Consider the following 230,686-nt stretch of genomic DNA (forward strand, 5'->3'; position numbering starts at 1 on the left):
TGGTTTCATCTGCCACAACTTTAGCCGATTCAAAACCGCCTTCTACTCCAAAAGTAACCACGCCACTTTGCCCTTTTGGAAGGTATTCTTTGGCGAGTTTATTATACTTGCTGCTTTCCAGCCCGGGATAATTTACCCATTTCACTTCTTCCTGCTGCTCCAGCCAGGTGGCGAGCTCTAAAGCATTTTCACTATGCTGTTTTATTCTAATTTCCAGGGTTTCCAAACCTTGTATAATCTGAAATGCGTTATACGGGCTTAATGCCGCACCGTGATCACGTAAACCTTCAATTCTAACCTTGGCAATAAAAGCGGCTTCCTTTAAAGCTTCGTGGTAAACGAGTCCGTGATATCCCGGCGAAGGTTCGGTGAATTCAGGAAATTTTCCATTTGCCCAGTTAAAATTACCGGCATCTATAATGGCTCCTCCAAGGGAAGTTCCGTTACCGCTAATATATTTAGTAAGCGATTCTATAACAATATCGGCTCCGTGTTCAATAGGTTTTAAAAGTGATGGCGTCGCAACCGTATTATCCACTATAAATGGAACTTTAAGCGCATTAGCTTGTGCAGAAATTGCTTTAAGATCTAAGACATCTAATTTTGGATTCCCCAGTGATTCCACGAAAATTGCACGAGTATTTTCCTTTGCTGCCTTTTTAAAATTCTCTGGATTCTCGGGATCTACGAAAGTGGTAGTAATTCCAAATCGCGGTAAAGTCACACTCAGGAGATTGTATGTACCGCCATATAAGCTACTGGAAGCTACAATATGATCACCGGATTTTAAAAGCGTTAAAAGTGTGGTATTAATTGCTGCTGTTCCTGATGCAGTAACTACCGCTGCAATTCCGCCTTCCAGCGCTGCAAGGCGTTGTTCCAGGATATCGTTAGTAGGGTTATTTAAACGGGTATAAATGTAACCGGGTTCTGCGAGTGAAAATAGGTTGGCAGCGTGATCTGAATTATTAAAAACATAAGAAGTTGTTTGGTAAATAGGCACCGCCCTTGTACCTCCGTTTTCTTTTGTATCGTGACCTGCGTGTAATGCGTTTGTTGAAAATTTTTGAGTACTCATAATTTCTAATTTTTTAAAGTTTTGCTTCGATTTTTGGAAGCTTGATTTTGTTTTTTGGATTTCCGCCTGCGCAGAAATGATTTGTTTTAAATAAAAAAAGCCCCCTTAAGTAGCTATTACCAAGGGGACCTTTAAATTGAACTCTAAACAAACTAAGTTACATCCGGTTTTGGCAATAGCATTTCATGTGTCGCATACACATACACATCATCATAGTGCGCATCATCATAGTGTTTATTGCCTTAATATTTTTCATCTTTTAATTTTTGTCACTCCCGCAAAAGCCGGAATCTTATTTTTAAACTTCTACTCTTTGTCTCCTTCTTCGGAATTTAATTTTCTATTTCAATAATTATTCTGGATTTCCGCCTCCGTGGAAATGACCAATTTTTTGCATAAAAAAAACCGCTGCGATTGGCAGCGGCTTTTTGCAATTTATATCTTTTCAGATTAAGCAATAGAGCGCGCTGCGGAAGTTCTCCACATCATCATACGCATCATATTGCAAATTATCTGGTACATTTCGTTGTTTTGTTGGATACAAATATAAGGGCATAAATTTTTAATATCCAAACCCAAACTTCATTTTTACGAAAAAAAAATTATTATCCATTTAAAATGAATAATCAGGAATTTAAGTGCCGTAACAATGCTTATAATTTATTTTTAATCAAAAAACAAAAGACAACAAGCTCTATTTCAGCAGTATAGAATGATCTATAAATATATCAATAGTAAAATTGATTTCCGAAACATTTAAACACTGCGAAAAAGAAAGTTAAAGAAAGTTTCAGTTTGGGTTATTTTTATACATTTGTACCCGAATTAATAGAGGGAAGGATTTGACTGATTGCAACCCTTTTATACTTTTAAGAAAGTGTAAGAAAAATGCTAAAGCAGTATCACTACTCCCTTAGCTTTTCGTCAAATTCAACCCGTATTTTTTAAACTAATTTAAAAATATGGCTTATTTATTTACTTCAGAAAGTGTTTCTGAAGGACACCCCGATAAAATCGCCGATCAGATTAGCGATACTTTACTCGATAATTTCCTTGCATTTGATGAAAATTCTAAAGTCGCCTGCGAAACTTTGGTTACTACCGGCCAGGTAGTCCTTGCCGGTGAGGTTAGAAGCGATACCTATTTAGACGTGCAAAACATAGCTCGTGAAGTAATTAATGATATTGGTTATACCAAAGGCGCTTATAAATTTAGCGGGGATTCCTGTGGCGTTATCTCTTTAATCCACGAACAATCCCAGGAAATTTACCAGGGTGTAGATCGTGAAAATAAAGAAGAACAGGGCGCAGGAGACCAGGGTATGATGTTTGGCTATGCTACCAACGAGACCGAAAACTATATGCCCCTGGCCTTAGATATCTCTCACAAAATACTTATTGAACTGGCAAAATTAAGGCGCGAAGGAAAAGATATTCCTTATCTGCGACCAGATTCTAAAAGCCAGGTTACTATAGAATATAGCGACGATAATGTTCCGCAGAAAATTGTAGCTATTGTAGTTTCTACCCAGCACGACGATTTTGATGAGGATGATGATCAAATGCTGAAAAAAATCAAAAAAGATATTCTTGAAATTCTTATTCCGCGAGTAAAGGAACAGTTACCTGAATATGTTCAGAAACTATTTAATGATGATATTACTTATCATATAAATCCAACAGGAAAGTTTGTTATTGGTGGGCCTCACGGCGATGCCGGACTTACCGGAAGAAAAATTATCGTAGACACCTACGGTGGTAAAGGCGCTCACGGTGGTGGTGCTTTCTCCGGGAAAGATCCCAGTAAAGTTGACCGCTCAGCTGCCTACGCATCACGTCACGTTGCCAAAAACCTTGTTGCTGCGGGACTTGCAGATGAAGTTCTAGTACAGGTTTCTTACGCGATTGGAGTGGTAAAACCAACTTCAATTTCAGTAGAAACTTATGGCACCTCTAAAGTGGATATGAAAGATGGGGAAATCGCTAAAAAAGTAGCAGAAATATTTGATATGCGTCCCTGGGCCATTGAAAACCGTTTAAAGCTTAGAAATCCTATTTATAGGGAAACTGCAGCATACGGGCATATGGGCAAAGAACCAAGAACAGTAACCAAAATCTTTAAAAGTCCATATTCCGGAGAAATAAAAAAAGAAGTCGAGCTCTTTACCTGGGAAAAACTTGACTATGTAGATAAGGTTAAAGAGGCTTTTAATCTATAAATTTGAAGTCATAATTTTTTAAAAATACCGCTGTAATCAGCGGTATTTTTTTTGACGTTTTCTTCGGAAAGCTTTAACAACCGGACGCAGTTTTAATTCCTAATTTTAGAACTACACCAATCAAGCACCTTATGTCCGTTTTCAGAAAAATAAAAAACACCATCAACCTATTGAAGTCGGTTGATATCGATCAATTAGCGAAAATAAATGAGCAAATAGACCTTTCAGAAGCGATGAAAAGTTTAGGCCATCTAGACGAGCGTCAACTCAAGGGTTTGATGAAAATGTTAAAAACCAAGCAGAAAAAAGGCCAGAGTGACCTTCCACCAATCACCGGAGATTTTTACAATTTAGACCTTAAACTTACCGAGGAACAGCGTAAGCTTCAAATGGATGTGCGCAATTTTATGGAAGATGAAGTTCGCCCTTTGGTAAACGACCATTGGAACCGAGCCAAATTTCCGCACGAAATTATTGAAAAATTCAAAAAACTAAATATTACCGGTGTTCCGTACGAAGGTTACGGTTGCCCAAATCTTCCGTTTTTAATGGAAGGCATCATCGCACAGGAAATTGCCCGGGTAGATGTTTCGATCTCCACTTTTTTCGGGGTGCATAGCGGACTCGCCATGGGATCTATTTATCTCTGTGGAAGTGAAGAACAAAAGCAGGAATGGCTTCCGAAGATGCAAAAACTTGATGCTATTGGGGCCTTTGGTTTGACTGAGCCCAATGTTGGATCAGGTGTGGCCGGCGGGCTTGAAACTACCTGTAAGTTTGATGGTGAAAACTGGATCTTAAACGGACAGAAAAAATGGATTGGGAACGCCACTTTTGCCGATGTGATTATTATTTGGGCACGGGATGAAGACAGCAACCAGGTTAAAGGTTTTCTTGTAAGAAAAGGAAATCCGGGATATAAAGCAGAGAAAATGGAGGATAAAATGGCCTTGCGAATTGTGCAAAATGCCATTATAACTTTAACCGATTGCGTAATACCTGAAAGTGACAGGTTACAAAAAGCAGATTCCTTTAAAGATACCGCAAAAGTACTTAGAATGACCCGCGCAGGAGTAGCCTGGCAGGCGGTTGGCTGTGCGCGTGGAGCTTACGAAAGTGCTCTTAAATATACCAGAAAAAGAGAACAATTCGGGAGGCCGATTGCTTCCTATCAATTAATTCAAAATCATTTGGTAGAAATGGTTTCCAACCTTACCGCAATGCAAACTTTAGTTTTCAGGCTTTCTGAAATGCAGGATGCCGACTTACTCACAGATGAACACGCATCTTTGGCAAAAGTTTTCTGTAGCATGCGCACCAGGGATGTGGTGAGCCGTGCCCGTGAAGTTATGGGCGGAAACGGTATTCTACTTGAACACGATGTCGCACGTTTTGTAGCCGATGCGGAGGCCATTTATAGTTACGAAGGAACAAAAGAAATTAATTCGCTCATTGTAGGCCGTGCCATTACCGGGTACAGCGCCTTTGTGAGCTAAATATTAACCATTCAAAAAAATAAATAAGAATGTCATTTTTAGTTGTTAGTCCGGGAAAAGACCCGAAAGCTTGGGTTGAAGCTTTAAAAAATCAACATCCAGGTATGGATATTTATGTGTATCCCGAAGATCACGATAAGGAAGAAGTAGAGTTTGCCTTAACCTGGAACCACCCTCGAGGAATTTTTCAAAACTACCCAAATCTTAAAGTTATTGCATCTATGGGTGCAGGGGTAGACCATATTACCAGTGATGAAGAGCTTCCGGAAAATGTAAAGATCACCAAAGTGGTAGATGAACGTTTGGAAGAAGATATGGGAACTTTTGTGCTAAGCCTTGTTTTGGCTCACCAAAGAAACCTTTTACATTATAGGGAAAGCCAAATTAACGAGAAATGGGAACCTGTTCCTTACACTAGAAATAACGATGTTAAGGTTGGAATTTTAGGGATAGGTAATCTTGGACAAAGTGTAGCCAATAGTTTACTAAAAAACGGTTTCCAGGTTATAGGATTTTCAAAGCATAAAAAAGAATTTGAAAACGTAGAAAGCTTTGCCGGAGAAGATGAATTAGATGATTTTCTAGAGCAGTCCAATATTTTGATAAATATGTTACCCTTAACTCCTGAAACTGAAAAAATTCTCAACAAAGAATTATTCGAAAAATTACCCGAAGGAGCTTATGTAATAAATGTTGCCCGTGGTGAACATTTAGTGGAACAGGATCTACTTGCTAAAGTAGACGACGGCCATCTTTCTGGTGCTGCATTAGATGTATTTTGGGAAGAACCTATAAGAGACGAACACCCATTTTGGAAACATTCTAAAATTAGGGTTACACCTCACATTGCCAGTGTTACACACCCAAATTCTGTAGTTCCTCAAATAATAGAGAACTATGAGAGAATGAAAGACGACGAAGAACTAAAAAACGTAGTTAAACGAGATAGAGGATACTAATCAAAACTTCAGCCTATGAAAACCTTTAAAAATATTCTTGTAGCAGTAGATTTTAATGATGCTGTTGGAGAACTAATCTCATACGCTGAAAGTATTGCAGAAAAATTCGGGGCAAAGATCTGGGTGGTCCACGTGGCCGCCCCAGATCCCGATTTTGTAGGATACGATACAGGCCCCCAATACATAAGGGACATGCGTGCCGATGAACTGAAAGACGAGCATAAAGAATTACAGCAAATTCGAGATATGTTTATTGACAAAAACATAGAATCTGATGCGCTTTTAATTCAGGGTTCTACCGTTGAAACGGTGCTTGAAGAAGCCAAAAAATTGAAAGCAGATATTTTAATTGTGGGCACCCATAAACACAGTTTTTTCTATAATCTTTTTGCTGAAAGTGTTTCGGTTGAATTGTTTAAAAATTCTGAAATCCCGGTGCTTTCTATTCCTATTGAAGGAGAGAAATAACTTCACGCAGCTAGATTATACTTTTTTGCTGAATTAAATTCCATTAATTTTATTGATCGAAATAAGTCACAATGATCAGTAAAGAAGAGTTTACAAAACTACATTCAGAAATTTCATCTTACATTCACCGCACCCCGGTGTTAACTTCAGATTTATTAAACCAAATAGCCGAAACTGAAATCTTCTTTAAATGTGAGAATTTTCAGAAAATGGGAGCTTTTAAAATGCGCGGTGCTACAGCTGCAATTTTAGCTTTAAGCGATAAAGAAAGAGCGAAGGGAGTGGTAACGCATTCTTCGGGAAATTTTGCCCAGGCCGTTTCACTATCGGCAAAAAGTTTAGGTATCCCTGCTTATATTGTGATGCCATCTTCTGCACCACAAGTGAAAAAAAACGCGGTAAAAACCTACGGCGGCCAGATCACTGAATGTGTACCCAACCTTAAAGCACGTGAAGCAGCTGCCGAAAAAATACAAAAAGAAACCGGCGCTACTTTTCTACACCCATCAAATGATCTCAATGTGATTTACGGTCAGGGAACTGCGGCCAAGGAACTGCTGGAAGATTTCCCTGAATTAGATGTTATAATTACTCCCGTTGGTGGTGGCGGACTTATAGCCGGAACTGCACTTGCGGTGAATTTTTATGCTGAAAATTGCAAAACTATTGGGGCAGAACCTTTTGAAGTTGACGATGCCTATCGTTCTTTAAAAAGCGGTAAAATTGAATTCAATGAAACCACCAATACCATCGCAGACGGATTGAAAACAAATCTCGGCGATAAGAATTTCCCGATTATAAGAGACAATGTTTCCGAAATTATCCGGGTAGAAGAGGATGAAATCATCGCGGCTATGAAACTCATTTGGGAACGTATGAAGATTGTGGTAGAACCTTCCAGCGCGGTAGCATTTGCTGCAGTTTTGCGTGAAAAAGAGAAATTCCGAGGCAAAAAAGTGGGGATTATCATTTCTGGTGGAAATGTAGATTTAAGTAATTTGCCTTTTTAAATTATCACTCAATTATAGCACTCCTAAGAGTTTTTTTATCGTCATTCTGAATTCATTTCAGGATCTAAGTGCTTTAAAACACTCACCGTTACCAAAAGTTGTCCGACGTGTCGCTGACTATGTTCTGCTGCGTGAAAAAGCAAACCAATTACTGTTGAAGGTAATTCCTTTCTCCCTACCGGTCTAAAATCCGTCAGGATATTTTCGGGCGTATTTTTAAGAAAATTGAGTGCTTCGTCTACTTTTTCCTGAAAATTCTGCACAAGGAATTCAACGGAAATTTCATCATTCGGTATCCCTTCATTTTCTAAGTACTGAAATTGGGTTTCCGATAGTTTTTCGGCTTTAGCGTAAGTCAGCATCCTATCTATTACGCCGGTTAAATGTTGTAAATGAAATCCAACGGAAGCCCTTCCTAAAGTTATTTTCCATAGCAATTCTTTCGGAAAACTCTCCATATACTCTTCCACTTCTTCTCGTGACTGTAATAATGCGTGTGCCGCGGGTTGCAACAAATCGGGAATTTCAGTAACTTTTCCCCTTAACCAAACTTCTGGCTTACTTTTATTCATTTTTCAAGAATTTATATTTAGAAAAATCTCAAATCAAACTTACTGGAAAAGTCGCCAATTGGATAAAATAATGACCAAATTTAAATCAGCTAATCCAATTAGAGCTTTTAAGCTTTTCATAGTATATTTAACCTCGTTAAAAAACCACACTATGTTTAAAAAAATACTCCCGGTCCTCTTTTTAATATTGGCCGCTCCAAACCTGTTTTCACAAGAAAAAGAAGAAGAAAAGAAATGGGATGTTAATGATCCTTATTCTGACGATTGGAACATTAAAGAAGTACCACTCAAAACCGATGAAGGCACCTGGATAAACCTCGATGTTTCCCCCGATGGAAAAACTATTGTTTTTGACCTTTTGGGTGATATTTATAAAATGCCTGTAAGCGGTGGGAAAGCTGAAGTTCTAAGAACTGGGATGGCTTATGAAGTTCAGCCTCGTTTTAGTCCCGATGGCACTAAAATATCTTTCACCAGCGATGCCGGTGGCGGGGACAACATTTGGATTATGAATGCCGATGGCGAAGATGCTAAACAACTTACCAAAGAAGATTTTAGGTTATTAAATAATGCCGTTTGGACACCTGATGGAAACGCGATCGTGGCCAGAAAGCATTTTACTTCCGGCCGTTCTTTGGGCGCCGGTGAAATGTGGTTATACCATATTGGCGGCGAAGGCGGTTTGCAACTTACCGAGCGTAAAAACGATCAGCAGGATGTAAACGAACCCAGCATTTCTCCCGATGGACGCTATCTTTATTACAGCGAAGATATGTACCCCGGCGGAATGTTTCAGTACAATAAAGATCCTAATAAACAGATTTACGTAATAAAAAGATACGATTTTGAAACCGGTGAAAACACCACAATAACCGGCGGTCCCGGCGGCGCAGCACGACCACAGGTCTCACCTGATGGGAAAAAACTTGCTTTTATAAAACGTATCAGAACGAAATCGGTTTTATACATTCACGACCTGGAAACCGGGGAAGAATGGCCGGTTTACGATAAATTGAGCAAAGATCAACAGGAAGCCTGGGCTATTTTTGGCGTTTATCCCGGCTTTAGCTGGATGCCTTCAGGAGAAGAAATCGTATTCTGGAGCGAGGGGAAAATCAACAAAGTAAATATTGAGAATTACAATTCTGAAGTGATCCCATTTGAGGTTGAAAATACCATAGAAATCGCAGAAACCCATCACAGCGAACACCAGGTATTTTCAGAAGAATTCAACCCTAAAGTGATTCGTCACGCCGTTACTTCGCCTAACGGAAAAACCCTTATTTTTAACGCGGTTGGTTATCTATGGAAAAAATCTTTACCTAATGGAACACCTCAGCGAATTACAAACGGTGAAGATTTTGAATTCGAACCCGCTTTTTCTCCTGACGGAAAGGAGATCGTTTATGTAACCTGGAATGATACGGAAATGGGCTCTTTAATGAAAGTTGGTTTAAACGGAAGGAATCCGCAGAAACTGACTTCAGAAAAAGGAATTTACAGAAACCCTGCTTTCTCGAATGATGGCGAACAAATTGTTTTTGTAAAGGAAAGAGGTAATAGTGACCAGGGACAAACTTTTAGTAAAGAACCGGGAATATATACGATAAGTGCTTCCGGGGAAAATAAAGAGAGAATTCACGATTCGGGAGATTTCCCAATGTATAGCAAAGACGATTCAAGAATTTTCTTTCAAACCGGTGGCGCGCTTATGGGCAGCCTGGAAAAAAGCTTAAAAAGTATAGATCTAACTGGAAACGACGAGCGTACACATATCAACTCTAAACATGCTAACCGTATAGTTCCAAGCCCCGATAACAAATGGGTAGTTTTTAGCCATTTGCACCAGGCTTATTTAGCACCACTTACCCTAACCGGGCGACCATTAGATTTAGACAATAACACTAAAACAATACCTGTCACCCAAATTACTAAAGATGCCGGGATGAACCTTCACTGGTCCAACAATAGCGAAAATGTGCACTGGACATTAGGGGATGAATATTTTACTAATAAAGTTTCAGAGCGATTTACCTTTCTGAAAAATTCACCAGATTCTATTCCCGATATTACTGAAGAAGGCACAAAAATAGGGCTTCAGCTAAAAACAGATGTTCCAGAAGGGAAAATCGCTTTTATAAACGCCAGAATTATTACAATGGATGGCGATAAAGTAATTGAAAACGGAAGTATTGTAATTGAAGAAAACAAAATTATTTCTGTAGGAGAAGCTTCCGAAGTAAATATTCCGAACAATGCGAAAGTCTATGACCTGGAAGGAAAAACCATAATGCCGGGAATCGTAGATGCCCACGCTCATATTGGTGCTTTTAGATATGGCCTAACACCCAAAAAACACTGGCCTTTATATGCAAATATGGCTTTTGGAGTTACCACTGTTCACGATCCTTCGGCCTTAAGCGAAAGTATTTTTAGTATGGCAGAAATGGTGAAGGCCGGTGAAATGGTAGGACCAAGAATTTATTCAACAGGAATTATTCTTTACGGTGCTGAAGGCGATTTTAAAGCCGTGATCAATAACCTGGACGATGCAAGATCTGCGCTAAGAAGAACTAAAGCTTTTGGAGCGACTTCGGTAAAAAGCTACAACCAGCCGCGCCGTGAGCAGCGCCAGCAAATTATGCAGGCCGCAAATGAACTGGAAATGAATGTTGTTCCCGAGGGTGGAAGTACCTTTTTACACAATATGAATATGATCGTAGACGGGCACACCGGGATAGAACATAACATTCCAGTTGCGCCGGTTTATAAGGATGTAAAAACGCTTTGGGGAAATAGCAACACCGGTTATACCCCAACGCTGATTGTAAATTATGGCGGAATTAACGGCGAATATTATTTCTACGAAAAAGATAATGTTTGGGAAAACAAACGTTTACTGAATTTCACTCCGCGACAAATTGTTGATTCCAGATCAAGACATCGCACCAAACTTCCACAGGAAGAATACGAAAACGGCCCAATTTTGGTTTCAGAGACAGCAAAAGAACTTTCTGATATTGGCGTAAAAGTTAACCTCGGTGCTCACGGGCAGTTACAGGGACTTGGAGCACACTGGGAACTTTGGTTACTGCAAATGGGCGGAATGACCAATATGGAAGCCTTACAGGCCGCTACAATAAACGGTGCTGAATATATTGGAATGGGTAGCGAAATTGGATCTTTAGAAGAGGGCAAACTAGCCGACCTGATTGTTCTGGAGGAAAACCCTTTGGAAGATATTCGTAATTCTGAATCGGTTATTTATACTATGGTAAACGGTAGATTATACGATGCTGAAACAATGAACGAAATTGGAAATAACCCGGAAGAACGCGGTGAATTTTATTGGGAAGATAACAAATACAATGCAGCTTTCCCGTGGCACGAAAGCACTCAGAGTTTTACCGCTCCCGGTTGTACCTGCCATAGATTGACTAATTAAAAAACCACAAGCTGGATAGTTAGATTTAAGTTCTTGCTTAAACAAACCGAATTTGGTAACTTTTAAAGCAAATTAACTATCCAGTTTCTATGCTGAAATATGAAATTTTATGAGAAGGGTTAAATTTGGAAAGCTTTTCACTCACAGAAAAATAGATGAAAGTATCATTCGTGAACATCTTGCGCTAGAGCGGACGAAGCTTGCAAATGAACGCACGCTGCTCTCATATACCCAGGCGGCACTTTATTTTCTACTAGGTGGTCTTGCGTTAATTCAGTTAAAGGAATATGAGGAGATGCATTACATTGGTTACCTGGCTTTGGTTTTCTCTGTGCTTTTTGTCACCGTGGGCATCTGGCGGTTTATAGTTCTGAAGAATAAAATGAAGGATTTGCTGAAAGGAAAAGTAGAATCTTCTGCCGAGGAGGAAGGAGAACCCCAAGAATAATTTCTAACCTAATCAGAAAAACAAATAACACACTATATCAATTTCTTTTGATGAATCTAATGTTTTATTATGCATTTTAAATAGTTTCAAGTCACACTCCTGGAGTCTAAAACAGAAACAGTATACGCTACAACTTTAAAACATAACAACTCCAATTGCAAACATTCACCCATTATTTCCTTCATTTTATAGCTATTGGCGCTATTGCCTGGTTTTACGATAGAAAGAACTGGAAAAAGAACTGGCTAATTTTACTCGCCACGATGGCCGTAGATTTGGATCACGTTTTTGCCGATCCATTATTTGACCCGATGCGCTGCGGAATTGGCTACCATCCCTTACATTCTCATTTTGCAATTATCGGCTATGTTTTAGGGGTTCTTTTTATTAAAAATAAGCTTCTGAAGTTAATATTCATCGGTTTGCTCTTTCATATGCTTACCGATTTTATAGATTGTCTCTGGATGTTTTCTAAATGTGGGGAATGCTATACTTCTTCGGAAATTTACAATTCGTTTAATTGAAGTTTTCTGAAACAAGAAATAGAAATTTTTAAAATAGATTTAATTTCTTCAAACTGTCCCAAAGCTTCGTATTTATAAGACAATTATTAACCTACGACTTAGATCCTGAAACCAGTTCAGGATGACGGTTTTAAAATTTTTAGACAGTCACAGAAGTCTAAATTTAACGCATAAAAAAGCCCAAAAACCAAAATATTTAGGGGAATATTCGGTCTTCAGGCTTTCGTCTAAGCAACAATTAAGAGTTTAAATTTTTGTTTTCTTCATCATTAAGCATTCTTGATTTTATAAGAAAACGGTAACCGGTTGGGATATCCAGGGAAAAACTGCCTCCCCTGCCCTTTACAATATCTACGGTGAGATGGGTGTGTTTCCAATACTCGAACTGGTCGTGACTCATATAAAATTTCACTCCGCCAACTTCACCCATCAAAATATCATTATCGTCTATATAGAAATCTTCTTTGGGCAATAACATAGGGGAAGACCCGTCGCAACAGCCACCGCTTTGGTGAAAGATCACCTCGCCGTGCTGCTGCTTGAGTTCTTGCAGCAATTTATCTGCTTCCTGAGTTATTTCTACTCGTTTAAATTCCATATTCTAAAAGAATCCCAGTTTATTCTTATCATAAGAAATCAGCATATTTTTGCTTTGGCGGTAGTGATTCAGCATCATTAAGTGATTCTCTCTCCCGAAACCGGATTTCTTATATCCTCCAAACGGCGCGTGTGCAGGATAATCGTGATAGCAGTTCACCCAAACCCGTCCGGCTTTTATCGCTCTCGGAATTTGATACAATTGATGTGCATCTCGCGTCCAAACTCCGGCACCAAGTCCGTACATCGTATCGTTTGCGATTTCAATAGCTTCGGCTTCATCTTTAAAAGTACAAACCGCAACTACAGGTCCAAAAATCTCTTCCTGGAAAACACGCATTTTATTATGACCTTTCAGAATAGTTGGCTGAATGTAAAATCCGTTTGCCAGATCTCCGTCAAGTTTTGCAGCATCGCCGCCGGTTAAAACCTCAGCACCTTCATCTTTTCCAATTTTTATATATTCCAGAATTTTCTGATGCTGATCGCTGGAAGCCTGTGCGCCCATCATTGTAGATTCCTCAAACGGATTGCCCATTTTTATAGCTTTAGTACGCTCTATCACTCTTTTAATGAATTCATCATAGATATCTTCCTGGATTAAAATCCTGGATGGCGCTGTACACACTTCTCCCTGATTAAAGGCGAAAAGTACGGCGCCCTCAATACATTTATCCAGGAAAGCATCATCGTGATCCATAATACTGTTGAAGAAAACATTTGGTGATTTCCCTCCCAATTCCATCGTAACCGGATGCAGGTTTTTTGAAGCATATTGCATAATTAACTGCCCTGTGGTAGTTTCTCCCGTAAAAGCTACTTTATCTACATTTGGGCTGGAAGCCAAAGGTTTTCCTGCTTCGGGTCCAAATCCGTGAATTACGTTGAATACCCCGGGAGGTAAAAGGTCGGCTATTTTTTCGGCTAAAAATGTTGCTGATGCCGGGGTTTGCTCCGCCGGTTTTAATACTACACAATTTCCTGAAGCCAAAGCGGGAGCTACCTTCCACGCCAGCATTAATAATGGAAAGTTCCACGGAATAATTTGTGCAACCACTCCAAGTGGTTCATTTATAATAAGAGAAAGTGTGTTCTCATTCAATTCTGTAGCGGAACCTTCTTCGGCCCTGATTGCTGAAGCAAAATACCTAAAATGATCTGCTGCCAGAGGCACATCGGCATTCATAGTTTCGCGGATAGATTTCCCATTATCGGCTGTTTCCATTTGCGCGAAAGTTTCCAGGTTTTCCTGGATCACGTCGGCTATTTTATGGAGAATTCCAGCGCGCTCTGCAGCCGAGGTATTTCCCCATTTGTGCTTGGCATTATTAGCGGCTTCGATCGCGCTGTTCACATCCTTCTCATTGGAACGTGGATACTTTGCCAATAGCTTATTATCTACCGGCGAATGATTTTCGAAGTATTTACCATCTATAGGATCCTGGAATTTTCCGTTAATGAAATTGCCGTATTTTTCTTTAAATTTTGGTGCTGAATAGCTCATAGAAATATTTTTAAAATTCACATCCCTAATATCCATAATTTTAAGACCAAAAAATTGAACTTTTCTACAAATAAGTATTACATTACTATCAACTTACTAAATTAAAGTTGCTTTGAACACGAATCTATTAAACTATAATCGCAATCTGAAGCTAAATACTTCTATTGAAAACAGAACAATTTACAGTGCCGATTATGCTGAATTAAATGTTTTTGAAACCCAGCAGGTAGCAGAGAAGGTGAATCTTCAGTTTGGATTTCCTATTATTGCGAGTATGCTTACGGGTAAAAAAATAATGCATTTGGAGGGGATGAAATCTTTCGAGTTTTTTCCCGGGGAATCGGTTGTGTTGCCTTCAGACAAAAAGATGTTGATAGACTTTCCATTGGCCAATTCAAAAAATCCTACTCGTTGTCTCGCCCTGGGAATTGATCCCGATAAAATAAAGGAAACCGTTCAAATATTTAATGAGAATACCAGAATTGACTTTGAAAATGACAACCACAGTTTTGACGCCAGTGCCGTACATTTAGCCAATAACCATCAGGTGCAATTTGTTTTAGATCGAATTTTCAGCACTTTTTTGGAAGATGGAAAAGCGAAAGATGCGCTGCTGGACCTAATGGTAAAAGAACTTATTATCAGGTTGCTTCAAACCAAAGCAAAAGTCATGTTGCTAGACAATGAAACCCTTTTTGATAATAACAGGATGGCCTTTATCGTGAAGTATATGCGGGAACATCTTACCGAAAATATTAATGTAGAAAAACTGGCCGATAAAGCCTGTATGAGCACTTCTAATTTTTACCGAAGTTTTAAAAATACTTTGGGCGAAACGCCTATTGATTATTTGAACGGAGAGCGGATAAAATTCGCAAAAAAACTGATTCAAAAAACAGCCTGGAAATTTTCTGATATTGCTTATAAAAGCGGTTTTAACAACACAAGTTATTTTAACCGGCAGTTTAAACGATTTGAGAAGATCACGCCAAATCAATATAGAAAACTGGTGAGAGGTAATCTCACTTAATATTTTGCTGCATTTTTACTCAGATTGTCAAGCGCATTTCTCATAGTTTCCAGCTGCGGAATACTCTTATTCATATTAAACCTTTGAGCTAAAAATGCCGGATCATTATAAGAAATCTTCACTATACCGGCCTCATCCCGCCAAACCAAAAATTTAACCGGAAATTCTAAAGCAATCTTTGTATTTTCCTGCATAATTGGAGTCCCAATATTTGGATTTCCGAAGATAATAAGGCGTGTGGGACGTAGACCTAAGCCTACTTTCTCTGCATTTTTAAAATGATCTATTTCTGAAAAAACCTGAAGATTAGGATTTTCTTCAATGGTATTTATTAACCGATCATAGGTGGTTTTAAAATCAAATTCGCTAATTTCTGAAATAATGCCCTGGTGTTTATCCAGTTTAAATTTACCAGACTTTTTCACTTTACCCCCGGATGCTTTGGAAGCTATATTTTGAAGGCCTTTTTTAATATCAGACAGAATTTTAACCCTTTTAAAATCATACCTGGATTTCAGATAATTGATACTACTATATGTGACCTCTATTCCCTCTTCATTTTTATAAACTAACATTTTAAGCGGAAGATCTAATCCAGCCAATTGATCTTTTTGTATTAATAAGCTGCCTTGTTTAGGGTCGCCAAATATTAGAACAGTGGTTTCATCCAACTTCAAATTAGCTTCTTCAGCATTTTTAGAATGTTTAATTTTAGTAAAAAGGGATAAGGCATCATTTTGTTTGAGCACCGCTTCTAATCGGGAGACAGTACTTTCAAAACCGTACCTACTTTCAGTTATCATAAGATGATCCTTCTGCTTTTCCTGAGCTAAACCTGAGAAACTTCCGAAGAAAAACAAAATAGGAATAAACTTTAATATAGATTTCATAGCTCCAATTCTACCTTTAAGTTAATCAATTCTAAGGAGATAAAGAGTCAAATACTTTAGCTTTTCAAGTTTTATGAGTATTTTGACAAGGTGTAAAATTCAGGGTCTTGTAATTCTTGTATCTTTACACCCGCGCTTTTTTAAGCGGCCCTAACAACTATCTAATTTTAAAGAATTTATGCACGTAGCGATTGCAGGCAATATAGGAGCTGGTAAAACCACGCTTACTAAATTATTGGCAAAACATTACAACTGGGAAGCACAATATGAAGATGTACTGGAAAACCCCTATCTCGAAGATTTTTATAATAAAATGGAGCGTTGGTCTTTTAACCTTCAAATTTACTTTTTAAACAGCCGTTTCAGGCAAATCTTACAAATTCGTGAGAGCGGAAAAAAAATTATCCAGGACAGGACTATTTATGAAGACGCCCATATTTTCGCGCCCAATCTTCACGCCATGGGTTTAATGACCAATCGTGATTTTAAAAATTACAGTTCGCTTTTTGATCTTATGGAAAGCGTAGTCCAGGGACCTGACTTGCTTATTTACTTAAGAAGCAGTATCCCGAACCTGGTATCACAAATACATAAACGAGGCCGTGATTATGAAAATTCTATTTCTATCGATTATTTAAGTCGGTTAAATGAAAGATATGAGGCCTGGGTGCACAATTATAACAAAGGAAACTTGTTAATAATAGATGTAGATAATATTAACTTTGTAGATAATCCCGAAGATCTGGGAGATATTATAAACCGCATTGATGCTGAGATTCACGGTTTATTTTAAAAAGTATGAAGTATGGAATCAACAAAACTTAAACGGCCAAAGCACAAGGGTTCTCCTAAATTGTTTGATAACCCAATTTTAGAAAAACTTACACATACGCATATTTCGCTTCCGTTAATTATTTTTGGAGTAATCGCAGCAGCTTTAATTTACTACGGAATAATTGAAAAGGGTTTTGAAGCACCCGAAATGATAGGCCTCTTTGTAGCCGGGCTTTTCTTTTTCACTTTCGTGGAATATTTAATGCACCGGTATTTATACCATATCCCGGCCAACAGTGAGCGTAAAAAGAAAATTTCTTACACGATGCACGGCGTTCACCACGATTACCCGAAAGACAAATCCCGATTAGCGATGCCACCGGTTTTAAGCTTGATAATCGCAACCGTGCTATTTATTATTTACCGGGCTGTTTTAGGTGATTATGTATTCGGATTCCTGGCCGGATTTTTAATAGGATATGCTGCTTACCTGGCAGTTCATTATTCGGTTCACGCTTTCAACGTACCTAATAATTTCTTGAAGACGTTATGGCATCATCACAGCATTCACCATTATCGTGAATCAGACAGGGCTTTTGGCGTTTCTTCTCCACTTTGGGATCATATTTTTGGAACAATGCCAAGAAAAAATCCAGCTAGCAGGAAAACAGCTGTCGGGCAGAGTATTGATGATTAAAAACCGGGATTTTATATAAACCCATGTTCTTTCGCGTGTTCCACAGCTTCTTGCGAAGTTTCCACCATCAATACAGGTGTAGTTTCAAAGTTGTCTATAATACTTCGAACGCGATTCATTTGCTTTTTATGCTTTACACTTCTTAAATAAATCGCCAGAATCCTATCGGGATATTGGGCGGCTATTTCGGTATAAATAGATGCATCGTGTTCGCCGCTATCCCCAATAAGAATAAAATTCATTTCAGGATAAGTCTTTAAAATATTGGCAATCTCCTTTTGTTTGTGAGGCTTTTCAGGTTTTATGGTACCATCAAAAGGCGTTCTAAATTTTCGCAATAAAATTGGACCTTTTGGAAATGCATTATGATCTAAAAATAGTTTGAGATATTCATATAAGTTCCACGGACTGTTACTCAAATAAAAGATGGGATTGTTAGGTGTACCGTCTCTACCTGTATGAAGTTTTTGGTAGAATTCAGCTGCACCTTTCAACGGAATCCTATTATAAGCATTGGTAAGCAATGAGTTTTTCAGCAACCTAAGTTTCAAAAATGAAGTCACGCCGGTATGCAAAATAGTATCATCTATATCACTGATTACGCCATATTCAGCATTAGGATCAGGAATCAAAAAATCACCTTTAAATGGATCTTCCAGTAATTCTGTCTTTTTACCAAGTGGACCTTTGTAGTACAATTCGTAATCCAACCAACCTTCCTCATCGGCGTGTTCTGCCAGGTTTTCATCTATAATATCATCGAACAAAAAGAAACCTTCGGCACCACTTTCTGCAGTTGCTTCTACCTTACCAGGTAGTCTTAAATCAATTTGTGCTTCCGGGATTTCAAAAGTGTCAAATTGCTTATAAGTGGTTTTTATGGTTTTAAAAATATTAGCACCTTTAGTTATTTTGAGCGGTTCATTATCCAGTACACGTCCAAGTATATAAAGGTGGGAATGTGTACCGTAACTTCGATATGGCGTAATAAGAACCTGCTCTATAAATTTGTACCTGCCGGCGAGTTTACGTAATCTTTTCTTCATTAATTTCCACTTTGTGTCAAGTTAAAAATTCTTCGTAAGCCCCGCTATGCTTTTAAATAAACTTTAGGAAGATTCAAGATTTTGCATTGCCTTTTCCATATCAATCCCATCTTCCAGCACCCTAGTAAATAAATCTCCTTTTTTTTGAATTCGCTGCGGCATATCTTTAATGGTAAAATCAAGAATTTTAAGTCCGCTTTTTACCTCTTTCCATTCCAGGGGAGTTGAAACCGGCGCACCGGGTTTTGGGCGTGCGCAGTAGGCAGAAGCTAAAGTTTGACCTCTTCGGTTTTGTAAATAATCCAGGTAAATTTTATCCTTTCTTTTCTTCTTTGCCCGGTCCATACTGGTTATTTCAGGAACTTTATCGGCAATATAATAGCACAGTAATTTAGTAAAATCGCGAGCTTCATCATAGGAATAATTTCCGCCTAGCGGAATATAAATATGAAGTCCGCTGGAACCTGAAGTTTTGCAATAGCCTTTAATTTTAGCCAAATCCATCACTTCTTTTGCAGCCTGGGCCACCTCAATAACTTCTTCAAAAGTATTTTTATCAGAAGGGTCTAAATCTATAACTGTGTAATCAGGAAAATCAAGTTTTTCCACCCTGGAATTCCACGGATTGATCTCTATACAACCCAAATTGGCCATATATAAAAGTGTGGGTTCGTTCTGGCAAAGCAAATATTCAATATCTTTCTCTGAAGATTCCGAATAAATTTCTGTGGTTGCTATCCAATCGGGTAAATTCCCTTCGTTATCTTTTTGATAAAACCCCTGTTTTTTAATGCCGTTAGGATGCCGGTGTAAATTCTGAGGACGATCTATTAGATAAGGCAACATCACTTCTGAAACCTGGATGTAATAATCTATTAAATCGTATTTTCTAAAGCCGGAATCCGGCCAGTACAATTTGTCCAGGTTGGTAAATGGGACTTCTATTCCATCTATCTCCAGGCTGTCTCCCGATTTCTTTTTTGAAGAAGACTTTTTAGTATTACTTTTTTCGGAAGTTTTATTTTCAATAATCTCTTCAGCGGAAATTTCCTCTGGTTCTTTATCTGCCCGTAAAGCTTTAAAAACGGGATGCCGTAGTTTTCCTGTTTTTGTGATTTCTGAAAACTTTACCTCAGCAATTAAATCGGGGCGCATCCAAACCGGTTCCCTCCCTTTTAAATTGATTTTTTTGGGAAAAGGAGAGGTTTTTCGTTCTCTTCTTTTAAACTTTTTCAGTAATTCTTTTTGCTCATCATTAGAGAAACCGGTACCACAATTTCCGATATATTTTAAATCTTCACCCTCGTAAGCGCCCATAATCAAAGAACCAAAAACTGATCCTTCTGAAATAGTGTACCCGCAAATGAGTACTTCCCGGGTGTTTTCGCCTTTTAACTTTAACCAGTTTTCAGTTCTATAACCGGGAGAATAGGTAGTATCTGCTTTTTTGGCGATCACACCTTCCAGTCCCAGGTCTATGGCTTTATTATAAAACGCGCTACCCATTCCTTCAATATGATCGCAGTATTGCACCAGTTCCAGATCTTCCAAAACTTCAGAAATTAAACTTTTGCGCTCTAAAAGTGGTAAATCCAACATAGAGTGCCCATTAAGAAAAAGCATATCAAAAACATAGTAACGTAAGACGCCCGGCGTGTTTTCATCATAATTTTGCAATGCTTGAAACTGCGGGATTCCCTCTTTATTCAACACCACGATTTCACCATCTAAAATCACATCGTGTTCAATCTGTTCTAAATCTTTAACCAGTTTTGAAAATTTTGAATTAAAAGAAATCCCATTACGAGAATAGAGGTCTACCTTGCCATCTTCAATATTGGCCAGGGCGCGAAAACCATCCCATTTTAATTCGTAAATCCAATCGGGGTCATTGAAGATTTTCTTGCCGGAGGTAGCCAGCATTGGCTTTATAAATTCTGAAGGCTTTATTTTCCTGACCTTTCCTTTAGATTTATCGGTGTCTTTATTTTTAGAAGATTTTTCAGAAAAAACTTCGGCGTCATAATCTAAATCGGTAGAAAAATCGTCTTTCTTTTTTATCAATAACCACTGATTTTTCTTATCACCTCGCTTAGTTCTAACCAAAGCAAATTCACCTTTAATTTTGCTGCCACTAAAAACGATTTTCAGGTTACCGTCTTCCCATTGTTCCTCAAGGTTATCTTTTGTTTTTGCAGCGGCTTTAAAAGTGCCTTTATCCCAAATTTGCATTTGCCCAGCGCCATAATTTCCTTTGGGGATTGTGCCTTCAAAATGTAAATATTTAACGGGATGATCTTCGGTTTCAATAGCAAGGCGCTTGTCTTTCGGGTTCATTGACGGACCTTTGGGAACAGCCCAGCTCTTTAGCACGCCATCCATTTCCAGGCGTAAATCGTAATGCAATCGCGTAGCTTCGTGCCTTTGAATAACAAAGCGTCCCCGGTTTTCGGTAGAAAAATCGGCACCGGGCTCGGGAGTGTTATTAAAGTCGCGTTTCTTTTTATAATCTTCTAAACCCATCGCTTAGGAGGCTTTAGATTTTTTCTTTTTATCAAGACTGGCCTTTAATTTTGCCATAAGGTCTTTAGCCTGGGTAGGTTCTTCTTTGAATTTCTGTGGTTTCGGCTTTTTCCCGGTGCTTTTAGACTCAATAATCTTCATTAACTGGTCATTATAAACATCTTTAAATTTATCGGGATCAAATTCTGTAGTGTATTGCTCAATTAGAGAAATAGCCATATCCACCTCTTTTTTTGCGACTTTCGTATTCGGTAACTTCAGGTCTTTGGTTTCCCTAATTTCATCTGAAAATCTTATTACATGAAGTACCAGTGCTTTATCATAAACCCCAACCAGGCTTAGATGCTCCTTTTGCCGCATCACAAAAGTTGCCACGCCCAGTTTGCCCGTTTTTTTTAAAGCATCGCGAAGTAAGTTATAAGATTTTCCGCCCTCTTTTTGTGGCTCCAGGAAATAAGGTTTTTTATAAAGGACCTCGGCCACATCATCTTCGGCCACAAATTCTTCAATATCTATGGTTTTACTCTTTTTAAGGTTGGCATTTTCAAAATCCTCTTTCTCGAGCACGATATAATCTTCGTCTTTTTTAAAGCCTTTTACAATATCTTTCCATTCTACTTCTTTACCGGTATCCTCGTTCACTCGTTTATATCGAATACGCGCGTTATCGTGCTTATCCAACATATCAAGGTCGAGTTTTCTGCTTTCTGAAGCCGAATATAATTTTACCGGGATGGAAACCAGTCCGAAGCTAATAGAGCCGTTCCAGATAGATCTCATTTTAGTGGTTTCTAAGGGCTTTAATTAACTCATCCTTACTCATATCGCTTCGTCCTTCAATCCCAATCTCCTGGGCTTTCTCATAGAGTTCTTCTTTAGTGCGTTCTTCATATTTATCGGCTTTCCCGCCCTTTTCACCCGAGTTGGAATCATTTGCAATTCTCGCGGCTTTAGACTTGCTCATCCCTTTATCGCGAAGTTCCTCATACTGTTCATCATTCTTAATTGATGGTCCGTGATCTTTAGCCATAACATTAAATTTTAGTTTTTAAAAAAATTCAATTTAAAATTACACGAATTACCGCGGAAGCTTAGTTGTAGCTATGTTAAAATTGGAAAGGCCTTCAGTCGTAAAATGAATTAAAGGAATTTATGATGAGCTCTGTTCACAGTTCACTAGATGTTTAGTAAAAGAAATAGAGGAAGGAGAATGGAGGAATAAAAAAGAGGCATCAGCCCCTTTTTTATAAAGAAAGAGACTGTTTGAAGCTTCCTGTTTTCGTCAAGCTATCCCAAAGCCTCGGGATTGTTTCAGCTTCTAACAGCTTAGATCCTGAAATAAATTCAGGATGACGGTTTTAACAAAAAATCAAACAGCCTCGTTTATTTTTTAAGCTGAAAAAAATTATCAGGCTTTATCTTTTAAATCCTGCACTTGTTTTTCAACTTCGGCTTTTGTACCGGTAAAAGTTTTCTGCTGAACTTTGGTTTCACCATTTTTAGTGGTAGTTATTCTCACTTTCGCGATGGTTTTATTTCCTTCGGAAATCATATTCACCTGAATTTCTTCAGCAAGGTCTTCAGCTAAATCATCAGCATTTATATTTTGTTCCATTTCAATGGAAGCACCTTCATTTGGAATATCTGTTTCGGTGTGGCCGCCCAAAATTGGTGCGATCACCAACCCAATTAAACAGGTTAGTTTTATTAAAATATTCATTGAAGGTCCGGAAGTATCTTTGAATGGATCTCCAACCGTATCTCCGGTTACCGCTGCTTTATGCGCTTCAGAACCTTTGTAAGTCATCTCCCCATTAATCATTACCCCGGCTTCAAAAGACTTTTTTGCGTTGTCCCAGGCGCCACCGGCATTATTTTGAAAGATTGCCCAAAGCACGCCGCTTACCGTAACCCCGGCCATATAACCGCCAAGCATTTCAGCTATCAATACATTTTCATAACCAAAAATCATTGGAATAAGCGTAATTGCGATAGGAAAACCAATGGTTAAAACGCCAGGCAGCAACATTTCTTTTAAGGCCGCTTCAGTAGAAATCGCCACACATTTATCGTATTCCGGTTTTGCGGTTCCCTCCATGATTCCGGGAATACTTTTAAACTGTCGCCTTACTTCCTCCACCATTTTCATCGCCGCCTTCCCTACAGACTGCATCGCTAAAGCAGAAAATACCACCGGCACCATTCCGCCAATAAACAACATCGCTAAAACCGGCGCTTTAAAAATATTAATTCCGTCAATTCCGGTAAAAGTTACATAAGCTGCGAAAAGTGCAAGTGAAGTTAAGGCTGCAGATGCAATCGCAAAACCCTTTCCGGTAGCCGCAGTAGTATTTCCTACAGAATCCAGAATATCGGTACGTTCCCTTACTTCAGCGGGAAGTTCGCTCATTTCAGCAATTCCGCCGGCGTTATCGGCAATTGGTCCAAAGGCATCAATAGCTAACTGCATAGCGGTTGTTGCCATCATTGCTGAAGCTGCGAGCGCCACGCCATAGAATCCGGCGAAAGCGTAAGAAGCCCAGATAGCAAATGCAAATAATAAAACCGAAAGAAAAGTAGAAATCATTCCGGTAGCGAGACCGGCAATAATATTTGTTCCGGCTCCGGTACTGGAATTTTGAACAATAGAAAGCACCGGTTTTTTGCCCAATCCAGTATAATATTCAGTTACGGCAGAGATTACCCCACCAACGACAATACCAACCAAACAGGCATAGAAAACCCTGATTGATGATATATCCATGTACTCAAAACCTTCTGCTCCACCAACAAAAAAGCCCATAGTCAGGGTTTCTTTTGGTAGCATCCAGGTAACCAGAAAATAACTAGCCACAGCTACCAATGCGATAGCAGTCCAGTTTCCAATATTTAAGGCTTTTTGAACCTCAGCTTCTTTTGCTGAGTTGCTACTTATTTTCACTAAAAGAGTTCCGATAATCGAAATAATAATTCCGGCACCGGCAATAGCCATAGGTAATAAAATAGGGCCAATTCCACCAAATCCGGAATCGACGATATTTCCGCCCATATCTTCAATAATATAGTTTCCTAAAACCATCGCGGCAAGAACGGTAGCAACATAACTTCCAAAGAGATCGGCACCCATTCCGGCCACATCGCCAACGTTATCACCCACATTATCGGCAATAGTTGCCGGATTTCGAGGATCATCCTCGGGAATTCCTGCTTCAACTTTACCCACTAAATCGGCTCCAACATCGGCAGCTTTGGTGTAGATTCCGCCACCCACACGGGCAAACAAGGCTATAGATTCAGCACCCAAAGAGAAACCGGCAAGGGTTTCCAGAACTACCGTCATTTGCGTAGTATTAGTCCATTCTCCACCCATAAAATAATGAAAGAAAAAGATAAAAAATGCAGTTAGCCCTAGCACGGCTAAGCCGGCAACGCCAAGTCCCATAACGGTGCCGCCACCAAAAGAAACTTTTAGTGCCTGAGGCAAGCTGGTTCTTGCTGCCTGGGTGGTACGCACATTGGTTTGAGTAGCGATCTTCATTCCCATATTTCCCGCAAGCGCAGAGAAAAAGGCTCCAAAAATAAAAGCAACAATAATAAGATAATGGGTAGTTGGCACAATGTAAGCAATACCTGCTAGCGCTATACTGGCACCAATAACAAAAAAGCTTAGTAATTTATATTCTGCATTAAGAAAGGCGAGTGCTCCTTCGTAGATGTGCGAAGCAATATCTTTCATTTTTCCGTCTCCGGCGTCCTGTTTCATTACCCAGGATCTTTTAACCCACATAAAAATGAGTCCTATTACAGCCAATATTGCAGGCATATAAATCATCATTGATTCCATATTAATTGTTAAGTTTTAGTTAATATGGCTAATGTAGTAAATCAAGGATAATTAAAAAAGCAATAACTTTTTAAGGTTATTGCTTTTAATATATCAAAATTATGAGACTAAAATTATGGTAGTATACTAAAACGGTCTTTATCACCGTCATAATCCTCATAACGTTTTATACAATCCTGTATAATTCCGCGGGCTTCTTTTGCATCTCCCCAACCACCAACATCTACTTTTTTCTTCTCAAGATCTTTATAAACTTTAAAGAAATGTTCGATTTCTTTAACCATATGCCCGTTTAATTCATTCAAGTCGTTCAACCTGTTCCAGATAGGATCTGAAACCGGTACACAAATAATTTTCTCATCGGGTCCTTTCTCATCGGCCATATGGAAAACGCCAATTGGCTTAACTTCCATCACAACACCAGGGAAAGTTGGCTCACTTACCAACACCAAAACATCCAGCGGATCGCTGTCTAATGCAAGGGTGTTTGGGATAAATCCATAATCGGCCGGATACATCATAGAAGAAAAGATCATCCTGTCGTAACGGACTTTCTTCAATTCAAAATCGTATTCATATTTGTTTCTACTCCCTTTTGGGATCTCTATTAATACATCAAAACTTTCTGACATTTTTCTTTCTTTTTTCTCAATTAAGGGCGGCAAATATAGTGAAAATCAATCTCAAATCAGTCTATTAGAAGTGAAAACCGAAGGATGCGGTTATAGCAAAATTCCGTGATTCAGGAATTTCAAGATAATTACCTCTAAAATGAGCTTCCAGACTTAAAAATTTTAGAATATTTCCCACCCCAAAACTATATTCATAATACGGGTCTCTGTTTGGTGCACGAAAAGGTATTCCTGATGCATTCAGTGCTTTATTTTCTTCGGAAATTTCTCCCCATACTGCCCTAACTCCTACAAGTTCCCGCCAATTTAATTCTCGCAGCAGCGGAATTCTAGCAAATAATCTCCCGTTGAAATTATGGTTAAAATGAGCTGAAACATAAGTATCGGTAACAAATTCATAGAAATTAAGCACCGGAAACGAATTATACATCGCGAAATATGTTTGATTTCCCGGCACCACATTTAAAAGTCCCAGCGGAACTGCACCAAAAGTCTTTCCCGCTTCCAAACTGGCATTTGCCCTGCCAAACCCGCCAATTCTAAGTGGTTGATCGTAAAAAAACTGCAGTCTTTTATAACCAAAATCGCTATTTAGAATATCTTTAAGGCCCAATGTATAATTGAGAAAGAAAGTAGGAAATTCCTCTTCGTTAACCACATTTCTTTCTACGCCAAAACCTGAAGTTTGTCTCCCAGGCGTAAAAGTGAAAGTGGTAGATATTTCGGTTTGTTTAATTTCTGATGCTGTTTCAGTCTGCGCCTCATTTATATAATAATCTAAACTAAAGGCCGGGGAAGCCGAACTCAACTCACGATACGATGTACCAAAGCGAACATTAAAATTATACCAGGGTTCAATTTCAAGATTAAAAGTAGTTAGATCTATATTGCTCAATTTGTTGTTATCACCAACGCTTACCAGCCCTGATGAAGCGAGACTTCGTCCTAAAACATCGGTAGTATTATTCGTCAAACTCGCGCCGAGTTGCTCTATATCCCGTCTTTTACCGGCAGAAACTATTAAGCGTGATCGTGCGTCTAAAAGCCATTTCCCGGAAATTCCGTATTTAAATTTATCATCTTTAAAGCCATAGGCTAAATAACCTTCGATTCTCCAGGGATCGTGTTGTCCAAAATAAGTCCTTCCGCCTAGACGGGTTCGAAAGCCTTCTATTTGATTATAATCAAATAAGGAATAAACCGGGCCAAAATCCCAGCCATTGAATTCCACATAACCCGATTCTGCTATAGTGGCGAGATCGTAAATTCTTCTAAACGCCGGAACCTTAGTTAGGCTGTCCAACATCACATAAATATCTTCCTCTTCCCTATTGAGCTTTTCCAGTCGGTTTTCTTCCCAAAAAGCCGTATCGCGCTTATAAATTTCTTTGTTAAAAGTATAAGCTCGTTTATCATAAAAGCCTTCCTCTTTTTTTAAATTGAATTGATATTCGTCAAAAACCCGGGTGCGTTTAGCGTAAACACCTTTAGAATTTTCTTTTTTATCCAGAGAAAAATTGGCCTGGAAATAATCTTTAGAAATTAGGAAAACGGAATCGTTAAGCACTTCAAATTCCTGTTCTATATACAACTCTCTTACCCAGTTAATATTAGCATCACGCGAGGCGTCAAGGTTAATTTTTTTAACTGCCCAGGTGGTATCGTTTACCCAAAAATCTCCTTTAAAAGTGAGTTCGTTTTCCCGCCGGGGATAATAGATAATATTGTAACACCATTTATCATCTACATAAGCGCTATCGCTCAAAATGTAGTTATAATTATCAATTCCAGTGGTGGAAAGCGGACTTACGAAGCTCTTATCAAAAACCTTAATATAGTTATTGTAAACATTATACTCGTCATAGACATCTTTTACAGCAGCAATTAGGTTTTGATTCTGTTCAAATCCGGAGTTTTTATTTCCTAGAAGATCTTCCCGTTTTTCATTTTGAACATTATCTCCATAAACTTTAGAAACTGACTCGTTAATAAAAACCGGTAGGTATGTTTTTCCTGAAATTCTATTGGTATCTGTATAATCGAAAATGAACTCCATCCCATTGAAAACAGGATTTTTCACTACAGAACTATCAATCCCATCTAGATCAAATTCCAGCTTTTCGTATTTTTTATATTCGTATTGTTTAAAAGCCGAAACACCATTGCTTCGTTTATTCTCCCAAATTTTTCTAAGAATATCCAGCGCCGGGTTATTATTTTTTGAAGTTTTTCCCCTTAAAATTCTAACTTCGTCTAAGCTGGAAGTCTCTTCATTCAAAACAATTTCCAGATCAAGATTTGTTTTTTGATGAAGTGAGATTATTTCAGTTTTATAGCCAACTGAAGAAATTTTGAGTTCGGTATGGTCATTATCGCTTTGTAAATAGAATTTACCGTCTTCGCCTGTAGTTGTTCCTTCCGAAGAATTATTAAAAATCACCGTTACAAACGGAAGCGATTGCCCGGTAGAGTCTTTAATCACGCCACCAACTTTGGTTTGGGCTATTCCCATCACACAAATGAGCATAGAAAAAAGCGTAAAAAAGGCAAATTTATTAATCATAGGGCAAAAAAAAACTTCACCGAATAGTCATCCGATGAAGTTTCAAAATTATAGGTATTTCCGGTCTAGTCAATATACATAACCTGCTTCACTGCTTTAATTACATCGTCGCTGTTTGGCAACCATTCTTTAAGCAATACAGGAGAATAAGGTGCCGGAGTATCGGCAGTGTTTATTTTTACAATTGGTGCATCTAAATAATCAAAAGCTTTAGATTGTACCTGGTAAGTAATTTCAGTAGCAATATTTCCAAAAGGCCAGGCTTCTTCCAAAATCACCAAACGGTTGGTTTTCTTAACCGATTCTAAAATGGTTTCATGATCCATTGGGCGAATTGTTCTAAGGTCTATGATCTCACAAGAAATATCGTCTTCAGCTAATTTATCAGCTGCCTTATAAGCTTCTTTGATAATTTTTCCGAAAGAAACAATAGTTACATCGGTACCTTCTCTTTTAATATCGGCTTTACCAATTTCGATGACGTATTCATCTTCCGGCACCTCGCCTTTATCGCCATACATTTGCTCACTTTCCATAAAGATCACGGGATCGTCATCACGAATGGCAGCTTTAAGCAAACCTTTAGCATCGTAAGGGTTAGAAGGAACGATAACTTTTAAACCGGGGCAGTTCGCGAACCAGCTCTCAAAAGCCTGTGAGTGCGTAGCTCCTAATTGACCTGCAGAAGCGGTTGGTCCTCTAAAAACGATAGGAATATTAAATTGCCCACCACTCATTTGGCGCATCTTGGCCGCATTGTTTATTATCTGGTCAATTCCAACTAAAGAGAAATTAAAGGTCATAAATTCAATGATTGGCCTGTTACCATTCATCGCTGAACCCACTCCAATCCCTGAAAATCCAAGCTCAGCAATTGGGGTATCTATAACACGATCAGGGCCAAATTCGTCTAACATACCTTTAGAGGCTTTGTAAGCACCATTATACTCTGCTACTTCTTCGCCCATTAAATAAATGGTATCGTCTTTTCGCATCTCTTCGCTCATTGCTTGCTGAATGGCTTCCCTAAATTGAATTGTCTTCATTATTTATAATGCTAAATATTTTTATTCATCTTAAAGGAACAAAAATAGTAATTCAATAAAGTTTTCACCACTAATAATCGACAAAAATTTGTAAGACCTATAGTTTGACAATAAATACTCGTTTTAAGATTAGTAAAAAACTAAATTTACGGGCAATTTCTGTTTTTAAATTACAGTATTTATTATTTATTTGGGAATTCAATAAAATTTAGGGAAATAAAATTCCTGGATTTTGTTATGCGTGCATAGCATTTTCTGGATTAAATTATGTAACTTCGTAAACGAAATCGTTATAAATTTAAAAAACTCACTATAATGAAAATATTAGTATGTATTAGTCACGTTCCTGATACTACCTCAAAAATCAATTTCACCGAGGGCGATTCGAAATTCGATACCAACGGAGTGAATTTTGTAATTAACCCGAATGATGAATTCGGACTTACCCGCGCAATGTGGTTTAAAGAAAAACAAGGCGCAAGTGTAGATGTAGTAAATGTAGGTGGCGCTGAAACCGAACCAACTTTAAGAAAAGCCCTGGCTATTGGAGCCGATAATGCTATAAGAGTAGATACTCCTGCAACCGATGGTTTCCAGGTAGCCAAACAACTTGCAAAAGTTGCCAAAGAAGGTGAATACGATCTTATTATTGCCGGCCGTGAATCTATAGATTACAACGGCGGGATGGTACCGGGAATGCTTGCTGCACTATTGGATGCCAATTTTATTAATACTTGCATTAGTTTAGAAGTTGAAGGCGATAAAGCCACGGCTATTCGTGAAATAGACGGTGGTAAGGAAACTTTAACTGCTTCCCTTCCACTGGTAATTGGTGGTCAAAAAGGTTTGGTAGAAGAAAGTGATCTTAAGATTCCAAATATGCGCGGAATTATGCAAGCACGTAAAAAACCATTAAATGTAGTTGCTGCGGAAGAAGTTTCGACTCAAACCGAAGCTGTAAAGTTTAAAAAACCAGCTCCAAAAGGGGATGTAAAACTGGTTGATCCTGAAAATCTTGATGAATTGATAGATTTACTTCATAACGAAGCCAAAGCGATATAAATTAGAAAATAAGATTTCCGACTTTACTGAAATAAATTTGGGAATGAGTATAAAATAGATTTCCGCCTACGTGGAAATGACAAAAAAATAAATAATATGTCAGTTTTAGTATATACAGAAACCGAAGATGGCAAGTTTAAAAAAGCTGCTTTTGAAGTTGCTTCTTATGCCAAAGAAGTAGCCGGTGGCGATGATGTAGTAGCGGTTAGCTTTAATGCAGCCGATGCTTCTGAACTTGGTCAATATGGTGTTAGCAAAGTGCTGAACATCCAAAATGATAAACTAAGTAAATTCAATGCTGAAGCCTATGCCGATGCTTTGAAACAAGCTGCAGAAAAAGAAGGAAGTAAAATAGTTGTGGTAAGCCAGAGTGCAAACAGCAAATATTTAGCTCCGCTTTTAGCTGTTCATTTAAATGCCGGTTACGCTTCAAACGTAATGGCTGCGCCTGAAAGCACCGATCCTTTTACGGTAAAAAGAAGTGCTTTCACCAATAAAGCTTTCAACTTTACTAAAATCACTACCGATGTAAAAATCGTAGGATTGTCTCAAAATGCTTTCGGATTAAAAGAAAATCAGGGCGATGCTACACTTGAAGATTTTTCACCAGAATTAAAAAAAGGTGATTTTTCAGTAAATGTAGAATCGGTAGATAAGGCTAAAGACAAAGTAACAATCGCAGATGCTGAAATCGTTGTTTCCGGTGGTCGCGGACTTAAAGGTCCAGAAAACTGGGGAATGATTGAAGAAATGGCCGAGATTCTTGGCGCTGCTACCGCTTGTTCTAAACCCGTTAGTGATATGGGTTGGAGACCGCATAGCGAACACGTTGGGCAAACAGGAAAACCTGTAGCTTCAAATCTTTACATTGCTGTGGGAATTTCAGGAGCTATTCAGCATTTAGCGGGAATTAACGCTGCCAAGACCAAAGTAGTGATTAACAACGACCCAGAAGCGCCTTTCTTTAAGGCTGCAGATTACGGTGTAGTTGGAGATGCTTTTGAGATCGTACCTAAGCTAAACGAAAAACTAAAGGAATTTAAAGCGAAAAACGCATAATTTTTATAACTTGCACCCCTTAAAAGGGCTGTCTAAATACGGTGAAAGTCCTGCTTTAGACAGCCCTTTTTAATTGATGATATATGAGTTTAGTGCGCCTTAATATAAAAGGAATTTCTTATAGTCAAACCCAAAACGGAGCTTACGCTTTAATCTTAAGCGAGGTAGAGGGAGAACGTAAACTTCCCATTGTTATTGGAGCTTTTGAAGCGCAATCTATTGCAATTGCCCTGGAAAAAGAGATCAAACCCCCACGCCCGTTAACCCACGATCTATTTAAAAATTTTGCAGACCGGTTTGAGATTACTGTAAAACAGGTAATTATTCATAAACTGGTAGACGGTGTTTTTTATTCAAGCCTTATTTGCGAACGCGATAAGATTGAGGAAATTATAGATGCGCGCACCAGCGATGCTATTGCCCTAGCCTTAAGGTTCGACGCCCCTATTTTTACTTATAAAAACATTCTTGATAAAGCTGGAATTTTCCTGAAAGGAGACGAAGCCGAACAGGAAGCGTCAAAAAAGCAGGAAGAAGAAATTATTTCAGAAGAATTGCTTCCAGATGATATCGACATCAAATCTGACGATACCAATTACAAAAAATTATCTTTAGACGAACTAAAAACTTTGCTCTCCCAGGCCGTAAACAATGAAGATTACGAGAAAGCGGCACGCATACGGGACGAAATTTCCAAACGCAAATAATGCCCGACTTTATGAATAAAACCTGGTTTTGCCTGATTTTAGTTCTACTTAGTGTGACCAGCACTTTTTCTCAAGAGATTTCAAAAACCTGGACTTTAAACCAAGATCAGCAAGATTCTATCCAGGAAAATTTCATTAATGGCAATACCTTGCACTTAGATGAAGGAATCTTTAGTATTAGTAAAACTGATGATACCCTTGCCCAGGGAGATTATATTTTTCAAAACAAACTGCTCGTTTTATTCTACAATATTCCTGAAGACAGTATTGTAAATTACCGGGTTTCTACACTTACAGATTCCAGCCTTGTAATAAACCAGGCAAATAAAAAATTTCATTTTAAGAATAAGGAATTCAATGATCCCAAAGAGGTAATCCCTGCACCCGTTGTTAAAGAAATGATCCCCAGTACGGGGCTTTCTGCAAGCAGCATTGGCCGTGGCGCTTTGGGAATGCTCACCTTGCTTATCATAGCTTTTTTATTTAGCAGCAATCGTAAGGCAATTAACTGGAAAACCGTCGGGGTAGGCCTGGGCGCACAATTATTGCTTGCATTCGGTGTGCTAAAGGTTCCTTTTATACAGAGTATATTCAATTTAATAGGGAAAGGTTTTGTGCTAATCTTAAATTTTACGGCAGCGGGAAGTGAATTTTTGCTCGGGGATATGATGAATGTAGAAAGTTTCGGCTTTATTTTCCTTTTCCAGGTTTTACCCACAATTATTTTCTTTTCGGCCCTAACCTCGGTATTATTCTACCTGGGAGTTATTCAGGTTGTGGTAAAAGGATTGGCCTGGGTACTTACCAAATTACTGGGGATTTCCGGTGCAGAAAGTCTAAGTGTAGCCGGTAATATTTTCCTTGGTCAAACCGAAGCCCCACTTATGATTAAAGCCTACCTGGAACGGATGACGCGCTCAGAAATTTTACTGGTGATGATTGGTGGTATGGCAACCGTTGCCGGTGGTGTACTGGCAGCATATATTGGCTTTTTAGGTGGCGACGATCCTGAACTCCGACTCCAATTTGCAAAACACCTTTTGGCAGCTTCAGTAATGGCAGCGCCCGGAGCGATTGTAGTTTCAAAAATATTATATCCGCAACAAAATGAAATCAATACCAATGTTGATGTTTCTTCTGATAAAATTGGCTCGAATATTCTTGATGCTATCGCCAACGGAACCACAGAAGGTTTAAAACTTGCAGCTAATGTCGCCGCAATGCTTCTGGTTTTTATCGCCTTTATCGCGATGATTAATTACGTCTTGAACTGGACAGGTTCCTGGACAGGCATAAATGCATTTTTAGCTGAAAACACTCCTTATTCCGGTTTTTCCCTGGAAGCTATTTTAGGAACCATTTTCGCCCCTTTAATGTGGCTTATTGGTGTTGCCAAAGAAGATATGATGCTTATGGGTCAGTTGTTGGGAATTAAACTCGCGGCAAGTGAATTTGTTGGCTACGTTCAGCTGGCCGATCTTAAAAATACAGCAAACGCACTTAGCCTTAGTTATGAGAAATCGGTGATTATGGCTACTTATATGCTTTGTGGATTCGCAAATTTTGCATCTATAGGAATCCAGATTGGTGGAATTGGCTCGCTGGCGCCCGGCCAAAGAAAAACTTTATCTGAATTTGGTATGAAAGCACTAATTGGCGGAACTATTGCATCGTTACTTTCAGCAACGATAGCCGGGATGATCATTGGTTAATTTAAAAAATACCTTTCAGAATTTTATTTGAGAAGCTTTTGCTTTTGCTATTTTAGCAAAACTAATCTTCTGCACCCTAAACTTATGAAACAATACCACGAGCTTTTACAGCATATTTTAGATAACGGAACCGACAAGGGAGATCGTACCGGCACTGGCACCAGAAGCATTTTTGGCCATCAGTTACGCTTCGATTTAAGTGAAGGTTTCCCTATGGTCACTACCAAAAAACTTCATTTAAAATCTATTATTTACGAATTGCTGTGGTTTCTAAAAGGCGACACCAACGTCAAATATCTTCAGGAAAACGGAGTTAGAATTTGGAACGAATGGGCCGATGAAAATGGAGATCTGGGCCCTGTCTATGGTAAACAATGGCGAAACTGGAACAACGAAGATATAGACCAGATAAACGAGATTATTGAAACCCTCAAAAAGAATCCGAATAGTCGCAGAATGTTGGTTTCGGCCTGGAATCCTTCAGTTTTGCCAGATTCTTCAAAATCTTTTTCAGAAAATGTAGCTGATGGAAAGGCTGCACTTCCGCCCTGCCACGCATTTTTTCAATTTTATGTGGCCGACGGTAAACTTTCCCTTCAACTTTATCAAAGAAGCGCCGATGTTTTTCTTGGCGTACCTTTTAATATCGCTTCTTACGCACTTTTAACAATGATGATGGCCCAGGTTTGTGGTTATGAAGCTGGAGATTTTATCCACACGTTTGGTGATGTTCATATTTACAGCAACCATGTGGAACAGGTGAAATTGCAACTTTCCAGAGAACCAAGAGCTTTACCAAAAATGAAAATCAACCCTGAAATCAAAAATATTTTTGATTTCGACTATAAAGATTTTAAATTAGAAGATTATAATCCGCATCCCGGCATAAAAGCCAAGGTTGCAGTATAACCCAAATTAATTTAATTAAAATTTTAAAGTTTATGAAAAAGTTAATGCTTATCGCATGTTTTGTAATTGGAGGTTTAACCAGTGCTCAAGCCCAGCAAACCTCTCCGGTTTGGCCAGGTTGTGAAGATGCCGAAGATGTAAAAGCCTGTTTTAATCAAAAACTATCACAACACGTTAGAGAGAATTATGAATATCCGCAAACCGAAGACGGTGATTATGTTCGCGGAAAGGTGGAAATCTCTTTTACTATTGATGAAAAAGGAAAAACTGTTGTAAATTCGGTTGAAGGACCTGAGCCAAAAGTAAACGCTGCTGCTAAGGAAATGATCCAAAAAATCCCTGATATGGAACCGGGAACTTTACAAGGAGAACCAGACGATCGTAATTTTACCGTTCCATTTAACTTCTAGAAAAACAGTCTGGAAACCCCAAATCCCCAAGCTATGAAAAAATTAATGTTTTGCTTTTTCCTTTTTACCGGCACTTTTGCATTTGCGCAAGATGATGTAGATGTAAAAGGAAATACGGTTACTGTAAGAGAGAAAGCACCGGTATGGCCGGGATGTGAAAGCAGTGATGACCAAAAAACCTGTTTCAACCAGAAATTGATGGAACACGTTAAGAATAATTATAAATACCCACGAAATGACAAAGGGGAATTTATAAGAGGTAAAGTTGTTGTGAAAATGCATGTAGACGAAGAAGGCAAAACCGTGGTCACTTCAGTAAAAGGAGATCAAAAACCGGTAATTGCAGCTGTTGAAGATATGCTGAAAAAGATGCCCGTTATGACGCCGGGGACCCGCGGTGGCTCACCTACTAAAATAAGTTACACCCTTCCGCTAAATCTTTAGGAAGCAGGCTATACTTTAACTTGGCCTTAACTACCAGGGGTTTCAGACCGAACGAAAAAATTGTAAATTTGAGTGGTACCCAAAAAAGTACCACTCTTTTTTTATGCAATCACAAGAACAATTACTCGATTTTTTTAGAAAAACCAGAGCGCATTCAGAACTTATTTGCTCCTTTCTGGAAACCGAAGATTATGTGGTACAACCCATAGTAGATGTTTCTCCACCAAAATGGCATCTTGGCCATACCACCTGGTTTTTTGAAGAATTCGTTCTAAAACCAAATGCCAAAAACTATAAACTTTTCGATAAAAATTCGGCTTACGTTTTCAACAGTTATTACGAGAGTGTTGGCGATAAGGTAATTCGCACTAATCGCGGAAATTTATCCCGTCCAACAGTTGCCTGGGTTTATGAGTATCGAAACTATGTTTCCAAAGCAATGCAGCAATTTCTGAAAGATGAGAAAATTTCAGAAGAACTCTGCGGCATTGTAGAAATTGGTTGCCATCATGAAAAACAGCACCAGGAACTTTTATTAACAGATATTAAGTATATTCTTGGCAACAATCCTCTATTTCCTGAATATAACGATCAATTTAAAGAGAACCCTATTCAGGATTTTAAACAGGAATGGATTTCAATTTCTGAAGGTGTTTATGAAGTGGGCCATAAATCTGATGATTTTTGTTACGATAATGAAGAAGGCGTTCACAAAGTTTATTTGAATGATTACCAGATTTCGAACAAACTGGCTACCAATTCCGAGTTTATAGAATTTATAGAGGCCGGAGCTTACAAAGATGTACTTCTATGGCACGCTGAAGGCTGGGATTGGGTGAATAATAACAATATTGAAGCGCCTTTTTACTGGCATACAATAAATGGAGAATGGCATCAATATACTTTAAACGGACTTACAAAACTTATTCCTGAAGCCCCACTAAACCACATTTCCTATTTCGAAGCTTTTGCCTTTGCACAATGGAAAGGTTTAAGATTACCTACCGAATTTGAATGGGAAACCGCACAACAATATTTTAACTGGGGCGATCGCTGGGAGTGGACAGAAAGTGCCTATTCCCCCTACCCCAATTACACTAAACCCGAAGGCGCACTTGGTGAATATAACGGCAAATTTATGGTAAGCCAAAAGGTGCTGCGCGGAGCTTCAGTAGCTACTTCCCCAAATCATTCACGGCCTACTTATCGCAATTTTTTTCATCCACATTTACGCTGGCAGTTCACCGGCTTAAGACTTGCCAAATAACCAACATATTTAAATGAAAACTACACCAACCACATTTCAGTCGGCTTTTGAAGAAGACGTATATAAAGGTCTCAACAGCTTTCCCAAATATTTACTTTCAAAGTATATCTACGATGAAAAAGGAGACAAAATTTTCCAGCAAATAATGGCAATGCCCGAATATTATCTCACCAATTGCGAGTTAAATATTCTGGAAAGTCATAAAGCGGCGATTGCAGAAATCATCAATAAAGAAGGCGGATTTGATCTTATAGAACTCGGTGCGGGAGACGGTAAGAAAACTAAGGTTCTTCTGAAAGAATTGGTAGATAAAGAATACGATTTTAATTATTTACCTATAGATATTAGCCAGAACGTTTTGGAAGAGCTGAAAAGTTCTTTAAAAAATGAAATACCGGAAGTTAATGTGAAAATCCAGCAGGGAACCTATTTTAAAACCCTGGAAAACCTGACTGATTATACGAATCGCAGAAAAGTAATTTTAGTTTTGGGGTCTAATATCGGAAACCTTTTACACGAAAATGCCATTGAATTTCTTCGGAATATACAGGAAGCGATGACTGCGGAAGACATGCTTTTTATGGGCTTCGACCAGAAAAAAGATCCTCAAAAGATTTTGGATGCTTACAATGATGCAGCGGGAATTACTGAAGCTTTCAATAAAAATTTACTGACACGAATAAATAAGGAATTAGATGCAGATTTTAATCTTGATAATTTTATTCACTGGGAGGCTTACGATCCGGAAAGCGGTACGGCAAAAAGTTATCTTGTAAGTAAAGCGAATCAAAAAGTAGCTATTAACAAACTTGATTTAGAAGTAAGCTTTGATGCCTGGGAAAGCATACATACCGAAATTTCACAAAAATACGACGATGCAGTGGTAGAATGGCTAGCTGAAGAGGCCGGATTGGAAATACAAACCAGTTTTCAGGATAAAAACGATTACTATAAAAACTATATTTTCAGGAAGAAAATATAAAAATTTAGACGCCGAATTTCCTTAATTCTTTTAAAATAAATTCAAGCTCTTTTTCGGTATTAAAGTAGTGAAAACTTATACGTACACCTTCTCCACGTTGGGATACAATAATTTGTTTGCTTCTTAAATACGCATACAATTTATCGTCTCCTTTAATATTAAAAATCGAAGAATGTTCGGCGCGATTTACCACGCTTTCTTCCAGGAGATTCATTTTAGTAAATTCAGTTTTGGCCCTAGCGCTTATTGCTTGAATTCGTAATGAGATCTCGTTTATTCCAATTTTATTGATGAGTTTTAGAGCTTGTGCCAAGCTCCCATAATTCAGTGTATCCTGGTGACCGGGCTCAAACTTCCCTATAAAATTTCCCTCGTGGGCTTTGTATTTTCCTTGCAAAGAGCCAAAACCTAAAGCTTTAGGAGCTATTTTTCCTTCCACTTCTTTTTTGAAAAGCATAAACGCATTTCCATAACCGGCGTTCAACCATTTATAAGTACTGCTAATAAGCACGTCCAATCCGCTATCCTCAAAATTAAAATCCTCCGTACCGCAAAATTGGGTTCCGTCAGCAATAAAAAGGGTTTCAGGATATTCCTTTTTTAGTTTTTTTACAAAATCAAGAGCTATCTTTATTCCGTTGATATATTGTACAATGCTAAACGAAAAGAAATCGGGTTGTTGCTTTTCAAAGGCTTCAGCTATATTATTCTCTAAATTTTCATCAATTTCAGCATAAGAAATTTTAAAATTCCTGGATTCTATGGTCCAGTTTAGCGAAGGATAATCATTTTTCAACAGTAAGGCTTTTTGAGGTTTTTCAAGACCTTCAAGCAAAGTATTAAATCCGTAAGAAAAATTCGGCACTAAAGCTACCTGCGCAGGCGGGCAGCCAAAAAAATTGCCAACCAGTTCCCGGGTTTCAGTTAGAATTTCGGCCTGTTTTTCTTTAAAAACGCTTGCGCCAAGGAGAAAATCCAGATCGTGATTTTGCCTGAACTCCCAAACCGCTTCCGGTAAAAGTCCCGAAGCCGCGGTATTTAGATAGGTATATTGTTCTAAAACCGGAAATCCTTTTCTTAAATTATCCATTTTCCTCTGCGAATTGTTAACAAAAACTGTAAATTTGGAATAGACACTAAAGTACTTCTAATTATGTTTTCTAAAAAGAAAAACACTTCCAAACTCGATGCAGAACAGCGTGAACTCTATGAGCACGCACGTAAACGTACCCTGCAGAAAAAGAGATTATTTCAGCATTTTATTATTTTTCTAATTGGCGCCATTTTCCTCATCGTTCTAAATGTGGTGATTGGCTACCAGGAGAATTTTATGCCGCTTGGCTATAATTGGTTTGTGTGGGCTATTTTAATTTGGGCTTTTTTATTATTGGGCCACGTTTTTAATGTTTTTATTACCAATAAATTCCTCGGCAAAGAATGGCAGGATAAGCAAATGTCTAAATTGGTACAGAAGCAAAAGGAGAAAATTGCTCAAATGCAAAAACAGGTAGAAAAAGATTTTCCTGCTAATCCTCCTCAAAGAGAAACCCCTCCAAAGTCGGAAAGCAAGCCAGAATTAAAAAGGGAAAATGAACGCTTTCAGCCCAAAACAAACGACCCAGAGAAGCCAGATCAACCTTACAATACTTAGATTATGATCACGATGATTGCCGCTGCTGCTGAAAATAATGCTCTCGGGAAAGATCAGGATTTGGTGTGGCATTTGCCAGACGATTTTAAGCGTTTCAAAAAACTCACCTCCGGACATCATATTATTATGGGGAGAAAAACTTTTGAAACTTTCCCTAAACCACTTCCAAACCGGACGCATATTGTAATTACCAGGAAAGATAATTACTTAAAGAAAGATGCGACGGTGGTATCTTCTTTGGAAAAAGCCCTGGAATTTGTAAAAAAAGATGAACAACCTTTTATAATTGGTGGTGGTGAAATTTATAAATTGGGAATGGACGTTGCCGATAAAATTGAGCTTACACGCGTGCACGACACTTTTGATGCAGATACTTTTTTTCCGGAAATAGATGAAGAAAAATGGAAATTAATAGCCGAAGAATTTCATCCCAAAGACGAAAAGCACAATTACGCATTCACTTATCTTACTTATGTTAGAAAATGAAGTACTTCATAAAATAGCTGAAGAGAATAATCTTAAAAATCCAAAATTTAGCCGACTTACCGGCGGGGATATCAACGATGTTTTCCTTATTACTTCTGAAGAAAAAAAGCAGGTTGTAAAAATAAATAATGCTGAAAAGTTTCCCGGAATGTTTGAAGCAGAAAAAGCCGGACTGGAAGCACTCCAGAAACCAAATGCAATTGATGTTCCTAATGTTCTCGGAATTGGTGAAATTACAAATACTGCGTATTTGCTTATAGAATTCCGCGAAAGTGCAGCAAAAAACAAAGATTTCTGGACAACTTTTGGAAAGCAAATGGCAGCTTTGCATAAAACTACTTCTAAAGAATTCGGTTTTCACCGTGATAATTATATTGGAAGTCTTCCACAGAGAAATAATGCTTTTACTTCTGCAGCAGATTTCTATATTTCAGAACGCCTGGAACCTCAGCTAAAAATGGCAAAAGACAGAGGTTATGAACTGGAAGTTCCACAATCTTTCTTCAGAAATATTTCAGCAATAATTCCAGACGAAAAACCGGCTTTGATTCACGGTGATCTTTGGGGTGGCAATTATTTGGTTAATGCTCAAGGAAATCCTTGCCTAATAGACCCTGCTACCGCTTTTGCACCGCGTGAAATGGATCTTTCTATGATGCAATTTTTTGGCGGATTTGATAAGGAATTATTTAAAACCTATAAAGAAGAATTTCCTTTAGAATCTGGGTTTGAAGATCGTATTCCGTTATGGCAACTTTACTACCTACTGGTTCACCTTAATCTCTTTGGGGCGGGATATAAACCGCAGGTTACCAGTATCCTTAAACAATTCAGCTAATTTCACAATTCTTAACAAGCCACATTATTCTTTTAGGAGTTTATTAGCGCAGATAGATAGAGATACTTATTAAATTCAAGACCAATTTAAATTTAAAAAAATGAGTACTGAAAATTTGAATAAAGACGAGGCTTTATCTAAAATGAAGTCGATGGTAAAGAGTATTAAAACCTGTATGCTTGTAACAGATTTTGGCAATAAACCTTTAAGCGCGATACCAATGACCACCAAGGAAGTAGATAAAGAAGGAAATATCTGGTTTTTTAGTAGGTTAGATAGTGATCACAACGGTGATATCGCTAAGGATAATGATGTGCAGTTGCTATATAGCGATACTTCAGATATGGAGTTTATCAGTATCTATGGTAAAGCGAGCATTGAAACCAATGAAGGTGTTTTAAAAGAATTCTATCATAAAATGGATGATGCCTGGTTTGATGGAGTAGATGATCCTAATTTAACCGCTATAAAAGTAGTTCCTAAAGAAGCCTATTTCTGGGATAACAAGCAGAACAAATTTGTAACTTTCTTAAAAATAGGAGCTTCTGCAATAACCGGCGATAAAAAAGATATTGGAGAAAAAGGAAAGCTGAACTTATAAAACTTGTATTTGTCAGGAAAGGCCTCGTAGCAGTTGATTTGTTATGAGGTCTTTTTTATTATTTCTATTTTAGCCGAATCTAAAAAGACTATTATGAACGCATATATTTTTCCCGGTCAGGGAGCACAATTTTCAGGAATGGGTTTAGACCTTTTTGAAAAATCTACTCAAGCGCAGGATCTATTTAAAAAAGCCAATGCAATTTTAGGCTTTTCAATCACCGATATTATGTTCGAAGGATCTGCCGAAGACCTTAAGCAAACTAAAGTTACCCAACCGGCGGTATTTTTACATTCGGTTATTCTTAGTAAAGTTTTAGGCGAAAATTTTAAACCGGATATGGTTGCAGGACACTCGCTGGGTGAACTTTCGGCGCTTGTTGCTAACAACACCCTTTCTTTTGAAGACGGTTTAAAGTTGGTCTATAAACGTGCTATGGCGATGCAGCAAGCCTGCGAATTAGAACCTTCTACAATGGCAGCTGTTTTAGGTCTTGAAGATGAAGTTGTAGAAGCTGTTTGTGCAGAAACAGAAGGCATTGTAGTAGCGGCCAATTATAACTGTCCCGGACAATTAGTAATCTCAGGTGATGTAAAAGCTGTTGAAGCTGCTTGTGAAACCTTAAAAGAACGCGGTGCTAAAAGAGCAATGATACTACCCGTTGGCGGAGCATTTCACTCTCCTTTAATGGAACCGGCCCGAAAAGAACTGGCAGCAGCAATAGAAAATACGACATTCAATATCCCAAGTTGCCCTATTTATCAAAACGTAAGCACTTTTGCAGTAACCAATCCTGAAGAGATTAAGAAAAACCTGGTTTTTCAATTAACAGCACCGGTAAAGTGGACACAAAGTGTTCAAAATATGATTAAAGACGGTGCGACAAACTTTACTGAAATTGGCCCCGGAAAAGTCCTACAGGGATTAGTTAAAAAAATAGACCGACAAATGGAAACAGCTTCAGCTTCTATTTAAGGCTGAAGAATGCTAAATAAAGGAAAGTTGTCTGAAAAGATTTATTTTCGTCAAGCTGAACTTGTTTCAGCTTCTAACAAGTTTCACTCATCAACAACTTAGATCCTGAAATAAATTCAGGATGACGATTTCAAAAGCTTTTCAGACATCTTTTTTACAGTGAAAAAATTTAATTTTTATAAACTTTCCCTTCTTTCATTACGAAATGTACGTTCTTTAAAGTCTCAATATTTTCGGTTGGATCTTCATCTACCGCAATGATATCGGCATAAAAACCTTCTGCTATTTGTCCGATCTCATTTTCCATCTTTAAAATTTTGGCCGCGGTAATCGTAGCGCTCTGAATTGCTTCCATTGCCGGCATTCCGACTTCTGTCATATAAACGAACTCACGTGCATTTTCCCCGTGTTTAAAAACTCCGGCATCGGTTCCAAAGGCAATTCCTACTCCCCTTTTGTATGCTCGCTCAAACATATCCTGAATTTGTGGCCCTATTTCCCGTGCTTTTGGTACTACCAGTTCTGGGTAATAATCTTCAATTTCTGCATTTTGGGTCACTTCTTTTCCAGCCGTAATTGTTGGAACTAAATAAACATCGTGTTCTTTCATTAAATCCATAGTCTCTTCGCTCATTTTCGTACCGTGTTCAATGGTTTTTACACCAGCCCTTATAGCGCGCTGCATTCCTTCATCACCGTGAGCGTGTGCCGCAACGTGAAAATCATAATCATTTGCAGTTTTTACAATAGCCCTTATTTCTTCTTCGGTAAACTGCGGATTTGAACTGCTTTTAGCTACACTTAAAACACCTCCCGTAGCAGTGATTTTTATTAAATCGGCTCCATTTTTATAACGTTGGCGAACTGCTTTGGCAGCATCGTCCGGTCCATTTACCACGCCTTCTTTAGGTCCTGGATCTCCGGTTAATTCTTTATTCATTCCATTACTGGGATCGGCGTGACCTCCGGTTGTAGCGAGGGATTTTCCGGAAGTAAAAATTCTTGGTCCTTCAACTTTTCCTTTATTTATCGCATCACGGAGTGCAATATTTACCCCGCTGCCTCCTAATTCTCTCACGGTGGTAAACCCGGCCATTAAAGTTTTTTTAGCAAAACCTACCGAGTTAAAAGCGGCATCAGCAGGGTCGTTAATAAATCGCTCCATATATTTCCCGGGATTGGTTTCACTTTCCAGGTGAACATGCATATCGGTTAGCCCGGGAAGTACGGTTTTATTGCGAAGATCTATCACAGAATCTTTTTCATTCTCAGGATTCACAAATCCGTTCTCCACACTTTTAATCCTTTCTTCGGAAACAATTATTGTTTTTTCAGTTAGAACTTTTCCTGATTTTGTATCGACTAACTTCCCGGCCTGTATGTATAAATCTTGCGCCTGAAGACCCGCAGCTAAAAATATTCCGAAGCAAAAGATTAAAAGTTTTTTCATATTAAAAGATTAAGCGTTTAAAAATTCTTTGATTGTTCCCGTAATATATTCAATTTGCTCATCATCCAATTCGGTATGCATTGGTAAGGAAAGCACTTCCTGAACCAACTGATTGGTCACCGGGAAATCGGCTTCATTATATCTGGAATCTGCATAAGCTTTTTGTTTGTGCAAAGGAATTGGATAATAAATTCCGAAGGGAATCCCTTTTTCCTGAAGGTGTTTGGCCAAAGCATCACGTTTTCCATTTTTAATTTTCAAGGTATATTGATGATAAACGTGCGTATCACAATCTCCTATTCTGTATGGAGTTTCTATATGAGCTTCATCTTTGAAAGCATCATTATAAAGATTAGCCGCTTTTTTACGGGTTTCATTGTATAAGTCTAATTTTGGAAGTTTTGCTCGTAAAACAGCTGCCTGTAAACTATCCAGGCGAGAATTAACTCCCACAACATCGTGATGATAACGCTCGTACATTCCGTGGTTTACAATACCTCGAATGGTATGCGCCAGCTTATCATCGTTGGTAAAGATCGCACCACCATCGCCGTAACAACCCAAGTTTTTTGAAGGAAAAAACGAAGTAGCCCCAATATGACCAATTGCCCCGGTTTTTTCAGTTTTCCCATTTTTAGAATGATAATTACCACCAATGGCCTGCGCGTTGTCCTCTATTACAAACAAGTTATGTTCTTCAGCAATTTCCATAATCACATCCATATTTGCAACCTGGCCAAAAAGATGCACAGGAACAATTGCTTTGGTTTTTGGAGTGATTGCCTTTTTAATGGCTTCTGGATCTATATTAAAGCTATCGGGCTCTACATCTACCAACACTGGCGTTAATTGAAGAAGTGCAATCACTTCAACGGTAGCTGCGAAAGTGAAATCGGCAGTAATTACTTCATCTCCGGGCTTTAGGCCGAGTCCCATCATAGCTATTTGTAAGGCATCGGTGCCATTTCCACAAGGGATTACATTTTTAACCTGAAGATAATCTTCTAGATCTTTCTGAAATTGCTGAACTTCAGGACCGTTAATAAATGCTGCATTTTCTATTACTTCCTGAAAAGAAGTATTCACCTGATCTTTAATTCCCTCATATTGACCCTTAAGGTCAACCATTTGTATCTTTTTCATGTATTTTTTTTGAGTGCTACGAAAATACGAAATAAGCTACCTATTGCCAATCAATTTTAATTAAAGGCCTATTTTCGCAATAGAAATAAGTCAGTTTGAAACCACTTTACAACATAGCGACAAAATTTGCCGAAAAAGCTCTACCGCTGGCCGGCAGGTTTAATCATAAACTCAAATTATTCACCGAAGGCAGAAAATCGGTTTTCGATAAACTAAAGGCAGAAATAGATACTGATTCAGATTACCTTTGGTTTCACGCAGCTTCCCTGGGTGAATTTGAACAGGCTTTGCCCATTATTGAAGAAGTGAAAACAGAATTTCCTAAGTATAAGATTCTCATCACATTCTTTTCTCCCTCAGGTTACGAAAACAAGAAAAACCATCCTTTGGCTGATGTAATTACTTACCTCCCAATCGATACTAAGAAAAATGCACAACGATTTTTGGCTCTTGTTAAGCCGAAAATTGCTTTTTTTATTAAATATGAAATCTGGCCAAATCTCTTAAGTGAATTAAAGCTACGAAACATCAAAAGTTTATTGGTCTCGGGTGCTTTCAGGGAAAATCAGATCTTTTTTAAGCCCTACGGAAGCTTTATGCGGAAAGCTTTATCAAATTTTGATCACTTTTTTGTTCAAAATGAAGTTTCAGTTGAGTTACTTAAATCTATAGGTTTTAATAATATTACCCTGAGTGGCGACACTCGATTTGATCGTGTTTCAAGGCAAATTCAGTATAATAACAAACTTGAATTTGCTGAAGAATTTATAAATAATAAAACCTGTCTTGTGGCCGGTAGTACCTGGCCAGAAGACGAAGAAATTTTGCTTCCGTTTATCAATAAAACTTCGGAAGAAATCAAGATTATAATTGCGCCTCATGAAATTAAAGAAGAGAAAATAAAGTTGCTGGAGCAAAAAATAGAAAAGAAATCAATTCGGTATTCTAATAGAGAAAATCAGGATCTGGCAAATTTTGATGTATTGATATTAGACACCATAGGTTTACTTGGCAAAGTTTATAGCTACGCTCATATTGCTTATGTAGGCGGTGCTGCAGGAAATACCGGGCTTCATAATATTTTAGAACCTGCTACCTTCGGAATTCCCGTGATTATTGGAAAAAACTATAATAACTTTCCCGAAGCTATTCACTTAAGGCAGCTTGCCGGTTTATTTTCAATAAAATATTCTTCAGAATTTATTGAGGTAGCAGAAAAACTCATTACAAATAAAGATTTTAGAAAAAAAACCGGAATGATTTCCGGTCACTTTATCAACAGTAATACCGGCGCAACTAAGCGTGTTATTAATTACCTTAAAGCCTTACCCGATTTTAGCTAAAGTTTCCTAAAAAATAAATGCGGGTAATATTAATAGTGTAATTTCGATGCATAAATCAATAAATTATAGATTATGAAACGAGTACTTATTACTGGAGTAATTTTACTGTTAACCGCCACGAGTTTAACCTCCTGCCGGGAAACCACAGAAAAAGAAACCGTGGTTAGGGAAGTTGAAGTTGAAAAAGAGGAAACCCCAGAGCCTGAAGAGGAACGCAAAGGAATCCTGGAACGTGCCGGCGAAAAAGTAGACGGAAAGGTAAATAAAGAGATTGACGAAGAAATAGATAAAATTGACGACAATTAAACAAAACAGCTTTCTATAACCTTTTTTAGTGGTCTTTTAAGAAAATTTTAATATTGTTTCTGTTAAAATCCCCTTTTACATTTCTAATTTTGTTTTAACAAACTAGAAATAACCAAATTTATGAAAAGATCAATTTTAATGCTCGCGATGTTTTTCACCCTTAGTACAGCTCTTACTTCTTGCCGTGAGGTTAATGAAGAAGAAAACGAAATGGAAATGGAGGGCGAAGAAATGGAACGAGAGATGGATGGCGAAATGAATGAAATGCACGACGATATGGATAATGTTGGAGACGACATTGAAGACGCCGCCAACGACGCCGGAGATGCTGTAGAAAATGCGGCAAATGAAACCGGTGAGGCAGTTGAAAATGCTGCAAATGAAGTTGAGGAGGAAGTTGAAGGAGACGACGACTACTAATCCTTTTAATAACTAAATTTAGAACTATGAAAAAATTAATTTTAATGCTGGCTCTTACCTTTAGTACCGCTGCGGTTTTTACTTCTTGCAGAGAAGAGAAATCTGGTGTGGAACAAGCAGCCGACGATGTAGAAGATGCGGCTGAAGATGTAGGAGATGAGATAGAAGATGCTACAGACGACATGTAGTAGCTGAAATATTAACCAACCAAAGAGAAAATCCTTTTTGATTAATTTCAAAAAGGATTTTTTTATTTAAGCTTGTTTTTTAAATGTTCTAAGCTCACGTTTAAGGTCTTCCATAGACTGTTTTAACTCTCTGAAAAGTCCGCTTTCTGAAGGATTATCCAGGTTAAAAGTAAGCTTGGAATTTACCTGCCAGATCTCCTGAATTTCGTTTATATTTACTTCAATAGGAAGGTATTCTTCATTTAAAGAGATCAACAAAACCTTGGAAGAATCGGGTAATTTCTGAAGTTTTTTTACCAGGACTGAATCCTGCAAAACCACTACATAGATCTTATTATTACTCGCCTGGTCCAGATCGGGTACGGCTTTGGCCAAAACCCATTCGTTAGGATAATAATTTGGCAACATACTATCTCCTTCAATTTGAAAACCACGATAAGTAGCATTTCTAAATTCTGGTAAAGGAATATCAAAAGCCGGTAATTGCTGGTACCATTCTACATCCTGAACGTTATGAGGATATCCAGCAGCAGCTTTTTGATTCACCATCACCATATTTTCATTATCTGAAGAATCTACGGTAACAACTTTAGGGCTCACATCGCCCTTGCTTAACTGAAGATATTTTTGCCCGCTTTGTCCAAAAAGCCATAAAGGATTAATCCCAAACTGACTTAAAAGTTCGGCCACCACTTTTCCTGAAAGTTTGGTACGACCGCGTTCAATATCGGCCGTAGAGTTCTTTATCCCTAAAAGATCGGCAAATTCAGATTGCGTGAAGCTATTTTCTTCACGTACTTCTTTAAAATGTTTAATTTCAATAGATGGTGGTTGCCCCATAATTTCTAATGTTTAGGAATTTATCCAATAATAATCAAATTTATTGGATAAATTCCATATTAGCAAAAGATTTATGTAGCTATTCTTTATCTGCAAGTATTTTTTCTATTTTTTCAGTAAGATCCTCTACTTCAAATGGCTTTGCAATAAAATCGTTAGCACCTGCATTTTTACACTTTGGACCGGCATCATGTAATGCCGACATCATAAGTACAGGAGTTTCTGAAATTTCTGGATTTTGCCTAATCCCAGCACAAACATCGGTACCGTCAACACCAGAAATAAGCATATCTAAAAGTACGATATCTATATTTTTTTCCTGAATTAATTCTTCAGCTTTAAGTGGCTTCTCAGTAACATCTACTTCATACCCGTAAAATTCCAACAATGTTTTTAACATTTCACCAATTCCCGAATCATCATCTACCACTAGAATTTTTGTCGTTTTTTCCATATTAGTTATTTATGAAGTAATTTGAGTTGCATTCAGAATAAATGAAAATTCTGAGCCCTCACCCAATTCACTGTTCAGTTGTATTTCTCCGTTATGTCTCTCTATAATTTCGTTTGCTAAATATAGGCCTATTCCAAAACCTGAGTAGGTTTCTTCGCTTTTAACCCCAACCCTATAAAATCTTTTAAAGATTTTTTTATGGTTTTCCTGCCGTATTCCAATTCCAAAATCTTTTACGCTTACCCGCACCCTGTCCTGACCTTCCCGGGTAATTTTGACGTTAATATCGTGGCTGCCGGGAGAATATTTAATAGCGTTCATCACAAAATTGATAATTACCTGCCCAATGCGATCTCGGTCTGCTACAACCTTACATTGCACTTCACTTTCCAAAGCTATTTTATGCTGTGTATTGGTATAATTTATATCCTGAATAGTTTCGGCCAGTAACTCGTTCAAATTAAATTCTTTACTTTGTAATTCTAATTGATTTTCCCTAATCCTGGAAAGATCAAGTATTTCTGAAATTAAACGTGTTAACCTGGTAACCTGGTGATTTATGCGTTCTAAAGAAGGTTGTAAAGGAAGTTTAGAAGCTTCTGCTGCTTCCTGTTGTTTCTGAAGCAGGCTTAACAAGAGTTGAACATAACCTTTTATGGAAGTTACAGGTGTTTTTAACTCGTGACTTACCATTTTTAGAAATTCCTCTTTGCGTTTTTCTTCTTCCTTGATTTTATCAATTTCAGTATTGGCCGCAATCCACATTTTCACTGAGCCGTCATCCTCTTTAACAGCTTCACACCGGCTTAAATGCCAAATATATTTTCCTTCTTTATTCTTTAAACGTAACTGCATCTCGATATTACAGCCAGTTTGTAAACAATCTTCCCAGGCTTTTAAGAAAGTTTCTTTTTCATCGGGATGAATATATTCTACCCAACCGATTTCTTTTAGATGTTCACTTTCTTTTCCTGTAAAATCAAGCCAGTTTTTATTGAAATAAATATCATTCCCCTTGCCATCGGTCTTAGATACCATTCCCGGCATTAAATCTGCCATTTGCCTAAAATGGAATTCGCTTTCTTTGAGCAACATCTTAGAAGTAACAGATTCAGTAACATCTATGGCCATATTTAAAATTCCGTAGATTTCTCCGTTCTTATCTCTAAGAGGTTTGTACGTAAAGTTATAATAGCCGGTTTGCATTTTGCCGTCTATCATAAGGTCTACCGGTTCTTCTTTCCCCCAATAGGTTTCCCCCGTTTTATAAACATTTCTTAGTATTTCGGCAAATGGCTGCCCGTCTAATTCGGGTAGCGCATGTTCCAGCGGCTTTTCAAGAACCGATGGGTCTTTTCCCCAAAGCTCGATCATTGCATCGTTAGCCAACTCAATATTCAAATCTAGCCCGGTATAAATTGCGGTTGCCACTGTTGCTTCTTTCACAATTCCCTGAAGGCGGTGTTCTTTCTCCCGCACCAGGTTCTCTTTAACTTTTTCTTCGTGCACATCTACCACGGTACCTATCATCCCTTCGTAGTTGCCATTGGCATCAAACTTGGGGCTGGCTTTATCTAAAACCCAGCGATATTCGCCATTTTTATTGCGTAACCTAAAATTTATAGTGTAAGCTTTCTTCTGATCGTGGCCTTCTAAAAACGCAAATTCAGTTTGTTTCCTGTCATCAGGATGCGTGGCATCTAACCAACCCATACCTTCTGCTTCCTCTTGATTCTGACCGGTATAGCTATACCAGTTTCTATTCAAAAAAACACTTTGTCCTTTAATATCTGTAATCCAAATAATAGCAGGAACAGTATCAATAACCTCCTTTAATCTATCTTCACTTTCTTCAACTTTTTTACGTGCGTGCACCTGCTCGGTCACATCTATTGCATGTACAAAAACACCATCTATTTCCCCTTTTTTATTTCGGGTAGGTTCATAAACAAAATTTAAATAAGAATTTTTGAATTTCCCTTTTCCAGTATTCAATTTTATAAGAATTTCGTCACCAACATGGGCCTCCCCGGTAGAATAAACATTATCTAAAAGTTCAACAAAACCCTGATTCCCGATTTCCGGAAGGGCTTCTTGTATACTTTTCCCTATAATATTTCTATGTCCAACCAGTTTAAGATAATTCTCGTTAGCAACTTCAAAAATATGTTCCGGGCCTCTTAGAATACAGATGGATGCAGGAGCATTAGAAAGTATATTATCTACAATTCTATTAAAAACTTTTTCCTGCCGGGAAAGTTCTCCAATCTTTTTAAGTTTTTTAAAACTGAAAAGAAATAACGAACTTTCGTTGGATAAAGAAAGCACAGAGGCATTTACCGTAAAACCCTTTTCTTCCTTGTTTGAAAGTTGCACCTGAATAGTTCTTTCTGTTAAGGCCTCGTTTTCATTTTCCAGATCTTCGAGAACTTTCCTGAATTCAGGAGTATCTAACTGGTACTGATTAAAATTAAAAACTGAAACCCCATCTTCACTTTCTCCGTTAACTTTAAATTTTTTCCTGAAATTAGCATTATAGCTTACCACATTTTTACGTTGGTCTAAAACCAATAAAGGCTCACGAACGGTTTTAATAATGCCCTGTGCGTAATTCTTAAGAATGTCTATGTCCTCTTCGGGAAGTTTAGAGGTGTCAGATTCTATCATAAATGTTAACTAGATATTCGGTTAATTGTGCTAAAATAATGGCACTAAAATACTATTTTTTAAAGACTAATTTCCCTTTCGCTTTCTTATGAATATCATAAAGTTACAGGCAAAAAAAAGGAAAAATATAGTAGAAATAAAAAAACCGATAAACTTAAATTTTATCGGTTTCCAATGTATTAAGATTAAAACACTTACTGTGCTAAATACCCGCCATCTACAGGGTAGTAAGCTCCTGTAACGAAAGTTGCCCTATCGCTGGCCAGCCATAGAAGGAGTTCAGCTACCTCTTCTGGCTCTCCTAAACGACCAATTGGATGTACATTTACCAGTTGTGATAATAAATCTTTATCTAAATCTTTTAACAAAGGCGTTTTTATAAATGCCGGTCCCACTGAATTTACTCTTATTCCTTTAGCCGAGTATTCCAGCGCAGCGGATTTTGTTAATCCTACTGTACCGTGTTTTGCTGCTACATAAGCAGCCGAATTTGCAAAACCAACGTTTCCTAAAATAGAGGCCACATTTATAATCGATCCGTTGCCATTTTTGAGCATTGCAGGAATTTGATACCTCATCCCATAAAATACTCCCGAAAGGTTTATAGCTATTACCTTATCCCAGCCTTCAATAGGATATTCCCCCACTGGATGCTGCGGTCCTCCAATCCCTGCATTATTCACAGCAATATCCAGCTTTCCGAATTTCTTTACCGCTTCTGTGACACTTTTTTCAGAATCTTCAGGTTTAGAAGTATCGGCTTCAAAAAAGATCGCGTCCCCTCCATCTTCCTTTATTTTCTTTTCCAGTTTCTCCCCTTTTTCAACATCTATATCGGTTAAAAAAACCCGTGCACCTTCCTTCGCAAAAAGCAAAGCTGTACTTTCTCCTATTCCCGATGCCGCTCCAGTAATTAGCGCTACTTTTCCTTTTAATTCCATGACCAGATTATTTAGATTAAACACTTCAAAATTAATGCTTTACGAGCGCCAAAAATATGATGGAAATCAGGGAATAATATTTTAAGTAACTTGGCTTAAAATTGAGTAAAAATGAAAAGCTTAACCTACCTTTTAATTTTTCTAATCAGCCTTAATTCCGGCCTGGCCCAGGAGAAAAATCTACCGGAAGGATTTGCACATATAAAGCAGCAAATCCCCGATATTAAACTTGATATTCGATACGCCGGAAGCAATAATTTCATCGGAAAACCGGTAAACGCTTATAATAAACCAGTGGCTATCTTAACTAAACAGGCCACTAATGCTCTTGAAAAAGCTCAAAAAGACCTAATGGCAGAAGGTTATTGCTTTAAGATATTTGATGCCTACCGGCCGCAAACCGCGGTGAACCATTTTATTGAATGGGCCAGAAACCCTAGCGACACGCTTACCAAACAAAAATTCTATCCGGAAGTTGCTAAAAAAGACCTTTTTCAGCTAGGCTATATCGCCACTAAATCTGGGCATTCCCGAGGTAGCACCGTGGATCTCACCATTATTGATGCCCAAACCGGAAAGGAAATAGATATGGGCAGCGGTTACGATTTCTTTGGTGATATTTCACACCACAGCACCGATAAAATTACTAAAGAACAAAAAGCCAATCGTTCTTTACTGAAGCGAATCATGATTAAAAATGGATTTAGGCCTTATCCCGAAGAATGGTGGCATTATACTTTAAGAAATGAACCCTATCCCGAAACTTATTTTGATTTCCCTGTTCAGTAAATTTTAATATTTTACCATAATGAAGATAAAATTAGACCGGGAAAACAGGCAGGTAAAAATTGATGACAATCAAAAATTTAATTATGGGATATTAAAATTTGTAATGATACTCAACATTATACAAATGCTTATGAGGATACTCATCAATCCGGTTTCAGCGTGGGATGTATATACCTGGCTTATCATTCCCATTGGTTTATTCTCTTTTTCTATATTTTTCTATCTCTTAAAACTTAGTACTGCGGAAGTAATTCCTTTAGAAGAAATAGAACATCTTGTTCATAAAAATTTCGTCGGAAGAAAACGTCTAAGCCTGAAACTTAAAAACGGAAAAACAAGACATTTGCAAATCAAATCGATTACAGAAATAAAGCAAATCCAGAATTTCATAAACTCACCACAGAAGGTAAAAAATTAGGTTCTGAAATGAATTCAGAATGACGAGTAAAAACAAACCCCGAAAAACTTCAATGTTTTTCGGGGTTTTTAATTAATTCTGATCTAAAAATTAAGACTCTACATCTAGCGCAGCATCTATTCTGGCGATTAGATCTTCCCAATGATATTGGGTTAAAGAATGATTTACTCCAGACTTTCTACGATTTAGCTCGCGTTTTAAAGTTTGCATTTCACCTCGCATCAGCGGCATAATATCAGACTTCAGCAAAGCTTCGTTATCCTCAGCATTTAATTTTTTAAGATAATCTGAAGCAATATCTACGTAAGATCGCTGTAAATTACGTCTGTAAGCATCAACCTTATTTCTATTATAAAGCTCACTAAAAATACCTTTGCGCAAATCTTCCATTAGGCTCACGGCTGTATAGGCTTCATTTCCATTTACTTCTTCATTGGATATCATTCGCTTTAATCGATCTTCCTCCAACAAATTATTTAACGCACGGGTTTGTAAACCCTGTACGCGTTCTATAGCTCCTGAAGCTTCAATTCGGTTTAATATTTCCTGGTTAAGCAACCAATCGGGAGTGGTAAAAGCTTCCTCAACTAAAAAGTTAACAGCTTCTTCCTGCTTTTCCTTCGGTACATTTTCATAAACCACTCCATCCTGATTTGAAGTTTTTCGGGTTTCGTAAACACCGCCAACATTGGCAACTACGTGAGAAGTATAACCACGCCACATATAGGTTAATTCGCGATATACTTCTTCAAGATCGTCATAACCATATCCGTCTTTGGAAGTCCACTCAATTAAATTTGGAACTACTTTTTTAAGATTTGCAAGTCCATACTCACTAGCCTTCACCTGGTCGGCTCCAAGACTCTCGCGCTGCGATTGCGGATCTACACCACCGTAACCATTTCCGAATTCATACCAGGGGTTTCCTGCTTTTTCCAATATCCATTCATCTAACTTTTCTTTCTCTGCTTCAGGAGAATCGGCTTCGGGAAGATATCTGTAACCCCAGTTGATCGCATATAAATCGTACGGCCCCATCATTCTAATATACCGCACACCTTCGTCTTCCGGTTGGGCAACATAATTTACCCTTGCATAATCCATAATAGATGGCGTTAAACCATATTTCTGGGTAAATTCTGCCGATCTTAAAGAATCTGTTGGATAAGCAGAACTCGCTTTCATATTATGAGGCAAACCTAATGCGTGGCCCACTTCGTGCGCAATTACCATACGCATCATTTCCCCAATTTCAGATTCTGGGGTATTTAAAGTCCTGGCGTCTTCGGTTTGCGCTCCGGCTTCAATCATATAACGGTTTCGGTAAGAGCGTAAATGATTGTGGTACCAGATGATATCACTTTCAATAATTTCTCCGGTCCGTGGATCGGTAACCGAAGGTCCCACTGCATTTCTTGTAGTACTCGCTACATAACGAACTACCGAATAGCGAACATCCTCAGGACTAAATTCGGGGTCTTCCTCCTCTGTGGGCGGATCTTTAGCAATAATTGCGTTTTTAAATCCGGCTTCTTCAAAAGCAACATTCCAGTCTTCAATTCCCTGCTTAAAATAAGGGCGCCATTTTTCAGGCGTGGCAGGATCTAAATAATAAACTATGGGCTCTTCAGGCTCTACCAGTTCACCACGCTTGTAAGCTTCAAGATCTTTAGGCACTAATTGCCAACGGCGAATTAACTCATAATCATCGGCTTTTAATTCTTCCGAATTGTAATCGTATTTATCTATGGTGAACCAGCCCACACGATGGTCTGCAATTCTTGGTTGCATTTTCTCTTCGGGTAGCAAAATCATAGATTGATTCATCATCATAGAAATTGTCCCGGCCTGGTCGCGAGCCGGCGGCTCTTCAGCTTCGTAAGTCATTACGTGTTTAATTTCCACATTTTTCGGATAGGAATTTGCAGACTCGATATAAGACCTGTTCTGATCCAGTTTTTTCACTTTATAACGCTTCCTTAGCGAAGATGAAAGTCCGTTAATTGCCTGTACTTCATCTTCAAATAAAGCGCTCGCTTCTATCACCACACTTGTAGAATCCTCATTATAGGTTTCAATTTCAGAGCTGAAAAGAATTGGAAAATAATTATTGGCCTGCACCGATTTGTAAATAGGCGATTCTTCGTCGCTCATATTTTCAAAACTAATCACCTTTACATCTATGTTGCCTTTACGCTTGGTCCAGCGCACTACCTGCTCATTCACTTTAGATCCGGCATTTACATATCCGCCGCCATAACCATCGGGCACACCGGCGATACGGCTTACCAAAAGCATGTCCTTATCCAGCATTTCTAAAGGAATTTCAAAATAAAGTTTGTCGTCTACAAAATGCGTGGTAAAAAGCCCTTCATCAGATTCTGCTTCAGAAGTTATGACTTCGTTATAAGATTTTAATCCTTTGGTAGATTTTTTCGAAGTGTTTTCAGCCGAAATATCTTTACCGCCGAAAACAGATTTTTCACTTCCGCAGCCCGCGACAAGTAATGCCGCCAACCCCAGAATTGGTAATTTTTTTATCATAAATTTTTTATTTTGCCCTCAAGATAAGCAAACCTGATAAAATGTTGAAATAATCGTAAGGGAAGAATTTAGATTGGCAATACCGTCAAGCTGTCCCGAAACTTCGGGATTGTTTCAGCTTCTAACATAATTACTGTGAAGAAATCTTAGACCTGCTTTCGGTATTCATCAATCTATCCCAGAAAGTAAAATAAAGTCCGAAATTAGTTCTGAACTCGGCATGATGAAAATGGTGATGCGTAGCGCCAATAAACATTTTTCCGAAGCGGCTTTTCATAAAAGCTTTCGGATAAATTTCAATATCTAAATGATTTATCACACTGCTAAGGGTCATAAAAATTAAATAAACACCAATCACAATTGGATGAACGGGCAATAAGAGTAGAATTACCGGAACTACTATAGCTTCGATCAGCGATTCCCAGGGATGAAAGGAAAAAGCCGTCCACGGGCTGGGCACCAAACTATCGTGATGTACCTTATGAATTTTCCTAAAAACCTTTGGATTATGCATCCAACGATGCACCCAATAATAATAAGTTTCGTGAAGTAGAGAAAGTAAAATAAAACTTAAGGGTAAATACCAAATTCCGAATTTTTCGATATCCAGATAAATCGCGGTAAAACCTTTTTGCCAGAGAAAATAAGTAAGCGCACCAAAGAAACCAAAAATCACCGAAGACCACATACTCCAGTAAATCTCCTTTTTTAACTGCTCTTTTCTAAAACCGCGTTTACTTAATCTTTTACTGCTAAATTTTTCACTTTTCAGTCTATAATAATACCAGTAGAATATTCCCGAGGAAACCAGATACCTGAGAAAAACTGCGGCGAAAAAGATAAGCACACAAACAAAGAAAAGCCCCGGATTATTAATTTCGAAGAATATCATACAATCTCGAAAGTAACGAATACATCGCTTATTTAATAGTCAACCTTTCAGAAAGTATTCTTAAAAATTAGTGGTGTTTATTTTTAGCTTCCGGGGTTTCCCTGACTAGCACTCCTCACAATTTCTTATCTTCGAAACCACTTAGCCAATTTGCCAGATATGAAGAATATATTCAATCCTGTTTACCTGAAATTTATAGTTATAATCAGTCTTTCACTATTTAATAGTTTACCGGCTGAAGCCCAGTTTCCGCTAGGCAATAAACAAAATGAAGGAGAAACCCAGGAAATTCCGGAAGATCCTCTGGGTAGAAGGACCCCGCGAGGTACAGTAAACGGATTTATTGATGCCATGGCAGAACAAAATAATAACCGTGCTGCCAGGTATTTAAATTTTCCGCCAGGAATTTCTACGGAAGAAGATAAAGAACAAATTGTACAGGTTTTACAACGTTTATTTGACCAGAAAGGAAATATCCAGCCTTATTACCAGATTAGCGACGAACCAAGCGGAAAAATTGATGACGGCTTAGAAGAAAACCTGGAAAAAATAGGAAGTGTTGAGGCTGACGATGAATTTGTAGAAATTTTTCTGAAACAACACGATGATGAATCTGGAAATCCAATTTGGGTTTTTTCTTCAGAAACCGTTAGCTCAATAAGTTCTCTGAACTTAAGAAATGCCGCATTAATCAACCAAATAATGCCGGAATTCTTTAAAAAATTTCTTTGGGGTGGTGTACCTGCCGGGCAATGGATACTTGCTCTATTACTCATCGCTGTAAGTTATTTTATCTCGTTACTGATAATTTCAGTAATTATTTTTCTTCTGAAAAAATCATGGAAAAGAACCCGGGAAGAACCCATTTCAGGAATTATTACTGCCGTTAAACTTCCTTTAATATTATATGCCGCCGTATGGATCTTTGTGGCTTTTACAAGAAACCTTGAGCTCTCTATTATCTTACGCCAAAAATTTAGTGCCATTACTATAATAGTGGCAATTGTGGCAATCCTTATGCTTCTTTGGAGATTATCAGATTTTATCGGAAAATTCAGTCAGGAAAAAATGCTGCTACGTGGCAATCCGGCCGGGGTTTCAATTGTATTATTTCTTCAACGCGCGGCAAAAATCGCAATTGTAATTTTTGGTGTTATATTTAGTTTAGGCGCAATTGGGATTGATGTTACCACCGGTTTGGCCGCCCTGGGAATTGGTGGTATTGCACTAGCCCTGGGTGCTCAAAAAACCATAGAAAACTTTGTAGGAAGCGTTACTTTAATTGCCGACAGACCCATAAGAGTAGGTGATTTTTGTAGAGTCGGTGAAGTTACCGGACATATTGAAAAGATTGGAATTCGATCCACCCAAATTAGAACTTTAGACCGAACGATAGTAAGCATTCCCAATGGCGCATTTTCATCTGATACTATTGAAAATTATGCGCACAGGGATAAATTTAGATTTTTTAGTGTTTTAAATTTTAGGTATGAAACCTCGCCAGACCAGCTAAGATTTTTACTTACCGAATTGAGAAAAACGCTTTACGCCCATCCAAAGGTTTATGAATTACCTGCAAGAATTCGGTTTATTGGCTTTGGGGCGCATTCTTTAGATATTGAGGTTTTCGCTTATTTAGATGCATTGAATTATGACGAATTTCTTGAAATTAGAGAAGATCTTATGCTAAGAATGATGGATGTTGTAGATCGCAGTGGTACTGATTTCGCTTTCCCTTCGCAAACTATCTACTTCGGAAAAGATCAGGGACTTTCAAAAGAAAAAACAGCTGAAGCTGAAGCTGCTGTAGAAAACCTAAAAAATGAACGGGAAATGCCACTTCCACAGTTTACCAGAGAACAAATTGATGCGCTTAGAAATAAATCCAGCTATCCTCCTGAAGGTTCAAGTACGAGTATAGAGAAAAGTGAAGTTTAATTTCAATTTTGCGACATTATTAACTTATTCCTCTAAATCCTATTACATAATGCTTTTGGTTACTTACCAAAATCGAATATACTTAACAAATGCTGTTGCAAATAGTTAATATTATCTTAATATTTATATATTAGCCTTATAACCAAAGTTGTAAAAATGAAACCCCTACTTTCAGGACTACTAATAATTATTTTTTCGTTTATTGCTTGTAACAATTCCTCTGAATCCAATAAATCCCAGGATTATTTACTGAATAAACTCCCTCCTGAAATTACTAATATTAATTTCACTAATAAGATTACAGAAGAGCCGGAGCATAGTATTATTAATTACATCTATTACTATAATGGTGCGGGTGTAGCTGCTGGAGATGTAAACAATGATGGGCTTCCAGATCTATATTTTGTCACTAATATGGGGGAAAACAAACTCTTTATTAATAAGGGGAATTTACAATTTGAAAACGTTACTGAAAAAGCAAATGTAGGAGGAAAATCCAGTTGGAATACCGGGGTCACAATGGTAGATATTAACAACGATGGCCTATTAGATATTTATGTTTCCGCAGTTTCAGGTTTGCTTGATTTTGAAGGACACAATGAACTTTTTATCAATAACGGGGATGGGACTTTCAGCGAGAAATCGGCAGAATATGGTTTAGATTTTAAAGGCTATTCTACTCAGGCCTATTTTTTCGATTACGATAATGACGGAGATCTCGATGTTTATATAGTGAACCACGCAGTACATACCACGCTTTCTCACGGTCCCGCAGAAGTTAGAAACAAAAGAGTTCCTTTGGTTGGTGATGTTCTTCTCGAAAATATTAATGGAAAATTTACAAACGTTAGTGAAGAAGCCGGAATCTACGGTGGATTAAATGGCTACGGCTTAAGCGCATCCCTCGCAGACTTCAATAATGACGGTTGGGTAGATATTTATGTGTGTAATGATTTTCACGAAGATGACTATTATTATATAAATAATCAGGATGGTACTTTTACCGAAACCCTAAATTCTGCGTTTTCAACAATAAGTAGATTTTCTATGGGAAGTGATGCCGCCGACATTACCGGAGACGGTTACCAGGATCTCATAACTTTAGATATGCTTCCTAAAGATGAAAAAGTAATCAAGGAAAGTGAAGGAGATGATGCAATGTATAATATGCAAAAACGTCTCAATAAACTTGGTTATAAAGACCAATATGCCCGGAATATGCTTCAAATAAATAATGAAGGCTCAAATTTTCAGGAAACGGCGCTTTACAATGAAATAGCTGCTACCGACTGGAGTTGGGCACCCCTACTGGCCGATTTCAATAATGACGGACATCAGGATCTATTTATTTCTAATGGAATTTTACGCAGGCCAAATGATCTCGATTTTAAAAACTTTGTGGCCACGGCTTTTAAAAACAGAAGTCCCAACGAAGGCATGAAGTGGCTTTATAATTCTAAAGACGAAATGCCCGAAGGAAAGGTCTCTAATGAAATTTTTAAAGGGAATTCGTTTAAATTTAAAAGAAAAACCGGGGAATGGATTGAGGATAAGGCTTCTTTCTCTAATGGTGCCATTTATGTAGACCTTGACCTGGATGGAGATTTAGATCTAGTAATAAATAATTTAAACGAAGAAGCAGGGATTTACGAAAATACCACTAATGCTTCAGGCGATTATCTTACGCTTCAGTTTGAGTATCCCGGTAATGAATATGGCATTGGAACCAAAGCCATACTTTTTACAGAAGGAAAACAGCAGCTTAAACAATTATTTAACTCCAGGGGTTTTTTATCTTCTGTAGAAAGTAAACTTCATTTTGGTTTAGGTAAGGAAGAGGAAATCGATTCAGTTCATATTATTTGGCCAAATAATACCTATCAAAAAATTAAGCCGCAAAAAAATCAAAATCTTAAGGTTGTTTATTCCGAAAATGCTTCAGATTATGACTATAAGGAATCGGTTAATCATGAAAAATATTTTGAACCTACAAACAGCTTTAAACACACACATCAGGAAGATGAATATGACGATTTTCACCAGGAAAAATTAATACCCTACAGTGTATCTATGCAGGGACCAGCTGTGGCAACAGGAGATATAGATAATAATGGCTTTGATGATGTTTTTATTGGTGCCGCTTCAGGTTACTCTGCTAAACTATATCTTAATGACGGAAACACTCTTAAAGTGGCCAATATAGAAGCCTTTGACAGGCACAAGGAATTTGAAGACAATGCAGCAGTGTTATTTGATGCCGATAATGATGGAGATCCTGATCTATATGTTGCTTCAGGAATTAATTCTAACCGAATGCAATTTTTCGAAAATGACCGGCTTTACATTAACAATAACGGAGATTTTAATGACGCTGCAGGATCTATTCCGAAAAACTACTTAAATACCTCTACAGCAATAAACCTGGATTATAATCAGGATGGATTTGCCGATCTTTTTATCGGTAACCTCTCAGATCCGGGTAATTTCGGCAAGCAGGTAGAATCTTATTTACTTAAAAACGATCAAAAAGGTAACTTTACTATAGATCCAAATTTCACCCTTAGCTCAATGGTAACTTCTGCGATATCGGAAGATATAAATAATGATGGCTCCCCTGATTTATTAGTAGCTGCCGAATGGGATAGCCCAAAGATCTATTTGAATGAACAAGGTAATTTTAAAGCAATTAAATTACCTGATAATCTTTTAGGATTGTGGCAAAGTATCGCATTTTACGATATAGACGGGGACGGTCAGAAGGATATTCTCTTGGGTAACTGGGGGCTAAACACAAGATTTGAAGCCAAAAAAGACACTCCTTTAAGAATGTATCATGCCGATTTTAATAAAGATGGAAAATTCGAAACTGTTATTGCCTATAATAAAAACGGTAAATATTATCCCATACATTCCAGAAACGAGTTAGCTTCCCAAATGAATTTTATAAGTAAAAAATTCCCTACCCATCAGGAATTTTCATTAAAAACAATGGAAGAAATATTTACCCCTCAAGTATTGACTTCTGCTAAAAGGTACGAAGTTAATACCCTGGCTTCAGGTTATCTCAAAAACAACAATGGGAAGTTTTCTCAATTCATTGAATTTCCGATGGCTTTCCAAACTGCACCAATCAATTCATTTCAGATACTCAATATCGATGGAGAAAAACAATTATTGGTAAGTGGTAATTCTTATAAGGTAAATACCTACCACGGAGGGTATTCCTCACTAAAAGGTTTAATGGTAAAAACTATTTCTGATTATAAAAAAGTTTCTAATTTAGGCATCAAACCTTTCGACCAGCAGATAAAAAACACCGTTTCAGTTCCTATGAGAGATAAAAACCTGCTTATTGTAGTCCCTAATAACGACAGTATTTCTACTTATTCTTATGAAAAATAGAATATGTATTCCCAGAAAGATTTAAAGATACTAAATACATTTTCTATCTATTTTGAACAGCTAGTATACTTTTTAAAACCGGATATTAGGGACGGTAGTGTTGCCACTTCCACAGTTTACCAGAGAACAAATTGATGTGCTTAGAAATAAATCAAGATACCCTCATAAAGGTTCAAGGACGAATATAGAAAAATAACGCACAACAGAATTAAACTTTATTATCAAGATATTTTCATTAAATTAATTTTGGATAATAGGTAGCTTTGAGGCAGTCTGAAAACATCCAATTTCGTCCTGGTGAATAGTTAAAATTTTTTCAGATAGTCTCAATATAAACCCCGAGCTAAAACAGATGAGTCAAACAAAAAGAGGAAGGAAATACCGTGGTGAAGAAGCAAAATGGCCTCATCAAATCCCAATAGCTGGCTGGATAGATATTGGGAAACGTGTTTACAAAGAGATGAAATTAGATCACGTTCAAATAATTTCAGCGGGAGTTGCTTTTTATTTTTTCCTTGCCCTTTTCCCAACATTTGTCGCAGCTATTTCCATTTACAGTTTGATCTTAGAACCTTCCCAAATTGAAAACCAAATTTCACATTTAAATTCCATTTTACCCGAACAGGCTTTTAAAATGATTACAGATTTTCTGAAGCCTATACTCGAACGGCCTGAAAAAGAAATTGGATGGGGTTTATTTATTAGTATTATAATAAGTGTCTGGAGTGCGAATAAAGGAACGAGCGCATTATTTCAAGGTGTAAATATTGCTTACGACGAAATGGATGAGCGGGGTATTATTAAAAAAAACCTACTTAGCCTGCTTTTCACCGTAGGAGGTTTATTTATAGGACTTATTAGTTTGCTGATTGTTATCTTTTTTCCTCTACTCGTGAAAAACTTTGGGTTAAACCCTGAGTTAGAAGCTATCCTAAAATGGTTTCGTTGGGTTTTTCTAGGATTTATCTTAATTCTTAATTTAACTTTGATTTATAAAATTGCTCCTTATAGAAGGAATCCTAAGTTTACCTGGGTAACCTGGGGAGCAATAATTGGGTCGATATTTTGGCTTTCCGGTTCTATGTTATTTTCCTGGTATGTATCTAATTTTGGAAGTTACGACGATCTTTACGGCAGCTTTGCCGCGGTAGCTATTTTAATGTTATGGTTATTTCTCACCGCTTTTATTGTTCTTATGGGTGCCGAAATAAATTCAGAAATGGAACACCAGACTAGATATGACACTACCATAGGATCAGAAAAACCAATGGGCGAAAGAAACGCCTATCACGCCGACCATTGTGCGGTAGAAGATCCAGATGAAGATTGTTAACCAGGCAAGAATTATATTTGAATTAGATCTAAAATTCAAGGAGCAAAATTTCAAGTTTTTTTAAAGTTCTAATTTTGGCTCAGGCTAACTTTTACCATAAAAAATTTTACGATTATATTTCTAAACCATTTACTTTATCGTAATATTGCTATATAATATTTAAATGCTTTATACTTATGAAAATTACAATTCTTAATCCGGCATTATATTGCAGCACCGGAGAAGAACCGGGCTTATCTTCGAAGTCTTCCGACCCATATTAAAGTAGAATTCAAACTGAACGAGCAAAAGCTTAATTTACTACTGGTACACCGGAGTCCTCTTAAAATCAATGAATATTTATTCGAAGACCGGGATGAAAAAAGCCTGCTAAGAATGCAGAGGCAGATATTATGTGCTTTGGCCATACACACAAACCTTATCACCAGATTTTGAATTCAGGAGATAATGAGAAGCCGCATTACAGGCACGCGGTTAACCTGGGATAAGTTGGAAAACCTAAAGACAATGATAAAGAGGTTGCTATGTCATTCTCGAGATAGACGAGAATGCCTCGATAGTGGAAAAAGACAGTATAAAACCTCAGTTTATCAGGTTTGAATATGATATCGATAAAGCAGCAAAAGCTGTGGAAGATAGTAGACTTCCCGATGCCTATGCCGGAAACTTAAGGAATGGATATTAAACTAAATTAACCAAAAATCTTTGATCAAAATTTAAACTAGTATGTCTGAAAAAAAAGAGATTGCATTTTTTGAAAAATATTTAAGCCTTTGGGTGGCCCTCTGTATAGCAGGTGGGGTTCTAATTGGCTACATCGCAGAAGATGCAATGCAAATTATGAGTACCTGGGAGATCTATCAGGTAAATATTCCAATTGCAATCCTTATCTGGATGATGATTTATCCTATGATGCTACAAATAGATTTCACCAGTATTAAAGAAGTAGGAAAAAAGCCCAAAGGGATAATTCTAACCCTGGTAATGAACTGGCTGGTAAAGCCGTTCTCTATGGCATTTTTCGCCTGGATATTTTTCACTAAAATATTTGCTGCATTTATTGACCCTGCCCTGGCAGGGGAATATATAGCCGGGGCAATAATCTTAGGTGCAGCGCCCTGTACGGCAATGGTTTTTGTTTGGTCTTATTTAACCGATGGAGATCCAAATTATACACTTATGCAGGTATCTGTGAACGATCTAATCATCCTGTTTGCGTACATTCCCATTGTAGGATTACTCCTGGGAATAACAGATGTATTTGTACCCTATGAAACCCTTATATTAAGTATTGTAATTTATGTTATAGTTCCTTTGGTTGCCGGAATAATAACCAGCAAATTGCTTATTAAAAGGCATGGAAAAGACTGGTTCCAAAATGAATTTCTACCGAAATTCAAACCTGTGAGCATAATAGCATTATTGCTAACCTTACTTTTGCTTTTCGCTTTCCAGGGAGAGAATATTCTTAACAATCCGCTAATTATAGTTTTAATTGCAGTGCCTTTGATTATTCAAACCTACCTAATCTTTTTCGTTACCTGGTTTGCAGGTAGAAAAATGAACTTAACCCACCAGGTTTGTGCTCCTGCGGCTATGATTGGAGCGAGTAATTTCTTTGAACTATCTGTAGCTGTTGCTATAGGTTTGTTTGGCCTGGATAGTCCTGCTGCATTGGTTTGTGTAGTTGGTGTTTTAGTTGAAGTGCCTGTTATGCTTTCTTTGGTGAATTATGCTAATAAACAGAAATATTAATTTAGCGTACAAATCTAAAGACTATAAACAAAAAAACCCTCAAAATCAATAGATTAAGAGGGTCTTTGGTACTCGGGACGGGACTTGAACCCGTACGGACACATTGTCCATTGGATTTTAAGTCCAACGTGTCTACCAATTCCACCACCCGAGCGTGGTAATATTATATATGAGCGAAAAACGGGATTCGAACCCGCGACCTCCACCTTGGCAAGGTGGCGCTCTACCAACTGAGCTATTTTCGCGTGTTTAAAAGAACTTCCACGAGTTATCGTGGCTGCAATAGCGTATTGCGGATGCAAATTTAATATAAATCTTATAATGTCAAAGGCTTTTTATAAAAAATAAAAAAAATCTGGGATAAAAATTATTTTCAAATAAATCCAGACAAAACCACGAGATTATAACTAGCTGTTTACCAAAAGGTACAATAAGTCACAAGCTAAAATTAATTATTCCCCTAACCGCTGAAAACAAAACTGAGAACCGACAACTCACAATAAAAAACTGACTAAGCCTTCGCTTTAGCCTTTTCCTTGCCCACCAGCGTTCTTTTAATCTCATTAAGCTTCATTAAAGCTTCTACAGGAGTAAGCGTATCGATATCTATATGTAACAACTCCTCTTTTAATTCCTGCAAAATCGGGTCGTCAAGGTTAAAGAAACTAAGTTGCATTTCTTCTTCAGCCGATTTCTTTAAAACCTCCCCCGAATCTTCCATTTTATGAGATTTTTCAAGTTTTTTTAAAATCTTATTAGCGCGAAGCAAAACCTGTTGTGGCATTCCGGCCATTTTGGCCACGTGAATCCCAAAACTATGCTCGCTACCTCCCGGCACCAGTTTCCGAAGAAAAAGCACATTATCTTTTAACTCCTTTACCGAAACATTAAAATTCTTTATGCGCTCAAAAGTATCGCACATTTCATTTAGCTCGTGGTAATGCGTTGCGAACAGGGTTTTAGGTTTAGCAGGATGTTCATGCAAATATTCACTTATAGCCCAGGCAATCGAAATCCCATCGTAAGTACTGGTTCCCCGCCCTATTTCATCTAAAAGCACCAAACTTCGGTCAGAAATATTATTGAGAATGCTCGCAGTTTCGTTCATTTCCACCATAAAAGTAGATTCGCCCATAGAAATATTATCGCTCGCGCCAACACGAGTAAAGATCTTATCTACGAGACCGATATTGGCGGCTTTTGCCGGTACAAAACTACCCATTTGAGCCATTAAGACAATAAGCGCCGTTTGTCTTAATATAGCCGACTTACCACTCATATTTGGCCCGGTAATCATAATTACCTGCTGGTTTTCCCTGTCCAAAGTAACATTGTTGGTAACATAAGTTTCTCCAATGAGCAGTTGCTTTTCAATAACCGGGTGGCGACCTTCTTCTATATTCAGGTCGTGGTGGTCTTCAATTTCAGGCTTGCAGTAATTTTCGGATTTCGCTTGTTGCGCGAAAGAGCATAAACAATCTAATTGAGCAATAAGTTGAGCGTTTTGCTGAACCGGCTGAATATAATCATTCATCCATATCACCAGTTTGCCAAAAAGTTGTTGTTCCAGCTGTAAAATCTTTTCTTCAGCACCTAAAATCTTCGCTTCATATTCTTTCAACTCTTCGGTAATGTAACGCTCGGCGTTAACCAATGTCTGTTTTCTAATCCAGCTATCGGGAACTTTATCTTTATGCGTGTTGCGCACTTCAATATAATAGCCGTACACATTGTTACTCCCAATTTTCAAAGAAGAAATTCCGGTAATTTGGGTTTCACGTTTCAGCATATTATCCAGGTAATCCTTCCCCGAAAAAGCTATTTTTCTGAGATCGTCAAGTTCTTCCGAAAAACCTTCAGCGATACAATTTCCTTTTAAAATATTTACCGGGGCGTCTTCGTGCAGGCTTTCTGTTATTTTGCTTCGTAGCACCTCACAAGAATGTAAATTATCACCAATCACTTTAATCGCTTCATTCTTACTTTTTAGTGCGAGCTCTTTTATTGGAATAACTGCCTGCAGAGAATGATTTAGCTGAAGTACCTCCCGCGGTGTTACTTTTCCCGTAGCGACTTTAGAAATAAGTCGTTCCAGGTCGCTAATCTTTTTGATGTTTTGCTGAATTTCAGCTAAGACTGAAGGATTCTCGAGTAAAAATCCAACCACTTCGTGACGCTTTTTCACTTTCTCGGCGTTCTTTAAAGGCAGGGCCAACCAGCGTTTTAAAAGCCTTCCGCCCATTGGCGAAATCGTTTTGTCTATCACATCAAGCAAAGTCACTGCATTGGCCGCGTTAGAATGATACAACTCCAGGTTTCTAATGGTAAAACGATCCATCCATACATATTCCTCCTCAGCTATTCTATTTATCGCGGTAATATGTTGCAATTTCCGATGTTGGGTTTCGGCCAAATAATGTAAGATCGCACCCGAAGCGATAATTCCTTCTTCCAAATGCTCCACCCCAAAACCTTTTAAAGATTTAGTTTGAAAATGTTCGTTTAAGGTTTCGTAAGCGAAATCCTGTTTAAAAACCCAATCTTCCTGATAAAATGTATGAAAATCTTCCCCGAAAATCTGTTTAAAATCCTTCTTGTTTTTCTTCGGAATTAAGACCTCACTGGGATTAAAATTCTGAAGTAACTTATCTATATATTCTGAATTTCCCTGTGCCGTGAGAAATTCACCGGTGGAAACATCTAAAAACGAAACCCCAAAGACTTTTTTTCCGAAATGAATAGCACATAAAAAATTATTCGATTTACTCTGAAGCACCTCATCGCTTAAAGCCACACCGGGAGTTACCAGTTCGGTCACACCGCGTTTTACAATGGTTTTGGTCATTTTAGGATCTTCCAACTGATCACAAATGGCCACTCGCTCCCCCGCTTTTACCAGTTTTGGCAAATAAGTATTTAAAGAATGATGTGGAAATCCAGCAAGCTCGGTACGCTCACTACCGTTGTTCCTATTGGTGCAGACAATATTTAAAATCCGCGCGGTTTTTACTGCGTCTTCACCAAAAGTCTCGTAGAAATCTCCCACGCGAAACAATAGTAAAGCATCGGGATACTTTGCCTTAATGGCGTTGTATTGCTTCATTAACGGAGTAACTTTAGGGGATTTCTTGGCTGCCAAAATTTTTAAATTTTATTTCCCGCTAAAGTACAGAATCCCATATTTTAAAGGAAAATTATCTCTGGAAGTTATTTAATTTTTTCCACAATTACTGTACGAGAATTTCCCCTTTAGATCCATTTTTTGAAGGAACCAGACGGTAAACAGCTTTTGGTTTCAAGCCCTTCTCAGTTCTATGCGAAACAAAAACTACCGCTGTTTCGCTTTCCTTTGCAATAAGATTAATAAGCGATGTGATTTCTAAGGCACTTTTATCGTCCAGAGAAGTGGTGGGTTCATCTAAAATAAGCAAAGGTGGGTGCTTGATCATCGCCCTGGCGATTAAAATCATTCTTTTTTGAAGCTCTGGTAATTCTTTAAAAATCTTTTTTGATTTATCTTCTAAATTCAGGGTTTTTAGCCATTCTTTGGCTAACCTGGTATCTTTATCACCTGGTTTTTGATACAAACCTACACTATCCATCAAACCTGAAATTAACATTTCCAACACCGTGTTTCTTCGGTTGAAAAGTTCAGTGAGTGCAGGCGAAAAATAACCGATTTTCCTCTTAATCTCCCAAACGCTTTCGCCGCTGCCCTTTTTGTTTCCGAATAAATATAAATCCAAACCGTAAGCTTTGGGATTATCGCCGTAAATCATTGAAAGCAAAGTGGTTTTCCCGGAACCGTTGGGCCCGGTAAGTTGCCAGAAATCGCCCTTTTTAATTTCCCAGGTAATTTTATTTAAAATCGGATTTTCATCGTAAGAGACAGAAACATTTTTCATCTTCACTAACACCTCAGGTCTTCTGCGAAATTTTTCAGGGGGTGGCGGAATAGTTTTTATTTCTGAAAAATTGGTTTTATTCTGACTTCCTAAAAATTCTGAAGTACCAATAACCTCTAAAATTTGTTCATTTTCGACTTTCAAAACTGAATCTATAAAAGGTAATAAATCTTTCTTTCGATTAAAAACTTGAATGATAGCGGTAGTTTCTGAAATATGCTGGAAGGTCGATTTCAAATCAGCTACCGAAGCTTTATCCAGACTATCATAAGGATTGTCCAAAACCAGAAAATCAGGTTTTTGCTTAAGCAAATACTCCAAAAAAGCTTTTCGTTTTTCTCCACTTGAAAAAGTTCTTAGAGAACGATTCTCATTCTGAATTAACACCGAATTCCCGTGTTTATAATCTTCTTCTATAAATTTGTTTAAAACCGTCTCGGAAAACAGCAGGCCTTTTTTTCCCTGCAATTCCTTTAGCTCCATAGGAGGATTTCCTTTTAAAAGCTGCCGTAGCAATTTTCCCTTTACAGAAAAGTCGGTTCCGAAAATTGCGTAGTGTTTTAAATTCATACTGAATATCTCTTATTGATAACCCTGCGCCTGTAAATTGAACAATTCGGCGTACAATTGATCATTTTTCATCAATTCCCGGTGGGTTCCAATTTCCAGGACCGCACCATCTTTTAAAACCATGATTCTATCGGCTATTCTTACCGTACTGAATCGGTGCGAAATAATTACCGCGGTTTTGCCTTCGGTTAGTTTAATAAACCGATCAAAAGCTTCGGTTTCGGCGCGAGCATCTAACGCAGAAGTGGGTTCGTCTAAAATTAAAACCTCAGCGTCTTTCATATAAGCACGGGCAATCGCGATCTTTTGCCATTGACCGCCCGAAAGATCTTTCCCTTGTTTAAAACGTTTACCCAATTGCTGATCGTAACCTCCCGGCATTTCAGAGATCACCTCATTCGCCAGACTTTTCTCAGCAGCGCTGTTTATTCGCTCCTGATTCTGGATTTCTTCAATTTCACCCATCGCGATATTTTCACGAAGGGTTAATTCAAACTTCACAAAATCCTGGAAAATCACTCCGAAGTACTGTTGATATTGGGTTTGATCATATTGTTTTACCGGAATATCATCCAGAAGAATCTCACCTTCCGTAGGTTCATAGAACCGAAGTAATAATTTAATGAGCGTGGTTTTTCCGGCACCATTTTCTCCCACAAAAGCCAGTTTTTCACCTGCTTTTAATTCAAAATTGATATTGCGCACCACCCAGGCTTCAGACTTTGGATACTTAAAGCCGACATTTCTGAATTCAAATCCTTTTTTAATTTTCTTCGGAAGCGATAATTTTTCTTCCGAAGTTTCATTAGCATATTTAAGGTCCAGAAATTCAAAATAGTCCTGAAGGTAAAGCGCGCTATCGGTAATTGCTGTAAATCGGGTAAAAAATCCCTGTAACTTGGATCGCAACCTATTGAAAGATCCCGAAAGAAAGGTAAGGTCACCAAGCGAAAAAATTCCCGCCACGGTTCTAAAAACGATTAAAAGATATGCGCCATAATAAGCTCCCGTACCAATCACATTAAATAATGAACCCCAACCGGCACGTTGTTTTGCCAGTTTTTTACTCATTAAATAATAAGTATCGGAAAGGTTTTTAAACCGTTCGGCCAGGTAATTTGACAGTCCGAAGAGCTTCACCTCTTTTGCCGTCACATCGCTGGCACCGGCGTAGCGCAAATAATCCAGTTCACGACGCTCTTGCGTCCAGCTTCGGGCCAGGGAATAACTCGTCCCACTAAACTTAATTTCATTGATAATTGTAGGAACTACCGAAACGACCAGTAAAATAATTAGCCATGGCTCGAAAGCCACAACTCCGGCCAAAAGAGTGAAAATAACCACCAGATCTTCGGCCTGGGTGAGAATGTTAGACATAAGTCCAACCCTTCCTGTAGTTTGCTGCCGGGCACGTTCCAGTTTATCGTAAAACTCAGAATCTTCTAACTGATCCAGATTTAATTCTGAAGTTTTTTTGATGATACGCACTGAAGTATCGATACTATACTGATCGCCCAATAAACCATCGGTTAAACTAATCGCCCGGCTCATTAAATCTGATAAAATTGCAAGGCCAAATTCGGCTGCCACCAACAACCACAACCTATCCAGATCTTTTTCTTCGGCGGCAATTTGTAAAACTACCTCATCAATAATCAATTTTCCTACAATAAGGATAATTACCGGTAAAACAGCGTTAACGGTCCTTGCCAATACATTCGCGTAAAACAGCGAAGGATTCACTTTTCTGATTTCCTTAAAAAAACGAGGTACAAACTTTAGGGAAGCAAAACTCCCTCTCAAATTAACTTTATTGGCTTCTAATGACTTTTTAGATCTTGGCAAGGATGATTTTTTCTTTGCAAGTTAGCTAAGATTTGAGAAATTCAGGTATAATAAGAAACAAGAGTAAAGACCCAAGACCCAAGATACAAGACTGAATACTGAATATGTAACCTAAAATTAAAATTATAGAAACTACTGTATTAGTCCCTGAAACAAGGTTGCTTTATAACAATCTAAACCTTCTCCTTGGAAATTATCTTTACAAGCCTGTAAGAAATCGAGGAGCCATCCATGGGAGGATTTTTTATTTTCTTCTTTTTCACTTTTAAGTGATAAATATAACCGGGTTCATAATCAAAACCTTCTATGCTGTCTTCGTAATAAAAAAGGTTCCAGTCATCTGTACCAATTTGGTCTCCCTCCTGTACCAGTAAGCATTTTCCTTCCCTTTCTCCCACACATTCTTCGGTATAGCTATTCACCACCATATCTACCACTTTTAAATCTTCGCTAAAGCTAACACTAAGCAAAAACACCAATCCTATAATTCCAGTCTGCATCATAACAATTCATTTTCACCCTTTTAAAGTTAAGTGATTATATGATTTACGAACTGGGGGATTTCCCCTTATTATATTCCAATTTAAGATCCGGAAATAGTAAGGACTGACTAATCCCGATCCTTAGTCCTTTTAATCTCCTGAAGCATATTCCTTAAATCTTCTCGATTAAAAACTTTTCCACTTTTTACTACCGCAGTAATTGTGTTTAGGTGCTGCAAGTTCTCTAAAGGATTCTCTTCAAGCAATAAGAGATCGGCAATTTTTCCTTCTTCCACACCACCATATTTGGCCCCCAAATTAAGAAACTTAGGCCCATTAATTATAGAACTTTTTAATACCTGTGCATTAGTTAATCCGGCTTCCGCTAAGGCATTTAATTCCCCGTGCAGAGATTCACCAGGATACACATAAGAATTAAAGGCACCACAATCTGATCCTGTTAAAATTTTTACACCGGCATTTTGCATAGGCTCTATCATCCTATTACTTATTTCTTCCATCTTCTCACGCATTTCACTTCCCGAAGCTTTTGCTCGCTTCGCTCCTTCTATTCTACCCTGATAGGTTTGTTGGATGCCCGGGCCAATATAATCTAGCAAAGAATCCTGCTGATGATTTACTTCCAAAATTTCAGCCAGGGTTTTTCCAATATAAAGGGTGGGTGTTACGAATACATTTTCTTCGCTCATTTTTGCGAAAACCTCATCGGTCAGTTCCGGATCGTAGGTATCGATCAAAGGCTCTATCATTCCATAGCCAAGGTTAAGCCTTGTAAGACTGTCGGCTGCGGGAGAACAAGCTTTTAACGGGTAATACATATGTTCGGCACCATCCAGCCCAAGGGATATCGCCTTCATAAAATCGGCGCTCATTGGCATATGACCGGTGGTTTTTAATCCTCTTTCTTCAGCTGCTTTTATAATTCCGTAGTAATTTTCTGCGGAAAGATTTCCATCATACATTTTCACATAATCTACTTCCAGTTTTTCGAGAGAATCTAGTGCAGTCACAATATCACTCGAATCTGAAACTTTTATGGATCCCGGCCAGGCGGGTTGATCACCATCAAGTTTAGGACCCGAACTAAAAATTGTAGGACCGTTTAATTTTCCTTTGGCAATCTGGTCTTTCCACTCCATAACACTGGGAGTTATATCACCGCCTGCATCTCTTACCGTGGTAATCCCATATGCTAAAAATAGTGGTAGTAAATCTTTATTCTCCTGGATTAAAGTATCTCCTCCTCTAAAATGAACATGATTATCCCATAGACCGGGCATTACAAATTTTCCATGGGCATCTATTTCTTCTTTTGAGGTATAAGAATCCTTATCACGGTAATCGCTAACTTCAACAATTTCATCTTCAGAAATAAAAATAGTTTGCCCTTCTTTTAAATCGTTATTTTCCACATCTACAATAGTGGCGTTAAAAATCACCAGGTGGTAGGTTTTTGTTTCTTTATTATTACAGGAAGAAACACCGATTAAAAATAAAAGAGAATAGATAAGTTTTTTCATTTCTATTGAGTTTTGACTGAAAAGTCTAAGATAAATTAAATTTTAAAAGACCTGGAGTTATAGGGAGAAAACCCAGAGAGAATTCTTCGGAAGAAAAAATGGAAATCCTATTTTTGCGTTATGGAAAACCGAAAATTAAAAAACAGCGAACTGGACCGTAAGTCTATTGAAGAATTCAAGGAAGCTAAAAAAACGCCCATTATCGTGGTACTGGATAATATTAGAAGCTTAAATAATATTGGTTCGGTTTTTCGAAGTGCCGATGCTTTTTTAATTGAAAAAATTTACCTCTGTGGGATTACCGCACAGCCACCTCATAAAGACATTCAAAAAACCGCTTTGGGCGCCACTGAAACCGTAGCCTGGGAATATCTTGAAAATACGCTCGAGGTTGTTGAGAAATTGCAAAATGAACATACAAAAGTCTTTGCAATCGAACAGGCTGAAGGCTCTGTTATGTTAAATGATTTTAAAGCCCTGGCGGGAGAAAAGATCGCCGTGGTTTTTGGGAACGAGGTAAAAGGCGTGCAGCAAAAAGTAGTTTCAGCCAGTGACGGAATTATTGAAATCCCGCAATTAGGAACAAAACATTCGCTGAATATTTCAGTAAGTGTTGGAGTGGTTCTTTGGGATTTGTTTTCTAAGATTTCCCAGAATAACAGAGAGCAATCTTATATGAGCCATTAAATTTCTCTTTCGAAATTTTCTAAGACCTCAACATGTCATTGATTTAAGTGAAAAAATACCTACAAGGTTTTGGAAACCTTATAGGTAAATTATTTTCTGTTGGGCTTAGGGGAATTTTAGTTGGCTTTAATCTCTTCCAAAATTGCTAAAAAATCGGCGCGGTTATTAACAAAATCTTTGCCCGAAATATCTATAATTTGCACCCTCATATTGGTTTGAGTCTTAATAAAATTCAGGTAGCTTTTATTGATCTCTACTAAATAATCGGGCTGAATATTTTGCTCGTAATCGCGGCCGCGGGCTTTGATATTTTCCAGCAATCTTTCGGTATTTTGGTAGAGATAAATATATAAATCCGGTTTTACCAGTTCTTTATACATTAGATGAAAAAGCTTGTGATACAAAGCATATTCATCTTCGTGTAAGGTGATTTTTGCAAAAATAAGCGACTTAAATACATCGTAATCTGAGATCACAAAATCTTTAAAAAGATCATATTGCGCTAAATCGTCTGAAAGTTGCTGATAGCGATCGGCCAGGAAAGACATTTCCAGAGGAAAAGCATAACGCTCTTTATTTTCGTAGAATTTGGGCAAAAAAGGATTGTCTTTAAACCTTTCTAAAATGAGTTTTGCATTAAAATCTTCGGAAACCATGGTTGAAAAACTCGTTTTCCCGGCACCGATGTTTCCTTCAACTGCGATATAATTCAGTTTATTTAAATTGAATGCTTTTTTAGGAATCTCTAGCTTTTCAGGAATCGCTTTTATTTCTGAATTGTCCTCAACCCGCTTCAGTAATTTTTCAATAGAGACTTTAAAGACGGGATGAATTTCCTTCGCAGCGATATCAGCCAGGGGAAGCAGCACGAATTTCCGGTTTTGCATTTCGGGATGAGGGATTACCAAATCTTCCGTTTGCAAAGTTTCATGCTCAAAAAGTAAAATATCCAAATCCAGGCTTCGGTTTTGGTAATTCTGTGTATCAGAGCGAACCCGGCCGGCATTAGTTTCAATAATTAGTAATTTACGAAGAACTTCTTCTGCAGAAAATCTTGTAGAAACAGCAACACAGGCATTTAGAAACGCGTGACCGCTAAAACCCCAGGCGGGTGTTTCATAAACCTGAGAAACCTGTTGTATCTCACCAATTTCTAAATAAATTTTATGCAATGCGTTTTGCAGAAGTTCAAAGCGGTTGCCCACATTGCTTCCCAGCGCGATATGTACTATTTTTGGGGAATTCAAACTGAATGAAGAAAAATTATTAAAGCTATCCTGTAAATTTCACAGCAAATTAAGTAAAACAAAATCACATACCCCTAATTTTGCGGGAAGACTTAAAAAATAAATTTGGCTAAACTATTACTCAAAGACAAACTTGCAGCACAGCGTATTTATTTAATCCTGGCAGGGCTTTTTATCGCCTCTTTAGTCGTTTCCAATTTAATATTTCAAAAATTTTTTAGTTGGGATTTTTTCGGCATATACACTTTTGAGATTTCTGTAGGAATTTTACCCTATCCGGTAACGTTTCTAATAACCGATATTATCAGTGAAATCTACGGAAAGAAAAAAGCCAACCAGGTAGTGACCACGGGTATTTTTGCCTCGTTCTTTTCTTTATTGATTATCTACACAGCAGATGCTGTGCCGGCTACAGAATGGTCGCCCATAGGCAATGCCTTGTTCACCAAAGTTTTTGGCGCTACAACCATTGCAGTATTCGCCTCTATGGTTGCCTATTTACTGGCGCAGTATATAGATATTCAATTATTCCATTTTTGGAAAAGGTTGACCAAAGGAAAACATTTATGGCTCAGGAATAACTTTTCTACATTTTTATCGCAGTTTGTAGATACGTTTTCGGTCTTGTTTTTGCTCTGTAGTTTTAATAAAATTGAATGGGATTTATTTGGCGCACTTTTACTTAGCGGATTTCTGTTTAAAGTAATTATTGCCGCCTTAGATACGCCCCTGCTCTATGCTTCGGTTTATGCGTTTAGGAAACGCTTTAAGTTGAAGCAGGGCGAAGAATTAAAATATGACTAACTTTAAAAAACCTTGCTAATTAGCAAATAGGTTAAATATTATAGCAATGAAAAAAGTATTTAAAATAATTGGTATTGTATTGCTCGTGATTGTAGTGATACTTGTTGCCGCCCCGATTTTGTTTGAATCGCAGATAAAAGATTATGTGCGTAAAACTGCTAACGAAAGTGTGAATGCAGAGGTAGAATTCCGCGATATCAGTCTAAGCTTTTTCAGGAGTTTTCCGCAGGCAACGGTGGTAATTGAAGATTTTAGCGTCATAAATAACGAACCTTTTAAAGGTGACACACTTGCTCTTGGTGAAGAACTACAATTGGAAATGTCTATTAAAGAATTATTCAAAGGTGCAGACGAGCCCAAAGTTCTGGACGATATTAAGATCAATAATACTTTTCTGAATATTAAAGTTGATTCCCTGGGAAATGCCAATTACGATATCGCTATTGAAGATAGCACTGCAACTGCCAGCGATTCGGCTTCAACCGGATTTAGTTTCGATTTAAAGCATTACGAGATCAATAATTCCCGTGTAAAATATTTAGATGAAGGCCAGAAACTTCTGCTTGATGTAGAAGAATTAAACCACCAGGGAACCGGTGATTTCTCTCTGGCTGAAAGTGAACTGGATACTGAATCTACTGCGCTGGTTTCTTTAGATTACGACGGGGTAAATTATCTAAATCGAAACAATGTTTCCCTTGATGCGGTAATTCAAATGGATTTGGAGAATATGCGCTATACATTCCTGGAAAATGAAGCAATGGTAAATCAGTTGCCACTTACTTTTGAAGGTTATGTTCAGGTAAATGAAGATAATAATGAGATCGATTTAAGTTTCCAAACGCCTTCTTCAGACTTTAAAAACTTTCTGGCGATAATGCCTGCTACCTATGCAAAAAATATTGAAAACGTTGAGACCAATGGAGATTTCATCGTAAACGGAAGAATACAAGGAATTATTGATGAAACCTATATACCAAAAATGGATATTAAGGTAAGTTCCAATAACGCCTCTTTTAAATATCCCGATCTACCTAAAAGTGTAGAAAATATTAATATTGATCTTCAGATTTTAAATGAAACCGGACTTTTAGAGGATACCTATCTTACATTTGATAATGTGACTTTCAGTATAGATCAGGACAAGTTTGCCACCAACGGAAGCGTAAAAAACCTGATGGGAAATATGCTTGTAGATATGGCACTTAAGGGAACGCTAAATTTAGCGAACCTCGAACAGGCTTATCCTCTGGAACTTGAACAAGACCTTAATGGAATTTTAACCGCCGATGTTACCACGCAATTTGATATGAATTCTATTGAAAAGGAACAATATCAAAATGTAAAAAGCAGCGGTACGGCCAGCATTAGAAATTTCAGTTATAAATCGCCTGAAATACCTAACGAAGTAAAGATCGCTAATGCTACAATGAATTTTAACCAGGGTAATGTGCGTGTACCCGAATTAAAACTTACTACTGGTCAAACCGATATTACAGCTTCAGGAAACATTGAAAACCTAATGGGCTTTTTATTTACAGACCAGAATTTAAAAGGAACCTTTACTGTGAATTCTAATGTTTTTGCCATTAACGATTTTATGATCGCAGAAACTGAAGTTGAAACCGGAAACGAAGAAACTCAAGGCGAAATTTCTACTCCAGGTACAAAAGAAGCGGTAAAAATTCCATCGTTTTTAGACACAGCACTGGAATTTAATGCAAACACCGTAATTTATGATAACCTGGAGCTCAAAAACGCCACGGGAACCATTATTTTACGTGATGAGACAGCAACTTTGCAAAACATTACTACCGATATTTTCGGCGGAAATATAGCCCTGGAAGGAAATGTTTCTACTAAAGGAACAACGCCAACTTTTGATATGGATCTGGCGCTTAACGCGCTAAATATAGCAGAATCTTTTAACGGATTGGAAATGTTACGAGGACTGGCGCCGGTTGCACAGGCACTGCAAGGTAAATTGCAGACCAATCTTAAATTAAACGGAAATTTAAATGAAGATCTTACTCCTCAGTTATCTACTCTTGCCGGAAATGCCCTGGCAGAAATTTTAACTGCCGAGGTAAACCCAGAAAAATTAGCCTTGCTTTCACGTTTAGATCAGCAACTGGATTTTATAAACTTAAAGGACATTGATCTGGATAAACTTAAAACCCGTTTAACTTTTAGCGATGGTATGGTACAAATTGAACCTTTCGATTTTAATGTAGAAGGAGTGAATGTTCAGGTTTCCGGTAGCCACGGCTTTGATATGAATATGAATTATAATTTGAATCTGGATGTTCCTGCAAGAATGCTAGGGAGCCAGGTTGGCAATGCGCTTAGCAGATTGAGTGGAGATGAACTTCAAAATATGACGGTAGCGCTGCCTATAGGTTTGAAAGGAACTTTCCAAAACCCGCAGATCAATATAAATATGGAACAGGCGGTTAGCAATCTAACCCAGCGAATTGTTGCAAAGCAGAAAGAAAACCTCCAGGAGCGCGGGCAGGATGCTATTAGAGATATTATTAATAAGCAAACGGGAAGAAACCAGGAGCAACAAACCGACACAACCGCGGTACAGGACTCTATACAAACGGAAACTCCTAAAACTGAACAAGCCCCTAAAACCCAGGAAGAGGAAGTTAAAGATGCGGCGAGAAATATCTTAGGTGGAATTCTGAAGAACAGAACTCAGAAAAAAGATACTACCGGCAATTAAAAATTAAACCCTCACAGGTCTCGATAATTATGGAGATCTGTGAGGGTTTATTATTAAATCGTCATTGCGTGGAGGCACAGCCGACGCGGCAATCTGTCAATTATAGTCTACGATTTAGAGATTACTTCTCCCGATAAAAATCGGGATCGTAATGACATTTAAACTTTAGATAATCCTACTTTACGCCCAATTCCACTACAAAACCTTCGTGGGCGCGGACGTTAAAAACGGTACCGTCCTCAAAAATTAAGTATTGTCCTTTAATTCCTTTTAAAACACCTTCGTAAAAAGGGTTTTTACCCAAATTCAAGGTTTTTATTTTCTTCGGAAACTCCAACACGGGAAAATCTATTTCGAGTTCCTTTCTATCAGCCAGGTAATATTCTTTCGCTTCTTCAGGAATAAAATTTTTTAGTTTATCGCGCTCTTCAGCAAGATTTAAATCTAAAACCTCATTGGTAAGCATTTTCCGCCAATTCGTTTTATCTGAAACATGACTTTTTAACGCCACTTCGGTTATTCCGGCGAGATATCTATTTGGTACTTCTACAATTTCAATAGCCTCATGCGCACCCTGATCTATCCAACGCGTGGGAATTTGCGTTTTTCGTGTCACCCCAACTTTCACATTGCTGGAATTTGCCAGGTAAACCACGTGAGGTTGCAACTGTGCCCGTTTTTCAAACTCCAGGTCGCGGTCTTCTTCATCTAAATGTGCTTTACTCAACTCCGGATTCATAATCCAGTCTCCTGCTTGTGGAATAGAAGTAAAACAATCGTAGCAATAACCCTGTCGGAATATTTTCTTTTGCAATCCACAGTTTAAACATTGAAATCGAAGAAAATTAAGGCTTATTTTCTTCCCGAGAACCTGGTTCATATTAATGAAATCTTCTTCAAAAATGAGGTAATACTGCACCTTATCGGTGATCTCAGTTCTCATTTTTCTAAACACCCCTTCGTATCTCATCTTTTTTTCCCTATTTTTATCCGAAGTAGATTTGTAAGCTTCGAAGTTTAATTTAATTTTATCCAGCCAACCAGCTGAAGCATTGTCAGCGATAAATATATAAAGAATAATGCCAATTCCATTAGTAAACTCCATTGCTTCGTGGTTCCTCAAGAAGCGAATTCATCAAATGGAGTTGTTTATAAAATACCCTCATGAAGTTCAGCACGAACTGCTTAGGCATCTGCTTTCCAAAGCAAAAAACACTGAAATTGGCAAGAAGCATGGCTTTTCAGAAATTAAAACTCATAGTGAATTTGCCAGGCGGGTTCCCATTCAACAATATGAAGATTACCAGGACCGTATTGAACGCAGCCGGCAGGGAGAAACCAATATTTTTTGGCCAACGCCCATAAAATGGTTCGCTAAATCTAGCGGAACCACCAGTGCAAAAAGCAAGTTTATCCCGGTAAGTGAAGATTCGCTGGAACATTGTCATTACAACGCGGGCAAAGACCTGCTTTGTATGTATTTAAATAACAATCCGCAATCGCAGCTTTTCACCGGAAAGAGTTTAAGGTTAGGTGGTAGTAAGGAAATTTACAAAAATAATGGTACAGCTTATGGTGATTTATCTGCCATTCTAATTGCCAATATGCCGTTTTGGGCAGAATTTAGTAGCACGCCGAGCAACGAGGTTTCCCTGATGAACGATTGGGAAGTGAAAATGCAGGCAATTGTAAACGAAACTATTAAAGAAAACGTAACCAGTCTTGCCGGTGTTCCAAGTTGGATGCTGGTTTTACTGAATAATATTTTAGAGACCACCGGCAAAGAAAACCTGTTCGAGGTTTGGCCACATTTAGAAGTTTATTTTCACGGCGGGGTAAGTTTTGATCCCTATGCGCCGCAATATCAAAAGATCTTACCGAAAGAAGATTTTAGGTTTTATGAGATCTATAATGCTTCAGAGGGCTTCTTTGCCTGCCAGGATCAAAACGATTCTAAAGAGCTTCTACTAATGCTGGATTACGGGATTTACTACGAGTTCATTCCTATGGATAGCTACGGAAGCGAAAATGAACGGGCAATTCCCCTCACTGAAGTCGAAACAGGGAAAAACTATGCCGTGGTAATTACCACAAATGCAGGTTTATGGCGCTATAAAATAGGCGACACCGTTAAGTTCACCTCTATTAGCCCCTATCGCATAAAAGTTACAGGGAGGACCAAGCACCACATCAACGTATTTGGGGAAGAGTTAATTATTGAAAATGCAGAATCTGCATTAAAAAAGACTTCCCTGGTTACCAATTGTGAGATTGTAGATTATACCGCAGCTCCTATTTTTATGGAAGGAAAAGAAAAAGGCGCCCACGAGTGGATCATTGAATTTAAAAATCCTCCCCGGGATTTTGAAAAATTTAAATACGAACTGGATTTGGCGTTGCAACAGGTGAACAGCGATTATGAAGCGAAACGCTATAATAATATGACGCTGAATATGCCGAAAATTCACCAGGCACGTGAAAAATTATTTTACGATTGGCTAAAGAAAAATGATAAATTAGGCGGACAACATAAAATCCCGCGACTTTCCAATTCCAGAAGTTATGTAGAGGAATTGTTGGGGATGAATCAGTAGAATCACTTTTTATTTAATAAAAGTTTTATTTCTATCAAGCTGAACATGGTTCGAATTCTAACATATTTTAATTGCCAACATCTTAGATCCTGAACCAAGTTCAGGATGACGATTCAAGAAAGCCTTTCTATATTCCACTTATCTTTTCAGTGTGAAATTGGCTCCAAAATGATCGCGGTTGCCATTAATTTCAAACTCTACTCTAAACCAATAATCGTCTGCAGGCAAAGGCCTGCCGTTGTAGGTGCCATCCCAACCTTCGCCATTGAGACTTAATTCTTTAATTAGTTTCCCATAGCGATCAAATACATATATTATGTGAATTTGAATCTCAGCGGTATTTTCAATATTCCAGGTATCATTATATCCATCAGAATTTGGAGTGAAAAAACGCGGATAACCAACCAGGTAAAATTCATCAGAAGATGTAATCCCGCAGCCATTAATTTCACGAGCACTAATAGTATGAAAACCGGGATCTAAATTCCTAAACACCGGACTTTCCTGCCAGGCTCCATTGTCGGCGCGATATTCATAAGATGTGGTTTCACTTCCTACTCCACCGGTAGCTTCAGCGCTAATTATATAGCCACCGGTAAAATCGCTTCCGTCAATTTCAACAGAAACATTTTCTGGCCTGGAGTAAATTAGTAAAGTTGTATTAAACTCTACATTACAGCCAGACCGGCTATCTGTAACAATTAAAGTTACTTCATTAAAAGCCGGTGTTTCAGATAAATTCAAAATCGCTTCGGTGCTAATTGTATTTCCTTCAGCTATCCATTCATAGGCGTAATCGGCTCCTAAATCTTCACTAATCCCCTGTTGAGCAAGTACAGTTCCATTTAAATCTACACAAAGAACGCTTTCTTCCGGCAGGAAATTTTCGGGCACGAAAGTAAGCTCTACTTTAAACAAAACCCCCTGTGAAAGACAGCCACTTTCCACACCTTCTACCTGCGCAAAAATTTCTCTGGATTCTTGCACCGGAAACGCTGAGGGATTAGAAATAAGATTTTCATCGTCAATATCCTGTGAAGATTCATAAAAATTTACCCTGTAATCTTCTTCGGAAGTATTTCCGGTAAGAATTTCGGCTGAAGCAGCGCTTAAATCTATAGTAGTTTGATTGGGGTCACAGATGTAAAGATCTTCTGGAACAGTGGCTACCGGCTCACTATAAAATCCTATTTCAATTTCATCTTCATCAGCCTGGCCTGTTATATTTTCATATACAATTACTTTATAACGGCCAGAATCGGTTACCGTTAAGGTAGGATCTTCTTCATTCACAATTATCTCGAAGACATTAGTTACCTCATTAAACCTGTACCACTCATAGCTCTCCACGCCATTTGTAGTAGCATCTAAGGTTGTTTCATCTTCATCACAAAGAAACCTATCAGGTCCCAGTACTTCGTCCAAAATCCCACAATCTGTAGAACCTGAATTAGCCTGATCGGAATTGGTTTGACGTAAACTTATAAAACCCGGCAACTCCTCGTAATTTGTAATTAAAACCACATAAACCTGACCCGCTTCTGCACCAGGAATATACATTTGTTCTACAGTATCGGGTTCGTAACTACAGTCTACAATATTTAATTCGCCTAAAGACTCATTAGTACAATAATCCTCGGTTCGTTCAAAAGGTCCCCATACTACAAAATCTACATCATATTGAGAACCACTTCCATCTTCATTTTGAAATTGAGAAATATTAAATCTAAGATTTCCGGTTTCTTCTACCTGTAAATAAAACCAGGCGGGATAAGGCTGTGATAGCAAACACCCATAATCCGGTCCCGGTTCGCCGTTTACTATATTGCTGTTATTTGCATTAGAATTTGGAAACACCAGCTCTTCATCGCCGGCGCAAAAAGGATCTAAACTTTCACAAGAACTTCCCTGGCCATAACCAACGCCTAAACTCCCATAAAGAAGAAAAAAACAAAAAAGAAGTAGTGATCCTTGTTTCATAATAAGAAATAGAAGTTACAAAATAACAAATATCTATTTAAACCCTGTCTTTTATGATTACATAAAAACCTATTAAATATGTATCTTTGCAAGCCAAACAATCGGTTTACGACTATTATTGTAAAAACGGTATGAAAATAGACAAAATTTTGAATGAAATTGATGAGCAGGGAGATGCCCACGTGGGCAGCAGTGCACAAACCCCTATTCGCGAAGATGCTTTTGAATTGAGCGATATTGAAAAAGTAGCGCTCATCAATAAAGATGTAAAACATATTATGGAAACTTTAGGCCTTGATCTGACTGATGATAGCCTTAAAGGAACTCCCCAACGGGTGGCGAAAATGTTTGTAAATGAAATTTTTGCCGGATTAAATCCTGACAAAAAACCCATTGCATCTACTTTTGAAAACAAGTATAAATATGGCGAAATGCTGGTAGAAAAGAACATTACCGTTTATTCTACCTGTGAACACCACTTACTTCCTATAGTTGGGAAAGCCCACGTGGCTTATATTTCTAAAGGTCGCGTTATCGGACTTTCAAAAATGAACCGAATTGTAGATTATTTCGCAAAAAGGCCACAGGTGCAGGAACGAATGACGATGCAAATTGTTCAGGAATTACAAAAAGCCCTGGGCACTCCAGATGTTGCTTGTGTAGTTGACGCTAAACACCTTTGCGTGAACAGCCGTGGAATTAGAGATATAGACAGTAGCACCGTAACCAGTGAATTTGGTGGGGCTTTCAAGGACAAATCTGTAAAAAGGGAATTTCTTGACTATATAAAATTAGACACTACTTTTTAAAATTTTCTATTTCTTAATAATCAACAACTAACTATCTATGGCGCTTTACCAGGAACAAAGCTTGAAAATGTACAATTCTATGACGGGGGAAAAGGAAGTCTTTAAACCCATAAACGAAGGAAATGTTGGAATGTATGTTTGCGGCCCCACTGTTTACAGTAATGTTCATTTAGGTAATTGCCGGACTTTTATCTCTTTTGACCTGGTTTTTCGTTATCTAAAACACCTCGGCTATAAGGTAAGGTACGTTAGAAACATTACCGATGCCGGTCACCTTGAAAATGATGCCGACAGCGGAGAAGATAGAATTGCAAAAAAAGCACGTTTAGAACAAATAGAACCTATGGAAGTAGTGCAACGCTACACCATAGATTTTCATAATATTCTTCAGAAATTCAACAATTTGCCGCCGAGTATAGAGCCTACTGCTACCGGCCATATTGTTGAGCAAATTGAGATCATTAAAACCATCATCGAAAAAGGTTTTGCTTACGAGGTAAATGGGTCGGTTTATTTTGATGTAAGGAAATTCAACGAAACCAACCATTATGGCAAGCTAAGCGGAAGGGATATTGAAAATATGATCGCCAATACCCGGGAACTTGCTGCGCAGAGCGATAAGAAAAACCCGCAGGATTTTGCACTCTGGAAAAAAGCCGAGCCGCAACATATTATGCGCTGGCCTTCACCGTGGAGTGACGGTTTTCCAGGCTGGCATTTAGAATGCACGGTTATGAGTACCAAATACCTGGGAGAAGAATTTGATATTCACGGTGGCGGAATGGACCTAAAATTCCCCCACCACGAATGTGAGATTGCCCAGGGAGAAGCAGCAACCGGGAAAAATCCGGTTCATTATTGGTTGCACGCCAATATGCTTACTTTAAACGGCAAGAAAATGGCTAAAAGCACCGGAAATAATATTCTTCCTGAAGAAATTTTTTCTGGAAATAATGATATTTTAGACAAACCGTTTTCGCCAAATGTTACCCGATTTTTTATGCTTCAGGCGAATTACCGTAGCATTCTGGATTTCTCTGATGAAGCTTTAAAAGCCAGCGAAAAAGGATTTAATCGATTGATGGATGCTTACCACGCTATAGATGAACTTCCGGTTTCCGAAAAATCGAGTATAGACATTAAAGCCTGGAAACAGTCTTGTTATGATGCGATGAACGATGATTTTAACAGCCCAATTCTTATAGCCAAGCTTTTTGATGCGGTTAAAATGATTAACAACATCAAAGAAGAAGCTGCTAAAATTACTGCTGAAGACAAAGACGAACTGCAGAAAACGATGTCGGCTTTTATGTTTGATGTTTTGGGGCTTTTGGATAAAGTTTCTGAAAATAATGATACATCAGATAAGCTTTCTTCAACTATAGAATTGCTTATAAAACTTCGTGCTGAAGCCAGGAACAATAAAGATTTTGCTTTAAGCGATCAAATTAGAGATCAATTGCAGGACATGGGAATTCAGCTTAAAGACGGGAAAGAAGGCACTACGTTCTCGATTAAATAACAATAAAAAAGGATAGCGATGCTTAAAAAGTGGTTAGCATATCCGTTTATCCTGTTGGTGAAATTTTACCGAAATTTTATTTCTCCCTTAACCCCTGCAACTTGCAGGTATACGCCAACCTGTTCACAATACAGTTTAACCGCTTTACAGCGCTTTGGAGTTTTTAAAGGCGGCTGGTTAAGCTTAAAACGCATTTTTAGTTGCAATCCATGGGGAGGAAAAGGCTACGACCCGGTGCCCGAAAAAACAGAAACCAAAATATAGGGCAACTACTTGCAAATATGTATCTTTACCCTACTAATCAATTTTAATTTATGCTTTTTAACGCGATCACCTGGAGCCCTTCAGAAGGTTTAGACTTAGGTTTTTTCACCCTTCACTATTACAGTTTAATGTTTTTGATAGCCTTCGGCCTAGGCTGGTATATTATGAAAAGCATTTATGTAAGAGAAAAAGTATCTATAGAAAAACTGGATTCGCTTTTTATTTATACCGTTTTGGCCACCTTAATTGGCGCCAGGCTGGGCCACGTGATCTTTTATGATTGGGATTACTTTCAAAATCATTTATTGGAAATATTCTTACCGGTTCGTTTTGAACCAGAATTTGAATTTACCGGCTTTAGAGGTTTAGCCAGTCACGGTGCAGCTATTGGGATCATTATCGCCATGTACCTTTACCGAAAACGCGTTTTAGACAAACCTGTACTTTGGGTTTTAGACCGAATTGTAATTCCCGTAGCCAGTGGAGCAATTTTTGTAAGAATAGGAAACTTTATGAATTCTGAAATTATAGGAAAACCTACCAACTCAGATTACGGAGTTATTTTCCAAAATTTAGGAGAAACATTTCCTCGACACCCTGCGCAGTTATATGAATCTTTCTGCTATTTACTAATCTTTATCCTATTATGGTATTTATACTGGAAAACCGAAAAACGCCATAAAGTAGGTTATCTTTTTGGTTTGTTCCTGGTTTTACTATGGACGGTGAGGTTCTTTGTTGAATTTGTAAAAGAAGCCCAGGTAGAAGAGCGTACCACCTGGTTATTAAACACCGGGCAATGGCTTAGTATTCCGTTTATAATTGCCGGATTGTACTTTATGTATCGCCCTACCAAACCGAGAACCGTATGATACGCAAGTCCATAATTTTATCGGCTGTCTTAGCGGCTTCGTTTTTATCTTCCTGCAAGGACGATAATGCTACTGAAGATCCTATAGAAACTGAAGAGATCACTTTTACTAAGGAAGGGGAAGCAACTTTAATCAAAGCCTCTTCTGGTGATACCATTCAACAGATCGATATTGAAATTGCCGATAATTCTTACGAAAGGGAAACGGGTTTAATGTACCGTGAGAGTATGGAAGACGACCAGGGAATGCTTTTTATTTATGATAACGAAGCGCCCAGGGCTTTTTATATGAAGAATACCTACATCGCTTTAGATATCATTTATTTCGCTTCAGACAGTACTGCAGTAAGCTTTCAGAAGAACGCTCAGCCGCAAGATGAAACTTCTTTACCCTCTGAAGCACCGGCTCAATTTATACTTGAAATAAATGCCGGCCTTTCCGACGATTGGAATATTGAAGTTGGTGATAAAATAGATTTTCAGCGGGTAGATTAAGGTTAGATCTATAGATTTTATTTGTTAACTCTTCTCATCTTCTATCAAACCCGAAAAGTGTATTTTCTTACTGATTTTTGGATTAGATATTGCTTAAATCCTGTCTTCCAATTATTGCCATAATTTCGACATTATTGTTTTCTATGCGGTAATATATACTATCAGCGCCACATACACATCTTCTATATCCAAGCTTTATGAAATCAACTGCTTTGAAGGAAAAAGGTTACTCTGCGATCAAATCGAAATACTCAAAAAATCTTTCAAAATAGCTATCTGCCTGAGTCAATTCAAACTTTTTTACTCCAAATTGATGAATTCTAATTAAATCTTCTTTAGCTACATTACTTAATCTATACTTACTCATTAAGTAAAGACTTAGATTGTGCTAAAATCTGCTCTTTACTGTCATTCGTAAATCCGCTTTCTACTGCTTTTTCTAATTACTTTTAATCCAATCAATTTGAATCTGCTGATTTCTAGCCTGTCTTATCAGGTCATTAATCAATTCACTTTTACTTGAATACTCCTGACTTTCAATTTGAGATTTTAACCATTCGTCATTTGGTTTTGTAAATGAAATGCTTTGTCTAGACATAATATTTTGTATTCGACATACATTTGCACCAAAAATGTATCAAAATCAAGTTTTTTACTGTAATTATTGTCAATATAGGAGAAGATTATTGACAGGTAGGGGTAAAAGGACTCTGATTTAACAGCTTAATCTTTAGTTTCTCGGTTTGGCCATAACCAATGCTAAGCGTGCTTAGGTTTTATCCAATTTTTAATAGCAGCTTTCAACTTCATACAGTCGTCTCTAATTATAAGGAACTTCCTTAATCCTTCATCTTCATTTCCTCTTATTTTAGTAAACTTAAATTGATTTCCTTTTAAATCTTCAGGGTATTTAAGACAATGGTAAAACTTATCAGGTGTTAAACAATTATGAGAAAAGAAATCATTAAATGGGCTCTTAATGCTCAAATGCTTTTCAAGTAAAGTCATGATTTCTTTGGTAAATTTATCCTGATTAACGCTGATGATTTTGTATAGTTTACCGAGATCGTGATTCTTCGTCGACGGTAGCAAATTTTGAGTTTCAAGCAAACCTTTCATATATAATTCTAAACCATGATAGAAATTAAAAAGTATAGGGACTCCAACATTCATATCGTTCCATCTAGTTTTATATTCATATTCAATCCAATCATTATCATCATCTTTTGAATTCTTATGATCAGGAACATCATACCAAATAGAAGTATAATTTCCTTGTTTTTCCATTTCATTGATAGATTCACGTGCAATTTGAAGAAATTGATAAGCGAATCCAATATAATTAGTTTTTCCAACCATAAATGTTTCTTAATAGTTACACCAACAAATCTACGAGTTTAGGATAAAATCAAGCAGTTTAAGCAGACGTTTCCAATATTAAACCATTAGGACTTACGCTCTCTAAACCTCATATCAACACAAAACCAACCCATAAAAAAAGCGCCCCAAATTGGAGCGCTTTTTACTTTATTTATTTTCGAAGAAATCTTAAGCAGTTGTTGTAGCTTCAGAATCCTCTTCAATTTTCTTCTTTTTTTCAATCTTAGATTTATCGGTTACACTGTCAAACATAACAGGAGTTGCGATAAATAGAGATGAATATGTACCTACAATCACACCAATGATCAAAGCAAACATAAAGCCTCGTATGCTTTCTCCACCAAAGATAAAGATGGCAAGTAACACGATCAAAGTGGTAAGCGAGGTATTAACCGTACGGCTAATAGTGCTATCTAAAGCGCTATTTACAGTTCTACCTAAAGGCCAGCTGGTATGCTCGTTCACAAACTCCCTAATCCTATCGAAAACAACCACGGTATCATTTAAGGAATAACCAATTACGGTAAGTATGGCAGCGATAAAAGCCTGGTTAATTTCCATACTAAACGGCATCACTTTATAAAGAAGTGAGAAAATACCAAGCACTATAATAACATCATGAGCTACTGCGGCAACGGCACCAATACTAAACTGCCATTTTCTAAATCGCAGTAAGATGTATAGGAAAATAACCACAAGAGACCCTAAGATTGCCCAGAAAGAATCATTCTTAATATCATCGGCAATGGTTGGGCCTACTTTCATAGACTGCATAATACCAATTTCCTGTCCGGCACCACCGGTGGTAAACTCATCGTAAGTAAGACCTGCAGGCAAATAAGATTGTAAAGCTTCAAACATAGACTCTTGAATCTCGTTATCTACTTCTGTACTTTCTTCATCAACCTTGTATTTTGTAGTTATTTTTAACTGATTGTTTGGCCCGAAAGTTTTGGCTTCGGCACTTCCAAATTCAGCGATAAGATCCTGTTCAACATCGGTTGGATTCACATCCTTGTCAAAACGCACGGTATACGTTCTACCTCCAACAAAATCAACTCCCTCGTTTAGCCCCTGAACTACTAGTGAACCAATACTAATTACAATTAGAATTCCGGAGATTACATAAGCTACCTTACGTTTTCCAAGCCAATCTACCTTTACATTTCTGAAAAGGTTTTTGGTTGCGCCTGTAGCGAACTCAAGAGATTTTCCGTTTTTACCATAACCATCAATAAACAATCTGGTAATAAAAATCGCAGTAAATAAAGAGGTAGCAATACCTATTAATAAGGTAGTAGCAAAACCTTTAATTGGACCTGTACCTAAAATCAATAATATAAAGGCAGTTAAACCAGTCGTAATATTCGCATCTAAAATTGAAGAAAGTGCATTATTAAAACCATCTTTAATCGCATCTTTCTGCACTTTTCCTTTGGCAAGTTCCTCACGAATCCTCTCAAAGATAAGTACGTTCGCATCTACCGAGATACCAATGGTTAACACAATACCGGCAATACCAGGTAAAGTTAACACGGCACCTAAACCGGCAAGAATTCCGAAGATAAATAGAATGTTTACAGCTAGTGCAACATCGGCAAAAAGACCGGCTTTACCATAGTAAAAAATCATCCATAACAATACGAAAATAAGAGCGATCCCAAATGACCAAATCCCGCTTTCTATAGCTTCCTGACCTAAACTTGGTCCTACAATTTCACTCTGAATAATATCTGCGGAAGCAGGAAGTTTACCTGCTCTAAGAACATTGGCCAAATCCTGACCTTCGGTAATACTAAAATCTCCACTAATTTCACTTCTTCCACCTGAAATAGGTCCGGTTGAAACTCCGGGAGCTGAATATACGGTGTTATCTAATACGATAGCTATATTGCTCTGTTGGGTTGAAGCCTGACCGGTCATTTCTTCCCATACCTTAGCTCCTCTTCCGTCCATTTGCATAGATACTGCAACACGACCCATTTGGTCATAAGTTTGTTGAGCATCTGTAATCACATCACCACTAAGAGGCGGCTCCATGTTACGGTTTCCTTTTAATGCATAAAGACCAACTACACCTTCTTCATCTTCCGGGATTCCCCAGGCAAATTTAGCGTAACGTTGCTCGGCAGGAAGAATAGATCTTACCTGAGACATTTCAAGGTAATTATTAACTTTTGCTGTATCCTGTACAGAAAAATAGGCAATTACAGGACCTCCCTGGAAGCCCGGACTTTGCACCAATTCAAATAAAGGATTGTTTCCTGTAGCTACTTCTGTACTATCATCTTCACTTTCAGCAAGAAGCTCATCTATATCACTGTCGCTTTCTGTGGCGGTAGTATCAGTTTGAGTTTCGGCTTCAGCTTCAGCTTCATCTTCATTTACAACATCCTTAAGAACGTTATTAGCCTGGGCTAAAAAGTTACCCAATTCTGTGTTTTTGTAAACATGCCAGAATTCAAGTTGTGCAGTACTCTGTAGCAAACCTTTTACCCTGTTAATATCTTTTGCACCCGGTAATTCAACAAGAATTCTTCCTGAATTTCCTAAACGTTGAATGTTTGGTTGAGTTACCCCAAACTTATCGATACGTTTTCTCAATACTTCAAAAGCCGAAGTAATAGACTCATCAACCTTTCTTCTAATAACGGTTTCAACCTCATCATTAGACATTTCGAAGTTGATCTCATCGCTTAAAGTTTTATTAGCAAAAACATCTGGTGAGGCAAGTTGTGCATCTGGAATGTCGTTATAAGCCTCAAAGAAAAGATCAATATAATCATCCTGGCTATCTGTTGCAGCTTGATCAGCTTCAGCTAAAGCCTGATTAAAAGCAGGGTCATCGGTATTATTAGCTAAACCGGCAAGAATATCTTTAACCGAAATTTGAAGAATTACGTTAATACCTCCTTTAAGGTCAAGCCCTTTATTTAGTTCCTTGTCTTTGGCATCACTATAAGTGATCCCGGCAATCACCTCATTATTCGCAACCGAATCGAGATATCTTTGCTCCTCAACATCTCTCAACGCTGAGTAATCCTCTACATTTTCGCTAATTTTTTGCGTGGCAAAATCTTCAGCTTCACTTTCTACACTATTTGTAATAAAAGTAAAAGACAACTGATATATACATACCAGTCCAAATAAAATTGCAAAAACCTTAATCAGTCCTTTGTTCTGCATTATTCCTTAAGTTATAATTAATTAGGTCGATTTTAAAAACGGACAAATATAGGGTTTCAAAAATGAAATCCCAACAATTTTTTTTTGAATAATTTAACTTTTAAACATAAAAAAGACCGCATAATTTGCGGTCTTTTTTGCTGTATTTTCAAGGTTTAAACCTTCTTAGAGTTCTAAAAGTGCATTGGTTTTATTCACACCTTCAGCGCTTTCCTTAATTTTATTAGACTCTGCATCATTAAGGTCTATTTCAACGATCTTTTCAAGTCCGTCTTTTCCTAAAATTGCAGGCACTCCAATACAAATATCGTTTAAACCGTATTCACCTTCCAGCATTGCTGAGCAAGGGAACATCTTCTTCTGATCACAAGCAATAGCCTGAACTAAAGCCGAAACAGCAGCTCCCGGCGCATACCAGGCACTGGTTCCTAATAATTTGGTAAGGGTTGCTCCACCAACTTTGGTATCTTCTGAAACCTGATTTAGGCGATCTTCAGACAAAAATGCTGAAACAGGAACTGAATTTCTTGTAGCCAATCTTGTTAGTGGTACCATACCAGTATCACTATGGCCTCCAATTACCATCCCATCAACATCAGATGGTGGGCATTCTAAAGCTTCACTCAGTCTAAATTTGAACCGTGCACTATCTAAAGCTCCACCCATTCCAATAATCTTATTCTTTGGAAGTTTGGTTGTTTTATGCACAAGGTAAGTCATGGTATCCATAGGATTACTTACCACGATTAGGGTTACATTTGGAGAATGCTTAATAAGGTTTGAAGAAACTTCTTTTACAATTCCGGCGTTTATCCCTATTAATTCCTCACGGGTCATTCCCGGTTTACGTGGAATACCACTGGTAATAACAGCAATGTCACTCCCTGCGGTTTTAGAATAATCGTTAGTAGTTCCTGTAATTTTAGTGTCAAATTTATTTAGCGTTGCGGTTTGCATTAAATCCATTGCTTTACCTTCGGCTACTCCTTCTTTAATATCGAGCAACACTACTTCTGAAGCAAAATCTTTAATAGCAACATATTCTGCACAACTGGCACCAACGGCACCTGCTCCTACTATAGTAACTTTCATCTTATATTTTATTTAAATCGATTAATATTTTAACCCAAAAATACAAATATTGGTATAGTATTACTATAAGATATGGTTAAAACTATAGCTTTTATATTCTAAAATGCAGGCCGGCATTCAGATGGAAGAATTTACCTGCAGTAGCCATGGTACTAATTTTAAAACGGTTGAAATAAATATTAAAACCAAGATCGGCTTTAATTTGGGCCTGACTTTGATCCAGACCACGAAGAGCTGTATTAATTGGTCCTAAGGCAATCCCTGAACCACCCATTGCATAATTAAAGTTTGAATTGGTTGCTCCTAAGGCTCCAAATACTTCAAAACTATCTCCATATAATTTAGATCCCATAACCGAAGCCATCCAGAGATTAGAATTCACATTTACAAGGGTTAAGTTTCCAAAAGAACTTCCGGCAGAAGAAAGATTTACCGGATCCAAAAATTCATACTCTACATCAAATTTACTAAATGCAATTATGGCAGCCGCCTGAAAATCATCTTCCTGATTAAATCTAAAATACTGAGAAAAATTATGTTTTATTGCAGCACCGTAAGTAGTAAAAGCTACTCCGTCTACAGTTAACTGCGGAAGGATCCTGGCAGAAAATTCTGTTTCATACGGTAGCCCCACGTTAGCCTGAACAAATGGATAAGCAACCACACTTTTATTAATCCCTTCTATGGCCTGAAACCTGATTGGGACATTATTTCCGGCATAGTTGATATCTCCAACGAAGTATGTTTCAGTCTCGCCGCCAAAAGCAGTTGGAACCACCGCGTTACTTCCGTCTCCTTCAAGACTTAATATTGGCCCACCACTTTCGTGAACACCTGCAAGATCTCCATTTGATATTGTAAAAGATTGCCTGTTAGAAGGAACAAATAATGCGTTGCCCTGAAAAGAGATTTCTACTTTCCACGGTTTTAAAGCGGTAGCAGAGGTAAACCAACCCGCTCCAGCCTGGTATGCGGCACCTTCAGCTGCAGGGCCCGCAAATTCATCTGCTATGTAAAGCATTTCGTTTGCGAATTTTGTAACATCATCATCCTGAGCATAGGTGATCGATGAAAACAATAAAAATAGAATGAGGTATTTAGCTTGAAATTTCAAAATAAGTAGGTGTTAAGTTAGTGGAGTAAAAATAGCAAAAAAAGTATTCCAATAATAATGTTAACGAAGAGCATAAAAAAAGCTGTCTAAAAAGTCTAATTCCGTCAAGCTGAACTTGTTTCAGCTTCTAATATGTTTTAATTACCAACATCTTAGATTCTGAAATGAATTCAGAATGACGATTTAAAAACTTTTCAAACAGCCCCTTTTCTTCTGTACTCCTTATTAGTTATGCATCAATATTAGCATATTTAGCATTTTTCTCAATAAATTCACGTCTTGGTGGTACTTCATCCCCCATTAGCATAGAGAAAATTCTATCGGCTTCACCGCTATTATCTATATTTACCTGTCTAAGTTTACGTCTTTCAGGATCCATTGTAGTATCCCAAAGTTGCTCGGCATTCATCTCACCAAGACCCTTATAACGTTGAATTTGCACGCCACCACTGTAACTTTCAGCAATTTCGTCGCGCTCTTCCTCGCTCCAGGCATAACGTTTTCTACTTCCTTTTTTCACTAAATACAAAGGTGGAGTTGCGATATAAATATGCCCTCCTTCTATTAATTCCTTCATATATCTATAGAAGAAAGTTAAAATAAGTGTTTCAATGTGACTACCATCTACATCGGCATCACACATTATCACTACTTTATGATATCTTAATTTGTCGGTATTTAAGGCTTTACTATCCTCTTCAGTTCCAATAGTTACCCCAAGAGCGGTGTAAATATTTTTTATCTCCTCATTATCAAAAACACGATGTGTCATCGCTTTTTCAACATTCAGGATTTTACCCCTAAGTGGAAGAATTGCCTGGAACTTACGATCACGACCTTGCTTGGCAGTACCACCTGCAGAGTCACCCTCTACAAGGAATACTTCACTTTGCGTGGGATCCTGTTCTGAACAGTCAGATAATTTCCCGGGTAAACCGCCGATACTCATCGCGGTTTTACGCTGAACCATATCACGAGCTTTCTTAGCTGCGTTTCTGGCCTGGGCAGCAAGAATTACTTTCTGAATAATGGTTTTCGCATCATTCGGATTTTCTTCCAGGTAATTTTCCAGCATTTCGGAAACCGATTGTGAAACCGCCGAAGTTACTTCCCTGTTTCCAAGTTTTGTTTTTGTTTGCCCTTCAAACTGAGGCTCGGCAACTTTTACTGAAATAATCGCGGTTAAGCCTTCACGGAAGTCATCTCCTACGATTTCAAATTTCAGTTTATCTAACATTCCGGATGCATCGGCATATTTCTTAAGCGTAGTGGTTAAACCACGTCTAAAACCAGATAAATGCGTTCCACCTTCGTGTGTATTAATATTGTTAACGTAAGAATGCAGGTTTTCGCTAAACGAGGTATTATATATCATCGCAACCTCAACAGGGATTTCATTCTTCTCACTTTCCATGGAGATCACATGACTTATAATTGGCTCACGATTTCCATCAAGGAATTTTATAAATTCTTTTAATCCTTCTTCAGAATGAAACCTTTCAGAAAGGTATTCTCCCTTTTCATTAACCTCACGCTTATCGGTAAGTGTAATTTGAATTCCTTTATTCAAAAAAGCCAGCTCTCGCATTCTGCTAGACAAAGTCTCGTAGTTGTAATCTACACTTTGTTGAAAAATGCTGCTATCGGGCTTAAAGGTAATTACGGTTCCGTTTAATTCGGTTTCACCAGCTTGTCTTACCGGGTAAAGCGGTTTTCCTATTTCATATTCCTGTTCCCAAACCTGGCCATCTCTGTAAACCGTAGCTTTAAGAGTAGAAGAAAGCGCATTAACACAACTTACCCCAACCCCGTGCAAACCACCGGAAACCTTATAAGAATCTTTATCGAATTTACCACCGGCACCAATCTTGGTCATTACAACCTCCAAGGCTGAAACACCTTCTTTTTTGTGAAGATCTATCGGGATTCCCCTTCCGTTATCCTCGGTGGTTACCGAGCCATCTTCATTTATGGTTACTTTAATCGTATCACAATGGCCGGCCATAGCCTCATCTATAGAGTTATCTACCACCTCATACACCAAATGGTGCAAACCTCTTACGCCGGTATCCCCAATATACATTGAAGGCCTTAGGCGCACGTGCTCCATTCCTTCTAAAGCCTGAATACTATCGGCGGAATAACTTTGTTTTTTGGGTTCTTCGCTCATATATTTTTGCTAATTAAATTCGTCTATTTTGAATAACGAACAAATATAACAAAACGCATATTTTAATTAAGCTTGCAAGCCCTTCAACAGCTTTAAGTTATTAACAATTTGTGTAAAAAAAAGCCCAAAATACAGCAAATTTAATGCTGCATTTCGGACATAACAAACCACACGATTGTTTACTCTATATTTGGGCTAATTCTTCGAGTTGTTTTTTAGCGTTAGTTGCCAGGTGAGAAGTGTTTGCTCTTCCACTTGGATCAAGATCTTCCTGCCATTTAGGTATCCATCTTTTCACTGTTTTCGCAGCGTTTTCCTGTGGGAAATGACTTTGGAATATTTCTCTATAGAAATAAGCTTCCTTAGTAGCGGGAGTATTGTAAGGATACTTCTCTGCTGCCATAGCCATTTGCTCATCAGAAACCCTCGCTGAAGCGTGAGCAATAAGCTCATCTATCCAGCTATAACCTACACCATCACTAAATTGTTCTTTTTGTCTCCATAACACCTCATCTGGTAAAAATGGCTGCTCTGGCGTATCAAAAGCTTTTCTTAGAATATATTTTTCTACCCCATCATAAGTTTTTGGTAGTTTATGAACAGCTTCAGTTTCCATTGCTGTTTTTAAGAACGCCTTATCTAAAAACGGCACCCTAGCTTCAAGTCCGTGGGCCATTGTAGATTTATCTGCTCTAAGGCAATCGGCAGTTGCAAGTCTTTGCACTCTTCTAATGGTTTCTTTCTGAAAATCATCAGCAGTAGGTGCGTTTTTAAAGTAAAGATAACCTCCAAAGATCTCATCGGCTCCTTCCCCACTTAAAACTACTTTTACACCTTTTTCTTTAATTCCTTTAGAAAGGAAATACATTGGTGTGCTGGCTCTTATAGAAGTTACATCGTAAGTTTCTAAATGCCATACCAGTTTTTTAAGAATATCGATTCCTTCCTCTACGGTAAAATGAAATTCAGAATGCTCGGTCCCAAGGAACTTGGCAACTTTTCTTGCCGCAACTAAATCGGGAGCGGTTTCATCTAAACCTATAGAGAAAGAATGCAGTTTTTGCCCGCTATCTTTCATCAACCTTGCGGCGATAGAAGATGTTAAAGATGAGTCTAAACCTCCACTTAATAAAACTCCCAGAGGAACATCGGCCATTAATCTTTTACGCGTTGCTTCAATTAAGCTTTCTCTTATTTTTGAAAGATCTAATTTTTGCGTTGCCTTTTTATAATCGAACCAATCTGGCGTATAATATTCAACAAAACCGGTTTCCGGGGTGTAATAATGTCCCGGAGGAAAAGCTGCAAAGCTGCTGCATTGATCTACTAAAGTTTTCATTTCACTGGAAAACCAGATAGAACCTTCATCATCTGTTCCGTAATAAAGCGGTTTCACCCCAATTGGATCTCTCGCCGCAATAAAATCTTTACCATCTACCACTACGAAAGAAAATACTCCGTCTAATTTATCAAGAAAATCCACTCCGAACTCTTCATATAAATGAACAATTACTTCTGAATCTCCTGTAGTTCTAAAAGAATGATCTTTTAATTCATTATTTCGCAAAGCCTGGTGGTTATATATTTCCCCGTTGTGAATCATCCAGGCAGTTGAAGTTCCCTGGATAGGTTGTTTTCCAGTTTCAAGATCTACAATAGACAATCTTTCGTGACTTAATACATAACCTTCTTCGGTTACATGTACATCACTTTGGTCTGGACCGCGGTGCGACATTCTTTTTGATAGCCCGCCGATCTTTTCTTCTGATAATCGTTTTCCGATTACTGCTAAAATTCCACACATAACATTTGCTCTATTAATTCCATACAAATATGCGCCATAGCTTACATTTTATAAACACAAAATCGAAAATTGATATAATTTGAAAATGAATTGTGGAAAATTAAAATTCATAAGTAAGCAAATATTCCCGGAATTGCTTACAAACTTTACATCTGTAAAAATTCAATATTTTAACAGCAACTAAATAAATCTTTAACACCTTAAGAAATAACAGTAAACTATCTTTAACCTTAAAAATCAAACACAATGAAGAAAATACTTTTAACTACGCTATGTTTAATAGGATTTCTAGGGTTCCAGGATGTACTGGCCCAGGAAACAGAAAAAAACAACGAACCAAATTTTCCAAAGTTAGATACCAGTCCTATGGACATGATTATACATCGTGACCAGGGAGACGCAGTTGTTATGCGGGTAATTTACAGTCGTCCTCAAACTCGAGATCGGGAAATCTTCGGAAAACTGGTTCCTTATGGAGAAGTTTGGAGAACCGGTGCTAATGAAGCTACCGAAATCACTTTTTACAAAGACATGGAAATTGGTGGTGAAGTTGTAAAAGCGGGTACTTACAGCCTTTATACAATTCCAGACGAAAAAGAATGGACCGTTATTCTAAACCAATCTACTCATACCTGGGGAGCTTATGAATATACAGACGAGGAGGATTATGTAAGAATAACAGTTCCTGTTAGAAATTCAAGTAAAAAAATCGAAAATTTTTCAATGGCTATAGAGCAGAAAGAAGATGAAGCAGGTGCAAACCTATTAATGGGTTGGGCCGACAAATATATAAAAGTGCCTTTCTCACCCGCAGGATAAGCATAAATTAGAATTATTATCAAAAACGGCTGTTTGAATTACAAACAGCCGTTTTTTTATGGAATATTAAGATATTTATGAGTTTGAAGTGAAACCTTCCACTTTGGGTTTTTCATCACAAAATCTACAATTAGCGGCATCATTTTATCTCTATTGCTCCATTCCGGTTGCAAATATAAAATACAGTTTTCGCTAACTTTTTCAGCCTGTTCTTCAGCAAACTTAAAATCGTGTTTATTGAAAATAATCACTTTAAGCTCGTGGGCCAGCGGATAAATTTCTTCAGTAGGCAATTTTATTTTCTTGGGTGATAAACAAATCCAATCCCATTGCCCGGTTAATTTATAGGCTCCGGAAGTTTCAATATGAATATCGCAACCTTTATCTTTAAGCGCACCTGTAAGTCTGGTCATATCCCAGGTTAAAGGCTCTCCACCCGTAATTACAATGGTTTTACTGCTAGCCACCGCTTTTTCCACAATTTCACCAATATGCGTTGGTGGATGGATTGATGGATCCCAACTTTCTTTCACATCACACCAATGGCATCCTACATCGCAGCCTCCAATTCTAATAAAATAAGCGGCCGTTCCTTTATGAAATCCTTCTCCCTGGATGGTATAAAATTCTTCCATTAGCGGAAGCATTATCCCATCGTCTACCAATGCCTTTGTCTCTTCTGTAATCATAGCCTGCAAAGATACGTAATCTCTTATTTTTAAGCTGTGCTTCAGGCTGAATTCCTTTTTAATCTAAAATAAGCGCATTTTCTACACTGAAATTTTCTTCGGAAAGATCTATTAAAAATCCGTTAATCACAGCATAAACCAATTTCCCGTCTTTTTGGAGAAAGAAATGTGGCTGCAAATTTCCCGAAATTTCGAAGTCTTCAGAAACGATATTAATGGGTGATTCTGTAAAATCTTCTTCGGGTAATTCTTCTAAAGCTACATAAGCATAACCTTCTTGAAGTATTTCTGAAATATTTTCCTGCTGAAGTTCAGCTAAGTTCTGGAAAGTTTCGGGATAGATTTTGCCTTCAACTAAGCTAAATCCGGAAGCATCCAGTTCTTCATATCCGTAAAACGTAGAAAGATCTCCCCTATCTGCGATATAGGCATCATAAAAATAATCCAGGCTTTCGTCCTGAATTTCTCGCTGATTAATCCCTAAGTCTAAAATATATTCTTCTCCCAATAATTCATAAGTAAGCCCTGTAAGCTTTAAATCGAAAAGCTTCCTGTCGTTATTCGGGATTTCTTCATATTTAGATATATCAGCATTTTTATAATCCCCGTCGGCAATAGAGAAAACAGCGGCAAGAATGGAAACGAAATTCAATTTTCTAATTTCCTGTTTTTCGGGATCGTTAGCATAACCACCAGATTCAATTAAAACAGTACTGGTACCCCATTTCTGGATATTATCTCCAAAGGCACGCGGCTCAAAATCGTCGTTATACCGCCCAACCTGACCGGGGGCGTATTCCTGGAGAATTTCATTCATTTGTACAATTACCTGCATTGCTGCGCCACGAACATTGTTTATAGATTTTTCATAATTAAATGCCGGAGCCAGATAAGAAATAGTTGCCGGTTTTGGAGTTCTTTCGGCATTGTAATAGGTGCTTTGATCGTGCAGGTTGAAACCAAAATCAGCATCGAGACTATCTCGAACCTTTTTTAAAGTTTTACTTTCCGGCGACTGTAAACGCAAGGCATCGCGATTAATATCTACTCCCAGTAAATTCCTGCGCTGAAAACGCTGCGCGCCATCTGGGTTCAGCATTGGTAAAAAGTGAAGTTTTACGTTCTTCAGCATTTCTTCTTTTTCTTCTGAAAATTCTTCGGAATCCAGGAAATTAAGAATATCAAAAATAGCCATTGTTGCCGTAGATTCATCGCCGTGCATTTGCGACCAAAGAAAAACATCTACCTCACCTGAACCAACCGAAATTAAATGAAGCGGTCTACCCTCAATAGACTCACCAACTTTTGCAACCTCAAAATTCTCTTTCTTCTTAAGCTCGTCTATTAAAGGTTGAATTTCAGCCTGTGTAAATCGGCGTTTTTCAATAGATTTTTCTTTAAAATCTTCATAGGAATTATACAACTCCTTATAAATTTCTTTTTCCTGCGCTGAGCTAATTGAAACAGTAAGAAAACCGAATAAAAAGAAGAGAAAACTTATATTTTTGAAATTCATTTTTTATTGATTTTTGGTACCGTTTTAAAATTAAGGCTTTTAGTTTTTTCCCGGACTTTTTGCATAAATTCTTTTCCGGGATCAGTCTTTTGGGTGCGGTAGCCGTCGTCTTTTTCAAGCCATAATTGATGCCCCTCAAACTGCGGATATTCATAATGCCCTAATAAATATTCAATATCGTATTTTTCACTCAAATATTTCACTAATTCGATATTGGCTCTAATTTGAGCTTCAGTAAGCGTGGTTTCTTTGGCGCCACCAACGTTTTCCACTCCAATCGCGGCGTGGTTTAATCCAATTACGTGTCTTGCCATCGTTGTTTCTGGCATTAAGCGATAAATAGTCCCATCGCGATCTACCAGAAAATGAGCCGAAACATTTAAGGCACCGGCTTCTTGAATATCTTCTCTTGCACCCGGTAATTTTACTGAGTTAAAAGCACGAAAGGAGCTTTCTAAATCTGGTATAGCCGTCCAGTGCAATACAATCATTTTCGGATTAATATCAGGGGAAGATTGTTCCAAATTATAGCGTTCTTTTAAATATTCCAGGCTAAGTTCTTCCCGCTCTTCATTAAAAATAATTGGACGATCAATAATTCTTTCAGCAACATCTGCACTTTTACAACTGAATAGAAAAAGGGTGAAAATTATAGTTATATATCTCATTTTAAAAGTATTTAAAACCAAAATCTCCCGGGCCGGCCGGGAGATTTAAATTGTTACTGATATAAGGACTTATTCATCCCAAAAAATTCTATCTAATAAGGTCACGTCTGGAACATTGCTTCCATTTCTTCCAATTTCTGAATCGGGATAACGCAATCTTCTAATAAACTGGCCATTAAGATCTGGATTAAGATTTGCGGGAAGATCAAAATTTTCATAATCATAATCGTGTCTTCTGGCATCTACCCAAGCTTCAGGATGCAAGAACATCACAATCCATTTTTCTTTGAAGATATTATCTATAGTGAAATTATCCTCTCCTACACTAACCGCTGAGCTATTTACATACGCATCTATTTCTGCTTGTTCAACTCCCAGCATTCTCATGTGCGCCCTTATTCCTTCACGATAAGCATTATAAGAACGTGATATATCTATTTCAAAAGCAGCTTCAGCTTCAATAAATTTTTGTTCAGCATAGGTTGCGATTAAAACCGGAGACTGTTCTGAAGTATAGAAATCTCCCGGGACCAGTGTAGAACGTTCACCCGATTCGGCTGCACTACCGCGGCCTTCACCATTTGGAACACCCACATACTCTCCATCGTCAGTAGTACCAATCATATAAGGCAAACGTGGGTCTTCTACCCCAAAGGTAGTCCCATCAGTTGCTTCTACAAACTGTTCAGAAATCCATCCGCCCAGGATTAGGTTTTCATTATTAATAGCCACATTAGCCCAAGGATTGAATTCTTCTTCAAAATACTCAACCTCAGCGTTATCTTCATTACTCTCAAAACCGGCATCTATCGCTGCTAAAATTTCAGCAGGATTATATTGATCGGTTTTACTTAAGTGATTTGCATAACGCGCTTTAAGCATATTTGCAAATTTAATCCATTGGTCTGCATCTCCGTTATAAATAAAATCATCCGATCCAATTGGCAAATCTGTTTCTTGTGAAAGATTAGCTATCCCGTTGTTGAGCAATTCAAAAACCCTGTCGTACAAAGCCGCATCATCGTCATAAGAAGGAGTGATGGTTTCAAAATTAAAACTTTGACTAAATGGCACATCTCCAAAAGCATCTACGGCCATCGCTAAATTTAAAGCCATTAATACCTGGCCGGCACCTTCGTAATGAGAAGCTCCAGTTTCGTTAGCTTCTAAGATCATATCATTGAGATCTGTCATAACATTATACAAAGAAGACCAGGTGGTGTTGAAACTTAGGTCATCCATAACATCTGAAGCACTTGCTTGGTTTGGAGAAGCTAAATATTGTACATAATAAGAAGTTGTACTGCCAATTCTAAATGTATTTTGAGCTGTTTCAAATGTAGAATTAACCATCAATCCGCTTAAGGGAGCAGTTGTAGGGTTGTTCGGATTCTCATTTATATCAAGGTAATCGTCACAGGCCGTAAAAGTGAGAAACAGCCCTGCGATTGCTATAAAACTATATGTTTTTCTTAAAATTTTCATATTCAATATTTTTTATAAACCTAAGTTAAGTGTGAAAAACAAGCTTTGCACGCCCGGATATCCAAGTCCTGTAAAGCCAGTAGCATTACCACCGGCACCGGCACTAAAAGATTCAGGATCAAAGCCATCCCAGGGTGTATAAAGGATGATATTATTAGCCGCTACTGAAACTCTCGCACTTTCAAGGAATGAAACGGAGCTTAATAAATTTTCACCAAAGTTATAACCCAGTGAAATGTTACGAAGCTTGATAAAAGAAGCATCGTGCACAAAATTTTCACTCACAGAACGATAGTGATTTCTATAGAAACCTGCTCCGTAATCCCTACCATCGGGCCCTTCTCCCTGGCCTAACCAAACTTCCTGAGTATTGGGAGACCCATCGGCAAGGACACCATCAAAAACGCGAGTTTCATTTCTATCTAAAGTATATTCAGCTATACCAAATGCAGAAAAGAAGTTATCGTATTGGCTATATTGTTCTAAACCGGTTCTGAAATCAATAAGGAAAGAAAGATCAAAATTCTTATAAGTGAAATCATTCTTTAAACCTCCAATCCATTTAGGAGTGGTATTTCCTAAGATTAATTGATTTCCATTTCTAACCGGAAAACCATTTTCACCAATTACTATAGGTAAATCTTCATTTAAGAAAAGATTGCTTTCATCGGCTCCAAAACGCTCATAACTGCTTCCAAAAATATTACCATAAGCTTCTCCTTCTATAAGTTGCATAGTAACGGTACTACCGGCATATCCAAACTGGCTTCCAACCTGAATTTGCTCTATACCTTCTCTAATGCTCACCACTTCATTTTGGTTATACGCCGCATTTAAAGTTATATTCCAGGTAAAATCTTCGGTTCTAACAGGATTACCAGAAATAATAAATTCAACACCCTGGTTTTCAATCTCCCCTGCGTTAGTGATGAAAGTAGAGAACCCTGAAGATTCAGAAACCGGTACCGGAATAATTTGATCTTTACTATTAGATTTATACCAGGTAAGGTCTATTCCTAAACGGTTCCCAAAAAATCTAAGATCGGTACCAAATTCAATAGAAGTAGTTCTTTCTGGTTTTAATCCAAGATCGCCAAATTGGCTAAATCTTGTAAAACCAACTTCACCTCCTAAAGGAAAAATACCCGGTGAAGTATAGGTTTGGCCTATTCTATAAGGATCTGTATCCTTACCTACTTCAGCGTAAGATGCTCTAAGTTTTCCAAAAGAAAGCACTTCTGGCATTTCAAAGGCTTCGGTAAATATAAAACCTAAGTTAATTGAAGGATAAAAGAAGGAATTGTTCCCTTGGGGTAAAGTTGAAGTCCAGTCGTTTCTACCGGTGATATTAAGGAATAACATATCGTCATAATCTACCATAAGATCTCCATATAAACCTACCAGTCTTTTCTTACGTTTATCTTGTGAATTTGAGAGCTGACTGGCATAACTTAGATCGTAAAATTGAGGAATCACGAAATTCTCTCCGGTCGCATCAACCCGTTCGTAGTCACGTTCAAAAACGTCATTACCAACGCGCAAGGTGGTGTTCCACTTATCGTCCCATTGCTTCTTTAAGGTAATAAAGAGGTTAGAGTTTATATCCCTGCTATCTATTCGGGTTTCAGTAATAAATCCCTGCGAGCTCAAAGGAACTTCACCTTCAATACCTAACGGGCCGGGAGTGATTTCTGTTCGGGAATCTGTATAAAAATCAGTACCAATTAGATAATTTACATCCATCCATTCAAACGGACTATATGTAAATTTAAGGTTTCCGATTATACGGTTAACTTCATCTTCAAAAGTACTAAAACGGGCATCGTAAATAGGATTGGTATTGCCCCCAACAGTTTTCATAGTACCATCCTCATTTATATAATCGTTGATATCCTGCATTGGAGAATTGTAGACCATACGCTCCATAAACCTATCATGCGGCACACGATTACCTCCCGAAATAGTATAGTTCATATTACCAGCTACCTTAAGTTGGTCACTAAACTTCAATTCTCCATTTAATCTGGCTGAAGTTCTTCCCCAATTACTAAAAGGAATAATACCTTCCTGATCCAGGTTATTTATAGAAGCATAGAAATTTGCTTTCTCATTTCCCCCTGAAATATTAAACGAGTTATCTATTTGAACTCCTGTTCTCATTGCATCTCTCCATATATCATTAATTTCGGCATCGGGATCTATTTCTCTAATTTCATCTATAGAAGGACCCCAGTTTGGCCAAAACGAATTAGGATCGTAAACGCCACCAAATCCTTGTCCATAAACATCCTGAATTTCTGGATATTGATTTACCTCTTCAAAGCCTATGGTACTGTTCACATTAATACGAACATCTCCGGCTTTACCTTTTTTAGTGGTAATAATCACTGCACCATTTGCAGCCCTAACCCCATAAAGTGCTGTTGCAGCCGCACCTTTAAGAACGTTCATAGATTCAATATCATTTGGATTGATATCGGCAGCCCGGTTAGATAAACCACGAGGCGTACTACCACTCTCTGTGGTAGAGTTATCTACCGGAACACCGTCTATTACAAATAAAGGTTGGTTATCGGCATTTGGGTCTAAAGAGTTTACCCCTCGAATAATTATCCTCGCACTTTGCCCTGGTGCACCACCCGAATTAGTAATTTGAACCCCGGCAGTTTGCCCCTGAAGTGCATTTACAATATTAGGCTGATTAGTTTTAGTGATATCTTCACCCTGAATTTCCTGAACGGCATAACCTAATGCCTTTTTCTCTCTTTCTATTCCCAGTGAAGTTACTACTACCTCATCAAGACCCTCCATATCTTCGGTCATAGCCACATTAATCACGCTACGACCTTCTATAGCTTGCTCCTGACTTTCAAAGCCCAGGGAAGAAAAGACTAAAACTGCATCTTCAGCAACCTCAATAGCATAATTACCATCCATATCGGTTACAGTACCGTCGTTAGTTCCCTTTACCAAAACATTTACGCCCGGTAAAGGCATTCCATCACTGGCTACGGTGACTGTTCCGGTCACCTCCTGTTGCTGTGCAAACATTCCAGTAATCTGGAAAAATGCCAGCAAGGCCATAATCGTTAATTTGTTTCTCATTCCTTTTGTGTGTTAAAGTTTTCTGAATAATAAATTAAATATACCGAAAAGCGCCAGAACAAGGCAAATTTGTTGACTTAAAAATTAAACTTTTATTAACTTCTTGATAATTAAATTAACTTTGTGCTAATTTTTTAAAAATACTTAAACCTGTTTAAAATTTTATAATCGTGAACAATTCCTCAAAAAAATATTTTTTCCTAATTTCAATGCTCATTTTGTTTGGCTCATGTTCAACGACCCGGAACATAAGCAAGCCTTTAAATAAAATTTTTACCGAATCTCCTGTTTTTAAACAAGGGTTTGCGGGTTTTATGGTGATTGACCCGGAAGAGAACAAAACTCTTTACAGCCATAACACTAATAAATACTTCACACCGGCCTCCAACACAAAACTTTTTACTTTCTATGCAGGCTTAAAAATTCTGGGCGATTCTATTCCTGCGCTTAAATATCTTATTGAAAATGACACCCTTTACTTTAAAGCCACAGGAGACCCGTCATTTCTAAATGAAAATTTACCTAATTCCTCAGTTTTTGAGTTTCTAAAGAATAACAAGAATCATTTGACGTATGTAGCACCAATCTACACTGAAAAGCACCAGGGACCCGGTTGGGCCTGGGACGATTATAACGCATACTATTCAGCTGAACGTACTGCTTTTCCTATTTATGGCAATATGGTAGGATTTGATTTTGAAAAAAATAAGGAGTTTCCTGTGGTTTCACCTCGAATTTTCAAAGATTCCCTGGCAAGTTCTAAGGACAGCTTAATTTCAGCCCGGATTATACGTGATATAAACAGTAACCGATTTCAGTTTAACAATCAAAAAAAGCAATCAGATTTTTCACAATCTGTACCTTTTAAAATTTCTTCGGAAATTCTCGTAAAACTTCTAAATGACACGCTGCAAAAACCGGTTAGCTTAATTCAGAATTCAGAATTAAACAAGAAGCTTGATAAAACGCAATATAGTGTTCCCGCCGACAGTGTTTATAAAGAAATGTTGAAAGTAAGCGATAATTTTATAGCAGAACAAATCCTGATTATGGCCGCGGGAAAATTGTCAGACACTTTAAAATCTGATATCGCTATAGATTATATGAAGGAAAACTATCTAAAAGATTTGCCCGATGAACCTATGTGGTATGACGGCTCGGGGCTTTCACGCTACAATCTTTTTACCCCCCGAAGTATGGTGAGACTACTTCAGAAAATTAAAGCTGAAGTTTCGCAGGAAGAATTACTGGAAATGCTACCAACCGGCGGGCATTCGGGAACTATAAAGAATTATTACAAAGCAGAGGAACCTTATGTTTTTGCAAAAACAGGAACTTTAAAAAATAATCACAGCCTTAGCGGATACCTTAAAACCAAAAACGGAAAAATCCTCATTTTTAGTTTTATGAATAGCAATTACACCGTACCTTCCGCAGTTCTTAAGGCTGAAATGGAAAAAGTGCTGCTCAACATTCGTGATAATTACTAACTTTAGTTTTTCAAAATCACCGCAAATGCAACGTAGAAAATTCATTCAAAATATAGGAATAGGAAGTTTGGCTTTTCCGCTGGCTAATTTTACTGAAATTGATAAAATTGGTCCTTTAAATAGCTCGGTTATAATTCCTCAGGGATTAAAAGAAGGCGATACAGTTGGAGTTGTAAGCCCTTCCAGCGCGATTTTTGAAAGCGAACCTTACGAAATTGCTAAAGAAAGTCTTGAAGCAATGGGATTAAAAGTGAAATTCGGCAAATTCGTAAAAAGCAACTACGGACACCTGGCAGGAACCGATGAAGAACGTGCCGAAGAACTCAATAATATGTTTCGTGACGATTCGATTCAGGCTGTTATAGCGCTTCGGGGAGGATCAGGTGCAGCAAGGATCCTGGATAAGTTAGATTATGAAGCTATAAAAAACAATCCAAAAATCTTCATCGGTTACAGCGATATCACTGCGCTACATTTAGCGATTTACGAAAAAACCGCACTTGTAACTTACCACGGTCCTTTAGCGGTTTCAACCTGGAATTCCTTCAGTTTTGATCATTTTAAACGTTTGTTATTCGATAAAGAGAAAATAACTTTCACCAATCCCACCGATAAAGGCGATAACCTGGTACAAATCGAAAACCGCATTAGAACTATTCAGCCCGGCGAAGCCACCGGCCGACTTATCGGCGGAAATCTCTCCGTACTTACCGGTATTATGGGGTCAGAATATTTCCCAACAGATTGGGAAGACAATATCCTGTATTTAGAAGATGTAGGTGAACAAATTTATGCCGTAGACCGAATGATGAGTCAGTTGCAATTAGGTGGAGTACTGGATAAAATTAGCGGATTTGTTTTTGGAAAATGTACCAGCTGCAATCCCGGCGGCTCGGGATATGGATCCTTAACTATGGAAGAAGTAATAGATCATTATATAAAACCTTTGCATATCCCGGCTTTTACCGGAGCAATGATTGGCCATATAGACGATAATATAACGATTCCTAACGGATTGAAAGCGAAGATAAACGCTACAAAGGGCAGCATTGAACTTCTGGAAAACCCCGTTAAATAATTATTTCATAAAAAGTAAATTGGCTTAAAACCGCCGATTATTCCCAACAATTCTTATTTTTAAGAAAATTTTAATCTTGGATAAAACGCAGGAATTCGTAGAACATATTCGCAATGCCTACCAACCCAAAGGTGATTATATTCATTTGGGTGCGGCGATGCTAAACGGTGAAACATTTGCCGATGCTGCGGTTAAAATTCCGTTGAAAACAATGAACCGCCACGGACTTATTGCCGGGGCTACAGGAACGGGAAAATCAAAAACACTACAAATTTTAGCTGAAAATCTTTCGCAAAAAGGCGTTCCCGTTTTATTAATGGATGTAAAAGGAGACCTTAGTGGGATCGCGAAGCCATCTGCCGGAGAAGAATTTCTACATGAACGGCACAAAAAACTTGGCTTTCCTTTTAAAAGCTCAAAATCGCCGGTTGAATTCCTTACTATTTCAGAACAAAATGGCGTTCGGTTGAGGGCTACAGTTAGCGAATTCGGCCCTGTTCTTTTATCCCGAATTTTAGATGTCACTCCAACCCAGGAAGGAATTCTCGCCATTATTTTTAAATATTGCGACGACCATCATTTGCCATTGCTAGATCTTAAAGATCTTAAAAAGATGCTTCAGTATGTGACCAATGAAGGCCGCGAAACCATAGAGAATGAATACGGTAGAATTTCCAGCGCTTCCACCGGGGCTATTTTAAGAAAAATTGTAGCCCTCGAACAACAAGGTGCAGAGCGATTTTTTGGGGAACGCTCTTTTGAAGTAACCGATCTTACCAGAAAAGACGAAAACGGCCACGGCTATGTAAACATCATGCGGCTTACCGATATTCAGGATAAACCAAAACTATTTTCAACTTTTATGCTGAGCCTTCTGGCAGAGATTTATACAACTTTTCCCGAGGAAGGCGATAGCGACAAACCAAAACTGGTGTTGTTTATAGACGAAGCCCACCTTATTTTTAAGGAAGCTTCAGGAGCATTGTTGGATCAAATAGAAAGTATTGTAAAATTAATTCGGTCTAAAGGTGTGGGACTTTATTTTGTTACCCAAAACCCCACCGATGTTCCTTCCGAAGTACTAGGTCAGCTGGGATTGAAAATTCAGCATGCGCTACGAGCATTTACTGCAAAAGATCGAAAAGCTATAAAATTATCGGCTGAAAATTATCCGATTTCGGAATACTACGATACCAAAAACCAGCTTACCTCGTTAGGTATAGGAGAAGCACTGGTTTCGGCATTAGACGAGAAAGGAAGACCTTCTGCACTCGCTGCCACAATGCTAAGAGCACCAATGAGTAGGATGGATATCTTAACCGATACCGAACTGGAAGAGCTTATTTTACAATCTAAATTAAGACCAAAATATAACGAAGAAATTGATCGTGAAAGCGCGTATGAACTTCTGAATAAAAAAATAGATGAAGCGGAGGCTAAAGAAGCCAAAGAAAAGGCTGAAGCTGAAACTTTAGAACGAAAAAAAACCGCTACAAATAGCAGCCGAAGCTCTGGAAAAACACAGGGAGCAATTATAAAAGTGCTTACCAGCGCTACTTTTATTAGAGGCGTAATGGGCGTGCTCAACAAATTATTAAAATAAATATCATCAATATTCAATCTAAAAAATGAAAAAATCTTTGCTACTTATTCTAGGCTTAACTTTAGGTCTAACCTCCTGTCAAAAAGACGAAGACAATCCTTTTTTAATCACTGCTAACCAGGTTGGCCCGGTTAACCGGGATATCAAAATTAACCAGTTAGACTCTCTATTTTCGGAAGATTCTCTTGTAAAACAAAAAAGTGGTGCCGAAGAATTTCGGGCTACCAGTGAAATAAAAGTTTTTGAAAAAGGCGGCAAACCTTTAATGATTTTAGAGCCATTACAGGAGTTCGATTCTACCAGTACTATTGGTTATATCCGTGTGTTGGACCCGAGATATGAAACTAAAAGTGGTTTGAGTACAGCGAGTACTTTTAAAGATATTATGGAAGATTATAATATTTCAAGAATTGAAAATACGCTTAATGCAGCTGTAGTTTTTATAGACGATATTAACGCCTACATCACCATAGATAAAAAAGAATTACCTTCAGATTTAAGGTATGATACCGACTCCAAAATTAGAGCATCTCAAATTCCCGACGATGCGAAAATCAAGTATTTTATGATCTATTGGGACTAAAATTTTAAAGATGTTAAAGATGAAAATTAAAGGTTGGGAAGATGAAACTGAAGCAATTTCTGAAATAGAAAATGGATTCCTCAACCTATAAAAAGCTATTAAGCTCATTTTTTTACGAAATGTTAATCACAGTATGATTTTCAAACATTTGGCTACCTTTATCTCCCTAACCAAAACACTTTAGCTATGATTAAAATCTTAGGAATTATCTTAACCGTTGGCGGTGCTATTGCACTGGTAATGGGGATTCTGGGAATTTTTGGAAGTATTACTCTTATGTTAAGTCCCTGGGCACTGGCCATCATTGGGTTTATTTTCTTTATTTCAGGGATTTCCCTTATAAAAAGAAGAAAAGATACTGAAGATATTCAAACAGAGAGAAAAGCTTAATAAGACTTTTATAAAACAAAAAAGGTGCCCATTGCGAGGCACCTTTTTTTTATGAACAGTAATATATAATAAAGATTGATGTTAGTCTACATTATCATGTAAAAAGGAGTTATTTCTTCTAAAATGAAGATCATCATTATCGTCCTTTCCTAAAGTAGTTCGAGATAATTTTCCTTCTCCTTTTTCATTCTTATCCAAATCTACGCCCTGTCTTTTGTAGGCAGGTTGTTTCTCAATTTCATCTATTTGGGCAGCGTTACTTCTAAACTTGTAATTAAACTCTTTCATTTTTGCCCTACGCTCTGCAGCGCGCTCTATTAAAATTTCAGAAATAGGATTGTTAAACGGGTCTTCATCCCCAGTTTCTTCCTGTTTTTTCTCAGGATTTTGAGGTTCCGGTTTTACCGTTTTCTTTTCAAAAGCGATGGTTTCATCTTTTGGATCTTCTTTCTTCTTTGGCTGAGGCTTTGATCTATCTAAAGATTGCTCAAATTCCATATAATCGTCCAGGCTGTAACGTTTTACACCTCGTGTAGAACTTTCAGTCACCGGAACGATCTCCACTGGTTCATTTACTTCAATGTTTTTAGACTCATCTTCTTCAAGCTGATGTCTAACTTCCTGCTTTTGCTCCTGTCTTGGTTGTTGAGCTCTAGGCTGTTCTTGCTTAGGTTTAGGTTGCTCTTTTTTAGTCTCCTCTTTTTTCTCCTGATTTATAGGAAAATCGAAAGTGAACATTATTTGATCTTCATTATCATTCTGAACCTCTTCTGGCTCATTCACTTCCATAGATTTTATTTCTTCTGAAGTATCATTGATAATAAAATCATCAGGATTTATTTCTTCATAAGAAACTTCCATATCCCGCGCCGATTTTGGCGTTTTGTACAGTTCGTCCTCCTTCACCTGGATGTTCCCAACTTCATCTACTTCCTCTACACTATCGTCTAAAGTATGTACAATGGTATTGTCGGGTTCCTGTGATTTTGGCTCTTCCTCTTGTTTTTGCTCTTCTTTCTGTTGGCTCATTTGCGGGTAAAATCCTCTTTTCTTCGGATCTAATTTCTGCTCCGCTTTCTGGTCATCCTCCAGGGTATGGATAATCTTTTTGGTTTCAGTATTTACAATTTCGTTTTGTTGTTCTACGTTAAACCCCGTAGCGATAATTGTTACCGAAATTGCATCATCTAAAGCTTCATCTTCACCGACACCCATAATAATATTGGCGCTGTGACCGGCTTCTGCCTGAATATGATCGTTGATTTCACCAATTTCATCAATAGTAATTTCCTCACCACCCGAAACGATTAGCAGTAATACGTTTTGGGCACCGGTAATCTTATTATCGTTTAATAAAGGAGAATCTAAGGCTTTGCTTATAGCATCCTGAGCCCTGCTAGCACCAGTAGCCTGTGCAGATCCCATTATTGCCGTTCCACTATTGCTTAATACGGTTTTCGCATCTCTAAGGTCAATGTTTTGAGTGTAGTGATGCGTAATAACTTCAGCAATACCCCTGGAAGCGGTAGCTAAGACCTCATCGGCTTTAGAGAAACCGGCTTTAAAACCAAGGTTTCCATAAACCTCCCGAAGTTTGTTATTGTTGATTACGATTAAGGAATCTACGTGACTTCTTAGTTTTTCTACCCCAAGTTGGGCTTGCTCGTTCCTCATTTTCCCTTCAAATTGAAAAGGAATGGTCACGATACCAACGGTTAGGATATCCATATCTTTTGCCTGTTTCGCGATCACAGGAGCTGCACCTGTACCGGTACCACCTCCCATACCTGCAGTGATAAATACCATTTTGGTATTTACATCAAGCATTTGTTTAATTTCATCAAAACTTTCTACGGCTGCCTGCTCCCCGATTAATGGGTTAGCTCCGGCGCCAAGTCCTTCGGTTAGGCTTACTCCTAACTGTATTTTATTGGGAACTGGACTATTATCAAGGGCTTGTGCATCGGTATTGCACACCACGAAATCTACTCCTTTTATCCCTAACTGGAACATGTGGTTTATAGCGTTGCTACCTCCTCCACCTACACCAATAACTTTAATGACGTTCGATTGATTCTTTGGCAAGTCGAATGCAATGTTGTCGAATTCTGTACTGCTCATAAATTCTGTTTTACTGGTTCTCTCTTTTACTCTGCGTTATCTAAAAAATCTTTAAACTTCTCAGCCCATTTATCAAAAATGCTCTTTTTAGGCTGTCGTTTGGGAGCTTCGGGATCTTGTTTTAAATCATCACCATCCGGGGGATTTTGTTCAAAATCTTCCTGCAACTCCGCCTCTTCTTTATCTCTCTCTTCTTTGCTTTTCAACACTACTTCTTCCTGAAACTTCTTTTCACCATGTTCCAGGCTATTCATTACCAAACCTACCGCGGTAGCATAAACCGGACTGGTAGTTTCGGTATCGTTATTTCCTGCCAGGTGCTCGTTCGGATATCCAATTCTGGTATCCATTCCGGTGATGTATTCTGCAAGTTGTTTTAAATGCTTCAACTGCGCGCCACCTCCGGTTAAAACCATTCCGGCAATTAATTTCTTCTTCTGTTCTTCGTGCCCGTAGTTTTTAATTTCCAGGTAAACCTGTTCAATAATTTCTACAACCCGGGCGTGGATTATTTTTGAAAGGTTCTTTAAGGTAATTTCCTTAGGTTCCCTTCCGCGTAAACCGGGAATAGAAACAATTTCGTTGTCTTTATTTTCACCGGGCCAGGCAGAACCAAATTTAATTTTCAGTAATTCGGCCTGTTTTTCTATAATTGAACACCCTTCTTTGATGTCTTCGGTAATCACATTTCCACCAAAAGGAATTACCGCGGTATGCCTAATTATTCCGTCTTTAAAAATGGCTAAATCGGTAGTACCGCCACCAATATCTATAAGTGCAACCCCGGCTTCTTTTTCTTCCTGGCTCAATACTGCATTAGCCGAAGCCAATGGCTCTAAGGTCACTGCTGAAAGTTCTAACCCGGCGCTCTTCACACATCTTCCAATATTTCTAATGGAAGAAACCTGGCCTACCACTACGTGGAAATTAGCTTCCAATCTTCCGCCGTACATCCCGATAGGTTCCTTGATTTCTGCCTGGCCGTCTACCTTGAATTCCTGTGGTAAAACGTGAATAATTTCCTCGCCGGGCAACATCACCAATTTATGAACCTGGTTACAAAGGCTGTGAATATCATCGGCGTCAATAACCTCTTCAGGGTTTGTCCGGGTGATATAGTCGCTGTGCTGAAGGCTTCTTATATGCTGGCCGGCAATTCCAACCACTACATCGCTGATTTTTAATCCTGAATCTGCTTCTGCTTCCTGAATAGCCTGTTGAATAGACTGAATAGTTTGAGTAATATTATTTACCACCCCTCGATGAACACCTAGGCTTTTGGATTTTCCAATCCCTACGATCTCCACCTTTCCATATTCGTTCTTACGTCCAATCATGGCCACAATTTTTGTGGTACCTATATCTAATCCTACGGCTATCTCGTTGTGTTCCATAATTTACTTTTTAGTGCAAACAACCTGATCTCCAAATTGTAAATTCACTTTTTTGTAGGTCTCTAATTTCTTGTCTTGTAAAGCTTTTTTATAAAATGCTTTAAAATTATTGAACTTTAAGGCTATGTTATCGGCTTTACCGAAATACACCTTAAAGTCAAGCTTTCTCATTTCTAATTCAAATTTATCTCCGGGCAAACGCTTAACACCGGTAATATGGCGTGTTAAGAATTCATCTTTCTGAATATAATCTACTAACGGATATGCCTTTTCTACATTACTGGAGTCTATTCCTGAAACTAACGGTACTCGTGCTGCATAATACGGTGAAAGCGGCATCGCGCGACCATTTCTATCTAAATAAAAAGAAGAATTCCCCACGATTCTGCCAATGGGTTTACGCTGACTTATTTTAGTTTGGAGTTTCCCGTCCAGACTTAAAAAAGCTTCAGCATTTTCTATCATATCGTGATTATTCAAAAGGCTTTCTACCCTATTCAAATCTAAAATTTCTTTGTCTATGCCAGCCGCGGCCACATCATTTTGTATCAACAACTTATTAACCGCTTCCTCAGTAACATACAGGTTTTCACCCGTAACAAATTGCACTTTTACCTCGCTCACTTTTCGGGAATTATTCCGTTTTTCGGCAAAACCGAATAGAAATCCCACTAAAATGAGCAAAATAGGCAGTTTTATGTAATTTAGTTTAAGCTTCATCCTCCAGCGCATTTTTTATAGATTCCACTTCTTCCCCAATACTGCCGGCGCCCATAAGCACCACCACTTCGGGATTTAACCTTTTTATCTCTTCAATAATATTTTCTTTCTGAATTAATTTCTTTGAATTATTATTTACTTTTTCAAGAAGCCAGTTTGAAGTTATTCCTTCAATGGGCAACTCTCTAGCTGGATAGATATCCAACATTAACAATTCATCAAACAAAGCCAGACTTTCGGCAAAATCATCTACAAAATCCCTGGTCCTGCTGAATAAATGTGGCTGAAATACCGCCAATACTTTCTTCCCGGGGTGCATTTCTCTAACCGCCTGGTTTACCGCAGCGATCTCAGCCGGGTGATGTGCATAATCATCTATAAGCACCAGCTTATCTGACTTAATTTTATACGAAAATCTTCGTTTCACACCTTTAAAACTATATAACGCCCTGGCTAGCCTGGGGATTGGGGATCCATATTGGATAGCCATTGCCAGGGCGGTTATAGCATTTAGCAAATTGTGTTTGCCGGGTAGATTAAACATAAAATCTTCAACAACTCCATTGGGAGTTTTAAGATCAAAATGATACGTGCCATTTTCAATCTTTATATTCTGTGCCGAATAATCGGCATCGTCTTCTATTCCAAAAGTGATTCCCTCTGTTGGCAAGCCATTTTTCACGAATAAAGTTCCATTTTCGGGAACCAGTTTAGCGAATTGCCTAAAAGTGTCTTCCAGTTCTTCTTTCTTTCCGTAAATATCCAAATGATCGGCATCCATCGAGGTTATTGCCGCTATATTTGGCGCAAGATGGAGAAAAGATCTATCGAATTCATCGGCTTCAACCACAATAACTTCGTCGCCTTTCAGGATCAAATTACTTTGAATATCCTCACTAATTCCGCCTAAAAATCCGGTGACTTTTGCACCGGTCTCTTTAAGTAAATGACCTAAAATTGCGGTGGTTGTAGTTTTACCGTGAGTTCCCGCTACGGCCAAAGTGGTTTTTCCTTTCGAGATCAAACCAAGAACGGCAGCTCTTTTCTTCAGCGTAAATTCATTATTTCTGAAATAAGCTAACTGCTCGTGTGCCTCGGGAACTGCAGGTGTATAAACTACCAACGTATTTTCTTTATTTGTAAATTCAGCAGGAACAACATTCATTTTTTCATCATAAACCACCACAATATCTTCGGCTTCCAGCGTTCTGGTAAGCGAAGTTGAAGTTTTATCATAACCGGCCACAGTCTTTCCCTGGAATTTAAAGTAACGCGCTAGCGCACTCATCCCAATACCGCCAACGCCGATAAAATAAATGTTTTGTATGTGGTTTAAATCCTGCATTCTATTTTCTCACCTCATTCTGAATTTATTTCAGAATCTAATTTGTTTATTTTTTAATCAATTTTTCTACTTCATCTACAATCCTGGCTGTTGCGTTTGGCAATGCCAGTTTTTTAATATTTTCGCCAAGCACTTTTTGTTTTGCTTCGGAAGCCATTAAAGTGAAAAACTCCGTTTCAAATTTTTGTTCCAGTTCATTTTCCTTCAGCATCATCGCGGCATTTTTCTTTACTACCGCCATTGCATTTTTTGCCTGATGGTCTTCAGCAACATTTGGTGAAGGCACAAAAAGCACCGGTTTTCCCACAATACTTAATTCTGAAACCGTACCGGCCCCAGCCCTTGAAATAATCACATCGGCAGCGCCGTAAGCCAGGTTCATTTCATTCAGGAATAAATGCGTTTGCACCAATCCTGAATTATATTTTTTATATTCTTCGAAATACAGCTTTCCGGTTTGCCAGATCAGCTGAATATTTTCTTCTTCAAATCTTTCTAAATTGGCTTCTACCAATTGATTTATCCTTCTTGCGCCAAGGCTTCCACCTAAAACAAGCACAACTTTTTTGTCCTTTTCCAGTCCAAAATACCCAAGGGCTTTCTCCCTGTTCTCATCGATCTTCAATAAATCCTGTCTTACCGGATTGCCGGTAATAATGGTTTTTTCAGCAGGGAAAAATCGTTTCACTTCTTCGTAAGCAGCACAAATCTTATCAGCCTGTTTTGCCAATAGCTTATTAGTAATACCGGGAAATGAATTCTGTTCCTGGATAAGGTTGGATATTCCTTTTGAACTCGCTACTTTTAGCAATGGTCCGCTCGCAAATCCGCCGGTGCCAATTACCACATCTGGCTTAAAATCCCTGATTATTCTCCTGGATTTAGCCAAACTACTTAAGAGTTTAAAAGGGAACATTAAATTGCCGAATGTTAACTTTCGCTGAATCCCACTAATCCAAAGACCTTCTATTTTGTAACCTGCCTGCGGCACTTTCTCCATCTCCATCCTGTCACTGGCACCAACAAACAATATTTCTGCTTCAGGAAAACGCGCTTTTATCTCGTTGGCAATAGCAATCGCCGGGTAAATATGCCCGCCTGTGCCGCCTCCAGATAATATTACACGTAAATCCTTTTTCATCACTTTAAATTTTAATTCCTATTTTGGAACTTAATCACAGGCTTTTAATTGCATCCAGCATCAGGCTGGTTAGATCGCTTCGCTTAAAATATCCAGGGGATTTTCATTATCCAATTCCCTTTCTGCTTCTTCCCGTTCTTTCATTTCCTCACGTTTAGCGCTTACGCTTAAAATAATCCCCAGCGCCATACAGGTCATCCAAATAGAGGTTCCTCCGCTACTTATTAAAGGCAAAGTTTGTCCTGTAACCGGAAATAATTCTACTGCAACACCCATATTTATCAAAGCCTGGAAAATTATAGGTAAACCAACGCCCATAACCAGGAGTTTTCCAAAAACTGTATTGGCTTTGGTCGCCACGATCACAATCCTGAAAAGCAATAGTAAATATGCGAGCATTACTCCAAAAGCACCTATTAACCCCATTTCTTCAACAATTATCGCGTAGATAAAATCTGAAGAGGATTGTGGTAAAAAATTTCTCTGTACACTTTTTCCAACTCCGGTTCCGGTAACACCACCCGTTGCAATAGCGATTTTAGCCTTTTCAATTTGATAATCACCATCAGTGTCTTCGTCATTAGAAAAACTTTCAATCCGGCTTGCCCAGGTATCTACCCTATTGGGTAAAAGTCCCGGAAAAGCTTTTGCTGTTAAGATGAACATCGTTAACAAAATCAAACCTGCTGCTACAATAATTCCCAGATATTTTATTGGATATCCTCCTAAGAACATCAATACCAACACCATAGAAAAAACGATGGCAGTTGTGGAGAAATTGGCCGGCAAAATTAAGGATAATACTACTCCTACAGGCAGCCAAAGCGGTAAAATTGACTCTTTAAATGTGAGGTTTTCATTAGTCTTTTTAGAGAGGTAACGTGCCACATAAATCATCAAAACCACCGAAGCCAACGTAGATGACTGAAACGAAACCCCTAAGCCCGGAATTTGGATCCATCTACTGGCGTAAGCTCCGTCTATCATTGTTCCCTGGGCGACTGTATAAATTAACAACACAATTACAACCGGTAAAAACAAAATGGAAAGCCCCCTGAAATAATGATAAGGAATTTTATGTACTGCAAAGAGCAAACAAAAGCCTAAAAGCAAATGGAAGAAATGCACCACCACGTACTGGAAAGTGCTTCCATCACCATATAAATACGCAAGGTTACTACTGGCGCTGTAGACCGGCAAAAATGAAAATATTGCCAGCAATGCAGCCGTAGCCCAGATAACCTTATCGCCTTTAAGATTTGAAAAAATGTTGCTCATTTAACTCTTAATAATATTCGTTCTAGTCTGACTAACTTTTTTAACGTTATCCTGAACTTGCTTCAGGATCTAAGGTCTAGTAATAAAAACGTGTTAGAAGCTGAAACGAGTTCAGCTTGACTAAATCAAGTCTTTCTATTTAAAGATCTCTAACCGCATCTTTAAACTGGCGGCCCCTATCTTCGTAATTTTCAAAAAGATCAAAACTTGCGCAGGCAGGAGAAAGCAATACCGAATCTCCTCTTTCAGCAAGACTGTAGGCCATTCTTACAGCCTCTTTCATAGATTCTGTTTCTACAATGGTGTCTACACAATTCCCAAAATTCTGCATCAGTTTTTGGTTGTCTACTCCAAGACAAATTATAGCCTTTACCTTCTCGTTTACCAGCGGTAACAGATCGTCGTAAACATTTCCTTTGTCTACTCCTCCAACAATCCAAACAGTTTCACTTTCCATACTTTCCAAAGCATAAAAAGTAGCGTTTACATTGGTTGCTTTAGAATCGTTGATGTACTGCACATTATTAATCTTCAGTACTTTTTCAAGTCGGTGCTCCACCCCTTGAAAGCTCTCCATACTCTCACGAATAGTTTCTTTCCTAATTCGTAATAATTGCGACACAGTGGCCGCAGCCATAGCATTCTTGGTATTGTGTTTACCCTGCAAACCTAATTTTGTTGTTGGCATATTAAATTGGTTGTTTTTTATATTGACAATAATATTTTGGTTCTCTATACATGAGCCATTTTCTACTTTCTGCTGAAGCGAAAACGGTAATTGTTGTGCTTTTACCGGATTTTTCTCTAACCATTTTGTGATAATTTCATCGTCTAAATCATAGATGAAAAAATCTTCTTCAGTCTGGTTTTCGGTAATCCTGAATTTTGAAAAAACGTAATTCTCGAGTTTATACTCGTAGCGGTCTAAATGATCGGGTGTGATATTGGTTAAAACCGAAATATCTGGCCTAAAATCTTTAATTCCATCTAACTGAAAACTGCTTAATTCAAGCACAAACCAGTCGGGATTGGTTTCAGCAACCTGTTTGGCAAAACTGTCGCCTACATTCCCGGCCATTCCCACATTTATACCTGCATTTTTTAAGATGTGGTGCACAAATTTCGTGGTGGTGGTTTTCCCGTTGCTTCCCGTAATTCCAATTATTTTTGCTGAAGTAAAAGCGGCAGCAAATTCAATTTCTGAAATCACCGGAATTCCTTTTTCTGTCAGCTGCTTTACAATGGCAACCGAATCTGCAATTCCCGGACTTTTCATCACTACATCAGCGTCTAAAATTTTAGCTTCAGTATGAGTTTCCTCTTCCCAATCGATCTTCAATCCTTCAAAAACCGCTTTATATTTTTCTTTGATCTTTCCTTTATCTGATACAAAAACATCAAAACCTTCTTTAACTCCTAAAATAGCCGTTCCAGCACCGCTTTCGCCGCCGCCAAGAATCACCAGTTTTTTACCGGAATTATTAATATTTTGATTTTCTGTTTTCACTATTTCTTATCTTACTTTTAGCGTGATTATCGTTACAATGGCCAGGAAAATTCCAATAATCCAGAAGCGCACTACAATTTTACTTTCGTGATATCCTTTTTTCTGATAATGATGATGCAAAGGAGACATCAGGAAAATTCTTCGGCCTTCGCCATATTTTCTCTTGGTAAGCTTAAACCAGCCAACCTGTAAAACCACCGATAGGTTTTCCATTAAAAAGATTCCGCATAAAATAGGAATCAGTAATTCTTTTCTGGTGGCAATTGCGAGTACGGCAATAATTCCACCGATTGTTAAGCTACCTGTATCACCCATAAAAACCTGCGCCGGATAGGTGTTATACCATAAAAAGCCGACCAAAGCTCCCGCAAATGCACTTATAAAAATCGTCATCTCGCCCGATCGGGGGATGTACATAATATTGAGATAATCTGAAAAAATTATATTACCCGAAACCCAGGCAAAAATCCCCAGTGTAAGCACAATAATTGCAGAAGAACCAGCCGCGAGACCGTCAATTCCATCGGTTAAATTGGCACCATTCGAAACCGCAGTCACAATAAAAATTACGATTGGAATAAAAATCAACCAGGCATAATTCTTTAAAGCAGGATCTATCCAACTAATCAAACTTGAGTAATCGAATTCATTATTTTTTACAAAAGGAATTGTGGTAGTGGTGGTTTTCATTTCCGGCCCCATTTCCCTTATATTCTGAAAACTTTCTACAAGTTCTTGTTGCTCCGGAGCGGGCTCATTAGTTTCTTCCTTCACTGTTACTCCCGGATGAAAAAACAAAGTGCCACCTACAATAAGGCCCAAACCAACCTGGCCCAGGACTTTAAATTTCCCCTGAAGTCCTTCTTTATCCTTTTTAAATGTTTTAATATAATCGTCTATAAAACCTATAGCTCCCATCCAAATAGTGGTTACTATAAGCAGGATTACATAAATATTTTCCAATTTTGCAAAGAGTAAAACAGGAATTAGCGTGGCGAAGATTATAATAACCCCGCCCATAGTTGGTGTACCCGCTTTTTCGCTTTGTCCTCTAAGTCCTAAATCTCGTACACTTTCCCCAACCTGTTTTGCCTGTAAATAATTAATTATTCTTTTTCCGTAGATCGTAGAAATAGCCAAAGAAAGGATTATAGCCATCGCCGATCTAAAGGAAATGTACTCAAACAAGCGCGCCCCGGGCACCTGGTATTCTGCATCTAAATATTGAAATAAATAGTATAACATATTTTCTGGTTATTCTTCCAGTGGAAAAAGTGGGCTTACTTATTTAATTGTTTCAAAAATTCGGTCACTATCTTAAGGTCATCGAAATCTTTACGCTCTCCATTTACCTCCTGATAGGTCTCGTGACCTTTCCCGGCAATTAGGATAATATCTTTTTCACCCGCTATTTGACAAGCTGTTTTAATAGCCTGTTTCCTATTGGTGACCGACATAATTTTCTTGAAATTCTGTGGTTCTACTCCCGCTTCAACATCTTCTATTATCGTATCCGGGGCTTCGGTTCTTGGGTTATCGCTGGTGAAAATTACTTTTGTACTTAAAGTCGAAGCGATATGCCCCATTTTTGGCCTTTTTGTTTTATCACGATCTCCACCGCAACCAACAACTGTTATAAGCTCTTCATTTTTTGTACGGATACTGTTTATGGTTTCCAGTACGTTTTTTAAAGCATCAGGCGTATGGGCATAGTCTACAATTGCGGTAATCTTTTCTTTTTCTGAAATGATATACTGGAACCTTCCACTGACGGAATTAAGTTCACTGATAATCTTCAAGCTTTCTAAAGTTTCCAGACCCAAAAGTTCTGCAGTTGCATAAATTGCCAAAACATTGTAAGCGTTAAAACTTCCAATTAGGCGTGTCCATAATTCCTGGTCGTTTACTTTTAGCAGTAATCCGGTGAAAGAATTTTCAAGGATCTGCGCTTTATAATCGGCGTAAGATTTTAGGGCGTAGGTATATCTCTGCGCTTTTGTATTCTGAAGCATTACCTGCCCGTTTTTATCATCGGTATTGGTTAGCGCAAATGCCGAAGCCGGTAATTCATCAAAAAACCGCTTTTTTACATCGCGATATTCAGCGAAACTATCGTGATAATCTAAATGATCGTGGCTTAGATTTGTAAAAATGCCACCGGCAAATTCCAGGGCTGTGGTTCTATGCTGATCTATCCCGTGGGAACTCACTTCCATAAAGCAAAACTCCACGCCTTCATCATTCATTTGTTTTAAATAGTCATTTATCGTAATAGAATCTGGTGTAGTCCTTACGGCATCATAAGAATTTTCAGCAACCATTACTTTTACCGTAGAGAGTAAACCGACTTTAAAGCCAGCTTTTGTAAATAAATTATATAAAAGTGTGGCAATCGTGGTTTTTCCATTGGTGCCGGTAACGCCTACAAGTTTTAACTTTTCAGAAGGATTATCGTAATAATTGGCTGCCATAAAAGCCAAAGCCTGCTGAGCATTCCCCACTTTTATATAGGTAATCCCATTTACTATTTCCTTCGGGAATTCCTCACAAATTACTGCGAGTGCTCCTTCATTTATTGCCTGAGTTATAAAATCGTGACCATCTGATACACTTCCGCGAATAGCTACAAAAGCATCATTTAATTCAACTTTCCTTGAATCAAACTGAAGCCTGTTTATTGTCACCGAAGTATTTCCAACCACGGCATCGATTTGCACTTTATACAATATGTCTTTTAAGACTCTCAACCTATATTTAAATTTATTTGCTGATTAGTTTTTATTTTCTGCCCCGCCGAAATTGACTGTCCGCTTACTTTTCCTGTTCCCTGGAAAATCACTTTTAAGCCAAGATTCTCTAAAAGAGAAACAGCATCCATAGCCGGCATGCCGGTTACATCTGGCATCACAATTTTTTCATTATCGATTTTCGCATAATAAGCTTCAAAATCGGCCGTGACTTTATCATTCTGAATATCCAAAGAAGGGAGCGTATCCATTACCGGGGTATCGGTATAAATCTTCTGCGCGATTTGTTTAAAAACCGGTGCTGCAACGATATTTCCATAGTAGCCTTTGCTTTTCTTAGGCTTATGAATAATCACAATACAGGAGTATTTAGGATCCTCGGCAGGAAAATATCCCGCGAAAGATGAAATATATCTTCCCGGTTCTATCCAGTATTCTACCTGGCAGGTACCTGTTTTACCAGCCATTGAAAAATTGGGCGTATAAATATTTGCAGCTGTACCTTTCTCTACAGTTTGCTGCATCATTTTTTGAAGTTTTTTAGCGATTTCAGGAGAACAAATTCGAGGGTTCATCACTTCCCGCTCTACTTTTAAGATACTTTTATCCCATTCCTTTACTTCTTTAATAAACCTTGGTTTAACCATTACGCCATTATTGGCAATGGCATTGTAAAAGTTTAGCGTTTGTAATGGCGTTATGGAAACTCCATAACCAAAAGCCATCCACGGAAGGCTTAAACCATTCCAGTTTTTATCGTTAGGATGCGGAATTCTTGGCGAGCCTTCCCCTTTTATATCCAGCCCAATTTTACTATTTAAACCCATATCGTATAAACGATCTACGAATTTGGCAGGATTGTCTTTATAACCTTCAGTAATAATTTTGGTAAATGCGGTATTGGAAGAAACCTCAAATGCCTTCGCAGCAGAGATCTTTCCATAACCTCCACGACGGGAATCCCTAACCGCTCTTCCGTAGTATCGTACTACTCCATTCTCGGTATCTATTACCGAGCTGGTGTCTATTACATTATCTTCCAGCGCGGCAGTCATCGCCATTAACTTAAATGTTGAACCGGGTTCGTGCGATTCATAAACCGCGTAATTTCTTTTTTCAAAATAAGTTCCGTTCTCGGTACGCCCAAGATTAGACATTGCTTTGATCTCGCCAGTTTTGGTTTCCATCACCACTACTGTACCGTGATCGGCTTCAAAATATTCGAGCTGTTTTAATAAAGCGTGATGCGCAATATCCTGGATATTCACATCTATGGTAGAGATCACATCGTACCCATCTTTTGGCTCTACCTCGTTATTATCGCTTATAGGTTTCCACTGCCCTTTAGCAATTTTTTGTTTTAAGCGGCGACCATCAGTTCCTCTTAAATAAGAACTAAACGCCCCTTCAAGACCAACACGGGTAAAATATCCGTTTTCATCCTGTCGTTCGTAACCAACCGTGCGCTCTCCCATTTTACCAAGCGGATGTTCACGCACCGTTCTCTGCTCTACGATCATCCCACCTCTATAAGTTCCCAAATTGAACATTGGAAAACTTTTCACTTTCATATACTCAGAATAGCCAAGATTCTTTGCAATGGGTAAATAACGCTGGCCGTTTGCTCGGGCTTGTCTCAAATACTGAGACCAATAGGCAGAAGACTTTCCAAACATTTCAGTTAGGTTATTGGAAAGTGGCACTATATTTTCCTGAAAATTTTTATCTGAAACGGTAACTGCATCAAACCTGATATCGTATTTAGGAACTGAAGTCGCTAAAAGATTTCCTTTTGCATCGTATAGATTTCCGCGGCTGGCGGGAATTTTAAAACTTCGCACGGTGCGCTCCTCAGCGAGGTTCCGATAATAATCCCCTTCTACAAATTGAATATCAAGCAGCTTCACGCCTACCCCAACGGCGAAAACGAACATACAGGCCGCAACCACGTATAATCTATTCAATATGCCTTTTTCAGATGTAGCCATTTACTCCTTTATATTCACTTTTATTTTATAAGGTGGATTCTCGGAAGGAAGAATTCCCCTGTCTTTCATTTTTTGGGTAATTGTAGATTCCATTTTAATTCGCATAAGCGCTGAACGGCGATCTACAAATTCACTTTTTAGTTCCCTTACTTCGGTATGAAGTTTTGCAATCTTATGCACCTTACTTTCTGCACTGTGCGAACTGGCGATCATAATAATAGCGAGCAGCGTGCAAAAAACTATAAAGCGCCAGTTATTTACCGCATCCCTGCTAATAAGAAAATTAGCCCGTAGTATGTTGTAAAAACCTTTTTTCATAACACTTCAAAAAACTATAATTTCTTAGCCACCCTTAATTTGGCACTTCTCGCCCTGTTATTTTCTTTGATCTCTTCAGCAGAAGGCACAATAAGTCCGCCTACTTTTTTAAAGGGAACAGAAATATTTCCGTAGAAATCTTTCTCGGGCTCCCCCTCAAACAAACCACTTCTTATATATCGCTTTACCAATCTATCTTCCAGTGAGTGGTAAGAAATAAGACTAATCCTCCCATTTTTCACCACCAGCTCTTCGGTTTGCTTCAAAAACTCTTTTAAAGCTTCAATTTCCTGGTTTACTTCTATACGTATTGCCTGGTAGATCTGCGCCAGGATCTTATTCTCTTTTCCTTTAAAAAGATGCGGTTTCAGTAAATCGTTCAACTGTTCGCTGCTTTCTATAGGCTTTTCTTTTCTTGCTTCAACAATCAGGCTTGCCAGTTTTGGCGCATTCTTTAAATCGGCATAATCGTAAAACAACATTTTAAGCTGCTCTTCGCCATATTCATTAATCACTTCGTAAGCACTCAATTTGCTTCCCTGGTTCATGCGCATATCAAGACGTGCATCAAAACGGGTAGAAAATCCTCTTTCAGCTTCATTAAACTGATGCGAGGAAACTCCGAAATCACCTAAAATTCCATCGACTTCCTTTATTCCGTAAAACCTCAAAAACCTTTTAAGGAACCTGAAGTTTTCGTGAATTAGCGTAAACCGGGAATCTTCAATCGTGTTTTGCAAAGCATCTTTATCCTGATCAAAACCAAAAAGTTTTCCTTTTGGCCCGAGCCTGCTTAAAATCTCGCGGGAATGACCACCACCACCAAACGTAACATCTACATACACGCCATCTTCCTTAATATTAAGGCCGTCTACTGACTCTTTTAATAAAACCGGATTATGATATTGCATCTAAATCATCGTTTCCCATTACTTCTTCAGCCAATTCGGCAAAATCATCTGAAGTTTCATCAATGGTGTTTTCGTATTTATCCTTATCCCAGATCTCTATAATATTTACTGCAGAAGAAAGCACGATCTCTTTGTTGATTCCGGCAAATCCCACAAGATCTTTCGGAATTAAAAGTCTTCCGTTAGCATCTACCTCTACCATCTTCACGCCTGCTTGAAATCTTCTTATAAAATCGTTATTCTTCTTTTTGAAGCGGTTCAATCCATTAATTTTCTCCATTAAAACATTCCATTCCTGCATTGGATACAACTCCAAACAAGGCTGAAAAACCGAACGTTTTAGGACAAAACCATCCTGCAACATAGGCGCAAGCTGCTTTTTTAATGCCGAAGGAACCATTAACCGGCCCTTGGCATCTGCTTTACATTCGTATGTTCCAATGAGGTTTACCACTTCTATACTTTATAGAGTCAAATATATTGAAAAAATTACCACATTTTACCACTTTCTACCACTTTGTTGATAAGTTTCTCCACTGTATTTAGCTGAAAGACTATCAAATAGCGCTATTCATTTAGGTTTCAGAGGCTTGGTTTTTATTGTGATTTCCCTGTTAAAAAATTTTAAAAATGTAGAAGAAATGCATTTCCTAAATCACTTTGCTATTTCTTAAAAATGATTATACTTGTAATGAAATCGCTATATTTGCGATTGCTAACCGCAAAGCCAATCAATGAAGAATAATTTAAGGCAAGAGGGAAAGTTTACGTACCTGGAGCAAGGAGAAGGAACCCCGATAGTTATTTTACACGGACTTATGGGCGGTTTAAGTAATTTTGATGGGGTTACAGAGTATTTTCCGAAGCATGGTTATAAAGTGGTAATTCCGGAACTTCCCCTATATTCCATGTCGCTACTTAAAACCAGCGTGCAGACTTTTGCTAAATATTTAAAAGAATTTGTAGATTTTAAAGGTTACGACAAAGTGATCCTGTTGGGTAATTCACTTGGCGGGCATATTGCTTTACTGGCCACCAAATTATATCCTGAAATTGTACAGGGACTGGTAATTACCGGAAGCTCGGGACTTTATGAAAACTCGATGGGAGAAAGTTATCCGCGTCGTGGAGATTATGAGTTCATAAAGAAAAAAGCCCAGGATGTTTTTTACGACCCTGAAGTAGCAACTAAAGAAGTGGTAGATGAAGTTTACGAAACCGTAAGCGATCGCAACAAATTGGTGAAAACACTCGCTATTGCAAAAAGTGCCATTAGGCATAATATGGCCAAAGATTTACCAAAAATGAAAACTCCTACCTGCATTATTTGGGGAAAAGACGATAATGTTACGCCACCAGAGGTAGCTGAAGATTTTCAGCGTCTACTACCGGATGCCGATCTTTACTGGGTAGATAAATGTGGTCACGCTGCTATGATGGAACACCCAGATGTTTTTAACGAGCTGCTTCACGACTGGTTGAAAAAACGAAATTTTAAATAAACCGATACAGGCTTTAGAGAGCTTTATTAAGGTCTACTTCAATAATCACTATTTAAACATTTTAAGATGAAAATCAAGTCGGCTGAATTTTTGGTGAGCAATTCTCGGATAGATCTATGCCCGGAAAGCAAACTACCGGAATACGCTTTTATAGGCCGCAGTAATGTTGGGAAATCTTCTTTAATAAATATGCTTACCGGTAGAAAAGCTTTGGCAAAAACCTCAGCCAAACCAGGTAAAACGCAACTTATAAATCATTTTTTGATCAATAAGAACTGGCATCTGGTAGATTTACCCGGTTACGGTTATGCAAAAGTTTCTAAATCGGCTAAAAGAACATTCCAAAAGTTTATCACGGCATATTTTGAAAAGCGAGAACAAATGATTTGCGCTTTCGTGCTTATAGATAGCAGGCATGAGCCGCAACCTATAGATATGGAATTTATGCAATGGCTTGGCGAGAACAATGTTCCTTTTTGTATTATTTTCACCAAAGCCGATAAAATGAAGCCAAAAGCCCTGGAGCGAAACATCAATTTTTACCAGGAAAAAATGCTGGAAAGCTGGGAAGAAATGCCTCAATTCTTTATTAGCTCTGCAACTTCAAAATTAGGACAGGATGAGATTTTGGATTATATTGAAGCTATAAATGTTCAATTAAATTCTTCTAATTCGCCCCGTTAACGCTTAAAGCCTTTCTTCAATAAGCTTAATTAGATCTTCCTCGTTCTGGGTTCGTTCTAATTCCTCAGTAGGAATAAAAATTCCCATTTCAACTTCATCTTCCCATAAAACTATTGGAAACGTATATTTATAGCCGAATTTAGACGCATACCGCTTCTGAAATTCATCTATATACAAAAACTCCATTTGCACATCTGAAGTCTGTCTGTATTTTTTCCACCGTGAATTTTCAGAAAAGACTCCGTGGGTTACTTTGCAAATACTACAGGCATAAGTATTTGGTTTAATTAACTTATGCAGCGCATCCAGAACTGCATTTTGAGTTCCGGAATACGCGTTATATACAAAAATGAGTTTTTCCAAAAAGTGAGATTTGATTGATTGTACCTAAAAGCAGGTTAGTCTCAAGTTAGCTTATTTTTGAGTGATTTCAAGTTTTTCAGCAAAATAATCGCAAAAATCTTTCATTGTGGCCGTCATCTTTTCATCCTGGGTGGCTCGGTTAAAAGTATCACTCATAGAAACCAGCGTTTGATGAAAGAATTTCTTCATTTCATCTACCGGCATATCTTTAGTCCAAAGGTCTATACGCAGCGTTTCCTGAGATTTGCTATCCCAAACCGAAAGCATTAGCGCCTTAGCATCTTCTTTATAAATGTTACCGTCTTCTGCGCTCCAGGTGATTTCTTCTGGCACGCGATTCTCATCGGTAACCACTTCTATATTTATTTCTGATTTTTTAAATTCTGACATTACTTTCTTGGTTTAAAATTCGCTTTATTAAATATCGTTTCGGCATCTGTATTTATCATTTCTTCAATAGATGCATTGGTTTTTTCCATATAATTGCGCACAATCTGCCAGCCTATATATTGCCCAAGTTTCGCTGGTGATTCAGCATCCAGTTGCAGGTAGAATTTAGAAAAAGGTGCAGGATATAGAAACCTGGAATAAAGTTCAGTATCCGTATCAAAAAACAATTCATTTTCAACAAAATACCGCCAAATTTGCGTCTCGTTATTTTGCGCCCAGGTAAATTCATCTTCAGTATAACCTATTTTTTCGGCATCAGCAGTTTCAGGAATAAACTTATCTTTTAAGTACAACAACTTCCCGTAATACACCATATGCGCGAGGAAAGTTCTGGACCGTGGTCTTTCCACATATTTTTCAGCATAGGCGTTCGCGACATCTGGAATTATTTGATCTTTTTTGAAATTCTTCTTTAAAAATTCCTGAATTCCGACATAGAAATGATGATCTTCTCCTAAATACGTATCCAGAGAAATGAACAAATAATCATCCTGCAAAATTACCTTATTTTTATAGTCAACTTCAGAAGTTAACGTAAACACTTTTGGCGCTTCAAACTTCGGAAAATAATATTTTATATGCTGAAAAAGACTGTGGAGTTTGGCTTTTTGATTTTCAAACAAAGGAAAAGCTTTACCTACTTCAGCATCTATTTCCTGCTGTATAGTATCGCCCATCTTCTCAATCCATACGTTATCGGGAAACTGTTTTGGAAACAATTTAGGATATTGCTTTTTTAACTCGTTCAGGTTATTTGGTGTAGCTTCAGCAAATTTCCGGTCAAAACGTACCACTTCAAAATCTACCGGCACTTCTGCGATCTCTTTTTCAATTTTAGCATCCTCGTTACAGGAAACAAAAACGATTGAACAAAGCAGGAAAATAATTTTTTTATACATAGGCATTCTTTATGAAGGCTTTAACGCCCTGCCCTTTTAATAATTATGTTTAAATAGTAGATTTGTGTACAAAGGTATTATTTACAAACTTAATCACCCAAAATTATGCAAACTGAAAAAGTGGTAAATCACATAGTTAACTGGTTAAAAGAATATGCTACAAACTCCGGAATGAACGGCTTTGTACTTGGAATAAGCGGTGGAATCGACTCAGCAGTAACCTCAACACTTTGCGCAAAAACCGGTTTGCGTACACTTTGTGTAGAAATGCCTATTCAACAACATACAGACCAGGTAACAAGAGCTCAAAAACACATAGATTGGTTAAAGCAAAATTATGCCAATGTCACTAACCTGGAAGTTGACTTAACGCCTGTTTTTGATGAATTTAAAAAAGCAGCACCCCAGGTTGAAGCTTCAGCCACTTTAGATCTTACTTTGGCAAATACACGGGCAAGATTAAGAATGTCTACTTTATACTATTTTGCAGGCTTACATGGCTACCTCGTTGCAGGAACCGGAAATAAAGTAGAAGATTTTGGCGTGGGATTTTTTACAAAATACGGAGACGGTGGTGTAGACTTAAGCCCTATAGCCGATCTTATGAAAACTGAAGTTACTGAAATTGCGAAATTTTTAGGAATTGGTCCTGCAATTGTAAGTGCCGCACCAACAGATGGGCTTTTTGGAGACAGCCGTACCGATGAAGATCAAATAGGCGCATCTTATCCTGAACTGGAATGGGCGATGGAAGAAGCCGAAAACGGAAAAACTGTGGAAGATTTTGAAGGAAGAAAACAAGAAGTTTTTAAAATATACAAAAGCCGGCACAGGGCTAACGCTCACAAAATGAAACCCATACCGGTGTGTGAGATTCCCGTTAATCTTAAAAAATAAGCCTTTTATCGATAGTTGTACCTAAAAATTAGAAGTAGAGAGAAAATTGGTTATTTTTAATAGTACATACACGCTTGTCCTACCCCGGCGTGTTTTTTAACCAACCTTTCATTATGAGTACAGTATTAATTGCAGATCATCACCCTGTGGTGCATGAGGGTATTAGGTGTATCCTTAGAAACAACCCGGCGCTTGAGGTAGTGGGCAGCGTACATAGCGGAATGGAGCTGTACGGATTTTTAAGCGAAAGCCAGCCAGATGTTTTGATTATAGAAATCGATCTTCCTGAAATAAACGGGATTAATGCACTTCGTACCATTAAAACTGATTATTCAAAAGTAAAAATTCTTGTTTGTACAGGTCATCCTGAAGAAGTGTATGCATTAAGTGCTATTAAAGCGGGAGCTGCAGGATATATCTCTAAACTAGCAAAACCAGAGGATCTTGAAAAAGCAATTTACCAGGTAGCCAGAGGCGGAATTTACCTCAACAAAAAAATTACTGAGAAACTCAATGCCGGAATGTCTCCCGGCAGAAATTTAATTGCGAAATTCAAGAAACTTTCTACCCGCGAATCTGAAGTTTTAAATCTTATCGCTTCCGGCAAACGAAATAAAGATATCGCTGAAGCACTCTCTATCAACGAGAAAACGGTAAGCACTTACAAAACGCGGCTGCTTAAAAAACTACAGGTAGACAATATTGCCGATCTTATTACCAGGTCACGATTACTGCAAATAAATACTACATAACGCGATTAAGCTTCTCTGAAAGAACCTTCTTCAAACTAAGGTAATCTTTTACATCTTCCAAGACATGTTGGGTATCCTGCTCTTCATCGGGCGTTTTCACTTTTTCCGAAAGCTCGTTGATCTTCTGATTTATTAAAAACCTACGTAAAGAAAGAATGGTTTCGCTTACGTGCCTGGAAATGGTTTCGGTTTTTGCTTTTACAAAAATATTTTGCCGGTCCCACTCGTGTAATTTATACTGTTCCTCTTCCATTAAAATCGAGGTAATTTCAGAAGCCTGCTCAGGATCTATATCGTTAATAAAATTCTTAACCTCAAATTTTTCTTCACTGTTTAAACGAGCCATTAATTCAGTGTAAATATCTCTGAACTTAGGATTGGTAAAAGCAATTTCATCTTCCTGAAGGTCTAAAAATATCTTTTCAAAAACCCTTGTTCTCTGTATTTCTTTCTCTAAACCTAACTCCCCGTCTTCCTTTTCTTTTAAAACCAGATCTTCAAATTCTTCCTCTACAGTTCCATACTGAAGCAACAGACTAATAATCTTTTTTTCAAGCTCATATTGTTCGTCTACTTTAGCTGTTTTTGGTTGTGGCTCTTCCTTTACTACATCAAAAGATTTTTTTTGCTTTGGTTGGGGAGAAGTCCTTCCGCTTTTCGCGTTTAGTTGCGCCAGGCTGGAAAAGAGGACATTCTCAGAAATATCCATAATTCGCGAACATTCCTGCAAATAAACTTCTTGCTGAATCGTATCTGGAATTTTTGAAATACTGTTTACAATATCCCGAATTAATTCGGCCTTTTTCACCGGATCTTTCTTCGCTTCTTCCATAAGCAACGAAGCTTTGTAACTAATAAAATCCTGCGCGTTTTCCTGTAAATATTCGGCTAAAGCATAATCAGAGTTATTTTTGGCAAAACTGTCCGGATCTTCTCCCTCCGGAAAAGTACAAACCCGCACATTCATGCCCTGTTCCAGGATAAGATCTATACCGCGAAGCGAAGCCCTAATTCCTGCCGCATCACCATCAAAAAGTACCGTGATATTTTTTGTTAATCGGTTGATTAACCGAATTTGATCTGGGGTTAATGCTGTTCCCGAAGAGGAAACAACATTTTCAATTCCGCTTTGATGAAATTGAATTACATCGGTATAACCTTCTACCAGAAAGCAGTTATCTTCTTTCGCAATTGCCTGTTTAGCAAAATTGATCCCGTATAAAACCTTACTTTTGTGGTAAATATCGCTTTCAGGTGAATTCAGGTATTTTGCAGCCTTTTTTTCGTTGGTAAGAATCCTTCCACCAAACCCTAAAACCCTGCCAGACATAGAATGAATGGGGAACATCACTCTCCCTTTGAAACGATCAAACTGCTTTTCGCCCTTCACGATAGTAAGACCGGTTTTTTCCAGGTATTCGAGTTTATAAGCTTCAGCAAGAGCTTCTTTGGTGAAATCGTCCCACTCGTCTAAAGAATAGCCGAGTTCAAACTTTTTAATTGTTTCTAGAGTGAATCCGCGCTCTTTAAAATAGCTTAAACCAATAGCTTTTCCGGGATCGGTTTTATGAAGATTTTTCTGAAAATGTTTGTTTGCAAATTCAGAAACCAGGTACATACTTTCCCGCTCATCGGCTTGCTGTTTTTGCTCGTCGCTTTGCTGGGTTTCTTCAATCTCAATCCCATATTTCTTAGCCAGGTATTTAATGGCTTCAGGATAAGTGAAATGTTCGTGTTCCATAAGAAATGCCACGACATTGCCTCCTTTTCCGCTTGAGAAATCCTTCCAGATTTGCTTTACGGGAGATACCATAAAACTGGGTGTGCGTTCATCGCTAAACGGACTTAAACCTTTAAAATTCGATCCCGATTTTTTTAGCTGAACAAAATCACCAATCACCTCCTCAACACGGGCGGTTTCAAATACGTTGTCTATGGTGGTTTTTGAGATCAAATAAAATGCGTTTAAACCTCACAGTCCCGAACAAATTTCGGGACTGTGAGGTCTGTAAATTCAAGACAAAATTACAATTTAAAATTGGCTAATCAACATCAAACCGAAGTCCTAAAGAAAAGTTGTGTAATTCCCTGTTCGGGTCTTGAAATATTGGGTTTAGATCGTATTTCCCGTAGAGGGTGGCGCCGCCCCAACCTAGATAAGCACTTACCCCGTAAACCAAATCATTGGTATTATAATTATTCTTTAATTTCTCTTTTACTTTATCACCATCCTCTTTATACTTGAGTTTTTGACGTTCTCCAATATTAAACCCGGCATAACCACCAAAGCCAATTTTGAGCATTTTATAGGTAGAAAAATGCAAACGATCTTCGGTTTCGGTTTTTGTTGAAGGACCTATTTCAAAATGAACCGGAACTACCAGGTTATCCATTCTAAATTTAGATTTATCCAAGTCTAATGCGAATTCCTGCAGGTAGGTTTGATCGCCATCTTCAACAAAAATGCGGTTATCGGTTGGCTTTAAACCATTAAACTGAAATGAAACCCCATACCGCAAACGCAACCAGTTTGTTTCTTTAAAAACTCGTGTTTTCCAGGCCCAGCCAAGTTCAAAAAATCGGCTGCCACCTAATTTAAAATCTGAATCGTTTAGAGACTGACCTTCTTCCAGGGCATTATTAAAACCAACAGCAACAACCAAATCGCTCGTGGTGCGGTTATCGTACTTGTTTTTCTTATTAATATTGATATCCAAGGCTTTTCCTTTACCGCCAATAGCTATATAATTCCCTGAAGTATCATCATTTCTATCCCTGAGTTCCATCTCATTTTCCAGGATCGCTATTTTATTCTCAATATTTTTAGCGTGCTTTTCAGCGTATTCCTTTTTTTCTTTTTCTGCTTCTTCTTTGGTGATTTCGCCTCTTTCCAGTTCCCCGTTTATACGTTCAATCTGGTATTTCAATTTTTCTTTTTGTTTTTCAATAATTTCAGTTTTTTGTTTTTCAAAAAATTCTCTGGCTTTCTCTTGTGAGGTCATTTCTGTCTCTACAGGAGCAACTTCCTGCCCTGATACTTGCTGATGCGCAAAACTGAATACTAAAAATGTGATGTAAAAAGTAAGTGTTTTCATAATAATTGATTTTGATGTTTGATGAATGACCCTATTGTAGGTTTTGAGTAAATATTAATAGTTTCTATTAGCAACCGCAGTTTTAGCTTTGAGATAACCTTCTTTTAAAACCTCAAAAATCTTTGCTTTAAAAGACTGGTAAATCTCGTCTTCTACTTCGGCTAAAAGCGCATTTGCACTTATCTCGGTATTTAAATTATAGAATTGCGAGTTGTTGCGTTCTCTACTTATTTCTGAAGCCGCCTGGACTAAAAGTGCGTCTACTTCATCTTCAGATATCTCATCATTTTTCGCAGCTGCAGCGATAACTTCTTCAAGTTTAGATTGTATTAATTTTTCTTCGGAAATTGGAGGTTCCAGGCTAATTGTTTCTAAAGCAATAGCTTCTTCATATTTATTTTCTTCGGAAATTGGTGCTTCAGCAATTTCTTCTTTTGCTGAAGTTTCAGGCATTGTTGCAATTTCATTTTTCAAATTATTTTCAGCTGAAATTTCTTCCTCCTTTTCACTTTCATCAGAAGCTATTTGAGTATTATTTTCCTGCGAAAACTCTTGTTTTGCTTCCAGTCCTTCTATCATTTCATTTACCGGTTCTTCTACCACCTGCGGACTTTCAGATAAATCATTGTTCCACATAAATGTTCCTGCAATTAGTAGAATTGCAACTGCCGCGGCGATGTATTTCCAGGGTGTTTGGGAGGTTTTGTTTTCTTCCGCATTCAATTTTGCGTCTAACTTTCCCCAAGTCCCGGTAGAAGGCTTAATTTGCCTTTTTCCCAGTTTTTCCCTTGCGTTTTCTTCGAATTTATTTAATTCCATAATCCGATGTATTTTGTGTTTTTAACTGCTCCTGCAACATTTTTCGCGCTTTAGACAACTGCGATTTTGAAGTTCCTTCGGTAATCTTCAGTATTTTCGCAATTTCGGTGTGCTTATATCCTTCTACCGCATACATAACAAAAACCATCCTGTAGCCTTCCGGCAAATTGTCTATGATGTTTTGAATATGTGCAACATTTAGCGCTGTATCCATTTCGGCAGAAAAACCGGGATCGGCAATTTCTTCGTCACTAAAAACAATTTTCTTTTGTGATCTTAAAAAAGAAATTGATTCTCGAACCATAATTTTTCTTATCCAGCCTTCAAAACTTCCCTTAGATTCAAAATCGTTAAGGTGAGTGAAAACTTTTAGAAATCCGTTTAGCATTACTTCTTCGGCGTGATGTATATCTTTTATATACTGCCGGCAAACGCTAAGCATTTTTCCAGAATGCAACTCATATAATTCGCGCTGCGCCTTACGGTCATTTTTTGCCGCACGCTTTATTAACTGAGTTTCGTTTTTAAAGAGTTGAATTACTTTCACCCGATTTTCTAATTAAAAGGCCTTCTGTTTACATAGACGCAGGAAAGTTACAAAAGGTTGCCTGTACCCCGATTATTTTTTAAAAAATTAGTTTCGCAGCGAATTCTTGTATCTTTGCAGCACAATCTTTTTTATGTCTGAACAGAAGCTTACCCGAATAAATAAATACTTAAGTGAAATTGGTTATTGCTCCCGCCGTGCTGCCGATAAACTCATAGATCAAGGCCGGGTGACCATCAACGGAACCGTACCTGAAATGGGCACCAAAATTGGCCCTAATGATGTGGTAAAAGTTGACGGGAAAGCGGTTTCTGAAGCAGAAAAAAAAGAACCAAACGTTTACCTCGCTTTTAATAAACCGATAGGTATTGTTTGCACTACCGATACCCGCGTGGAAAAAGATAACATTATTGATTATATAAACTATCCAAAACGGATTTTTCCTATTGGTCGTCTTGACAAACCCAGCGAAGGACTTATTTTCCTTACCAACGATGGTGATATTGTAAACAAAATTTTACGCGCCAGGAACAACCACGAAAAGGAATATATAGTTTCCGTCAACAAACCTATTACTTCAGATTTTATTCGACGAATGGGTAACGGCGTACCTATCCTGGGAACAACCACCAAAAAATGCGAAGTAGAAAAACTGGGAAAGAACGATTTTAGGATTGTGCTTACGCAAGGCTTAAACAGGCAAATTCGTAGGATGTGTGAGTTTTTAGGTTATGAAGTTGTCGCGCTTAAGCGCATTAGAATAATGAATGTTAGCCTAGATGTACCAGTGGGACAATGGCGTGATCTTACCCAGGATGAACTTGAAACCATTAACAAAATGGTAGATGAATCCAGTAAGACCGCAGAAGCATCTGCACTAAAATCTTCCGCTTTAAAAAATAAAACGACACCACGCTCGGGTCCCAGACCACGCAAGAATAAATCTTAACACATTATTAGCGCTGCGGCTTGCCCGCATGTTAAGATTACTTGTTAATTTTAATAGCGTATAACAATGTAATTCCATTAAAGATTTATGAAGGTACAACCGTTTCATTTAGCCATACCGGTTTCAGATTTACAAAAAGCCAGAAAATTTTATAAAGAAACCCTGGGTTGCGGCGAAGGCCGTAGCAGCGATCATTGGGTGGATTTCAACTTTTTTGGTCATCAATTGGTAATTCATTATAAACCTGCAGAAGAAACCGCAAAAGCTCACAGCAACCCGGTAGATGGAAAAGATGTACCGGTACCGCATTTTGGTGTTGTATTGGAATGGGATGTATTTCAGGAATTTGCCAATTTATTGAAATCAAAAAATATAGCTTTTGAAATAGAACCTTACATTCGTTTTGAAGGGCAGGTTGGCGAACAGGCCACTATGTTTTTTAAAGATCCCTGCGGAAATGCCCTGGAATTCAAAGCCTTCAAAAATAAAGACCAAATATTTGCAAAATAACCAACCAATCACTGAAATATGGATAGATTAAAACCGGCACTTGTACGGCAGATCTTCGTACTAATGCTCATCCTCTTTTTAACGGTTTTAATTTTTAAAGAAATTATTCCTTACCTCTCAGGGGTGCTTGGTGCAATTACTTTATACGTTCTTTTACGTAATTGGATGAAAAAATTATTGGCCCGGGGCTGGAAACCTCCGGTTGCGGCTGCGCTCTTAATGGCAGGTTCTTTTGTAGGTATCCTGGTTCCCATTACATTAATTGTAATTATGCTTACTTCTAAAATAAGTAAAGCAGTTGCAAATTCTGAAAGGGTAATTAGAGCAGTAAAAGAACAACTAACTGAGGCGGAAACCTATATTGGCTATAGCTTAAGCGAGTCTATAGACACCTCATCTGTCACCAATTGGATGTCTGGAAATTTACAAAGCCTGGCAGGCGGTACATTTAATGCCTTTATTGCTATTGGTATTATGTATTTTATGCTTTATTATATGCTGGTTAAAAGGGATTCCATGAAATCTTCCCTTATTTCCTATATCCCATTGGGGAATGATAACCTGGAAATAATTGCAAAAGAGAGTGATCAACTTGTAAAATCTAACGCACTGGGTATTCCGCTGGTGGCTATATTCCAGGGAATTATTGCACTTATTGGATACTTGATTTTTGGCGTGCCCGATCCTTTCTTTTGGTTTGTAATTACAGCCATAGGATCTATGATTCCTTTTATAGGAACCGCAATAGGAATTCTTCCGGTAGTGATACTTTTAGTAGCCCAGGGCGATAACTGGCAGGCAATTGCTATGTTGATCTATGGATTTGTAGTAGTTGGATCTACAGATAATTTAATCCGCTTATATATTATAGATCGGCTTGCGGCAGTTCACCCACTTATAACACTATTTGGTGTAATTGTAGGGGTTCAGCTTTTTGGCTTTATAGGATTAATTTTTGGACCATTACTGGTATCCCTATTTTTACTTATTCTAAAAATTTACAAGAAGGAATACGGCAATGCCCACGATAGACTTTAAAATGACTATTAATCACAAAATGAAGAATTATGAATATGTTCAGTAAAAAGAAACAAGAGATTGATGAGGAATACATGAAAAAAGGTGTTTCTAAAGTGAAAGATGGTGATGTAGAAATTACTGCAAATAACCAGGCGGAGATTGAAGATAAAATTGCTAATGCAGGTGCTTTAAGGAAGTATAGCGAACTTGGTAAATTAATGTTTGGAATGCTGAAAGATTATCGAAGTGGTGTTTACAGTAACATTCCCTGGTTTACCATTGCATCTATAGTCTTTGCTCTTCTATATGTTTTGAATCCGTTAGATCTGGTGCCAGATTTTATTCCGGGGTTTGGTTATATAGATGATTTTGCTATTCTAACAATTACATTAAGATTTATTGAAACCGATCTTCATAAATATTTGGACTGGAAACTCGAAGAAGAAGAATAAGCTCCTTATCTTTCTGAATTAAGAGAAATAAAAAAGTCCTCACAGCTTCCGATTGGAAAACCTGTGAGGACTTTTTCTATTTTGAAAACTTCTTAAGCTTTACTTTTTTCTTTTGCTCTTTTCTTATGGCGTTCAGTGGCCAGCAAGGTGTTTTTAAGCAACATAGAAACCGTCATTGGTCCTACTCCACCGGGCACAGGTGTAATATAAGAAGCTCGTTTGCTTACATTTTCAAAATCTACATCGCCTTTAATCACATAACCTTTTTCGGCTTCATCATTTGGTACTCTGGTAATCCCAACGTCAATAATTACAGCATCGTCTTTAATCATTTCGGCTTTAAGAAAATCTGGGATTCCAACAGCGATTATGATAATATCAGCTTGAGAAGTAATCTGGGTAATATTTTTAGTAAACTCGTGGGTTAGGGTTACTGTTGAATTTCCTGGGAAACCACTTCTTCCCATTAAAATACTCATTGGTCTTCCAACTATATAACTTCTACCAATAACTACCGTATGTTTTCCTTTAGTAGGAATATCGTAACGCTCCAGTAATTCCAGAATTCCAAACGGTGTTGCAGGAATAAAGGAAGTCATATCCAAAGCCATTTTCCCAAAGTTGGTAGGATGGAATCCATCTACATCCTTATCTGGGTCTACGGCATTTAATACTTTCTGAGTGTCAATTTGTGGTGGTAAAGGCAACTGAACGATAAATCCGTCTATATCGTCATTTTGGTTTAGCTCCTCGATCTTATCCAAAAGTTCGATTTCACTTACTGTATTGGGAAGGCGATATAAAGAAGATTCAAAACCTACACGTTTGCAAGATTTTACTTTTGCGTTTACATAAGTTAAGCTGGCACCATCGTTCCCGACAATAATCGCAGCCAAATGAGGTACTTTTTCGCCTCTTTTCTTAATCTTTTCAACCTCAGCAGCAATCTCATCTTTAATATCGTTGCTGGTTTTTTTTCCGTCTAAAATAGTCATGTTCAGTTTTCAGTTGGCAGTAGCAGTTGGCAGTTTTCACTCATCGCCAACTCCGAATCTCCCGGGATTATTAATCATAAAGTTTCGAAGTTTTCCAACTTCCTGGCTCTTTTTAATCAATTTTTCTTTTGTATCTAAGTCTATGTATTTGCAAGCATAGGCAAATTCTAACCAACTTTGAGTTTCGGCATTTTCAGCATCACTATCGGTTAATTTACTTATAAAATGTTTCTTGTATCTTCTTTTCCTATAAGCTTCAGCAACATTTACACTTACCGATCTAGAACTTCTTCTTATTTGATCGGTAAGAGAATATGTTTCTTCTTTTGGAAACTTTCTGGAAACTTCAAAAATTTCCATAGCCAAGGCAAATCCTATCTCATAAACACGCAGTGACTTAAAATCCATATTTCAAAATTTAATTTTTACTGCAAACTGAGACTGCTATAACTGCCTACTGGCTCTATTTCATTCCCTTCATCATTTGCATCATCTTCTGGCCGCCACCGCCCTGCATCATCTTCATCATTTTTCCCATTTGGTTGAACTGCTTCAACAACTGGTTCACTTCCTGTACCGTAGTTCCCGAACCTTTACTAATTCGTTTCTTACGGCTTGAATTTATAACTTTCGGGTTGCTGCGTTCTTCAGGAGTCATCGAGTGAATTATTGCTTCAATTCCTTTAAAGGCATCGTCATCAATATCTACATCTTTCAGCATTTTGCCTGCTCCCGGAATCATCCCCATAAGGTCTTTCATAGACCCCATCTTCTTGATTTGCTGTAATTGCTTCAAAAAATCATCAAAACCAAATTGGTTTTTTGCAATTTTCTTCTGAAGTTTTCTCGCTTCCTCTTCATCATATTGTTCCTGGGCACGTTCCACAAGAGAAACAACATCTCCCATTCCCAAAATCCTATCGGCCATACGGTCTGGATAGAACACATCTAACGCGTCCATCTTCTCCCCGGTACCAATAAATTTAATAGGTTTATTAACTACAGATTTAATGGAAATTGCCGCACCACCACGAGTATCACCATCTAATTTTGTAAGGATAACCCCGTCAAAATTCAGCCTTTCGTTAAAAGTTTTTGCGGTATTCACGGCATCCTGACCCGTCATAGAATCTACCACGAATAGAGTCTCGTGCGGTTGGATTGCTTCGTGGATATTTGTGATCTCGGTCATCATCGCCTCATCTACAGCTAAACGACCGGCGGTATCAATAATCACTACATTATGGCCATTTTGCTTAGCGTGCGCAATTGCAGCTTTAGAAATAGCAACAGGATCCTGATTACCTTCATCTGAAAATACCTCAACACCAACCTGCTCTCCAACTACGTGCAACTGATTTATCGCCGCAGGACGGTAAACATCACAGGCAACCAAAAGTGGTTTTTTTGATTTTTTTGTTTTAAGAAAATTCGCAAGTTTTCCTGAAAAAGTAGTTTTACCACTACCCTGCAATCCAGACATCAAAATAATAGAAGGATCACCAGAAAGATTAATCCCTTCGGCTTCCCCACCCATTAATTGGGTAAGTTCATCTTTTACCAGTTTCACCATCATTTGGCCAGGCTTCAATGCGGTCAAAACATCCTGCCCAAGCGCTTTTTCCTTCACGACATTGGTGAAATCTTTGGCTATTTTATAGTTCACATCTGCATCAACCAAAGCACGTCTAACTTCCTTTAAAGTTTCGGCAACGTTTACCTCGGTAATCTGGCCGTGCCCTTTTAAAACGTGTAAGGCATTATCTAACTTATCACTTAAACTATCAAACATAATTTTTCCTATGGTTTAATTTCCCAAAGAGGGTATAATTCTGCCGAGGCTTACCCCGATATTTTAAAAACTTTATTCAATTTAACCTCCAGGATTTATCCCGGAGTTTTGGTTTCGCTTTTTCAACGAATTGCAAATTTAATGATTTGAGCCTGAAGTGAAAACTTTTATTTCAGTTCTCAGTTGTCGGTTCTCTGTTTTCCGTTCTGCTCCAATCTAAAATTAAAATCATCAGCCTTTTTTTCCCTTCGGGGCCAGTGGGCTTTCTACATTCTTTCTGGCACCTGGATTCCCAGCAAACCAAATGAAGATTTTATAACATTGCCCACACTATTCGCCAATTGTACTCTTAAGGTTTTTTCGGTAATATCCTCAGTTCCAAGGATCGTTACATTTTGATAAAATGAATTGAATTCTTTTACCAGATCGTAAGTGTAATTAGCAATTAATGCCGGACTATGATTTTCTGCAGCCAACTGAATTGTTTCAGGATATAACTGAATTTGCTTGATTAATGATCGCTCTTTTTCGTGAAATTCATAGCCATCGGCTACCTGTTTCTTAAAATCGAAATCTGCTTTCCTAATTATAGACTGAATTCTTGCGTAAGTATATTGAATAAACGGCCCTGTATTCCCCTGAAAATCTACCGATTCTTCAGGATTAAAGAGAATTCTTTTTTTAGGGTCTACTTTTAAAATATAGTATTTTAATGCCCCCAAACCGATCATTCGATAAAGCTCTTCCTTTTCAACTTCGGTATAGCCGTCTAATTTCCCTAATTCTTCAGAAATATTCCTGGCGGTTTCGGTCATTTCAGCAATTAGATCGTCGGCATCTACTACCGTACCTTCACGACTTTTCATCTTTCCGCTAGGCAGATCAACCATTCCGTAGCTTAAGTGATACAGATAGTCTGCCCAGTCGAAACCGAGTTTTTTCAGGATTAAAAACAAGACTTTAAAGTGGTAATCTTGCTCATTCCCTACGGTATAAACCATTCCGTTAATATCAAAATCCTTTACCCGTTGAATGGCAGTACCAATATCCTGTGTCATATAAACTGCGGTACCATCGCTACGCAAAACGATCTTTTCGTCCAGTCCTTCCTCGGTAAGATCTATCCAAACACTGCCGTCTTCTTTTTTATAAAAAACGCCCTTTTCAAGCCCCTGGTTTACCACATCTTTCCCAAGCAGGTAAGTATCGCTTTCGTAATAATTCTTATCGAAATCTACGCCTAAAGCATCATAGGTTTTTTCAAATCCGTTGTAAACCCATTGGTTCATTTTCTCCCAAAGGGCAACCACTTCTGGATCGCCGGCTTCCCATTTTAGCAACATTTGCTTGGCTTCAACCAAAATTGGTGCTTCAGCTTTTGCGGCTTCTTCCGTAACACCTTTGGTTTCCATCAATTCGGAAATTTCCTTTTTGTACTCCTGGTCGAATTTTACATAGTAATTCCCGACTAATTTATCGCCTTTTAACCCGGTAGATTCGGGGGTTTCTCCATTTCCGAAACGCTCCCAGGCCAGCATAGATTTACAAATATGAATTCCGCGATCGTTTATGATCTGGGTTTTGTAAGATTTATTTCCGGCGGCACTTAAAATTTCCGCTACAGAAAAACCTAAAAGAATATTCCTTATATGACCTAAATGCAGCGGTTTATTGGTATTTGGTGAAGAATATTCAACCATAATTCCCTGTGCATCTTCAGCAGCAGGAATAATCCCAAAATCTTCCCTGTTTTTCATTTCGTTAAAAAAATCAAGGAAATAGGCATTGCTTAAAACAATGTTTAGAAAACCTTTAACCACATTAAAGCCGGAAACTTCAGTCACATTTTCGGCTAAATAATTTCCAATTTCCTCTCCCAGTTTAACGGGATTGGTCTTTAGTTGACGAAGCATTGGGAACGTCACCAAAGTAATATCACCTTCAAAATCCTTTCGTGTAGGCTGAAATTCTAAGTTATCAATTTCAACATCATAGATCTTTTTAACAGCATCTTTTACGTGGGTAGCGAGGGTACTTTGGAGTTTCATTTCTTACTTCTATTTATTGTTTTAAGCCCTGCAAAGATAACAGAAAATAGGCTTTTGCCTATAATTTACTCGATAATCGAGATTAAACGCATCGAGACTTATCTCGAATTGTAAATTATTTTTTCTCAATGCTTTGTGGACTTACCCCGAAGTAATTTACTTATCTTTAAACAAAAAGCTATGTTATTAAATATCTCCTATAACCGGGCAAAAACCAAAGAGAAAATAGACAAAGAAGTTGGCAAGCCATTTACGCTGCTTGCCCGAATGAAATTAAACGGCACAGGTTCGCCAAAACTGCATATTACCGATACTAGTATTGATATTCACAATCTCCTGGTTTTAGATAATAATGCCAACACCTGTAATGTGGAAATGCGGCCTAACGGGATTATTGTCATGTTTAGGTCTTTACTGGAAACCTACGCACTGATTATTCCTTATTATAAACTTCATCTTTACAAAGGCAAAGCCGAAGAATATTCTATTTATAAAGATCATTCTAAAATAAAGGTAAAGGCCGATACGCCAGCGATACATAAATATTTTAAAAAGATCCTGGACTATAAATCTGATAACGCACTAACACAGGTTGAAGATCTTTAACCATAACTTTACAAAGCCTTCAAAACTTATCTATTTTTGATAATATAAGATTAATTTCTCCTTAATTTTTAATCGGCACTTCTGTAGCAATTTTGCCAAAAAAATTAATGGAATTATTTATTTACGTTTTCGCTGCACTATTTTCAGTGATCAACCCTCTAGGCACAGTTCCGATTTTTGTAGGTCTAACTCAGGAATATTCTGCTCCGGAGCGTTCCAAAACTTCCCTGCTTACTGCTATTAATATTTTTGTAATCCTTGTAATCTCGTTTTTTACCGGGAGATTTATTTTGCATTTCTTCGGAATCAGCATTGAATCACTTAGAATTGCCGGCGGACTAATAATCGTAACTTCGGGATTTGCTTTACTTACCGGTTCTTTTTCAAAACATAAAGGAATGGAAAAAGAAAGAGTGAAAGACGATGCTTTTCAGAGGGATAGTGTTTCTCTTACTCCCCTGGCCATCCCAATGCTGGCGGGACCGGGATCAATTTCGCTTCTTATTGGAATGTATGATGATTACACCGTGATTTCTGAAAAGATCCTTACTATTTTTGCCATTCTTGGCGTTTGTTTAGCGACTTTCTTGGTTTTGAGAAGTTCTCATTACATCGTGAAGATGCTGGGCGCTTCAGGAATTAACGCTATTTCCCGAATTATCGGTTTTATAGTAATCGCAATTGGGATAGAATATATCAGCTCTTCAGTAATCGCTGTATTAAATTCAGCTTTGAACTAAGGTTAACGCTTCCCAAAGGCGAGCCCGCCTATAAGGGCTAAAACGCCGAAACCTATCATCGCGTAAGATTGGGTGTTATCACCGTGGGCTTCAACTTGCAGAGGCCCGGCGTCTATAGCAAATTCTGGAGTAATTAATTGGTACAAGCCGTAAGCAATCATTCCAACCCCAATTATCAAAAGCACTATTTTAAGCACGTTATTCATTTTATAAAGTTTTACTAATCGAGGTGAAAAGTACTAATTTAATTGGTATTTTAAGCTTAAAATTTTTCTATGAGAATTCTTCTTACGGGTGCCAACGGTTATATAGGAATGCGTATGCTCCCTGAACTTCTTGAACAGGGACACGAGGTAATTTGTGCGGTACGGAATAAAAACCGTTTTACTTCCAACAAGGAATTGCTCGAAAAAGCGGAGGTTTTAGAACTGGATTTTTTGGAAGATGAAGAAGCTCCTGAAAAAATAAAGAATATTGATGTAGCTTATTATCTTATTCATTCTATGAGCGGATCAACCGATAATTTTGACACTCAGGAAGCCCAGGCCGCTGAGAATTTCAATAAGATTATGGCCGGCACTTCAGTGAAGCAGGTGATCTATTTAAGCGGAATTATAAACGAAGAAGAGCTTTCCAAACATTTAAAATCAAGAAAAAAAGTTGAAGAAATTCTATATAAAGGAAATTTCAACCTTACCGTTTTGCGAGCCGCCATTATTGTAGGTTCCGGAAGTTCCTCTTTTGAAATTATTCGGGATTTATGTGAAAAATTGCCGGTAATGATTACCCCAAGTTGGGTAGAAACCAAGTGCCAGCCTATTTCCATTCGCGATATCATCAAATTTCTAACAGGTGTTATTGGAAAAGAAGAATGCTACAATGAATCTTTTGACGTGGGCGGACCAGATGTACTCACATATAAAGAAATGATGCTGGGATATGCCAAGGTTCGTAAACTAAAATTATGGATTTTGAGCGTACCGGTTATGTCGCCGAAACTTTCCTCATACTGGCTTTATTTTGTCACCTCAACGTCTTACAAACTTGCACAAAACCTGGTAGACAGTATGAGCGTCGAAGTTATTACCAACGATACACGTTTGCAGGAAATCCTAAATATTGAACCTATATCGTATACGGAAGCTATAGAACTTGCTTTCTACAAAATTGAACAAAATCAGGTGATTTCCAGTTGGAAAGATTCTTTAAGCAGCGGTCGCTTTAGTAAAGAATTAAACAAATACATACAGGTGCCAAAATATGGCTGTCTTCAAGACAACCAATCAGTAAAAGTGGAAAATCCAGATCAGGTTCTGGAGCGTATCTGGGCTATTGGCGGATTAAATGGCTGGTATTACGGAAACTGGTTATGGAAATTTCGCGGTTATATCGATAAACTTTTTGGCGGGGTTGGTTTACGCCGTGGTAGAACCCATCCTAATAAAATTGCATCAGGAGATTCTTTAGATTTCTGGCGGGTTCTTTTAGCTGATAAAGAAGAAAGAAGATTACTGTTATTTGCCGAAATGAAAGTTCCCGGCGAGGCCTGGTTAGAGTTTTGTATCGATAAAGAAAATGTGCTGCACCAAACAGCTACGTTTAGACCCAAAGGTATCTGGGGTCGTCTTTACTGGTATGCGATGTATCCTTTTCATTATTTTATTTTTGAAGGAATGCTTAATAAGATTGCCAAAGGCGAACCAAAAAAGCAAATTGCCTAATCCTTTCTTATTTGTTTAAATTTGAAATACCACTTATTAGCAAACTAAATAAAAACTGAAAAGCAATAAATTTTGAAGCGACTTTCCCGGGAATTTCTTAAAAACCCATTGCTTTATATTTCATCGGGAATTTTGTTTTTTCTCGCGCTTTTCATCTTTTTCTTTACTGAATTCTTCTATAAAATAATCGAAAAAGGATCTATTTGGGTGCGGGAGTTTTTCGGCGGATTTTATTTATGGCTAGGCTTGCTATGTGTCTTCTTCCTTATCTTTATTGCCTTTTCCAGATTTGGAAAAATAAGACTTGGCAAATCCCCTCCCGAATTCGACCGACTTTCATGGATCGCGATGTTATACAGCGCAGGAATGGGCGCGGGTATTTTACTAAGAGCAGTACAGGAACCGGTTTTTATGTTTTTAAATCCGCCCATTGAAACAGGTTCTTCTTCTGAAGTAATCGCCCTGGAATATACTTTCTATCAATGGGGTTTTACCGCCTGGGCTTTTTATGGAATATTCGCACTACTTATCGCCTATGCACTTTTTGTTAGAAAATCTGATATTCTTTTAGGCAACAGCTTACCGCGGTTTAAGAAGATAAAATACCTGCCACAAAGTATAAACCTGCTAACTATTCTGACTACAGTTTTTGGTCTCGTGGCGGCAATAGGTTTGGGAACCACACAAATTGAAGGTGGCATTAGTCACCTCACATCAAAACCTGCCGGAACACTTTGGGTTATACTCCTTTTGGTTTTTGTGGTTTGTCTCTTGGCATTTATTTCGGCTTTCGCCGGAATTAAAAAAGGCATAAAAAGAATTTCCAACTGGAATATTTATATCACGGTAATTCTAATGCTCTTTGTCTTTTTCCAGATAGATATGTTGAAGGTTTTTAGTCAGTTTTTCGAGTCGTTTTACAAGTATATCGTAGATTTTGTCCCGCTTAGTTTAGCCCTTGGAAAGTACAATCCCGGAAAAGAATTTTTAACGGACTGGACATACTATTACTGGGCATTTTGGTTAGCCTGGGCGCCATTCACCGGAATTTTCATCGCCCGAATTTCTAAAGGAAGAAGCATCAGAGAAATGATTTTGGGAGTTTTGCTTATTCCTTCGCTCGGCAGTTTCTTTTGGTTTAGTGTTTTTGGTTCTGCTTCTTTTGACTTGATTGGAAATATGAATTCCTACAACGGGGAATTTGATAATGTTTTCACTTCCCTATTTCGCTTTTTTGAAGCTTTTCCACTTTCAGATTTCACTAATATCGTGACGATAATTTTATTAATTAGTTTTTTAGTGACCTCGGTAGATTCGGCTATTTATGTGCTGAGTATGTTTAGTGATAAAGGAAAGGAACATCCAAGAAAAAAATTCAGGTTGATTTGGGCCGTTTTAATCCTTGTTTTCTCTGAAGCAATTATTCTGCTTGGGAATATAAAACCTGACAGCAATGTACTTACCGCAATGCAAAAGTTTTTAATAATAAGCTCCCTCCCATTTGCATTTTTTACCGCCGGGATTATGGTGTTGTTTTTAAGGGAATTATACAAGAAACACTAAAACCCCTCTGGTTTGCGGCCACCCTGCCCGACTTAGTAGTCGTTCAGACGGGCTAACCTTAAAAAATATGTGAAACTAAGCCTTCGGTAGAAACACCTCTGCCATCATACAACGAGCGCTACCACCTCCGCAAGTTTCTATTACATCCAGGTCACTGCTCAAAATCTCGCAATGCTTCTCAATTTTGGTGATTTGATCCTGAGTTAAACTTTTATGAGCCTTAGTGCTCATTACCAGGTATTTCTTATCAAAGGCACCCTGTACCTGCAACATATTACCGGCGAACTCGTGCATTTGTGCTTCAGTAATTGCAATTACTTCCTTGCCGTCATCTTTTAAATGTTTCAGTACATTTTTACGTTCCTTACTATCGTCTATCGTGTCTAAACAGATAACTGCAAAATTTTCAGCTAAGCACATCATCACATTCGTGTGATAAATGGCCTTTCTTTTCCCACCTACACTTTGATTAGCGTTAAAAATAACCGGTGTAAATTCAAAATCTTCACAAAATTCTATCAGAAGATCCTCATCTGCCCTCGGAGACAAAGCGCAGTAAGCCTTTCGGTTTTTGCGATCCAGCAATAGGCTACCGGTACCTTCCAGAAATAAATCATGCTCTTCAGCAGATGTGTAATCTATTATTTGGGTGATCTTAAATCCGTTTTCCTCTAATTTGGCAAAATACTCCATACGGCGCTCTTTTCTCCTGTTTTCAGCAAACATTGGATATAAAGCGATATTCCCATTTTCATGAAAGGAAACCCAGTTATTCGGAAAAATAGAATCAGGCGTATCGTCTTCCAGCTTATCGTCTACTACAATAACATTCACGCCTACTTTTCTAAGCTTTGAAGCGAATTCATCGAATTCAGCCTGGGCGCGTTCATTTACATTATCCGCCGAAAGGTCTTTTTGAAAATAGTTGTTTACCGCGGTTTGTTCGTTCATTCTAAACGCAACCGGGCGCACCATTAATATTGTATCTGTAATCTGTCTCATAATTCTATTCTCTAATTAAAGGTAAAGTGGAACAACGCAAAAGCCCTTCCTGCTTGGAAATTTCAGCATAAGGCACTTCTTCTACGGTAATGCCATGTTCCCTTAACCAGGCATTTAATCTTGTAAAATTTTTTTCCGAAATCACCACATTTTCATCAATAGAGAAGATATTGGAATTCATATAATACATCTCATCACGGGAAATTTCAAATACATTTTCTTTTCCGAAGAGATTTACCAACCAGTTATATTCTTCTTCTTCGAGAAAACCATTTCTATGAATTATGGCTTTGCCTTTGCCTACAGGTTGAAAACAGCAATCCAGGTGCAAGGCATTATCACGAGGTTCGGTATTTGATTTTCTTAAGTTAAAAGAAACCACTTTTTTATTCGGAAATAATTCCTGCAAAGCTTCTACCGCCTGCACGTTGGTTCGCGCCGTGATATAATCTTTATAGTCTTCACCACGATAAGTTCCTACCAGAATATAATCCCCTAATGGCATTACATCACCACCTTCTATATGGGCTTCTTCGGGTAACTGAAGTATTTTTGAAGGATCTATCCGTTCAATTACATGACTGATAGCTTCAATTTCCTGTTCCCGATCTGGCAGAATGTTGGATTTTACAAATTTATCCTCAATCACGAAAGCGATATCCCGGGTAAAAATCTGGTTATAATCTTTTATGACTTTTGGCCTAAAAACCTGTACATCATACTTTTTAAGAACTTTGGCTACAGCTTCCATTTCCTCTACCATATCCTCCTCTTTGGGGTAAGACCCCATCCTGATGAATTCGGCTGATTTTGGATCGTATGCCTCTTCAAGAGAGGGAACGGGACCGTTACTTTCTGCTGTACCTAAAACTACCGCTTTAAGGCGGGAAGTCTCATTATTGATATTCAATTTCACAAGTAAAATTTTCACCAAATATAGAAAAAGCTTCATACGATGATGAAGCTTTTTCCGAATTTATTAATATGTGAAAGATATTCTTATCTTTTTTCAACTTCTTTAAATTCACGCAGGTTTTCACCTGTGTAAATTTGACGTGGACGACCAATTGGTTCTTTCATCAATCTCATTTCTCTCCATTGAGCGATCCAACCCGGAAGTCTACCAAGTGCGAACATTACAGTAAACATTTCTACCGGAATACCTAATGCACGGTAAATAATTCCTGAATAGAAATCTACATTTGGATATAATTTTCTATCTACGAAATATTGATCTTCTAAAGCTTCTTTTTCAAGTCCTTTAGCAATGTCTAATACCGGATCGTCTACACCAAGTTGTCCAAGAACTTCGTCTGCAGATTTTTTAATGATCTTAGCACGAGGATCGAAGTTTTTATATACACGGTGACCAAAGCCCATGAGACGGAAAGGATCTTCCTTGTCTTTAGCTTTTGCCATAAATTTCTTGGTGTCACCACCATCTTCTTTAATTCTTTCCAGCATTTCTATCACTGCCTGGTTAGCACCACCGTGAAGTGGCCCCCAAAGTGCAGAAATTCCAGCTGAAATTGAAGCGAAAAGTCCTGCGTGAGAAGAACCTACCATTCTTACCGTAGAAGTAGAACAATTTTGCTCGTGATCTGCATGAAGAATTAATAATTTATCTAATGCATCAATAACCGCTTTGTCTACTTTGTAGCTCTTTCCTGGTTTTTCGAACATCATTTTATGAAGGTTCTCTACATAACCAAGTGAATCGTCGCCGTAGTTTAACGGAAGGCTATTTTTCTTTCTAAGTGTCCAGGCTGCAAGAACCGGGAACTTACCAAGTATTTTTACGATGGCCTTATACATCTCTTCTTCAGATTCAACATTTACTGAAGATGGATTAAAGGCAATGAGAGCACTGGTTAAAGAAGAAAGCACGCCCATTGGATGCGCAGATTTTGGAAAACCATCAAGGATTTTCTTCATTTCCTCATCTACCGTAGACTCTTCTTTAATATCAGCATAGAATTTATCTAGCTGAGTCTTAGTAGGTAATTCCCCAAAAATAAGGAGATAAGCTACTTCAAGAAAATCGGCTTTTTCTGCCAAGGACTCTATGGAGTAACCGCGGTATCTTAAAATTCCTTCTTCCCCGTTAAGAAAAGTAATGGCACTCTCACAGCTACCTGTATTTTTATAACCACGATCCAGGGTAATTACTCCTGCTTCAGCTCGCAGTTTCTTAATATCTATTCCCAGTTCGTTTTCAGTTCCTTCTACAACGGGAAATTCATATTTTTTCCCATCTATTTCAATCGTCGCAACTTTTGACATATCTTAATTTTATATACTTGATTCAACTTATTTTCGAGAGTTGCTAATTTAAGAAATCTACTGTTAATTTTGCGTTAAGCATAGATAAGATTTTCATTGAAACAACCGATTTTGAGCGGTTTTTTGCTGAATTGTCTCCAAAAAAAATCCCTTTTGAAATTTCTTCAAAAGGGATTTGATTTTTATTAGAATCCTCTAATTAGATTTTAAAAGCTTTTCGCTTTGGAAAATAAGCTACTTCGCCTAATTCCTCTTCTATTCTAATTAGCTGATTGTACTTAGCCATACGGTCACTTCTTGAAGCTGAACCGGTTTTGATCTGGCCGGTATTTAAAGCTACAGCAAGATCGGCAATGGTGTTATCTTCGGTTTCTCCCGAACGGTGAGACATTACCGAAGTAAAGCCGGCGTTGTGCGCCATATTTACTGCTGCAATAGTTTCTGTAAGCGTACCAATTTGATTCACTTTAATAAGGATTGAATTAGCTATTCCTTCTTCAATTCCTCTTGAAAGTCTTTCAACGTTTGTTACAAAAAGATCGTCTCCAACCAATTGAACTTTGTCTCCAATTTTATCGGTTAAAGCTTTCCACCCATCCCAATCATTTTCGTCCATTCCATCTTCAATAGAAATGATAGGATATTTAGAAGAAAGTTCGGCAAGATATTCAGCTTGTTCTTCGCTAGATCTTATTTTTCCACCTTCACCTTCAAATTTTTTATAATCGTATTTTCCGTTTTCATAGAATTCAGCAGCGGCACAATCTAAAGCGATCATTACATCGTCTCCACCTTTGTAACCAGCATTCTTGATAGCTTTAAGAATAGTCTCTAAAGCATCTTCTGTTCCGTCTAATTTTGGCGCGAAACCACCTTCATCACCAACAGCAGTACTTAAACCACGATCGTGTAGTACTTTTTTAAGATGATGAAAAATTTCAGTTCCCATTTTTAATGCGTGAGAAAAGCTTTCTGCTTTTACCGGCATTACCATAAATTCCTGAAATGCGATAGGCGCATCACTATGCGAACCACCGTTTATAATATTCATCATTGGAACTGGAAGCGTACTAGCGCTTACCCCACCGATGTAACGGTATAATGGCAAACCAAGTTCGTTTGCTGCAGCTTTAGCTACGGCAAGAGAAACTCCTAAAATAGCGTTTGCTCCTAACTTTGCTTTATTTGGCGTTCCATCTATTTCAATCATTGCTTTATCAATCAGGTTTTGTTCAAAAACAGAATAACCCAATAATTCTTCAGCAATTATATCATTTACATTTTCTACGGCTTTAGTAACACCTTTTCCCATATAATCATCACCACCATCACGAAGCTCAACTGCTTCGTGCTCACCGGTAGAAGCTCCTGAAGGCACTGCTGCTCTTCCTAAAATTCCATTTTCAGTTAAAACATCTACTTCTACGGTTGGATTTCCTCTTGAGTCAAAAATTTGACGGGCGTGAATATTTATTATTACACTCATAATCTTCTTTAATTAGTTAATTAATTTAAATGCAAGATACAAATTGAAGCCCAAAATAGCGAGTGAAACTGGTAGTTTTAAAGCATTTATAACATTATGGAAACACTAAATGGTTTTCGAAAAGAAAGTACTTAGAAGAATCTCAGGAAAAGCTTTTATTTGTTACGGATTTGATTACAACCCAAAAAGAAATGGATTTCCAAACTTTAGTATGAATAATTTAAAAAAGCCTTAATTTGGAATGAGTATCTTTTAATCGTTTTCTGAGCCGAAAGGATTGTAATAAAATCTAAATCCCAAACCTATGGTAGAAGTTGAAGCTGACTGTATAAACGCATCTTCTGCTGAAAACTGCATTGTGTCCCAAACATCATTAGCATTAATCAGAGTATAATGAAGGGAAAGTGCAAACCAGTATTTTGGAGTGATTTGCAAGCCTTCAAACCCTATCGAGAAACTCCAAAAGGAAGTTTTAAATTTAGATTCCTCGCTTTCTTTTGGTCCTATGTATCGATTATTAGGACCACTATACTCCAGATAAGCTGCCTCTCCTTTTAATCTGCCTATATGGTATTTTGGGGAAAAGGTGATATAAGCATCTTCATCACCAAATTTAAGTTTTGGATTCAAGGTAAGTACTGAAAATTTAAATCGTTGCCTTAAAAGCCCTTCAATTGGATTATCAATATTGAAATTTTCACCAAAAATACTTCTTTCCTGAAGCAGCCCGCCCCCAAAGTCAAAACCTATCTCAGGAGCAAAGAATTTGATTTGGTAAATTTGAGACCCTATTGAAAATTTTGCAAAGCCGTTATTCTCAAAAGCAGTATGCCGGTACATTTCAATACCTCCGTAGAAAACAGGATGCTTCTGAGCCTGGATTTCAGAAATACAAAGAAGTAAAAGACTGAATAAAATTAATTTGAAAGAAGCCATCCAAGTCTAATTCCTATGATTGGCGAAAAATATGAATCACCCAGTTCATCAAAACCATATCCAGCTCCTAAATTCAGATCTAATTTAAAACCACTGCTATAATAACGCTGTAAACCCCATACCGGTCCTATAGTTCCAAAATAATCTTCAGTATATTCAATATTCCCAATAATTGGTTTTCCCGATTGAAGGTTACCACTTAGTGCTATGTAATTTGCGCTATTATTTTTTACTGTTTTATTTTTTTCAATTCTATTATTAAAATTATAATAATAACGATACTGCGCAGAAAAGACCGGAAAGATCGCAAAGAATTTTCCAGATGAACCTGCGCCAAAAGCAAAAGCAGAGGAGCCAGCCCTTAAATCAAGCGTAGTAGCATTTGTAAGTCCATATTCGTATTCCAAACCGGGAGTTAAGATGTTAACTGATAACAATCCATCTTCAACCGAAGCTCGATCTTGTGCATTGATGGATAAAAATGAGAAATAGCAAAAGCTAAGTAGTAGTATTTTTTTCACTGATGATTTTTTGATGAATGAGGCCGCAATTTAGAATAAAATCAGTTTTCACAAAAGAAAAGCCCAAAATCTTTAAATTTTGGGCTTTTACATCAATATTTATAAAATATTTTTAAGCTTTTACTCCTTTTATCCTATCCATAAATTCATCAAAAAGATAACTGGCATCGTGGGGACCCGGACTCGCTTCCGGATGGTATTGTACAGAGAAACAATTCTTGTTCTTCATCGCAATACCACCAACAGTATTATCATTTAAGCAAATATGGGTGATTTCTACTTCCGTATTTGCTTCAGTTTCAGCTTTATCTACCGAGAAACCGTGATTTTGAGAAGTAATTTCTCCTTTTCCTGTTTTCAGGTTTTTTACCGGGTGGTTTATACCGCGGTGACCGTGATGCATTTTATAGGTTTTAATTCCGTTGGCAATGGCTATTATCTGGTGCCCAAGACAAATACCAAACAATGGATGATCCTTTTCTAAAATGGCTTTCGTTAAACTAATCGCACTCTCTAAAGGTTGTGGATCTCCGGGACCGTTTGAAAGAAAATAGCCATCGGGATTCCATTCGCTCATTTCTTCGTAAGTCGCATCGTATGGAAAAACCTTTACATACACATCGCGTTGCTCAAAATTGCGAAGAATATTCTTTTTAATTCCCACGTCGAGGGCTGCGATTTTATAAGTCGCATTTTCATTTCCGAAATAATAAGGCTCTTTTGTTGATACTTTAGAAGCAAGCTCCAATCCGTTCATATCGGGTACTTCGGCGAGCTCCTTTCTCAAGCCCTCAATATTGTCGACATCGGTAGAAATAATGGCGTTCATAGCGCCATTTTCTCGAATATAAGTTACCAAAGCACGCGTATCTATATCAGAAATCGCAAAAAGATTACTATCGTCTAAAAATTCCTGAAGTGACTTATCAGCAGCTGGGCGGGAATGGGTATAACTAAAATTTTTACAGATAAGTCCGGCGATCTTAGCTTTATCAGATTCACTTTCTTCAGCTAAGGTTCCGTAATTCCCAATATGCGCATTGGTAGTTACCATAAGCTGACCGTAGTAGGAAGGATCTGTAAAGATCTCCTGGTAACCGGTCATCCCGGTATTAAAACAAACTTCTCCAACGGCTTTGCCGTCTTTGTCTCCTACAGCCTTACCGTGAAAGATAGTGCCGTCTTCCAGTAAGATAATCGCTTTTTTTCGGGTTTGGTATTTCATTTTAATTTATTTGTTGTGTTGCTGGTATTTCCGCCTACGCGGAAAAGACTATTTAATTTTAATATATAAAAAAAGGATAAACCCAGAGAGTTTATCCTTTTTAAAAATTAGAACTTTAAAAGATTCATTTCTATTCCTCTTTTTTGTCTTCTTTATTTTCTGAAGATTTCTCTTCTGTTTTTCCTTCTGCCTTTGGAGCATTTGGAGTAGCATCAGTAGATTTCTTTCTACCCGCTCTACGTGTAGATTTCTTCTTCTCTGTTTTACTTAGGTTGTAAGTTTCGTTGTAATCAACTAACTCGATAAGGGCCATATCGGCATTATCTCCAAGACGATTACCTAACTTAATTACCCTTGTGTATCCACCCGGGCGGTCACCAACTTTAGGAGCTACATCACGAAACAATTCGGCTACAGCTTCCTTTTGACGAAGTTTACTAAATACCAACCTACGATTGTGAGTTGTATCTACTTTAGACTTAGTTACCAAAGGCTCTACAAAAACTTTTAGGGCTTTTGCTTTAGCTACGGTGGTATTGATTCTCTTGTGCTCTATAAGAGAGCAGGCCATATTGGCTAGCATAGACTTTCTGTGAGCGGTCTTTCTACCTAAATGGTTAATTTTCTTTCCGTGTCTCATTGTTTTGTTCTTAATTCATTTTCCCAAAGCGCGATCTTCTGCCGGCTTTTATGGAAAACTACTTATGTATTAGTCCTTATCTAATTTGTATTTTGAAAGATCCATACCAAAGTTAAGTCCTTTGTTACTTACCAGCTCTTCAAGCTCTGTCAAAGATTTCTTTCCAAAGTTTCTAAACTTCATCAAGTCATTTTTATTGTAAGACACAAGGTCTCCCAGGGTATCAACTTCTGCCGCTTTTAAGCAATTTAAAGCTCTTACTGAAAGATCCATATCTACCAACTTGGTTTTTAGCAACTGTCTCATGTGAAGGGATTCTTCATCATAAGTTTCAGTTTGTGCTATTTCATCAGCTTCAAGCGTAATACGCTCGTCAGAGAATAACATAAAGTGGTGGATAAGTGTTTTTGCAGCTTCAGTAAGTGCATCTTTTGGATGTATAGAACCATCGCTTACGATTTCAAAAACCAATTTTTCATAATCGGTTTTTTGCTCTACACGATAGTTTTCAATACTATACTTAACGTTCTTTATTGGTGTATAAATAGAATCCGTAAATATAGTTCCAAGAGGTGCGTTGGCTTTTTTGTTTTCTTCGGCCGGAACATAACCTCTACCTTTTTCTATGGTCATCTCCATATTCAGGTTTACTTTCTTGTCTGCAGTACAGATCACCTGATCTGGGTTTAGGACTTGAAAGCCTGAAATGAATTTTTGAAAGTGACCGGCAGTAATTTGTTCTTCTCCAGTTATAGAAATGGTAACGGCTTCGTTATCTATTTCATCAATTTGCCTTTTGAACCTTACTTGTTTAAGGTTCAGGATAATTTCTGTTACGTCTTCCACAACTCCAGGAATAGCGGAGAATTCGTGATCTACGCCTTCTATACGAATTGAAGTGATTGCATAACCTTCTAATGAAGATAAAAGCACTCTCCTTAAAGCGTTACCAACGGTTAATCCATAGCCGGGTTCCAAAGGGCGAAATTCAAATTTCCCTTCGAAATCGGTTGAATCAATCATTATAACTTTATCGGGCTTCTGAAAATTTAGTATTGCCATATTACGACTTCTGTGAATTATTATTTCGAATATAATTCGACGATGAATTGTTCATTTATGTTTTCCGGAATCTGAATACGTCCGGGTACTGAAACAAAAGTTCCTTGTTTTGTCTCGTTATTCCAGGTAATCCATTCGTAAACACTGCTATTATTAGCTAGTGAATCCTGGATAGCCTGTAAAGATTTTGATTTTTCACGAACACTAACTACATCACCCGCTTTCAATTGGTAAGACGGTATATTTACCAACTCGCCATTAACCGTAATGTGTCTGTGAGATACAAATTGTCTTGCTGCGCTTCTAGTTGGGGCAATACCCATTCTATAAACTACATTATCAAGACGTGATTCACAAAGTTGAAGTAGAACTTCACCGGTGATCCCTTGCGCTCTAGTAGCTTTTTTAAACATATTGCTAAACTGACGCTCAAGAATACCATAAGTATACTTTGCTTTTTGCTTTTCCATTAACTGGATAGCATATTCAGATTTTTTACCGCGACGACGGTTGTTACCGTGTTGTCCCGGAGGATAATTTCTTTTCTCAAAAGACTTGTCGTCTCCAAAAATAGCTTCACCGAATTTACGGGCTATTTTAGTCTTTGGACCAGTATATCTTGCCATTAACTTTGAATTTAGAAGAAAGGGATTATGAATTAAGGTCTCTGTCCTTCGATAATCTTAACTCCTCTCTTATTGTTATACTAATTATTAAACTCTACGTCTCTTAGGAGGACGACATCCGTTGTGTGGTAATGGAGTAACATCAATAATTTCAGTTACTTCAATCCCGTTGTTATGAAGCGAGCGGATAGCAGATTCTCTACCATTCCCCGGCCCTTTAACGTAAACTTTAACTTTGCGCAAACCAGCTTCGTGAGCTACTTTAGACGCGTCTTCTGCAGCTAACTGGGCAGCATAAGGAGTATTCTTTTTAGAACCTCTAAAACCCATTTTTCCCGCAGATGACCAAGAAATAACATCTCCCTTTTTATTAGTAAGGGAAACAATAATGTTATTAAAAGAAGCCGTAACGTGCGCTTGTCCTACGGACTCAACGGTTACTTTACGCTTTTTTTGAACTGTCTTCTTTGCCATATTAATTACTATTTAGTCGCTTTCTTCTTGTTAGCAACTGTTTTTCTTCTACCTTTTCTGGTTCTTGAGTTATTTTTGGTTCTCTGTCCTCTAAGTGGCAAACCACTTCTGTGACGAATACCTCTATAACATCCAATATCCATTAGACGCTTAATACTCAATTGAACCTCTGTACGTAATTCTCCTTCGATTGTAAAATCACCAACAGCTTCACGGATACGACCAATTTCATCATCGTCCCAATCTAAAACTTTTTTGCTTTCATCTACTTTGGCCTGGCTAAGGATCTTTTGAGCCCTGCTTCTACCAATTCCGAAGATATAGGTCAATGCTATAACTCCTCGCTTTTGTTTAGGTATATCTACCCCTGCAATTCTTGCCATAATTAGCCTTGTCTTTGTTTAAATCTAGGATTCTTTTTGTTAATTACGTAAAGGCGCCCTTTTCTGCGTACTATCTTGCAGTCGGCACTTCTTTTCTTTACTGATGCTCTAACTTTCATCTCTTTAGTTTTTTACAATTCACTGATATTTGAATGTGCTCAAAATCAGGATTTCAGCATTCATAATTTTTTCAGGTTGCAAAAGTACTGAAAATTTTATAAATAGCTCAAATTACTTTTAGTATCTGTATGTTATACGAGCCTTACTTAAATCGTAAGGACTCATTTCCAGTTTTACTTTATCTCCGGGTAACAATTTAATGTAGTGCATACGCATCTTCCCAGAGATATGAGCTGTCACAACGTGACCATTTTCCAATTCTACACGGAACATCGCATTAGATAATGCTTCTATAATTGTTCCGTCTTGTTCTATTGCCGGTTGTTTTGCCATAATTAAGCTACTGCTTTTCTGTTTTTACCTGTTTTCATTAATCCGTCGTAATGTCTATTCAGCAAGTAAGAATTTACTTGTTGCATAGTATCTATTGCAACTCCAACCATAATTAAAAGCGAGGTTCCTCCAAAAAACAATGCCCATCCTTGTTGCACACCTAAGAGTTGCACTACGATTGCAGGGAACACAGCAATAAGTGCAAGGAAAATAGATCCTGGCAAGGTAATTTGAGACATAATTCTATCTAAAAACTCGGCGGTTTCAGTTCCTGGACGAATGCCGGGAATAAATCCTCCACTTCGCTTTAGATCATCAGCCATTTTATTGGTAGGTACAGTAATCGCGGTATAGAAGTAAGTAAAGACGATAATTAATAACGCAAATACTACATTATACCAAAATCCAAATATATCGCTAAAGGCAGCGGTAACCCCTTGTGCAGCATCAGAATCTGATAATCCTGCTACAGCAGCCGGGATAAACATAATAGCCTGCGCAAATATAATTGGCATTACACCTGAAGCATTAAGCTTAAGTGGAATATACTGTCTAGATCCAAAAACGTTTTTCTCGTAACCTCCAGAGGCGGTTCTTCTGGCATATTGCACAGGGATTTGGCGTACTGCCATCACCAACATTACCGAAGCAAGAATAATAGCAAACCAGATTACCAATTCAATAAGAATCATAATAAGTCCACCGTTAGATTCAAATACCCTGGAAGCGAATTCCTGAATAAATGCTTGTGGTAAGGTAGCAATAATACCTACCATAATTAATAGCGAAATACCATTACCAATACCTTTGTCGGTTATCTTTTCACCCAGCCACATTGCAAAAATGGTTCCTGTAGTAAGAATTACTACTGCAGAAGCTACAAACGTAACAGTATCGCCTAATAAAAAGGCCTGCTGCGGAAGCGTAGCAAAAAGGTTATAAATATAACCAGGTCCCTGAACCAATGTAATTGCAATAGTTAACCAACGAGTGATCTGATTGATCTTACGTCTACCGCTCTCTCCTTCTTTTTGTAGCTTCTGCAAATAAGGTATCGCAATACCCATTAACTGCACTACAATCGAAGCCGAGATATATGGCATAATTCCCAAAGCAAAAACAGAAGCGTTAGAAAACGCCCCACCTGTAAAAGCATTTAAGAGGCCTAGAAGACCTCCATCTGTTTGGGATGCCAGGTTAGATAACTGTGAAGCATCTATCCCGGGAAGCACAACTTGCGCCCCAAAACGATAAACTAATAATAGACCGAGGGTTACTAAAATTCTATTTTTTAGCTCCTCGATCTTCCAAATATTCTTAATAGTATTGATGAATTTCATTTGGCTATCTATTATAAAGTAACAACTTCACCTCCAGCAGCTTCTATAGCTTCTTTTGCTGAGGCAGTAAATTTATGAACAGATATTTTCAACTTTGCCTTTAATTCACCTCTACCTAATATCTTAACTGGTTCGTTTTTACCTACAAGACCGTTTTCGATCAAGGTATTAACATCTACAGTATCTTTAATTTTACCTTCATCAACCAAACGTTGTAAAGTATCAAGGTTTACACCCTGGTAAGCTACACGATTTATGTTAGTAAAACCAAATTTTGGAACACGACGTTGAAGCGGCATCTGCCCACCTTCAAAACCAATCTTCTTTGAGTAACCAGAACGAGATTTAGCCCCTTTGTGACCACGGGTGGCAGTACCACCTTTACCTGATCCTTCTCCACGGCCAACACGCTTGTTGTTACTCTTAACTGAACCTTTTGCAGGTTTTAAGTTATTTAATTCCATGTGAATTTATTATTTTGTTTCTTCTACAGAAACTAAATGATTAACTTTATTTACCATACCAAGGATGTTTGGCGTATCGTTGTGCTCTACCGTCTGGCCAATTTTCTTAAGACCCAAAGACTCTAAAACCAGTTTCTGGTTCTTAGACCGGTTAATTGCACTTTTTACTTTTGTAACTTTTATCTTTCCCATCTTTCTCCTTGATTTATCCTTTAAAAACCTTCTCTAATGAAATACCACGTTGTTTAGCAACAGTATCTGCACTTCTTAATTGAAGTAACGCATCAAAAGTAGCTTTTACTACGTTGTGTGGGTTTGAAGACCCCTGGTTTTTAGAAAGTACATCGTGTACACCAACAGCTTCCAGTACGGCACGTATTGCACCACCGGCTATAATCCCGGTACCAGTTGCAGCGGGTAGCAAAAGAACTCTTGCTCCACCATACTTACCTTTTTGTTCGTGAGGAAGGCTTCCTTTGTGTAAAGGAATACGCACTAAATTCTTTTTTGCATCTTCCACACCTTTAGAGATGGCATCGGCAACTTCTTTAGATTTCCCTAAACCTTGCCCAACAACACCATTCTCATCTCCTACTACAACAATAGCAGAAAATCCAAAAGCTCTACCACCTTTGGTTACTTTGGTCACACGTTGTACTCCAACCAAACGGTCCTTTAATTCAAGTCCGCCTGGTTTTACATGTTCTACGTTTTTATAATCTTGATACATAATTTTCTAGAATTTTAGTCCTCCTTCTCGAGCACCTTCTGCTAATGATTTAACTCTTCCGTGATACAGGTAACCACCTCTGTCAAAAGAAATGGTTTCTACACCGGCTTTCAAAGCTTTTTCAGCAAGGGCTTTACCAACCAATTCTGCTTGTTTGGATTTATCACCTTCTACTGACACGCCTTTATCTCTCGAAGAGGCTGCAGCTAGTGTTTTTCCTTCTACATCATCTATAATTTGAGCATAAATTTCTTTATTACTTCTAAATACAGATAACCTTGGACGGCTAGCGGTACCCGTAATTGACTTACGAACACGCTTTCTTATCTTATTTCGTCTATCTTGTTTTGAAACTGCCATATCTACTTTATTAAGCTGATTTACCTGCTTTTCTACGTAATTGTTCTCCAACGTACTTGATACCTTTACCTTTGTAAGGTTCTGGTGCTCTAAAGGAGCGTATCTTAGCAGCTACCTGGCCCACAAGTTGTTTATCGTAAGAAGTTAATTTCACGATTGGGTTTTTCCCTTTCTCTGAAATTGCTTCCACTTTAACTTCCGGCGCCAAATCTATTACAATATTATGGGAAAACCCAACGGCTAAATCTAATTTTTGTCCTTGATTAGAAGCTCTATAACCTACTCCTACCAATTCCAATGATTTTGTGTACCCGTTAGTAACCCCTTCAATCATATTATCAATCAAAGCACGATAAAGACCGTGTTTTGCTTTTTGATCACTTTTCTCTGAAGAACGTTCAAAAGTAATAACGCCATCTTCAATTTTCACATCAATGTCGCTAACTTCCTGCTTAAGTTCTCCTAATTTTCCTTTTACCGTTACAAAACCATCTTTAAGGTCTACATTCACACCTTCTGGAATTGTAATTGGGCTTTTACCTATTCTTGACATTTCTTTAGTCTTTTAAGTATTAGTAAACGTAACACAATACTTCACCACCAACTTTTTCGGCTTTAGCCTGCTTCCCGGTCATTACACCGTGAGAAGTAGAAACTATAGCGATACCAAGACCATTAAGGATACGTGGTAATTCATCAGCGCCGGCATACTTACGTAAACCAGGTTTACTTATTCTCTGGATAGCTTTAATTACAGGTTCTTTTGTGATTTTGTCATACTTAAGGGCAATTTTAATTGTCCCCTGAGCAGTAGCATCATCAAACTTGTAACTAAGAATATATCCCTGGTCGAATAATATTTTTGTAATTTCCTTTTTAAGGTTAGAAGCTGGTATCTCTACCACCCTGTGGTTTGCAGCCACAGCGTTCCTAACTCTTGTCAAATAATCTGCAATAGGATCTGTATTCATCTATCTTAATTTGCGGATGTGGTTTTCGTCCCGACACTCGGGAGAACCTGCAACCAATTTATAATTTTACCAACTAGCTTTTCTAACTCCAGGAATTAATCCCTGGTTAGCCATTTCTCTAAACATTACACGAGAAAGACCAAACTGTCTCATATAACCTTTTGGCCTACCAGTTAATTTACAACGGTTGTGCAAACGTACAGGTGAAGCATTTTTTGGCAATTTTTGCAAGCCTTCAAAGTCACCTGCTTCTTTAAGAGCAGCGCGCTTTTCAGCATACTTTTTCACCATTTTTTGTCTCTTCACCTCACGGGCTTTCATTGATTCTTTAGCCATAATTAATTCTTTTTAAAAGGTAATCCTAGTTCGGTTAACAATGATTTCGCTTCCTTATCGGTTTTTGCCGTGGTTACGAAGGTGATATCCATACCATTAATTCTGTTTACCTTATCAATATCAATCTCCGGAAAGATGATTTGTTCGGTAACACCTAAATTATAGTTTCCTCTACCATCAAAACCATTAGCCTTAATCCCGTTAAAGTCACGAACACGTGGAAGTGCTGATGTTATTAAACGATCTAAGAATTCGTACATTCTGTATCCTCGCAAGGTAACTTTTGCCCCAATTGGCATGCCTTTACGAAGTTTGAATGAAGCAACATCCTTTTTAGAAATGGTTTGCACCGCTTTTTGACCGGTAATTGTAGAAAGTTCATCTACAGCATGGTCAATTAGCTTTTTATCTGCTACAGCCGCACCAACGCCACGGCTCAAAACTATTTTTTCAAGTTTTGGGATCTCCATTACGTTAGCGTAGCTAAATTCTTCTTTTAATGCAGGCTTTACTCGCTCTGCATATTCTGATCTAAGTCTTGGTACGTATGCCATAACTAAATTACTTCATTAGATTTTTTGGAAAATCTTACTTTCTTTCCATCCTCTTCCCTATATCCAACTCTGGTAGTATTACCATCTTTGTCTAACAAAGAAAGGTTAGAAATATGAATAGGAGCTTCTTTCTTTACAATACCACCTTGTGGGTTAGATGCACTAGGTTTCTCATGTTTTGAGATAGTGTTTACACCTTCCACGATGGCTTTATTCTTTTCTATGAGAACTTTTCGAACTTTACCTTCCTGACCTTTATGGTCACCAGCAATAACTCTTACAGTATCTCCAGTCTTTATTTTAAGCTTTCTCATCTTATTAATGTATTAAAGCACCTCTGGTGCCAATGATACAATTTTCATGAATTGCTTATCACGAAGTTCTCTCGCAACCGGTCCAAATACACGAGTTCCGCGCATTTCTCCGGTAGGGTTTAGCAATACACAGGCATTATCATCAAAACGGATATAAGACCCATCCTGCCTGCGTACTTCTTTCTTGGTACGAACTACAACTGCTGTTGAAACTGCACCTTTTTTGATATTACCGTTAGGTGTAGCTTCTTTTACGCTGACAACTATTTTGTCCCCAACAGAAGCGTATCTTTTCTTTGTACCGCCCAATACACGAATGGTCAAAACTTCTTTTGCCCCGGTATTGTCTGCTACTCTTAGTCTAGACTCTTGTTGTACCATTACTTCGCTCTTTCAATTATTTCTACTAGTCTCCAACATTTAGATTTACTTAAAGGTCTTGTTTCCATGATCCTTACAGTATCTCCTTCGTTGCAGTCGTTTGTTTCGTCGTGCGCTACGTATTTTTTCGTTTTTAAAACGAACTTTCCATACATAGGGTGTTTTACTTTCTTAACTTCAGAAACCACGATAGATTTCTGCATTTTATTACTTGTAACAACGCCTATACGCTCTTTTCTTAAATTTCTTTTTTCCATCTTTCAGCAGAATAACACTTATTGTTGTTCTCTTTTAGTTAACTCTGTAGCAAGTCTCGCTATAGTTCTTCGTACAGCTCTAAGCTGTATTGGGTTCTCTAATGGCGAAACTGCATGAGCCATTTTCAAATCTGAATATGCTTTTCTAGATTTCCCAAGCTCTTCTTGTAATTCTGCCACAGACAGTTCTTTTACTTCTGATTGTTTCATAACTTTATAATATTAAGCTTGATAGTCTCTAGCTACAATAAATTTGGTTCTTACCGGAAGTTTCTGCGCTGCAAGCCTTAAAGCTTCTTTAGCAACATCCATTGGCACTCCACCAATTTCAAACATAATTCTTCCTGGTTTTACAACAGCAGCCCAATATTCTACGGCACCTTTACCTTTACCCATACGAACCTCTAGAGGTTTCTTAGTGATAGGCTTGTCTGGAAATATTTTAATCCAGATAGAACCTTCCCTTTTCATATATCGGGTAGCAGCAATACGTGCAGCTTCAATTTGGCGGGCAGTAATGAAACTAGAATCCATAGATTTAATTCCAAAGGTTCCATTAGAGAGTCTATGACCTCTTCCGGCGTTGCCTTTCATACGGCCCTTCTGCTGTTTACGGTATTTTGTTCTTTTAGGTTGTAACATTTTTCTTTACTTTAAAAAATTACTTTCTACGACGTGATTTGTTACCACCTCGCCCGGCTCCAGGTTTTCCTCCTTGCTTCTTGGACATTCCAACAAGCGGGGAAAGATCTCTTTTACCATAAACTTCGCCTTTCATGATCCATACTTTAACACCCAACCTACCATAAGTAGTATGAGCTTCAACTAAAGCATAGTCAATATCGGCCCTAAAAGTAGACAGAGGAATTCTACCATCTTTGTATGCTTCTGAACGTGCCATTTCAGCACCATTTAAACGTCCGGAAATCTGTATTTTGATACCTTCAGCATTCATTCTCATAGCAGCCGCGATAGCCATTTTAATTGCACGACGGTAAGAAATACGATTTTCAATTTGTCTTGCAACACTAGATGCAACTAAGTGCGCATCAAGTTCTGGCCTCTTAATCTCAAAGATGTTAATTTGAACCTCCTTGTCGGTAATTTTCTTAAGTTCTTCTTTAAGCTTGTCTACCTCCTGGCCGCCTTTACCAATAATAATACCTGGTCTGGCAGTGGTGATAGTAACGGTTACAAGCTTAAGCGTACGCTCAATAATTACCCTAGATACACTCGCTTTTGAAAGACGAGCATGGATGTACTTTCTAATCTTATCGTCTTCGGCTAATTTATCGCCGTAGTCATTTCCTCCGTACCAGTTGGATTCCCATCCTCTTACGATACCAAGACGATTCCCGATTGGATTTGTTTTTTGTCCCATACTCTACTTAGCTTTGTGTATTATTGTTTTCTCCAAGCACCAAAGTAACGTGGTTGGATCTCTTTCTAATTCTATGTGCGCGGCCCTGTGGTGCAGGACGTAGCCTTTTAAGCATCGCTCCTCCATCTACACGGATTTCTTTTACAAACAATTCAGCTTCTTCAATATTGGCCTCTTCGTTTTTAGATTGCCAGTTGGCTATTGCTGAAAGCAATAATTTCTCTAAACGTCCAGAAGCTTCTTTTGAACTGAATTTTAATATTTGAAGCGCCTTTTCTACTTTCTCACCTCTTACTAAATCCGCAACTAAGCGCATTTTTCTAGGTGAAGTAGGGCAGTTATTCAACTTTGCAAAAGCTACCTGTTTTTTGGCCTCTTTTATCTGCTCTGCTCTTTCTCTTTTACGAACTCCCATAGCTTCAATTATCTTTTACCTTTATTTTTTGCACCAGAATGCCCTCTAAAGGAACGTGTTGGTGAAAATTCTCCTAATTTATGCCCTACCATGTTCTCTGTTACATATACAGGTACAAATTGTTTCCCGTTATGAACAGCGATAGTTTGCCCTACGAAATCTGGAGTAATCATTGAAGCTCTAGACCAAGTCTTGATCACGGCTTTTTTTCCAGACTCAACATTTTGAGCAACTTTCTTATCTAACTTATAGTGAACGTAAGGTCCTTTTTTTAATGAACGTGCCATATCTTATTATTTCTTTCTACGTTCTACAATATATTTATTACTCGCTTTTGTTCTTGAACGGGTTTTGAAACCTTTAGCAGGTAAACCTTTTCTTGAACGTGGGTGACCACCGGAAGCTCTTCCTTCACCACCACCCATTGGGTGATCTACAGGGTTCATCGCTACTGGTCTTGTTCTTGGTCTAATACCCAACCAACGTTTTCTACCAGCCTTACCAGAAACCTGAAGTTGGTGATCACTATTTGATACAGCTCCAATTGTCGCCATACAAGTAGATAACACTCTTCTAATTTCTCCTGAAGGTAGTTTCACGGTTGCATACTTTCCTTCTCTTGCCAATAATTGAGCAAAAGCTCCAGCACTTCTTGCCATTACAGCACCTTGACCGGCTCTTAACTCTATACAAGAAACCACAGTACCAAGCGGAATACTTGATAACGGCATTGCATTTCCAATTTCTGGAGCAGCAGATTCTGTACTTGACACAATATTTTGACCTACCTGCAACCCATTTTGAGCAATAACGTATCGTTTCTCACCATCCTGGTAATTCAACAATGCGATAAAGGCAGTTCTATTAGGATCATATTCTATACTCGCAACAGTAGCAGGAATACCATGCTTGTCGCGTTTAAAGTCTACAATTCTGTAACGTCTTTTATGACCTCCACCTTTGTAGCGGATAGTCATTTTTCCCTGACTGTTTCTCCCACCTGATTTTTTTAACGGAGCTATTAAACTCTTCTCCGGCTTATCAGTAGTAATGGCGTCAAAACCATTAACTACTCTAAAACGCTGACCAGGGGTGATTGGTTTTAATTTTCTAACTGACATTTTTTAATCTTAAAGATTACTGTATAAATCAATAGTTTCACCTTCCGTCACCTGTACCAACGCCTTTTTAAAAGCTTTGGTTTTACCAGTGATCATACCAGATTTTGTATATCTGGTTTTACGATCTGGACGGACATTTATGGTACGAACTTTTTCTACTGAAACTCCGTAAGCAGCTTCTACTGCATTCTTAATTTCAATCTTATTCGCCTTATTGTCTACCACGAAAGAAAAACGGTTATTCAACTCGCTGTCTCCGGTGGCTTTTTCTGTAATAATTGGTTTTATCAAGATACTCATAAGGCTTATTTACTTAAATTCGACTCAATTCCTTCTAAAGAACCTTCAAGCAATACGATATTCTTAGCATTAAGAATTCCATAAGTACTTAATTCTGAGGAATTTACAACCTCAAGTCCTTTCAAATTACGTGACGACAAATATACATTTTTATTTGAGTCACCCAACACTATAAGTGATTTTTTGTCCTGAATACCAAGGGCTTTCAAAACATCTATCATACTTTTTGTCTTCGGCGCATCAAAAGAAAAGTCTTCAATTACAAAAATTGATTCTCCTTTTGCTTTTATTGATAAAGCCGATTTTCTAGCCAAACGTTTTAAATTTTTATTCAATTTAAAACTGTAGTTTCTTGGTCTTGGTCCAAAAACACGTCCACCACCTTTAAAAATAGGTGACTTAATGCTACCTGCACGCGCTGTACCGGTACCTTTTTGCTTTTTGATCTTACGGGTACTCCCAACAATCTCAGCTCTTTCTTTAGCTTTGTGGGTTCCCTGGCGCTGATTAGCTAAATATTGCTTAACATCAAGATAAACAGCGTGATCGTTTGGCTCTATAGCGAAAACAGAGTCAGAAAGCTTTGCTTTTCTGCCTGTTTCTTTTCCTTTTATATCTAAAACTGCTACTTCCATTACTTGCTAATGATTACGTATGAGTTTTTGTGACCTGGCACACATCCTTTTACTACTAAAAGGTTTTTATCTGCCACCACTTTTAAAACTCTCAGGTTTTCTACTTTAACTCTCTCTCCACCCATTCTACCGGCCATTTTCATTCCTTTGAAAACCCGTGCAGGGTAAGACGCTGCACCAATAGAACCCGGAGCTCTTAAACGGTTATGCTGACCGTGAGTCGCCTGACCCACACCACCAAAGTTGTGTCTTTTTACAACACCTTGAAAGCCTTTACCTTTAGAAGCACCTGCAATATCTACAAATTCCCCTTCGCTAAAGTGCTCTACCGTGATAGCATCACCTAATTTATAATCTGCTTCAAATCCTTTGAATTCAACGACTTTACGTTTTGCAACGCTTCCTGCTTTTTTAGCGTGCCCTTCAGCAGCTTTGTTTGCAGTCTTTTTGTCATCGAAACCAACTTGAAGTGCCTCATACCCGTCAACCTCTGTGGTTCTGACTTGGGTAACTACGCATGGACCTGCTTCTATAACGGTACAGGGAACATTTTTCCCATTCTCGTCAAAAATACTGGTCATGCCTATTTTTTTTCCTATTAACCCAGACATAATTAATTTTTGATTATTACTTATTTATTTAAAAAAATTCAGGGCAGAAAAATACTTTCGCCCTGAATGTATCTTTCTTCCGTTTTTCCCTCGCCAACTGCTCGGGACATGTTATTCTCACTAAGGTGAGAATCTTTTAAGATCTCCGCCTTCGCGAAGATGACTTATACTTTAATCTCTACTTCAACCCCACTAGGTAGTTCAAGCTTCATCAACGCATCAATCGTCTTTGAAGAAGAACTGTAGATATCTAAAAGCCTTTTATAAGAGCTTAATTGAAATTGCTCTCTAGCTTTTTTGTTTACGTGAGGAGAACGTAAAACGGTAAAAAGTTTTTTGTGAGTAGGCAAAGGAATTGGTCCTGTTACCACTGCACCTGTAGTTTTTACAGTCTTCACGATCTTCTCTGCAGATTTATCTACCAGGTTATGATCGTAGGATTTTAGTTTTATTCTTATTTTCTGACTCATTTTCCTAATATTATTCGTTTGTACCCTTTGCCGCTTTAATTACTTCTTCTGAAATATTAGAAGGAGTTTCAGCATAGTGAGAAAATTCCATAGTTGAAGTTGCTCTACCAGAAGATAATGTTCTTAATGTTGTTACATAACCAAACATTTCAGCTAAAGGCACTTCTGCTTTAATAATCTTAGCTCCAGACCTGTCTGACATGCTGTTTACCTGACCTCTTCTTCGGTTCAAGTCACCAACAATATCACCCATATTTTCTTCTGGAGTAACTACTTCAATTTTCATAATTGGCTCAAGAACTACAGCACCGGCCTTTTTAGCAGCGGCTTTGTAACCCATTTTAGCAGCCAATTCGAAAGAAAGTTGATCGGAATCTACAGGGTGGAAAGATCCATCCTTAAGGATCACCTTTAAGGTATCCATTAGGAAACCAGCCAGTGGCCCATTTTTCATAGCTTCCTTAAAACCTTTTTCTACTGAAGGAACAAATTCTTTAGGAATACGTCCACCTTTGATCTGGTCTACAAACTGAAGCCCTTTTCCTTCAAAGTCCTCGTCTACAGGTCCCATCTCAAAAACGATATCAGCAAATTTACCACGACCACCAGATTGCTTTTTATAAACCTCTCTATGATCTGCAGTTTTAGTTACTGTTTCTTTGTATTCAACCTGAGGCTGACCTTCGTTCACTTCAACTTTAAATTCTCTCTTTAAACGGTCTACAAGAATTTCAATATGAAGTTCTCCCATACCAGAGATAATAGTTTGTCCTGAAATTTCATCAGTCTTAACCTGGAACGTTGGATCCTCTTCAGCTAATTTAGCTAAAGCCATACCCATTTTATCAACATCAGCTTTTGTCTTAGGCTCTACCGCGATACCAATTACTGGCTCAGGGAAAGTCATAGACTCAAGAACGATTGGGTTTTTCTCATTAGTAAGTGTATCTCCGGTTTTAATATCTTTAAAACCAACAGCTGCACCAATATCTCCTGCTTCAATTCTATCTATAGGCTCTTGTTTATTAGAGTGCATTTGATAAATACGAGAAATACGTTCTTTTTTACCAGATCTGTTGTTTAAAACGTAAGACCCCGCATCTAAAGCTCCTGAATATACACGGAAAAATGCCAAACGACCTACGAAAGGATCCGTAGCAATTTTAAATGCCAATGCAGAGAAAGGAGAGTCAACGTGTGGCTTTCTACTTTCCTCTTCATTAGTATCAGGATTTAAACCTATAATAGCTTCAACATCTACTGGAGAAGGCATATATCTCATTACTGCATCAAGCATTGCCTGCACACCTTTATTTTTAAAGGCAGAACCACACATCATAGGAATGATAGACATATCTATGGTTGCAGCTCTAAGGGCAGCAATAATCTCATCTTCAGTAATTGAATCTTCATCTTCAAAGAACTTTTCCATCAATGCTTCATCATACTCGGCTACAGCTTCTACAAGCTGAGTTCTGTATTTATTCACATCTTCCATAAGTTCTTCAGGAATATCTATGGTATCATAGGTCATCCCGTGATCTTCATCATTCCAAATAATTGCTTTTTTGGAAATAAGATCAACAACTCCTTTAAAGTCTATTTCATCACCAATAGGAACTTGCAATGGCACAGGGTTTCCACCAAGCATTTCTCTAACCTGCTTACACACATTAAAGAAGTCAGCTCCCTGACGGTCCATTTTATTTACAAATCCTAAACGTGGTACTTTATATTTATCAGCCTGTCTCCAAACGGTTTCAGATTGCGGCTCAACACCATCTACAGCACTAAACAATGCAACCACACCATCAAGAACACGTAAAGAACGTTCTACCTCTACAGTAAAATCAACGTGACCAGGTGTATCGATAATATTCACCGTGAACTCCTGATCTTTATACATCCATTTACAGTGTGTAGCCGCAGAAGTAATAGTAATACCTCTTTCCTGCTCCTGCTCCATCCAGTCCATAGTAGCTGCACCATCATGCACTTCTCCTATTTTGTGGCTTATCCCTGTGTAATACAGGATACGCTCTGTTGTTGTGGTTTTACCCGCATCAATGTGAGCTGCAATTCCTATATTTCTGGTAAATTTTAAATCTCTTTGTGCCATTTTTCTTAGAATCTAAAGTGAGAGAATGCTTTGTTAGCTTCAGCCATTTTATGAGTATCAACTCTTCTTTTTACTGCAGCACCTTCTTCTTTGGCAGCAGCAAGAACTTCAGAAGCTAATTTCTGCGCCATAGATTTTTCGTTCCTCTTACGCGCAAAAGAAATTAACCACTTCATAGCAGTTGATACTTTTCTATCTGGTCTTATTTGCATTGGGATTTGAAAGGTTGCACCTCCAACTCGTCTACTTCTAACTTCAACGTGAGGCATAACATTAGAAAGAGCGTCTTTCCAAATTTCCAAACCGGTTTTTTCGTCGTCTTGTTTCTTCTCTTCTATAATTGCGATTGAATCATAGAAGATCTTAAAGGCTACCGATTTTTTACCATCCCACATCATCATGTTCACAAAACGTGTTACAAGCTGATCGTTAAATTTTGGATCTGGTAAAAGCGGTCTTTTTTTGGCCTGTCTTTTTCTCATTTCTTTACATTAAAAGTTTTTAATTACTTCTTAGGGCGTTTTGCTCCGTATTTAGATCTACGCTGGCTTCTTCCTTCAACACCCGCAGTATCTAATGCACCGCGAACAATGTGATATCTAACACCTGGCAAATCTTTTACCCTTCCGCCTCTAACCAATACTATCGAGTGCTCTTGTAGATTGTGACCCTCACCTGGAATATAAGCGTTAACTTCTTTTCCATTAGTCAACCTTACCCTTGCTACTTTACGCATAGCCGAGTTTGGTTTCTTAGGTGTAGTAGTATACACACGTGTGCATACTCCTCTTCTTTGAGGGCACGAATCCAAAGCAGCCGATTTACTCTTCTTGGTTATCTGGGCTCTTCCTTTTCGTACTAATTGTGAAATTGTTGGCATAATTTCTTTTACCTAATTATTAATAAATTTAATCCCCTGTTTTTTAGGGTTTGCAAATGTAGAAATAAAAACAAATTTATCAAACTATAATGGATTAATTTTCAGAAGGATAATCTAAAAGGTAAAAAACACACTCTATTACGAGGCACAAAACCAATACAAACCATTCATTTTAAAACTGGCACTAAATCCGATGCAAAATAGCATTTTTGTATTTTAACCAAACTTTGAAGCTAAATCACGATAATTTTCTAATCTTTTAACATTTTGCCGAATACTCGTTACCTTCTGACTCTAACCGTTCTATGCACAAATATTAACAATTCCTTAAAAATGGAGTGTATTTTTAAAAACAAAAGTTTGTTTTATTAACCATTTATTAGCACTTTTGGCGTTGGCTAATTCAAACAAATTTAAAAATGAGAACAAAGTTTAGTAGTATTCTAACACTATTATTAGTGTTAGCTGTGCAAATTACTTTTGCACAAGAACGAACGATTACCGGTACGGTAGTCGATGAAGACGGGTTGCCCCTTCCGGGTGTGACCGTTTTGATTCAGGGAACCAACACTGGTACCCAAACTGATTTTGACGGAAATTACTCCATAACAGCCAATCAGGGCGATGTTTTGGTATATTCTTTCGTTGGAATGGAAACAGCAGATTACACTGTAGCTAATAATGACACAATAGATGTTACTTTAACTACAGACTCTGCTCAATTAGATGCAGTAGTTGTTACCGCTCTAGGTATACAGCGGGAAAAGAAATCTTTAGGTTATGCAACCCAGGAGGTTCAAGGTGCTGAAGTTTCAGATGTACCAACCCAAAACTTCATGAATTCGCTTTCTGGTAAAGTAGCTGGACTTTCAATTAAAGGTTCAGGTACAATGGGTGGTTCTACCAATGTCGTAATTCGTGGTAATGCTTCCTTAACCGGAAACAACCAGGCACTTTTCGTAATTGATGGTACTCCTATTAGTAACAACACTCCTAACACTGCTGATCAACAAGCTGGACGCGGTGGTTACGATTACGGTAACGCAGCTTCAGACATTAACCCTAATGACATTGAATCTATCAACGTTTTAAAGGGTGCTGCTGCAACTGCTCTATATGGAGCAAGAGCTGCAAACGGCGCAATTATTATTGAAACTAAAAAAGGTTCTAAACAAAAAGGAATTGGTATTTCTATCAATTCTACGTTTATGACTTCTTCGGTTGATGATAATACACTTCCTGTTTACCAGGACCAATATGGAGCTGGTTATGGACCATATTATGATACTCCATTTTTCAATACCTACGGAAACTTAGATCTTCCTGACGGTTTTGATTCGAATACTCCATTTACACCATTTACTGAGGATGCTTCTTTTGGTGCTGCTTTTGACGGACAACCAATATACCAATGGAATTCTATTTATCCTCAATTAGACACTTATCAACAAGCCACCCCGTGGCAAGCAGCCGAAAATACTCCCAATGACATTTGGGAAAGAGGCTATACTGCAATTAACTCTGTTGCTTTAAGCGGTGGTAATGAAACCAGTACTTTTAGATTGGGGGTCACCAATTTAAACAACCAGGGTAACCTACCAAATAGTAGAATAAAAAGAAATAACATTAAATTTAGTGGTAGCCACGAATTTACAGATAATTTCAGTGCCGGAGCCAACATTACCTATACAAAAACAGATGGTAAAGGAAGATATGGAACAGGTTACGATTCAGAAAACCCAATGCAGTCCTTCCGCCAATGGTTCCAAACTAACGTAGATATCTACGAACAAAGGGAAGCTTACCTGCAAACAGGGCAGAATATTACATGGAATCCTAATAGTCCAACTAATAGAACTCCAATCTATATGGATAACCCATACTGGACGCGTTATGAAAACTTCCAGACAGATACCCGTAACAGGTATTTTGGTAATTTTAACCTTAACTACGAAATCAATGATGTATTTAGTGTAGTAGGACGTTTTTCGTTTGATACTTTTGACGAGTTACAGGAAGAAAGAAGAAATGTTGGTAGTTCTGGGGTTTCAGGTTACTCTCGTTATAATGGTAGAGCTGCAGAATACAACTACGACCTTATTTTAAATTTCAATAAAGATATTACTGATGGTTTAAACCTGGACGGTAATTTAGGTTGGAACCTAAGGAGAAATGATAACAGTTCTATTAGAGCCTCAACTAACGGCGGTCTTAACGCCCCAGGTTTCTATGCACTAAGCAATAGTGTTGACCCAATCAATCCTCCAGATGAGTACGATGCTACCAGAATGATTGATGGTATTTACGCAAGAGCTAGTTTAGGTTACTTAGATACTTATTATATTGAAGGAACTGTAAGAAGAGACCGTTCTTCTACCTTGCCGGCAGAGAACAATACCTTCTATTATCCATCTATCTCTACAAGTGTATTACTTTCTAACATTGTTGAAGCCGATTGGTTAAACTTCGCAAAATTAAGAGCAAACTACGCAGAAGTAGGTAACGATGCTGCTCCATATAGCGTTCTAAACACATATGTACTAAGCACTCCTTTTGGTGGCGCAGGGGTTGCTGGAAACCAAGCAACACTTAATAATGCGAACCTTAGTCCTGAAAGAACTAAATCATACGAAGTGGGTGTTGAAGCAAACTTCCTTGATAGAAGAATTGGCTTTGATTTATCTTATTACAATTCTCAAACCGAAGACCAAATTACACCGGTACCGGTATCAATGGCTTCTGGCTTTACTTCTGTTTTCTTTAACGCAGGTACAATTGAAAACAAGGGTGTTGAAGTTTCTTTACGTTTAAACCCGATAAGATCTGAAGATTTTAACTGGAATATGACTGTTAACTGGGCTAGAAACCGAAGTGAAGTTTTAAACCTTGCTCAGGATATTGATAACCTGGAGCTAGCTAGTTTACAAGGTGGTATTTCTATTAACGCGACACCAGGAGAACCTTATGGAACAATTAGGGGTACTGATTATATCTATGATGACAATGGTAACAAAACTGTAGGATCTAATGGGTACTATTTAACAACTCCAAACTCTAACAACATTATTGGTAACATCCTGCCAGATTGGACCGGTGGTATTCAAAACACCTTCCAATACAAAAATCTGAGCTTAGGCTTTCTGATTGATATTCAAAAAGGTGGAGATATATTTTCTCTTGATACCTGGTATGGTTACGCCACAGGTGTTTACGACCAGTCAGTTGGAACAAACGACCTAGGTAACCCAATGAGAAATTCACTAGCTAATGGCGGAGGTATTGTACTTCCGGGAGTTAATGAAAATGGAGAACCTAATAGTACAAGAGCAGACTTCTCTACTTACGCAAATCCTTATGGATATGCGAGAGATGCAAATGCGGGTCATGTTTACGATGCTTCTTTCGTAAAACTTAGAGAGGCTAACCTAACGTACGCTTTTGGAGAAGAAATGATAGACAGACTACCATTTACCAGAGCTTCTGTTTCATTAATTGGTAGAAACCTTTGGATTATTCATAAGAACATTCCATATTCAGATCCTGAAGCTGGACTTAGTGCAGGTAACGTTCAGGGATACCAATCTGGTGCATACCCTACCTTTAGAGAAATTGGCGCAAGTCTTAAACTTAACTTTTAATAAATATTAAAATGAAAAAATATATATTAACTTTTATTGCTCTGACAACACTTTGGTCTTGCCAAACAGATGAGCAATATGAAGATCTCAACAGAGATCCAAAAAATCCGACAGATGTAGCTGCAGACTTCTTGTTTACCAGTGCTACGGTAGATTTAAGTAGCCATATGGCCAGTCCCAACGTGAACATAAACATTTTTAGGTTTATAGCACAATACTGGACAGCTACTACCTACTTAGATGAACCTAACTATAATTTGACCAACCGAGGTATTCCTCAAAATCACTGGAATAGATTGTATAGATGGGTTATTTACAATCTAGATGATGCTAAAGAAAAAGTTCAGGACGATGAAACGCTTAGTGAAGGTGATAGAACTGCGAGAATTGCACAGATTGAAGTTTTACAAGTTTACGCCTGGCAAGTACTTGTTGATACTTTTGGCGATATTCCTTATTCTGAAGCCTTAAGCGGCTCAGAAAATATTACACCTGCTTACGACGATGCAGCAACTATTTACGAAAATTTGATTTCCAGAATAGGTACTGCAAGTTCAAACCTAAGTGCAGGACAGGGCTTTTCTGGTGCGGATGTACTATACGATGGAGATATGTCTAAATGGGAGAAATTTGCAAATTCGCTTCAATTAAGATTAGCAATGCAAATTTCAGATGCTGAGGGTTTTCAAACACTCTCAAAAGATGCTGCTGAACAAGCTTATGCTAATGGAGTATTTGAAAGCAATGCAGATAATGCAACTTTAGAGTTTCAATCGGCACCTCCAAACACTAACCCTCTTTGGGAAGATTTGGTACAGAGTGGACGTTCAGATTATGTTTCAGCCAACACAGTTGTAGATGTATTAAACGAATTAGAAGATCCTAGAAGATCAGCTTATTTGGATACAAATTTAAGCAGCGGTGAATACGTTGGTGGTGTTTATGGAGGAAGTAATTCTTTCCAGAATTATACACACGTAGGAGACGCTTTTAGAGAGCCAACCCATCCAGGTATCCTTATGGACTACGCAGAAGTTAGATTCCTTCTTGCAGATGCTGCAAGCGATGATAATAATTATTCTGTAGGCGGTACTGCTGAAGAACATTACGAAGCTGCAATTACTGCTTCAATGGAATACTGGAATGTTTCTGAAGAAGAAATTGAAGATTACCTTTCAGATGGTGATGTTGCATACAATGGCTCTGAAGAGCAATTAGCAACTCAGTTCTGGTTAGCTATGTACGACAACCCATTTCAAGGATGGAATGTTTGGAGAAGATTTGATGCTCCAGAATTCAACCTGCCAGAAGATTCTGGGAATGAGGTACCGTTACGTTACACCTACCCAATTAACGAGCAAAACTTAAACAATGCTAACTGGAGCTCAGCTTCAGATGCTATTGGCGGGGATGATCAACTAACTCCTATATTCTGGGACGAAGAGTAATTGGTAATTTGAACAATAACTTTAAAAAATATAAAATGAAAAACATTTTTAAATATATAAGCTTCTGTTTAATTGCAGTAGTTGGCTTATCATCTTGTGAACCAGATGATAACGGATATAGAGATGACAACCGGGAGGTAGGCGGCTATGCTCACCTACAAACCCGAAGCCTTACAGTTTTTGACTTTGATCAAGACTTAAGCATCGGATTATTTACAGCTGAAGGTGTTACTATAGAATCAGTAGAAATTGTTCATGACGGTAGCGTTATAAGTACTGCTGATATTTCTGGTGATATAGCAACTTTTAATGCTTCAGATCTTGGAGATTTTGAAGCAGGAGATTCATTTCCGGTAAGAGTTAAAACTATGCTATCTAATGGTCAAGTTTCTGATGATCCAGCAACAATTAATATAGGCAAAGCTGTAGCTCTTGGAGACGATAATCCAGAAGAAGCTCCAATCAATATGTTAGATGACGTTGAGTTAGAGTATAGTGTTAGCACTACTTCTGCTCCAATAGACGAAGTAAGTCTTTGGATCAAAAACGGAGAAGATGGTGAGTATACTGAAATTGTTACAGATCTTAACACTGAAAGCGGAAGCGTTAGTATGGGTGATATTGATTATAGTGGTCTTAACCTGGAAGTTGGTGATGTTATTTTCTACCAATTTACTGCTACACGCGGTGATTTAACCGAAGGTGCAGAAGGTGAAATCCTAGTTCTTGAAGAAGACGACAATTAAATCTCTTCCTTTTAATATTGAAAAAGCCACCCAATATGGGTGGTTTTTTTATGCATAAAGTTTATTAAATTTAACCACAAACCATACCTTTGCCGTATGGAAGAAACTACGCGTATTTTTGGAATTAGAGCTGTTATAGAAGCAATTCAGGGAGGAAAAAGTATAGATAAGGTTTACATACAAAAAGGCCTCTCAGGACCTTTATTTATGGAGTTAAATCATCTTATTCAAAAAGGCAATTATAATATTTCCTTTGTTCCTGAAGAAAAGCTTCATAAACTTTCCAAAGGAAATCACCAGGGCGTGGTAGCTACTATCTCCCCAATTAAATTTGGAAATCTTGAAGAAACCATCGAGAAGATTCTCGTAGAAAAGACCACTCCCCTTTTCCTATTGCTGGACCAGATTACCGATGTGCGTAATTTTGGAGCAATTATAAGAACCGCAGAATGCACCGGTGTTGACGCCATAATTATTCCAGAAAAAGGAGGCGCACCATTAAATGCCGATACCGTTAAAACATCGGCCGGCGGAGTTTTCAATCTTCCCATTGTAAAAGTAAATCATATAAAGGATGCTGTTTTCTATTTACAATCTTCAGGCGTACAACTTGTAGCCGCTACCGAAAAAACAGATGATACCGTTTATGATGTTGATTTTAATAAGCCTTCAGCGATAGTTATGGGTAACGAAGCAAAAGGAGTTTCAAATTCAATTTTAAAAAGTGTAGATAAGAAAGCTAAACTTCCAATGTTTGGAAAAATTGAATCTTTAAATGTTTCAGTAGCCTGTGGAGTATTTTTATATGAAGCGATAAGACAAAGACAAAGCTCTTAAAAGCGAGAGAATGAATTGAAGATTTATTCTTTCTTTTCCTCTGATTTTTTATAAAAATAGCGATAAGAGATTCCTGAGTTTTCTTCGGTCTCTTCTTCCTCTACTTCAAAACGTCTTTCGATGAAATTCCCCTTTTCATCAAAATGCTGCATAAATAAATCTTCCTCTTCCTTATATTCCGGTTTTTCCCATTCATATTTGGGAGATTTAATACTATTTTTCCGGTAAATAATAGATAAAACGAATCCGGAAATTAAACCAGAAAGGTGTCCTTCCCAGGAAATTTCAGGGTTAATGGGAGTAACATACCACAGCATTCCACCATATAGAAAAACTACAATTAATGAAAGTGCTACCAGTCTATAATATTTGGAGAAAATTCCTTTGAAAAATAAGAAAGCGGCAAGCATATAAATAATGCCACTTGCTCCAATATGGTTAGCAGGTCGTCCAATACTCCATGTTAGAATTCCGGTAAGTAATAAACCAATAATAAGTACCGGCCAGCTAATCTTTCTGTAGAAATAAAAAAGAGACATAGAAAGCACGAAAAGCGGAATCGTATTATTAAATAAATGCTTTATATCTCCGTGAATAAATGGCGAAAATAAAATGCCCCGCAAACCTTTAACTTCTCCCGGGCGCACACCAAAATTGTTAAAACTAATCCCAAAGCGAATTTCAAACCAAAAAACGATCCAAATAAGCAGCACAAAGAGGATGGGATATCCCAAAACGCCTGTGGTAAAAACAAATGGACTGGACTGTTTCAAAAGAATTAGTTTCTTTTAATATTACAAAAAAGAATCCATTTGTTAATAGATGACAAAGTGTTATTCAAATTACTAATTTTGTCAGATGAGCAAACCATTAGCAGAACGATTAAGACCACAAACTTTAGACGATTATTTAAGTCAACAACACCTTATTGGTCCAAAAGGAGCATTACGGCAACAGCTCAAACAGGGTATTATTCCTTCGATAATCTTCTGGGGACCTCCGGGAGTGGGTAAAACTACTTTGGCAAATATTATCGCCTCAACTTCAGATAGGCCTTTCTTTACGCTAAGCGCTATTAGCAGCGGCGTGAAAGATGTTCGCGACGTGATAGAAAAAGCAAAGAAAAGCGATGGTTTGTTTACTACTAAAAATCCTATCCTGTTTATAGATGAGATTCATCGGTTCAGCAAATCGCAGCAGGATTCACTTTTAGGTGCAGTAGAAAAAGGCTGGGTTACTCTTATTGGTGCAACTACCGAAAACCCCAGTTTTGAAGTTATTTCTGCTTTACTTTCCCGTTGCCAGGTTTATATTTTAAAACCCTTCAGCAAAGAAGACTTAGTTGCGCTTTTGGAAAGGGCGATGCGGGAAGATAAAATTATTGCTTCAAAAAATATAAAACTAAAGGAAACCGAAGCCTTACTTAGATTAAGTGGTGGCGATGCCAGAAAATTGCTTAATATTTTTGAACTTTTAGTTACTTCTTCTGAAGGTGACCTGGAAATCACCAACGAACTCGTTTTTAACAGGGTTCAACAAAACACGGTACTTTACGACAAAGCCGGCGAACAGCATTACGATATTATTTCGGCATTTATAAAATCTATTCGCGGCAGTGATCCCAACGCTGCAGTTTACTGGCTTGCAAGAATGATAGAAGGCGGGGAAGATGTCAAATTTATCGCTCGTAGGTTATTAATTTTAGCTAGTGAAGATATAGGAAATGCCAATCCAACTGCCCTGGTTATCGCAAATAGCACTTTCCAGGCGGTGACTACTATTGGTTTTCCCGAAGCCAGAATTGTCTTGAGTCAATGCGTGACTTACCTGGCCACTTCACCTAAAAGCAATGCAGCTTATATGGCGATTAACCAGGCGCAAAGTGCAGTTAAAAAGACAGGAAATCTCTCGGTACCTCTATCGATTAGAAATGCTCCTACCAAATTAATGAAAGATATTGGCTACGGAAAAGATTATAAATATGCCCATAACCACGAAAACAATTTTGTTGAAGCCGAATTTTTACCCGACGAATTAAAAAGCACTAAGTTTTATGATCCCGGGAATAATCCCAGGGAAAATGCGCAGCGGGAATTTCTAAAAAAACGCTGGAAAACCAAGTATAATTATTGATTGGCCGAAGCTTTATAAACCTGCTTTACTGAGTTATTTTCCTGGTTTAGATATTCTACCACCAAATTGCCACCTTCATCAAAAAAGGCAACGCCCTGGCGGGTTAGCGATTTGTATATAAAACTATCATCATTTCCCGATTTCACCAGTACGGCAAATGGTTCTTCAGAATTTTCCTGAAAAAATGAATATCCTGAATTGGACTTTTCGAGGAAATAAGCAGAACCATCTTTTTCAAAATTTAATTCTTTTACTGAAGCGTTATCTATCATTGGGTTTTCAACTACCACTTCAGCCGGAGCCGTAACAGGAGTTTTAACGTCATCGGAAGCTTCAGGAGCCCGGGTTTCCGGTTCGGCCTGCGCTATTTCAGCATTTTCTGTAACTGCCGGCTGCCCATCACTTGAAGGTGCAGGAGCTGAAACCTCACCAGGGTTAAATTCGTAATTCAATTCTTCAATATCACTAAAGGCATCCCGCAAAGCTTCGTGATGTGCTGCTTTAAACTCTTTTATCCTACTTCTCCCCTCTTTGGTTTCAAAAACAATATTACCGCGACAGTCTTCCAACTGAACCACCAATTTAGTAACAAACAAACCAGAATTATCTTTCACTTTAGCGGCAAGACCTAAACAATAATTCTCCAGAAGATCTGCAGGCTTTTCTTCATTTCTCATTAAGGCTTCAAAACCATACTTCTCAAAGAGGAATTTGGTAAGCGCATTTAATTGATATTGATTTTTTTCTTTAGAAAGTTCAAACTCTTCAGGAACGATCACATATTTATATTGATCGAGATCTTGAGCAAGCATTGATACCGTTCCTATAAAGAAGGTGAGTATAAAAATTATATTTTTCATTTATATATTTTTAATCATTAAAAATCAGCTGCATTCCTAGTTGAAGGGAAGCACTATGAGCTTTTGCCAAATTAGGGAAAGCCAGCAAATTATTGGCTGCCAGATGCACATTAAATTTATTAAAAGTTCTTGTATACATCAAGCCAATATTCGTTAAAGAATAATCGTCTAAGGAATAAGACACTTTAAAACGCTGATTATCATTTATTTTTCTATCCCAATATGTAGTGAATGAATAAACGAAACCTTTCGGTCTTTTTACACCGCTAAGTTGCATTCCCAGCAAATTCATATACCTTACTTTTTTTACGCTTAGATAATGACAAGGTAAAAATGCCGGCCCAAAACCGTATTCCATAGCAAAGTTTGCCTTTATTGGTCGCCAGGTTGTGTACGATTCGTTGGTAGTTTCATCTCTAAGATTTCTATCTACTTCATCTTCAAAGTCGTCCCAATAGGGTATGGCTTCGTCATTTTCATCTAAATCTGGAAATAGCGGTTCAATTCCACTGGTTTCATAAGCGCCGAAGTACCTGTAATTCTCAACCTCTTTATGTTGAAAAACAGCCCCAAGATCCTGTACCGAACCTGAAAGAATAAATTGTTCGTCAAGGATATAAGAAAGGCCCAGGTCTAACCCAAAACCAACATTTCCACCAAAGAAAGACCGGCTTAACAATTCGGCCGTAGCCTGGTCTACGGTCATCCCTTCCTCCTCTTTTAAAGGGGCAAAACCTGAAGTATTAATTAAAACATTCATATTTACAACTTCGTGATTGTAGACATTCCTGCCATCTGGAGTAGAATAGGTAGTAAACCTACCGGTATTGCCTGTGCTTTCGGCATTAAAAATTCCCGAATACAATTTAGCCCTGGCTCCCACCGTAAGTCGGTTATCGAATTTATGGTTAATTCCCAGGTGATAAACCGTCATAATTTCACCGGTAAAAGAGACATCACTAAAATCGAAAGGTTGATTCAAGTAATCGCTATTACCTTCGTTGGCCAGTATCGCAGGTCCTTTTGGGAAATAGGCAAAGAGATCCATTTCCTGGTAGATTCCGGTAGAGAGGTAATTTTCTCTATCTATTTTCCACCCTATAGAGAATATTTCCAGCTGCTGATTTACCGAAAAATAATCCCTGGAATCCATGCTACGCATAGTTTCCTGAACTCGAGTATTAATATTTGTACCATCATCGGCAAAAATATCATAAAGATCGGCTCCCGTGGAACCAGCAGAAAGATGAATTTGAGAAAAAAGAGGTATTCCAATATGGCCGGTAAAATTAATTTGAGCTCCGGGATTACTCATTAAAGTTTGCGGAAGATCGTCTACATTAAACAGCAGCGGTTTATTTTGGGCTACAACCGTACCGGAAATAATTAAGAAAAAGCCTATAAGTCTCCACATCATTAAAATTCAAACGAAAAGAGGCCTTTTGAAGCGAAATCCAATTCACCCTCAAATTTCCCAGATCCCGGCTGCACCTCTAATTCAACAACCATTTTTATAGTTCTGCGCACTAAATGTATACGATCTTCTTCAATAAATTCAAATTGCTCTGTAGTTACGGGATTACCATCAACACCGGGTTTTATAGTATAGTTCACCGCAAATTGTTCCCTGTTGTCATCAGACAAAAATCTTATTTTACTTTCAATCTCCCGGGGAAAGGTATTAATATGCCTAAAATAAAATTCTACTGAAAAAAGATCTTCCTGAATATAAGAATCGTCCAGAAATTCTAAACGAACTGTATCGCTTATATGGGTTTTACTATTTCCGGTAGAAGGATCTATAAAATGAGACTGATCTATATCGTAAATAAGAAGATCTATTTGTATATCTGGACTTAAACTAATATCCTCTCTTTGTTCCAGATCTACATCTTTCACGCAACTGCACAATGCGCAACCTATAAGTATAAAGCCTATAATTTTGGTAATAAAGTTTGAAACAAATTTCATTAGGCAATGCATTAGGTAGCACTAACGAAATTAACAAAAGATTATTACTACAAATAGGTCTTTAGTTCATTTAACGTTTTAATATGTGTTACACCGATATTTTCTTTATTTCGATAGTAGTCAAAGAAGATGGGTTTTATACCGCAGTTTGCCGCACCGGTACAATCGGCTTCAAAATTATCGCCAATCATAATACTGTTTTCGGGCGTAGCCGAGGATTTTTTAAGTGCGGTTTCAAAAATTAGTTTATTAGGTTTTTTCACCCCTGCCTCTTCAGAAGTAGTAATTGTAGTAAAATACTTACTTATCCCGGAATTGTTAAGTTTTTTATGCTGTACTTCTTCAAAACCGTTTGTTATAATATGTAATTCATAACTTTTATGAAGGTAATCCAAAACCTCTTTACTGCCGTCCAAAAGATGATTATGATCGGGCAGGTATTCTATATAATCTATAGCAATATTATCTATTAAATCATTATCGGCTTCAAATTTTAAAAGATCAAAACTATCTTTTAATCGCCCATAACGTAGCGCTTCTTTTGTAACTTCATCCTTTCTATAACGCTCCCAGTATTTAAAATTTACAGGCATATAAATCTCAAGAAAAGCGTTTATTTCGAGAGGAATATTCCTGAATTTAAAAACACGCTCAAAAGCCAGGGCAGAATTTCTATCAAAATCCCATAAAGTGTGATCTAAATCGAAGAAAATATGGTTAATATTATTTAATTTCATAAATCTGTTTTAAAAGAGCATAATAAGCCTGGTAGTTAGAATATTCAGAAAAATCCTGATTTTTAAAAATAGCCTTAAAGCTACCTCCTACTTTTTTCACTTCACTTAGCATTTTATCAACATCGCTGGTTAATTGCCCAAATTCTGTATGTTCAACGATGTTTGAGTTAAATACGTAAGGATGAATTTTTAAAGCAAGCGTAGATTCGGTATTGATATCGTAAAATAAAAAAGGACTACAGGTCCCTGCCCTAAAACCGGCAGTTTCAGGATATCCCATAGAATAATCCTGTGGAATTTCCAGCTCTGACAAGAAGTTATAAAATTCAGGGATATTCAAATTATATTTTACATTAATTACACTTTCAAGAGGTGTATGCACCGTATTTTCCATGCGAAGTTTTTCTTTTCGCAAGGTTTTAAAATTTGCATAAGCAAAATATCCCGGTATTAAACCCACCTTAGCATAATCTCCCACATATTTAATAATGGAACGATAGGGATTGCGGTTATAGTTAATATTGCGATCGTAAATAGAAAAATCGCTCAACTGAAACATAAAAAGCAACGATACTTTATATTCTTTAATAAAAGCAATAAGATCTTCAAAGATATTTATCGGATCTTTTTTTAACCGCATCACCACCTGAATACGATCAAAAACTTTATTGAACTGGAGTTTTATTATATCTAAGTGCATCCCGGCCAAACTGCGCAAAAACCCTTTATTCTGAAAATTAAAAACGTGCTCTACGGCAATAACAGCTTTGGTATGGAATTCCCGGTTTGCAAGGGAGATCTCGGGAAATCTTTCAAGAAGGATTTCCTTAAACTTATAGGCCCAGATATCTACCACCGGGGTTTTTAAAAAATCTTCCTGAAAGCCCACACTTTCTGAGGCCGGAAAACGACCTAAATCGTCTTTTACATGTGGTAAATATTCTTCGTACCTGCTTAACAAAAAGAAAGAAGCAGCAAAAATATCAAAAGGCAAAGCGCTATTTTCTGAAACAGGAAAAAAGCAATAGTTATCGCCCCAGGGTTGCACTTTAATATCTACTTCACTTAAACCCTGCTCGAGCAAAAGATCTACTTTTTGTACAAATAATTCATTTCCCAGGGCTTGCTTACCGTAAGAAAGTTTCATTCCCTCGTGAGCGATGAATTCTTCTATTTTGGTGGTAAATTTTATTGAAATTCCCAGAACATTTGTGCAAATATGTTTAAAAATATAAACTATTCGCGGGGTAATTTTCTGGGTATAAATTAGTAGCATTTAATCTTTTTAAAGGACGCCTTCGTCTGCAAAGCTAAAGTATGATTTTTCGGTTACAATAAGATGGTCTAGCACCTTTATATCTAAACTTTGGGCCGCTGTTTTAAGCTTTTGGGTAAGTTGTTTATCGGCTTCACTTGGCTTTAAAGTTCCTGAAGGATGGTTGTGTGCCAAAATTATAGATGTCGCGCCAACTTCAAGGGCTTTTCGTAAAGTGATTCGCACATCTACAAGCGTCCCGGTAATTCCGCCTTTGCTGAGTTGTAATTGCTCGATAACTTTATTCGAATTATTGAGGTAAATAATCCAGAATTCTTCGTGATAGAGCTCACCAATTATAGGTTGCATCAACTCAAAAACCGAAGCGCTAGAAGTAATTTTCTTCTTCTCTAAGGCTTCCTCCGTTCTTCGGCGGCGACCAAGCTCCATTGCAGCCACAATACTAACTGCCTTTGCCGGGCCTATTCCCTTAAATTCACAAAGTTTTTTTACTGAAAGTTTTCCCAGATCGCTAAGTTGATTTCCGGTGGATGCTAAAATGCGTTTACTTAATTGCACTGCAGATTCGTTGCGACTGCCAGAACCGATTAGGATAGCTATAAGTTCAGCATCGCTTAGGCTAACTTTCCCTTTTTGAAGGAGTTTTTCCCTGGGCCGATCGTCTTCTGCCCAGGATTTAATGCCAAAACCAATTTGATTTTCCTGCCCCATAGTTTTATAAAGATAAAAAATGATTCTTTATCTTTTCAAAAACTATTTAAAATGAAGCCTTTAACTTAAAATAAAACCTTCACTTCTTCAAGGTCTAAATTCCCAAACGTGCCGCTAGTCATTAAAAGCAAAACAGAATTATTAAGATCTTTTGATTTTAGAATAGCTTGTAAAGCGGAAGTTTCAGAAACTACTTCCAGATCAATTTTATTAAAAGCCGTTTTTATTTCTTCAGCAGAAATAGCTTGCATTTGTTTTTGTGCAATAGCTTCGGGAGAATAGAAAACAATAGCTTCATCAGCTTTTACTAAGGTATCTTTATACTGCTCGATAAACTCTGAATTCAGGCTACTAAAAGTGTGTAATTCTAAACAAGCTACTAATTTTTTATCGGGGTATTGCTCCTTTACAGCTTGGGTGCTGGCTTTTACTTTAGAAGGGCTATGTGCAAAATCTTTAAAAATTATTCCGTTATCTCCTTTAAAAATCATTTCTAACCTTCTACTGGCACCTTCAAATTCCATCATCGCTTCATAGAAATCGTCTTCATCAATTCCCATATGCTGGCAAATCCATTTTGCGCCGGCGAGGTTATTCATATTATGCTTTCCGAAGATTTCTAAAGGCATATCCCCTTCTGAAGTTTCCAGAATAGTTTCTCCGTCTTCTACGTGATATTCGGGGGTAAAATAAGGATGCTTTCTTATTTGATTTTCGGTATTTTCAGCTAGATCTTTTAAGGTTTCATCTTCTTCATTATAAACCAGTATCCCACCTTTTACTATTGAACTTATAAAAACCTGAAACTGCTCCACGTAGTTTTCAAAAGTGGGAAACACATTTATATGATCCCAGGCAATCCCGCTAAGCAAAGCAATATTAGGCTGATAGAGATGAAATTTAGGTCGAAGATCTATAGCCGAAGCGGGGTACTCATCCCCTTCAATCAGCATAAAATCATTTTCATCGGTTAATTTAATAGTATTTTCAATCCTTCTAACCGGAGCACCAAGCATATAGTCAATTTCTTTGCCGTGGTAATGCATTACATGCAATATCATAGCCGTAATCGTAGTCTTTCCATGAGAACCTCCAATTACCACGCGGGTTTTCTCTTTAGAAAGTTCAAAAAGAAATTCAGGATAAGAATAAATTTTTAAGCCCAATTCTTCGGCTTTCTTCAACTCAGGATTATCTTTTTTGGCGTGCATTCCCAATACAACTGCATCCAGATCTTGTGTTACCCTTTCCGGAAACCAACCGAATTTCACGGGTAGTAAACCTACTTTCTCCAAAGCCGATTTGGAAGGTTCGTAGATAGCATCGTCGCTTCCGGTGATCTTATTTCCTTTCTTGTGCAACGCAACGGCAAGACTATGCATCGCGCTCCCGCCAATTGCTATAAAATGAAGTTTCATTAGATTCTATTTCGCGCCAGTTATTCTGGCAATTTCAAACTTTATTAACTTGCTGCAAATATAGTTAAGACTTTAGGAAAAGCCTTTAGCCTACATCTCTAATATTTGCTGTTTGAGTTTTTCGGCCTCAGGAAAATTGAATTTATTAGCCAAAGCTTTATTTATATGCGATAAAGCTTTATCCTGGTTATTTTGTCGAGCCTGAACTTGAGCAATATGATAATGTGCCCAGGCGGGAGATTTTAAATCTTTATAATTATAATTTTCAGCATATTCCTGGAGAAAATAAATAGAGGCATCTGGCATTATTTTTAGAGCAGCAGCCCTCTCACCTAGTTCGTAATTTTGATAATTGCGTTCTACAAGTTTTTTATTATTTAGGGCTTGCTGCAGGGCATTCTTAATTGCATCTTCCATCAACTTATCGTTGCCTTCATATTTATGAATATAGGCTTCGGCTAAATGGGCATCCACCTTATTAATATTATGAAGTTCAGCCTTAAATTTCTCAGCTACATCTTTACCACCTCCAAGAATAGCGGGTAATTGCATATAAAGCTCCACCAAAACGCGACGAGCTTCCGCGTGGTTTTTATCCAATTCAGCAGCTTTATTTAGATAAGTTTTAATATCGCCTATCATTAACGCTGCTTTAAATTTAGAAATTTCCAGGGCTTTCATCCCCATAGCGCCACCAAGCTTAAAATTGTATTTTGGAGAATCAGGTTTGGTTTCCAGCAATTTTTCGTAATAGTTTATCGCATCATCCCACCTTTTTTCAAAACCGGCAATATCACCTAGATATTCTATGGCCTTTATATTATCCTGATGCTCTACAAAAACCTTCTTTGCTTTTTTTATTTGGTTTTCTTTAAGATATTTTTCCCCGGTTTCTATAGAAGATTGCGCACAAACCGGCGTCATAATGGAGAAGAAGATTATACTGAATATTAAGAATTTGTTAGTCATCCTATTAATTTTTTCATAAATTTATCGCGAATATCGACCTAAAGCTGCAAGTATCGTTTAACAAAAATATATAGAACCAAAATAAATGGTAAAATTTGTTAAACTACTGCTTAGTTTAACTCACAATGTTAAAAATTATTTTAATATTTGTGCTGCTAAAATTATTTTAAACCTAATACTAATAATTGAATTTTAACACCTAGCCTATGCAAAATTTTACTTTTGGGAGGAAGGGAACAAATTGGTTCCTTTTCGCCTTTGTATTGTTAATTGGAACCTTGCCTTCATTTGGGCAAGATTGCGCTACCGTCGGAGATGACGACAATGACCCCAATAATGGGAATCAACAATCATTTTGTTACCTACAAACTGTAGAAGACATTGAAAGAACCGGAACGAACACCGCGATCTTTGAAACCGCTAACACTACGAATGACACGCAGCCAATATCTCCAGATGAGTTACTAACCAATGGCACTACCTATTTTGTAGGTAGTACCACCGAAGATTGTGACCGAGTAGCTGTAGAAGTTACTGTAACCGCCACAGATACTCCAGACAACACATTGTTTCCTGGACAAGATAACTTTACCATATCTCCTTGTATATCTTCCGGTTTTACCGCTGATGATTTAGCTGGCATGTTCCCCAACCCTCAAACTGGCTACCTTATTGTAGTTTATACGTCTGAGTTTGGAAACGAAACTGCTGAAGGAGAATTAGTGCCGAATGAAAGCTATTACGTAGGCCAAATACCTCTACTAGCAGAAGGACAATGCCCTTCGACTAGAGCCGCTGTAGGATATGATCCTACCGACGCTCCTGCTCCGATTGCGGAATCGGCTCAGATTTTTTGTGAAGGAGCAACAGTGGCAGATTTAGTTGCTGAAGGAACTGAGGAAAACACTCAAACCATTAGATGGTATAGAAGTGCTACTTCAAATAGCCCTCTTGCTGATGATGTGGAATTAATTAACGGGGAAGATTACTTTGCTTCTCAAATAGTAAATGATCGTAACGATCCTTTCCCTCCGTGTGAAACGGCTGCAGATGCAAGAGCTCAGGTAGTAGTTACTTTGGATGAGCCAGTAGTAATTAACACAGTAACTGCTGAAGTTTGCGTTGATGATATAATGGAAAACCCAGACGCTGAAGATTTTGAAGGATTTTTCTTAAATCTAATTGGAAATCCAGGAGCCGGAACTTTCGATCCTATTCCAGCGGACTTGGTTGCTCAATACGAAACTAATCCTATCGACACTTTCACTACTACATACACAATAGATGGTGAATGTGAAGCGATAACAGCTTCAGTAACTGTTTTGGACACAGAAACAGCCAACGCGGGAACATTTGACCCTATAACCTTAGATTGTGAAGCTGAGACATTCTATGATCTTACACAATTAAGCAATAACGATTTCAATTACACCGAAGGTGGAACCTTCTCGGGTGAAGGGGTTGAAAACAACCAGTTTGACACTTCCAGTGCAGCTGGCGAATACACCATTACTTATACTGTAGATGATTCAATTGAATGTGTAGAAGGAGATGATTTTACTGAATTTACTATTAACCTAACGGGTGAACCGCAAGAATTTGACCCAATTCTTGTTAACCTATGTGAAGATGAAGTTGATCCTAACCCAACTCCTTTTGAAGTTAACGCTTACCTAAGAAACCTAATAAGTTCTAGGACAAATTTGGATGACGATGCAGGAGAATTTAATCCAAGACCCGCCCAAATACGTCAACAGCTTGAAGATCAAAATGGGCTTGGTAATTTAACTACTACATACAGCGTAGCAACAGATTGCGGAGAAGCAACAGTTGATATAGAGATTGAAATCTCTGAACTACAGCCGGCTAACGCTGGTAGTTTTGATGATATTTCTCTCGAATGCGGGAGCCAAGATATTATCGACCTTACATCATTAACAAATAATAATGAAAATGCAACTCCAGGTGGAACTTTCACTGGAGAAGGTGTAACAAACAACCAATTTGATCCTTCAGATTTAGAGGCTGGAAACTATACCATTACATATTTTGTAGATGATTCAGCTTTTTGCGTAGTAGAAGGAACTAATGATGATATCACTTTCGATATCACTATTGAAAATACCGGAAGTACCACTGAAGTTTCAAGAACAATTTGTATTTCTGAAGCTGAGGCCTTTATTGGAGACCCATCGTTAGCAATAGCATACTTTGAAGAAATTTTAGAGGAAGAAAATAACGGTGAAATCCCTGAAGGAGACTTTGATGAGGATATTTCACAAGTTGGGCTTGCTATTTTAGCCTATGTCAGCAATCCTACCGCTCCTGAAGAAACTTTCACAGTAGACTATATCTATGGAAATGAAGAGTGTCAATCTATATATGAGTTGGCAGTAACCATAGAAGATAGAAGTGAAGCAGAGGCTGGTGATTTTAATGATTTCTCATTAGCTTGTGGAAATACAGAGCCATTTGATCTGGAAACGCTCATTAATAACAATGAAAACGCAACTCCAGGAGGAACATTCTCCGGAACCGGTGTAACAAATAATCAATTTGATCCATCAGGATTAGAGGCAGATACCTATACCATTACTTATTCTGTAGATGATTCAGCTTTTTGTGTTATTGAAGGAAGTGATGATGAAACAACAACCTTCGAAATCACTATCGAAACTGAAAGTGGAGAATTTGAACCAATATTTGTTAACCTATGTGAAGATGAAATTGATCCTAACCCAACTCCTTTTGAAGTTAACGCTTACCTAAGAAACCTAATAAGTTCTAGGACAAATTTGGATGACGATGCAGGAGAATTTAATCCAAGACCCGCCCAAATTGCACAACAATTTGAAGATCAGAATGGTCTTGGTATATTCGAAACAGAATATACCGTAGATACTGGAGATTGTGGTATTGCTTCACTAATGTTAACAGTAGAAGTTACCCCAATAGAACAAGCTGATGCTGGAGAATTTGAGGGCTACACATTATGCACAGTAGATGACAATATAAATCTTAACGATGAAATTACCGGAACTCAAGGAGGTATTTTTACCATTGAAGGTGATCTATTAGAAAGCGGAATCTTTACACCTTCAAATTTTGAAGCTGGAAGCTACGAGGTTACCTATACAGTGGGAGAAGATATTCCTTGTGTTGAAGGAGAAGCAAGTACGACTTTTACTATTACAGTAGAACAAGGTGCAAACCCGGGTGAAGATATGCCTGTGACAGTTTGTAGTAACGATGAACTTCAAGATCTTTTCTCATTGATTTCTGCAGATGCAGATATGGATGGTGAATTCACTTTAGATGGTGACGTTATTACAGACGGAATTATGGATCCTTCAGAATTTGAACCAGGAACCTATGAAGTTATCTACACTGTAATGGTTGGAGATGATGAATGTGGTGAAGATGATATGGCTACGATAACTATTACACTTAACGAAGCTCCAGAAGCTCCAACAACCGGCGAAGCTGTTGCATTTTGTGCAATAGACGGTGAAACCGCAACAAGACTTGAGGCTGAAGGAACTAACTTAACCTGGTATTCTGATGCCGAACTATCTATGATGGTTAGCGAAGAAGACCTTTTGGTAAATGGTGATTACTATGTAACTCAATCATCAGACGAAGGATGTGAATCTGAAGCCGCAGTGCTTACAGTAAATATCGTAGATTCTCCTGCTCCAACTATTAGTTCAAATTATGAACTATGTGAGTTTGACAATCCAACAATTGCAGACCTTACCGCCGAAATAAATGAAAGCGGAGAAGTAACCTGGTATGATTCAGCAGATAGTATGACTGCATTAAGCAACAATGCTATGTTAACTGACGGAACCACTTACTATGCAACGCTTATTTCAGATAACGGTTGCGAAAGTTCTGAAAGATTAGCTGTTACAGTTACTCTGGATGAATGTCCGCTATTATTCCCGGAAGCGATTACGCCAAATGACGATAATAGAAATGACAGGTTCGTAATTGAAAATATTGAAAGCGAATATCCTAACTACAACATTACAATCTTTAACAGATGGGGTAATGCAGTATATAAAGGTAATGCCTCTACTCCTACCTGGGATGGAACTTCTAACCAATCTGGTAGTCTAGGAGACGATGTACTACCTGTAGGTGTATATTTCTATGTGGTAGACTTTAACGACGGAAGCACAGAGCCACGTCAGGGTAAAGTATACTTGAACAGATAATATAAAAGGATAAACATTAGAAAGAAATGAAAAAAACAATCACAAAATATTTAATATTCGCAGGCATTATCCTTTTCTCTATTAAGGGTATGTCTCAGCAAGACCCACTGTTCACTCAGTATATGTATAATATGAGTGTAATAAACCCGGCCTATGCTACCGATGATCCTGGTATGCTAAACCTGGGGGGTATTTACAGATCTCAATGGCAGAATGTTGACGGTGCTCCAAGCACCGCCAACTTCTTTGCCCACACTCCAATAAGTGAAAGGGTAGAACTTGGTTTAACCGTGGTTCATGATGAGATTGGTGGTATTGTAAAAGAAAACAATATAACTGCCGATTTTGCTTATGTAATCCCAACGGGTGGAGAAAGCAAAATCTCTTTCGGTCTTAAAGGTGGTCTTACTACTTTTGATGCGAACCTTTCAGGTTTAGCGGTAAACGACCCTACAGACCCAGCGCTGGAAAATGTAAATGAAGTTTTCCCCGTATTTGGAGTTGGTGCTTTTTGGTTTGGAGATAATTACTATTTAGGTGCTTCAGCTCCTAACTTGTTTACTTCAAAGTATATTGAGAACGAACAAGGCCTGGCAGCTTTGGGAGAAGAAGCAATCCACTACTATTTAACAGGTGGATACGTTTTTCAACTTAACCCAGATCTTAAATTGAAGCCTGCTTTTATGGCAAGAGGTGTTCAAGGTGCTCCGTTAGCAGTAGATGTAACTGCAAACGTTTTGTTATATGACAGGTTGGAAGCCGGTGTTGGTTACAGGTTTAATGAAACCATCACAGGTTTGGTAAACTTTAAGATTACTCCATCACTTCGTGTTGGGTATGCTTACGATCACTTTACTTCAGACTTCGCTAACTACAATTTAGGTGGGACTCACGAAGTTATGTTGTTGTTTGATCTTGACCTGTTTGGCCTTACAAAAGGATATGACAAATCACCTAGATTCTTCTAAAAACCGAATAATATGAAAAATTTATATAGTACACTTTTTATTCTTTTTATAGGTCTTGCCTCATTTGGGCAAAGTGCTGAAATAAAGAAGGCAGAAAAACTGTTTGCTCAAAGAGCTTACGTAGACGCTGCAGAAGCTTATGAAAAAGTTGTAGATAAAAATCAGGAGGTTTTACAAAACCTTGGAGATGCTTATTTCTACACAAACCAAATGGAAGAAGCTGCGGAAGTTTACCGCACACTTTTCCTAAGACACGAAGAGATTGCAACACCGGAATATCAATTTCGCTTTGCACATTCTTTACGTGCAATTGGAGAGCAAGATGAAGCTGATGAGTATATGAGTGATTATACTGGAGAAGATATAAACTACGAGGATTTTGCACGTAAATTAGACACTACTGCTCCCCACGTTTATACTACTAACCAGATAATGAACAACAGTGCTTCAGCCGATTTTGGTATCGCATTTTATGGGGACCGAATTGCTTTTGCTTCAACAAGAAATCAGGAGCGACCAATTTACCCCTGGAACAAGAAACCAACCTTAGATCTTTACACAGCTGAAATGTCTGAAGACGGTGAACTAAGTGATATCGTTTTATTTTCTGAAAAAATTAATACCGATGAACACGAAAGTTCTGCTACTTTCAGCGAAGACGGCCAGGTAATGTACTTTGACCGTAACAGCGAAAACAGAGTAAAGAACGAAGAAGGAATTAGAGTTGCCCATATTAAAATCTTCCGTGCAGAAATGGTAGATGGAGAATGGAGCAATATTGAAGCCCTTCCTTTTACAAGCGATGAATTTTCTACTGAACACCCAAGCTTAAGTGCAGATGGCAGTAAACTTTATTTTGCCAGCGATATGCCAGGTTCTGAAGGTTCTTTTGATATTTACGTTGTAGATATTAATGAAGATGGAACTTATGGGGAACCAGAAAATCTTGGCACAGGAGTTAATACTCCACATCGTGAGCAATTCCCTTACATCAGTGAAGAAGGAGTACTTTACTTCGCTTCAGATGGTCACCAGGGATTTGGTAACTTAGATGTTTATAGAACTGAAGGAGATTTCGCAGAAGCACAAAACCTTGGTAACACTGTAAATAGTGGACACGATGATTTCGCTTTTGTAATTGATGAAGAAAATCAAAAAGGATATCTTGCTTCTAACAGAAGAGGTTCAGATAACCTTTATGTATTCACTAGAGAAGATTACGTTCCTCCGGTTGTTGATTATGATGACAGAGAAACAAACCTTGAAACTGGTAGACAACAATTAAGAGATGTTGGAAACATTTACTTCGACTTTGATAAAGCAACTATTAAAGAAGAGTCTGAACCAACATTAAACAAAGTTGTAAATATCATGAACAAGTATCCTGAACTACAAATTGAAATTGGTTCTCACGCTGATGCAAGAGGTTCTGATCAATACAATATGGGACTTTCTGAAAGACGTGCAGCTTCCACTTTAGAGTATCTTGTTGAAAACGGAATAGACCGCAGCAGGTTAACTTCAAAAGGTTACGGAGAAACCATGCCACTTAACGACTGTACGCAACCTACAGGTTGTACTGCAGCAGAATATGCTAAAAATAGACGTAGTGAATTCACCATTATGAATGATGAAAACGCTATGGATTCTGAAGAAATGGAAGAAGAATAAATCTTCCATAGGTTAGCTACTAACTAACCAACCAAAATGTGAAAAGCCCCGGAAACTTCCGGGGCTTTTTTTATTCATAAAATTCTATTAAGCTGGATTACGAAAAGAGATTCGATTAAATTCTATCAATTAAAGAAACTTAAGCCTTGGGAGGATAACCTTCTAAAGCCTTCTCTACGATCTTATCAAACATGCTCCGCCGTTCTTCGGGAGAAGCATTTGGATTAAACTTCGTTTCTACAATAGCCTGCCAAACTAAAGAATCATCAGCTACATCTATAAAGTCGATTGTGACTTCAAGAATTACAGAATTATTTTCAATCGGAATCCCGCCAGAAACCCCTACTCCCATATTTCCACCACCCCCGCCAATTCCAATACCAACATTGCTTCGGTTTTGATCCATAAATTCACGGGAATAAACGTTAATATAAAGTCCGGGTTCTCCAGAAGTTGAGAAACCCTCTTCTTTCATTCCATTCTTTAAACTGGCAATTAACCTGGTTTCGTCTAATTGGGAAAGACCGGACTGGAAATCCGGGAAAAGCTGATAAGTTCCGTAATTACTAAAACTAATCGTATCATCGTAGTCATAAACCGCTCTTGGAGTATTACAGGATGAAAGTATTGCGCATACAAATAGTAACTTTATTAATTTCATAAGAATAGGATTTTGACTTTTTTCCAAAAAAATGCAGCGTAAAAATTAATCCACGCTGCTTAAATTTAATCAAAAACCGTTCAGAAAATCTAAAGATTAACAGGATTTATGAGGTCTCTTTATTTAGCATTTCCCATAACCTGTCTTTAAGTTCGGTTAAACCTTGTTGCGCTACCGAAGAAATAAACAGGTAAGGAGCTCCTAAGTTTCTATCTAATTCTTGTTTCATTTCCAATTTCAATTCAGCATCCAGCATATCGCTTTTTGAAATCGCGATAAGTCTGTCTTTATCCAACATCTCAGGATTATACCTTCGCAATTCATCTAATAGAATTTCGTATTGTTCAGAAATATTTGGGGCATCAGCAGGTACTAAAAACAGTAAAGTGGAATTTCGTTCTATATGACGCAAAAACCTGTGTCCAATTCCTTTACCTTCTGCAGCACCTTCAATTATTCCCGGAATATCAGCAACCACAAAAGTTTTAAAATCCCGATATTCTACAATCCCTAAATTGGGTTTAAGGGTAGTAAATTCATAATCGGCAATCTTTGGTTTCGCAGCGGTAATAACCGAAAGTAAAGTAGATTTCCCTGCGTTTGGAAAACCAACCAGACCAACATCGGCCAGAATTTTTAACTCGAGGGTAATATCTACCTCAGTACCGTCTATTCCCGGTTGAGAATATCTTGGCGTTTGATTGGTAGAACTCTTAAAATGCCAGTTTCCACGGCCACCCATTCCGCCTTCGGCAATAAGATATTCCTTTCCGTCTTCGGTGATTTCGTGAATAATTTCTTGTGTCTCTGTATCGCGAATTACCGTTCCTAAAGGCACTTCAATATATTCATCAGAGCCCTCGGCACCTGTACTTCTTTGCTTACTCCCGTTGCTACCGTGTTCAGCCCGAATATGCCGTTTAAACTTTAAATGATATAGTGTCCAAAGGTTTTTGTTTCCCTTCACAATTACATGGCCACCACGGCCACCATCACCACCATCGGGCCCGCCTTTCGCAACGTATTTTTCACGGTGTAGGTGCGAAGATCCACTTCCTCCTTTTCCGGAAGCCACATGAATCTTTACATAATCAACAAAATTCCCTTCAGTCATATACTTAATATTTAATCAAAAACCAAGACAAGCCCTGGAGTTCAAAATAGCAAATCCGTAATTTAAAACCTCAATGAGAATTACGCTTGTAGCTTATCAATCACGGCACTTAAACGTTGGGTGATTTCATCTATAGAACCAACCCCATCTACACCGTAATATTTGTCTTGTTTTTTATAGTATTCTTTTAATATAGCGGTTTCATCATAATAAACCTTGATCCTGTTTCGAATAACCGCTTCATCAGCATCATCCTTTCTTCCAGAAGTTTTTCCTCTTTCTAAAAGACGTTTAACCAAAACCTCATCATCTACTTCTAAAGCGATCATTGCAGTTACTTCGGTATTCTTTTCCTCTAACAAATCAGCTAAAGCATCTGCCTGTCCTGCAGTTCTAGGAAATCCATCGAATATAAAGCCGTTGGCGCCTTCATTTTTATCAACTTCAGTATTCAACATTTTAATTGTCACCTCATCCGGAACCAACTGTCCTTTATCCATAAAAGATTTAGCATGCAATCCTAATTCGGTTTCGTTCTTAATATTATACCTAAACACATCTCCGGTAGAGATATGAATAAGTTTATATTTTTCCTTCAGAATGTCTGCCTGGGTTCCTTTGCCTGCGCCGGGAGGGCCAAACAAAACTAAATTCGTCATGTTGTTTTCTTTAAGTTTATAGATTTGCGTAAGATTTCTACCTAAACCATCATAATCCAGGCCATAACCTACAATAAATTTATTCGGGATCTCTAAGCCCTTATATTTAATATTAAAGTCTTTTTTATAAGCTTCAGGTTTGTAAAACAAAGTTGCTACTTCATAATTATCAACTTCCTCTTTCAGCAAAATTTTATTGATCTCCTCTAAAGTATTGCCGGTATCAACAATATCTTCCAGCAGAATTACTTTTCTACCTTTTAGTGACTGATTTAATCCTATAAGGGTTTTCACATTTCCGGTAGTTCTGGTCCCCTCGTAAGAACCAAGTTTTACAAAACTCACCTCACAATCTCCATTAAACCTTTTAATAACTTCACTTGCAAACATAAAAGAACCGTTAAGCACTCCCAAAAACACCGGATTTGCATCCCGGTAATCTTGGTTAAGCTTATTGGCCACTTTATCTATGCCTGCGTTGATTTCTTCTTCTGAAATATAAGGCTCAAATTCTAAATCGTGTAGTTTCATCAAATCTGAAAAATTTTAAAGAGCAAAGATAAGGATTCTTAATAACCCAAACTGCCAGATTTCCATAAGAATAATAGCACAGCTTGCCCTAAAAAATTATTTTTGCTGAAATATTTACGGTATGATCAATTATTTTTCTTCAGATTTTAAATTGGGAATTCTCGGTGGGGGGCAGTTAGGCAAAATGATGCTTTACGAAACCCGAAAATACGACATCCAAACAAATGTTCTAGACCCTAATCCTGAAGCGCCCTGTAAAATAGCCTGTGATTATTTTGAAACCGGCGATCTTATGGATTTTGATACCGTGATTAACTTCGGAAGAAAAGTGGATATGCTCACTTTTGAAATTGAAGGCGTAAATATTGAAGCTTTAAAACAATTGCAAAAGGAAGGTATAAAAACCTATCCTTCAGCTGAAACTTTAGAAAAAATCCAGAACAAAGGAATTCAAAAGAATTTCTATAAAAAACATCAAATCCCTACTGCTGATTTTGAAGTTTTTTCAAACAAAAAAGAATTGATTTCTGCGCTTGAAAATGGGAAAATCAACCTGCCTTTTGTTTGGAAAAGCACTACCGGTGGCTATGACGGGAAAGGAGTTTCAGTTATAAAAAACAAGGAAGCTATAAACGATCTTCCCGATACTGAATGTATTGCTGAAACGCTTGTTCCTTTTAAAAATGAGCTGGCGGTGATAGTAGCAAGATCGGCTTCAGGGGAAGTAAAAACCTTTCCTGTGGTAGAAATGGAATTTCACCCTACTGCAAACCAGGTAGAATATGTAATTTGTCCTGCCAGGATTGAAAATTCGGTAGCGCAAAAAGCCAGAGAACTTGCGGTTAAGGTTTCAGAAGCATTTGAACACGTTGGTTTACTAGCAGTAGAAATGTTTCAGACAGAAAATGACCAAATTCTGGTCAACGAAGTTGCGCCACGACCACATAATAGCGGGCATTACAGTATTGAAGCAAGTTACACCAATCAGTTTGAACAACATATTCGTGCGATTTTGGATCTACCTTTAGGAAATACGGATAGTAAAGTCGGCGGAATTATGGTAAATTTAGTGGGCGATGCAGATCACGAAGGTGAGGTAGTTTACGAGAATATCGAAAAGATTATGAAAATGCCAGGGGTAACACCCCATATTTACGGAAAAAAAATTACACGCCCATTTCGAAAAATGGGCCACGTAACCATCGTAAACAAAGACCTGGCCGAAGCTAGAAAGATAGCTGAAAAGGTCAAAAATTCAATTAAAGTTATTTCTAAACAATAAGAATTTCACGAAGTTTTTGAACATAAAATTATGAGCAAAGTAGCAGTAATAATGGGTAGTACCAGCGATTTACCGGTAATGCAGGATGCCATTGACATCCTGGAAGGTTTTGACCTGGAGGTAGAAGTAGATATCGTTTCTGCCCATCGCACCCCCGAAAAATTATTTGAATACGGAAAAACCGCCCACGAACGAGGAATAAAAGTGATTATTGCCGGTGCCGGTGGCGCAGCTCATCTACCCGGAATGATTGCCTCCCTCTCCCCACTTCCGGTAATTGGTGTGCCGGTAAAATCCAGCAACTCTATAGATGGCTGGGACTCGGTTTTGTCTATTTTACAAATGCCCGGCGGAGTTCCGGTAGCAACAGTTGCTCTAAACGGAGCTAAAAATGCAGGTATTCTTGCGGCGCAAATTATAGGCGCTTCAGATAAATGTACTTTAGATAAAATTTTGGTCTACAAAGAAGGACTCAAAGAAAAGGTGATAGAAGGTGCAAAAAAGGTTAAGCGATAAAAAACAAAAGCCACGTCTTGCGACGTGGCTTTCTATGTAGTAAACTTACCTAAATCTGTACAAATTATTTATTAACCATTCTAAATATTTAAACCAGAAAACTTTACAAGCTACTACAATTTTAAAACGTTCAATATTTTAAAGGTGAAATATACAGTTTTTCCAAGAAAAACCATGTTTTACGTTAAAAAAACTTACTAAAAACGTCAAATTTAGGTTAATTACATTGCCAAAATCGATTAAGGAATGATTAATGGACGATTGTGACGAGCAAAATTAAAACAGAAATAGAGATAATGACCACTCAAAATAATCCACTTTTACAGGAATTTAATCACGCACCGTTTTCAAAAATTAAAAACGAGCATTTTAAACCGGCGATAATAAAAGCCATAGAAATGGCCCGGGAAGAAATCAATGCGATTTCAACAAATACTAAAGAACCAAGTTTTTATAATACTATTGAAACTTTAGAATTTTCAGGAGAAAAATTAGATAGAGTAACCAGTATATTTTTCAATCTGAATTCTGCTGAAACCAATGAAGAAATTCAGCAAATTGCCCAGGAAGTTTCCCCGATTTTATCCGAATTCAGGAACGATATCATTCTTAACAAAGCACTTTTCGAAAGGGTAAAATCGGTTTTCGATAAAAAAGATGAACTTGATTTAAATACTGAACAAAAGACCCTCTTAGATAGAAAATACAAAGCTTTCTCCCGAAATGGAGCCAATCTACCGATTGAGAAACAAAACGAACTTAGAGATATTGATAAAAAGCTTTCAAAATTAAGCCTGGATTTTGGCCAGAATGTGCTTGCCGAAACTAATAAATTTGAATTACACCTTACCGATGAAAACGATTTAAAAGGGCTTCCCGAAAGCTTTAAAGAAGAAGCCGCACAAGTGGCCGCTTCCAAAGAAAAAGAAGGCTGGATCTTCACTCTTGAGTATCCTAGCTACCTTCCTTTTATGAAATATGCGGAGAACAGGGAATTGCGAAAGAAAATGGCGCTTGCTTTTGGCTCCAAAGCCTTTCACGGCGATGAGCTAGACAACCAGGAAAATGTATTGCAGATCGCTAAATTAAGATATGAACGCGCACAACTCTTAGGTTACAAAACACACGCCCACTTTGTACTGGAAGAGCGTATGGCTGAAACGCCCGAAAAAGTAAACAGCTTTTTAGAGGAAATTCTTGGAAAAGCAAAGCCGGCTGCAGAACGCGAGTTTGCCGAATTAGAAAACTTCGCTAAAGATTTGGATGGAATAGATAAGCTGCAAAAATGGGATGCGGCTTTTTACAGCGAGAAATTAAAACAAAAATTATTCAATCTCGATGACGAAAAACTGAAGCCTTATTTTAAACTCGAGAATGTCATAGATGGCGTTTTTACGGTATCGAATAAACTTTACGATTTAAAATTCAAGGAAGTTTTTGACGTAGATAAATATCACGAAGACGTTAAGACCTACCAGGTCATTGATGAAAATAATAAGGAAATCGCCCTGTTTTACGCCGATTTTCACCCACGGCCCGGAAAACGAGATGGCGCCTGGATGACAGGTTATAAATCGCAATACAAAAAAGACGGGCAGGAAGAACGCCCGCATATTTCTATTGTGTGCAATTTCACCAAACCTTCTAAAAAACAACCTTCGCTACTTACTTTTAACGAAGTCACAACCCTTTTCCATGAATTTGGCCATGCCTTGCACGGAATGTTGGGCGATACGCAATACCCAAGCCTTTCTGGCGCCAATGTGTATTGGGATTTTGTAGAACTTCCAAGTCAGCTGTTGGAAAACTGGTGCTACGAAAAAGAAGCGTTGCAATTGTTCGCCAAACATTATGAAACTGGTGAAGTGATTCCTATGGAACTAGTTCAAAAAATTAAAGAATCGGCTAATTTTCAGGAAGGAATGGCCACGGTAAGACAATTGAGCTTCGGGATGCTGGATCTTAGCTGGCACGGTATAGATCCTTCCAAAATCACTGATATTAAGACAAACGAAGACAAAGCTTTTCAACGCACAAAATTATTCCCGAATGTTGCAAAAAATTGTATGAGCACCGCCTTCTCCCATATTTTTCAGGGCGGATATTCTGCCGGTTATTATTCCTATAAATGGGCAGAAGTATTAGATGCCGACACCTTTGAATATTTTCAGCAGAATGGAATCTTTAGCAGGGAAGTTGCTAATAAGTTTAAGACGAATATTCTTTCACAAGGCGGAACCGATCACCCAATGACGCTTTATAAAAAATTCCGTGGGAAAGAACCAAAACCCGATGCTCTACTAAAACGCGCCGGATTAATTGAAAAATAATTAGCCTAAATAGGCTGTCTGAAAAAAATTTAAAATCCTCATCCTGAACTTGTTTCAGGATGAGGAAATTAGACTTTTTCTAACAGCCTCTTTTTTTCCTTTTATAATCAATATTTAACCTTATAAGATCTATAACTTATAAATTCAAATACTTTTGTTAGTTTTGAAGTGACCTTGAAGCCAGCCTATGCCAACTCATAAACTCGATCCTACAAAATGGGTGGATAAATATTCAGATTACCTGTTTAACTATGCAATTGTTAGGGTAAACGATCGCGAGGTGGCTAACGATTTAATTTCTGAAACCTTTCTTGCAGGCCTGAATTCTAAAGATAATTTTGAAGGCAGAGCTACAGAGCGCACCTGGCTTATTTCAATTTTAAAGCGAAAAATTATAGATCATTACCGAAAGATAAATTCGCAAAAAGGTCAGGCAGAAGTTCGCATTAATTATTCAGATTCTGAAAATACTGGTGACTGGCTGGAGGAACAGGTAGCCGATACTTTTGATCGTACTGCCGAGGATGAGATGGAAAACACCGAGCTGGGATTGGCTATTTTAGAATGCCTGGATCAAATAAACGAGAAACACGCCGCAATATTTAAGATGAAAACCATTGATGAGGCTGACACTGAAGCCGTATGTAAAGAATTCAATATTAGTCCGTCTAACCTTTGGGTAATCATTCATAGGGCACGTACCGCATTGGCAGCCTGCCTTGAAAAAAACTGGTTATAAGTTATGCCGAAACGAAAATTTTTCATTTTTGACTGTTCAAAAGCTGAAAACTGCTGCGACAAAAGCCAGTACAACGAAGCAGGAACACGTGAAAAGATCTCCATGCTCATGCATTTACTCTTATGCAGACCCTGCCGTAAGTACACTTCAAAAAACACCAAACTTACCAGCTTAATCAAAAAGTCTAAGCTTAAAACCTGTTCTGAGGAAGAGAAAAAGGCCTGGAAAAACCGCATTGAAAAAGAAATGGCTAAAAAATAATCTTAGTCACCATCCAACACAACAACCAAAATACAGGAATTCCCTCTACCCAAAATGCAGAATAGTAGGATCCCTGATCTACTTTTGCCGCTTTAATAAAATATGCCGAAATCAATAAAGCAAAACCTAAAGCTATAAAGTTTATTGCTGAAGAGTAAAGTTTTAAAAACTCCAGCAAAAGCATAATTCCCAATAAAACATAACCGATTTTCTTAGTATTGGCTATTCCAATTTGCTGCGGAATAGTATTTAAATTCCCAGAATCGTACTTTAGGTCCCTTATCTCAAAGGGAAGTGTTATAGCGATCACAAAGAAAAACCGCTGCAAAAAACTTAAGCTAATTTCCTTTAAAGAAACCTGATCTATCAACGGTAAAATCACCACTACTCCAGCCCAAACTACAGCGATTACAAAAATCTTTATACCGCCAATATTTCGAAGATTATGCCTATTTCTACCGAATGGAATGGCATAAAGCAAAGTAAAAACACCCAAAATCCCCGAAACTAAAAGGATTCTAAATTCCTGTTGAAAAGTAAAATACAACAAACCCAGAAAGCAAAAAAACGAGAAAATCTGGATCATTTTTAGGTTTCGGGCGAGACTGGCGTGATGAAGTTTCGCAATGCCGGCATACTTTACAAAATTATAGCCGGTAATGCTTCCGAAGAAAATAAAGAAAAGCAGGTTTTTATCAATTTCAATATTGAATTCCAGGAAGCTTAATAAGCTTAGCGAAACCACGGCCAAAGCCACGTGCAGACTGCTATTTATATAAAAGTCCAGAATGTTTTTTAAACCCTGCATTCTGCTAAATTAATCATTCTACCCTGGATCAAAATCACCGTCTCAAATCTTAACAAGTGTATACACCTAAACACTAAAAATTTACGTTAAAAATATGTACTTTCGCAGCACAAAACCACAACTTTATTTTAATGAGAACAGATTCTTTTGCCCTACGCCATATTGGCCCTAGAGAAAGCAATCTACAGGCTATGTTAGACACCATTGGTGTTGATTCTTTAGAGCAACTAATATACGAAACCATCCCGGACGATATTCGTTTAAAATCACCTTTAAATTTACCTGCTGCACTTAGTGAAAATCAATATGCCGAGCATATTGGAAAACTTGCTGCTAAAAACAAGGTTTTTAAGAGCTATATAGGTCTTGGTTATCACCAGGGAATTTTACCGGCAGTTATCCAAAGAAATATTCTGGAAAACCCGGGTTGGTATACGGCTTATACTCCATACCAGGCAGAAATTGCCCAGGGAAGACTTGAGGCTCTATTGAATTTCCAAACCATGGTAAGCGATCTTACAGGAATGGAAATAGCCAATGCCTCGCTTTTAGATGAGTCTACCGCTGCGGCTGAAGCTATGGGACTTTTATTCGCAGTTCGCGATCGTAAGCAGAAGAAAAACGAAGTAAATAAATTCTTTGTTTCTGAACAGGCTTTACCACAAACCATAGATCTTATTAAAACCCGTGCCGATTTTATGGGCATTGAGTTAGTTGTTGGCAATCATGAAGAATTTGATTTTAGTGATAAGTTCTTTGGAGTTTTAGTGCAATATCCCGGAAAATACGGACAGGTTTTTAACTATGCTGATTTTGTATCTAAATGTAAAGATGCTGAAATAAAAGTAGCCGTTGCTGCCGATATTTTGAGTTTGGTAAAATTACAGGCACCCGGGGAACTTGGTGTAGATGTGGTTGTTGGGACCACCCAACGTTTTGGAATCCCGTTAGGATATGGCGGGCCTCATGCGGCTTACTTCGCAACCAAAGAAGAATATAAAAGAAACCTTCCCGGAAGGATTATTGGCGTAACCAAAGATATTGATGGCAATCACGCTTTAAGGATGGCGCTTCAAACCAGGGAACAACATATTAAGCGCGATAAAGCGACTTCAAATATTTGTACCGCACAGGTTTTACTAGCGGTGATGGCAGGAATGTACGCAGTTTACCACGGACCTGATGGCTTAAAATATATTGCTGATACCGTACATTTCTCTACAGTTACTTTAGCTAAAGAACTTGAAAAAATGGGTGTTAAGCAGTTGAATTCTGCTTATTTTGATACACTTCAGGTTAAAGCTGATGCACAAAAAATTAAAGCCGAAGCCGAAAAGAACGAAATCAATTTTTATTATCCTGATGCCGAAACAGTTTGTATTTCTTTAAATGAAACCACAACCCGGGAAGACATCAATAATATTCTAAAGGTTTTTGCTTCAGTTTCGGGTAAAGATTCTGCTGAAATTGAAAGTTTAAAAGAGGAAGAAACAATTCCTTCTGCATTACAGAGAAAAACAGATTTCCTAACACATAAAGTTTTCAATCTTTATCATTCGGAAACTGAACTGATGCGTTATATCAAGAAACTGGAACGCAAAGATCTTTCTTTGAACCAGTCTATGATTTCTTTAGGAAGTTGTACTATGAAATTAAATGCAGCTTCAGAAATGCTTCCTTTAAGCAATCCGCAGTGGGGGAATATTCACCCATTCGTACCGGTAGAACAAGCTGAAGGCTACCAGATCGTATTAAAAAGACTGGAAGACCAGTTAACCGAGATTACAGGATTTTCAGCTACCTCGCTTCAGCCAAATTCAGGCGCACAGGGAGAATATGCCGGCTTGATGACGATTAGGGCTTACCACGAATCTAAAGATGAAGGTCATCGAAATATATGTTTGATTCCGTCTTCAGCGCACGGAACCAATCCTGCTTCCGCGGTAATGGCGGGAATGAAGGTAGTTGTGACCAAAGCTTCAGAAAACGGAAACATAGATGTAGACGATCTTCGGGAAAAAGCGATAAAATATAAAGATAATCTTGCCGCTTTAATGGTAACTTATCCGTCTACACACGGGGTTTTTGAATCGGCTATTAAAGAAATTACGCAAATTATTCACAACAATGGTGGGCAGGTTTATATGGATGGCGCAAATATGAACGCCCAGGTTGGATTGACCAACCCTGGAGTTATTGGCGCCGATGTTTGTCACTTAAACCTACATAAAACCTTTGCAATTCCTCACGGAGGCGGTGGCCCCGGAGTTGGACCAATTTGCGTTGCAGAACAATTAAAGCCGTTTTTACCCGGAAATCCTGTGATTAAGACTGGTGGAGAAAAGGCTATTGGAGCAATTTCTTCAGCGCCCTGGGGATCTTCTTTGGTTTGTCTTATTTCTTATGGTTATATAACCATGTTAGGTAGCAGAGGACTTCAGAAAGCTACTGAATATGCTATTTTAAACGCTAATTATATAAAAGAACGCTTAAACGAGCACTACAAAACATTATATTCTGGAGAACGAGGTCGTGCCGCGCACGAGATGATCTTAGATTGTCGCCCCTTTAAAGAAAAAGGAATTGAAGTAGTGGATATCGCCAAACGATTAATAGATTACGGTTTCCACGCGCCAACCGTTTCTTTCCCCGTTGCAGGAACTATGATGATAGAGCCTACAGAAAGTGAAAGCAAAGCTGAACTGGACAGGTTCTGCGATGCGCTTATTTCTATTAGGCAGGAAATTCAGGAATTGAATAGCGAAGAAGATAACGTGCTTAAAAACGCACCGCATACCATTACTATGTTAACCGCAGACGAGTGGAAATTTTCTTACACAAGGGAAAAAGCGGCTTATCCGTTAAATTATGTTTCAGAAAATAAATTCTGGCCAAGTGTAAGACGCGTAGATGAAGCTTTTGGAGACCGAAACTTAATGTGTACCTGCCCTCCTATTGAGGAGTATATGGACGCTTAACTATAAAATTGCCTGAAAATTTTCTGCAGAAAACATTCTCTAAATTATTTTCAGGCAATTTTATTATGTGATTTTCATCACATATAAGTTTATTTTTCCGTTTTGTTTAAAGCTCACTATATTTGTAATTAGTACATTAGAGTTTAACCTTAATTAAAAGTCAGATGAATATTAAAATTACCGGCACAGGTAGTTATATCCCCAAAGTTATAACCGCAAATGCTGACTTTGACAATCATGAATTTTTCAATCTTGACGGAACAGGATTTCCGCAAGACAATAAAACAACCATTGCCAAATTTAAGGCTATCACGGGAATTGAAGAACGGCGATATCTGGAGGAGAATTTAAATACTTCAGATATGGCGGTAATTGCCGCCCAGCAAGCTTTAGAAACTTCAGGAACAGATCCCGAAACTTTAGATTATATAATTGTTGCCCACAATTATGGCGATGTAAAACACGAAAGTTTTCAAAGTGATACAGTTCCAAGTATAGCTACTCGGGTTAAATATCATTTACGTATTAAAAACCCAAAATGCGTTGGATACGACGTGCTTTTTGGTTGCCCGGGCTGGATTGAAGGATTGATACAGGCTCAGGCGTTTATTAAAGCCGGAATGGCAAAAAAATGCCTTGTAATTGGAGCTGAAGCTCTGTCTCGCGTTGTAGATAAACACGACCGTGATTCTATGATTTTTTCTGATGGTGCCGGTGCCGTAGTTTTAGAAGAAACCGAAGAAGAAGGTGGTATTCTCGCTCACGAATCGGGAACTTATGCTTTTAACGAAGCGAATTATATTTACTTCGGAAAATCTAACCGAACTGAAGCGCCAGACGATTTACGCTATATTAAAATGAACGGTCGTAAGATCTATGAGTTTGCATTAATGCACGTTCCTGCAGCGATGAAAACCTGCTTAGAAAATAGCGGTAAAAGTATAAAGGATCTAAAAAAGATCTTTATTCACCAGGCGAACGAAAAGATGGATGAAGCGATTATAAAACGCTTCTTCAAACTTCAAAATCAGGAGATTCCAGATAAAGTTATGCCTATGACGATTCAGGAATTGGGCAATAGCAGTGTGGCTACAGTCCCTACCCTTTACGATCTCGTGGTAAGAAATAAAATCGCCGATCAACACCTTAAAAAAGGAGATATAGTGATGTTCGCCAGTGTTGGAGCAGGAATGAACGTGAATGCGATTGTTTACCAATATTAGAATGTACGAAAAAACATTTCCTAACAAACGCTATAAAGAAACTTTAGAATTTTTAGAATCCAACGTTCCGGCCCCTGCCAAAATTCTTGATCTGGGAGTAAAAAATCCTTTTTCAGAAATTATGGAAGCGCACAATTACGAGGTACAAAACACCAAAGGAGAAGACTTAGACTTAAATACTGAAGCCGTAGAAATTTCAGAATTTAATGTGGTCACAGCTTTCGAGATTTTTGAACATTTAGTGTCCCCTTATAATGTCTTAGCAAATATAAAAGCTGACAAACTAGTTGCTACAGTTCCCCTTAAATTATGGTTTTCCAGTGCTTACAGAAGTAAAACTGATATGCGCGATCGTCATTTCCACGAGTTTGAAGACTGGCAATTCGACTGGCTTTTGGAAAAAGCAGGATGGAAAATTATTAGCAGAAAAAAATGGACCAATCCAGTGAATAAATTGGGAATTAGACCAATTTTAAGATGTTTTACTCCAAGATATTACGCGGTTTATGCGGAACGGATTTAAGCGAATTTATTTTTCTAAATTGAATCGCAGTAACTTCTAAATTTCGCCATTTGAAAATCTATATCATTATTCCCGCTTATAACGAAGCTGAATTTATTGGCGAAACGCTTCACTCTTTAATAAATCAAAGTTTTCCGGCTAATAAAATTGTGGTGGTAGATGATGGATCTACTGATGCTACTCCAGATATTGTTACTGAATATGCTGCAAAACATCCTAAAATTTCGCTGGTTAAAAATACGTCAGAAGATCTTCATTTACCCGGTAGCAAGGTTATAAATGCCTTTAATGCGGGTTTAGAAAGCCTGGATAATTCTTTTGATATTGTTTGTAAATTTGATGCCGACTTAATTTTTCCGAAGGATTATTTGGAGAAAATCAGCATTCATTTTAAGCAAAATCCCAAAGTAGGAATGGCCGGAGGATTTTGTGAAATTCAGAAGGATCGAGATTGGATGCTGGAAAACCTAACCGGGAAAGATCATATTCGCGGAGCTTTAAAAGCTTACCGCAAAGACTGTTTTAAAGACATTGGCGGCCTTAAACCGGCAATGGGATGGGATACGGTAGATGAGCTTCTAGCGCAGTACCACGGCTGGGAAATAAAAACAGATATAACCCTGCGGGTAAAGCACCTTAAACCCACCGGAAACAACTACAATAAAAATTCAAAATATAAGCAGGGCGCAGCTTTTTACCGGCTAAGATATGGCTTTGTTATTTCTGTAATCGCTTCAGCTAAACTCGCATTTAAGAAGAAAAATTTAGGCTTTTTCTGGGACTGTATTATTGGTTTCTTAAGGGCTAAAAATGAAAAACGACCTTTTCTTGTAGATCAAGAGGAAGGCCGTTTTATTAGAAATTTACGTTGGAAAAAAATGCAACAAAAACTATTCTAATATTTCTGTTTCTTCTGCATCCAACATCATAAATAATGGTTTTCCGGTAGTTCCATTTGGAAAAGATATTCCCAAAATGGATGAAACTGTTGGCGCGATGTCTACTATCTCTGTTCTTTGTGTGGTGCTGCCTTTTTTCACTCCGTTTCCGTAGAAAATTAACGGAGCATGGGTATCGTACATCAACCCGCTACCGTGGGTAGAACCCGTTCTGGAATAAACAATAGTTGCGGGATCTAAGACATATACTATATCTCCACTCCTTTTTTGATTAAATCCATTTTGGATGGCTGCACCTGCTCCGGTCACAAAACTCCCGCTGCTAAGCTGATCCCTGGTAAAAACTTTATCTATTTGATCTAGTTGAAGAATATAATGTGCCAATTTAGATTGTAGTTCTGAAGAACTAATTTCAGCTTCTTCCATCACTTCGTAATTAAAGAAAATCTGGCTGTTATAAACACTTTCTATAAGTTCCTCTTCATCAAATTCTTCAGAAGTGAATTCTTTCAATTCTTCTGTAAATTCATCAGATTCAAAATATCCCGCAGGAATATTCACCGATTCTAAGTAAGCCGGCACATCCACCCCACCGTGATCTGCAGTTAAGAAAATAGTATAATTCCCTTCACCAACCTTTTCATCTAAATGAGTTAATAGATCGGCTATATTTTGGTCTAACCTTAAATAAGCATCCTGAACTTCTTTAGAGTTAACTCCGAAATTATGCCCAATATAATCGGTGCTGGAATAGCTTAAAGTAAGTACATCGGTATCTTCATCCTGCCCTAATTCTTCGGCATCAATAGCTGCTAAAGCGAAATCTGTTGTGATATCGTTACCATAAGCACTGGCTTTTAAAATTTCAAATTTACGATCGGTATCCCCCAGTTCGGTGAGGTCGTAAGGAAAAGAGGCCGTTTCTTTTCCTCTATACCCGCCTTCAAATTCATTTACATCGCTTCCGCTCTCTTTATAGGTTTCGATATCATATAATGTATTCCAGGTTTTTAAATAAGCCTCAACTTTATCTGAATCATTAAAATCTTTCACCCATTGTGGTAATTCGTCCATATAAAATGAACTTGTTATCCATTTCCCTTCATCTGCTCCGTGAAACCAGTAAGCTGCATTTGCAGTATGCCCAGCCGGGAGAATAGACCCGCGATCCTTTAATGCTACTCCAATGGTTTTTCCCCGCATTTGAGTATGCAGACGATTTTCATCGGCGAAACTTGTGGTTTTCATTCTGTGTGGAGACATTTTCCCAGCATCATCTTGTGTACCAACAGACTCTACAGAATCATCTCCTGCGCAATACACCGATTCATGGATAAATTTATCGTACCAGCCATTTCCTATAATTCCGTGGTTCATCGGGCTGGTTCCGGTATACACTGAAGCGTGACCAGGACCTGTATAGGTTGGCACATAATTAAAATGATTGTTCTTGAAATTATAACCTTCATTTATTAATTTTTTAAAGCCATCCTCACCAAATCTATCCCAAAATCTTGTAAGGTAATCGTAACGCATTTGGTCTACCACAATTCCCACCACGAGTTTGGGTTTCTCCTGCTTTTTCTCTTGAGAAAAAGATTGAAAAGTCAATAAACCGGTCAATAATAAAAATGTAAATCGCTTCATTATATTTTGTTTTAAAGAAGTAGCTCAAAAATACTAAACTTATGAGGCTAAAGATTAATTCTACGTTAAATACTTTGGAGTAATTTTTTAGTATTTTAGCTTTACAAAAATTGCTTAATGAACTATCTACACTCCATTGGGGAATATTTTTTAATGCTGAAGGGAACATTTCACCGAATGACAAAAGGTTCGGTTTTAAGAGGTTTAATCCTTAAAGAATTAGATGATTTGATAATTGGCTCCATGGGAATTGTGGCTTTTCTGTCATTTTTTATTGGAGCTGTAGTGGCTTTACAAACGGCCTTAAATTTAAATAATCCATTAATTCCCAAAACACTTATCGCCTATGCGGCCAGGCAATCTATAATCCTGGAATTTGCTCCCACCTTTATTTCTATAATTATGGCGGGTAAAGTGGGCTCCTATATAACCTCCAGTATAGGTTCTATGAACGTAACCGAGCAAATTGATGCGCTGGAAGTAATGGGTATTAATTCTTTGAATTACCTTATTTTTCCAAAGATTATCGCAATGTTATTCTATCCCTTTGTAATCGCCATTGCAATGTTTTTGGGTGTTTTTGGAGCTTACGCAGCAGCAGTTTTTGGAGGTTTTGTTCCACCAGATCTTTTTGTACAAGGGCTTCAGGAAGATTTTATTCCTTTTCATCTTGTCTATGCCTTTATAAAAACATTTTTATTTGCCTTTATTCTGGCAACAATTCCCGCATATCACGGTTATTATATGAAAGGTGGGGCGTTGGAAGTTGGTGAAGCCAGTACCACATCTTTTGTATGGACCAGTGTGGTTATTATTATCACAAATTACGCAGTAACCCAATTATTACTAAGCTAATGATAGAAGTAGAGAATTTACATAAAGGATTTGATGGTGAGGAAATCTTAAAAGGTATTAATTATACGTTTGAAAAAAGTAAAACGAACCTTATTATTGGAGGATCTGGTTCCGGTAAAAGTGTACTTTTAAAATGTATGCTTGGATTATTAACACCGGAAAAAGGTATTATAAAATATGACGGAAAACCTTATTCTGAATTTACCGAAGACGAAAAGAAAGACCTTAGTAAGCAAATAGGGATGATTTTTCAAGGTGGCGCCCTTTTTGATTCTATGACGGTTGAAGAGAACGTTATGTTCCCTTTAAGAATGTTTACTCACAGAAAGAAAAAAAAGCAAAATCTGGAGCGAGTAAAAGAAGTCTTAAAACGAGTAAACCTGGAAGGCTCTGAGAAAAAACTTCCTGCAGAAATTAGTGGAGGTATGCAAAAAAGGGTTTCTATCGCCCGTGCTATTGTGAACCGACCTAAATATCTGTTTTGTGATGAACCGAACTCCGGTTTGGATCCTAAAACTGCCACGGTAATAGATCAACTTATCCAGGAAATTACACATGAATATGATATTACTACTATTATCATTACCCACGATATGAACTCGGTTTTAGAAATTGGTGAAAAAATCGCCTTTTTAAAAGATGGGGTTTTAGCCTGGAAGGGAGATAAATCACAAATTTTTAAGACCGATGATGAAACGGTAGTTGATTTTGTTTATTCTTCTAATCTATTCCAAAAAGTAAGGGAAGCCCAGCAAAAAGGCCTCTAATTAACCGATTTTACCTGAAGCGTATCCAATTTTAAACGAACTTTTAACCACTTTTCAAAGCGTTGTTTTTCTTGATTGATCTGGCGGGCATTTAAATTCTCCTTCCAGCCAACGGTAAAAGTTGGAATTGTATCGGTTTTTGAGAAATTAGTAGTAATAAGATTAGAATATCCTAATTCGTCTATCCCTTCATAGTTTATTTTCGCTTCCTGACTTAAATCGCTGAACGAAAATCCATCACCACGATATTTAGAAATTTCATTTTCTAAAAGAGCTATTTTTTCATCTTTATCCTCAATAAGCTCCTGATTTTTCATGTAAAGGTCTTCAAGAATACCACTCCTAACTCGTGTAGAAAGCTGATCTAAATCTCCCGTAGGATCTGCGCCCTGGTGTATTATTAATTCAGTTTCCTTTAGAGCCTCTACATCGTCTATTTGCCGCTGCCAGGTTGCAATTGTGGCTTGAGGTACGCGCTTACCAATTAGATAAACTTCAATGCTTTTCTCATTATAATCATAGGAAGATTTTATGGTTTCAGTGCCTTCGTATCGCATCACAGTCGATATAAATTCCTTGGCTTTAGATTCAAATAACTGTTCCTGAAGCAAGAAAACAAATAAAATCACACTGGGAATCATTACAATTACAGCGATGGTTGAAGCTATTTGAGCCGTTCTTCTCCGTTTTTTACTATTCACATACTTTACTAAAGGAAAGTCAAGTACTTTGGTTACTACAAAAGTAGAAAGTGCGATAAATACCGCATTAATAGAAAAAAGGTACAAAGCACCTCCCGCATAAGACCAGTTACCAATGGCCAAACCATAACCCACCGTACAAAGTGGCGGCATAAGAGCAGTTGCAATTGCCACACCCAGAATTACACTGGCTATTGTTCCTTTTTTCGTTTTAGCGACAATTAGTGCCAAACCACCAAAAATAGCTACAAAAACATCTAAAATGGTTGGATAAGTTCTGGCTAAAAGTTCTGGAGTTTCTTCTTTAACCGGAGAAACAAGAAAATAAATATAAGCGGTAAGCACACTCAACCCAACCATTAAACCGAGGTTAATGAACGATTTTCTAAGGGTGAGCACATCGTTTATAGCCACAGACATTCCTACACCTACTATTGGTCCCATTAGGGGAGAAATAAGCATTGCCCCAATAACAACCGCCGTACTGCTCACATTAAGCCCTACAGAAGCTACAAATATGGAGAAAATAAGAATCCAGGCGTTATGCCCTTTAAAAGAAATATCTTTCTTTACCGCCTCTACGGTAGACTCTCTATCGGTATCATGTCTAATTTCTAAAAGCTCTCTAATAAGTGCTTTTATATTCTCCCAAATCCCTTTAGCACTTGCACCTAAATCTTCCGATTTTTGCTGGGAAGCGGGAGTTTGGTTATTTTCAGGTTTTTGATTATTATCCATATAGTTTTAACCTAGATCGTCTCCAAATTTCTCAATAGCTTTTTCCCGCAATCCTTTTATTTCTTGTATTTTTTCTTTTGGAAAAACTAATAATACATCATCATTTTCTACTACCACAAAGTCTTTTAGTCCTTCTAAGACCACCACTTTATTATTTTGAGTTTTTATAATATTTCCGGTAGCATCAAAAGGAAGGAGACGTCCGTTTACAATAGTATTATTATGTTCGTCCTGAGGTAGTTCATCCTCGATGGATTTCCAGGTTCCTAAATCGTTCCATTTAAATTTTGCAAGAATCACAAACACGCTATCAGACTTTTCCATAATAGCGTAGTCTATGGAAACATTCTGCGTTTTATGGTAATTTTCATCTAAAAACTCCTGTTCTTTATCAGTATTATAAACATCATTTCCTGCTTCAAAAAGTCTGTAAGTTTCCGGTTGATGTTTTTTAAAGCTATCCAGAATAAAATTGGCACTCCAAATAAAAATACCTGCATTCCAAACATAATTCCCTTCTTTTAAAAAAGTTTCAGCCTTTTTAAAAGAAGGTTTTTCAGTAAATTTCAAGACCGGTTTTGCGTCTTCCCCTTCTTCATCTTTATATTTAATATAACCATACCCGGTATTAGGAAAAGTTGGTTTAATTCCCAGGGTGATTAATTTATCTTCTTCGGAAACAATTTTAAAAGCTGCTTCTATATTTTCCTGAAATTCGATATCGCCCTGAATCCAGTGATCACTCGGCGCAACCAGTATTAGCGCATCTTTATTCTTCTTTTTAATTTTTAAAGCGCCAAGTAATATACTGGGAGCTGTATTTCTCATTTCTGGCTCCAGTACAATCTGTTCATCCTTAACCTGCGGCAGTTGTTCCTTTACGGCAGCTTTATATTCTTTGTGAGTGAGAATTATAATATTCTCTTTAGGCATTAGCTTCGCTAGACGATGAAAAGTGGTTTGAATAAGAGTTGAACCTGCACCCAAAATATCCTGAAATTGCTTAGGATATTTAGAAGTGCTTATAGGCCAAAAGCGGGAACCAATCCCACCGGCCATTAAAATCGCGTAATGATTTGTGTTTTTCATAAAAAAGGAATTAATTTTTAAGCAACTCTACTTCTGCATTGGGCTGAAACAAATAAACCTTTCCCGTATCTACTTCCAGACATTCGTAGCGTTTTATTCTTCTTTCCCCTTTTTTAAACGTCTTACCGTTATAGATTCTGAAAATTCCTCCAATAGGAATTTCAAAAATATAGTTTTTATCGTTCTCCGGATCAAAACTTTTAAGCGCCACCGATAGTTTTGCATCGGTATCGCTACTGGCTTTAGGATTTCTAAAATGTTGGGCAATTACCGGAAGCAATCCTGACGGAAAAATTTCCGGTCTTATAAATGGTAACATTAACTCCCTGAAAGTAAATTTCCATTCTTGACCATGTGGCTTTATTTGTCTTCCAAATTTTTCGAAAGCTAGTAAATGCGCTATTTCGTGCACCAAAGTAATTAAAAAACGGTATTTATTTAGATTAGCATTCACCGTAATTTGCTGTGCCCCATTAGGCATTCTTCGGTAATCACCGTGCCTGGTTTTACGCTCGTTTACAATTTTTAAATGAACATTATTGGCTTTAATCATTTCAAAAACCGGAGGAACTGCTCGTTCAGGAATATATCTTTCAAGGATTTCTCTCATTGGCTACGGCGTACTATTAGATACCTGAAGCAATTTACCATTATAATATTTATGCCCGGTAAGGCTAAAATTGGCAATATATTCCGCCATTTCTTTTGCTGAAAGCGGCACTTCCAGCCCGGGAAATGCTTCTTCAAGCATTTCGGTTTGTACCGCACCTAAAGCCAAAACATTAAAAGAAGGTCCGTTTTCTTTATATTCTTCGGCTAAAAGCTCGGTCAAAGTGATCACCGCAGCTTTGCTGGAACTATAAGCCGAAAGCCCTGGGAATTTAACACTTCCCTGCACTCCGCCCATCGTACTAATATTCACAACGTGCGAATCTTTATTCATAAATAGCAATAATTTTTGAGTTAAACCGATTACCCCAAAAACATTGGTACTATATATTTTCTGAAATTCTTCTTTGGAAATTTCTTCAAAAGGTTTATTTATAAGTGCACCTGCATTATTGATCAAAACATCTACTTTTCCCCATTTAGCTTCTATAAATGCTGAAACCTTTTCAAGATCTTCCGTCTTTGAAATATCACAGGAAAAAGTAGTTACGTTGTCTAATCTCAGCTCAGAAACCGGTTTGTCGTTGCGGGAAAGCGCCAGTACTTTATATCCTTTTTCGGCAAAAAGTTTCACCATTTCAAAGCCAATTCCCCGGCTCGTTCCTGTTATGACAATATGTTTCATTATTTATTCAATTTTATTTCCTTTTCAGGTGTATTAGCCATCTTTAAAATTCCCGGGATTACGCTTTCAATCACATTAGTCATATGTCCTACATCAAGTTTTTCAGCTTCATCGGCTACGTGATGATAGTAATCGTAATTGGTAAAATCGAAAGTTGAAATTGTTTGCGCCGGAACATTGAATTCCTCAAAAAACGGATAATTATCGCTTCGTTTAAATAGATTGTATTCTTTGGCTTGTGGTAAAAATCCAAGTACTTTTTCACCTGAGTATTCATTGAATTTCTCAGCGAAATTAGAGTTCTCATAACCGGTGAGATAACCAATATAATCTTTATCATTCATAGGAATTCCAATCATCTCAAAATTGAACAAAGTGTAAAGATCAAGCTTATCTTGCTTAAGCCTTTGTGCAATTTTCTTTGCTCCTACCAGTCCCATTTCTTCCGCTGAAAATAATACGAACATAATGCTTCGTTTATTATCATCAATTTCAGCGAATTTCTTGGCAAGCTCTACTACAGCTACAGTTCCCGCAGCATTATCGTTGGCACCATTAGCAATAGAATCGCCTTCTACCGGATCCTGGATTCCTATATGATCGTAATGCGCTCCCAGAATAATAAATTCATCCTTAAGCTCGGGGTCATTCCCTTCCAGCATTCCAACTACATTGAATCCTTCTATCCCATCAATTTCAAAATTATGACGGTAAGTATCAAAATATTTCTGAAGATTATTTTCTTCAAAAATGCTTTCTATTTTTTGCGCGGCAAGTTCGATGCCTTCCATACCAGTTTGCCTTCCTTCTAATTCGTTTGAAGACAAATAATTCAGCAATTCTTCAACTTCAGCTTGCTGAACATTTGTATTTAAACTGGTTTTCACTTCTTCGGAAGTTTGAACCGCTTGTGTATTTCCACAATAAGAAAACAACAGAAGCGCGGCCAATAAGGTGAAATTAAGTGTGATTTTTCTCATACCGTTAAAGATAAAAAAATCCCGCAAAGCTGCGGGATTTTAATAATTAGTTATTTCTATAAACCAGGTTTATGCCAACATAGTTACCGGGTTTTCCATGTAAGTTTTAAGTGTTTTCAAGAAAGCAGCACCGGTTGCACCGTCTACTGTTCTGTGATCGCAGGCAAGGGTCAATTTCATTGTATTTCCTACCACGATTTGTCCGTTTTTCACTACTGGTTTTTCAACAATAGTTCCTACAGACAGGATTGCAGAGTTTGGCTGGTTAATGATACTGGTGAACTCAACAATACCAAACATACCAAGGTTAGAAACAGTAAAAGTACTTCCTTCCATCTCATTCGGCTGCAATTTCTTGTTTCTGGCTTTAACGGCAACGTCTTTTACATTGTTCCCGATTTGGGTCATAGACATTTGATCGGCAAATTTCAAAACAGGAACCACAAGGCCTTCTTCTACCGCTACCGCAACACCCATATGAATGTGTTTAGCGATTTTCATAGACTCGCCGGTCCACTGGCTGTTTACCTGTGGGTGTTTACGAAGTGCCATTGCACTGGCCTTAATTACCATATCGTTAAAGGAAACCTTTACGTCTGGCATTTCATTAATTTGTTTACGAGAAGCCATTGCGTTTGCCATATCTACCTCGATAGTAAGATAGTAATGCGGCGCGTTAAACTTAGATTCACCAAGTCTTTTCGCGATGGTTTTACGCATTTGAGAGTTTTTAATCTCTTCAAAGCTTTCTTCTCCTGCAGGTACATAAGGTTGTGGTGCTGCAGCAGCTTCCCCTTTACTTTCTTTTACTTCCGCAGATTTTTCTGAAGGTTTATAATCTTCGATATCTTTTTTCACGATACGACCATTCCCTCCGCTACCTTCAACATCTGAAAGATCTATACCTTTATCTTCTGCCATTTTCTTGGCAAGTGGGGAAGCGAAAATTCTTCCACCGTCTTTTGTAGCATCTGAAGATTTCTTTTCTGAAGATTTACTTTCTTCTTTTCCTTCAGATTTATCGTCTTTCTTTTCAGATTTTCCTGAAGATTTCTTTTTAGACTTCCCGTCTAATGAAACATTAGACACATCTGTTCCTTCAGGTCCAATAATAGCAAGAAGACTATCTACTTTTGCCGTTTCGTCTTCTTCAAGACCAATTTTAAGCAAAGTACCTTCGTAAAAAGATTCGAATTCCATTGTAGCCTTATCGGTTTCGATCTCGGCAAGAATATCTCCTTCTTCTACTTTGTCACCTTCCTTTTTCAACCAGGATGCAACGGTACCTTCTTCCATGGTATCGCTTAGACGTGGCATAGTGATAATTTCTACGCCTTCAGGAATCCCTCCATCGTCGCTATCGCCATCACTTTCAGCTTCGTCTTCGCCCTCGTCTTCATCTTCATCATCAGAATCTGACTTATCTTCTTTTTTATCTTTCTTAGAATCTCCGTCACCTTTCAGCAATTCAGAAATATCTTCGCCTTCCTCACCAATAATAGCAAGTAAAGTATCTACAGGGGCGGTTTCGCCTTCTTCGATACCAATATGAAGTAAAGTTCCTTCGTAAAAAGACTCGAATTCCATTGTAGCTTTATCGGTTTCAATCTCGGCAAGGATATCTCCTTCTTCAACTTTATCACCTTTTTGCTTTAGCCACTTTGCAACAACACCTTCTTCCATGGTGTCGCTCAAACGCGGCATATTAATTACTTCTGCCATAATTTACTGAGGTTTATGTGCTAAAAACGGATAATCTTCCTGTTCGTAAACAACATCATACATCACGTTCTTTTCTGGGAAATCTGACTCTTCGGCAAATTTCTCACATTCAGATACTTTATCCTTAACGCGTTTGTTGATCTCTTTTATTTCATCTTCTGAAGCATACTTTTTATCCTTAATTATCTTCAACACCTTAGTGATTGGATCTAATTCCTGATATTCTGCAACTTCTTCTTTTGTCCTATATTTTTGAGCATCACTCATGGAGTGACCACGGTAACGATAGGTTTTCATTTCTAAAAATGTTGGCCCGTCACCTTTTCTAGCTCTTTTAATCGCCTCATCTAAAGCTTCTGCCACTTTAATAGGATCCATAGCATCTACAGGCCCACAAGGCATTTCGTAACCATTCCCAAGTTTCCAGATATCTGTTCCCTTAGAAGTTCTGGCTACCGAAGTTCCCATGGCATACCCATTATTCTCTACACAAAATACCACCGGTAAATTCCATTTCACGGCCATATTTAAAGTTTCATGAAGAGAACCCTGTCTAGCAGCACCATCTCCTAAAAAGGTAAGTGTAACCGCTTCGCGTTTAAAGTATTTATCTGCAAAAGCAAGACCGGCACCAAGTGGAATTTGGCCCCCTACGATACCATGACCTCCGTAAAAACGGTGTTCTTTTGAGAAAATATGCATAGAACCACCAAGACCTTGCGATGTACCAGACCCTTTTCCGAAAAGCTCTGCCATTACTCGTTTAGGATCTACTCCCATACCAATTGGCTGCACGTGGTTACGATAGGCGGTGATCATTTTATCCTTTTCCAGGTCCATTACATGAAGGGCACCAGCCAGGATAGCTTCCTGCCCATTATACAAATGCAAAAAACCTCTTACTTTCTGCTGAATGTAAACTTGCGCAAGTTTATCTTCAAATTTACGCCAAAACAGCATATCCTCGTACCACTTTAAATACGTGGCTTTTGTTACTTTCTTCATTTAACTTATTAATTTTAAGCCAGACAGATGGGTTTGCCAAGCGGATAACAAAAATACTATTTTCAATAAGAATGGAAAACAGTTTTTAAGCAAAAATAACGAAAACGTTATAAAGCCGAATTATCAAAGATTAAAGGTAGTAAATCTTTGATAGAATTTGCCTTCATCACTTTGCCACTCTCACCCATAAAATAAACGGCAATATCGGCTTTCTGTTTAACCTCATATTCCACTAACGCCTGCCTGCAGGCACCGCAAGGCGGCACTGGAGCTTCAACCAAATGCTTCATTGATTTTGCTGAAATTGCAATATTTTGAATTTGAGCATCGGGAAAAGCGGCACCGGCATAGTAAATCGCGGTACGTTCTGCACATAAACCCGAGGGATAAGATGCATTTTCCTGATTGCTACCGGTTACAATTTCATTATTATCTAGCGCTAAAGCAGCCCCAACTTTAAATTGCGAATAAGGCGCATAGGCCTTATCACGAACCACAACGGCTTTTTTCATCAAATCCTGAATAGCAGGCGGAAGTTCTTCTACAGAATCATAAACCTCAAAATTTGAGGTGACTTTTAATGGCTTCATATAAAAATTATTGGAAGGGAAAGATAACAGAAACCTGTAAAGCAGCAAATATTAAATGATCTGAAATAATTAATAGATTGCAAATTGATCTCCAAAGTTAAAAGTTAGTCCAAAACGCAAGGTTCCTTCCAAAGGACTTGGTACCGGCGAAGTAGAAAATAAATAGGAAATATCTATGTTTACCTGCTCATATTTAAAACCTGCTCCAAAAGAAGCAAATCTCCTGGAACCTTTAGTAAGGCTTTCGCTAAAATAACCAGCGCGAAATGCAAAGGCTTCGCGATACATATATTCGGCTCCCAGCGCCCAGGTTACTTCTCGAAGTTCTTCTCCAAAACCACCCGGAGCATCACCCCAGGAAGTAAAAATTCCTTCTATTGCTCCTATATCATTATATTCGGCATCGTCTTCTGCATCAATTTCACCATCATTATTAAAATCTCTTGGTGTAGGAACTAAAAGTTTATTGAATTCAACATAAGCCCCTAAACGATTTTCTATATCAAAAATAAAATCGAAACCGGTTCCTACTTTAAAGTTTGTTGGAATAAAATTTTCCTGCCCTGCATCTTCATATTTCATCTTAGGACCAATATTTGAAATATTCGCTCCCGCTTTCCAAACTCCGTTAAAGTTTGAAAAAACCATTTGATTACTCTGATAGTATGCAGCCACATCTACCCCAAAACTATTAGCCGCTCCCAAATCTTCTTCGTCCTGCAACCCAAGATCTGAGTGTAAGTAACGCCCTGCAACTGCCATAGAAAGATTATCACTTAAACGTAAAGAATAAGAAACATCAAAGGTGAGTTCGTTGGGATTCACTACTAATGGAGCTTGTTCAAAACTGGCTCTTCGCTCTATACTCCCAAGGCTAAAATATCTTAAACTGGAAGCAACAGCACTCCTGCCATTAATTCTATGGTAATAACTAATATTTCCGAGAAAGATATCACTTACAATATCACTCAGGTAAGGAGTGTAAGACACACCTATCCCGTGCTCACTGGCTGCAAAAGCATATTTCGCGGGATTCCATTGTTGTGAAAAAACATCGGCCGATGTGGCTACTCCCTGGTCTCCCATTCCGGCCGCTCGTGCATCTGCTGCAACAAGTAAGAAAGGAACTGCGGTAGTTATAACTCTATCCCTCTCTTCCTGGGCGGTCATTTTAAATTGAGAACTTAAAATTAACCCGAGCAATAAGATTGTAATTTTTTTCATCATATTAATTAATGATTAACAAATATATACTAATAATCTTGTTAAGAAAAGACCTTAAGTTTAAATAATTAAAGACAGATCTAAAATCATCTTGCTTCCTAAAAGTTTTAAATGTAATTAGAGTAGGTCTATTACAACTTCAAAAAGGCTAAAATATTGCATGTTTCTTATTTTAGCTACTTTTTTAAGTGCGGCAACCTTCAATTAAATAAAAAACATTTAATTTTGCTGCTTTCCTGTGTACCAAGAGTAAGCATTAGCAGTACATAGGAAACAACAAAGAGCTTTGTCTATCCTAAGCCCCAAGACCATCAGGGTTTTAAAGAAAATCAAAGCCTTTTAGACAACATAAAATAAACTTGTACTTTTAGCGTTAATTACTATATTGCAAAGCCTAATATTTCTACCAAAAGAGATGATGAATATGAGAATCAATATTGCTTCCAGAACCTTTTTAACCCTCGTTCTTAGCGTTGGTTTACTAAGCTGTAATAATTCCCGGGACTATGAAGATAATTCCAGAGCAACTGGATGGGACATTAATTCAGATGAAGGTGGATTTCAATACAACACAGATTATAAGGAACAGGAAGCCGGCCCCGGATTAGTTTTCGTTGAAGGGGGAACCTTTACTATGGGACAGGTGCAAGACGATGTAATGCACGACTGGAACAACACTCCTACCCAACAACATGTACAGTCCTTTTATATGGACGAGACAGAGGTTACCAATATGATGTATATGGAATACCTGGATTGGTTGAAAAATGTTTTCCCTCCTACCCAGGAAAATTTTCGGAATATTTATAATGGCGCCATACCAGATACCCTTGTTTGGAGAAACAGACTTGGCTTTAACGAAACCATGGTAAACAACTATTTACGCCACCCTGCTTATGGAAATTATCCTGTAGTTGGTGTGAGCTGGATACAAGCCGTAGAATTTAGTAAATGGAGAACCGATAGGGTAAACGAATTATTATTAGAGGAAGGAGGCTACACTAAAGAAGGAGCTCGCTATACAGATGTTGAAGCGGGAACCACTTTTAATACTGAAACTTATTTAAATGCCCCTAGCCAGGCATACGGTGGAAATACTGAAATCAGCCAGGGAGGAGATGAATCTCAGGATATGATAGATAATCAAAATACTGATGCAGAAGGAAATGCCCTTGGCGGACAAACTTATGTTCAGCGTAAAGATGGAATTTTACTACCTGAGTATCGTTTACCAACTGAAGTTGAATGGGAATATGCCGCATCTGCTTTAGTAGGAATCAGAGATTACAATGTTTACAGAGGAAGAAAAAAATATCCGTGGGATGGGCAATATACGCGTTCCGGTGATGTAAAAAGACAGGGCGATCAATTAGCTAACTTTAAGCAAGGTGCCGGAGATTATGGTGGAATTGCAGGTTGGAGTGATGATGGGGCCGATATTACTGCTGAAGTAAAATCTTATGAGCCTAACGATTTTGGTCTTTACGATATGGCTGGAAACGTAGCTGAATGGGTAGCCGATGTTTACCGCCCAATAGTTGATGATGAGTTTAACGATTTCAACTATTACAGAGGAAATGTTTATACTAAACACGCTATTAACGAAGATGGTTCTGTAAAAGTAGTTGGTATAGATGAAATTGAATTTGACACTCTCGCTACCGGAAGACTGGTTGCCAGATCTTACCCGGGAGATATTGCACAAATACCGGTAACCGAAGAAGATACCTATATGCGTACAAACTATACCAATAGTGATCAACGTAATTTCAGGGATGGTGATAAAAGCTCAAGCCGATATTATCAATCATTTCAAGAGGCAGAAGATGATTCTCAACGCATGTATAATTCCCCAACTTATAATGTAGCAAGCACTACAGATACTACTGGAACACAAAGACGTGGATATGACACGGCAGATAGAACCACCCTTATTAGTGACGAAGTTAGAGTTTACAAAGGAGGTTCATGGAGAGATCGCGCATACTGGTTAGACCCGGCACAACGCAGATATTTCCCACAAGATATGGCAACCGACTATATTGGATTTAGAAATGCAATGTCTAGAGTTGGTTCAAAATCTTTAGATGACAATAAAAAAGCACGAAATTAGAAATTCTTATCTTCTAAAAATTATGATAAAAGCCCTATTTGTTTAGGGCTTTTTTTATAGCTTTAATTTTGACCTCGGAATAACTTAAAAATAGCTTAGAAAACGCGTATATGAAAACAGCTTTAATTCATCAAAGATTCCTGGTAAGCACAGGAATTTCTACCGATACCCGAAATATTGAACCCGGAAGCGTTTTCTTCGCTTTAAAAGGAGCAAACTTTAATGGTAACGAATTTGCAGCCAAGGCTATTGCAAAAGGAGCTATTTGTGCCATAGTAGATAACAAAGAGGCTGCCCTGAATGATAAAGAATATATTGTAGTAAAAAACACCCTGGAGGCTCTTCAAAAACTGGCTAAATTTCACAGAAAATTCTTAGGAATCCCGGTTATTGGTATTACAGGAAGCAATGGTAAAACCACCACCAAAGAACTTATTTACAACGTGCTTTCTAAAAAATATACTGTAACTGCAACTCAGGGCAACCTCAATAACCATATTGGTGTACCGCTTAGTTTATTGGCAATGGATGATGAAACCGAAATTGGATTGATTGAAATGGGAGCCAACCATCCCGGTGAGATTGAATTTCTTTCTAATATTGCTATGCCAGATTATGGCCTTATCACCAACTTCGGAAAAGCCCACCTGGAAGGGTTTGGAAGTTTAGATGGTGTTATACAGGCAAAAACCGAATTATACCGATATTTAAAAGATAACAAAAAGCTCATTTTTCTGAATCTGGATGATGAAGTTCAAAGACTTGAAATTAATTATAAGCATAATTTCACCTTCGGAAGCAATAGAAAAGCCCAGGTAAAAGTCACCTATCCTGAAACTACTGATTCAGCTGAGTTGATTTTTAACGATACGAAATTTAAAAGTCAATTGAGTGGGGCTTACAATGCTAAAAATATGGCTGCTGCACTCTGTATAGGGTTATATTTCAAAGTTCCTTTTAACGAAATAAAAGAAGCTATAGAAAGCTACATTCCTTCCAACAACCGTTCTCAATTAATGGAACGAGGTTCAAATAAAATTTATTTGGATGCTTATAATGCAAATCCTACCAGTATGATGGCCGCATTACAACACTTTAATAACGCTAAAACCGGCAATACCAAAATTGTGGTTTTAGGAGATATGGGAGAACTTGGTGCTGCTTCAGAAACCGAGCACCAGGTAGTCGTGAACTTCCTTGAAAATGCTAATATTTCTGAAATTTACCTTGTAGGAAAACAGTTCAAGAAAACCACGACCAATAAGCCAAATATTATAAAGTTTGAAAATACTGAAAACATTAAAAAGCATTTACAACTGGCTGAATTAAAAAACTGCAGCATACTAATAAAAGGCTCCAGAGCTATGGCTTTAGAAGAAATTCTTGAAGTTTTTGAACCTAAAGCTTAATCTCTTTTACATTGATGAATCCGTAAGCACTAATTTCCAGAAGAATTAATAATAAGGTATCCCCGGGGATTATTTCAGCTACTTTTAGTGTATTCACATTTCCTGAAAGAAAGACTCCCGGGGCGGCTTCCATTTCGCTTCCCAATTTTTGATTTGCTTTCCCCAGCTGTTCATTTATATGCGGCTTAAGATCCAGTTTCATTTTATTTTTAATCTTTTTATAGATTAACGTATTAGCAAGAGTTTCAAGGGAATTATCCATAAGCCAACTTTTACTCTGGCCTTCCAGTTCATACTCCTCCACATCTATCACTTGCTCCACCTCATCGAAGCCAAGTTTTATATGAACCAATAAGGTAACTTCTTTATTTTTAAAAAGAGTTGTGAGGGTCTTCAACTTTAAATCGAGGGTAAGATCAAAATTTTGCATCTGACTTTTACCAAGATTTGCCCTAAGCACTTGAGCATAATTTTTTACGGTGCCTTTAGAATCTTCTAATCCTATTTGCTCTCCTACTAGTTTTTTTTGAAGCACTTCTTCCAAAACCCGGTAACTGATTTTAACCGGTAAATTCAATTTAATATTATCGTCGTCTAAAAGATTATCCATAAGTAAATATTCAGTTTGGTTAGTATAGCATTTGCCTAAATACAACTTAAGTTTTTTCTACTGAAATATTCTGAAAACGCAGTTAAATAAATTTAATCTTATTGAAGATTGATCATTTTATAAAACCATAAAAAAAAGAAGCTACCTTAAAGGATCGATCTCAATAAAGGATTGAAGCTCTTAATATTTTACTTCAAAACCCTTTTCAAAGCAAAGTCTGGGATGATCCACCCAACTACTCGAGAAATCCTTTAACCACCTATTTTTTAGGTAAAAATAAATTTTAGTCCAATTCAGAAGCTACCCTAAAATTAAAATTACCGTTCCTGATTAGCTTTATAGAATTATTTGACTGATTATGAGCTTCAAATTCAAAATTCCCCTTAACATAATCCCCACTATCTTCAAGAATTTCAATAAAAGGAAACGTAGTTTGTAAAAGTTTGCTTTCGGTGGCTGCATACCAGTCTCCCAGTGGGTCTGTCATTCCGTATCTCATCCAGCTTCTATTAAAAACATTATTTCCGAAAATATAATTTCTGGCGCCCACATAATCAGTAATATAAAATTCCATAAATTCTCCAGTAGTGGTCTCTACATTTACCAGAAGATCTATTCCCCCATAATCGTTCAAATATTTCTGGCAAGAAATTAATCCCTTCGAACGATCTACCATAAAATCTTCCCCGTCAATCTGGGCGCTTAAGAACTCTTCTTCCTGCAACTGATCTACGGAATCGTCATCACTACACCCTCCTAAAAGGGAAATTAGCACTACACAGGGGGCTACGATGGTTTTAAAAAAACTTTTCATAACAAAAACATTTAATGGTTTCAATATCAATTAGTTAAAATTACGAAACCATACCTTATTCAGGCTGGGTATTTCCACCCTAATTTGCTGATAAACAAAACTTTAACTTATAAAATAAGAAACATATAGGTTTACTACTCAAGGTGGTCCATAGGTTATTAGAAATATTTATAATTTATTTCAAAAAAAATAACCTGTCAATCATATGGAAGGCAAAGGAATACAACTATCCTTACGGAAAACCGTAAAATTGAAAGTAACAAAAGCTCTAAATTTGATACACATAAGTACAAATAGATCTGTATTCGTACTTATTTAATTTGGCAATTAAACAATGTCGGTTGCAAAAGCGTAAACTGAGTAGGGTCTGTTTGAGCTTTATGTAGCCGGCATTTTTATTTAAGCCTTCTCGTTTTTCTCTTTTCCAAAGTAATGTTTTAGAATCCACCCTCCCAGAAAAGTTGTAATTAGCGAAAAACTACCATACAGAATGGCCACGAGACTAATATTGTTATCCTTTAATAACTGATTGGCAACAAATAAAGCCAGCACACTATTTTGCAATCCCATTTCCACAGCAATAGTATAAG

217 protein-coding genes and 2 tRNA genes (2 of these 219 cut by a window edge) are annotated in these 230,686 nt (G+C 37.9%); 84 read left to right on the forward strand and 135 right to left on the reverse strand.

All coding sequences use genetic code 11. The annotated features are described in order from the left end of the window. Nucleotides 1-1,078 carry the 5' portion of an O-acetylhomoserine aminocarboxypropyltransferase/cysteine synthase family protein gene (locus LB465_RS00310; RefSeq protein ID WP_224465835.1) on the reverse strand. The gene continues 215 nt to the left of window position 1, outside the view, so 1,078 of the gene's 1,293 nt are visible here — the first part of the coding sequence; it begins with the start codon at nucleotides 1,076-1,078; its stop codon lies off the left edge, out of view. Between the two features lie 962 nt (nucleotides 1,079-2,040). Between LB465_RS00310 and metK the strand changes: the two genes are divergently transcribed. The 5 genes from metK to LB465_RS00335 all read left to right on the forward strand — a co-directional run bounded on the left by metK (nucleotide 2,041) and on the right by LB465_RS00335 (nucleotide 7,230). Next, a complete protein-coding gene (metK, locus tag LB465_RS00315) occupies nucleotides 2,041-3,297 on the forward strand; it encodes a methionine adenosyltransferase (RefSeq protein WP_224465837.1) in 1,257 nt (418 codons plus the stop codon). Nucleotides 3,298-3,428: 131 nt separating this feature from the next. After that, complete coding sequence (locus LB465_RS00320) at nucleotides 3,429-4,793, forward strand: acyl-CoA dehydrogenase family protein (protein WP_224465839.1); 1,365 nt, start codon at nucleotides 3,429-3,431, stop codon at nucleotides 4,791-4,793. Between the two features lie 29 nt (nucleotides 4,794-4,822). After that, entirely contained in the window at nucleotides 4,823-5,752 is a 930-nt protein-coding gene (locus LB465_RS00325) for a 2-hydroxyacid dehydrogenase (RefSeq protein ID WP_224465840.1), read from the forward strand. A 15-nt stretch (nucleotides 5,753-5,767) separates the two neighbouring features. Further along, on the forward strand, nucleotides 5,768-6,220 hold the full coding sequence (locus tag LB465_RS00330; RefSeq protein WP_224465842.1) for a universal stress protein: 453 nt from the start codon (nucleotides 5,768-5,770) through the stop codon (nucleotides 6,218-6,220). Between the two features lie 71 nt (nucleotides 6,221-6,291). Then, the gene (locus tag LB465_RS00335; RefSeq protein WP_224465844.1) at nucleotides 6,292-7,230 is read left to right on the forward strand and encodes a pyridoxal-phosphate dependent enzyme; all 939 of its coding nucleotides are present in this window, start codon (nucleotides 6,292-6,294) and stop codon (nucleotides 7,228-7,230) included. Between the two features lie 41 nt (nucleotides 7,231-7,271). On the opposite strand, the gene LB465_RS00340 is transcribed toward LB465_RS00335, so the two are convergent. Then, nucleotides 7,272-7,802 carry a DinB family protein gene (locus tag LB465_RS00340; protein ID WP_224465845.1) on the reverse strand — a complete coding sequence of 177 codons (531 nt, stop codon included), beginning with the start codon at nucleotides 7,800-7,802 and terminating at the stop codon, nucleotides 7,272-7,274. Between the two features lie 151 nt (nucleotides 7,803-7,953). Between LB465_RS00340 and LB465_RS00345 the strand changes: the two genes are divergently transcribed. The 3 genes from LB465_RS00345 to LB465_RS00355 all read left to right on the forward strand — a co-directional run bounded on the left by LB465_RS00345 (nucleotide 7,954) and on the right by LB465_RS00355 (nucleotide 12,219). Continuing rightward, entirely contained in the window at nucleotides 7,954-11,247 is a 3,294-nt protein-coding gene (locus LB465_RS00345; protein WP_224465847.1) for an amidohydrolase family protein, read from the forward strand. Nucleotides 11,248-11,356: 109 nt separating this feature from the next. Beyond that, on the forward strand, nucleotides 11,357-11,695 hold the full coding sequence (locus LB465_RS00350) for a DUF202 domain-containing protein (protein WP_224465848.1): 339 nt from the start codon (nucleotides 11,357-11,359) through the stop codon (nucleotides 11,693-11,695). A 155-nt stretch (nucleotides 11,696-11,850) separates the two neighbouring features. Continuing rightward, nucleotides 11,851-12,219, forward strand: coding sequence for a DUF6122 family protein (locus LB465_RS00355; protein WP_224465849.1), 369 nt, complete (start codon nucleotides 11,851-11,853; stop codon nucleotides 12,217-12,219). Nucleotides 12,220-12,457: 238 nt separating this feature from the next. On the opposite strand, the gene LB465_RS00360 is transcribed toward LB465_RS00355, so the two are convergent. After that, nucleotides 12,458-12,817 (reverse strand): DUF779 domain-containing protein, encoded by a 360-nt coding sequence (locus LB465_RS00360; RefSeq protein WP_224465851.1) that lies wholly within the window; start codon nucleotides 12,815-12,817, stop codon nucleotides 12,458-12,460. Nucleotides 12,818-12,820: 3 nt separating this feature from the next. Continuing rightward, nucleotides 12,821-14,320, reverse strand: coding sequence for an aldehyde dehydrogenase family protein (locus LB465_RS00365; RefSeq protein ID WP_224466194.1), 1,500 nt, complete (start codon nucleotides 14,318-14,320; stop codon nucleotides 12,821-12,823). 112 nt (nucleotides 14,321-14,432) lie between these two features. Here LB465_RS00365 and LB465_RS00370 point away from each other — a divergent pair, with 112 nt between their 5' ends. Next, the gene (locus LB465_RS00370; RefSeq protein ID WP_224465853.1) at nucleotides 14,433-15,350 is read left to right on the forward strand and encodes an AraC family transcriptional regulator; all 918 of its coding nucleotides are present in this window, start codon (nucleotides 14,433-14,435) and stop codon (nucleotides 15,348-15,350) included. On the opposite strand, the gene LB465_RS00375 is transcribed toward LB465_RS00370, so the two are convergent. Next, nucleotides 15,347-16,240: a DUF302 domain-containing protein gene (locus LB465_RS00375; protein WP_224465855.1), complete on the reverse strand. Its 894-nt coding sequence runs from the start codon at nucleotides 16,238-16,240 to the stop codon at nucleotides 15,347-15,349. The two genes, LB465_RS00370 and LB465_RS00375, sit on opposite strands and share 4 nt — an antisense overlap. Before the next feature lie 178 nt (nucleotides 16,241-16,418). On the opposite strand from LB465_RS00375, the gene LB465_RS00380 reads away from it, so the two are divergent. Together LB465_RS00380 and LB465_RS00385 are read left to right on the forward strand one after the other, a co-directional pair. Beyond that, nucleotides 16,419-17,033 carry a deoxynucleoside kinase gene (locus LB465_RS00380; RefSeq protein ID WP_224465856.1) on the forward strand — a complete coding sequence of 205 codons (615 nt, stop codon included), beginning with the start codon at nucleotides 16,419-16,421 and terminating at the stop codon, nucleotides 17,031-17,033. A 12-nt stretch (nucleotides 17,034-17,045) separates the two neighbouring features. After that, on the forward strand, nucleotides 17,046-17,711 hold the full coding sequence (locus LB465_RS00385) for a sterol desaturase family protein (RefSeq protein WP_224465858.1): 666 nt from the start codon (nucleotides 17,046-17,048) through the stop codon (nucleotides 17,709-17,711). Between the two features lie 11 nt (nucleotides 17,712-17,722). On the opposite strand, the gene LB465_RS00390 is transcribed toward LB465_RS00385, so the two are convergent. The 8 genes from LB465_RS00390 to LB465_RS00425 form a co-directional block, all read right to left on the reverse strand. Further along, nucleotides 17,723-18,757 carry an App1 family protein gene (locus LB465_RS00390; protein WP_224465860.1) on the reverse strand — a complete coding sequence of 345 codons (1,035 nt, stop codon included), beginning with the start codon at nucleotides 18,755-18,757 and terminating at the stop codon, nucleotides 17,723-17,725. Between the two features lie 63 nt (nucleotides 18,758-18,820). Next, nucleotides 18,821-21,280, reverse strand: a complete 2,460-nt coding sequence (ligD, locus tag LB465_RS00395; RefSeq protein WP_224465862.1) for a DNA ligase D — start codon at nucleotides 21,278-21,280, stop codon at nucleotides 18,821-18,823. 3 nt (nucleotides 21,281-21,283) lie between these two features. Beyond that, nucleotides 21,284-22,060, reverse strand: a complete 777-nt coding sequence (gene ku / locus LB465_RS00400) for a non-homologous end joining protein Ku (protein ID WP_224465864.1) — start codon at nucleotides 22,058-22,060, stop codon at nucleotides 21,284-21,286. Between the two features lies 1 nt (nucleotide 22,061). Next, nucleotides 22,062-22,310 (reverse strand): DUF7218 family protein, encoded by a 249-nt coding sequence (locus LB465_RS00405; RefSeq protein ID WP_208222789.1) that lies wholly within the window; start codon nucleotides 22,308-22,310, stop codon nucleotides 22,062-22,064. Nucleotides 22,311-22,688: 378 nt separating this feature from the next. Continuing rightward, the gene (locus tag LB465_RS00410) at nucleotides 22,689-25,124 is read right to left on the reverse strand and encodes a sodium-translocating pyrophosphatase (RefSeq protein ID WP_224465865.1); all 2,436 of its coding nucleotides are present in this window, start codon (nucleotides 25,122-25,124) and stop codon (nucleotides 22,689-22,691) included. Nucleotides 25,125-25,237: 113 nt separating this feature from the next. Beyond that, the gene (locus LB465_RS00415; RefSeq protein ID WP_224465866.1) at nucleotides 25,238-25,756 is read right to left on the reverse strand and encodes an inorganic diphosphatase; all 519 of its coding nucleotides are present in this window, start codon (nucleotides 25,754-25,756) and stop codon (nucleotides 25,238-25,240) included. A gap of 64 nt (nucleotides 25,757-25,820) precedes the next feature. Continuing rightward, nucleotides 25,821-28,319, reverse strand: a complete 2,499-nt coding sequence (locus LB465_RS00420; RefSeq protein WP_224465867.1) for a DUF5686 and carboxypeptidase-like regulatory domain-containing protein — start codon at nucleotides 28,317-28,319, stop codon at nucleotides 25,821-25,823. 65 nt (nucleotides 28,320-28,384) lie between these two features. Further along, a complete protein-coding gene (locus tag LB465_RS00425) occupies nucleotides 28,385-29,365 on the reverse strand; it encodes a pyruvate dehydrogenase complex E1 component subunit beta (protein WP_224465869.1) in 981 nt (326 codons plus the stop codon). 315 nt (nucleotides 29,366-29,680) lie between these two features. Here LB465_RS00425 and LB465_RS00430 point away from each other — a divergent pair, with 315 nt between their 5' ends. From LB465_RS00430 to LB465_RS00470, 9 genes are all read left to right on the forward strand, one after another. Then, a complete protein-coding gene (locus LB465_RS00430; RefSeq protein ID WP_224465870.1) occupies nucleotides 29,681-30,427 on the forward strand; it encodes an electron transfer flavoprotein subunit beta/FixA family protein in 747 nt (248 codons plus the stop codon). Between the two features lie 96 nt (nucleotides 30,428-30,523). Then, nucleotides 30,524-31,486: an electron transfer flavoprotein subunit alpha/FixB family protein gene (locus LB465_RS00435; RefSeq protein WP_224465871.1), complete on the forward strand. Its 963-nt coding sequence runs from the start codon at nucleotides 30,524-30,526 to the stop codon at nucleotides 31,484-31,486. Between the two features lie 83 nt (nucleotides 31,487-31,569). Next, nucleotides 31,570-32,193 carry a bifunctional nuclease family protein gene (locus tag LB465_RS00440; RefSeq protein ID WP_224465873.1) on the forward strand — a complete coding sequence of 208 codons (624 nt, stop codon included), beginning with the start codon at nucleotides 31,570-31,572 and terminating at the stop codon, nucleotides 32,191-32,193. An 11-nt stretch (nucleotides 32,194-32,204) separates the two neighbouring features. Beyond that, the gene (locus tag LB465_RS00445) at nucleotides 32,205-33,905 is read left to right on the forward strand and encodes a NupC/NupG family nucleoside CNT transporter (protein ID WP_224465874.1); all 1,701 of its coding nucleotides are present in this window, start codon (nucleotides 32,205-32,207) and stop codon (nucleotides 33,903-33,905) included. 84 nt (nucleotides 33,906-33,989) lie between these two features. After that, on the forward strand, nucleotides 33,990-34,814 hold the full coding sequence (locus tag LB465_RS00450; protein ID WP_224465875.1) for a thymidylate synthase: 825 nt from the start codon (nucleotides 33,990-33,992) through the stop codon (nucleotides 34,812-34,814). 32 nt (nucleotides 34,815-34,846) lie between these two features. Next, complete coding sequence (locus LB465_RS00455; protein WP_224465877.1) at nucleotides 34,847-35,224, forward strand: energy transducer TonB; 378 nt, start codon at nucleotides 34,847-34,849, stop codon at nucleotides 35,222-35,224. Between the two features lie 33 nt (nucleotides 35,225-35,257). Then, nucleotides 35,258-35,668, forward strand: a complete 411-nt coding sequence (locus tag LB465_RS00460) for an energy transducer TonB (RefSeq protein WP_224465878.1) — start codon at nucleotides 35,258-35,260, stop codon at nucleotides 35,666-35,668. A gap of 103 nt (nucleotides 35,669-35,771) precedes the next feature. Next, nucleotides 35,772-36,935, forward strand: a complete 1,164-nt coding sequence (egtB, locus tag LB465_RS00465; protein WP_224465879.1) for an ergothioneine biosynthesis protein EgtB — start codon at nucleotides 35,772-35,774, stop codon at nucleotides 36,933-36,935. A 13-nt stretch (nucleotides 36,936-36,948) separates the two neighbouring features. Continuing rightward, nucleotides 36,949-37,917: an L-histidine N(alpha)-methyltransferase gene (locus LB465_RS00470; protein ID WP_224465881.1), complete on the forward strand. Its 969-nt coding sequence runs from the start codon at nucleotides 36,949-36,951 to the stop codon at nucleotides 37,915-37,917. A 4-nt stretch (nucleotides 37,918-37,921) separates the two neighbouring features. Here the strand turns inward: LB465_RS00470 and LB465_RS00475 are convergent, their stop codons facing one another. Continuing rightward, a complete protein-coding gene (locus LB465_RS00475) occupies nucleotides 37,922-39,007 on the reverse strand; it encodes an aminotransferase class V-fold PLP-dependent enzyme (RefSeq protein ID WP_224465883.1) in 1,086 nt (361 codons plus the stop codon). Nucleotides 39,008-39,070: 63 nt separating this feature from the next. On the opposite strand from LB465_RS00475, the gene LB465_RS00480 reads away from it, so the two are divergent. The 5 genes from LB465_RS00480 (at nucleotide 39,071) to fabD (ending at nucleotide 42,468) form a co-directional block, all read left to right on the forward strand. Next, entirely contained in the window at nucleotides 39,071-39,568 is a 498-nt protein-coding gene (locus LB465_RS00480; RefSeq protein ID WP_224465885.1) for a 2TM domain-containing protein, read from the forward strand. Between the two features lie 3 nt (nucleotides 39,569-39,571). Then, nucleotides 39,572-40,054 (forward strand): dihydrofolate reductase, encoded by a 483-nt coding sequence (locus tag LB465_RS00485; protein ID WP_224465886.1) that lies wholly within the window; start codon nucleotides 39,572-39,574, stop codon nucleotides 40,052-40,054. Continuing rightward, nucleotides 40,041-40,892, forward strand: a complete 852-nt coding sequence (locus LB465_RS00490; RefSeq protein WP_224465888.1) for a fructosamine kinase family protein — start codon at nucleotides 40,041-40,043, stop codon at nucleotides 40,890-40,892. Before LB465_RS00485 ends, LB465_RS00490 begins: the two co-directional genes overlap by 14 nt. 100 nt (nucleotides 40,893-40,992) lie before the next feature. Further along, complete coding sequence (locus LB465_RS00495) at nucleotides 40,993-41,493, forward strand: pyridoxamine 5'-phosphate oxidase family protein (RefSeq protein ID WP_224465889.1); 501 nt, start codon at nucleotides 40,993-40,995, stop codon at nucleotides 41,491-41,493. 93 nt (nucleotides 41,494-41,586) lie between these two features. Next, complete coding sequence (gene fabD, locus LB465_RS00500) at nucleotides 41,587-42,468, forward strand: ACP S-malonyltransferase (RefSeq protein ID WP_224465890.1); 882 nt, start codon at nucleotides 41,587-41,589, stop codon at nucleotides 42,466-42,468. A 169-nt stretch (nucleotides 42,469-42,637) separates the two neighbouring features. On the opposite strand, the gene LB465_RS00505 is transcribed toward fabD, so the two are convergent. Continuing rightward, nucleotides 42,638-43,918 (reverse strand): metal-dependent hydrolase family protein, encoded by a 1,281-nt coding sequence (locus tag LB465_RS00505; protein WP_224465891.1) that lies wholly within the window; start codon nucleotides 43,916-43,918, stop codon nucleotides 42,638-42,640. 9 nt (nucleotides 43,919-43,927) lie between these two features. After that, nucleotides 43,928-45,061, reverse strand: a complete 1,134-nt coding sequence (locus LB465_RS00510; RefSeq protein WP_224465892.1) for a DegT/DnrJ/EryC1/StrS family aminotransferase — start codon at nucleotides 45,059-45,061, stop codon at nucleotides 43,928-43,930. 95 nt (nucleotides 45,062-45,156) lie between these two features. Here LB465_RS00510 and LB465_RS00515 point away from each other — a divergent pair, with 95 nt between their 5' ends. The 4 genes from LB465_RS00515 (at nucleotide 45,157) to LB465_RS00530 (ending at nucleotide 47,318) form a co-directional block, all read left to right on the forward strand. Then, on the forward strand, nucleotides 45,157-46,404 hold the full coding sequence (locus tag LB465_RS00515) for a 3-deoxy-D-manno-octulosonic acid transferase (RefSeq protein ID WP_224465894.1): 1,248 nt from the start codon (nucleotides 45,157-45,159) through the stop codon (nucleotides 46,402-46,404). 72 nt (nucleotides 46,405-46,476) lie between these two features. Further along, nucleotides 46,477-46,710, forward strand: a complete 234-nt coding sequence (locus tag LB465_RS00520; RefSeq protein ID WP_224465896.1) for a hypothetical protein — start codon at nucleotides 46,477-46,479, stop codon at nucleotides 46,708-46,710. A gap of 120 nt (nucleotides 46,711-46,830) precedes the next feature. Beyond that, nucleotides 46,831-47,130, forward strand: coding sequence for a hypothetical protein (locus LB465_RS00525; RefSeq protein ID WP_224465897.1), 300 nt, complete (start codon nucleotides 46,831-46,833; stop codon nucleotides 47,128-47,130). 26 nt (nucleotides 47,131-47,156) lie between these two features. After that, nucleotides 47,157-47,318: a hypothetical protein gene (locus LB465_RS00530; RefSeq protein ID WP_224465899.1), complete on the forward strand. Its 162-nt coding sequence runs from the start codon at nucleotides 47,157-47,159 to the stop codon at nucleotides 47,316-47,318. Nucleotides 47,319-47,384: 66 nt separating this feature from the next. Here the strand turns inward: LB465_RS00530 and LB465_RS00535 are convergent, their stop codons facing one another. The 4 genes from LB465_RS00535 to LB465_RS00550 all read right to left on the reverse strand — a co-directional run bounded on the left by LB465_RS00535 (nucleotide 47,385) and on the right by LB465_RS00550 (nucleotide 52,220). Then, nucleotides 47,385-48,158, reverse strand: a complete 774-nt coding sequence (locus LB465_RS00535) for an XRE family transcriptional regulator (RefSeq protein ID WP_224465900.1) — start codon at nucleotides 48,156-48,158, stop codon at nucleotides 47,385-47,387. 79 nt (nucleotides 48,159-48,237) lie between these two features. After that, nucleotides 48,238-48,612: a response regulator transcription factor gene (locus tag LB465_RS00540; RefSeq protein ID WP_224465901.1), complete on the reverse strand. Its 375-nt coding sequence runs from the start codon at nucleotides 48,610-48,612 to the stop codon at nucleotides 48,238-48,240. A 9-nt stretch (nucleotides 48,613-48,621) separates the two neighbouring features. Further along, nucleotides 48,622-51,279, reverse strand: a complete 2,658-nt coding sequence (locus LB465_RS00545) for a PAS domain-containing sensor histidine kinase (protein WP_224465902.1) — start codon at nucleotides 51,277-51,279, stop codon at nucleotides 48,622-48,624. Between the two features lie 194 nt (nucleotides 51,280-51,473). Beyond that, nucleotides 51,474-52,220, reverse strand: coding sequence for an SDR family NAD(P)-dependent oxidoreductase (locus LB465_RS00550; protein WP_224465904.1), 747 nt, complete (start codon nucleotides 52,218-52,220; stop codon nucleotides 51,474-51,476). 111 nt (nucleotides 52,221-52,331) lie between these two features. Here LB465_RS00550 and LB465_RS00555 point away from each other — a divergent pair, with 111 nt between their 5' ends. Continuing rightward, a complete protein-coding gene (locus LB465_RS00555) occupies nucleotides 52,332-53,009 on the forward strand; it encodes a M15 family metallopeptidase (RefSeq protein ID WP_224465906.1) in 678 nt (225 codons plus the stop codon). Between the two features lie 19 nt (nucleotides 53,010-53,028). Further along, nucleotides 53,029-53,427: a hypothetical protein gene (locus tag LB465_RS00560; RefSeq protein WP_224465907.1), complete on the forward strand. Its 399-nt coding sequence runs from the start codon at nucleotides 53,029-53,031 to the stop codon at nucleotides 53,425-53,427. Between the two features lie 90 nt (nucleotides 53,428-53,517). Here the strand turns inward: LB465_RS00560 and LB465_RS00565 are convergent, their stop codons facing one another. Both LB465_RS00565 and LB465_RS00570 read right to left on the reverse strand, forming a co-directional pair. After that, complete coding sequence (locus LB465_RS00565; protein WP_224465908.1) at nucleotides 53,518-55,971, reverse strand: zinc-dependent metalloprotease; 2,454 nt, start codon at nucleotides 55,969-55,971, stop codon at nucleotides 53,518-53,520. 130 nt (nucleotides 55,972-56,101) lie between these two features. Continuing rightward, a complete protein-coding gene (locus tag LB465_RS00570) occupies nucleotides 56,102-56,863 on the reverse strand; it encodes a sterol desaturase family protein (RefSeq protein ID WP_224465910.1) in 762 nt (253 codons plus the stop codon). A 159-nt stretch (nucleotides 56,864-57,022) separates the two neighbouring features. Between LB465_RS00570 and LB465_RS00575 the strand changes: the two genes are divergently transcribed. The 5 genes from LB465_RS00575 to arsB all read left to right on the forward strand — a co-directional run bounded on the left by LB465_RS00575 (nucleotide 57,023) and on the right by arsB (nucleotide 65,291). After that, entirely contained in the window at nucleotides 57,023-58,801 is a 1,779-nt protein-coding gene (locus tag LB465_RS00575; protein WP_224465911.1) for a mechanosensitive ion channel family protein, read from the forward strand. A gap of 156 nt (nucleotides 58,802-58,957) precedes the next feature. Continuing rightward, complete coding sequence (locus tag LB465_RS00580) at nucleotides 58,958-62,203, forward strand: VCBS repeat-containing protein (protein WP_224465913.1); 3,246 nt, start codon at nucleotides 58,958-58,960, stop codon at nucleotides 62,201-62,203. A gap of 352 nt (nucleotides 62,204-62,555) precedes the next feature. Then, nucleotides 62,556-63,536, forward strand: a complete 981-nt coding sequence (locus LB465_RS00585; protein WP_224465914.1) for a YihY/virulence factor BrkB family protein — start codon at nucleotides 62,556-62,558, stop codon at nucleotides 63,534-63,536. Nucleotides 63,537-64,095: 559 nt separating this feature from the next. Further along, entirely contained in the window at nucleotides 64,096-64,221 is a 126-nt protein-coding gene (locus tag LB465_RS18340) for a hypothetical protein (protein WP_262902877.1), read from the forward strand. A 41-nt stretch (nucleotides 64,222-64,262) separates the two neighbouring features. Continuing rightward, nucleotides 64,263-65,291 carry an ACR3 family arsenite efflux transporter gene (gene arsB, locus LB465_RS00590; protein WP_224465916.1) on the forward strand — a complete coding sequence of 343 codons (1,029 nt, stop codon included), beginning with the start codon at nucleotides 64,263-64,265 and terminating at the stop codon, nucleotides 65,289-65,291. A 66-nt stretch (nucleotides 65,292-65,357) separates the two neighbouring features. Here arsB and LB465_RS00595 read toward each other — a convergent pair. The 7 genes from LB465_RS00595 to LB465_RS00625 form a co-directional block, all read right to left on the reverse strand. Next, a tRNA-Leu gene (locus LB465_RS00595) sits at nucleotides 65,358-65,445 on the reverse strand. 18 nt (nucleotides 65,446-65,463) lie between these two features. Then, nucleotides 65,464-65,536 (reverse strand) — tRNA-Gly (locus LB465_RS00600). Between the two features lie 266 nt (nucleotides 65,537-65,802). Beyond that, nucleotides 65,803-68,394: a DNA mismatch repair protein MutS gene (mutS, locus tag LB465_RS00605; RefSeq protein ID WP_394370915.1), complete on the reverse strand. Its 2,592-nt coding sequence runs from the start codon at nucleotides 68,392-68,394 to the stop codon at nucleotides 65,803-65,805. Between the two features lie 124 nt (nucleotides 68,395-68,518). After that, complete coding sequence (locus LB465_RS00610) at nucleotides 68,519-69,766, reverse strand: ATP-binding cassette domain-containing protein (protein ID WP_224465919.1); 1,248 nt, start codon at nucleotides 69,764-69,766, stop codon at nucleotides 68,519-68,521. Between the two features lie 12 nt (nucleotides 69,767-69,778). Next, complete coding sequence (locus tag LB465_RS00615; protein WP_224465921.1) at nucleotides 69,779-71,611, reverse strand: ABC transporter ATP-binding protein; 1,833 nt, start codon at nucleotides 71,609-71,611, stop codon at nucleotides 69,779-69,781. A gap of 173 nt (nucleotides 71,612-71,784) precedes the next feature. Beyond that, entirely contained in the window at nucleotides 71,785-72,114 is a 330-nt protein-coding gene (locus tag LB465_RS00620; RefSeq protein ID WP_224465923.1) for a DUF4377 domain-containing protein, read from the reverse strand. Between the two features lie 107 nt (nucleotides 72,115-72,221). Beyond that, nucleotides 72,222-73,634, reverse strand: coding sequence for an amidohydrolase family protein (locus LB465_RS00625; protein WP_224465925.1), 1,413 nt, complete (start codon nucleotides 73,632-73,634; stop codon nucleotides 72,222-72,224). A 120-nt stretch (nucleotides 73,635-73,754) separates the two neighbouring features. On the opposite strand from LB465_RS00625, the gene LB465_RS00630 reads away from it, so the two are divergent. Next, nucleotides 73,755-74,321 carry an RNA methyltransferase gene (locus LB465_RS00630; protein WP_224465926.1) on the forward strand — a complete coding sequence of 189 codons (567 nt, stop codon included), beginning with the start codon at nucleotides 73,755-73,757 and terminating at the stop codon, nucleotides 74,319-74,321. Between the two features lie 116 nt (nucleotides 74,322-74,437). Here the strand turns inward: LB465_RS00630 and folK are convergent, their stop codons facing one another. Beyond that, entirely contained in the window at nucleotides 74,438-75,568 is a 1,131-nt protein-coding gene (gene folK, locus LB465_RS00635) for a 2-amino-4-hydroxy-6-hydroxymethyldihydropteridine diphosphokinase (protein ID WP_224465928.1), read from the reverse strand. 105 nt (nucleotides 75,569-75,673) lie between these two features. Between folK and LB465_RS00640 the strand changes: the two genes are divergently transcribed. After that, the gene (locus LB465_RS00640) at nucleotides 75,674-76,372 is read left to right on the forward strand and encodes a queuosine precursor transporter (protein ID WP_224465930.1); all 699 of its coding nucleotides are present in this window, start codon (nucleotides 75,674-75,676) and stop codon (nucleotides 76,370-76,372) included. Between the two features lie 46 nt (nucleotides 76,373-76,418). After that, nucleotides 76,419-79,100 carry an AsmA-like C-terminal region-containing protein gene (locus tag LB465_RS00645; RefSeq protein WP_224465932.1) on the forward strand — a complete coding sequence of 894 codons (2,682 nt, stop codon included), beginning with the start codon at nucleotides 76,419-76,421 and terminating at the stop codon, nucleotides 79,098-79,100. 175 nt (nucleotides 79,101-79,275) lie between these two features. Here the strand turns inward: LB465_RS00645 and LB465_RS00650 are convergent, their stop codons facing one another. Next, on the reverse strand, nucleotides 79,276-80,070 hold the full coding sequence (locus LB465_RS00650; RefSeq protein ID WP_224466195.1) for a DUF2797 domain-containing protein: 795 nt from the start codon (nucleotides 80,068-80,070) through the stop codon (nucleotides 79,276-79,278). 109 nt (nucleotides 80,071-80,179) lie between these two features. Here LB465_RS00650 and LB465_RS00655 point away from each other — a divergent pair, with 109 nt between their 5' ends. Next, nucleotides 80,180-81,694 carry a GH3 auxin-responsive promoter family protein gene (locus tag LB465_RS00655; RefSeq protein WP_224465934.1) on the forward strand — a complete coding sequence of 505 codons (1,515 nt, stop codon included), beginning with the start codon at nucleotides 80,180-80,182 and terminating at the stop codon, nucleotides 81,692-81,694. Between the two features lie 138 nt (nucleotides 81,695-81,832). Here LB465_RS00655 and LB465_RS00660 read toward each other — a convergent pair whose 3' ends face one another. Beyond that, entirely contained in the window at nucleotides 81,833-83,674 is a 1,842-nt protein-coding gene (locus LB465_RS00660) for a T9SS type B sorting domain-containing protein (RefSeq protein ID WP_224465935.1), read from the reverse strand. 131 nt (nucleotides 83,675-83,805) lie between these two features. Between LB465_RS00660 and folE the strand changes: the two genes are divergently transcribed. From folE to LB465_RS00685, 5 genes are read left to right on the forward strand one after another with little or no spacing between them, the layout of a single operon-like run. Further along, on the forward strand, nucleotides 83,806-84,483 hold the full coding sequence (gene folE / locus LB465_RS00665; RefSeq protein ID WP_224465937.1) for a GTP cyclohydrolase I FolE: 678 nt from the start codon (nucleotides 83,806-83,808) through the stop codon (nucleotides 84,481-84,483). A 37-nt stretch (nucleotides 84,484-84,520) separates the two neighbouring features. Beyond that, complete coding sequence (gene cysS / locus LB465_RS00670; protein ID WP_224465939.1) at nucleotides 84,521-86,005, forward strand: cysteine--tRNA ligase; 1,485 nt, start codon at nucleotides 84,521-84,523, stop codon at nucleotides 86,003-86,005. 18 nt (nucleotides 86,006-86,023) lie between these two features. Continuing rightward, a complete protein-coding gene (gene yidD, locus LB465_RS00675; RefSeq protein ID WP_070053280.1) occupies nucleotides 86,024-86,269 on the forward strand; it encodes a membrane protein insertion efficiency factor YidD in 246 nt (81 codons plus the stop codon). Nucleotides 86,270-86,319: 50 nt separating this feature from the next. After that, on the forward strand, nucleotides 86,320-87,141 hold the full coding sequence (lgt, locus tag LB465_RS00680; RefSeq protein ID WP_070053279.1) for a prolipoprotein diacylglyceryl transferase: 822 nt from the start codon (nucleotides 86,320-86,322) through the stop codon (nucleotides 87,139-87,141). Next, the gene (locus LB465_RS00685) at nucleotides 87,138-87,635 is read left to right on the forward strand and encodes a DUF192 domain-containing protein (protein ID WP_224465940.1); all 498 of its coding nucleotides are present in this window, start codon (nucleotides 87,138-87,140) and stop codon (nucleotides 87,633-87,635) included. The genes lgt and LB465_RS00685 overlap by 4 nt, the downstream gene beginning before the upstream one ends. A gap of 226 nt (nucleotides 87,636-87,861) precedes the next feature. Here the strand turns inward: LB465_RS00685 and LB465_RS00690 are convergent, their stop codons facing one another. The 8 genes from LB465_RS00690 to asnB all read right to left on the reverse strand — a co-directional run bounded on the left by LB465_RS00690 (nucleotide 87,862) and on the right by asnB (nucleotide 98,381). Next, nucleotides 87,862-88,002 (reverse strand): type II toxin-antitoxin system RelE/ParE family toxin, encoded by a 141-nt coding sequence (locus tag LB465_RS00690; protein ID WP_224465942.1) that lies wholly within the window; start codon nucleotides 88,000-88,002, stop codon nucleotides 87,862-87,864. 72 nt (nucleotides 88,003-88,074) lie between these two features. Continuing rightward, nucleotides 88,075-88,233, reverse strand: coding sequence for a ribbon-helix-helix domain-containing protein (locus tag LB465_RS00695; protein WP_224465944.1), 159 nt, complete (start codon nucleotides 88,231-88,233; stop codon nucleotides 88,075-88,077). A gap of 161 nt (nucleotides 88,234-88,394) precedes the next feature. Next, nucleotides 88,395-88,994, reverse strand: coding sequence for a hypothetical protein (locus LB465_RS00700; protein WP_224465946.1), 600 nt, complete (start codon nucleotides 88,992-88,994; stop codon nucleotides 88,395-88,397). Between the two features lie 189 nt (nucleotides 88,995-89,183). Further along, on the reverse strand, nucleotides 89,184-92,201 hold the full coding sequence (gene secDF, locus LB465_RS00705) for a protein translocase subunit SecDF (RefSeq protein ID WP_224465948.1): 3,018 nt from the start codon (nucleotides 92,199-92,201) through the stop codon (nucleotides 89,184-89,186). Nucleotides 92,202-92,366: 165 nt separating this feature from the next. Continuing rightward, complete coding sequence (locus LB465_RS00710; protein WP_224465949.1) at nucleotides 92,367-93,293, reverse strand: malate dehydrogenase; 927 nt, start codon at nucleotides 93,291-93,293, stop codon at nucleotides 92,367-92,369. 91 nt (nucleotides 93,294-93,384) lie between these two features. Continuing rightward, entirely contained in the window at nucleotides 93,385-94,407 is a 1,023-nt protein-coding gene (locus LB465_RS00715) for a DUF6588 family protein (protein WP_224465950.1), read from the reverse strand. Nucleotides 94,408-94,636: 229 nt separating this feature from the next. Then, entirely contained in the window at nucleotides 94,637-96,577 is a 1,941-nt protein-coding gene (gene gyrB / locus LB465_RS00720) for a DNA topoisomerase (ATP-hydrolyzing) subunit B (protein WP_224465952.1), read from the reverse strand. Between the two features lie 184 nt (nucleotides 96,578-96,761). Beyond that, nucleotides 96,762-98,381 (reverse strand): asparagine synthase B, encoded by a 1,620-nt coding sequence (asnB, locus tag LB465_RS00725; protein ID WP_224465954.1) that lies wholly within the window; start codon nucleotides 98,379-98,381, stop codon nucleotides 96,762-96,764. 246 nt (nucleotides 98,382-98,627) lie between these two features. Between asnB and LB465_RS00730 the strand changes: the two genes are divergently transcribed. Further along, nucleotides 98,628-99,200, forward strand: a complete 573-nt coding sequence (locus LB465_RS00730) for a DUF2911 domain-containing protein (RefSeq protein ID WP_224465956.1) — start codon at nucleotides 98,628-98,630, stop codon at nucleotides 99,198-99,200. A 56-nt stretch (nucleotides 99,201-99,256) separates the two neighbouring features. Here LB465_RS00730 and LB465_RS00735 read toward each other — a convergent pair whose 3' ends face one another. The 5 genes from LB465_RS00735 to LB465_RS00755 form a co-directional block, all read right to left on the reverse strand. Next, nucleotides 99,257-99,889, reverse strand: coding sequence for a 7-carboxy-7-deazaguanine synthase QueE (locus LB465_RS00735; RefSeq protein ID WP_224465957.1), 633 nt, complete (start codon nucleotides 99,887-99,889; stop codon nucleotides 99,257-99,259). Nucleotides 99,890-99,947: 58 nt separating this feature from the next. Next, entirely contained in the window at nucleotides 99,948-101,405 is a 1,458-nt protein-coding gene (locus LB465_RS00740; protein WP_224465959.1) for a M14 family metallopeptidase, read from the reverse strand. After that, on the reverse strand, nucleotides 101,402-102,073 hold the full coding sequence (locus tag LB465_RS00745) for an N-acetylmuramoyl-L-alanine amidase (RefSeq protein ID WP_224465960.1): 672 nt from the start codon (nucleotides 102,071-102,073) through the stop codon (nucleotides 101,402-101,404). The genes LB465_RS00740 and LB465_RS00745 overlap by 4 nt, the downstream gene beginning before the upstream one ends. Before the next feature lie 69 nt (nucleotides 102,074-102,142). Continuing rightward, nucleotides 102,143-103,558 carry a SusD/RagB family nutrient-binding outer membrane lipoprotein gene (locus LB465_RS00750; RefSeq protein ID WP_224465962.1) on the reverse strand — a complete coding sequence of 472 codons (1,416 nt, stop codon included), beginning with the start codon at nucleotides 103,556-103,558 and terminating at the stop codon, nucleotides 102,143-102,145. 12 nt (nucleotides 103,559-103,570) lie between these two features. After that, nucleotides 103,571-106,663 (reverse strand): SusC/RagA family TonB-linked outer membrane protein, encoded by a 3,093-nt coding sequence (locus LB465_RS00755; RefSeq protein WP_224465964.1) that lies wholly within the window; start codon nucleotides 106,661-106,663, stop codon nucleotides 103,571-103,573. A 170-nt stretch (nucleotides 106,664-106,833) separates the two neighbouring features. Between LB465_RS00755 and dacB the strand changes: the two genes are divergently transcribed. The 5 genes from dacB (at nucleotide 106,834) to LB465_RS00780 (ending at nucleotide 111,807) form a co-directional block, all read left to right on the forward strand. Beyond that, nucleotides 106,834-108,153 carry a D-alanyl-D-alanine carboxypeptidase/D-alanyl-D-alanine endopeptidase gene (gene dacB, locus LB465_RS00760; protein ID WP_224465966.1) on the forward strand — a complete coding sequence of 440 codons (1,320 nt, stop codon included), beginning with the start codon at nucleotides 106,834-106,836 and terminating at the stop codon, nucleotides 108,151-108,153. 25 nt (nucleotides 108,154-108,178) lie between these two features. Beyond that, the gene (locus tag LB465_RS00765) at nucleotides 108,179-109,231 is read left to right on the forward strand and encodes a S66 peptidase family protein (protein ID WP_224465968.1); all 1,053 of its coding nucleotides are present in this window, start codon (nucleotides 108,179-108,181) and stop codon (nucleotides 109,229-109,231) included. Between the two features lie 76 nt (nucleotides 109,232-109,307). Continuing rightward, a complete protein-coding gene (locus LB465_RS00770) occupies nucleotides 109,308-110,834 on the forward strand; it encodes a helicase HerA-like domain-containing protein (RefSeq protein WP_224465970.1) in 1,527 nt (508 codons plus the stop codon). Between the two features lie 25 nt (nucleotides 110,835-110,859). Continuing rightward, nucleotides 110,860-111,417: a hypothetical protein gene (locus tag LB465_RS00775; protein ID WP_224465972.1), complete on the forward strand. Its 558-nt coding sequence runs from the start codon at nucleotides 110,860-110,862 to the stop codon at nucleotides 111,415-111,417. A 186-nt stretch (nucleotides 111,418-111,603) separates the two neighbouring features. Then, nucleotides 111,604-111,807, forward strand: a complete 204-nt coding sequence (locus tag LB465_RS00780) for a hypothetical protein (RefSeq protein WP_224465974.1) — start codon at nucleotides 111,604-111,606, stop codon at nucleotides 111,805-111,807. A gap of 81 nt (nucleotides 111,808-111,888) precedes the next feature. Here LB465_RS00780 and ftsZ read toward each other — a convergent pair whose 3' ends face one another. The 13 genes from ftsZ to mraZ form a co-directional block, all read right to left on the reverse strand. Then, nucleotides 111,889-113,928, reverse strand: coding sequence for a cell division protein FtsZ (gene ftsZ, locus LB465_RS00785; RefSeq protein WP_224465976.1), 2,040 nt, complete (start codon nucleotides 113,926-113,928; stop codon nucleotides 111,889-111,891). Between the two features lie 26 nt (nucleotides 113,929-113,954). Further along, a complete protein-coding gene (ftsA, locus tag LB465_RS00790) occupies nucleotides 113,955-115,322 on the reverse strand; it encodes a cell division protein FtsA (RefSeq protein WP_224465977.1) in 1,368 nt (455 codons plus the stop codon). 3 nt (nucleotides 115,323-115,325) lie between these two features. Next, nucleotides 115,326-116,042: a cell division protein FtsQ/DivIB gene (locus LB465_RS00795; RefSeq protein WP_224465979.1), complete on the reverse strand. Its 717-nt coding sequence runs from the start codon at nucleotides 116,040-116,042 to the stop codon at nucleotides 115,326-115,328. Further along, nucleotides 116,032-117,387, reverse strand: a complete 1,356-nt coding sequence (murC, locus tag LB465_RS00800) for a UDP-N-acetylmuramate--L-alanine ligase (protein ID WP_224465980.1) — start codon at nucleotides 117,385-117,387, stop codon at nucleotides 116,032-116,034. The genes LB465_RS00795 and murC overlap by 11 nt, the downstream gene beginning before the upstream one ends. Before the next feature lie 46 nt (nucleotides 117,388-117,433). Then, entirely contained in the window at nucleotides 117,434-118,528 is a 1,095-nt protein-coding gene (murG, locus tag LB465_RS00805) for an undecaprenyldiphospho-muramoylpentapeptide beta-N-acetylglucosaminyltransferase (RefSeq protein WP_224465982.1), read from the reverse strand. A gap of 69 nt (nucleotides 118,529-118,597) precedes the next feature. Continuing rightward, a complete protein-coding gene (locus tag LB465_RS00810) occupies nucleotides 118,598-119,806 on the reverse strand; it encodes an FtsW/RodA/SpoVE family cell cycle protein (RefSeq protein WP_224465983.1) in 1,209 nt (402 codons plus the stop codon). Nucleotides 119,807-119,945: 139 nt separating this feature from the next. Continuing rightward, a complete protein-coding gene (gene murD / locus LB465_RS00815; RefSeq protein ID WP_224465984.1) occupies nucleotides 119,946-121,313 on the reverse strand; it encodes a UDP-N-acetylmuramoyl-L-alanine--D-glutamate ligase in 1,368 nt (455 codons plus the stop codon). A 6-nt stretch (nucleotides 121,314-121,319) separates the two neighbouring features. Then, nucleotides 121,320-122,558: a phospho-N-acetylmuramoyl-pentapeptide-transferase gene (mraY, locus tag LB465_RS00820; RefSeq protein ID WP_224465986.1), complete on the reverse strand. Its 1,239-nt coding sequence runs from the start codon at nucleotides 122,556-122,558 to the stop codon at nucleotides 121,320-121,322. A gap of 35 nt (nucleotides 122,559-122,593) precedes the next feature. After that, nucleotides 122,594-124,060 (reverse strand): UDP-N-acetylmuramoyl-L-alanyl-D-glutamate--2,6-diaminopimelate ligase, encoded by a 1,467-nt coding sequence (locus LB465_RS00825; RefSeq protein ID WP_224465988.1) that lies wholly within the window; start codon nucleotides 124,058-124,060, stop codon nucleotides 122,594-122,596. Next, nucleotides 124,057-126,048 carry a penicillin-binding protein gene (locus LB465_RS00830; protein WP_224465990.1) on the reverse strand — a complete coding sequence of 664 codons (1,992 nt, stop codon included), beginning with the start codon at nucleotides 126,046-126,048 and terminating at the stop codon, nucleotides 124,057-124,059. Before LB465_RS00830 ends, LB465_RS00825 begins: the two co-directional genes overlap by 4 nt. Beyond that, nucleotides 126,049-126,366 (reverse strand): FtsL-like putative cell division protein, encoded by a 318-nt coding sequence (locus tag LB465_RS00835; protein WP_224465991.1) that lies wholly within the window; start codon nucleotides 126,364-126,366, stop codon nucleotides 126,049-126,051. A 14-nt stretch (nucleotides 126,367-126,380) separates the two neighbouring features. Beyond that, on the reverse strand, nucleotides 126,381-127,277 hold the full coding sequence (gene rsmH / locus LB465_RS00840) for a 16S rRNA (cytosine(1402)-N(4))-methyltransferase RsmH (protein WP_079712993.1): 897 nt from the start codon (nucleotides 127,275-127,277) through the stop codon (nucleotides 126,381-126,383). Continuing rightward, nucleotides 127,264-127,731: a division/cell wall cluster transcriptional repressor MraZ gene (gene mraZ, locus LB465_RS00845; RefSeq protein WP_224465992.1), complete on the reverse strand. Its 468-nt coding sequence runs from the start codon at nucleotides 127,729-127,731 to the stop codon at nucleotides 127,264-127,266. The genes rsmH and mraZ overlap by 14 nt, the downstream gene beginning before the upstream one ends. Before the next feature lie 280 nt (nucleotides 127,732-128,011). Between mraZ and LB465_RS00850 the strand changes: the two genes are divergently transcribed. Continuing rightward, complete coding sequence (locus LB465_RS00850) at nucleotides 128,012-128,779, forward strand: alpha/beta fold hydrolase (RefSeq protein WP_224465994.1); 768 nt, start codon at nucleotides 128,012-128,014, stop codon at nucleotides 128,777-128,779. 66 nt (nucleotides 128,780-128,845) lie between these two features. Further along, on the forward strand, nucleotides 128,846-129,463 hold the full coding sequence (yihA, locus tag LB465_RS00855; protein ID WP_224465996.1) for a ribosome biogenesis GTP-binding protein YihA/YsxC: 618 nt from the start codon (nucleotides 128,846-128,848) through the stop codon (nucleotides 129,461-129,463). Nucleotides 129,464-129,466: 3 nt separating this feature from the next. Here the strand turns inward: yihA and LB465_RS00860 are convergent, their stop codons facing one another. From LB465_RS00860 to gldB, 3 genes are read right to left on the reverse strand one after another with little or no spacing between them, the layout of a single operon-like run. Next, nucleotides 129,467-129,826 carry a GTPase gene (locus LB465_RS00860; protein WP_224465997.1) on the reverse strand — a complete coding sequence of 120 codons (360 nt, stop codon included), beginning with the start codon at nucleotides 129,824-129,826 and terminating at the stop codon, nucleotides 129,467-129,469. A 51-nt stretch (nucleotides 129,827-129,877) separates the two neighbouring features. Then, the gene (gldC, locus tag LB465_RS00865) at nucleotides 129,878-130,216 is read right to left on the reverse strand and encodes a gliding motility protein GldC (protein ID WP_224465999.1); all 339 of its coding nucleotides are present in this window, start codon (nucleotides 130,214-130,216) and stop codon (nucleotides 129,878-129,880) included. Then, a complete protein-coding gene (gldB, locus tag LB465_RS00870) occupies nucleotides 130,216-131,175 on the reverse strand; it encodes a gliding motility lipoprotein GldB (protein ID WP_224466001.1) in 960 nt (319 codons plus the stop codon). The genes gldC and gldB overlap by 1 nt, the downstream gene beginning before the upstream one ends. A 105-nt stretch (nucleotides 131,176-131,280) precedes the next feature. On the opposite strand from gldB, the gene nadE reads away from it, so the two are divergent. Both nadE and LB465_RS00880 read left to right on the forward strand, forming a co-directional pair. Then, on the forward strand, nucleotides 131,281-132,072 hold the full coding sequence (nadE, locus tag LB465_RS00875) for an NAD(+) synthase (RefSeq protein WP_224466002.1): 792 nt from the start codon (nucleotides 131,281-131,283) through the stop codon (nucleotides 132,070-132,072). Between the two features lie 113 nt (nucleotides 132,073-132,185). Continuing rightward, nucleotides 132,186-132,824 carry a response regulator gene (locus tag LB465_RS00880; protein WP_224466004.1) on the forward strand — a complete coding sequence of 213 codons (639 nt, stop codon included), beginning with the start codon at nucleotides 132,186-132,188 and terminating at the stop codon, nucleotides 132,822-132,824. Here LB465_RS00880 and dnaG read toward each other — a convergent pair. The 4 genes from dnaG to LB465_RS00900 form a co-directional block, all read right to left on the reverse strand. After that, entirely contained in the window at nucleotides 132,817-134,778 is a 1,962-nt protein-coding gene (dnaG, locus tag LB465_RS00885) for a DNA primase (protein WP_224466005.1), read from the reverse strand. The two genes, LB465_RS00880 and dnaG, sit on opposite strands and share 8 nt — an antisense overlap. Nucleotides 134,779-134,866: 88 nt before the next feature. Continuing rightward, nucleotides 134,867-135,919 carry a hypothetical protein gene (locus tag LB465_RS00890; protein WP_224466007.1) on the reverse strand — a complete coding sequence of 351 codons (1,053 nt, stop codon included), beginning with the start codon at nucleotides 135,917-135,919 and terminating at the stop codon, nucleotides 134,867-134,869. A 54-nt stretch (nucleotides 135,920-135,973) separates the two neighbouring features. Next, nucleotides 135,974-136,738 (reverse strand): hypothetical protein, encoded by a 765-nt coding sequence (locus LB465_RS00895; RefSeq protein ID WP_224466008.1) that lies wholly within the window; start codon nucleotides 136,736-136,738, stop codon nucleotides 135,974-135,976. Continuing rightward, a complete protein-coding gene (locus tag LB465_RS00900; RefSeq protein WP_224466010.1) occupies nucleotides 136,725-137,285 on the reverse strand; it encodes an RNA polymerase sigma factor in 561 nt (186 codons plus the stop codon). Before LB465_RS00900 ends, LB465_RS00895 begins: the two co-directional genes overlap by 14 nt. Nucleotides 137,286-137,418: 133 nt before the next feature. On the opposite strand from LB465_RS00900, the gene rluF reads away from it, so the two are divergent. From rluF to LB465_RS00920, 4 genes are all read left to right on the forward strand, one after another. Further along, nucleotides 137,419-138,234, forward strand: coding sequence for a 23S rRNA pseudouridine(2604) synthase RluF (gene rluF, locus LB465_RS00905; RefSeq protein WP_224466011.1), 816 nt, complete (start codon nucleotides 137,419-137,421; stop codon nucleotides 138,232-138,234). Between the two features lie 87 nt (nucleotides 138,235-138,321). Then, nucleotides 138,322-138,744 carry a VOC family protein gene (locus tag LB465_RS00910; RefSeq protein ID WP_224466013.1) on the forward strand — a complete coding sequence of 141 codons (423 nt, stop codon included), beginning with the start codon at nucleotides 138,322-138,324 and terminating at the stop codon, nucleotides 138,742-138,744. Between the two features lie 18 nt (nucleotides 138,745-138,762). After that, entirely contained in the window at nucleotides 138,763-139,782 is a 1,020-nt protein-coding gene (locus LB465_RS00915) for an AI-2E family transporter (protein ID WP_224466016.1), read from the forward strand. 29 nt (nucleotides 139,783-139,811) lie between these two features. Further along, complete coding sequence (locus LB465_RS00920) at nucleotides 139,812-140,216, forward strand: YkvA family protein (protein ID WP_317198413.1); 405 nt, start codon at nucleotides 139,812-139,814, stop codon at nucleotides 140,214-140,216. Nucleotides 140,217-140,308: 92 nt separating this feature from the next. Here LB465_RS00920 and LB465_RS00925 read toward each other — a convergent pair whose 3' ends face one another. From LB465_RS00925 to argS, 4 genes are all read right to left on the reverse strand, one after another. Next, nucleotides 140,309-141,211, reverse strand: coding sequence for a bifunctional 5,10-methylenetetrahydrofolate dehydrogenase/5,10-methenyltetrahydrofolate cyclohydrolase (locus LB465_RS00925; RefSeq protein WP_224466017.1), 903 nt, complete (start codon nucleotides 141,209-141,211; stop codon nucleotides 140,309-140,311). 36 nt (nucleotides 141,212-141,247) lie between these two features. Continuing rightward, nucleotides 141,248-141,619, reverse strand: coding sequence for a four helix bundle protein (locus LB465_RS00930; protein ID WP_224466019.1), 372 nt, complete (start codon nucleotides 141,617-141,619; stop codon nucleotides 141,248-141,250). Between the two features lie 55 nt (nucleotides 141,620-141,674). After that, complete coding sequence (gene ffh, locus LB465_RS00935; RefSeq protein ID WP_224466022.1) at nucleotides 141,675-143,003, reverse strand: signal recognition particle protein; 1,329 nt, start codon at nucleotides 143,001-143,003, stop codon at nucleotides 141,675-141,677. A 266-nt stretch (nucleotides 143,004-143,269) separates the two neighbouring features. After that, entirely contained in the window at nucleotides 143,270-145,051 is a 1,782-nt protein-coding gene (gene argS / locus LB465_RS00940; RefSeq protein ID WP_224466024.1) for an arginine--tRNA ligase, read from the reverse strand. A gap of 180 nt (nucleotides 145,052-145,231) precedes the next feature. Here argS and LB465_RS00945 point away from each other — a divergent pair, with 180 nt between their 5' ends. Both LB465_RS00945 and LB465_RS00950 read left to right on the forward strand, forming a co-directional pair. Further along, a complete protein-coding gene (locus LB465_RS00945) occupies nucleotides 145,232-145,657 on the forward strand; it encodes a hypothetical protein (protein ID WP_224466025.1) in 426 nt (141 codons plus the stop codon). A gap of 107 nt (nucleotides 145,658-145,764) precedes the next feature. Then, the gene (locus tag LB465_RS00950; RefSeq protein WP_224466027.1) at nucleotides 145,765-146,397 is read left to right on the forward strand and encodes a MarC family protein; all 633 of its coding nucleotides are present in this window, start codon (nucleotides 145,765-145,767) and stop codon (nucleotides 146,395-146,397) included. A gap of 2 nt (nucleotides 146,398-146,399) precedes the next feature. On the opposite strand, the gene LB465_RS00955 is transcribed toward LB465_RS00950, so the two are convergent. Then, the gene (locus LB465_RS00955; protein ID WP_224466029.1) at nucleotides 146,400-146,603 is read right to left on the reverse strand and encodes a hypothetical protein; all 204 of its coding nucleotides are present in this window, start codon (nucleotides 146,601-146,603) and stop codon (nucleotides 146,400-146,402) included. A 69-nt stretch (nucleotides 146,604-146,672) separates the two neighbouring features. Here LB465_RS00955 and LB465_RS00960 point away from each other — a divergent pair, with 69 nt between their 5' ends. Both LB465_RS00960 and LB465_RS00965 read left to right on the forward strand, forming a co-directional pair. Further along, entirely contained in the window at nucleotides 146,673-148,118 is a 1,446-nt protein-coding gene (locus tag LB465_RS00960; protein ID WP_224466031.1) for an SDR family oxidoreductase, read from the forward strand. A 72-nt stretch (nucleotides 148,119-148,190) separates the two neighbouring features. Beyond that, nucleotides 148,191-149,681 carry a BCCT family transporter gene (locus tag LB465_RS00965; RefSeq protein ID WP_224466033.1) on the forward strand — a complete coding sequence of 497 codons (1,491 nt, stop codon included), beginning with the start codon at nucleotides 148,191-148,193 and terminating at the stop codon, nucleotides 149,679-149,681. Nucleotides 149,682-149,756: 75 nt separating this feature from the next. On the opposite strand, the gene ctlX is transcribed toward LB465_RS00965, so the two are convergent. The 39 genes from ctlX to rpsL all read right to left on the reverse strand — a co-directional run bounded on the left by ctlX (nucleotide 149,757) and on the right by rpsL (nucleotide 174,411). Then, entirely contained in the window at nucleotides 149,757-150,683 is a 927-nt protein-coding gene (gene ctlX, locus LB465_RS00970; RefSeq protein WP_224466034.1) for a citrulline utilization hydrolase CtlX, read from the reverse strand. 4 nt (nucleotides 150,684-150,687) lie between these two features. Then, nucleotides 150,688-151,635, reverse strand: a complete 948-nt coding sequence (locus tag LB465_RS00975; protein WP_224466036.1) for a dimethylarginine dimethylaminohydrolase family protein — start codon at nucleotides 151,633-151,635, stop codon at nucleotides 150,688-150,690. Between the two features lie 47 nt (nucleotides 151,636-151,682). Beyond that, nucleotides 151,683-152,966, reverse strand: a complete 1,284-nt coding sequence (locus tag LB465_RS00980) for a citrate synthase (protein WP_224466037.1) — start codon at nucleotides 152,964-152,966, stop codon at nucleotides 151,683-151,685. Nucleotides 152,967-153,165: 199 nt separating this feature from the next. Then, a complete protein-coding gene (eno, locus tag LB465_RS00985; RefSeq protein ID WP_224466040.1) occupies nucleotides 153,166-154,452 on the reverse strand; it encodes a phosphopyruvate hydratase in 1,287 nt (428 codons plus the stop codon). Nucleotides 154,453-154,704: 252 nt separating this feature from the next. Then, nucleotides 154,705-155,388, reverse strand: a complete 684-nt coding sequence (locus tag LB465_RS00990) for a hypothetical protein (RefSeq protein ID WP_224466041.1) — start codon at nucleotides 155,386-155,388, stop codon at nucleotides 154,705-154,707. Beyond that, nucleotides 155,370-155,909 carry a DUF3575 domain-containing protein gene (locus tag LB465_RS00995; protein ID WP_224466042.1) on the reverse strand — a complete coding sequence of 180 codons (540 nt, stop codon included), beginning with the start codon at nucleotides 155,907-155,909 and terminating at the stop codon, nucleotides 155,370-155,372. The genes LB465_RS00990 and LB465_RS00995 overlap by 19 nt, the downstream gene beginning before the upstream one ends. Before the next feature lie 112 nt (nucleotides 155,910-156,021). Further along, nucleotides 156,022-157,134, reverse strand: a complete 1,113-nt coding sequence (gene carA / locus LB465_RS01000; protein WP_224466044.1) for a glutamine-hydrolyzing carbamoyl-phosphate synthase small subunit — start codon at nucleotides 157,132-157,134, stop codon at nucleotides 156,022-156,024. 130 nt (nucleotides 157,135-157,264) lie between these two features. Then, nucleotides 157,265-157,774 (reverse strand): 50S ribosomal protein L17, encoded by a 510-nt coding sequence (gene rplQ, locus LB465_RS01005; RefSeq protein WP_224466046.1) that lies wholly within the window; start codon nucleotides 157,772-157,774, stop codon nucleotides 157,265-157,267. 69 nt (nucleotides 157,775-157,843) lie between these two features. Next, complete coding sequence (locus LB465_RS01010; RefSeq protein WP_224466047.1) at nucleotides 157,844-158,836, reverse strand: DNA-directed RNA polymerase subunit alpha; 993 nt, start codon at nucleotides 158,834-158,836, stop codon at nucleotides 157,844-157,846. 20 nt (nucleotides 158,837-158,856) lie between these two features. After that, nucleotides 158,857-159,462: a 30S ribosomal protein S4 gene (gene rpsD / locus LB465_RS01015; RefSeq protein WP_079712965.1), complete on the reverse strand. Its 606-nt coding sequence runs from the start codon at nucleotides 159,460-159,462 to the stop codon at nucleotides 158,857-158,859. 87 nt (nucleotides 159,463-159,549) lie between these two features. Continuing rightward, nucleotides 159,550-159,936 (reverse strand): 30S ribosomal protein S11, encoded by a 387-nt coding sequence (gene rpsK, locus LB465_RS01020; protein ID WP_224466049.1) that lies wholly within the window; start codon nucleotides 159,934-159,936, stop codon nucleotides 159,550-159,552. A gap of 8 nt (nucleotides 159,937-159,944) precedes the next feature. After that, on the reverse strand, nucleotides 159,945-160,319 hold the full coding sequence (gene rpsM / locus LB465_RS01025) for a 30S ribosomal protein S13 (RefSeq protein ID WP_224466051.1): 375 nt from the start codon (nucleotides 160,317-160,319) through the stop codon (nucleotides 159,945-159,947). A gap of 2 nt (nucleotides 160,320-160,321) precedes the next feature. Continuing rightward, the gene (ykgO, locus tag LB465_RS01030; protein ID WP_013305171.1) at nucleotides 160,322-160,438 is read right to left on the reverse strand and encodes a type B 50S ribosomal protein L36; all 117 of its coding nucleotides are present in this window, start codon (nucleotides 160,436-160,438) and stop codon (nucleotides 160,322-160,324) included. Between the two features lie 118 nt (nucleotides 160,439-160,556). Beyond that, on the reverse strand, nucleotides 160,557-160,772 hold the full coding sequence (gene infA, locus LB465_RS01035) for a translation initiation factor IF-1 (protein ID WP_013073244.1): 216 nt from the start codon (nucleotides 160,770-160,772) through the stop codon (nucleotides 160,557-160,559). A 2-nt stretch (nucleotides 160,773-160,774) separates the two neighbouring features. Continuing rightward, the gene (secY, locus tag LB465_RS01040; protein ID WP_075324939.1) at nucleotides 160,775-162,112 is read right to left on the reverse strand and encodes a preprotein translocase subunit SecY; all 1,338 of its coding nucleotides are present in this window, start codon (nucleotides 162,110-162,112) and stop codon (nucleotides 160,775-160,777) included. Nucleotides 162,113-162,123: 11 nt separating this feature from the next. Then, nucleotides 162,124-162,576 (reverse strand): 50S ribosomal protein L15, encoded by a 453-nt coding sequence (gene rplO / locus LB465_RS01045; protein WP_224466052.1) that lies wholly within the window; start codon nucleotides 162,574-162,576, stop codon nucleotides 162,124-162,126. A gap of 9 nt (nucleotides 162,577-162,585) precedes the next feature. Further along, nucleotides 162,586-162,768: a 50S ribosomal protein L30 gene (rpmD, locus tag LB465_RS01050; protein WP_224466054.1), complete on the reverse strand. Its 183-nt coding sequence runs from the start codon at nucleotides 162,766-162,768 to the stop codon at nucleotides 162,586-162,588. A gap of 13 nt (nucleotides 162,769-162,781) precedes the next feature. Beyond that, entirely contained in the window at nucleotides 162,782-163,306 is a 525-nt protein-coding gene (rpsE, locus tag LB465_RS01055) for a 30S ribosomal protein S5 (protein WP_224466055.1), read from the reverse strand. A gap of 6 nt (nucleotides 163,307-163,312) precedes the next feature. After that, nucleotides 163,313-163,666, reverse strand: a complete 354-nt coding sequence (gene rplR, locus LB465_RS01060) for a 50S ribosomal protein L18 (RefSeq protein WP_075324943.1) — start codon at nucleotides 163,664-163,666, stop codon at nucleotides 163,313-163,315. A gap of 10 nt (nucleotides 163,667-163,676) precedes the next feature. Continuing rightward, entirely contained in the window at nucleotides 163,677-164,219 is a 543-nt protein-coding gene (rplF, locus tag LB465_RS01065) for a 50S ribosomal protein L6 (RefSeq protein WP_224466056.1), read from the reverse strand. A 19-nt stretch (nucleotides 164,220-164,238) separates the two neighbouring features. Continuing rightward, nucleotides 164,239-164,637 (reverse strand): 30S ribosomal protein S8, encoded by a 399-nt coding sequence (gene rpsH / locus LB465_RS01070; RefSeq protein WP_133549934.1) that lies wholly within the window; start codon nucleotides 164,635-164,637, stop codon nucleotides 164,239-164,241. 66 nt (nucleotides 164,638-164,703) lie between these two features. Next, entirely contained in the window at nucleotides 164,704-164,973 is a 270-nt protein-coding gene (rpsN, locus tag LB465_RS01075; protein ID WP_079733676.1) for a 30S ribosomal protein S14, read from the reverse strand. A 2-nt stretch (nucleotides 164,974-164,975) separates the two neighbouring features. Beyond that, nucleotides 164,976-165,527, reverse strand: a complete 552-nt coding sequence (gene rplE, locus LB465_RS01080) for a 50S ribosomal protein L5 (RefSeq protein ID WP_079712958.1) — start codon at nucleotides 165,525-165,527, stop codon at nucleotides 164,976-164,978. Between the two features lie 2 nt (nucleotides 165,528-165,529). Then, nucleotides 165,530-165,841, reverse strand: a complete 312-nt coding sequence (rplX, locus tag LB465_RS01085) for a 50S ribosomal protein L24 (RefSeq protein WP_224466057.1) — start codon at nucleotides 165,839-165,841, stop codon at nucleotides 165,530-165,532. 12 nt (nucleotides 165,842-165,853) lie between these two features. Next, nucleotides 165,854-166,222 (reverse strand): 50S ribosomal protein L14, encoded by a 369-nt coding sequence (gene rplN, locus LB465_RS01090; protein ID WP_037319239.1) that lies wholly within the window; start codon nucleotides 166,220-166,222, stop codon nucleotides 165,854-165,856. Continuing rightward, nucleotides 166,222-166,479: a 30S ribosomal protein S17 gene (rpsQ, locus tag LB465_RS01095; protein WP_037319236.1), complete on the reverse strand. Its 258-nt coding sequence runs from the start codon at nucleotides 166,477-166,479 to the stop codon at nucleotides 166,222-166,224. Before rpsQ ends, rplN begins: the two co-directional genes overlap by 1 nt. A gap of 18 nt (nucleotides 166,480-166,497) precedes the next feature. Beyond that, complete coding sequence (rpmC, locus tag LB465_RS01100; protein WP_037319233.1) at nucleotides 166,498-166,689, reverse strand: 50S ribosomal protein L29; 192 nt, start codon at nucleotides 166,687-166,689, stop codon at nucleotides 166,498-166,500. Between the two features lie 12 nt (nucleotides 166,690-166,701). Next, nucleotides 166,702-167,121, reverse strand: coding sequence for a 50S ribosomal protein L16 (rplP, locus tag LB465_RS01105; protein ID WP_057482229.1), 420 nt, complete (start codon nucleotides 167,119-167,121; stop codon nucleotides 166,702-166,704). 19 nt (nucleotides 167,122-167,140) lie between these two features. Further along, the gene (gene rpsC / locus LB465_RS01110) at nucleotides 167,141-167,860 is read right to left on the reverse strand and encodes a 30S ribosomal protein S3 (protein ID WP_075324949.1); all 720 of its coding nucleotides are present in this window, start codon (nucleotides 167,858-167,860) and stop codon (nucleotides 167,141-167,143) included. Nucleotides 167,861-167,867: 7 nt separating this feature from the next. Then, nucleotides 167,868-168,275: a 50S ribosomal protein L22 gene (gene rplV / locus LB465_RS01115; RefSeq protein WP_057482231.1), complete on the reverse strand. Its 408-nt coding sequence runs from the start codon at nucleotides 168,273-168,275 to the stop codon at nucleotides 167,868-167,870. A gap of 8 nt (nucleotides 168,276-168,283) precedes the next feature. Beyond that, entirely contained in the window at nucleotides 168,284-168,562 is a 279-nt protein-coding gene (gene rpsS / locus LB465_RS01120) for a 30S ribosomal protein S19 (RefSeq protein ID WP_057482232.1), read from the reverse strand. A 6-nt stretch (nucleotides 168,563-168,568) separates the two neighbouring features. Next, nucleotides 168,569-169,396 carry a 50S ribosomal protein L2 gene (gene rplB / locus LB465_RS01125; protein ID WP_224466059.1) on the reverse strand — a complete coding sequence of 276 codons (828 nt, stop codon included), beginning with the start codon at nucleotides 169,394-169,396 and terminating at the stop codon, nucleotides 168,569-168,571. Between the two features lie 9 nt (nucleotides 169,397-169,405). Then, nucleotides 169,406-169,696 (reverse strand): 50S ribosomal protein L23, encoded by a 291-nt coding sequence (gene rplW, locus LB465_RS01130; protein WP_075324952.1) that lies wholly within the window; start codon nucleotides 169,694-169,696, stop codon nucleotides 169,406-169,408. 5 nt (nucleotides 169,697-169,701) lie between these two features. Next, nucleotides 169,702-170,331 carry a 50S ribosomal protein L4 gene (gene rplD, locus LB465_RS01135; protein ID WP_224466060.1) on the reverse strand — a complete coding sequence of 210 codons (630 nt, stop codon included), beginning with the start codon at nucleotides 170,329-170,331 and terminating at the stop codon, nucleotides 169,702-169,704. Further along, nucleotides 170,331-170,942, reverse strand: a complete 612-nt coding sequence (gene rplC / locus LB465_RS01140) for a 50S ribosomal protein L3 (RefSeq protein WP_224466061.1) — start codon at nucleotides 170,940-170,942, stop codon at nucleotides 170,331-170,333. Before rplC ends, rplD begins: the two co-directional genes overlap by 1 nt. A gap of 164 nt (nucleotides 170,943-171,106) precedes the next feature. Continuing rightward, nucleotides 171,107-171,412, reverse strand: a complete 306-nt coding sequence (gene rpsJ, locus LB465_RS01145; protein WP_037319211.1) for a 30S ribosomal protein S10 — start codon at nucleotides 171,410-171,412, stop codon at nucleotides 171,107-171,109. A 10-nt stretch (nucleotides 171,413-171,422) separates the two neighbouring features. Then, complete coding sequence (gene fusA, locus LB465_RS01150; protein ID WP_224466063.1) at nucleotides 171,423-173,531, reverse strand: elongation factor G; 2,109 nt, start codon at nucleotides 173,529-173,531, stop codon at nucleotides 171,423-171,425. Nucleotides 173,532-173,536: 5 nt separating this feature from the next. After that, a complete protein-coding gene (gene rpsG / locus LB465_RS01155; RefSeq protein WP_079712953.1) occupies nucleotides 173,537-174,013 on the reverse strand; it encodes a 30S ribosomal protein S7 in 477 nt (158 codons plus the stop codon). Nucleotides 174,014-174,036: 23 nt separating this feature from the next. Beyond that, a complete protein-coding gene (rpsL, locus tag LB465_RS01160) occupies nucleotides 174,037-174,411 on the reverse strand; it encodes a 30S ribosomal protein S12 (protein ID WP_037319203.1) in 375 nt (124 codons plus the stop codon). 419 nt (nucleotides 174,412-174,830) lie between these two features. On the opposite strand from rpsL, the gene LB465_RS01165 reads away from it, so the two are divergent. The 4 genes from LB465_RS01165 to rlmB all read left to right on the forward strand — a co-directional run bounded on the left by LB465_RS01165 (nucleotide 174,831) and on the right by rlmB (nucleotide 181,080). After that, complete coding sequence (locus tag LB465_RS01165) at nucleotides 174,831-178,049, forward strand: SusC/RagA family TonB-linked outer membrane protein (protein ID WP_224466064.1); 3,219 nt, start codon at nucleotides 174,831-174,833, stop codon at nucleotides 178,047-178,049. Between the two features lie 11 nt (nucleotides 178,050-178,060). Further along, complete coding sequence (locus tag LB465_RS01170; RefSeq protein ID WP_224466066.1) at nucleotides 178,061-179,497, forward strand: SusD/RagB family nutrient-binding outer membrane lipoprotein; 1,437 nt, start codon at nucleotides 178,061-178,063, stop codon at nucleotides 179,495-179,497. Nucleotides 179,498-179,532: 35 nt separating this feature from the next. Then, on the forward strand, nucleotides 179,533-180,243 hold the full coding sequence (locus tag LB465_RS01175; protein WP_224466068.1) for a hypothetical protein: 711 nt from the start codon (nucleotides 179,533-179,535) through the stop codon (nucleotides 180,241-180,243). Nucleotides 180,244-180,339: 96 nt separating this feature from the next. Beyond that, nucleotides 180,340-181,080 carry a 23S rRNA (guanosine(2251)-2'-O)-methyltransferase RlmB gene (gene rlmB / locus LB465_RS01180; RefSeq protein WP_224466069.1) on the forward strand — a complete coding sequence of 247 codons (741 nt, stop codon included), beginning with the start codon at nucleotides 180,340-180,342 and terminating at the stop codon, nucleotides 181,078-181,080. 23 nt (nucleotides 181,081-181,103) lie between these two features. Here rlmB and LB465_RS01185 read toward each other — a convergent pair whose 3' ends face one another. After that, nucleotides 181,104-181,853 (reverse strand): rhomboid family intramembrane serine protease, encoded by a 750-nt coding sequence (locus LB465_RS01185; protein WP_224466071.1) that lies wholly within the window; start codon nucleotides 181,851-181,853, stop codon nucleotides 181,104-181,106. Nucleotides 181,854-181,938: 85 nt separating this feature from the next. Here LB465_RS01185 and LB465_RS01190 point away from each other — a divergent pair, with 85 nt between their 5' ends. Beyond that, nucleotides 181,939-183,213 (forward strand): replication-associated recombination protein A, encoded by a 1,275-nt coding sequence (locus LB465_RS01190; RefSeq protein ID WP_224466073.1) that lies wholly within the window; start codon nucleotides 181,939-181,941, stop codon nucleotides 183,211-183,213. On the opposite strand, the gene LB465_RS01195 is transcribed toward LB465_RS01190, so the two are convergent. From LB465_RS01195 to LB465_RS01230, 8 genes are all read right to left on the reverse strand, one after another. Then, the gene (locus LB465_RS01195) at nucleotides 183,207-184,073 is read right to left on the reverse strand and encodes a hypothetical protein (protein ID WP_224466074.1); all 867 of its coding nucleotides are present in this window, start codon (nucleotides 184,071-184,073) and stop codon (nucleotides 183,207-183,209) included. The two genes, LB465_RS01190 and LB465_RS01195, sit on opposite strands and share 7 nt — an antisense overlap. A gap of 10 nt (nucleotides 184,074-184,083) precedes the next feature. Further along, nucleotides 184,084-185,490, reverse strand: coding sequence for a DUF5723 family protein (locus LB465_RS01200; RefSeq protein WP_224466076.1), 1,407 nt, complete (start codon nucleotides 185,488-185,490; stop codon nucleotides 184,084-184,086). Continuing rightward, a complete protein-coding gene (locus tag LB465_RS01205; RefSeq protein ID WP_224466078.1) occupies nucleotides 185,490-186,044 on the reverse strand; it encodes a hypothetical protein in 555 nt (184 codons plus the stop codon). Before LB465_RS01205 ends, LB465_RS01200 begins: the two co-directional genes overlap by 1 nt. 47 nt (nucleotides 186,045-186,091) lie before the next feature. Next, on the reverse strand, nucleotides 186,092-186,781 hold the full coding sequence (locus LB465_RS01210; RefSeq protein WP_224466079.1) for a YjjG family noncanonical pyrimidine nucleotidase: 690 nt from the start codon (nucleotides 186,779-186,781) through the stop codon (nucleotides 186,092-186,094). Continuing rightward, a complete protein-coding gene (locus LB465_RS01215) occupies nucleotides 186,768-188,057 on the reverse strand; it encodes a polysaccharide deacetylase family protein (protein ID WP_224466081.1) in 1,290 nt (429 codons plus the stop codon). Before LB465_RS01215 ends, LB465_RS01210 begins: the two co-directional genes overlap by 14 nt. Nucleotides 188,058-188,066: 9 nt before the next feature. After that, nucleotides 188,067-188,768, reverse strand: a complete 702-nt coding sequence (gene radC / locus LB465_RS01220) for a RadC family protein (protein ID WP_224466082.1) — start codon at nucleotides 188,766-188,768, stop codon at nucleotides 188,067-188,069. 65 nt (nucleotides 188,769-188,833) lie between these two features. Further along, nucleotides 188,834-190,186 (reverse strand): UDP-N-acetylmuramate--L-alanine ligase, encoded by a 1,353-nt coding sequence (locus tag LB465_RS01225; RefSeq protein WP_224466083.1) that lies wholly within the window; start codon nucleotides 190,184-190,186, stop codon nucleotides 188,834-188,836. Nucleotides 190,187-190,276: 90 nt separating this feature from the next. Further along, nucleotides 190,277-191,155: a tetratricopeptide repeat protein gene (locus LB465_RS01230; RefSeq protein WP_224466084.1), complete on the reverse strand. Its 879-nt coding sequence runs from the start codon at nucleotides 191,153-191,155 to the stop codon at nucleotides 190,277-190,279. Between the two features lie 206 nt (nucleotides 191,156-191,361). On the opposite strand from LB465_RS01230, the gene LB465_RS01235 reads away from it, so the two are divergent. Genes LB465_RS01235 through LB465_RS01245 form a run of 3 tightly spaced genes read left to right on the forward strand, consistent with a single transcriptional unit; the run spans nucleotide 191,362 to nucleotide 198,014 of the window. Continuing rightward, nucleotides 191,362-195,375 carry a gliding motility-associated C-terminal domain-containing protein gene (locus LB465_RS01235; RefSeq protein WP_224466086.1) on the forward strand — a complete coding sequence of 1,338 codons (4,014 nt, stop codon included), beginning with the start codon at nucleotides 191,362-191,364 and terminating at the stop codon, nucleotides 195,373-195,375. 26 nt (nucleotides 195,376-195,401) lie between these two features. Beyond that, nucleotides 195,402-196,343 (forward strand): PorP/SprF family type IX secretion system membrane protein, encoded by a 942-nt coding sequence (locus LB465_RS01240; RefSeq protein ID WP_224466088.1) that lies wholly within the window; start codon nucleotides 195,402-195,404, stop codon nucleotides 196,341-196,343. Nucleotides 196,344-196,355: 12 nt separating this feature from the next. Continuing rightward, on the forward strand, nucleotides 196,356-198,014 hold the full coding sequence (locus LB465_RS01245; protein ID WP_224466090.1) for an OmpA family protein: 1,659 nt from the start codon (nucleotides 196,356-196,358) through the stop codon (nucleotides 198,012-198,014). A gap of 139 nt (nucleotides 198,015-198,153) precedes the next feature. Here the strand turns inward: LB465_RS01245 and LB465_RS01250 are convergent, their stop codons facing one another. From LB465_RS01250 to LB465_RS01260, 3 genes are all read right to left on the reverse strand, one after another. Next, complete coding sequence (locus LB465_RS01250; protein WP_224466092.1) at nucleotides 198,154-198,675, reverse strand: DUF4136 domain-containing protein; 522 nt, start codon at nucleotides 198,673-198,675, stop codon at nucleotides 198,154-198,156. A gap of 106 nt (nucleotides 198,676-198,781) precedes the next feature. Further along, the gene (obgE, locus tag LB465_RS01255) at nucleotides 198,782-199,789 is read right to left on the reverse strand and encodes a GTPase ObgE (protein ID WP_224466093.1); all 1,008 of its coding nucleotides are present in this window, start codon (nucleotides 199,787-199,789) and stop codon (nucleotides 198,782-198,784) included. An 80-nt stretch (nucleotides 199,790-199,869) separates the two neighbouring features. Next, on the reverse strand, nucleotides 199,870-200,982 hold the full coding sequence (locus LB465_RS01260; RefSeq protein WP_224466095.1) for an adenylate kinase: 1,113 nt from the start codon (nucleotides 200,980-200,982) through the stop codon (nucleotides 199,870-199,872). Nucleotides 200,983-201,100: 118 nt separating this feature from the next. Between LB465_RS01260 and LB465_RS01265 the strand changes: the two genes are divergently transcribed. The 5 genes from LB465_RS01265 (at nucleotide 201,101) to LB465_RS01285 (ending at nucleotide 206,107) form a co-directional block, all read left to right on the forward strand. After that, a complete protein-coding gene (locus LB465_RS01265; RefSeq protein ID WP_224466097.1) occupies nucleotides 201,101-202,261 on the forward strand; it encodes a 5-(carboxyamino)imidazole ribonucleotide synthase in 1,161 nt (386 codons plus the stop codon). Nucleotides 202,262-202,291: 30 nt separating this feature from the next. After that, a complete protein-coding gene (purE, locus tag LB465_RS01270) occupies nucleotides 202,292-202,777 on the forward strand; it encodes a 5-(carboxyamino)imidazole ribonucleotide mutase (protein ID WP_224466098.1) in 486 nt (161 codons plus the stop codon). A gap of 296 nt (nucleotides 202,778-203,073) precedes the next feature. Next, nucleotides 203,074-205,107 (forward strand): M3 family metallopeptidase, encoded by a 2,034-nt coding sequence (locus tag LB465_RS01275; RefSeq protein WP_224466100.1) that lies wholly within the window; start codon nucleotides 203,074-203,076, stop codon nucleotides 205,105-205,107. Between the two features lie 187 nt (nucleotides 205,108-205,294). After that, a complete protein-coding gene (locus tag LB465_RS01280) occupies nucleotides 205,295-205,846 on the forward strand; it encodes a sigma-70 family RNA polymerase sigma factor (RefSeq protein WP_224466102.1) in 552 nt (183 codons plus the stop codon). A 3-nt stretch (nucleotides 205,847-205,849) separates the two neighbouring features. Beyond that, on the forward strand, nucleotides 205,850-206,107 hold the full coding sequence (locus LB465_RS01285; RefSeq protein WP_224466104.1) for a hypothetical protein: 258 nt from the start codon (nucleotides 205,850-205,852) through the stop codon (nucleotides 206,105-206,107). On the opposite strand, the gene LB465_RS01290 is transcribed toward LB465_RS01285, so the two are convergent. Continuing rightward, nucleotides 206,097-206,915: a UbiA prenyltransferase family protein gene (locus LB465_RS01290; protein ID WP_224466105.1), complete on the reverse strand. Its 819-nt coding sequence runs from the start codon at nucleotides 206,913-206,915 to the stop codon at nucleotides 206,097-206,099. The two genes, LB465_RS01285 and LB465_RS01290, sit on opposite strands and share 11 nt — an antisense overlap. Before the next feature lie 131 nt (nucleotides 206,916-207,046). Here LB465_RS01290 and gcvP point away from each other — a divergent pair, with 131 nt between their 5' ends. From gcvP to LB465_RS01310, 4 genes are all read left to right on the forward strand, one after another. Beyond that, nucleotides 207,047-209,893: an aminomethyl-transferring glycine dehydrogenase gene (gene gcvP, locus LB465_RS01295; RefSeq protein WP_224466107.1), complete on the forward strand. Its 2,847-nt coding sequence runs from the start codon at nucleotides 207,047-207,049 to the stop codon at nucleotides 209,891-209,893. 164 nt (nucleotides 209,894-210,057) lie between these two features. Continuing rightward, nucleotides 210,058-211,116, forward strand: coding sequence for a 3-oxoacyl-ACP synthase III family protein (locus LB465_RS01300; RefSeq protein ID WP_224466109.1), 1,059 nt, complete (start codon nucleotides 210,058-210,060; stop codon nucleotides 211,114-211,116). Nucleotide 211,117: 1 nt separating this feature from the next. Next, nucleotides 211,118-211,639 (forward strand): class I SAM-dependent methyltransferase, encoded by a 522-nt coding sequence (locus tag LB465_RS01305; RefSeq protein WP_224466111.1) that lies wholly within the window; start codon nucleotides 211,118-211,120, stop codon nucleotides 211,637-211,639. A 50-nt stretch (nucleotides 211,640-211,689) separates the two neighbouring features. Then, nucleotides 211,690-212,538 (forward strand): glycosyltransferase, encoded by an 849-nt coding sequence (locus tag LB465_RS01310; protein ID WP_224466113.1) that lies wholly within the window; start codon nucleotides 211,690-211,692, stop codon nucleotides 212,536-212,538. Here the strand turns inward: LB465_RS01310 and pafA are convergent. Then, a complete protein-coding gene (pafA, locus tag LB465_RS01315) occupies nucleotides 212,530-214,185 on the reverse strand; it encodes an alkaline phosphatase PafA (RefSeq protein WP_224466114.1) in 1,656 nt (551 codons plus the stop codon). The genes LB465_RS01310 and pafA overlap by 9 nt on opposite strands. A 117-nt stretch (nucleotides 214,186-214,302) precedes the next feature. On the opposite strand from pafA, the gene LB465_RS01320 reads away from it, so the two are divergent. Both LB465_RS01320 and LB465_RS01325 read left to right on the forward strand, forming a co-directional pair. Next, entirely contained in the window at nucleotides 214,303-215,040 is a 738-nt protein-coding gene (locus LB465_RS01320) for an MlaE family ABC transporter permease (protein ID WP_224466116.1), read from the forward strand. Beyond that, the gene (locus tag LB465_RS01325) at nucleotides 215,040-215,807 is read left to right on the forward strand and encodes an ABC transporter ATP-binding protein (RefSeq protein ID WP_224466117.1); all 768 of its coding nucleotides are present in this window, start codon (nucleotides 215,040-215,042) and stop codon (nucleotides 215,805-215,807) included. The genes LB465_RS01320 and LB465_RS01325 overlap by 1 nt, the downstream gene beginning before the upstream one ends. Here LB465_RS01325 and LB465_RS01330 read toward each other — a convergent pair. The 9 genes from LB465_RS01330 to porV form a co-directional block, all read right to left on the reverse strand. Then, nucleotides 215,804-217,246, reverse strand: coding sequence for a DUF389 domain-containing protein (locus LB465_RS01330; protein ID WP_224466118.1), 1,443 nt, complete (start codon nucleotides 217,244-217,246; stop codon nucleotides 215,804-215,806). The two genes, LB465_RS01325 and LB465_RS01330, sit on opposite strands and share 4 nt — an antisense overlap. Nucleotides 217,247-217,252: 6 nt before the next feature. Next, nucleotides 217,253-218,335: a mannose-1-phosphate guanylyltransferase gene (locus tag LB465_RS01335; protein ID WP_224466119.1), complete on the reverse strand. Its 1,083-nt coding sequence runs from the start codon at nucleotides 218,333-218,335 to the stop codon at nucleotides 217,253-217,255. A gap of 10 nt (nucleotides 218,336-218,345) precedes the next feature. After that, the gene (locus LB465_RS01340; protein ID WP_224466121.1) at nucleotides 218,346-218,945 is read right to left on the reverse strand and encodes a SprT-like domain-containing protein; all 600 of its coding nucleotides are present in this window, start codon (nucleotides 218,943-218,945) and stop codon (nucleotides 218,346-218,348) included. Nucleotides 218,946-218,948: 3 nt separating this feature from the next. Then, nucleotides 218,949-219,629, reverse strand: coding sequence for an SDR family NAD(P)-dependent oxidoreductase (locus LB465_RS01345; RefSeq protein ID WP_224466123.1), 681 nt, complete (start codon nucleotides 219,627-219,629; stop codon nucleotides 218,949-218,951). Beyond that, complete coding sequence (locus LB465_RS01350; protein ID WP_224466124.1) at nucleotides 219,629-220,609, reverse strand: M20/M25/M40 family metallo-hydrolase; 981 nt, start codon at nucleotides 220,607-220,609, stop codon at nucleotides 219,629-219,631. Before LB465_RS01350 ends, LB465_RS01345 begins: the two co-directional genes overlap by 1 nt. Nucleotides 220,610-220,678: 69 nt before the next feature. Beyond that, nucleotides 220,679-222,331, reverse strand: coding sequence for a pyruvate dehydrogenase complex dihydrolipoamide acetyltransferase (locus LB465_RS01355; RefSeq protein WP_224466126.1), 1,653 nt, complete (start codon nucleotides 222,329-222,331; stop codon nucleotides 220,679-220,681). A gap of 3 nt (nucleotides 222,332-222,334) precedes the next feature. Continuing rightward, nucleotides 222,335-223,336 (reverse strand): pyruvate dehydrogenase (acetyl-transferring) E1 component subunit alpha, encoded by a 1,002-nt coding sequence (gene pdhA / locus LB465_RS01360; RefSeq protein WP_224466127.1) that lies wholly within the window; start codon nucleotides 223,334-223,336, stop codon nucleotides 222,335-222,337. Nucleotides 223,337-223,443: 107 nt separating this feature from the next. Next, nucleotides 223,444-223,926 carry a cytidine deaminase gene (gene cdd, locus LB465_RS01365; protein WP_224466129.1) on the reverse strand — a complete coding sequence of 161 codons (483 nt, stop codon included), beginning with the start codon at nucleotides 223,924-223,926 and terminating at the stop codon, nucleotides 223,444-223,446. 69 nt (nucleotides 223,927-223,995) lie between these two features. Next, nucleotides 223,996-225,150 (reverse strand): type IX secretion system outer membrane channel protein PorV, encoded by a 1,155-nt coding sequence (gene porV, locus LB465_RS01370; RefSeq protein ID WP_224466198.1) that lies wholly within the window; start codon nucleotides 225,148-225,150, stop codon nucleotides 223,996-223,998. Nucleotides 225,151-225,568: 418 nt separating this feature from the next. Here porV and gldJ point away from each other — a divergent pair, with 418 nt between their 5' ends. After that, nucleotides 225,569-227,263 (forward strand): gliding motility lipoprotein GldJ, encoded by a 1,695-nt coding sequence (gene gldJ / locus LB465_RS01375; RefSeq protein ID WP_449619096.1) that lies wholly within the window; start codon nucleotides 225,569-225,571, stop codon nucleotides 227,261-227,263. A gap of 110 nt (nucleotides 227,264-227,373) precedes the next feature. Next, complete coding sequence (locus tag LB465_RS01380) at nucleotides 227,374-228,672, forward strand: UDP-N-acetylmuramoyl-tripeptide--D-alanyl-D-alanine ligase (RefSeq protein WP_224466132.1); 1,299 nt, start codon at nucleotides 227,374-227,376, stop codon at nucleotides 228,670-228,672. On the opposite strand, the gene LB465_RS01385 is transcribed toward LB465_RS01380, so the two are convergent. From LB465_RS01385 to LB465_RS01395, 3 genes are all read right to left on the reverse strand, one after another. Then, nucleotides 228,662-229,282: a DUF4403 family protein gene (locus LB465_RS01385; protein WP_224466134.1), complete on the reverse strand. Its 621-nt coding sequence runs from the start codon at nucleotides 229,280-229,282 to the stop codon at nucleotides 228,662-228,664. The two genes, LB465_RS01380 and LB465_RS01385, sit on opposite strands and share 11 nt — an antisense overlap. A gap of 283 nt (nucleotides 229,283-229,565) precedes the next feature. Then, complete coding sequence (locus LB465_RS01390; RefSeq protein ID WP_224466136.1) at nucleotides 229,566-230,096, reverse strand: hypothetical protein; 531 nt, start codon at nucleotides 230,094-230,096, stop codon at nucleotides 229,566-229,568. A 399-nt stretch (nucleotides 230,097-230,495) separates the two neighbouring features. Then, a protein-coding gene (locus tag LB465_RS01395) for a bile acid:sodium symporter family protein (protein WP_224466139.1) crosses the window boundary here: on the reverse strand, nucleotides 230,496-230,686 show its final stretch. Its footprint extends 697 nt past the window's final position; 191 of the gene's 888 nt are visible here — the last part of the coding sequence; its start codon lies beyond the right edge, outside the window — the gene reads right to left on this strand; it ends in the stop codon at nucleotides 230,496-230,498.

Origin of the sequence: Salegentibacter lacus (assembly GCF_020164555.1) — a bacterium.
Classification (GTDB): domain Bacteria; phylum Bacteroidota; class Bacteroidia; order Flavobacteriales; family Flavobacteriaceae; genus Salegentibacter; species Salegentibacter lacus.

Bases quoted from the DNA above. Each gene is read 5' to 3' on its own strand.
- metK (WP_224465837.1), top strand. From the start codon at position 2,041: ATGGCTTATTTATTTACTTCAGAAAGTGTTTCTGAAGGACACCCCGAT.
- LB465_RS00320 (WP_224465839.1), top strand. From the start codon at position 3,429: ATGTCCGTTTTCAGAAAAATAAAAAACACCATCAACCTATTGAAGTCG.
- LB465_RS00325 (WP_224465840.1), top strand. From the start codon at position 4,823: ATGTCATTTTTAGTTGTTAGTCCGGGAAAAGACCCGAAAGCTTGGGTT.
- LB465_RS00330 (WP_224465842.1), top strand. From the start codon at position 5,768: ATGAAAACCTTTAAAAATATTCTTGTAGCAGTAGATTTTAATGATGCT.
- LB465_RS00335 (WP_224465844.1), top strand. From the start codon at position 6,292: ATGATCAGTAAAGAAGAGTTTACAAAACTACATTCAGAAATTTCATCT.
- LB465_RS00340 (WP_224465845.1), bottom strand. From the start codon at position 7,802: ATGAATAAAAGTAAGCCAGAAGTTTGGTTAAGGGGAAAAGTTACTGAA.
- LB465_RS00345 (WP_224465847.1), top strand. From the start codon at position 7,954: ATGTTTAAAAAAATACTCCCGGTCCTCTTTTTAATATTGGCCGCTCCA.
- LB465_RS00350 (WP_224465848.1), top strand. From the start codon at position 11,357: ATGAGAAGGGTTAAATTTGGAAAGCTTTTCACTCACAGAAAAATAGAT.
- LB465_RS00360 (WP_224465851.1), bottom strand. From the start codon at position 12,817: ATGGAATTTAAACGAGTAGAAATAACTCAGGAAGCAGATAAATTGCTG.
- LB465_RS00365 (WP_224466194.1), bottom strand. From the start codon at position 14,320: ATGAGCTATTCAGCACCAAAATTTAAAGAAAAATACGGCAATTTCATT.
- LB465_RS00375 (WP_224465855.1), bottom strand. From the start codon at position 16,240: ATGAAATCTATATTAAAGTTTATTCCTATTTTGTTTTTCTTCGGAAGT.
- LB465_RS00380 (WP_224465856.1), top strand. From the start codon at position 16,419: ATGCACGTAGCGATTGCAGGCAATATAGGAGCTGGTAAAACCACGCTT.
- LB465_RS00385 (WP_224465858.1), top strand. From the start codon at position 17,046: ATGGAATCAACAAAACTTAAACGGCCAAAGCACAAGGGTTCTCCTAAA.
- LB465_RS00390 (WP_224465860.1), bottom strand. From the start codon at position 18,757: ATGAAGAAAAGATTACGTAAACTCGCCGGCAGGTACAAATTTATAGAG.
- ligD (WP_224465862.1), bottom strand. From the start codon at position 21,280: ATGGGTTTAGAAGATTATAAAAAGAAACGCGACTTTAATAACACTCCC.
- ku (WP_224465864.1), bottom strand. From the start codon at position 22,060: ATGAGATCTATCTGGAACGGCTCTATTAGCTTCGGACTGGTTTCCATC.
- LB465_RS00405 (WP_208222789.1), bottom strand. From the start codon at position 22,310: ATGGCTAAAGATCACGGACCATCAATTAAGAATGATGAACAGTATGAG.
- LB465_RS00410 (WP_224465865.1), bottom strand. From the start codon at position 25,124: ATGGAATCAATGATGATTTATATGCCTGCAATATTGGCTGTAATAGGA.
- LB465_RS00415 (WP_224465866.1), bottom strand. From the start codon at position 25,756: ATGTCAGAAAGTTTTGATGTATTAATAGAGATCCCAAAAGGGAGTAGA.
- LB465_RS00420 (WP_224465867.1), bottom strand. From the start codon at position 28,319: ATGATTAATAAATTTGCCTTTTTTACGCTTTTTTCTATGCTCATTTGT.
- LB465_RS00425 (WP_224465869.1), bottom strand. From the start codon at position 29,365: ATGAAGACAATTCAATTTAGGGAAGCCATTCAGCAAGCAATGAGCGAA.
- LB465_RS00430 (WP_224465870.1), top strand. From the start codon at position 29,681: ATGAAAATATTAGTATGTATTAGTCACGTTCCTGATACTACCTCAAAA.
- LB465_RS00435 (WP_224465871.1), top strand. From the start codon at position 30,524: ATGTCAGTTTTAGTATATACAGAAACCGAAGATGGCAAGTTTAAAAAA.
- LB465_RS00440 (WP_224465873.1), top strand. From the start codon at position 31,570: ATGAGTTTAGTGCGCCTTAATATAAAAGGAATTTCTTATAGTCAAACC.
- LB465_RS00445 (WP_224465874.1), top strand. From the start codon at position 32,205: ATGAATAAAACCTGGTTTTGCCTGATTTTAGTTCTACTTAGTGTGACC.
- LB465_RS00450 (WP_224465875.1), top strand. From the start codon at position 33,990: ATGAAACAATACCACGAGCTTTTACAGCATATTTTAGATAACGGAACC.
- LB465_RS00455 (WP_224465877.1), top strand. From the start codon at position 34,847: ATGAAAAAGTTAATGCTTATCGCATGTTTTGTAATTGGAGGTTTAACC.
- LB465_RS00460 (WP_224465878.1), top strand. From the start codon at position 35,258: ATGAAAAAATTAATGTTTTGCTTTTTCCTTTTTACCGGCACTTTTGCA.
- egtB (WP_224465879.1), top strand. From the start codon at position 35,772: ATGCAATCACAAGAACAATTACTCGATTTTTTTAGAAAAACCAGAGCG.
- LB465_RS00470 (WP_224465881.1), top strand. From the start codon at position 36,949: ATGAAAACTACACCAACCACATTTCAGTCGGCTTTTGAAGAAGACGTA.
- LB465_RS00475 (WP_224465883.1), bottom strand. From the start codon at position 39,007: ATGGATAATTTAAGAAAAGGATTTCCGGTTTTAGAACAATATACCTAT.
- LB465_RS00480 (WP_224465885.1), top strand. From the start codon at position 39,071: ATGTTTTCTAAAAAGAAAAACACTTCCAAACTCGATGCAGAACAGCGT.
- LB465_RS00485 (WP_224465886.1), top strand. From the start codon at position 39,572: ATGATCACGATGATTGCCGCTGCTGCTGAAAATAATGCTCTCGGGAAA.
- LB465_RS00490 (WP_224465888.1), top strand. From the start codon at position 40,041: ATGTTAGAAAATGAAGTACTTCATAAAATAGCTGAAGAGAATAATCTT.
- LB465_RS00495 (WP_224465889.1), top strand. From the start codon at position 40,993: ATGAGTACTGAAAATTTGAATAAAGACGAGGCTTTATCTAAAATGAAG.
- fabD (WP_224465890.1), top strand. From the start codon at position 41,587: ATGAACGCATATATTTTTCCCGGTCAGGGAGCACAATTTTCAGGAATG.
- LB465_RS00505 (WP_224465891.1), bottom strand. From the start codon at position 43,918: ATGAAAAAACTTTTAATCTTTTGCTTCGGAATATTTTTAGCTGCGGGT.
- LB465_RS00510 (WP_224465892.1), bottom strand. From the start codon at position 45,061: ATGAAAAAGATACAAATGGTTGACCTTAAGGGTCAATATGAGGGAATT.
- LB465_RS00520 (WP_224465896.1), top strand. From the start codon at position 46,477: ATGAAACGAGTACTTATTACTGGAGTAATTTTACTGTTAACCGCCACG.
- LB465_RS00525 (WP_224465897.1), top strand. From the start codon at position 46,831: ATGAAAAGATCAATTTTAATGCTCGCGATGTTTTTCACCCTTAGTACA.
- LB465_RS00530 (WP_224465899.1), top strand. From the start codon at position 47,157: ATGAAAAAATTAATTTTAATGCTGGCTCTTACCTTTAGTACCGCTGCG.
- LB465_RS00535 (WP_224465900.1), bottom strand. From the start codon at position 48,158: ATGGGGCAACCACCATCTATTGAAATTAAACATTTTAAAGAAGTACGT.
- LB465_RS00540 (WP_224465901.1), bottom strand. From the start codon at position 48,612: ATGGAAAAAACGACAAAAATTCTAGTGGTAGATGATGATTCGGGAATT.
- LB465_RS00545 (WP_224465902.1), bottom strand. From the start codon at position 51,279: ATGATAGAATCTGACACCTCTAAACTTCCCGAAGAGGACATAGACATT.
- LB465_RS00550 (WP_224465904.1), bottom strand. From the start codon at position 52,220: ATGGAATTAAAAGGAAAAGTAGCGCTAATTACTGGAGCGGCATCGGGA.
- LB465_RS00555 (WP_224465906.1), top strand. From the start codon at position 52,332: ATGAAAAGCTTAACCTACCTTTTAATTTTTCTAATCAGCCTTAATTCC.
- LB465_RS00560 (WP_224465907.1), top strand. From the start codon at position 53,029: ATGAAGATAAAATTAGACCGGGAAAACAGGCAGGTAAAAATTGATGAC.
- LB465_RS00565 (WP_224465908.1), bottom strand. From the start codon at position 55,971: ATGATAAAAAAATTACCAATTCTGGGGTTGGCGGCATTACTTGTCGCG.
- LB465_RS00570 (WP_224465910.1), bottom strand. From the start codon at position 56,863: ATGATATTCTTCGAAATTAATAATCCGGGGCTTTTCTTTGTTTGTGTG.
- LB465_RS00575 (WP_224465911.1), top strand. From the start codon at position 57,023: ATGAAGAATATATTCAATCCTGTTTACCTGAAATTTATAGTTATAATC.
- LB465_RS00580 (WP_224465913.1), top strand. From the start codon at position 58,958: ATGAAACCCCTACTTTCAGGACTACTAATAATTATTTTTTCGTTTATT.
- LB465_RS00585 (WP_224465914.1), top strand. From the start codon at position 62,556: ATGAGTCAAACAAAAAGAGGAAGGAAATACCGTGGTGAAGAAGCAAAA.
- arsB (WP_224465916.1), top strand. From the start codon at position 64,263: ATGTCTGAAAAAAAAGAGATTGCATTTTTTGAAAAATATTTAAGCCTT.
- mutS (WP_394370915.1), bottom strand. From the start codon at position 68,394: ATGAAGCAATACAACGCCATTAAGGCAAAGTATCCCGATGCTTTACTA.
- LB465_RS00610 (WP_224465919.1), bottom strand. From the start codon at position 69,766: ATGAATTTAAAACACTACGCAATTTTCGGAACCGACTTTTCTGTAAAG.
- LB465_RS00620 (WP_224465923.1), bottom strand. From the start codon at position 72,114: ATGATGCAGACTGGAATTATAGGATTGGTGTTTTTGCTTAGTGTTAGC.
- LB465_RS00625 (WP_224465925.1), bottom strand. From the start codon at position 73,634: ATGAAAAAACTTATCTATTCTCTTTTATTTTTAATCGGTGTTTCTTCC.
- LB465_RS00630 (WP_224465926.1), top strand. From the start codon at position 73,755: ATGGAAAACCGAAAATTAAAAAACAGCGAACTGGACCGTAAGTCTATT.
- LB465_RS00645 (WP_224465932.1), top strand. From the start codon at position 76,419: ATGAAAAAAGTATTTAAAATAATTGGTATTGTATTGCTCGTGATTGTA.
- LB465_RS00650 (WP_224466195.1), bottom strand. From the start codon at position 80,070: ATGAGATACGAAGGGGTGTTTAGAAAAATGAGAACTGAGATCACCGAT.
- LB465_RS00655 (WP_224465934.1), top strand. From the start codon at position 80,180: ATGCCAATTCCATTAGTAAACTCCATTGCTTCGTGGTTCCTCAAGAAG.
- LB465_RS00660 (WP_224465935.1), bottom strand. From the start codon at position 83,674: ATGAAACAAGGATCACTACTTCTTTTTTGTTTTTTTCTTCTTTATGGG.
- folE (WP_224465937.1), top strand. From the start codon at position 83,806: ATGAAAATAGACAAAATTTTGAATGAAATTGATGAGCAGGGAGATGCC.
- cysS (WP_224465939.1), top strand. From the start codon at position 84,521: ATGGCGCTTTACCAGGAACAAAGCTTGAAAATGTACAATTCTATGACG.
- yidD (WP_070053280.1), top strand. From the start codon at position 86,024: ATGCTTAAAAAGTGGTTAGCATATCCGTTTATCCTGTTGGTGAAATTT.
- lgt (WP_070053279.1), top strand. From the start codon at position 86,320: ATGCTTTTTAACGCGATCACCTGGAGCCCTTCAGAAGGTTTAGACTTA.
- LB465_RS00685 (WP_224465940.1), top strand. From the start codon at position 87,138: ATGATACGCAAGTCCATAATTTTATCGGCTGTCTTAGCGGCTTCGTTT.
- LB465_RS00690 (WP_224465942.1), bottom strand. From the start codon at position 88,002: ATGAGTAAGTATAGATTAAGTAATGTAGCTAAAGAAGATTTAATTAGA.
- LB465_RS00695 (WP_224465944.1), bottom strand. From the start codon at position 88,233: ATGTCTAGACAAAGCATTTCATTTACAAAACCAAATGACGAATGGTTA.
- LB465_RS00700 (WP_224465946.1), bottom strand. From the start codon at position 88,994: ATGGTTGGAAAAACTAATTATATTGGATTCGCTTATCAATTTCTTCAA.
- secDF (WP_224465948.1), bottom strand. From the start codon at position 92,201: ATGCAGAACAAAGGACTGATTAAGGTTTTTGCAATTTTATTTGGACTG.
- LB465_RS00710 (WP_224465949.1), bottom strand. From the start codon at position 93,293: ATGAAAGTTACTATAGTAGGAGCAGGTGCCGTTGGTGCCAGTTGTGCA.
- gyrB (WP_224465952.1), bottom strand. From the start codon at position 96,577: ATGAGCGAAGAACCCAAAAAACAAAGTTATTCCGCCGATAGTATTCAG.
- asnB (WP_224465954.1), bottom strand. From the start codon at position 98,381: ATGTGTGGAATTTTAGCAGTAATCGGAAAACGATTATCAGAAGAAAAG.
- LB465_RS00730 (WP_224465956.1), top strand. From the start codon at position 98,628: ATGAAGAAAATACTTTTAACTACGCTATGTTTAATAGGATTTCTAGGG.
- LB465_RS00735 (WP_224465957.1), bottom strand. From the start codon at position 99,889: ATGATTACAGAAGAGACAAAGGCATTGGTAGACGATGGGATAATGCTT.
- LB465_RS00740 (WP_224465959.1), bottom strand. From the start codon at position 101,405: ATGAATTTCAAAAATATAAGTTTTCTCTTCTTTTTATTCGGTTTTCTT.
- LB465_RS00745 (WP_224465960.1), bottom strand. From the start codon at position 102,073: ATGAGATATATAACTATAATTTTCACCCTTTTTCTATTCAGTTGTAAA.
- LB465_RS00750 (WP_224465962.1), bottom strand. From the start codon at position 103,558: ATGAAAATTTTAAGAAAAACATATAGTTTTATAGCAATCGCAGGGCTG.
- LB465_RS00755 (WP_224465964.1), bottom strand. From the start codon at position 106,663: ATGAGAAACAAATTAACGATTATGGCCTTGCTGGCATTTTTCCAGATT.
- LB465_RS00765 (WP_224465968.1), top strand. From the start codon at position 108,179: ATGCAACGTAGAAAATTCATTCAAAATATAGGAATAGGAAGTTTGGCT.
- LB465_RS00775 (WP_224465972.1), top strand. From the start codon at position 110,860: ATGAAAAAATCTTTGCTACTTATTCTAGGCTTAACTTTAGGTCTAACC.
- LB465_RS00780 (WP_224465974.1), top strand. From the start codon at position 111,604: ATGATTAAAATCTTAGGAATTATCTTAACCGTTGGCGGTGCTATTGCA.
- ftsZ (WP_224465976.1), bottom strand. From the start codon at position 113,928: ATGAGCAGTACAGAATTCGACAACATTGCATTCGACTTGCCAAAGAAT.
- ftsA (WP_224465977.1), bottom strand. From the start codon at position 115,322: ATGGAACACAACGAGATAGCCGTAGGATTAGATATAGGTACCACAAAA.
- LB465_RS00795 (WP_224465979.1), bottom strand. From the start codon at position 116,042: ATGAAGCTTAAACTAAATTACATAAAACTGCCTATTTTGCTCATTTTA.
- murC (WP_224465980.1), bottom strand. From the start codon at position 117,387: ATGCAGGATTTAAACCACATACAAAACATTTATTTTATCGGCGTTGGC.
- murG (WP_224465982.1), bottom strand. From the start codon at position 118,528: ATGAAAAAGGATTTACGTGTAATATTATCTGGAGGCGGCACAGGCGGG.
- LB465_RS00810 (WP_224465983.1), bottom strand. From the start codon at position 119,806: ATGAGCAACATTTTTTCAAATCTTAAAGGCGATAAGGTTATCTGGGCT.
- mraY (WP_224465986.1), bottom strand. From the start codon at position 122,558: ATGTTATACTATTTATTTCAATATTTAGATGCAGAATACCAGGTGCCC.
- LB465_RS00830 (WP_224465990.1), bottom strand. From the start codon at position 126,048: ATGGCTACATCTGAAAAAGGCATATTGAATAGATTATACGTGGTTGCG.
- LB465_RS00835 (WP_224465991.1), bottom strand. From the start codon at position 126,366: ATGAAAAAAGGTTTTTACAACATACTACGGGCTAATTTTCTTATTAGC.
- rsmH (WP_079712993.1), bottom strand. From the start codon at position 127,277: ATGCAATATCATAATCCGGTTTTATTAAAAGAGTCAGTAGACGGCCTT.
- LB465_RS00850 (WP_224465994.1), top strand. From the start codon at position 128,012: ATGAAGAATAATTTAAGGCAAGAGGGAAAGTTTACGTACCTGGAGCAA.
- yihA (WP_224465996.1), top strand. From the start codon at position 128,846: ATGAAAATCAAGTCGGCTGAATTTTTGGTGAGCAATTCTCGGATAGAT.
- gldC (WP_224465999.1), bottom strand. From the start codon at position 130,216: ATGTCAGAATTTAAAAAATCAGAAATAAATATAGAAGTGGTTACCGAT.
- gldB (WP_224466001.1), bottom strand. From the start codon at position 131,175: ATGTATAAAAAAATTATTTTCCTGCTTTGTTCAATCGTTTTTGTTTCC.
- nadE (WP_224466002.1), top strand. From the start codon at position 131,281: ATGCAAACTGAAAAAGTGGTAAATCACATAGTTAACTGGTTAAAAGAA.
- LB465_RS00880 (WP_224466004.1), top strand. From the start codon at position 132,186: ATGAGTACAGTATTAATTGCAGATCATCACCCTGTGGTGCATGAGGGT.
- LB465_RS00890 (WP_224466007.1), bottom strand. From the start codon at position 135,919: ATGAAAACACTTACTTTTTACATCACATTTTTAGTATTCAGTTTTGCG.
- LB465_RS00895 (WP_224466008.1), bottom strand. From the start codon at position 136,738: ATGGAATTAAATAAATTCGAAGAAAACGCAAGGGAAAAACTGGGAAAA.
- rluF (WP_224466011.1), top strand. From the start codon at position 137,419: ATGTCTGAACAGAAGCTTACCCGAATAAATAAATACTTAAGTGAAATT.
- LB465_RS00910 (WP_224466013.1), top strand. From the start codon at position 138,322: ATGAAGGTACAACCGTTTCATTTAGCCATACCGGTTTCAGATTTACAA.
- LB465_RS00915 (WP_224466016.1), top strand. From the start codon at position 138,763: ATGGATAGATTAAAACCGGCACTTGTACGGCAGATCTTCGTACTAATG.
- LB465_RS00920 (WP_317198413.1), top strand. From the start codon at position 139,812: ATGAATATGTTCAGTAAAAAGAAACAAGAGATTGATGAGGAATACATG.
- LB465_RS00925 (WP_224466017.1), bottom strand. From the start codon at position 141,211: ATGACTATTTTAGACGGAAAAAAAACCAGCAACGATATTAAAGATGAG.
- LB465_RS00930 (WP_224466019.1), bottom strand. From the start codon at position 141,619: ATGGATTTTAAGTCACTGCGTGTTTATGAGATAGGATTTGCCTTGGCT.
- ffh (WP_224466022.1), bottom strand. From the start codon at position 143,003: ATGTTTGATAGTTTAAGTGATAAGTTAGATAATGCCTTACACGTTTTA.
- argS (WP_224466024.1), bottom strand. From the start codon at position 145,051: ATGAAACTCCAAAGTACCCTCGCTACCCACGTAAAAGATGCTGTTAAA.
- LB465_RS00945 (WP_224466025.1), top strand. From the start codon at position 145,232: ATGTTATTAAATATCTCCTATAACCGGGCAAAAACCAAAGAGAAAATA.
- LB465_RS00950 (WP_224466027.1), top strand. From the start codon at position 145,765: ATGGAATTATTTATTTACGTTTTCGCTGCACTATTTTCAGTGATCAAC.
- LB465_RS00955 (WP_224466029.1), bottom strand. From the start codon at position 146,603: ATGAATAACGTGCTTAAAATAGTGCTTTTGATAATTGGGGTTGGAATG.
- LB465_RS00960 (WP_224466031.1), top strand. From the start codon at position 146,673: ATGAGAATTCTTCTTACGGGTGCCAACGGTTATATAGGAATGCGTATG.
- ctlX (WP_224466034.1), bottom strand. From the start codon at position 150,683: ATGAGACAGATTACAGATACAATATTAATGGTGCGCCCGGTTGCGTTT.
- LB465_RS00975 (WP_224466036.1), bottom strand. From the start codon at position 151,635: ATGAAGCTTTTTCTATATTTGGTGAAAATTTTACTTGTGAAATTGAAT.
- LB465_RS00980 (WP_224466037.1), bottom strand. From the start codon at position 152,966: ATGTCAAAAGTTGCGACGATTGAAATAGATGGGAAAAAATATGAATTT.
- eno (WP_224466040.1), bottom strand. From the start codon at position 154,452: ATGAGTGTAATAATAAATATTCACGCCCGTCAAATTTTTGACTCAAGA.
- LB465_RS00990 (WP_224466041.1), bottom strand. From the start codon at position 155,388: ATGGCTTCTTTCAAATTAATTTTATTCAGTCTTTTACTTCTTTGTATT.
- carA (WP_224466044.1), bottom strand. From the start codon at position 157,134: ATGAAATACCAAACCCGAAAAAAAGCGATTATCTTACTGGAAGACGGC.
- rplQ (WP_224466046.1), bottom strand. From the start codon at position 157,774: ATGAGACACGGAAAGAAAATTAACCATTTAGGTAGAAAGACCGCTCAC.
- LB465_RS01010 (WP_224466047.1), bottom strand. From the start codon at position 158,836: ATGGCAATACTAAATTTTCAGAAGCCCGATAAAGTTATAATGATTGAT.
- rpsD (WP_079712965.1), bottom strand. From the start codon at position 159,462: ATGGCAAGATATACTGGTCCAAAGACTAAAATAGCCCGTAAATTCGGT.
- rpsK (WP_224466049.1), bottom strand. From the start codon at position 159,936: ATGGCAAAGAAGACAGTTCAAAAAAAGCGTAAAGTAACCGTTGAGTCC.
- rpsM (WP_224466051.1), bottom strand. From the start codon at position 160,319: ATGGCAAGAATTGCAGGGGTAGATATACCTAAACAAAAGCGAGGAGTT.
- ykgO (WP_013305171.1), bottom strand. From the start codon at position 160,438: ATGAAAGTTAGAGCATCAGTAAAGAAAAGAAGTGCCGACTGCAAGATA.
- infA (WP_013073244.1), bottom strand. From the start codon at position 160,772: ATGGCAAAACAACCGGCAATAGAACAAGACGGAACAATTATAGAAGCA.
- secY (WP_075324939.1), bottom strand. From the start codon at position 162,112: ATGAAATTCATCAATACTATTAAGAATATTTGGAAGATCGAGGAGCTA.
- rplO (WP_224466052.1), bottom strand. From the start codon at position 162,576: ATGGAATTAAATAACTTAAAACCTGCAAAAGGTTCAGTTAAGAGTAAC.
- rpmD (WP_224466054.1), bottom strand. From the start codon at position 162,768: ATGGGAAAGATAAAAGTTACAAAAGTAAAAAGTGCAATTAACCGGTCT.
- rpsE (WP_224466055.1), bottom strand. From the start codon at position 163,306: ATGTATCAAGATTATAAAAACGTAGAACATGTAAAACCAGGCGGACTT.
- rplR (WP_075324943.1), bottom strand. From the start codon at position 163,666: ATGGCAGTTTCAAAACAAGATAGACGAAATAAGATAAGAAAGCGTGTT.
- rplF (WP_224466056.1), bottom strand. From the start codon at position 164,219: ATGTCAAGAATAGGTAAAAGCCCAATTACAATTCCAGAAGGTGTGAAT.
- rpsH (WP_133549934.1), bottom strand. From the start codon at position 164,637: ATGAATACAGATCCTATTGCAGATTATTTGACAAGAGTTAGGAACGCT.
- rpsN (WP_079733676.1), bottom strand. From the start codon at position 164,973: ATGGCTAAAGAATCAATGAAAGCCCGTGAGGTGAAGAGACAAAAAATG.
- rplE (WP_079712958.1), bottom strand. From the start codon at position 165,527: ATGGCATACGTACCAAGACTTAGATCAGAATATGCAGAGCGAGTAAAG.
- rplX (WP_224466057.1), bottom strand. From the start codon at position 165,841: ATGAGAAAGCTTAAAATAAAGACTGGAGATACTGTAAGAGTTATTGCT.
- rplN (WP_037319239.1), bottom strand. From the start codon at position 166,222: ATGGTACAACAAGAGTCTAGACTAAGAGTAGCAGACAATACCGGGGCA.
- rpsQ (WP_037319236.1), bottom strand. From the start codon at position 166,479: ATGGAAAAAAGAAATTTAAGAAAAGAGCGTATAGGCGTTGTTACAAGT.
- rpmC (WP_037319233.1), bottom strand. From the start codon at position 166,689: ATGAAACAATCAGAAGTAAAAGAACTGTCTGTGGCAGAATTACAAGAA.
- rplP (WP_057482229.1), bottom strand. From the start codon at position 167,121: ATGTTACAACCTAAAAGAACAAAATACCGTAAACAGCAGAAGGGCCGT.
- rpsC (WP_075324949.1), bottom strand. From the start codon at position 167,860: ATGGGACAAAAAACAAATCCAATCGGGAATCGTCTTGGTATCGTAAGA.
- rplV (WP_057482231.1), bottom strand. From the start codon at position 168,275: ATGGGAGTTCGTAAAAGAGAAAGAGCAGAGCAGATAAAAGAGGCCAAA.
- rpsS (WP_057482232.1), bottom strand. From the start codon at position 168,562: ATGGCACGTTCATTAAAAAAAGGACCTTACGTTCACTATAAGTTAGAT.
- rplB (WP_224466059.1), bottom strand. From the start codon at position 169,396: ATGTCAGTTAGAAAATTAAAACCAATCACCCCTGGTCAGCGTTTTAGA.
- rplW (WP_075324952.1), bottom strand. From the start codon at position 169,696: ATGAGTATCTTGATAAAACCAATTATTACAGAAAAAGCCACCGGAGAC.
- rplD (WP_224466060.1), bottom strand. From the start codon at position 170,331: ATGGAAGTAGCAGTTTTAGATATAAAAGGAAAAGAAACAGGCAGAAAA.
- rplC (WP_224466061.1), bottom strand. From the start codon at position 170,942: ATGTCTGGGTTAATAGGAAAAAAAATAGGCATGACCAGTATTTTTGAC.
- rpsJ (WP_037319211.1), bottom strand. From the start codon at position 171,412: ATGAGTCAGAAAATAAGAATAAAACTAAAATCCTACGATCATAACCTG.
- fusA (WP_224466063.1), bottom strand. From the start codon at position 173,531: ATGGCACAAAGAGATTTAAAATTTACCAGAAATATAGGAATTGCAGCT.
- rpsG (WP_079712953.1), bottom strand. From the start codon at position 174,013: ATGAGAAAAAGACAGGCCAAAAAAAGACCGCTTTTACCAGATCCAAAA.
- rpsL (WP_037319203.1), bottom strand. From the start codon at position 174,411: ATGCCAACAATTTCACAATTAGTACGAAAAGGAAGAGCCCAGATAACC.
- LB465_RS01165 (WP_224466064.1), top strand. From the start codon at position 174,831: ATGAGAACAAAGTTTAGTAGTATTCTAACACTATTATTAGTGTTAGCT.
- LB465_RS01170 (WP_224466066.1), top strand. From the start codon at position 178,061: ATGAAAAAATATATATTAACTTTTATTGCTCTGACAACACTTTGGTCT.
- LB465_RS01175 (WP_224466068.1), top strand. From the start codon at position 179,533: ATGAAAAACATTTTTAAATATATAAGCTTCTGTTTAATTGCAGTAGTT.
- rlmB (WP_224466069.1), top strand. From the start codon at position 180,340: ATGGAAGAAACTACGCGTATTTTTGGAATTAGAGCTGTTATAGAAGCA.
- LB465_RS01190 (WP_224466073.1), top strand. From the start codon at position 181,939: ATGAGCAAACCATTAGCAGAACGATTAAGACCACAAACTTTAGACGAT.
- LB465_RS01195 (WP_224466074.1), bottom strand. From the start codon at position 184,073: ATGAAAAATATAATTTTTATACTCACCTTCTTTATAGGAACGGTATCA.
- LB465_RS01200 (WP_224466076.1), bottom strand. From the start codon at position 185,490: ATGATGTGGAGACTTATAGGCTTTTTCTTAATTATTTCCGGTACGGTT.
- LB465_RS01205 (WP_224466078.1), bottom strand. From the start codon at position 186,044: ATGAAATTTGTTTCAAACTTTATTACCAAAATTATAGGCTTTATACTT.
- LB465_RS01210 (WP_224466079.1), bottom strand. From the start codon at position 186,781: ATGAAATTAAATAATATTAACCATATTTTCTTCGATTTAGATCACACT.
- LB465_RS01215 (WP_224466081.1), bottom strand. From the start codon at position 188,057: ATGCTACTAATTTATACCCAGAAAATTACCCCGCGAATAGTTTATATT.
- radC (WP_224466082.1), bottom strand. From the start codon at position 188,768: ATGGGGCAGGAAAATCAAATTGGTTTTGGCATTAAATCCTGGGCAGAA.
- LB465_RS01225 (WP_224466083.1), bottom strand. From the start codon at position 190,186: ATGAAACTTCATTTTATAGCAATTGGCGGGAGCGCGATGCATAGTCTT.
- LB465_RS01230 (WP_224466084.1), bottom strand. From the start codon at position 191,155: ATGACTAACAAATTCTTAATATTCAGTATAATCTTCTTCTCCATTATG.
- LB465_RS01235 (WP_224466086.1), top strand. From the start codon at position 191,362: ATGCAAAATTTTACTTTTGGGAGGAAGGGAACAAATTGGTTCCTTTTC.
- LB465_RS01240 (WP_224466088.1), top strand. From the start codon at position 195,402: ATGAAAAAAACAATCACAAAATATTTAATATTCGCAGGCATTATCCTT.
- LB465_RS01245 (WP_224466090.1), top strand. From the start codon at position 196,356: ATGAAAAATTTATATAGTACACTTTTTATTCTTTTTATAGGTCTTGCC.
- LB465_RS01250 (WP_224466092.1), bottom strand. From the start codon at position 198,675: ATGAAATTAATAAAGTTACTATTTGTATGCGCAATACTTTCATCCTGT.
- obgE (WP_224466093.1), bottom strand. From the start codon at position 199,789: ATGACTGAAGGGAATTTTGTTGATTATGTAAAGATTCATGTGGCTTCC.
- LB465_RS01265 (WP_224466097.1), top strand. From the start codon at position 201,101: ATGATCAATTATTTTTCTTCAGATTTTAAATTGGGAATTCTCGGTGGG.
- purE (WP_224466098.1), top strand. From the start codon at position 202,292: ATGAGCAAAGTAGCAGTAATAATGGGTAGTACCAGCGATTTACCGGTA.
- LB465_RS01275 (WP_224466100.1), top strand. From the start codon at position 203,074: ATGACCACTCAAAATAATCCACTTTTACAGGAATTTAATCACGCACCG.
- LB465_RS01280 (WP_224466102.1), top strand. From the start codon at position 205,295: ATGCCAACTCATAAACTCGATCCTACAAAATGGGTGGATAAATATTCA.
- LB465_RS01285 (WP_224466104.1), top strand. From the start codon at position 205,850: ATGCCGAAACGAAAATTTTTCATTTTTGACTGTTCAAAAGCTGAAAAC.
- LB465_RS01290 (WP_224466105.1), bottom strand. From the start codon at position 206,915: ATGCAGGGTTTAAAAAACATTCTGGACTTTTATATAAATAGCAGTCTG.
- gcvP (WP_224466107.1), top strand. From the start codon at position 207,047: ATGAGAACAGATTCTTTTGCCCTACGCCATATTGGCCCTAGAGAAAGC.
- LB465_RS01300 (WP_224466109.1), top strand. From the start codon at position 210,058: ATGAATATTAAAATTACCGGCACAGGTAGTTATATCCCCAAAGTTATA.
- LB465_RS01305 (WP_224466111.1), top strand. From the start codon at position 211,118: ATGTACGAAAAAACATTTCCTAACAAACGCTATAAAGAAACTTTAGAA.
- pafA (WP_224466114.1), bottom strand. From the start codon at position 214,185: ATGAAGCGATTTACATTTTTATTATTGACCGGTTTATTGACTTTTCAA.
- LB465_RS01320 (WP_224466116.1), top strand. From the start codon at position 214,303: ATGAACTATCTACACTCCATTGGGGAATATTTTTTAATGCTGAAGGGA.
- LB465_RS01325 (WP_224466117.1), top strand. From the start codon at position 215,040: ATGATAGAAGTAGAGAATTTACATAAAGGATTTGATGGTGAGGAAATC.
- LB465_RS01330 (WP_224466118.1), bottom strand. From the start codon at position 217,246: ATGGATAATAATCAAAAACCTGAAAATAACCAAACTCCCGCTTCCCAG.
- LB465_RS01335 (WP_224466119.1), bottom strand. From the start codon at position 218,335: ATGAAAAACACAAATCATTACGCGATTTTAATGGCCGGTGGGATTGGT.
- LB465_RS01340 (WP_224466121.1), bottom strand. From the start codon at position 218,945: ATGAGAGAAATCCTTGAAAGATATATTCCTGAACGAGCAGTTCCTCCG.
- LB465_RS01345 (WP_224466123.1), bottom strand. From the start codon at position 219,629: ATGAAACATATTGTCATAACAGGAACGAGCCGGGGAATTGGCTTTGAA.
- LB465_RS01350 (WP_224466124.1), bottom strand. From the start codon at position 220,609: ATGAGAAAAATCACACTTAATTTCACCTTATTGGCCGCGCTTCTGTTG.
- LB465_RS01355 (WP_224466126.1), bottom strand. From the start codon at position 222,331: ATGGCAGAAGTAATTAATATGCCGCGTTTGAGCGACACCATGGAAGAA.
- pdhA (WP_224466127.1), bottom strand. From the start codon at position 223,336: ATGAAGAAAGTAACAAAAGCCACGTATTTAAAGTGGTACGAGGATATG.
- cdd (WP_224466129.1), bottom strand. From the start codon at position 223,926: ATGAAGCCATTAAAAGTCACCTCAAATTTTGAGGTTTATGATTCTGTA.
- porV (WP_224466198.1), bottom strand. From the start codon at position 225,150: ATGAAAAAAATTACAATCTTATTGCTCGGGTTAATTTTAAGTTCTCAA.
- gldJ (WP_449619096.1), top strand. From the start codon at position 225,569: ATGAATATGAGAATCAATATTGCTTCCAGAACCTTTTTAACCCTCGTT.
- LB465_RS01380 (WP_224466132.1), top strand. From the start codon at position 227,374: ATGAAAACAGCTTTAATTCATCAAAGATTCCTGGTAAGCACAGGAATT.
- LB465_RS01385 (WP_224466134.1), bottom strand. From the start codon at position 229,282: ATGGATAATCTTTTAGACGACGATAATATTAAATTGAATTTACCGGTT.
- LB465_RS01390 (WP_224466136.1), bottom strand. From the start codon at position 230,096: ATGAAAAGTTTTTTTAAAACCATCGTAGCCCCCTGTGTAGTGCTAATT.